This window comes from Algoriphagus sp. NBT04N3 (assembly GCF_019443765.1).
In the GTDB taxonomy this organism is placed as follows: domain Bacteria; phylum Bacteroidota; class Bacteroidia; order Cytophagales; family Cyclobacteriaceae; genus Algoriphagus; species Algoriphagus ornithinivorans.
This window is the reverse complement of record NZ_CP048415.1, coordinates 1184215-1414900: the sequence shown is the minus strand read 5'-3', so window position 1 is coordinate 1414900 and position 230686 is coordinate 1184215. Positions and strand designations below refer to the sequence as shown.

The window sequence follows — 230686 nt, the reverse complement described above, 5'->3', positions numbered from 1 at the left end:
ATGATTACCATCGGAATTACGAAGCGGCTTTAATTCAAAGTTAAAGTTCTGCTCAGCATATCTAGTATCAATTTTCTGGAAAAAACTGGCTGAGCCATTTGCCTGCTTTTCTATGGTATATCCGGATGGAAGTATCACAAAAACAAATTCCCTATCAGATCCGGAAATCAATTCAAACTCTCCATTCGAATTTGATTTTGAAATAACCCTACCATCAGAAACTCCCACATTGGGAATGCCTTTCCCATTGGATGTAATCTTTCCTTTAATCCTAATCGGATTAAATAATCGCAATTCATCAGAATAAGGAGCATCTAAAACTTCCTTTGCCAAGGAGGAGGACTGAAAGCCAAACCAACCCAAAGAACTTAAGCCAAGTCCTTTGATGAAATCTCGTCTATTAAACATGGATCTATATTTTGATTGAAAAGCTTAAAAATGACCAAAATAATCTGGATAAAAATTACCCAAAATAGAAATTATCAATTTCTTAATATGGATAATCGCTCTCCCACCATGGAGAAAAAATGGAATTTGGCATAGTATGAGATTTCCACCCTGGATAGGCATATCGAATTGGAAAACTGCGAGGTGGACGATTACACGGATGAAAGCGGGAAATTCAATGCTTGGAACATCAATATGTGTGATGAGGATATCGAATGGATTGTCCGAACCAGAGGGATGTTTGGGATTTCCTTCGATCAGCGGATTCTGGGAATTACCAAGCATTATCTGAAAAACAATCCCAAACGAAACGGCATTCAGCTTATTTGGGAAAATATCGAGGCCATCATCAAAAGTGCTTATGCCAATCCCAACCTGAGCGATGAGGAAAAACCACTGTTCTGGAAATGCCTGACCATCGGAACCGACTTCGAAGGCTTGATCGACCCGGTAGACTACTACCCTACCGTTTTGGAGTTTGGTCTATTCAGCAACAATTTGATTTTCGAAATCGAGCAGGCCCGAAAGAAGAGCGGACAAAAACACCTCGCCCATCTCAAATCCGGTGAGGATGTAGAGAAAGCCGTGGAGAATTTTTGTTTTAGTAATTCGAAGCGGTTTGTTTTGGAAAACTACAAGAAATGAAGTGTATTTTAATTAATTTGGCGTCTCAATATCATTACCATTGTAAATTCCCTCAAAACTTAAAATCTCAGGTGACCCTGGAAAATTGCCATGTACTAAAACATCCGAATAAAAGTAACTCGGGAGTTTCTTAGCATAGCGAACTTTAATGGAAATGGAATCATTTGGAGAAATTTTATTTTCCAATAATACAGCTGAACTACAGGTGCAGGAAACCTCAACATTTGTAATAATCAAGTCATTACTACCCGTGTTTTTTACAATAAATTCTCCAACAGCATCCTCTCTTTTTCCTACTTCGCCAAGGTTAATATTTCGTTTAGAAATTGAAACTGTTGTAAGTTCAACCCCTTCAAGCGGATCATACGTTTTTTCATTAAAAAAACGATAATAAATCGCATAAGACAATAACAAAATAGAAATAAAAAGTAATGAATAAACAAAAAACTTTTTCATAGCTGATCTTGTAATTTAAATCTCATTAATATCGTTTCCTCTGGATCGCTACCTAATAATACATTATATAATTCTGGATCAGAAACTCTAAGGCCTGGTAATGATTCCTGAATATCATTATAATAAAACCCAATGGATTCAATGTTAGATGCAATTAAATAAGTTCTACTTACTTTTGAAAAATGAGGGATATTGTAAGGTCCTATAAAAAATAATTTCACATAAACATCCATTTCTTCTTTGTCTAAAGATCCATGAATTAGATTTAAATGGCCAAAGGTTTGACCGCTAGATAATCTTACACCTAAGGTATATCCATTTAATTCACCTTCCCGAAATCCATAGTAACATATAAATTCCTGATTTGAACCTATCTGATATTTTGTCAATATATTACTATCGGTTTGATTTCTGGAATTTCTACGATATTGGGTATAATTTACAAAATCCTTTTCAGGAAACTGATTTGGAAATAATACTTCGAATACTAACGAGTCCTTGGAATGATCTTCTGATATCCTATATATTTTTGATGATAAAGGGTATGAAAAATAATTATTATCAAGGAAACCTGAAAAATCCATTGCCTGATAGTCCCCACTTCTATCGACAAACATCCTTTTTCCTAAGAGATTTCCTTCTAAATCATAAATATCTATATTGTATTCATCATCACCTTCAATTAAAAATGAATATAGTGCCAAATTACCAGAAGAAAGAATACTTATTTGTGTCCCCCATTTTTTGGTTGTGAAATCTTTTAAAAAACTTAAATTATCATCAAAAATAAAAACCTTAAAATCTCCTCTTGAATAGATAAAAATTAAATCATCACTCACTGCAACATCTGTAACCTCTAAAAATTCGCCAGGACCTTGACCTTTGTTTCCTACCATTCCTAAATAATTCCCTGTTTGATCAAAAGCAAAAACCACCTTTTTCTTCTTATCATGAATTAAAATTTTATCTTGAAATTCCAAAATTTTTTGAGCGATTGTTATTTGAACAGTATCAGGGGTATTTAACTTTAGATACTCAACATTTTTCAACAATGCTTTAATTGATATCAGTTCATCTGTTTTTTCAACATTGTTAAAATCGATGATTGTAGGATTTTCGATGTAATCTTTATCACTTTTACTAACACATGAGGCTATAGAAAAAACAATTAAAATTTTTAAAATTTTACTAATCATAAGATAAAATAAATTAAGCTCAAGCCATCGCAATAGGCTTGAGCAATTTTTAAAATGTGAATCAGAGCTATTCGCCCATACTTGGGTTCCTACACTGCAAACAGGTATTGTCATTACAGGTATTTTCACCAAAAGTACAATCATTACAATGCCAAGAACCTCCACCCTCAACTTGACAGGTAGTACTAATCCATTGCTTACTTCCTCCCTGAGCGTCACTTGACTTTGGCAAAGAGAATAAGGAAAATGCCACAAACATTAGCACTGCTGCTAAACTTGTTAAGAAATCTAACTTTTTCATAATTGAGTAGTTTAAGTGTTTGAAAATCAATCAACTAATCAATTATACAAACAAACAAACAAACAAACAAACAAACAATTAGGAGTTTTTTTCAAAAAAACTATAATTTCTTTAAAAATAACCTTGACAAAAAGTGCTAAAGTCTTTGATTTAAAAAATTTCACTGTTTGGGTCCAGATAACTATCTGGATGTAATCCCGAACCATTATCGCAGGATTTATAATCCGAAAAAAATTTCTTCTCATTACAATTCAGCTTTTCGGTCCTCTTGCTGGCATCAAATCTTCATTTCCTGTCAAAAAACATGGGCCAGCGCTGGTATGATATTGTATTTTCTAAGCCTTGGGTTGCGTCGTTCCTCCTTACCCAGGCCTGCCTGCCTATGGCCATAGCCGTCAGTTTAAGGTTTTAAGTATATCATTTAAGGCTAGTTTTCCTTTTTTCTTTTCTAGGTATAAAATTTTAGGAGCAAATTCTTTGAGTTGATCAAGTAAGGTTATCAACTCTTTATGGTTTTTCAAAGCATTGATTAGATGATTTGATATGTTTGGATCAGCCTGAAGTATTTCCAAACACTGCATAACACCTTGTTCTTTTGTAATACCTGATTTTGTAACCAATTGAAAATATTTAGATTAAGAATAGTCCAGATCAACTTTCCATAAAGTTGGCATTCAAACCGATGGATTTTTTTGGTATTAAACTCGTCAATGGTGACCAGCGATTTCCAGGTTTTGAAGATCAGCTCGATTTGCCAACGTAAGGAATATACTTTCCTGATGTCTTTTCCTTTCAGTATCTCAGCGGGAACATTAGTAATCATCATATTCAACCTTGCCCTTGCTTTAAACTTGTCCGAAACCTTGTTTCCCGTAGATTTTGCCTGTTTTGAGGTTTTTCGGAGTCTTTTCTCGTAGGTAGTCTCATCGGCAAGCGAAACCACAATCCGAACAGGAACTCTTTCTTTTTTCCCCAGAAAAACAGACATTTCCAGATATTCCAACTTATTTTTTTTGAGCTTCTTGAGGTAGGAGTTGATCTCCACTGGATCTTTTGAGTCCCTTTCTGAATAAATATTAACCTGTGGTGTCAATCGATTGATAAAGTAGGCTTTGGCTGAGTGAATCTTGGAGAGAAATCCCAGGGTACAATAGCCCATGTCTCTGAGAAAAAGATCATTTTCCTGAATATCATGGGTAAAATCGGCTGAGTCAGACTGATCATTCATCACCCCGGAAGTAAGCCTGAGATCAAGACTCTGCCCACTGAGAAAATCATATTCATATTGGACACTGATCATCGAAGAAGAGTGATGAAGCGCCCCTCCGTACCCTTTGTACTTTGCAGAAAAAGAATCTGGGAGGGCAAATTTGGTGGAGTCCTTAATCCGAATCCGGTTGAAATGAGTTTTGAGTGCCTGCTTTTCGCCACTATAGCTGATCTTTTGAGTCAAAAGACAGTCAAGACACTTTTTCAGAAAGTCGACAGCGGGTGAAGTAAACCGGTCATGAAGCGACTGCTTGGTGATGTTGATCCCGAATTCCTGAAATAGAAAGGAAGCCATATCTAGGAGACTGAAATCTTTCCCCCGTTGATAAGAAAACATGAGGCTCAACAGGAAACCGAAACCATCGAGCTTCGATTTCCTGATCGAATAGCCGGTTTCTTTGGCGAATGAATTGATGGATTTGGGGTTGAAATTTAAGAGAAATTTCTCTTTTAGAAACTGGTCTTTTTTCAGTATAAACCATTGATTTTCTATCTTTTAACCCTCAAAAATCCGTATATTAGAAGAAGAAAAAAGGCGGTAGACCGTGATTCCAACCGCCTTTTTAAACTAAAAAAACATTATACAAATATGAGCAAAAGGAAGAAAGATCCCAATGGGGATCTACGCTTTGTTCATAAATAAACTCACCCACAAGGTTTTAGCTTGCTAAACTGACGGCTATGGCCACCGCAGGCAGGGCTATTAATAAATCGTGTCCACCACGGCGGACTGGCACTTCAGCACTCTTTTTCGCTGTTCTGCTTATAAAAAAACAGAAATATCCACAAAAATTTCAATTTTCTGATTTCTTCCAAAACTCACAAAAACTACCCTTAAGATTCCTTTTCCTCTCCAAAAATCTCTTTAACAACCCAGCCTTTCCCCCACTCTTCCATTTCTTGTGCTGTCCACAGCTCCGGGTAAAAAATAACCTTCTGGAAGCGTGGAGGAAGGTATTTTTGCCAGTTGGTACCACCGGTGGCAGCTATATCCACAGGGTCTTTTTGTAAATACCTTACTGCTGATTTATAATGAGCCAAGGGCCAAAATACATTTGCCTTTAGATCAAACTTTTTCATTAAACCCGTCAACTCATCAGAAGGATTATCTATTTCCATGTACTTATGCCATAAATTTTTTCTTCTATAGCCTTCGATTAGTTCTTTTAATTTCTTCCCGTATTTCTGCTCAAAGTTTTTGAGCGTTAAGGTCTTTTTCCCACTGGCCAATTCTATTGCCCCTTGCTGCCAATACAGGTGTTCGAACAAATCATCCGCAGGAGAATGATAATCAAATTGAGATCTTTTGGATAAAGTAATCAATTGAAAGGCATCAGTGGCCATCAATTCAATCTCTCTATACTGGGCACTTTGAAAACCTGAAGAAGGCAAAAGAGACATTCTAAACTTCAAAAACTGCTCCTTTTCCATCCCTTTCCACATCATAGCAAAAGAGCTGATCAAATGATCAAAATACATCAGTATCCTTTCTAATCTGGATTGAAAGAATTCCTCAGTCAATTCTTTTTCATCGGCAATTTGCTCCATTTCAGATATGATCAGTTTGAAGTAGAGCTCTGTAATCTGATGATAAATGATAAAAATTTTCTCATCCTTGAAGCTGGTTTTGGGCTGCTGTAAGGATAAAAGCACATCCAAATTGATGTATTCCCAATAGGTCAAATAATCAGCATAAAGCAGCCCTTCCAGATAGGAAAGCATATCCTGACCGGAGGCTTTAAACTTCTCTTCCAGCTGCTTGATTTTGTCTAATATCTTCGGGTCAAATTCGGATTCGTGCATGGGGATTTTTTGGGAAAAATGATAGTTTTTTAGGTGCTTATCTATTTACTTCGAAAGGCGGGAACACTTATTCTTCCCGACAAAAATCAGAGATTCATTTTAATAAACCAAAATACCATGGAGGCAGTAGAAATCCATAAGTCACAAAAGCAGGATACGTTTGAGGGGGTAGATTTTCTCGATTTGGACGATTTGCTCACGGAAGAGCATAAATTGATTAGAGGTTCCATTCGAGATTTCGTGAAAAAAGAAATTTCTCCATACATAGAGGACTGGGCTCAAAAAGCTCATTTTCCTTATGAAATAGTGAAGAAGTTTGGTGATGTGGGTGCTTTTGGTCCTCAAATTCCAGAGGAATACGGAGGCGGCGGGCTGGACTATATTGCCTATGGTCTCATTATGCAAGAAATTGAGCGAGGCGATTCTGGCATGAGATCTACAGCCTCTGTCCAGGGTTCTTTGGTCATGTATCCGATTTACAAGTTTGGTTCTGAGGAACAGCGTAAGAAGTTCCTTCCTAAACTGGCATCAGGAGAAATGCTAGGCTGCTTCGGTTTGACTGAACCAGACCATGGTTCTAACCCATCCGGCATGACAACCAATTTTAAAGATATGGGAGATCACTACTTGCTCAATGGGGCAAAAATGTGGATTTCCAATTCTCCGAAAGCGGATATCGCTGTAGTCTGGGCTAAAAATGAGGAAGGCCGAATTCATGGATTGATAGTAGAAAGAGGCATGGAAGGATTTTCTACTCCGGAGACACATAACAAGTGGTCTTTAAGAGCCTCCTGTACCGGTGAATTGGTTTTTGATAATGTGAAAGTACCTAAGGAAAATCTTCTTCCTAATAAATCTGGTTTGGGAGCACCTTTGATGTGTTTGGATTCGGCCCGCTTCGGAATTGCTTGGGGCGCAATCGGAGCTGCTATGGACTGTTATGAGTCTGCCAGAAAATACGCTGCCGAGCGTATCCAATTCGATAAGCCTATCGCAAGCTTCCAGTTAGTTCAGAAGAAATTGGCAGAAATGCTAACTGAAATCACCAAAGCTCAATTATTGGCCTGGAAAGTGGGAAAAATGATGAATGAAGGCAAGGCTAAAACCGTGCATATTTCCATGGCAAAAAGAAACAATGTAGATATGGCTCTACATATCGCCCGTGAAGCGAGACAAATCCACGGAGGTATGGGCATTACCGGAGAATACCCAATCATGAGACATATGATGAACCTAGAATCTGTGATTACTTATGAGGGAACTCATGATATTCATTTGCTGATTTTAGGAAATGAGATAACCGGGATTCCGGCTTTTAAATAAGGGTTTTGAAAATATTCTGAAACCCCGTCCTGAAATTTGGGATGGGGACTTGGGACTTTTGATAGAGAGAGTATTTTTTGAAGAAAAACACTTTGCGGGAAAGCTTAAGTTCTTTTTCAAGCTTTGGGCAGTGAATTTTCTTGTCCGAGTTTCGAACTTGAATACAAATTTGTATTAGCTAAACTAATATATTCTTTACACCTTTTTTCTTTGCTCTTTGCTCACTGGATTTTTCAATCTCTTGTTTTAATATCCTCATATGCGAAGCAATCTGCCTTTTAATACTTGGTGAGTCCATTCCTTCTTTTCTTTCACCTGCTGAGTTAGTGTAATATTTTTTTGAAGCATTGTTTGCATAAGATAAAAAGTTCCTTTTCCCAAGGTGTGAGTAGCGACTGAATATTTGCTGTTTGAAAATGGTATCTGATTTTGAGTATTCACTGTAAGCCATTGAAACGGATTTAACTATCCTGGCCTTCATCTTTCTGAAATAGCGAGAAAGACTTCCAGGTCTTATGTATATACTCTTGCCATTGAATTCAAACCCTAAATATTGTAGATTTTTGAAATTAGAGTTGGTATTTGATAGAGGGTCAAATGTTTGAGTTGCCTCAACAAACTCGCGCTTGTACGACCTTGTCTGGCCGCTTCGAGATAGTTTAAAATCAACCACTTCGGTTTTACGGTTCTGGATGGTCAATTTGTATTCCCTATTGATCAGACCCATTAGATAATCTTTTAGCTGATTAACTTGGTAAGGTTTGCAAATGATAAGAAGGTCATCGCAATATCTGCGATAAACAAAATCTTCCTTTAGACCTTTTTCGAATATTTCACGGTCAAATTCAGCCAGATATATATTAGACAATACAGCACTCATTGCTGTGCCCTGTGGGATTCCACTATTTTTAAGAACTCGTTTTTTCGTGTCTTTATCGACTTGACTATTTATTGTAATTAATTTTCTCTTACGTAATAGCTTCATCTTATCTTGGAAAGTTGACCCATTAATATCATCCGGGACTAGGTCTAGTAGAGACTGATATCCTTTAGGAATTCTCTTTCTGCCTTTATATTTCTTACGCTGTTCTTTTTCAATTTTCTTCAGGTTGATATTAAAGTGCTTAAGGAAGCTAGCATAGTTGACGTAGCTGTACTTCGTAAGAGATCGGAAAACTTTATACTGGTCAAGTGGTAAATCGTCTTCATCGATAACCTTGCACCACATCTTTTTTAGGATTGAATGATCGATATGATCAAAATATCCTTTAATGTCGAGAGCGATTGCAGAGCATTCACCATTTTCTCTGTAAGCTGATTTGACTTGGTCAAACGCCTCCTTTGCAAACTGAATATTGCATTTACCATCCAAGTCACTTCTGTATGCTAAAACAACTTCTTGAAATCCTTTTTTATGGATATAATCTTGATAAGCCTTGTTAAGAACAAAAGAATAAAATCCATAAACGTAGGTATCGAAATGAGAAGCAAAAGAGATGGGGCGGATTTTAGTCTCTAAGTCATATTTTCCTCCAGCAGTAAGAGTTTTATCTTCTTGCCATTTATAACGAGGCGTTTTTTGGAGAATTTTGACCAACGGTGTGAAGTCATGATTTTTCATGCGCTTCATTAATGGATCAGAAAGTAAATCGTAAAGACGTTTTTTGTCTTTTGGAAAGTTAAAGTACGGATCGAATTGTGGATAGGTTTTTAGATTAAAGTCATTTTCAATCTTCTCAACATAAGAATTCCACAATTCTTCGGTAAAAATTGTTTTCATAAGCATTTTCAATGGGAGACTAGGCCATGGACATATCGGAAAGCCGATACCGTGTATTTTGACACGTCCCCCAATCCACAGAGGAATTTCACCTCACTGGGGCCCTATCTCCATCCCATGGCGGATCATATTTCTATGCCACACTCCAGATCGCAACTCAGCGTTTCCACCTACAACAACCTGACCCGAATTTACATTCGAGGTATTAAATCCTTACCATTGTAAGGGTTAGAGGGAAAATTGAACAAACGAAAGAGTATGAAGTCAGTCACCTTAATTACCAACTTAATTCTGTTACTCCTATTTATATCGGTAGGAGTATCAGTTGACAACCTGTCAGAATACCTGACAACCTTGGTATCAGTTTTGATGATATACAAGGAATGTGTTAACTTAAACCTTTCACCAACAGGCCTTCTTGAAAAGAAATTCAAGATACCCTGAAGCAAAAAATATAGTTCAATTTACTTGCCATTCATTTTTTTTATGCCACATTGGCAGTATTAGGCTCCAACGCCTCCCTCAACACCTGTTGCAAAAGCATCTCATTCTGCTGCTGACTTTCTTTGATGCTTGCCTCCAACTCATCACAAGAAGCCATCAACTCATCCAACTTGGCGACTATGCGTTGCTGTTCGGAGAGTGGGGGAAAGGGAATTAATAAGGGATTTAATTTTTCTTGGCTAATTGAGGCCTGTCCTGTAACCTTTTTAAAAGATTTAAGAATTTGATCTTTTATTAGAGAAGTTAGAAACAAATAGTTAACATATGGTGCAGTAATTGATTTCTCGAAAAGAATGACTCGAATATTTTTACTTTCAAAAACAAAAGGCTCATCTAGATAAGGCAGAAGCCCTGACTTCCCGAGCAATTCAATACTGTTTACACGATTTAATAATAGATCATTTTGAGTAAGGAGATATCTTTCTATCTCTTCATCAGTCAATATCATTCTTTTAAGTTTAACAAAATTGATTTTGCCATCATTGATGTTATACATTCTAAAACACCCAATTCCATCATCGCTGTAAAACTTATCTTCCTTGTATATTCCATTTGTCATTGATTGAGTGACCTGCCCCAACCTACACCACACCCAATTTTCCGGAATATCAAAAGGAATTTCGTCTTGGGTGATGGGTGGCAAAGGTTTTTGCTTCTTGATTTTCTTCTCCTTAATCAAGCGTTCTTTTTCAGCTTTGATTTTTTCGAGAAGTACTGAAGCAGGTTCGTCATTTGGTCCCGAAAGCTTTCGGGATTGTGGCACCAACTTCCCTTGCATTGCCTCCCGCAAAAAGGCCTGACGGAGTTGCTTGACTAAATCGAGTTGATGGGTGAGTTCGGAGGAGAGTGAACCACCATACACTTGATTTTGATGAGCTGAAATTATTTTTTCTTCTATCTCAGGAGAGAAATAGTTCTTTTCTTCTAATGAATTATTCTTCAAATCATTCAGAAAGGAAATAATACCTTTTTGTGTGCTTCTGTCTGGTATGGGGAATTCAAGCTTTTCAATGTCCTTAGGACTTACATTCGGTATCGCAGCTCCCCATGCTAAATCCTTAATAATCGATTGAACACTGCGAGCAATCCAGTAAACGTATTCAACTTCAAATTCATCAGGGTTTAAAACCTCAAATTTACCAACTGGAGCTGCTACATTTGATTGGACAGTCAGTTAAGCCCCTTAACTTAGAGTCAATGAAAAGAGGAACAAGAAGAAGCTATGACAAGGAATTTAAGAAAATGGTTGTCGAGCTTCACAAGAGTGGTAAATCATCGTATGAAATCGCCAGAGAACTTGACATTCCGGGAGATATGGTTCGTCGATGGAGCAGAGAGTATAAATCCAATGGTGATCAAAGCTTTGCAGGAAACGGCAAACCGATTCTGAGTCCCGAACAACGGGAAATAGCCGAATTGAAGAAAGCATTGAAAGAAGCACAGATTGAACGGGATATTTTAAAAAAGGCCGTATGCATCTTCTCCAAGAGCGACAACAAATATTCAGGTTCATGAGCGAGCACCAAGGGGAATTTGCTGTTGAGAAGATGTGTCAGGTTTTGGGTGTTTGTAGAAGTAGCTACTACGAATGGCTTACTAGGAAACCTTCCAAAAGAGCCTTGGAAAACGGCGTATTGAGACAAACCATCCAGGAAATCGCTGAGCAAGCCAAATGGAGACTGGGGAGTCCAAAGCTCGCCTTAGAACTCAAGGACCGAGGGATTATTGTCTCCAGACCCAGAGTAGCAAGGCTGATGAAATCGATGGGAATCCGAAGCGTTATCAGCAAGAAGTTCAAAGTATGCACCACCGAATCCAATCACGCATTCACTCCTTCAATGAACCTGCTGAACAGGGACTTTACTGCTACACAGCCTGGGCAAAAATGGGTGTCGGATATTACTTATGTAAGAACTCAACAAGGCTGGCTTTATCTGACGGTAATCATGGATCTATTTGACAGGAAAATCATTGGGTGGTCGATGAGCAAGACACTGGAGGCCTATCCAACCGTGATAGCAGCGCTCCGAATGGCAGTGGGTATAAGGCCCTTAAATCCAAACGAGCTTATATTCCATTCCGACCGTGGAGTTCAATATGCCTGTGAAGAGTTCAGAAGATTACTGCGAAAGAACCAGATTATCCAAAGCATGAGTCGAAAAGGAAACTGCTGGGACAACGCAGTAGCGGAAAGCTTTTTCAAAATCATGAAATCAGAACTGATTTATCAGCTTCCTATACAAAACATCGGGCAGGCTCAAGTCGAAATCTTTGAATTTATCGAAATCTGGTACAACAAAAAAAGAAAACATTCTTACCTGAATTACCTCACTCCTGAGCAGTTCGGCACAAAATCAAAAAACTTGGTCGCATAAAGAGAATTGAACTCGAACTAATCAGGGAGATTTTTTTCCAAAATCACCCTGATTAGTTGAGTAGCCCCGCGGCAGGCGGAATTAAATCAAATCCAAAACAGGCTTAAAAATATTGTCCAGTTTTTTGTAGCAAATCCAAACACGCTGATTCAGATATAATTTACCTATGCCTTCTTGTACAATGCCTAATTTGGCAATTGTGCCGCCTGTTAAGGCGATTACTATATCTCCAGTACTTAGTTCATATTTTTTCAGATCGTCAGATTCTTTATAATACTTGACATTGTCCAATATTATTTTCTCGTCATTGAAATCTGAAATCCTTATCACAGGGATTCCCTCAGAGATATAATTTGAACTTTTAAAAGCGAATCCACCTGCAATTCTAATATGGTTTGATAATGGTTCAGCCTCAATCGTTTTGGATAATTCAGTATTTATTATTTGGACATAGCTTCCAACTGAGTTATAAAAAACACTTTTCCAATCGTTTAAATTGCTGACCATTGCTTTTCGTCCTCTACCCATTTACTGACTCTTTTATTTGGTTCAATAAATCATGGCTTTTGCTAAAACTTTGGACTAGCATTTCCATCAATTCTGCACTGCTATGGATGATTTCCTCTTCCTGCTTGGTTGGGTTTTTAATGTCCAAATCATAATTACGATCAATGATGGTTTGGATATCCACTTTCCAGCTCAGTTCGCTTTCCTTACGGTCATTCCACCAAGCTTTGACAGGCTCAAACTCATTGATTTGAAGAGGCCTCGTCTTGCTATAAGCCTTTTGTCCTTCCGGTAGTCGGTGTTCATAGTACCACACTTCTTTCGTAGGTTCTCCTTTGGTAAAAAACAGTAGGTTGGTGGCTACTGTGGCATAGGGTTGAAAAACGGAATTCGGCAAACGGATAATGGTATGAAGATTACAATCGGTCAAAAGCTTTTCACGCACTCGTTGCTTTACCCCATCCCCCGTCAGCGAACCATCCGGCAATACAATACCTGCTCGTCCGCCATTTTTCAGTAAATGCACCATCAGCACCAAAAAGAGGTCCGCACTCTCTTTGGTTCGGAAATTTTGAGGGAAGTTATTCTCATTGTTATTGGCGACAATGCCACCAAAAGGTGGATTCGCCAAAATGACGTTCACCCGATTCTTTTCCGTGTAATTGCTTAGTGGCTGATCCAAACTATCACGGAAGGTAATGTTGGGCACCTCCATGTCATGTAAAATCAGGTTGGTGGTAGCCAACAAATACGGCAGAGGTTTATATTCCCAACCCACAATATTTTTCGCAATACTCTCCCGCTCTTCTACGCTATTGGCTTGTTTTTTCAAATGCTCAATAGCAGCCGTCAGGTACCCCCCCGTTCCACAACTTGGATCCAATATCTTTTCACCCAGCTGTGGGTTCATCATTTCGCAGATGAATTCAGTGATCGCCCTTGGCGTGTAAAACTCCCCGCTTTTTCCTGCGCTTTGCAGCTCCTTCAGAATAGTTTCATAAAGCTCCCCAAAAGCATGGCGATCTTTGGCAATATTGAAGTCGATCTCATTGAGCTTGTTCAACACTTTGCGGATGTTGATACCACTTTTCATGTAGTTGTTATTGCCTTCGAAGACTTCCCGTACGATCAAGGCCCGTTGGTTTGCCAAATCATCACTCATCCCCACTTTCAGGTTTTTGAGTGTAGGGAAAAGTTTCTGGTCCACGAACTGCTGCAGTTCATCGCCTGTAATTCCCTCATCATCCCCTGCCCAAGCATCCCAGTGAAATTCTGCTGGGATAGGGCTTTCGTAATCATCCTTGATGATTTCCAGTTCTTTGTCCTTATCGGAGAAGATTTTTAAAAAGAGCATCCATCCCAATTGTTCGATTCGTTGGGCATCACCGTTCAATCCGGTGTCTTGCCACATGATTTTGCGGATGGAGTCTAGGATTCCTTTGAGGTTATGCATTTATATCGGTAGTTACTTTTAACTTAATTATTTGATCTTTTTTATCAAGAAAAATTGGTTCCACCTTTTGTATGAGTTCGTCTAGGTTACTAATTACTTTATCTCCAATCTCCTCTACATCACCATCCTTTGTAAACGATGAAAATTTTTGCGTATCCAATGATTTACTAAAGAATGTATTCCAATCAGATGTAGGTTTTATATTCACTCCCTTACTCTTTAAAATATCAAAAAGAGGTTTCCTAATCTTTTCATTACTAGGGCTCAAGACAGCATAAGTAATTATTTTATGCTGCCTTGCATAAAAGTACACCTCAAATAAAAAAGCTTCTCCATATTCCCAGCCTCTAGCTACATTTTTTGGTATAATTTTATCTAATTCAGGAGTTAGGAAGCGAAGAATCGGCTTAGTCGAGCTCCCCTTTATCCATCCTTTTTCATGAAATTTTTCCTCTAGGTAGGTTCTTATTTCATAGATTTGGTCCTCTTTATTTTGAATTACGAACTCGAATAGATCTCGATGTTCACGGTAGATTTGATTTGCTAATTGTGCTTTTTCTCCATCTTCCATAATGTTGTTTCTCATATTTGAAATATAGTCTTCTATATAAACTCTCGTTTTAGGAAGTATTGATTGATTAAGTTTAAGAAATTCTTCTAAGTACTTTATAAGAGCGACATATGAGTAATCGATATAATTTTCACCTTTTGATTTTTCTCCGCTTGGGTTTAAATACACAAACACCTTTTTGGTCTGGGAATGAAAGCGTTTTTGAACAATTTCTTTGTAATTTTTCAATTGGCTCCCATGCTCCTTACTGCCAATTTTGTTCTCAATAGCTATTACCAAGTCAGGAAATTGGATAAGAATATCAATATTGAACCATTCCCGGTGAATTTGGACCTTTTCAAAACTCAAATCTCTTATACCGAAAACTGTAAAGTCACCGCTTTTACTATCAATAGCTAAATCAATTAAAAAAGCTTTAAGAACTTGATCTCCTAGGCCATGATTCCCCTTTGGATCAAGAAGCCATGCAAGGAAGTTTGAGTGGCGAATCTCAAATTTCTGAGCCCTTAAAACTTCAAAAATATTGGTATTTTCAGCTAGAATCTCAAACTGTTTCACTTTCGGATTCTTTAAGAAATTGGCATATGCTTCTTCAACCTGATGTTTTTTTTCAAAAATATTTTCCATTCATCTGAAATTAAACTTTTCTTTTTTCAAAACTGTATCTCTTTTAAAATTAAAAAAGGAATTAAGGCTCGGTACCCTTTCTCCATTAGAAAAGAATACTCATTGGTACAAAATTATGCTCCCGTTTTATAAAGTTCCTGTTCTAATTCTTTTAAGGCCTGGAGGTATTGCTTCTTTCCTCCAAACTGACCTATGATCTCCAAAGGGCCACCAAACTGATCAAGAGGTTTGACCCGAAGGATATCCATGCTTTCCAAATTAGTGATGCCTTCATCGGAATACTTGTCTAAGAGTGCTTCCAATACCCTTCTTGCCTGCTCGCCGTATTTGGTGAAGTAATCACGCTTTTTAACATTGTTGGCTCTTTCTTTCCGTGTAGCGGTGGTTGCTCAAATGCTACATGACAAATCAGATCAAACAAATCGACCTCTCTGTTTACAGCATCACGTAAAGCATCGACCATCACTCCTTGGTCTTCCAGTTCTTTGATGATTACTTCTTTCTTGGCGGTACTATTCCATCGAGTTAAAAAATCTTCCAATGATTCATACTTGCCCTTGATGAGTTCTTTGGTATGATCCTTTAGGCTTGTAGTAATGGGCTTTCCCTCGTTATCAAAATACATCTCCCTGCTAATCAATACAGAGACATCTACCCCATTGACATATACCTTCTCCCGTTTTTCAAACACCTTACGGGCAGGAGATTGAGGGGTCGGGTATCTAATTTCGGGCTCTAAACGAATTTCCTCTCCAGTTTCCTCATCAACGATAGGTAAGCCCATTTCTTCTTCTTCATCTACTATTCCCACTAGGTCAGTATTTTCAGAGACAGGCTTCACCCGGATCGGATCTCCATCAAATTCTTTATCGGCAAAGAGATCAGTAACATTTCGAAAGTCGAGAATAGTAAAATACATTTTACCAAACTCCTCATTAATTCGGGTACCTCTGCCAACAATCTGCTTGAACTTGGTCATAGACTTGATTTCAGCATCCAAAACAATGACTTTACAAGTCTGGGCATCTACTCCAGTAGTCATTAATTCGGAAGTAGTAGCTATTACAGGATAGATTTCTTCAGGATTGATGAAATTATCTAACTCCCGTTTTCCTTCGTCATTATCTCCAGTAATCTGCATCACATATTTGTGATTTTTAGCCACTAAATCTGCATTTAGATTGGACAAAGCAGAGCGCATTCTCTCAGCGTGATCGATATCGGTGCAAAAAACAATCGTCTTGGCAAATCTGTCATACCCTTTCAAAAACTCTGTCAGTTTTCTTGCAACTGCTTGGGTTCTTTCTTCAATGACCAAATTCCTGTCAAAGTCTTTTCTATTGTAAATGCGGTCTTCTACTTCATTGCCATCTTTGTCTTTTTTCCCCCTCTCGGGTCTCCATCCTTCCGCATCGACATTTAAATTAACTCTGACCACTCGGTATGGAGCTAAAAAACCATCATCAATCCCCTGTTTTAGCGAATAGGTATAAAGAGGCTCACCAAAATATTCACTGTTAGAAACTTCACTCGTTTCTTTTGGAGTCGCAGTCAGACCGATATGAGTTGCCTTTTTGAAATAGGTCAATATTTCCCGCCATGCACTGTCTTCCTTTGCACTTCCCCTGTGGCACTCGTCTATTACAATTAGGTCGAAGAATTCGGGAGAGAATTGCTTATACGCATTTGATTCCTCATCGGCACCGGAAAGCCCTTGATAAAGCGCCAAATACACTTCATAGGACTTATCAATCATTCGGTGCTTGACTACCGTCATTTTATCCTTGAAATGTTTAAAATCTCCTCTCCTTGTTTGGTCAATCAGTGCATTTCGATCTGCTAAAAACAGAATTCTCTTTTTAGCCCCGCTTTTCCAAAGTCTATGAATGATTTGAAAGGCCGTGTAGGTTTTACCTGTACCCGTAGCCATTACCAAAAGTATCCTGTCTTGACCCTTAGCAATTGCTTCTACTGTTCTATTTACCGCAATCTGTTGATAGTATCTTGGATTCCTTCCACTTCCATCAAAGTAATAATCCTGGGCGACTACTTTTTCAGCCTCAGAAGATTCAATACCCTTGTACTTCTTGTATTTCTGCCAAAGTTCCTCAGGCGATGGAAAGCTATCTATTCCTAACTCTGTTTCAAGATTATCATCTGTTGCTGTTCGATCATGAAATATAAATCCATCACCATTACTGCTAAAAACACAGGGGATGTCTAAAATTTGAGCATAGTCCAATGCCTGTTGCATTCCTGCTCTGACTGAATGCCTGTTGTCTTTCGCTTCAACAATCGCAATTGGAATATTTGGCTTATAATAAAGAATATAATCAGCCCGCTTTCTTGTCCCTCTGGCAGTAAGTTTCCCTCTCACATAGATTTTACCAGCCGTAAAAGACACTTCCTCTAAAAGTTGAGTAGTCTTATCCCACCCTGCTTTTTCCAAAGCTGGTGTGATAAACTTGGTACAGATATCTCTTTCTGAAAGGTCTTTTTTATTCATTTTTTAGCTTTTCTATGGCTGAGGGGGGAAAGAACGGTTTGGATATGGCTTGTAGCGATTTCGAAGCACTTTCCTGTCTGCCGAAACCAAAACTGGCTACGAAGCGAAACCCTTGCTGGCAGCCGTTCACCCGCAATAAGCGTTGGCCACAGTTTTTATTTTTCTTTCAGTCGATTTAAGAAATTCTTTAAGCTGGACAATAAGTCATCATAAAGAATTACTTCAATGTTTTTTAGTGAAGTATTTAATAATCTAAAATTCTCTTCCTTGGTAACATTATCAAGTTGATTGCTATGTCCTGCAATAATGAAAGCTCTTGGCTTGATTACTCGAATATCTATTCCTTTCTTCTTTTTTATCAGGTCTCTAAAGCTGAGAGAATTTTTACTGATTTCATCAATGTAATTTTCTACTTGGGAAATAGCTTTTGATAATTCTGTGTCCCAATAATAATTATCCCTACTTGCATCATGCTTTAATAGATTGGTGGTCGGTTTTTTAATTTCATAAATATCCAAGAAGTTGTAAACGTCAATAAGCATAAAGTCAGGATATTTTCCCGCTAAACTGATACTGGCTTTTTCAATGAATGTGGAGTAGTTGGTATTAAATAACAAAATATACTCTCTAAGAAATTCTTGCCATTTATGCTCAACGAGATTTTGACTTAGTTTCTTTTCAAATTCTGTGATAATCGATTCGAGGTAGATTATTTCAGTTTCAGTCTTGTTTTTTGAAATCTGAATTAATTTCTTTTTACCCTTTAGTTTGCTTCCTGCCACTTCGAGGAAATCGGGGTAAAACTTGACAAGAGCTTCAGCATCTTCTTTTGAAAGGTTTTCTAATAAATCTACTTTTCGGAGAATTCCTGCAATCTGATTTTCTTGATAAAGACTTTCATCAATCTCTTCGGTTTCTTCAAAATGCTTTGAGAAGAATCTATTCATGTAAAAATCTGCGGCAATTTGGTTTTCTTCATTCTTATCCTTTTTGATTTCTCGAATTCGATTTTGAAAAGTTTGCAGGTCATCAATATTGAGAATAACCAAATGGTTCTTACCACGCTTTAGAATTTTCGATTCTGATTTGGATGAAATTTGCAAAGTGAAGTCTTCGCCAAACTTATTGTATAGCTTGTCTCTCAATAAGTATCCACCTGACGTTATACCGAAGCCATTAGAATAAAAGCCCGTGGGAAGTTTATCGAAACCGTCAAAAAATATTTCTGAAAATTCAAAGCTTGTTCTTTTAGGATCCTTTTTAACGAAGTAATGAATAGTCTTTTTTTTCTTGTCAATCTTATAGACAAGCTTTCCATCATCGTCAGTGTGTTCGATTATATCTTTTGAGACTCTTTTAGGCATTACTTTCTTTTTTCAAATTGTGGACAACTAGTAAATATCCTCAATGCGAAGTGACTTTTATCAATTTATCCAAGGGTCTTGACTCCAAAAAACCTCCTTTTCCCCTTGGCTCTTCTCAAAGAAAAACATTTCAAACTAAAATTCTATGAGGCTGTCTCAAAAGTAGATAGTTTAATAGGCTAGCTGATTTCTCGGCTAGCCTTTCTTGTTTAACTCAAAATAGGTATTTTGAGGTGTGCAAAAACAAGACACGAATATAGTCTTTAAAGACTATTCTCCCAACCAGCTGATGCTTCTTCCTCCGAGTTTGGAAGAATTAATTCCAGCCCATCATCCAGCCCGAACCGTTAATTCGGTGATGGATCAGATCGATCTTTCCTCGGTGTATGCCTATTATTGGCAAAACGGTGCCAGCAGCTACCATCCCCGGATGCTGCTGAAGATTTTGGTTTATGGCTATCTTGAAAATTGCTTTTCGTCCCGTAAGCTGGAGAAGGCTACCCGGGAAAACATCGTGTACATGTGGCTTTCGGGGATGCAGCGTCCCGACCACCACACGATCAACCGCTTTCGTTCCGAACGGCTCAAGCCGGTGATCGGCGATATATTCTCCAAAGTGGTACTGCTGCTTCATCAAGAAGGCCTTCTGGATATCAAGGAGGTCTATACCGACGGTACCAAGATAGAGGCCAATGCCAACCGTTACACGTTTGTCTGGGGTAAGGCGATCAAAAAGAACAAGGAGCGGATCAGCAAACAGCTCCAGGAACTCTGGGAATACGCAGGTTCGGTAGCCGCCCGGGAGCTGGGAGCCGAAGAGCCCGACTTTATCAACCCCAGTCCGGAGAAAGTGTCTCAGACCGTGGACAAGATCAACCGGGCCCTGCAGGACAAGCCTGTGGACAAAAAAGTGAAGCAGAAACTAAACTACGCCAAAAAGCACTGGCCGGCCAAACTGGAAGAATATGACCAAAAAGAACAGATCCTGGCAGGACGCAACAGCTACTCCAAAACCGATCCGATGCCACCTTCATGCGGATGAAGGAAGACCACATGAAAAACGGACAGCTCAAGCCCGCCTACAACCTTCAGCTCAGTACCCACGGACAGTTTGTGGTCAACTACCCTGCATCCCAATCCCACCGATACGCTGACCCTCAAACCTCATCTGGAAAAATACTGTCAGCTCTACGGTTTCTATCCATCCAGCTACACAGCCGATGCGGGATACGGCAGTGAGGAAAACTACTGCTTCCTGGAGGAAAACCAGATCGAAGCCTTCGTCAAGTACAACTATTTCCACAAAGAACTTCAACAGGAATCCAAAGCAAAGAAAGTCTACGGACTACTCGACAACCTCCATTACGACCCGCAAAACGACCGCTACATCTGCCCCATGGGACAGCCCATGGAAAAGAGCGGGAAAAGCCCGGTAAAACATCAACCGGATTCGTTCAACACTATCGCCACTATCAGGCTAAAAACTGTTCCGGCTGTCCACTCTCCGCAGCTTGCCATCCCGGGGAGGGAAACAAAGTCATCAAGGTCAACACAAGACTCCAGCAACAGAAAGCCAAAGCAAAGGAACGGCTAACCTCAGAGCGAGGTATTCAGAAAAGAAAGCAACGGGCCATCGATGTCGAACCGGTCTTCGGACACTTCAAATACAACAAGGGCAGAAGCCGTTTCATGCTCCGCGGTAGCGCAAAAGTGGCCGTTGAAACAGGCCTTCTGGCCATTGCCCACAACCTGGCCAAAAAGGCGGGATGAACAGCCTTAAATGTCCATTTTTTCATCCCAAAACAAAGACAAAAGCAAGTGGAGCACAGTATCCATCCATGACCCTAAAAAACAACTCATGTGAACCCCGGTCAAAAAAATAGAGGCCGAAAATCAAAAATCGGCCTCTATTGCGCAAAATCGAATATCTCTAAATGTGAAAACTATTTATGAGACAGCCTCATTTTTTAATTTTTTGGGTCAGGAATTGAGGAAAATTAGACGGAAAAGCAGCTTAACAAAATCTCTCTGCTCACAGACAGCCTTATTTTTTTCAATCCAACTTGATCAATTTACCTATCAAAACTTTTTGATCAATACTGAAAACCATAATCGTATAAGTGCCTGAAGGCAGTAGGCTTACATCTAAGCTAATTTCACTCAAATTAGCGCTTACTAGAATAATTTGCTGACTTACATTTTTTCCTGAAAGATCGAAAATAGAAACAGTCTTGGAGTCTAGCTCCCATTCACCTTCTGCCATCAATTTTACATGGTTCTTAGCTGGATTGGGATAAACTTTCAGGTTTTGCACTAACAACTTCCCTAAAGGCAAGCCTGCTATCGTCATGACAACTTCTTTCAACATCGCTGTGCAACCTGCCTCATTGGTAACCTGAACTTTATAAGTACCCATCGCAGTAACTTTCAGCTCTCTTTGGGTAGCGCCAGCAATTTTTTCCCCATCCTTAAACCATTGATAGGAAGCCATTCCCTCCGGAGTTCTCAGGATATCTCCATCCACTTTAATCTCACCACCAGGATTTTCTTTTAGGCTCACCTCTAAAGGCAAACTTTCCGATAGACAAGCACCGATATATCGAATTACTGCTTGATACTTCCCTCCTTCTTTGATTTCAAGCTTTTTACCTTTCTCGCCGACTATTTCCTGACCGTTTCTAAACCACTTTACCACCTCAAAATCCTGTGTACTTTCAATCTCCAAAACACCAGTTGCTCCTGCACAAAGTGCTTGATTTCCCACCACCTTTGGTCTAGCGGTTTCTACTCCCACTACCTTCACCTGAGTGGTAGCTTCTTTGATATTGCCGGAAGGATCTTTTGCAGTTACTTTCACTGGAATGGTTTTCCCAATATCCTCGCAACCAAACTCCGATCTACTTAAGGTCAAAGAACTGATGGAGCATATATCTCTAGCTTCAATGACTAAATCAGATGCTTGCAATACCCCTTTTCCTGTTTCCAGTTTAATCTCCAATTGGAATGATTCCTTGACTGTTAAAACCGGAGCTAGCGTATCTTTGACAAGAACGATGATCGTATACTCAGCAACTAGATCATTTCCTGATTTGATCTCCAATTTGACTTCATTCGTCCCTATGTTTTCACAGGTGAACCGATTTTTTGAAAAAATGTAAGTGTATTTTTCAAGTTCAGCATTCCAATTATCAAATAGGGATTTAGGGCCTAGCTCTGCAATTCCATTGGGATTTAAAATCAGGATGATTTCTTTTTTAATCCCTGCAAATGGATCATCGCCCTGAGTTAGACTTGTTTTCTTACTGAAAACAGGGCATCCATTAGGCAAGGGTTTTACTTTGGCGAAATACTGACCTGGCTTAGATACTTCTATACTTTTTCCAAATTGATTTGCTATCACCTCCTCATTGTAGTACCACCCCAAGACCTCGTAATCAAATTCATTGCCCAAAGTCACCAACTTTTGCTGGCCAAAAGGAATTTGAGTTCCTGAAGCAGGACTAATAGACAATTCCTTAGACTGGAAAGATTGAAGTTCGAATTCCACCTCAATAAAAGACTGATTCCCTGATGAGTCAATGCCGAAAATTTTCACCACATGCTTCTTTCCAATATCCTCACAGGTAAAGTTCTGCTTGCTTAATTCGTATCTGATCTCACCACAATTATCGAAAGCCGAGGCTAGGAAGTCTTCTGGTTTTAATTCCAGTTTGCCCAAAATCAAATCCAATTTTTGGGTCGGTGTTTTACCAACCAATTTTGGCGGAATTTTATCCAGCATGGTGACAAGCACCACTTTGGTCCAGGTATTTCCTTTATCATCCTTTACTTGGATTTCCACCTCGCTCCCAGCCAAATCGGCACAGGAAAAGTTGATATCTCTAGAAAAGGTAATTGTCCAATTAGCTTGAATGGTGTTGTTGAAATAGTCCTGGGCTTTGGTATTTGCAATTCCGTTCTCATTTAACTCAACAGTAATTTTCTCCTTGAATTGAGGAGCAATCACTTCGCTGGTTTGGGAAAGTTCAACCATCACTCTAAAAGAATCCCCATAGACTCTTCGCTCTACCTTTTCAAGGTCATAATTGCTATTCAGCACAGGAAATGCATAAACAGGATCAAAGTCAATCTGGGCGAATGTCTTTCCTCCGTCTTGGATCTTTTTCAGATTGACTTCCAAATGTCCGTAGTGTTTCCCCCCATCTTTTAAAAGAGGAGTAGATCCGGAAGTGTCCCATTGCTCGGGTTCATTCTGATCAGCTGTCCATTTTTTATAAGGATTATAATTGAGTAGCTCTAGCGGATTTCTGAGCCAGTTTCGCTTTTCTCCCCGCATTCCATCACCCGCAACTCCTACATCATAGTACAAGACACCTTTTCCATCCCCGTCCAAATCTACCAGGCTTCTCTCAAATAGCTCATCATGTCCAGCCAAAACGGCTATTACTCCATTGGCTTCAAAAAGTGGATGCAATACTCTTAGGGGAGTTCCTCCCTGACCGGTAGCCAATTCATGATTCATAGGAACACCATGCTCACCCGAACTAAAAGGAATATGATGAAATTGCACAAAAATCAACTGGCCGGCTTCTTTTGCGCTTTTCAGATTTGCCTCTAACCAAGCATACTGATCCGAACCCGGACCAAAACCACTCAAATCCGTTCCTCCTGCTGCTGCATATTGTGCAGCTGTAAAGTTTTCTTGGGTATCTGTTCCATCCACAGTATATTCCTGGTTTTTCAGTCTGGAATTCTCAGGAAAATCACTGCGGCTTTGATCAGGTGTACCATTGGAGGAATCTAGCGTTAAAATTGTTATGGGACCATAATCAACTCTGTAATAGCTCTGTCTATGCTTTTGTAAGGGATCAGATGAAGGTGTTTCAAAATAGGCATGAAAGCGTTTTCTTCCCACCACTGGAGCAAACTGACCATTTTCATTATTCCCATATCCCCCACTGATTCCACCAAAATTTTCCCAATTACCCAAAGCCGGAATGATGGGATATTTACTCAAACCCTGATCAAAATCCCCTGCATTATGTCTCCAAAATTCATCCCAAGCTGGCTGGTATCCTCCTCCCTGAACCAAGTCACCCGGCATCACAATGAAGTTTGGGTTTCTGGAATTGATGATTTTCAGATTTTGGGCATAGCCTTCTTTTTCAGTTAAGGCATAGTTAAGGATGGGTATTCCCTGTTCTACAGTTACTCCAAACTTATCCTTCCATTTACTGGAATTTGCGGAAGGTCTATAACTCAAGTCTCTTGGAAACCACGCTCTTCTATTGACTCTACCCAGTGGCTCTGTTTCGCTATCGGATAATGCTATAAATCGAATATTTTCCCAATTACTTTTATCTGGCGCTGTGGTAAAATTTGACTCAAATACGGCTCCGTTACGAATAACTTGGTAACGATAGGTATGATTTGTCTTGAGGTTGGTTAGCTGAACTCTAAACCTAAATACCTGAGCCTGATAAAGCCAACTTCCCTTATCCAAGCCATCGATACTTTGGTTTAATTCTTGGCTGGTGTAAAAAATTTCCGGTACCTCTTCCCCGTTGATTGTTTGACTCAAAATCAGGGTTCCCTGATTATCAAAAACCTTGAATTCAGAGGCCGTATTGGAACTGGTAAACCAGGATATCTGAACTTTTCCATCCTGGAAAACCTGCAAGTAGGGTTTTACACGGAATGTAGGTTCTGCAACTCTGACAAAAGAGCCTGAAAAGATTAAGAAAGCCAGGAAAAATAAAAATCTAAGCGGTTTCATAGCGCAGAATTTAATTAAAAACCCACTCAGAATCTCTCCTATTTAACCCTCGATTTAAGTATCAATGATTGAACAGGGTTTAAGGGATCATTGCTGAAAATGTAAATATTCCTTTGATCTATTCCTTTTCGTCCTTTAGGATCAAAGGTAATTTGTAATTCAACGGTCTCCCCGGGATTAATCTGAGTTTTTGGTAAACTTAAAGTTAAGCAATTACAATTACCCTGTACCTTTCTTATTTCCAAAATTTCTTTTCCCTTGTTTGTGAGGCTCACTGTTTTGTTCAAAATTTCATTAGCAGGAATTTCTTTCAGATCAATTTCCACAGGGCTAATGGATAAATTAGCTACACTGCCTAGCTCCTCTCTGGAGAATGGAGGGAAGTATTCGAATATATTGGCAATAATTTCCAAGCTGATTTCCTCTCCATCTCTGAAGGAAAACTGAAATTGATCTTCAAAAAAACCTAAATCATTTTTCTTGTCACCATAATAGGCCAGTTTCAAAATACCCCTTTCATTGGACCTCACAGAATCATATTCCATAGAAAGCTGAATATGCTCCGGGCCTTTATACTGAAACTGTTTGCTATTCAGCGTTTTTTTGGAAAAGTTATAAAACTCAATCTCTTTGATTTTTGGCTCGTTTGTAAAAACATCCCCCATATTGACTTTATCGAGTCTAAAGCCTACTCCTTGTTGTTTTTTGGGATATTCAAGTTCGGGATTCTGAGGATACGGGATAGCTGTTCCCTCAATAAAAAGTGTGTCCGAAGTTCCGGCAAGATTGCCTTTTACTACAATCATTCTGGAGAAAAAGCCTGCTGCAGAACTGGGATCCAAAGAAACAATCACAGAACCCTTTTCCCCTACTTTCAAACTATCCTGAGTAAAGTCGACGGTGGTACATCCACAATCGGTATATACTTTTTCAATTACAAAAATCGAATCCTGGGTATGAGTGAATTTAAACTCTGCAGTCACAGGACCTTGCTCTTCCAGAATAGTACCCAAATCAATTTTATTGATCTCCCAAATTAATTTAGGTGTCTGAGCCTTACCAATTTGTGACCCAAAAATGAAAATCAGGCAGCTGAAAAGGGTTTTTATATTCGTATTCATACCAACAAATAACGTATAAATCCAACCGAATTGTAGGCTGTTTTACTTATTTTGCGCCAAAATTAGACCAATGGCAAGAGTACTGACAGGAATACAAAGTAGTGGAAGACCCCATTTGGGAAATATTCTTGGGGCAATCGTTCCTGCAATCCAACTAGCGAAGGAAAACCAGGAAGAATCATACATTTTTATTGCAGATTTTCATTCTTTAACCAGTTCCAAGGACAGCGAGCTCCGCAAGCAGAATACTTTGGCAGTGGCCGCCGCTTGGTTAGCTTTTGGCCTGGATATTTCAAAGACAGTTTTCTACAGACAATCAAGAAGGCCTGAAGTGGCAGAACTCACTTGGTACTTGAACTGCTTTACTCCTTTCCCTATGCTTGCCAATGCACATAGCTTCAAGGATAAATCGGAGCGATTGGCTGATGTAAATGCCGGTCTCTTTACCTATCCTGTTTTGATGGCAGCGGATATATTATTGTATTCTGCCGATTTGGTGCCCGTTGGGAAAGATCAAATGCAGCATCTTGAGATGACCCGAGATATTGCTTCTACATTCAACAGGATTATTGGAGAAGATCTTTTGACCATTCCTGAGGCAAGAATTTCAGAATCAGTAAAAACTATCCCTGGAACGGATGGACAGAAAATGTCCAAATCTTACAATAACTACATCGACATTTTCCTTCCTGAAAAGCAGTTGAAAAAGGTGGTCAATACGATTGTCACTGACAGTACCCCTTTGGAAGAGCCTAAGGATCCCGATACCTGTAATGTATACAAGTTATATAGCCTTATAGCTTCAGAAACCCAGACTCAAGAAATGAGAGCAAAATATCAGGGGGGAAACTATGGCTACGGACATGCCAAAAAGGAATTTTTTGAATTGATCCTGACCAAGTATGCTGAGGAAAGAAAGGCCTTTGACTTTTACATGTCAAACCCTAAAGAAATTGAAGAAAAGCTGGCAGCTGGCGAAGAAAAGGCCAGGCAGGTAGGGGAAAAGTTACTCAACCAAGTGAGGGAAAAATTAGGGTTTAGATAAAAAATAAGAGGCTGTCTCATTAATAGCTCTAATGTCAGCCTGAGTCCTAAACATTCTTCGGACAAACAAAAAAATGATATGACAGGATCATCCAAAAAAGATTCGTCAATTATTCTTTTGCAACAGAAAACCATTCCTTTTAGAAAAAACTTTATAGTGAGGGCGCGGTGGGCTGACGCAGCAGCGGGCCAGCGTCCGGCCTCGTGCGCCTGCCTGCCAACGGCAGGGTTGGAGCTTCCTAGCGCTCTTTCTGGCTCAAAAACTTTCGTTTTTGCCCTGTCTTGTCCCGTACAGCTGTCGGGATTGGTTCTTTTGCTTCAAGGCAAAAGAACAAAGAGAAAAAAGAAAATGATTAATTGAAGAAGCAGGATTTTTAGTTATCTAAACCTACTTTCCACAATAAAAAAAATCCGAAATAAGTAAAATTTCGGATTTTAATTTGTTTTAAAAAGCAGCTGAATCTAAGGTCATTTCTATCGTTTTGACCTACATTACGACCCTGTACGATTGACTGGACTTTCAATGTGACAAATTGCACTTTTTAGACAGCATTTTAATTTTCTATGAACATCCGCTTTCTTACCAGTAATAAGATTTATTTGGCCTAATATTAGCCCAGAGGATCAGAATCCGGAAGCTTCGGTCATCGGTCATCGGTCTTCCAATCGGTCAAGCAAAGAAAATATGGTAATAGGCAAGATTGCGGATAATCAGATTATTTTAACGGCTTCTCCAAAGATCCTTCAATTGCCTTCCATTGATCAGCATCACGAACCTAGCTGGATTAGGAACTAGCACAATCCTTACATCCTGCCTGTCAAATTGATCCGATTCAATTGGAACACCTTCTTGACCTCCTACTTCATAACTGATTATACCATTGGCATCCGGTAATAAGGGCTTGTATTTATTAGCGATATAAGCCGTAGGAAGAAGAATATCAGTATCCGATTTCAACACGGAGTAAATTTTCTCTAATTCTTTTTCTAAAACTGTCTCATAATCCTCATTGAAATCATCCTCCAAGTCATGGATCTCCTCTTCAAGATCATCGTAATCCTCATGATTATAATCCATCTGCGCGAGTTGATTTCTTTTTTCAACAATTTCGGTTAGCTCTTTATCCAGCTTGTCCCAATTCATTACGTTCTGTCTTTTTGTTTTAGTTTTCAAAGTACAAAGATGGCCATTCCCTTTTTTTATAAAGAATGATTTGCGAGAAATTAACTCACTAAGAGAATTTTTCCGTTTCTACCGGGCATTTCGTAGGAATTCAGAGCCTCTTTGAATGCTGCCAAAGGGAATTTTCCTGCGATATCAATTTTGGAATCATCTTTCATCAAAAAGCCAAAAACTTTCAAAAAGGCCTGACCTCTAGTCTTTGGATCAGTTTCATCCATCCAAGTACTCAACCAAAATGCCTCAATTTGAAGGTTATTGAAAATCATCAAACCGCTGTTAACAGGCATATTTTCCAAACTCAATGCCCCAAAAACCATCATTTTCCCTTTAGGGCGAAGTGAAGCTAGTGCTTTAGCTCCCAAGGTCCCTCCTACCGCATCGAATACCACATGGACACCGCCATCGGTTTTTTCCGGCAATACTTTTTGTATCTTTTCTTTTTCAGAATTGATCACTAAATCTGCACCCATTTTTTCCAAATACTCGATTTGGTCATCATGTCTTACAGTGGCAGCCACCTTGATTCCTCTTTCCTTGGCCATCTGAAGCGCAAACTTCCCGAATGCAGAAGCTCCTGCTGTGATCAGCAACCAGTCACCTTCTTTCAGGCCTGATTTCTCCAGCATTCCATAAGCCGTCATAGGATTAACAAAAGCCTGACAGGCCACCTCATCTGGCATACCCTCTGGAATTGGGATCGCTAGAGAAGCAGGAACACAAACATATTCTTTCCAAGTACCGATTGCGGAAAACATTACTCTGGTACCTTCTTTCAAAATTCCTCCGGCATCTCCTTTTTCTACTACTCCTGCTGCTTCAAATCCAGCACTGCTTGGTAATACCGGAGCGATTCCATACATCCCTCTGATAAACATGATATCCGATGGGTTGATATTCCTGGCAGTGACTTTAATCAACACTTGGCCTTCTTTAGGCTGAGGCATTGGAGATTCTTTCAGTTCAAGGACTTCTGATGGAAGACCGGTTTTTTCAAAAATTACTTCTTTCATGGAGTTTTAGTTGATATGAATAGTCTTAAAATGTTCTGATTATCCGCAATCATGCCAGGTGCCTTATTTTCATTGCTTGGCTGGTTGGATACTTCGACTTCGCTCAGTACAGGCGACCGATGACCTCTGCCTACCGGCAGACAGGGAAGACCCAGCCGCGGCAGGCAGGCGAAGCTTCCGGATTCTGATCCTTTCAGCAGACAATAAGCCGTATTTTTTCAATACTGGTAAGAAAGCGGATATCCATTTAAAATATTTATTTTTTGGTAGTAATGCCTATCATCGAAACCAATCTATAAATTCAGTTTCACAGCTATTTGCTTTTAAATAATAAATAGTTAGCTGACATTGTTTCGATTTTAAAAGAGCTACTTGCCAATTTAAGCAAAATAAAACTAGAAATATATTAGTACATAGACTTACCTACCGCTTGATTTTTTTCTATCTTGAACAAGAGATAAAAAATAAACTTTCAATGGATTTATCAAGCGTTTTTTCATTAGACAACAAAGTAGCTCTGATAACTGGAGCATCCAAAGGGATTGGATTGGCAATTGCCGAAATATTTGCAGCAGCAGGTGCAAAAGTGGTCATTAGCAGTAGAAAGCAAGAAGCATTGGATGAAATGGCCAATCATCTTAAATCACGTGGCTATGAGGCTACTGGAATAGCCTGTAATGTGGGGAATATGGAAGAGCTTCCTCAATTGGTGGAAAAAACAGTGGAGAAATATGGTCAAATTGATATTCTGGTCAATAACGCTGCTTCCAATCCAGTCTTTGGCCCAGTGCATGAAACGAGCCTGGAAGCATTTGATAAAATCATGGATGTGAACGTCAAAGCTCCTTTTGAGCTTACAAGGCTTTGTTTTCCACATCTCCGAAAATCAGCACAAGCATCAGTAATCAACATCAGCTCTATTGGAGGCATTTCGCCAGAACACGGATTAGGTATTTATTCTGTCAGCAAATCTGCCTTAATCTCGCTAACTAAAGTATATGCAAAGGAATGGGGAGATGCCAAAATCAGAGTAAATGCCATTTGCCCAGGATTAATCCAAACGAAGTTTTCAGAGGCGCTTTGGACTAATGATAAAATCATGTCCGTGGTGATGAAACAGCTCGCAATCAAGCGAGCCGGTACCAGTGAAGAAATCGGAGCAATGGCCTTGTTTTTAGCTTCCTCGGCTTCATCCTACACAACAGGAGGAGTTTTTACGGCTGATGGAGGATTTACTATTTAATGTATGATTGATTCGAAAAATAAACCCAAAACCGATCTTGCTGGCATTTTAAATCAATACCGGGACTTTGTAAAGCAAGAGCTATTTCCTATTGATTTGAAAGTTGTCCAAGGACCTTTTAAGTCTTACCTACCTCAATTAAATGCCTTGAGAGAAAAGGCAAAAAAGCTCGGCTTATTTGCGCCTCATCTATCTGAAAAAGAAGGAGGCTTAGGGTTGAGTCTTTTGGAATTTGCCCATGTGTCAGAAATTCTGGGTCAAAGCCCGCTAGGACATTACGTTTTTAATTGCAATGCTCCGGATATAGGGAACATGGAGCTGTTGCATTTATTTGGCTCTGATTTCCAGAAGGAAAAGTTTTTAAAACCTTTACAAAAAGGAGAAATCAGAAGTTGCTTTGCGATGACAGAGCCGGAAAATGCAGGCAGTAATCCTGTCAATCTAAGCACAGTAGCTAAAAGAGAAGGAGATCATTATATCATCAATGGTCACAAATGGTTTACCACGGCTGCGGATGGGGCATCATTTACGATAGTCATGGCTGTAACCAATCCGGAAGCAAATTCACCTTACCAAAAGGCAAGTATGGTGATCGTTCCTTTAGATAATCCTGGTTATCAATTAGTACGAAACATCCCTATTATGGGAGAAACTGGAGAAGATTATTTTTCCCATGCCGAAGTAAAATTCACAGATTGCAAAGTTCATGCAACTCATTTGATTGGGGAGGAAGGCCAAGGTTTTGTGCTTGCGCAGGAAAGATTGGGGCCTGGCAGAATTCATCATTGCATGAGATGGATAGGCATTTGTGAACGCGTATTTTCTATGATGTGTCAGAGAGCAGTTGATAGAGAGCTGTCACCGGGCAAAAGTCTTGCAGAAAAGCAAACCATTCAAAATTGGATAGCGGAAAGTAGAGCTGAAATCAATGCGAGCAGATTGATGGTGCTGGATACTGCCCGAAAAATGAAAGAGCAAGGAGCCAAAGCTGCCAAGGAGGAGATTTCTACTATCAAATTTTTTGTAGCCGATGTATTGATGAAAGTAATAGACCGAGCTATTCAGGTACATGGAGCATTGGGTGTCACCGATGATACGCTACTTTCTTTTTGGTACCGACATGAAAGAGGAGCCAGAATTTACGATGGACCGGATGAGGTGCATAAATCCTCTCTGGCAAGAAGTATTTTGAAAAACTACCAGCGCAAATGAAAGAGCTAGAATTTGATAAACTCAAGGACTTGTTGCATGAAAAGTTCGATTGGGATCCTTCCACCATAGAAATCAAAGCTCTATCTGGAGGTTTTTCGAATCTCACTTTCCTGGTACAAACCCCCACCCATCGCTATGCACTGAGACGACCACCCTTTGGTTATCAAATCAGTAGTGCCCATGACATGGTCAGGGAAAGCAATGTATTGGAAGCATTACAACGAGCAGGATACTCTAAAAGTCCCAAACCAGTTTTACTTTTTGAAGATGAGACGGTTTTAGGATCGCCATTCTTCATGATGGAATTTGTGGAGGGTATTGTCTTGAGAAATAAAATTCCCCAAGGAGTTCAAATCACTGAGTCTGATTTCCAAAATCTATCCAAACACACCTTAGATACCCTTTTAGAGCTTCATCATTTGGAGCTGAATCGATCTGGTCTTATTAATCTCGGAAAGCCGGAAGGATATGTCAATAGGCAAGTTTTGGGTTGGGCGGACCGTTATTCCCGCGCAGCGACAGAGGTGATTCCAGAAATGGAAAAAACCTCAGAATGGTTGAAATTAAATATCCCCGATCAAGAAAATGTCGGCTTCATCCACAATGATTTTAAGTATGATAATCTGGTCTTAGACCAGAATAATATCACTGAAATCAAGGCTCTTTTGGATTGGGAAATGGCAACTGTAGGAGATCCATTGATGGACTTGGGGACAAGTTTGGCTTATTGGGCAGAATCAGATGATCCTGAAATCCTCAAGATGTTTAACCTGACTCATCTTCCCGGAAACTTCACGAGAAAGGAAGTTATCTCCTATTATGATTTACACAGCGGACTTGATCTGAGCAATATCCTTTTTTATTACGTTTTTGGGCTCTTTAAGGTAGGAGTAATTGCACAGCAGATTTATAAAAGATATAAGTTAGGACAGGCTGCTGACCCTCGATTTGCAGTTTTGATTGAAGTAGTAAAAGCCGCAGGAAAGAAAGCTAAAAACAGTATCATCACAGAAACTATTTAATATGGAAATCCAAAACGTTTGTATTCTTGGAGCAGGAACTTTAGGATCCCGAGTAGCATTACAGGCAGCTATTTCAGGGTATCAGGTTTCGATTTTTGACATTACAGATAAAGCACTTGATTTTTCATTTGAAACAATGAAAAAGATATTGGCACAACTCGATAAAGGAGCTTATCTGAAGGAAAATCAGGAAAAAATTCTTTCTAGGGTCTACTTTACTTTAGATCCAGAAAAGGCTGTAAAAGATGCAGATCTAATCAATGAAAGCGTCACAGAAGACATTGAATTGAAAAAGAAGGTATGGAAGCAGTTTGGTGAATTAGCACCTGAAAAAACCATCCTTACTACGAATACATCCTATTTGCTTCCTTCCATGTTTGCCGATATCTCGGGTAAGCCTTCAAAATTTTGTGCTTTACACTTTCATGACGTCTTCTACTCTCGGGTTGTAGACATCATGCCTCATCCCGGAACTGACCCAAGTCTGATTCCTTTGTTGGAGAAATTTGGAAAAAGTTTGAATCAAGTTCCAGTTTTAGTGAAAAAAGAAAATCCTGGGTACATTTTTAATACCATGCTATTAGCCTTGATAGGTGCAGCCGGTAAGCTATTAACGGGAGAAGTAGCCTCTGTAGAGGATATCGACAAATCTTGGATGGTCAATTTCCACATGCCAATGGGGCCTTTTGGGATTTTGGATAGTATTGGATTGGATACAGCTTGGCATGTGACCAAATCCAGAGAAGATTCAGCATCTAAAGCATTCGCAGCACACCATAAAACTTATATCGATCAAGGGAAACTGGGTGAGAAAACAGGGGAAGGATTCTATAAATATCCCAATCCGTCTTATAAAGATCCAAATTTCGTGATTTAAGGATTTGGTTATATTTTTATTTGATCGGTTCTATTTATATATCATCGGAAATTATTTATATAAATGAATAGGTAACTAGAAGTAGTACTTATCATTTAATTAAATTATTAAGGATTACATTTTTGATAATTTCAAGTTCAATAATCTGAATTCGAAAGGAATCTCGTATATCTGTCGTAATCTTGACACCTTAATTTTAGATTCCTATGAAAAATAAAATAGTTAAGATCATCATTCTAGGTCTTATCCTATTTTTGCCGCGATTGACCTACGCACAAGTAAATGTTTCACAAATTAGGGAATACCCATTTTCTGTATTCCGTGACTCTAAGCTTTTCGATGCCAAGGACTCTATATATACCATACAAAGTATACTCTCTAATGAAGAGATTTTACCATTCAATGATATACCAAATAGAAATTCAAATCTTGGTTTTACCACTTCTAATTATTGGGTCAAATTCAGTTTGACAAATGATAGCGAAGAGGATAAAGTATTTTTCTTTGAAACTGGAAGACCCATCACGGATTCAGTAGTATTATATCAAGTTCAAGAAGGGCTGATCAATCAAAAACTGACGAATGGAGATCTAGTCAGATGGGAAGATCGGGCATTTGATCATAGAAAGACCATTTTTCCGCTCAAGCTTGAAGCCGGGAAAAGTGCTGATTTTTTCATCAACTATCAAAGTGATGGAGAAGTCATCAATCTCCCTTTGGAATTAAACTCCCCGAGTTCATTAATCAGCAGCTCCTATTTCGATCAGTTGATCTATGGGATTTTCTATGGCATCTTATTATTAACAGGAATCACCTATCTATTTTTCTATTTTGGTATCAAAGAGAAAAGTTTTTTACTCTATATCACTTATGTATTCTCTGTAGCATTATTACACTTAGGCTTAGATGGTTACCTCTACCAATACATCTTTCAATCGCCTGGTTTTTTAGCAGATAAAAGCATTCTAATCGCTGCAGTTTTTTCAACTTTAGCATTTGGAAGATATACTCAGGTTTATATCCAAATTGAAGAAATCAGTAAAGCTTTAAATAAGATTTTTTCAGGATTAATTATTGGAATAATCGCTTTGTTTGTTTTTGTGATATTCGTGGATGCCTGGTGGCAACTATACTATCCAGCGGCAAATGGCTTAGCTCTAATTTTATTGCTATTAGTAATTTCTTCCATAATTATTGGGTACATCAAAGGAAAAAAGATAGACGCATTTTTCACCATCGGTATATTCTTCCTTACCCTAGGCTTTATTCTTTTTATATTGAATAATTTCAGTGTAATACCCAATACCTTTATCACAGAAAACGCTTCTAAAATCGGAACTGGACTTGAAATCATTTTCTTGTCACTCTCCATGGCAAACCGAATCAGTCTACTGAGATCAGAGAAAGAAAAAGCTCAAGAAGAGGCCTTGCAGCAATCAGAGGAGAGCAACCAAATAAAGTCTTACTTCCTTTCTAATATGAGTCATGAATTGAGAACTCCTCTCAATGCGATTTTAGGACTATCAGAATCCATCATGAGGGATTTGCCAGATGAAAAGGTCAAGGAGAATCTGGAAGTCATCAAATACTCATCGCTCTCCCTTCTCTCCTCCATTGACGATATTCTTGATTATTCTAAGATTGAAAAAAATGAGCTGAATCTAGAAAGCAGACCTTTTAGTGTTCATAAAGTAATCAATGAATTGAAAGCCATCACTTACCAACAAGCTAGGGATAAAGGCCTTCAGTTTGCTTATGAAGAAAAAGCAATATTGCCTGAACGCGCAATTGGAGATGCAACTAGATTCCGTCAGATTCTTGGGAATGTTTTGAATAATGCTGTCAAGTTCACCAATGAAGGTTCGATAAAACTGGAAGTGCTTGATTATGAAGATAAAAAAGACAAACATCTACTGACCTTTTCCATCAAAGACACAGGCGCAGGCATAAAAAAGGCGAAGCTTGACAGGATATATGAATCATTTATTCAGGAGCAAATTGATGATAAAAGAAAATTTGGTGGCTTTGGTTTAGGGCTTTGCATTGTTAAAGCTTTGGTCGAATTACACCATGGCAAGATTCAAATTCAAAGTGAAGTGAATAAAGGCACAGAGGTCATTATCAAATTAGAATTTGATAAAGCAGCAAAGGAGACCAATGAGCTAATTTTAGCGGAGAAAAATAATTTACTTAAGGAAAAAAGAATATTAGTCGTTGAGGATAACCCTGTCAATCAGCTAGTAATCAAATCTATCCTCAAAAAGTGGGAAGGAATCAGTTATGATTTTGCAAATCATGGACTGGAAGCGCTGGATAAAATGCAGGCTAGGCAATTTGACTTGATTTTGATGGATCTTCAAATGCCTGAAATGGACGGATATGAAGCTACTCAGGCCATAAGAGCAGGCCAGGCAGGTTCACATCATCAAAATATCCCGATTATAGCAGTTACTGCCGATACTACAGAAAGAAGCAAAGCAAAAGCAATATCTGTAGGAATGGACGAATATCTCACCAAACCAGTAGATAGAGATTTGCTTTTGGAAAAGGTATTAGGAACGTTTTACCTAGAAAAGGTCAAATTGAAGTTTGATTAATTCCTGAAATGGAATTTCAAATACTTGATCTTTTCACCCTTTTCGGAAAACATCTTTTCATATCGGGTTTGGATTCCAAAGTGATCATCCTTCCATTCACTTTGATAAAAATCATGAGTAAATCCTAGAATTTCTATGTCTTCTCTGGACTGAACCAGCTCCAATGAGTAATCAAAAAGGCCAGTATTATCCGTTTTAAAATGAATAATTCCGTCTCTTTTCACCAAGGACTTATACATATCCAAAAATTTGGGAGAAGTTAATCGCCTTTTTTCATCTCCATCTCTTGGAAATGGATCTGGGAAAGTGATCCATAGTTCTGATATTTCTTCTTCTGAAAAAAACTGATCCAACTGCTGAATCTGAGTCCTCAAAAAGGCCACATTCTCAATTCCTTCTGCTGTAGCAGTAGAACTACCCTTCCAAATCCTACTTCCCTTGATGTCGACCCCAATAAAGTTTTGATTAGGAAAAACTCTGGCTAAACCCACAGTAAACTCTCCACGGCCACAGGCTAATTCAACCACAAGAGGGTTAGGATTTTTAAACTGCTTTTCATTCCAATTACCTTTGATTTCTTCAAAAATTGCTTTGCCAGCCTGGACTACATTCGGATTTAATTCGTTTTCCTTAAAACGAACCAGTTTTTTTCTACTCATTATTACAGCTCTTCGATTTCAGCGACCACAAAAGTACTGCCTCCTACAAATATCAAGTCATTTGGTCCTGCTTTTTTTCTAGCAAATTGAATTGCATCATTTACATCAGCCATTATTTGGCCCTTAATCCCTATACTTTCCGCTTTTTCAGCCAACTCACTGGCCTTCATAGCACGGGGAATATTCGCTTCGCAAAAAATAAAATTTGCAGATTGAGGTAAGAGCCTGAGAATTTTGGTTACATCTTTATCCTGCACCATTCCCAGAATCATCCATAATTGCTCATAAGAATAAGTCTCAATCTGAGTAACAATCTCTATCATACCCGGCTCATTATGCCCTGTATCACAGATTGTCAAAGGCTTTTCATACAAGGTTTGCCACCTTCCTTTCAAACCAGTACTGGCAACAACACTATCCAAACCTTCAATGATTGCCTGAGACTCTATATTCCAACCCTTCAATTTCAGTTGATATACAGTCTCAAAAATTCCAGGCAAATTCCATTTTTGATAATTCCCTAATAGCTCAAATTTAAATGAAAAGGTTGCTTTGTCGGAACTAGCCTGATAAATCGCTTTCCCCGCCTCTTCTCCATTCTTTTCAATCTTCCAGATTTGATCAGCAAAATAAAGAGGTGCTTTCTGCTTAGCTGCGTTTTCTTTAAATGTCGAAGTGGTCTCCTCTTGAGTTTGACTAATTACTACCGGCGTATGAGGCTTAATAATGCCTGCCTTTTCTCCGGCGATTTGAGGCAAGGTGTCTCCCAAAAATTGCATATGATCCCAGCCTATATTGGTGATAAGTGAAATCTCAGGGTTGATCACATTGGTGCTATCCAGTCGTCCGCCCATACCCACTTCAATTACGGCTATATCTACCTGCTGCTTGGCAAAGTACCAAAAAGCCATACCCACAGTCATTTCAAAAAAACTGGGCCTTAAATCCTCTAAAAAAGCTTTATTCTGTTCAACGAAATCAATCACAGAGATTTCCGGAATTTCTTCTCCGTCGATCTTTATTCGTTCGGTAAAGGATTTTAAATGTGGTGAGGTATACAATCCGGTCTTGTAACCAGCCTTTTGCAAAATTGCTGCTATAGAATGAGAAGAACTTCCCTTTCCATTCGTTCCAGCTATATGGATTGATTTGAATTGATGCTGAGGATTGCCTAAGTGCTCACAAAGGGCAATAGTATTACTCAGGTCTTTTTTGAAAGCAGCAGCACCTACCCTTTGAAACATAGGAAGTGCCTGATACAGGTAATCCAGCGTTTCCTGATAGGTCATAATTAATCTACCTTGATAATGAAAGTAATTTTTCCAGTGGAGAAATCGGCAACAGCTCCTCCCTGTTTTTTGAAGGAAATCTGATTGACTACCTGTCTGTAATAAGCCAATACATCATTGGATACATTATACTCCAACGGTACTGCTTGAACCACACGACCTGAGTCATCCACTGTGATTTTAAAAACTATCCTGCCGTTTCTTGTACTTACCCGGTCATTGATATTAGGTCTGGAAGCAAAATCCCATCCAGCAAGATCCAAGCTGTAGCCCGCACCTGAATTGGTACCTTGTCCGGAACCTTGGCCCATTATCGCTCTACCGTCTACAGTACCTTTAGGATCACCTTCGTCACCCTTTTCATTTGAGCTTCCTTGTGCACCTCCAGAGGCAGGAGTTGTTCCCTTACCTTTTGTGCCTCCCGCACCAAAAATCGCTCTCTGGTCAATTTTTGGTTGTTCAGGCGCTTTCTGAACAGTTTCTTCTGCCTTAGATTCTGCAGGGGTCGTCACTGTCTTTGCCGGTTCAGTTTTGGCAGGCTCTGGTTTTTTGGTAGTCTCCACGGCTTTTTTCTCACCCTTGATGGGAGAAGGCTTAGTGGTTACTGCTTCATTTGCAGCTGGCTTAGATGTTGCTTTGGGTTTTGCTGTTTCAGTCTTAGTACTTGGAGCGGGTGTAGCCGGCTGAGTTACTTGTGGCGCAATTTCTCCAGGAGCAGCGGCCTCAGTAACAGGAGTTACCGTTTCGGAAGGGGCATTTGCTGAATTTCTATCGCCAGAACCTGTAGGAGTAAATCCTAGGTTTAACTCCAATCCAAAAGTAGGTAAAGGTGGAATAGGTTGCTTCCAGACTACAATAAAGTAAAAAGCAATCAACAATAGGATGTTGATCAAAAGGGTGATCAAACCTGATCTCCTTTTATTTTGATTTTCTACTTTATCTGCATCCCAAAATTCCATTTTAATAAGGTTTTGTAGCGATAGAAACATTGGCTTCCAAACCAGCAGCTATACCGCCAATTTCCACCAAATACTCCACAGGTACTTCTTTATCAATATGTAATACGACTTGTCCTTTTTTATTTGCCAACAAATTGGTCAATTCTGCCTTAATCTGATCTCGTGCTACTACTCTATCATTTACTGCATAACGCAGGTCTTTGGTTACCGATACTGTGACCTCCTGAAGAGCAATATCAGATGTTTCACTGGAAGGTAAATTTACAGGAAGACCTGATGGCGTAATGAATGAGGATGTCAACATAAAGAATATCAACAACAGAAAGATAATATCTGTCATAGATGACATGCTGAAAGCAGTTTCTACTTTATTTTTTGACTGGAGTCCCATCTTATTTCTCTTGAAGTAATTCGATAAACTCTATGGAAGAATATTCCATGCTGTGTACCAACTTAGAAACCTGAGTAACCAGGTAGTTGTATCCTAAATAAGCCAAAATACCCACAACCAGTCCTGCTGCTGTAGTGATCATGGCCTCATATATCCCTTCGGAAAGCAATTTAGGAGAAACCATTCCTTCCTCTTGGGCAATTGCTATAAATGCCTGAATCATACCTGCCACTGTACCCAAGAAACCTATCATAGGAGCAGCACCTGAAACAGTTGCCAATAGATTGAGATTTTTCTCAAGCTTGTAGATTTCGATTTTACCTACATTCTCAATAGAAACTTCAATGTTTTTCAATGGAGATCCGATTCGCTCAATACCTTTAGCGATCATGTTAGCCACTGGTGTTTTTTCACCAGCACAGAGAATTTTTGCTTTTTCTATTTGACCACTGGAAACCAAAACTTTCACTTGGTCCAATAAATGGGAAGATGTTGCAGTAGCTTTCTTCAAGGTCATTAGCCTTTCAATAAAAATGAAAATTGCTAAGATGAAGAGTAAATAAAGCGGAATCATCATGTAACCACCTTTAATCAGGAGGTCAAGTAGTCCGATGTTTTGTCCAGCTGCATCCATTCCAAGACTGTCAGCTGCAGAAAATGAATCTGTTGAGAGGGTTTGAAGAAGAATCATATTAATATTTCAAAATCCATAATGCTTCGGTGTAGTTTTCTTTGATTTTATCCAACTCAGCACTCGCTTGACTAAAGGAACTATATTTCCCTATGGCCAATCGATAATTAGAGACCTCATCATAAGGGGCTATTAAATAAAGCTCCCTCGTGCGATCTCTGTACTGGTCAGACTCCTGAATTGCTAGTCGCTCGTTTGGCAAACTACCCACTACGATAAAATATCGGGGTCTTGCCTCTCTTGCTTCAATTCGAATCAAAGAACTCTCCTCTTTACGATCAATAGTTGTACCAGTTTCAGTACTTTCTTGAGGTGATGAGGAAAGAGCATTAGAATTTGAAATAGAATCCTGATTTTCAGTTACTTGATTTTCTTCTTTTGATGTATTATTTATTTCTTCGGTAGTATTCGCAGGACTCTCTGTTGGGGTCATGGAACTCTGAGATGCTTGTTCTGTAGGAGAGTCTGCTTTCTCCTCTTTCATCAACTGCCAAACAATGGTCGAGACCAATAGCAAGCCAATGATGGCAGCATATACAACCCAAGAATTAGATTTTTTTGGGGTCGGTTTCGGACTTACTGGCTCTGGCTTTTTGGCTATAATTTTTGGCTCAGCTGGTTTTTCAGCTTCTACCTTATCACTAACCTTCGCTTTTTCATTTACCGGCAAGACTTGTTCAGGCTTTTCTGTAGCTACTTTGGTCTTCTCTTTTTCTTCAGGCTTGGCTACAGGGATCACCTGTTCTACTTTTTTTTCTTTGGATTCAGAATCTAAATTTTTGGTAGCCTCACTCTTTGGATTATGCAAGGGTTTAACTTCCACATAAGGAAGTCCATAATCTTTCGGATCAAACCACATACGTTGTTCAGAGTTCTTTTCTGCCATTTTATAAAAAGGTAGCTACGAAACTAAGTTATTTGCCCGGAAAGGCAAACCAATTTTTAGAATTTCAGCCAAGCTCCACCAATTAATTGCACTCCCCTCACTGGATAGTTTAACCAACGGGTGTTTTGAGCATTTAATAGATTGTTGCCTTCAGCAAATACACCGATTTTTTCTGTGATTTTAAAATCTGCTTTTAACTGGAGGTCTGCAATTGTCTTTAGCTTGACCACAGGATAAGGAAGCATCGCTGCAGCGTCTGAAGGAGACAAATATCCTCTCCCCTTCAAACCACCCATTACATTGACATTAGCCTGAATTAGCAATTGCTTAAATGGAGTAACTTGGTTGTTGATTCCCAATTGCCAAGTTGGTCGGTGCCAGGCTTCTTGCTGTTGATTGAGGTCGTATTGGAATATATCCAGCCTCGAATTGAGGCTGTAAATGGAAGATAATTTGAGACCTAATTCAGCATTGATATTGAATACACTGACCTTATCATCGTAAACTATTTCAAAGCGAGAGGTATCTGCACCAGAATTCACGAAGAAATGATATTGATTAAACCGGCTGATATCAATTCCTGCCTTGTAATGAAAATTCCCCTGGAATTGTCCTTCTATTCCCCCTGCTAATTTGTAATTATTAACCGTATTAAGGAGTTGCTCGGAAGGACCCAAAAATGGATTTTGCATGACAAAACTGTAGTAGGTATTTCGCTGAACATCACCACTAAACTCTCCAAAAAAACCAAACTCTTCAGCAAACTGATAGCTGGCTTTTAAATTTGGAAAAATCCTAAAATCACTTGATTTCCCCGGTATACTATCATTTTCAGAAATAATATTCAGTCCCGCGGAAAAATTGAAAGCTTCATATTGATAAGCTACTTGCGGCCTGATGGCGAAATACGTCCTATTCCCCTGGTATAATTCATCTTCTGTGTTTGTAAAGAAGTATTCGAAACCTAGATTACCTGTCCAGTCATCACTAGGTCGAAACTTACCTTTAGCATTCAAACCAAATTCATTTTCATTGACAAAATAACTGTCCTTGAAGTTTCTGAAATTGATTTTACCTTCATATGAAACCGGTCCGGTCTTTTCAATATCCCGAATTCCGGCTTCAATTTTGACCGTGTTCAGGACATTTCCATCAAAGCCCATGAACTCCAAATTGGGATTATTATAAAAAGCACTATCCACTCCATAAAAGGAATAGGAATCCTGTGCCCAACGAAGTCCTCCAAATAGTTCAACCTGATCCATGAAATAACTAGCCGAACCTCCCAAAGTAGAATGAGACTCTTTGGACTCTTCAGCCAAAACCGGACCCTTTCCAAAGCTTTGATGTCTCAAATCTATGGCGTAATTCCAATCATAAACCTCTGTAGCCATAAATCTGGCTTCCAACAAGGGACTTGCAAAATTACCATAACCCGCCTTCAGAAAGCCCGGATATAAATCTATTCTCTCCTGTCTATAATTTTTTTGAACGGGCTCAGCTTCCAGTTTTACCGGAGGCAGATTTAATTCGTAGAAATTCACCTGGTAATTAAAATCACTCAGACCTTTGGGCTGAGGCAAAACAGGAAGTTTCTCAAAAATTCTAGGCTGAGTGGGCAAAGTCAAAACTCTGTCTTTACGGATGACAAACTCCTGATCCTGAACTTCTCCACGAGATTGAATCTGAGCTTTAACTTCAGCACCTGCACCAAATACCAGCGCTAAACAGAAAGGTATGCAAAGCTTTTTCATGATTATTTAAGGTTTTGAAGTTTAGCTTGAGCCATTGATTTAATCTCAGCATTTGGAGTGTTTTCTACAATAGATTCTAGTGTTGCTTTCGCTTGGAAGCTTTCTCCTGATTGAATATAATTTTCGGCAAGCAGGATAAACATCCTTCCATACCAGTAGTCAAAATCCACAAAAGGTCCTGACAGATCAAAAATGGCATTGTTAGATTGCTCAATTTGACCTTTTGCTCTGTAAGAATCTGCCAAAAGGAATAAGCCTTCTGCACCTTGCACAGTTTTAAATCCATCCACCAGAATTGCCAAACTGATTTCGGCTGCATCTCTTCGACCTAATGCTAATTGGGATTTTGCTTTGAAGAGCAGGGCTTTAGGTTTAGCCTGAGGTAGGATCCCATCCAGTTTTTCCAGCCTCTCAGCAGTGCTTATCACTTGATTATGCTTTTGTGTTTGGAAATAAGCCAACACTAAGCCCTCCAAAGCTTCCGCTTCTTCTATTTTGGTTCTTGCATTCTGAGAGGAAGTCTCCAAATAAGGAATCGCCTGCTCATAATTTCCTTTGGAAAGTTCTATGCTACCAATTTTCTGAATAGCCTTCAATCTTTGTGGAGAAGCAGGCTCTTTTTCCAAAGCTCTGAATGAAACCAATGCTTTTTCTTTATCTCCCAACTGCAAATAGGAATCTCCCAAGAAATATAATGCGTCGGAACGCTGTGCAGACTGGGGGTAGGATCTCAGATAGTTTTCAAAGGATCTGGTAGCCTGTGAATAGCTTTTTTCAAAATACAAGCTTTTAGCAGCTTCAAACTCTAAAGACTGCACTGATCCACCATCCGGATTGGACCTCTTGTAATTTTCTAAATAATCCGAAAACTCGCCGGATCTTCCTTGCAAAGCCAAAGTTTCCTGCAATCCTTTCAGTGCCGTTTCTGATGATTGCGAATTTGGATGCTGATCTAGAATTGCTCTATAATCCCTGATCGTGTTATCATAATTTCTCATAGAGAAATTGGCTACAGCTCTACCCTCCAAGGCATAAGGAACAAAAGGACTGTTTGGTCTTTTGTTGATCAATTCAGTAAATGCATTGGCAGCTTCGGAGTAGCGAGTTTCCTCCATGAAAATCTGACCTCGTTGGAAAAGTGCGTCTTCTAAATAGAGCGAGTTCGGATAGTTTGAAATCAACCTTTCCAGATTGGCCAATGCTGCATTATTGTTTGATTGGAAATTTTGTACAACGGCTAATCTGAAATAGGCATAATCTATCCCTTCATTTCTTTCTGTAATTGCCAACTGAAATGTTTGCTCAGATTCTCTGAATCGCTTTTGAACATAATAGCAATCGCCTAATCTCAATAAAGCATCACCATAATTCTCCTTATCATTCCTATTTCTGAGTCTATCTGTGTAGGTCTTAAACTGTTGTTCGGCCTGAGCATATTTTTGGCTATTGAAATAGGCATAACCTAATCCATAAAGACTTTTATTGATGTAGGAACTTGAAGTGGTACGACCTAAATTGATCGCTGTCTCATAGGATTTAATAGCAGCATTCAAATCACCGGAAGCAGCATAAATCTCACCTTTCCAAAAATGTGATTCCAAAATCAAATCCTTGTCAATGGGATACTCCAAAGATTTGTTGAGATAAGAAATAGCGGCTGGGAATCGCTGATCCCTGTAATATACCATTGCCTGATAAAAGGCTACTTTTTGATAGGCTTCTCTTATTCTTGGTGACTTGTTGTTGATTTTGTCCATCTGCTCTATTGCACGCAGATAGTCATTGGTGTTAATCAAAGCTTCTGATAATAGGGTTTCAGCTTCGCCTTTAAATTTGCCTCGAGGATAAGTTTCCAAGTATTCATCCAAGCCTGAAATTCCAGCCTGAAAGCTCCCTTTTTGCAAATTGACCTTGGCATAATTGAAAATAGCTTCCTCCTGAATATTCTTGTTGAATGTGGAAGTTGAAGCAGCCTTGAAAGAAGTGCTGGCAAATTGGAAATTATCCAATTTGAGATAAGAATGTCCTAAATAGTAGCTTGAAGCTTGGCCCAATTCATCATTAGAAGAAGCAGAGACTTTTAAGTAATCAGCTGCACGCTGATAATTTTTGATTTCAAATTGAGCTATCCCTCCTTTATATACCTGCTCACGAGTCAATTCTCCTTTTCTGGCATTGACGAAAGCATCATAATTCTCAGCTGCCTTGTTAAACTGTTTTTTTGCAAAATAAGCCTCTGCCAAATACAAGTGAATCATTTCTTTCCTTTCCAGATTAGAAACTGATGCTAATTTGGGTTCTGCGTAAGAAATCAATTCATCAAAATTTTTCTGCTCATAATACATGGCCGCCAATAGATAAGGAACTTTATTGGCATAAAACTGAGACTTAGAAGCCGCTTGAAGATCTGCGATAGCTTTCTGTGAATTCCCGTTTTTCAGGGCGATATATCCTGAGTAATAATAGGCATCAAAACTTACCGGTTGGTTTAAAGTCTTTGCTTGATCAAAAAAAGGAGCTGCCTTGGAGTATTCATTCAATTGGAAGTATGCATAACCCTGCTTAAATAATACATCTGCCCTAGCTTCCGCATCTAATTTTTCGCTTTTGACTAAGCTATATCCTTCTAGAGCTTCCCTATAATTTCTTTTATAGAAAAAATGATCCCCCATATATAAGCCCGCAGTAGCTACAGATGGATGATTTCCATTTTCCAGTATATAGGTTTTCATTAAGCCGGGTCCATTGGGAGCCTCCAACTGCAAAGCAGACATGGCTGCATGAAGTTGTCCACTTCTACTTTGTTCGGAACTTAATGGTAAGTTTTGGATTTGCAGATTATCCAAAAGAGCGGCAGAAAAAAGCTGCTTATCAAACAACTCGACTTGCTCATCGATAGATCGCTGGGGACTGGTTTGGTACAAACCGGATTGAGCTTGGACTTTCAAACACAGACCCAGGCTTGCTAGAAGCACCAGGTGGTATTTCATAAATGGAATAAGGGGTTCAGTGTAAAATCTTATACACAAGCTCGCGGAGGTTTTCTGATTCGCTCAAACTCCCGGAGTCAACTCCTTTAAAACGAAGATCAGCCTCTTTGATGTATCTGAACACCTCAATTACCTTGCCCAATTTATAGTTTCTGGCTGCGATCACGTATTCCTTTGCAACAAAGGGAGGAACTCCGATTACACTGGCTACCTGGGAATCTGAATATACCTTGGATTGATGAATCAGCGCTATCCTGGTAAAGTAATTGTAAATCAGGGAGAAAAGTGGAATTACCGGATGTGCTTTTGGATTCTGAGAAAAGTAGTGAATGATTTTATTAGCTTTTCCCACATCCCGAAAACCAATCGCTTTTAGTAATTCAAAATTGTTGTAATCCTTATTGATGCCAATGTACTTGGAGATATGATCTACAGTTACCTGAGTGGCTCCCTGAAAATTGATCAACATTTTACCTACCTCATTGGTCAATACCTCCAGATTATTTCCAATGGAGTCTGCTAATAATTGACAAGCTTTGGGTTCAATGCTATGCCCCATATCTTTGAAATAAGCATCTATCCAAGCCGGAAGTTTATAATCCTGTACTTTATCAGATCTTACATAGACTGCTTTTTTATCTAAGTCTCTGTATAGCGCAGATCTACCATCCAATTTTTTATGCTTATGCGCCAGAACTAAAATGGTGCTGGGCAAAGGATTTTGAAGATAACCCTGCAAAAGCTTTACTGAATCCTCTTTGCCTAGATCTGGTAAACTCTGAAATTCCTTGACAATGACTACTTGCCTTTCAGCCATCATAGGAAACTTTCGGGCATTGTTGAGAATCAATCCCATATTGGAATCTTTTCCATAAAGCACAATTTGATTGAAGCTTTTCTCGTGCTCAGCAATGGCGTTTTTCTCAATAAAACTGGTAATCAAATCCACGTAAAAAGGCTCTTCTCCATCTAAAAAATAAATAGGAGCAAATTTCCCTCCTTGCAGATCTTTAAGAACATTAACTGGATTCTGTGGCATAGACTCAACTGATTCGGCTTTAAAGATAACAGGACAGTCCGAATGGGAACAAAAACCAAAGGAAGTTTATTTGGCAAAACTATTCAGGGATTAATTTTGTATTAAATAAAACGATTGAATATGAATTTCGAAACAGGTATCAGTTTATATAAAGAAGGTAAGTTTCAGGAAGCGCTAGAGGTTTTTAACTTCCTGATAGAAAAGGATGACTCTTCCACAGAATTGCTTTTATATAGAGGGAGAATACTATCCAGGCTAGGTCAAACAGAAAATGCCTTGGCTGATTTTGATAAAATCGTAGCCCTGGAACCCTACAATACCAATTTCATTTCTGATAGAGCTGTTGTTCTTCACCTGCTCAAAAGAAATGAAGAAGCCTTAACTGAATTTGATAAGGCAGCTAACTTAGACCCATCCAATCCCTATAGATATAGCAGCAGGGCTTTTTTCAAAGACAGAATCGGTGATTTGAAGGGAGCTATTGAGGATTATGAAAAAGCAATTGAACTGGATCCTGAGGATGCAGTAGCTTATAACAATAAAGGATTGGTGGAAGAAAAACTCGGCTATCAGTCACATTCAAAAAAGAGTTTTGAAAAAGCGGATGAATTGGTAGGATACAAACCAAACCAAGATCAAGAAGACGCACTTCCGAAGATTGGAACTGAAGAAAAGAAGCCTATTCAGCCCATTGCCAAAGAGGAAGAAAAGCTGACTTTATCCTATTTTTTCAAAACTTTAAAATCAGTAATTGTGGATGAAAAGGCCAGGAAAGAGTTTATTACTTTCCTGAAAAAACCTTTTCAATAAATCAAAAACCTTTGATTACCCAAAGTGGCTTATTGATGAAATAAGCCATTTTTTTTGAAAGACTCCTGGTAAATACCCTATCGAAAAAATCCTTCTTTTCACTGAGAGTTATCAGCATATCCCCTTTGGAGGTTTGCAGGTAATTTTCCAAACCCAAAGCCAGATCGTCGCGGAAGCTTTTCAACACATAGTTGACCTTATCATACTTGATAAAGGGTCTAAGTTCATCTGTCATAATTTGATGAAGAGATTTATCCGTGGCACGTTTACCCTGACTCGCATGAACTATATCCACCTCGGCATCATAGTACCTGGCAAGATCTATGATTTTTTGCACGGCCAATTTATCTTCTTCCAAATAATTGGTGGCAAAAATCAATTTTTTAGGTCTCTTGAAAAATACTTTTCTTGGGACTACCAAAACATCTATTTCGGATTGCTCTACTATTTTACTCGCTCTAGAACCGATAATATTTTTCCTTAACTCATTCATTCCTTCGGTTCCCACAACAATAATATCCGCCTTGACTTCTTTTGCCAAAGACAGGGATTCTTCCACAATTTTTCCATCTACTATTTTCCACTCACAGGATTCCAATCCATTTGGCAAACTCTCCCGTTCTATCGCTTTATGCAAGCTTTTAAGTTTATCTTTTAAAAAATCCATCTGATAAACAGCGTTGATGTCCATAGGAGATAGCTTAAGATAATCTTCCGTATTGGCTACATGAAACAGAATTAGCCTTGAATTATACTTTTCTCCTATCCTAGCAGCATATTCAATTGCATTCAGAGAACACTCAGAAAAATCAGTCGGACAAAGTATAGTATGTGTTTTATTCATTCGTGCAGTTTAATATCCTTTTTCACGGTCTACGGGATTTAATAGTTCATGGTTATTCTTAACTCTACTAAAGTTTTCTAAAATTTGAGGAACGGCAGCTTTTGGGTTAGTAACACTAGCAATATGAGGAGTAATGGTGATTTTTTCTTGATCCCAAAATAGATGATTTTTTGGTAAGGGCTCTTTTCTGTAAACATCAAGCAAGGCACCTGAGATATATCCTTCATTTATAGCATTGATTAAATCCTCTTCTACCAAATGTTTTCCTCTCGCCACATTGATCAAATAAGTCCCTTTTTGACAGGATTTGAAAAATTCCATATCAAGTATATTCTCAGTATCCTTGGTCAATGGCAACAAACAAACGACCACATTTATTTCCTGCAAAAATTCATTCAGTTGCTCTTTGGTATAATATGGGAACTTGAAATTCTCTTTGGCAGTAAAACCAAGACCAGCGACTTCAAAGCCCATAAAATCTAACTTTTCCAAAACATCATAGCCTAAAGCCCCTACTCCCATGACACCAACTTTCACAGGAATCTCAGGATTACTCATATCCCAAACTTTACGCTTTTGATCCTTTTGATATCGGGTGATTTGTCTATGGTAGTTCAACACTCCCATCACCACATAATTGGTCATAGACCAAGTGAGTCTATCATCTACGATTCGAACAATGGGAAGGTGAGCCGGAATACTGGGATCAGTTAAAATATGATCAACGCCAGCTCCCATAGAACTAACTAGCTTCAGATTCGGAAAATCAGATAAAATCCCTTTGGGATGCTGCCAAACAAGAACTGCTTCAACTTTCTCAGGTTCAGTAATTTCTGGATAAACCTGAATATCTAAATCCTCCTTGTAAGATTTTAATGCTTCAATCCATGGTTCTGGATTCTTCCCGGGACAAATGATTGCTAAATTCATAATGCAAATTTCTAAATTCCTTTACTCCTTTCGAATAACTGCAAAGAATCATAGGCCCACTGATCAAAAAAGAAATTATTTTTGAACTTCCTAGAATTTTAAGCCTTAATAGACAGTTATAGCTTAAAACAAAGGCAATAAAAAATTCATTCCAATATACCGCAATGGTATTTAAAGGCACATAAATTGATAAGTTCTTGAAGCTTAACAAAACGTATTTAAACTAAATTTATATCAATGAGAAAGTCAATTATTCCAATTTTATTATTTACCCTATTTTCCTTCAGTTTTGGGTTCGCACAGCAAATTCAAATGCCTCAGGCATCACCTTCAGCCAAAATTTCTCAAAAAGTTGGTTTAACAGATGTCACTGTAGATTATTCCAGACCGAGCACAAAAGGAAGAAAGATTTTCGGGGAATTGGTTCCCTTTGGACAGGTATGGAGAACTGGTGCCAATTCGGCAACTACTGTTGAGTTTTCAACAGAAGTGAATATTCAAGGCAATAGCATTCCAAAAGGTAAATATGCTTTATACAGCATTCCGGGGAAAAATAAATGGACAGTAGTTCTATCCAAAAACACTCAGCTTTGGGGAGCAATTGGATATAGCCCAGAGGATGATATTCTTAGGTTTGATGTTACCCCCAATAAACTAAGCAGAAAGTACGAAACTTTTGAAATCAGCTTCAATAACATGACTGACAATGGAGCTGACCTTTCTATGAAATGGGAAAATACCAGAGTGGATTTTAGAATCACAACAGAGGTGGATCCTATTGTGATGGCGCAAATCAAGGAAAATGTAATCGATACTAAAACCAAAGATCCAAGCCTACTTTATGCTGCATCTAGCTATTACTTCACAAATAATAAAGATCTGGACCAAGCGTATGAGTGGATTTCTGAATCTGTATCCTCAGATCCAAAATATTGGACCATGCATCTTAAAGCTAAAATTGAAGCGAAATTAGGCAAAAAAGAAGCGGCTAAAACCTCAGCAAAAGAGTCAATGAAGATGGCTGAAGAAGCCAAAAACCCAGATTATGTAGGGCTCAACGAGCGATTGATCAAAAGTTTGGATTAATATTCTTCACGATAAGATTTCTTAGAGAGGCTGTCTCAAAAGCGCAAATTGTCACACTGATCGTCCCGACAATTGAACGGGATCGATATGTAGGCCAAAAAGATAGAAATGGCCTTCAACTCCCTGTCTGCGACAGGCAGGCGCTCAGGCTGACACTAAAGCTATTTATGAGACAGCCTCTTTATTTTTTCAGAAACTGGATAATTGTACTGAATAGCATTACAGACAAACACCCTATGGCATTGTACCAGAGAAACCCTATTTCCCATTCAATTCCAAAAAGGCCTACACCATTTCTGAAATGAATCAATAATATCAAGGCTTGAGACATTAATGCTGAAATAAAAACAGCTTGACCTTTCACCCACTTCATCAGAAATCCTACTAAGAATATTCCAAGGATTGTTCCATAAAACAAGGAACCCAACAAATTCACAGCTTGAATTAGATTTTCAAAAAGGGAAGCGTATATGGCGAATAATATAGCCCCTGCCCCCCAAAATGCGGTGAAAAATTTAGAAGAAAAGACGTAATGATTGTCCGTTCCGTCCTTTTTCATGGAACGCTTGTAGAGATCTATGGTAGTTGTAGATCCCAATGAGTTCAACTCTGAAGCACTGGATGACATAGCCGCTGAAAATATTACCGCAAAGAGTAATCCAATGATTCCTTTTGGTAAATGATCCATGACAAAGCGCATGAATACATAATCCGTATCCCTAGTTTCAGCAACAGGATCATTTTTGACAATTAACTCCTTTACATCATCCCTGATTTGATTTTGCTCTACCTTGAGTGTTTGAAGTTGTTGCTGCAACTCTCTTTCTTTGGCCTCATCTTCTTTTTCAATCGCTGCCAGCATTTCCATATAGCTGGATTTACTCGTTTCAAAATTTCGAGTGTAATTGTCTTTCAAAATCTGATATTCCTCAGAGTAAGGACTATCCTCCAACTTTTCTGTTTGAACTTGATTGAATATGACCGGAGGCTGATAGAATTGATAAAAAACGAAGACCATTACTCCGATGAAAAGAATAATGAATTGCATGGGAATCTTTAAAAATCCATTCATTATTAATCCCATTCGGCTTTGGGAGAGGGACTGACCGGATAAATATCTCTGAACCTGACTTTGATCTGCTCCGAAATAAGATAAAAACAAAAATACCGCTGCAGTCATTCCTGACCAGACATTATATCGATCAGATGGATCAAATTCAAAGGTGACAATATTTAGTTTCTCCATTTTCCCAGCCACATGCAGCGCCTCGGTTAATGAAACAGGTATCAGCTGTATCACTATAATTCCTGCCAAAATCATCCCTCCCATCATTACTGCCATTTGTTGCTTTTGCGTAATGGACACTGCCTTAGTTCCTCCTGAAACGGTGTAAATAATGACAACAACCCCAATGAAAATTACAGTCCAGGTTAGGTTCCAGCCTAATAAGGTAGAAAGAATGATCGCCGGCGCATAGATGGTAATTCCTGCCGCTAGCCCCCTTTGCACAATAAATAATAAGGCTGCGAGTGTTCTGGTTTTTAAATCGAAACGATTTTCCAGAAACTCATAAGCAGTGTAGACTTTCAGTTTGTAATAAATAGGAATAAAAAAAACTGAGATAATGATCATAGCCAATGGCAAGCCGAAATAGAACTGGATAAAGCCCATTCCACTTTCATAAGCCTGCCCTGGTGTGCTGAGAAAAGTAATAGCAGAAGCCTGAGTCGCCATAATGGAAAGCCCTATGGTCCACCAGTTCATAGTATTACCCCCTCTCAGGTAAGAATCTAGATTCTTTTTGCCTCTGGTCATGTTAATACCATAAGCGGCAATGGAACCCAAGGTTCCAAAGAGTACAATCCAATCAATTAAACTCATGAGAAGGATTTCATTAGCAAGAAAAATAGCACGATCAATCCGCCTAAACTAAGCATTAAGCCAATATACAGGTTTCTCCATTTGATATCTCGCTCTTCCAAATTATTGTTCGATCAGATTAATGAATAATTTAATTGCACCGGGAACGGCTGCCGGTAATTCTCTAAAGAAGGAAAGCCCGGTATACACATAGGTTCCCTTACCATACTTTGCATAAATCAATGAACCTGTTTTTGGGTCTTCCCCAGGATCATTCATCACCAAAGGTGTGCTGTACTCCTCTGAAAGCCTTCCAGCAAAATACAAGCCTCTTTCCTGAATCCAACCTTCAAAGTCACTTGCAGTGATTGGATTTGGCCCTATTAGTAGTGGGTGTTGATAATCTGCCAATACTTCCGCCCCTTCCACAGAAACTCTATCCCTTGTTATGGTAAAAGGATAAGGCCCCAATTGATTGGTAAGTAAAGGAGATGAAGTATTATACTGCACGATCAAGTTGCCACCAGAACGGACATACCCCATTAAAGCTTGCTGATTGGAGGCCAAATCTAGATTTGTATTGTAAGCTCTGATACCGACAATAATGGTTTTGAATTCAGCTAATTTTTCTACTGTATAATCAGCAGGCCCAATCATTTTTACTTGATAACCTAAAGCTTCAAGCACCTGTGGCACATCGTCTCCCGCACCGGGAATATATCCCAAAACATTACCTGAAACTTTCCAATCTTCCTGAATTAAGGCAACCTCTGCAGTAGTAAAGTAGGTCAAATTCGGAATGTGCTTGTATCGTATATGATGGGTGATTTGATCGAATACTGCTCCATCTGAGGTGATATATTGAGCGGTGATCATCTTTTTCCCCTTTCCATTCGGGAGAAAACCAACCTTGTAAATTCTCTGCTTCAAAACAGGATTATCTGTTACCTCCAATATTTGATATTGATTTGGCTCTAAACCTTTAAAATTCAGCTTTCCATCTGCAATTTGATCTTTGAAATTTACTGTGACCTCCAAAGTTGGGTTAGAAGTTGGCAACTGAAAAACTGCTTCTTTGGAAAGGCTAAGATCTATTTTGGGAATTATGGTGAAAGGTTGCTTCACCTCTCCATCCACCTGATCATTGAATTTATGAAATAGCTGAACGGGGAAAGAAAATTGCTCTCCTCCTAAAGTAAAGTTCACATTTCCACCTATCTGAATATCATTGAAAGGCTTACCAATAAGGGTCTGATCCTTGACGGTATACATCGCGTCTCCTTCCTTGTAGTCTTTTAGCCAATAAGGTTGAGAAAAGGAAGCATTATCTGGAATCTTAAAATTCACATCGATTTCTACAGGCTGATTATTGGAGATTTGGTCTTTTTCGCCTTTTAAGATGGAATTGAAAACCTCAAATTCAAGATTTTCCACAGCACTTTTGGAAGGATTATTAAAAATGAAAAAGCCCTGTACTTCTGAACCTGGAAAACCGGTTTCTTTATTTGTATTGAATTCGAAATCTATACCCAACACTTGCAGAATCAGTCGATCCAGTGCTTCTTTCTTTTCAAGAAACCAGGTGGCTTTACTTTTTTGAGTAGCAAAAGTTCTCCTTAGGGCTAATAGATTTTGAAGATTTGATTCAGGATTTATAAAGTCAAAATCTTTGATAGTCTTCTTCAAAAGATCTTGAACTTCTTTTGAGTTAGACAATTCATTCCACCTTGATTTCACCCCATCAAAAGGTGAGTCAGTAAATCCCTCCCCTTTGGTAAATTGAATATGATCCAAAGCTTCTCCAATTCCAGCTGTGGAGCCGAAGCCCTGAGATTTATGCATGGTCCTGCTATCAGCCGCAATTTGACTATATGTCTGTCCCAAAAGAGGATTGAAATTTCCAGTAGGAAATGCGTGATATATTTGCCCCTCCTCTTCTACAAATTCTCCACGGAAGTTATAAGCATTCCAAAAAATCCGTTTCGGTTGCCAAACTTCCACATGCTTTAACTGCTCTGGAAAGGCCTTTGGGTCCCCTGCTAAATCAAAGGCCTCCTCTGCTAAAATAGCAGATGTGGTATGATGCCCGTGTGTTACCCCAGGAATGGTATTGAATCTTGTGATGATAATATCCGGTCGGAATTTGCGAATGACCCATACAACATCGGCTAGTATTTGCTCCTTTTCCCAGTTAGTCAGGGTTTCGTCTGGATTTTTACTATAGCCAAAGTCTTTGGCCCGGGTGAAAAATTGCCTTCCCCCGTCTGTTTCTCTAGCCTTGAGTAGCTCCTGAGTTCGAATTTGTCCCAACCCAATCCCCAACTCTGGTCCTATCAAATTCTGGCCACCATCTCCACGCGTAAGGCTCAAATAAGCAACTTGAGCCATCTCCTCATTAGCTAAATAGGATATTAGCCGGGTGTTTTCATCGTCAGGGTGTGCTGCTACATAGAGTACTCTCTTGGTCTCTTCAATTTTTAAAAGCTCATGATAAAGCTCTGAAGAGGGAAGAGATTGAGATTGTAATTGGTAAGAAATAAGACTTGCCATAAAGGCAAGCAAGCAGTGTGTTAGTTTTGGGTTTAGCATAGGAAGTTTTCGCGAAAACTTTCACAAACTACCTTTTGCTGGACGGAAATAAAAATTTTTTGTGATTAGTGGAAAAGTTCAATTACCAACTACCTTTTGTATTTTTCCGGGGATTGTGTAACCGATAGTAAATTCAAAGAAATCAGCTTTGGCTTTATGAGCTTTAATCTGTAATCCCCCGAATAAATGCTCATTGATTTTATATCTAACACCTATTCTTTCATAAAACCAACTTTCCTGATTTTCAGAATTGTAGTGGAGATAAGCTCCCAAACCTATTGGCATATACAGCCTATCATTCAGTTTCCATTCCCATGAACCTACGATTGCCAAGGAAGATTGATTAGAAAAGGTACCCTCCCTGCCTGGATATCTCGATTCGAATCCCGGGGCTATAAAATAATCTAAACCAAGTCCAATCCTGTACTTATAGGATGCATCCCACAAGTAATTGACACCAAATCCACCTCTGAAATAAGAAGGGTCTCCAACCTCATAATTTTTTGAGCCTAAATACAGAGCAAAATTCCAATATCCCCGCTTTTCAAGTTCTGGATAATCGATTGATCTAAGTGGTTCGGGGCTGATTTTATCAATATTATATCGTACTCCAAAAGCAATTGGAGCCAGATTAATTCCGGCATTAGGGCGCTTGGTAGCACCATTAGAATAATGCTTCAATCCTATTGTTGAAAACAGTTCAAAGTCCTGATTGAGCCTATAGTTTGCTTTAAAACCAAAATGAATATAGGCATTGAGCTCTGAGCCTATATATTGGTTCAATGGATTATCCAAAGAATCATAAGGATTAAGATTAAAACCCAACCCCAATTGAGCGAAGTAGGCCAAGTAAAGTTTTTTGTCTAGGTTTTTATTTGAAAATGGAAACTCTCCAAAACCATAAACTCCTTGGGGTCTGCCGATTTCAGGATAATAAGGAAGAGCCGTAGAAAAACCAATTCCAAAAGTCGGGTAACGATATAATTTATTATAAAAATTATTGGAGGTTTTTCTCCAGCCTAATCTAATATCAGCTCCACGATAGGATACAAGGTCTCTAATTTCATCAGCCCAATCTTTCCCATTACTGATCATAGGTCCATTTTCATAGGACAATTCCAGAATTTTCTGATACTTCTGTTGTCCCAATGATGGAAGAGAAAAAACCATTATTCCTAAAACCAAAAAAAGCCGCAAAGAAATAATTGAATTCATAAGGGATTTCGAGTGCAATTTTAAGTCCATTTATACGATGAAGACCTGAACTCTTGTTTCAAAAAGTAAATTTTATTCCAAACAAATAAAAAAGGATCACAAAAATGTGATCCTTTTATTTCAATATTTAATCGAGATTATCTTTCCATCCAATTTGGACCTAACAATTCGATCAATTTCTTATTGTATTTTTCAGCTTCAGCTGTGTTTTTCAAACGAGTGTGAATCTGGTATAGAATACCCATGATATCTGTATCATCAGGTCTCAATTGCAAAGACTTCTCAAAGTAAGGAATTGCATCTGAATAATACTGGTTTGCTTCTTTACCCATTGCCTCAGATCTCTTCTCCCACTCAGCATCAGAAAGTGAGTTTAGCTCAGCAAGAATTTCTCTAGATTTCTCCAATAGAAGAGCTCCTGCATAATAGTTTCCTTCATAGAAATCAGGATCAACCTGAACAGACTTTTTATAATCAGCCAAAGCACCGTCAATATCACCAGATTGCTCTTTCAAGTAACCAGATCTCAACAAGATGGAAGTGTTTTCCGGATCATTAGCTAGTGCCTCTTTGATTTGAGCCATTGCTTCATCCATTTTATTCAATTGAAGCAACAACTGAATTTCGTACTCAGCCAAGATTTTATCTGAAGGATAATCTTCTCTAGCAGCCATTACAATATCATAAGCGGCTTCTGGGTTTTTCTCCTCAGTACTTAAAATTTGCACCATGAAGTAATAAGCATTTAGCTTATTGTATTCAGGGATCTCAAGCAAATAGCTAAAGTGTTTTTTAGCATCTTCAAATCTACCTAGATCATTTGCCAAGAAACCAGCATTGTAATGAATAGTAGTATCAGTTTTGTCTACCATTCCTGCCAGATTGAAAAACTCATAGGCCATTTCAAAGTCATCCTCATTGTATTGATTAATGGCTTTATCAAATGAGGTGTTTTTTAACGTGTTAATAGAGTATGGTCTCAAGTTTTCAGGTACACCAGGAATATCATCTTCCAAAACTGCCTCACCTGTTTTTGATGACGCACCAGCTTTTTCAAGGGTTTGCTGGAAAGTCTCATAAGCGGCCTGACCTTTTTCTAAAGTTTCCATTGTATTGGAAGAGTCAGATCCGAACATTTTCAATTGGATCTTTGCTTTCAACAAATGTGTTTCAGGATCAGCACCAGTTTCAGGGTCTTGCAGAGCAGTATTCACTTCAGAAAGAGCGGTGGCTAAATCACCGTTTTTAAAGTTTTTCTCTGCTGAGCGTACCACTTTCTTTTGTCCAAAGGCCAAAGTCGTTGCGCCGACCAAAACCATTGATAGAATTAGCTTCTTCATTTATTTAGCGTTATAAATTGTTTGGTTATTCATCTTTATCTTCTGAATTCTCAGAAGAATTTTCTGCAATTTGGGAAGAATCTATTTCTTCTACATCTTCTTCTTTCGAGATTTTTTCAACAGAAGAAATTTCATCATTTTCCCCAACTTTTATTAATCGTACTCCTTGGGTGGCTCTACCCATGACTCTTAGATTATCCACTGAAATCCTGATAATAATTCCGGACTTATTAATAATCATTAAATCATCTGTGTCGACTACCTCTTTGATCGCTACCAGTGAACCGGTCTTCTCGGTAGTGTTCATGGCTTTGACACCTTTACCCCCACGATTGGTAATTCTATATTCGTCAAGGTTAGAACGTTTTCCATATCCTTTCTCAGAAACTACCAACAGAGTTGCATTTTCTTCGGATGCACATACCATGCCAACCACATAGTCGTTAAGATTATTTAAGGTTATGGCTTTAACACCCGTGGCAGTTCTTCCCATCGGTCTTACAGCTGATTCGTGGAAGTGAATAGCTCGTCCTGACTTCGCTGCAATCACAATGTGTTGATCTCCATTAGTCATATCTACATTGACCAATTGATCATCCTCTCTGATATTAAGAGCTATAATACCATTAGACCTTGGTCTGCTATATTGTTCAAGAGTAGTCTTTTTAATGACACCTTGTTTAGTGACCATTACCAAGAAGTGATTATTCACATAATCTTCATCATTCAAGTCGTCTACTTGAATAATCGCCCTAATCTTATCGTCTTGCTGAATATTTATCAGGTTCTGGATTGGTCTACCTTTAGATGTTTTTCCACCCTCAGGTATGGCATAAGTTTTCAACCAGAATAACTTCCCTTTATCGGTAAATATCAATAAGTAATTGTGGGTAGACGCGGTAAACAAGTATTCAGTGAAATCATCCTCTTTGGTGCTTACACCTCGAGAACCAACTCCACCTCTACCCTGGGTTTTATATTCTGTAAGGGCTGTTCTTTTAACATATCCTTGATGAGAAACAGTAATAATTACTTCCTCATTTGGGATCATGTCTTCATAGCTGAAATCTTCCGCGTTATGCTCAATTTCAGTTCGGCGATCATCTCCATAACGATCCTTCATTTCCTGAAGTTCCGTCTTAATAATCTCCATCCTTTTGTCTTCGTTAGCAAGAATCTCTTTCAATTCCTCTATCAAAGCCATAATTTCCTTGTATTCTTGGATGATTTTGTCGCGCTCCATTCCTGTCAAACGCTGCAATCTCATATCCAAAATCGCTCTGGCTTGAATCTCACTTAATTCAAACCTTTCCATCAAACCGTTTCTAGCAGTTTCCGGATCGGCTGAATTTCTAATTAAAGCAATTACTTCATCTAAGTGATCCAAAGCGATCAAGTAACCCTCCAAAATATGAGCTCTTTTTTCTGCTTCTCTTAGCTCATACTCAGTTCTTCTTACTACTACTTCATGCCTATGGCTTACATAGTGTACGATTAGATCCTTCAAGTTCAGGGTCTGTGGTCTTCCTTTAACAAGGGCCACGTTGTTTACTGAGAATGAAGTCTGAAGCTGGGTTTGCTTGTATAAGTTGTTTAAAACAACATTTGCCATAGCATCCCTTTTCAGTTCATATACGATTCGCATACCTGATCTATCAGATTCATCGCGAATGGCAGAAATTCCATCAATTTTCTTTTCGTTGATTAAGGCAGCGGTTTTTTCTACCATGCTCGCCTTATTCACCATATATGGAATTTCGGTGATGACAATCATTTCTTTGTTGCCACCTTCTTTGGTCTCTACATTCGCTTTTCCGCGAACTACAATTCGACCTCTACCTGTTTCGAAGGCAGCCTTAACTCCATTGTAACCATATATAATACCACCGGTTGGGAAATCAGGAGCTACAATATGCTCCATCAGTTCTGCTACGGTAATATCTCTATTATCAATATAGGCTACGATGCCGTTGATCACCTCTGTCAAATTATGAGGTGCCATATTAGTAGCCATACCTACTGCAATTCCGGAAGCTCCATTAAGTAATAGGGCAGGAACCTTAGCAGGAAGAACAATCGGCTCTTTTAGAGAGTCATCAAAATTGAACTGAAAATCAACAGTTTCCTTATTGATATCTACCAGAAGTTCCTCGGCGATTCTTTTCAACCTTGCCTCGGTATAACGCATCGCTGCAGGATTATCTCCATCGATGGAACCAAAGTTACCTTGTCCATCTACCAACTGATATCGCAAAGACCAAGGCTGGGCCATACGAACCATGGTATCATAAACTGCTGAGTCACCATGTGGGTGATACTTACCTAGTACCTCACCGACAATTCTGGCAGACTTTTTATAAGGTTTGTTGTGTAATACTCCCAATTCCTGCATCCCGTAAAGGATTCTTCTATGAACTGGTTTGAGTCCGTCTCGGACATCTGGAAGCGCTCTTGAAACAATAACCGACATCGAATAATCGATGTAGGCTCCGCGCATTTCCTCTTCAATGTTAATGGGTATAATGTTCTCGTTTTCTCCTTGAGCCATAGTATGCTATTCACAGGGTATATTAAGCCTGCAAGATAGTAAAAAGCCTAAGCTTTTGAAAAGAGAATGTGAACTCTAGGCAAGGAAAAACGAGCTTAATACCATTGGCCTATTTTTCTGTTCTGTAGATTAAAAATCGAACTGCCTCTATATTCTATTCCATTGTGCATGTGTTTCATTACTACACCACAACCCTGAACTTTACATCTTTTTGTTCCAGGGAAACGCACAGAAAACCCTAACTGCATCACATATACCTGTTGGTCAATGTTTTGCAACTCAGAATAGTCAGAGGAGGCGAAGGTAAACTTCCTAAATTCAGCTCCTCCTTTGATAAACAATTTGGTATATTCAGAAAAATCACGCTCTAATCGCAGACCGATTCCATAGTATGGTTCGTTAGCAACGGCCAAGCGGGGGGTATAATTTCCATTGGCATTCAAAGAAGGATCAAAGGCTTTTTTTAGTGTTAACTGTCCAAATTCGCCCTCCAATATGACTCTCCAAGGATACAATTGCCTTACTCTTTGTTTCAATTCGGACTGCATATAAATGTTAGCACCGGCATATTTTCTATACTGCCATTGCAAAAACTTCGCTCTTTTATTGGCGTCCCAAAGAACCAATCCAACTGTTCCGTACAATTTGCTGACTTGATAAGAGGCTCCTTCGAATTCAAATTCGAAATCTCCACCTCGCATTGGAGAAAGATTTCCCCATTCCTGACCATAGCCCCCTCCTATGGTAATAATGTTAAAAACATTAATTCTCAGTCCTGCATTGAATAATGGAGCTGTCCAATCATTTCCTCTCATTACCAAAGGATTCTCTTCAGAAATATCCAGTGGCTCTTCAAAATTTTGAAACTGTGTTAGTGGATATAGACTAGGACTTTCTGAGAAAAAGCTGGTTCCAAATTGATGATAAGCAGCTCCCCCTGAAATCTCCACTGCAAACATTTCTAAGATATTCCTGCTCAAATTTCCGACAGAGGACTCACTTTTAGGATTTTTGGCCTTTCTACTAATACCAAAAATATCTTCGTCTTGGGCTTGAAGGTCACAAAAAGAAAATAACAAGATAGCAGATAGAAGAAAACAGGATTTTTTCATACGAAGAGAACGCTCAAAATTTGTTCAAAGTGTGAAAGTAAAAAAAAAGCCTCCAAAATTTGGAGGCTTTCAGTGTTTTTATTGATCTATTAATTTTCTCCGTCTTCTTTTGCGGCTGCTCTTTCAGCATCTTTTTCCTCTTTGATCGTTAAAATCATTGAGTCCAGTTTTTCCTTCACAGATGGATCACCTTTAATCGCAGCCAAAACTTTATTGTAAACAGATACACTGATTACATCACTGTCAGTGATTAAATTTGTTTTGTAGTCAACTACGCTTTGTTGCAAGGAGTTTTGGAAATCCAAAATTGCTTGGTAAGCTGCCTTCTCTTCATCTGTCACATTTGCTTCCGCCATTTTAGCATCATCTCCCCATGCAGCTTTGATCTCATTATATCGAGCTCCTCCATCAATCACCTCATTATTAAGAATCATATTTCTCAATTCATCGGTTTTATCCTCAACGTACAATGAAGTCATCACTTCCACCGTTGCATACTGGGTTAGATCCTCATCTGTTACTGGTTCATTCGCAGCTTCTTGTGCAAATGTGGACAATGCTAGACACATAAAGAAAGACCCAAATAGCAATACTTTTTTCATAATCATTAGTGAGTTTAGTTTACGATAAGCTTTCAAAGAAATACCTTAAAGTCAAAAAATCAAGTAAAAATCGCCAGAATTAAGGTTTTTTAGGATAAATGGTAATCAACCTAAGTTATATGTCTAAATATTTTTTAATTCTGAAATTATCTCCTTGGGATTCGAAGAATTAAATACAAAACTACCCGCTACTAAAACATCGGCTCCTGCCTCCATCAATTTGGGAGCATTATCAAGGTTTACCCCGCCATCAATTTCTATTAAAGTCTCGCAACCTTTCGTATCAATCATCTCCTTCAAACGAGAAACCTTGGAATAGGTATTTTCTATAAATTTTTGCCCTCCAAAGCCGGGATTAACAGACATGATACAAACCAAATCCAGCATTTCTAAACTGTCGCTCAAAAGCTCTACAGGCGTATGAGGATTAATCGCAACACCAGCCTTAATTCCTAATTGACGGATTGCCTGCAGCGATCTATTCAAATGCTTACAAGCCTCATAGTGCACACTGATGATAGAAGCTCCTGCATTTTTAAATGCCTCCAGATAATTATCCGGATCCATGATCATCAAATGCACATCCAAAGGCTTTCTTGCATGTCGGTGAATAGCTTCGGTAACCGGAATGCCAAAAGATATATTGGGAACAAATAATCCATCCATGATATCCACATGAATATAATCTGCATCGGATTCGTTAAGCATCTCTACATCGCGCTGTAAGTTTGCGAAGTCTGCTGCAAGGATGGAGGGTGCAATTTTTGGTTTCATAATTCTTTTAAGGACTGTTTCGATCAACCTGTCCTTTTTAATATCTATATAACTTAGTTTGCTTAATCAATTTACCCTCTTGGAGTCTAATTAGGTAAAGTCCTGGTTTGATTCCTTCCAGATTAACCCAATAAGGATTTTGATTTGATCCTCGTAGGATAGTGGATTTAAAAACTGATTTTCCGCTAAAATCAATTAGTTCAAATGAAGCTTCATTACCGATTCCAAAATAAATGCTCAACTCATTTTCCTCAATTGGGTTAGGATAAACCTTCCATAAAATAGCTTCCTCATTTTCCTCGACACTCAGGATTTCTCCATAATAAGCCTTGAAGAAGTTAGGAATTCCATAACCTAGAAGATTATCCGGCTTTTCAAATTGACTTGCGCTTCTCAGAAGATTATCTATCAACTCCGCTCTGGTCCATTCTGGTTTAGCCTGCCATAAGCCAGCTGCTAATGCTGCAACTTGTGGAGCTGAAAAAGAGGTTCCGTTCGCAAAACCTACATTCCCATTGGACCTGATTAAAGCTGTACCATTACCGTAAGCTGCCAAATCAGGTTTGATCCTGCCATCGCCTGTGGGGCCTCTCGAACTGAAGCCTGAAACAGAAAGGTCCTGATTTACTGACCCTATAGCTAGGATATTGGGAGAATCGGCAGGAGCTACTAAAGAGGAAACTCTAGAACCATAATTCCCTACACTATTTATTACCAAAATACCTTTAGATGCTGCAATATTGGCTGCTTTGGTGATAGTGGTGGTATTTCCATCCAAGTCGTTGATGGTATAGTTCATAGAAGTATCATCAAAGTCCCAGTATCCAACAGAACTATTGATGATATCCACACCCAAAGAATCTGCAAATTCGGCTGCTCTGAGCCAATTGTATTCCTCTACCCAATATTCAGTCGCTACCTCCTCTGTCATAGCCAAGATATAGCTGGCATCAGGAGCTCCTGCTATTATTTTCCCATCCTCATTGGATGCTATCAAAGACAATACGTTTGTTCCGTGCTGATTATCGCCATAAACATTGTTATTCCAAGGTCTAACAAAGTCACGTGTTGCAACAATCTGATTTTTTTGGAATAAATGACTTAATGAAGAAGCGGTATTTGCACCGGGAAAACCAGCATCAAAGACAGCTATGGTAATGCCCGCTCCTTTGAAACCCAATTTGTGCATTTCATCAATTCCCAAAAGTTTATTCTGGAAATCGGAGGGGGATTCCATGCTTTCCAAAACTCTTTCAGATTTATTGTCCGATTTACAAGCTTTTGCGGTAGATGATGCGAAAAGTCTTCTGCCTACCCTAGCATTGGGATTGGGGAGAAATCCCCTGCCAATGAGCGTGACTTTATCTACAAAAGGGAAGGAAGCTATCTCAGCCACTCCAGCTTCATCAGCCACTATAATCGAAGCATTCAGCCACTTACTTTGATAAAGAATATAATTTGACTTTTCAAATACAGCGTCTACATATTTCTGCGCCACTGGTAGATCAGTGCTATCTGCCTGTACTCCTTCTCTTGCTCTTCTCTGTATGGCTTTCGAAGTCAGAAAATCCTGAGGCTTGTCTAAGCTTAATCCATTTTGAGGTTTATACTTATAAAAAACAGCATATCTATCCTGCGCCCAAATAGACCCAACTGCCAAAAAATAAATAAAGGTTAAAACCAATAGCTTACTCGCTCTCATAATTCAATAATTTCATATGAATCTTACTCCCGGAGTCAATTAATTGTTCACCCAAACAATCATTTCTAGAACAATAAGTTAATACTTCATAGTACAACTCCACCATTCCAATCCCTTTTTCATAGCTTTCATAGCGAATATCTCTGAATGTAATTTGATCATCAGAATCCTCTTGCTCGATTTGAAATATTTCTGAAGAAGTGTCCCCTACTCTTTTGGCCACAAACTCGTCGGAATTTTGACTTCTATATTTATTGCCATCCCATGTGGCTCCATCACGAATTGATTCAATCAAAATAACTATAGGTTGATTGTCTATGGTTCGAACAATATTCCCCTCTCTCACCAAAAGCGTATAATCCTTTTCCTTCACCCAATTTGATCTGTCTTCGGATTTGTTTCTTTGAATTATAAAAACCTGCTCTTTCGCGTCATTGACAAAGACAGTTCGAATTCTGTCTCTGTAAAAAAAGTTTGAGTCTTCGGAGTCATTTTCTCCAAAATAAATGGTTTGAGAAACCTCGTATTCCCATTGACTTCCTATTCTTAAGGAGATGTAATCCAAACCCACAGTTTGTATGGGTTCTTCTAACTCCCTTTCACAGGAAAAGAAACTCAATAGAATCAAAAAGCTAAAGATTGCTTTTGTAGATATTATTTTCATCAACCTAAAAATAGAAGGAATAAGTCAAATATCCTCTTTTAGATGCTGAACTCTATGGTCAAAATGACCTTTGTTTTTACCTTAGCGGAATAATTCAAAAAAATGGCGCTAAGTACTTTTGTAAAAATAGATGGAGTTACCAACCTCAGTGATGCCCGTTACTGTGCTGGGATGTATGTGGATGTATTGGGTTTCAATTTGGAAGAGAGTTCACAGAAATTTCTTAATCCAACTCAGTATGAAGAAATTACGGGTTGGGTTTCTGGTTTGGAGTTTGCTGCTGAATTTGAAACAGAGGAAGCAGATATTATCCAATTGAAACTCGAAAAGTATCCGAACATAACTTGGATTCAACATCAGCGGCTGGATACTTTACTCAAATTGAAAGACACTGGGAAAAATCTCATTTTTCAGGCAGATGTTGCTGAATTAGCTCATATTGAAAGCCAAGTTGCCGAAAAACTTCAGAGTGAAGGGGTTTATTTATTACTAAAAGCGGATCACGAAAAACTGAGTAAAGATGAATTGACTACCATATCAATCCTAGCGAAATCAATTCACGTGATCTTAGGTTCAGGTATTTCAGCATTCAATGTAAAAAAACTGGTAGACGATCTGGGCTTATTTGGTATCTCTCTGGAAGGCGGAGAAGAAATAAAACCAGGCCTGAAAGATTTTGATGAACTCGCTGATATACTCGAAGAATTAGAAGTAGAAGATTAAAAATGTCCCGCAAAGCGTTTGCGGGACTTATTTTTTTAATCCCAAAGGTCAGTCAGCTTGTATGGACTCTGAGGACCTGTAAAGAATGAGCCATCTACAAAACGATGGGAAACCCCTATTTCATTCAATTCCATTACATCTTGCTTCGTCAGCTCTACCTGAGAGGCTTGAAAGTTTTCCTGAATTCTCCCTTGATTGACCGACTTAGGTATCACCACTACATCCCTTTGTATTGACCAGGCAATCAAAACCTGTCCTTCCGATATCTTATGTCTTTGCGCAATTTCTTTTACAGTTGGATTGCTAAGCAAAACAGGATCATTTTGATGTTTTTCACCTCTGGAGTCTGGTGAGCCTAAAGGCGAGTAAGCAGTCATAAGAATTCCATTGGATTTACAGAATTCTACCAATTCAATTTGGGGTAAAAAAGGATGCATTTCTACCTGATTCATTTCAGGTTTTTGTCCATCCATGCTCATCAACTCAGTTAGTTTTTTCTGATTAAAATTTGAAACCCCTATATGCTTGGTCTTACCTAGTTTTTTCTGTTCCTGCATAGCTTCCCAAGTTTGGGTCAATGGAACATCTTGATAGGTGTAAAATTCTTCTCTGTGGGAGGCAAAACTTACTCCATGTTTAAATGCTATGGGCCAATGAATCAAATAAAGATCCAGGTAATCCAAATGCAAATCGCTGAGCGTTTTATCCAAGGCAGGTCCAACATCTTCGAAGCGATGACTATCATTCCACAATTTGGAGGTGATAAACAAATCAGATCTTTTAACCAAACCTGCAGCGAAAGCATCTGCTAAACCTTGTCCAACCTCTTTTTCATTGCCATAGATGGCCGCACAATCTATTTGCCTGTACCCAGCCTCGATTGCCCAAAAAACTGCCTTCCTAACTTCTCCCGGTTTACTTTTCCAAGTTCCCAGTCCAAGAAGAGGAATGGAATCTCCATTTTTAAAATTCACTGATTTCATTTGTGTTGATTTATTTGAGGTCGTTGGAAAATCAAAATATTGATATCTCTACAATCGTTTTTGACAATTTGCGCTAAAATCTGATACTGATTAAGAGAGCGATTTCTGAGCCTTATTTTTCTTACGTAATTTAAGAGGGATAAAGACGTGCTAATCCTCTTTTCTTTCTAAATATTTTTTAAATCGATTCATAACCCATAGGTGAAATCTTGCTTGGGTATTAACATAAATGAACCAAGGCAACCTGGGAACAAACTCATGAATAGCTGTGATAATATACCTCCCTCCTAAAACTCCTCTAAACTCCAGCCATCCATAATCAAAGCGTTTTACAAGCCATCCTCCTGTTATGTAAAATAATTGCCTTTCTTGATCACTTCTATCAGGAATCATGGTCAATTGCAGCATGGGCTTTTTCCCCCAAAGCAAATGAAAGCCCACATCCCCTCTTTCTGTCGTCTTTCCATTAATCAAAAACTTAAAAAAACTGGGCAACCAAATATTATATCGATTTCCTACCCAGGTGGCTGTGTGGCCATTTTTATTCGCCATTCGTTGAATACTTCTTACCGTATTCTTAACACCTTTCTTCTTATAGAATTTGGGTAAAATCGGTTTTTCCTTGGAGTTCAATGCTATGCTGACAGACTCTTCATAGCTGAGATAATCAATTTTTTTCTCTTTAAATGCCAAATTTGGAGAAACTGTAAGCGTATGAATCAAGCTTTCCACTAAAGGCGAAACCAATTGTGGAGGGCTATCACCAAAAAGACCAACCCAAAATTTACTTAGGCCTAAGGAAAAAACAGGAACTGAAAAGACCAAGCGTTTTTTCCCCATGACCTCAGCTGTTCTTTCCAACATACTTCTATAAGTCATCACTTGAGGGCTGCCAATTTCTATAGCTTTCCCATAAACATTTGGATTCCCAATGCAAGTATCCATGATATCTAAAGTATCTCTCAAAGAAATGGGTTGAGTTTCAGACTCAGTCCATTTGGGACACATCATCACAGGAAGTCTGTCTACGAGATTCTTGATCATGTCGAAGCTAGATCCACCAGGTCCTACAATAATAGAAGCCCTCAAAGCAGTTAGTTTTGCCTTTCTGGAACCTAAAGTTTGCTCTACTTCCAATCTACTTCGAAGGTGACGAGACAGTTTTTCTTCAGGCTCATCAGGCAATAAACCTCCCAGATAAATGATTTGCTTAACATGATTAATATTGGCAGCTCTGCTAAAATTATCCGCCAATAATAGGTCCGTATCCTCAAAGCTCCCTTGATTTAGCCGGGTGGAAGCGTTCATAGAATGGACGAGGTAAATCGCCACATCCACGTCTTTTAGAGCATCCACTGTAGAGGTGATGGAATAGAGTTCTACCTGTCTCCATGTTACTTCAGGATTGGGATTATGCTTGACCTTTCTTCTGCTAAGGCCTATAATGTTGTATTTATCTTTGAACTGGTGAATAAACCATCGACCGATATAGCCTCCTGCCCCAGCGATGGCAACAGTTAGTTTTTTCTCTTCAAAAGTTTCCGTTTCAATGTTCATAAAAATTCTATTCAGGTATATAACCCCCAAAAGCAATTAGGTGTTCATAAAATGACTAGACTGTTTACAAAAAACACCCGTTCACCATTAAATAGCTGGCTCTGATCATGAATATTATTTAATTTGACTTCTTACTCTCCAACCCCCATGAAAAAATTTATTTTGACTTTTTCGCTTGCTGCTTTTGCTACACTTAATGCCCTAAGTCAGGATTTGAAAGAAGTAGCACTTACCGAAGAATGGCTTCAGAAAATAGAAAAACTTGCTCCCTCGAAAACTAATTTTCCCTTTTCAGAAAAGAAAAAAATATTGGTTTTTTCTCTTTACACTGGCTTTCAGCATTGGGTAATTCCCCATACCACAGAAATGATCAAAATTATCAGTAAGAAAAGTGGTGCCTTTGAGGTTGTAGAAAGTATAGATATCCACCAATTTGAGAAAGAGAATTTAGCCCAATATGATGCTGTGGTGATGAATAATACCTGTTCAAAACCAGAACACAGAAACTTATTTTGGGACCAATTGAATATTGAGCAGAATAAGGATTCCGTTTCTCTCATGAGCAAGGCTATGGAGTTAGAGCAAAATCTAATCGATTATGTCAAAAATGGAGGCGGCTTATTCCTATTACACGGAGCAGTAACTACTCAAAATAACTCTATGGATTTTAGCAAATTGGTGGGCGCTAGTTTTGACTACCATCCTCCTCAGCAAACTATCCATATTCAATTAGAAGATGCTGAGCATCCTCTTGTAAAGCATTTTCCTGCTAATGGATTTGTTCATGTGGATGAACCTTATTTTTACAAAAATGCCTATTCAGAATTAGCCTTCGAACCTTTGCTATTTTTCAATAATTCTGAAATCAAAGATCAAAGAAAAAACCAGGAACTTACTGCTGGAAAAACCTATGTGGCTTGGATCAAGTCGGAAGGAAAAGGAAGAGTAATGTATTCAGCAGCCTCTCATAATGCCCAGAGTTTTGAGAATCCGGATCTTTTGGAGTTTTTCCTTAATGGATTACAATATGTAGTTGGTGATACTCCTGATTAAGGAAAGGAATTTAACCTATAGCAATACTTTTAAGCCAACCTATTCTTCGTCCTCCTCCGGTTCAATTCCCTGATCCCTTCTGGCATCTATCAATTCTCTTTTGAGTTTTCTCTCCCTTTCTACAGCCCTTCTTTTATGCGCCTCAAATTCTTTTTCAATATTAATAATCCTTTCTTCATTAGTCCTTAGGATGCTTTGATTTGAAAAAAAACGGAGGCTTAAATATCCTGCATAAATGATTAATACTACTATAATCGCATAAAAAATAGGAAGGGGAATTGGTAGGTCCGAATCGCTGGATGATGCAAACACAGGTTTTTGTTCCGTTTGAGTCTCATTAGAAGACTCTGTTTTTCCCAAATCCACCAAATACTGAAGGGAATCATTCTTTTTGGAAATCTGGGCCAATTCATCCTCAATAGATTTCAATTGACTTTCAAGGGAGGATTTAAAATTGGCCAGGTCGCTATCTTTTACGACTGAAAATCCAACTGAATTGGAAGCAGGCCTGACGATGGAGTCCAACTGATCCATTTGGCTTTTCACCAAGCTTTGAGCTAATGTATAATTCGAGAATAAAAAAAGGATACCAATCAGCAATATATGCCGTCGAATGGTATCCTTTTCAAGTTTGAGGTCTTTAGAGTTCATTGGGGGTGGTGATTTAAACTCTCAAAAGTTACGGAAAGAAATATATAATATATATAAAAACCGAAAAAAGTATGATCCAAAGTATACTTAATGAGTTGGCATATAAGAATGTACAACAGCCTCAGAGGCGATTCTTCCCGAAGTCATAGCTGCATTTATTGAACCATTTAATAAGTAGTCACCTGCTAAAAAGACATGATCAGTAATCTTACATTCAGTAAATGGAATTGTATATTTCAAATCATCCAAGACTGGCAAAGCATAATTTATTTGATAAGTTTTTATCAACTTAAAATATTCTGACTTGATCCCAGAAACGACCTCCAACTCACTTTGAACAGCTTTTACTAGCTCTTTTTCTTCTAATTCAGATTCTAAAACAGTCACCGACAATAATGATCTATCAGAACTACAGTATGCATCTGAAACATCATCCATAAACACAATATTATTCACATACTTCCCCTCATTTAATAAACCTATCATAGGTCTTGCCAAGAAAGATTTTTGTAGCGAGAAATACATATTTATCACTTTTCTAGGAGCAGCAAACTGCCCCTGAAGCTGCTTCATCACTTTATCAGGTTGAACAGCTATGATGATTCTATCTGCTAATAAGGTTTCACCGTTTTCTAAATGGATTGCATTTCCCTGTACTTCCTTAACAGCAGTATTAAAATAGATTTGAGTTGTGCTAAGCTGTTTCCGCAAGAGTTTAGGTATTTCACCCATTCCTTTTTCAGGAACGGCAGCATGACCAAGGGAAAACATTTTAAACACGAACTCAAACATTCTGGAGGAGGTATTTAATTGTTTTTCAAGAAAAACTCCTCTGAAAAAAGGAATGAAGAAATTGGTAATTATTTGATCAGAAAACCCATATGCTTTCAAATACTGAAGGGTGGGTAAACTTGGAGTGTTAAAAATTTCCTCATTGGTCTTTTTCTTCAATTCCTGAGTCAAAGCAAACATTTTCACTTTATCCAAAAAGGTCCCAACCTTAGAAAATACCATCCCCATAATTTTCAATGGATTTCTCATTGGGTCTGAAATGATATAGGACTCTTTCGAATTAAGAATTACTGCTCCTGGATCAAAAGTCTTCAAATGAAGGGCTTGAAAATCCAGATATTTCTTGGCCTCGGGATAAGCAGTATTCAATACCTGAAACCCATGGTCCAAAAGGAATCCATCTACCACATCAGTTTTAACTCTACCTCCAACTTGATCGCTTGATTCCAATATTACAGGAGAAAATCCTGCTTTCTCTAATTCCAAAGCGGCAATCAATCCTGATATTCCTGCACCAATGATGTAAATTTTTTCCTCTTTCATTTTTTTGCTGGGTAAAACAATGTGTATTCTAATCTACTTGCTTATAAAGTTCAGAAATTTAACCAAGGAAAAAAGAAAGAGTTTGATATGATCTAATTTTGATACCATATTCCTCAAATACATCAACGGTGAGGCTTTACTTTCTTTTTTTGGTAAAATCGCAATAAATCATCCAATCATGACAAAATTCTACATTACTGCCCTGATCCTTTGTTTATTTTCAGAACTATCCATTGCCCAGGTTTATTTCCCAAATAAGGGCACATGGGAGCAAAAATCTCCTTCCGAATTGGGTATGAATTCGGACAAAATTGCTCAGGCAATTCAATTTGCCAAAACTCATGAAAGCGATGCAAATCCAAATTTAAAAATAGCACATTATGAATCTGGTTTTGGGCGCGAACCATTCGGCTATCCTGTGGGTCCAATGAAAACCAGAGGTCCTGCTACAGGTCTCATTATTTACAAAGGATATGTAGTCGGTCAATGGGGTGAACCTAATAGAGTCGACTTGACATTTTCGGTCGCCAAAAGCTTTTTATCTACCACCGCTGGATTAGCTGTCCAAGAAGGCTTAATCGCAGACGAAAATGATCTGGTCTATCCTTACATGGCCCCGATTTACCCCTATGAACCCGCGAAATTGATGGTTAATAAGTCTGATCATTTTTTTGAAGAGGATGTTTTTGAGCTTTTTGACACAGAACATAACAGAACCATTACTTGGGATCATTTATTGAGACAAACTTCAGATTGGGAAGGAAGCTTATGGGGTAAGCCTGATTGGGCAGATAGACCTAGTGAAGGAGTAGCCAAAAAAAGAGCAAGGCCGCAAAATGCGCCTGGATCTGTGTATGAATACAATGATACAAGAGTAAATGTATTGGCATTAGCACTTTTGAATATATGGAGAAAACCACTTCCAACTGTCTTGAAAGAAAAAATCATGGATCCGATAGGCGCCAGTGATACTTGGCGCTGGACAGGCTATGAAAACTCCTTTGTAATCATTGATGGTCAGATTATTCAATCAGTCAGTGGTGGATCTCATTGGGGAGGAGGAATGATGCTTTCCGCTTGGGATCAGGCAAGGTTTGGCTATTTAACTCTTAGAAATGGTTCTTGGAATGGAAAACAATTGATAGCTCCTGAATGGATCAAAAAATCAAAGACCCCTACTCCGGCCAATCCTTCCTATGGTTTCATGAATTACTTTTTAAATGAAGACTTGAAACAAGTTCCTGCAGCTCCAAAATCTGCCTTTTTACATATTGGAGCAGGAACCAACATGATCTATGTGGACCCTGAAAATGATCTACTCATCGTAGCCAGATGGATACCTAATGAAGACAAGGCGGAGCTGGTTAAAATGGTGTTGGAAAGCTTGGATAAGTAAAAAACAAGCCCCGGTTTTAGGCCGGGGCTCTTGGTGATAAACAAAAATCACTATTCCTTTTTCAGGGAAGGAGCCCTATTTGGTTTGTACTCTTAATCAACTAACCCTATGAGATCTTATCTTTACGATAAATAGAATACAGTAAACGAAATAATATTTTGCCTATGGAAAATAATTACTCGTCTTGCATACAAAATTACGATGGGTTTTTATAATTTGATTAAGCAGAAATAATTATTTGATTCAAATCAAAGGAGGAAACTCTCAAAAATTAATCAGAACAAATAATCAGGATTAACTTCATTTCATTTTCCAAAATTCTACTAGTTCAAATTCATCAGATATGGCCCAATCAGGACAAAAATTAAGCTTAGGTGTTTACATCTTTCCGGATGTAGAAGTTCTTGATTTCGCAGGACCATTTGAGGTTTTTTCAGTAGCGAGTGAAATTATCGGTAAAGAAAAACTCGAGGTATTTACTATAGGAGATTCCTTAAACAGCCTAACAACCATTGGCAATCTGACAGTGAAACCAGCTAAATCATTTGATTCAGTTGAGCAATTAGATTTTTTAGTAATCCCTGGTGGAGACGGAAGCAAAAGGGTGATCGAAAAACAAAATTCCCTAAATCAGCTAAATAGACTTATCCAGTCTTCAAGGTGGACTATGACTGTTTGTTCTGGTGCGAGGATACCTGCCAAACTTGGCTTACTGAATCAACAGCAATTCTGTACACATCATGAGGTTTATGATGATATTTTAAAGTTAAGCCCTACCTCTATTCCTATTCGAAAAAGCAGATTTGTTCAATCAGGGGATCGGCTTTTTACAGCGGCTGGAATTTCTGCAGGGATTGATTTGGCCTTGCATTTGGTAAGTCAAACTTTTGGGAACGAGGTTTTCCAAAAAACTAAAAACTATATGGAATACGAAAAATAAATACAGATGCTAGCTCAGACTCCAACTCCCCCCTATTATGCAGTGATTTTTTCTTCGATTTTAACCAATGAAACAGCTGGCTATGCAGAAATGTCAAAATTGATGGTAAACTTAGCCAGTCAGCAAGCAGGATATCTTGGGCACGAAAGCGCAAGAAATGAAGTAGGGATCACAGTTAGTTATTGGAAGGATTTGGAATCCATCAAAATCTGGAAGCAAAATCTAGATCACCAAGAGGCTCAAACTTTAGGCAAACTCAAATGGTATCAATGCTATAAAACTAGAATTTGTAAGGTTGAGAGAGATTATGGTTTTGAAATTTAGAAAGCATAACCAAAACTGAAACCAGCATAAAAGGGCCAGAAAAACCCTGATCCAAACATTGGCGTGACAGAGGCCCTGAACAAAAATCCTCCATCTTGAGGTTCACTTCTATAGCCTAGAATCAAATTCCCCACAAATCCATCTCCTGTCGTTCTGCTATCTCCTGAGAAAAAGGTATTTGATCTATCGGCTCCCGCCAAGTAAGTCCCACCTAAACCCATTTCAAAGTATTTTCCATTCTTCCCAAGCAGGTAAATTAATCCTAAGGGAAAAGTTGCCACAGAGGTGCCATCTACTCCAATGTAGGAAAGACCCGCTTTGAAGCCCAATCCATCAAATCGCTTTTCAAATCTTTGATCATAATTGATAGAATAGGTAAGGCCGCTACCAAAAAGCTCAAAATAAACTCCTCTGCCTTGCTCTCTCTCTGTTTGTTGGGCGTAGGAAGCAGAATGTCCAATCAGGGAAAGAAATAAAAATACTACTACAAATTTTTTCATAATCTTTTAAAATGAATAACCAATCCCTATTCCTGCAAAGAGTGGCCAAAAACCATTGTTGTTAAATATTGGGTTGATATTGACCTTCCAAGTAAAACCTCCATCCACAGGGACTTTTCTATAACCAAAATTCATCGTACCCATTACACTAGGAGACCCGTCCACTTCTAAAATAAAGCTGTAATAATTAGAAGAGGTTTGTCTACATATATATTCTCCGTTTTGATTGAAAAAACCATCGATGCAATAAGAATTGTCATAGGTATCAAAGGCAAAAAAAGTGGCACCGAATCCTAACTCAAAATAATGAGGACCCTTTCCATAAAGCCTATTGACCATCAATGGTATGGAGAAAAAAGAATCGTTATCAGAAGTTTTATAACCTCCCATCCCAACTCTCATTCCCCAGGAATCTATTCTTTCTTTATCAAATCGAAAATCATAATTGAAGCTATATGGAAGTCCCGGCCCACCGATTTCCACATAAACAGAACGGGAAGGAACAGGTTCCTGTGCGCTGACAAAATTGAATACTAGGAGGAACAGGAAAAATAAAAGGGCTCTTTTCATGATTGTGCTTTTTTGCTTATACGGCAATATTAGTAAATCGATACATCAAAATTTCCAGAAATTTAATTTCTGTTACTTCAGCAAAAGAGTGTTTTTATCCCGACTTCATTCTGAGTATATTTATTTCATGTTTTATAAAACTCATTTTCAGATATTTAAGTATATATAATGAATGCTTCAATCTAGGATTCTGACATTCAAATAAAAATGATTTATTTTCTTTAAAAGCATCTTATCACTTGCTATGAAAACACTATTTACCTCAAAATCTATCAATAGCACTTTGATTCTGTGTTTTGGATACTTAGCTTTTTTGGTGGGGTCTTCCTGTGTTCAAGAGCAATTACCTGATTTATACGAATCATGTCCACCACCGCTGGCAGCTAATGCAATAGATCTCAAAGTGCTGTACCTACCCTATATAAATAATACCTACTCCAAATCAACAGATACCGTTAATTCAAAAGACTTCCAAGTGGTACTGGAATTAGAACCTGAATTATTATCCGAGAACTCTACAGGTAGTTCTCAGCTTGGAAGAGCATTTGCCTTAAGTTGCTTGCCGATCTATGATTTTAGAAATATCTCCAACATCGCCATCACACTGACAGAGTCCTATGGCGAACTTCAGGCTGGTTCTGATATTTCTTATCTATTTGAAAATTTCGAAGGTATTCGATTGTCGGAGATCAGAGATTTTAGAAAATTCGACAGGTTGATTGGGCTTAGTTTTAAGGGTAACATCTCCAATAACTCACAACTGAAAACACGGACTTTTTTATTTCTGAAAAATGGTAGCCAAATCGTCGTAAATTCGAGCTCTCCAATTTTGAAACTGAACTAGAGATATGCTTCGTAAAATATTCCTTGGGCTTTTTGCCTCTGCAATGCTTATTGCCATAGTCTATATGCTGGGCCCAAAAGTGGAAGAGCAGGAATTACTAATCCAATTCCCTGAAGTTCCTACTCGCGTCAATGAGCTTTCTGAATATATTCAACAAAGAGAGGATACTGTAAAAGGATTGAAAGCTGGAAATGAGGCATACATCATTTGGGCTGACAGCGCCAATAAAAGAAAAACACCCTACTCTATCGTGTATATTCACGGGTTTGGAGCCAGTCCTATGGAAGGTGATCCTGTGCATAGATTTTTAGCAGACCATTTTGGGGCCAACCTTTTTGTAACCCGATTACCTGAGCATGGAATCAGACGAGAGAACGGTATGGAGTACTTAAGTGCTCAAAAACTGGCTGATGCTGCAGGTGAAGCTTATCAAATCGGAAAAAGCTTGGGAGATGAAGTAATTGTAATTGGCACTTCCATGGGAGGAGCATTGACGCTACTCCTAGCTAGTCAGCAAGAAGATATTAAAGCCATCATGCTTTACTCCCCAGCTGTGAGGGATAATGGAGGTAGGCTAGAGCCTCTTTTCAAGCCTTGGTCAAAGTTTCTAATGGAAAAAACCATGATGGAAAACAGTGTTATTCATCAGGAAAGAAAAGGTGATAAAGCTGCTTTTTGGTCTGAAGATTACCATATCCACGCTTATGAAAGTTTAGCTGTATTATTATACAGCATGATGAATGAAAACACGTTCAAAAAGATAAATCAGCCTTTATTTTTAGGCTATTATTATAAAAGTGCAGAAGAGCAGGATTTTGTGGTTTCTGTTCCCAAAATGCTCGAGATGTATCAACAGGTATCCACTCCTGAGTCCCTAAAGAGAGAAGTGGCATTCCCTCAGGCAGGAGACCATGTAATAGCCAGCTCCATTACCTCCAAAGATTGGGAAGGAGTCCTATTTGAAAGCATTGATTTTTTGGAAAACGTGGTTAAAATACCTTCACGTCCAGAATATGCGGAATTAGTCAATCAAATGCAGCAAGTTCAAGAAGTGAAAGAAAAATAGGGTTACTCCTCTTTCTTAGCCATTATTTTCTGGAATGGGATCGCAGGAAGTCCTTCTGAGTTGATTAAGTTCACTTCAGGGTTATCAGCCCATGCATAACGTAGTTCCATAGGTTCTATTCCACTTTCCAATGGAATTTTCACTTGATTTTTCCCCTCAATTTGTCCCTTAACCTGATGCCACTTGCCATTTTGGTCTTTGATGATAAAGCCTAATACATCTCCATCTTTCACTAGAGTCAGGCCTTCACCGGTGGACTCATAGGTCAAAGTTAAATGCGCTCCATCTTTGGCAATGGATTTAATCTCAGGCCCCGAAGCCACCACTTGTTCATTGAAAACAATCCTTTTTGCTTGTAGCCAAAGCCTTTCCCCGACATCTTTTTTATTTCGGGGGTGAATATCATCTTCTTCTCCGATATCAATTGTTACAGCCATTCCGGTTTTCGGAAGTTCTAAAGATTTTCGCTGAGCTTCTCTCAATGCTGCCCAGTTGCTTTCTGGTTGCATTTCCTTTCTTTCCATGAAATTCGCTAACTGAACAAAGAGAAATGGAAGCTCCTTAGAATTCCAAGCTGTTCTCCAACTTGAAATCAAAGAAGAAAACAGAACTTGGTATTCTCCTGCTCTACCAGCATTACTTTCACCCTGATACCAAATAATCCCTCTTAAAGTATAATTCACCAAGGGGTGAATCATAGCATTGTACATGGCTCCTGGCTTCCAGTTATACCACTTTACCTCTGGAAGTTTAGGTTCGACCACATCATTGGAATATGCCCAAGTTCCTTCTAGGTTTATTTTTCTACCATCCTGAAGGAGATACATCATACCTTTTTCTCCAATTCTTGGTTGATTGTTCCAGGTATTGATGACTCTAATTGTGATCACGTTTTTTCCTGTGAATAAAAGATCAGCCGGAACTTTAACATCTGGCATTACTGAGCCCCAGTCTTTATGATGAACCAGTTTGCCGTTGATGTAAATGAAAGCCATTTGATCAATTGCAGGTAAAATAAGTTCCAGATCAGAAACCTTAGTCAGATTGAATGATTTTCTCAACCATGCAATATCTGAAAGAGGATTATCTGCTGGAAGATTAATTCTCTTCCAGTTTGAATCGTTGTATGAAACAGATGATGCATCCTTTGCCGACGTAGAATCTGGATGATGAACCATCATATCCCTCATTTCTCTCCGATTTTCATTTGCCTGAAATTCCCTCTCCCATTTCTCCTGATTTTCTTGCATATCCAATGCTTCCTCAGAAAAGGACATATTCTGCATTTCAGCCAAAATCTCTGCTTTAGTCCATCCTTCTGCAGGAGTTCCTCCCCAATTGGACTCTATAATTCCAACCGGAACTCCCATTTCCAGGTGATTTTTTTTCGCAAAAAACCAGGCTATGGCTGAAAAATCCATCAAATTAGAACTATCTGCCTTTCGCCATTCAGCTGGTGGGATTGTTGATCTCGGAATAGCTGCGTAAGATTTTTCAACTTTAAAAAAACGAATCAAAGGAATTCCTCCTGATTCATATTCCTCTTTGGCACCTATCACCCCAGACTTTAAAGGCCACTCCATATTGGACTGTCCCCCGGCAAGCCAAACGTCCCCGAAATACACATCTTTGACTTGTTGCTGATTTACTTGCATGATGTGTGGACCTCCAGCTACATTGGCAGGTATACTCACTTTCCAGGTACTATCAGGCAATACTTTTCCACTGGAAATTGACCCGGCAATACTTACTCGTACTTTTTCTCCTGGGATTCCTTTTCCCCAAATGGTAACAGGTTTGTCTCTTTGCAAAACCATTCCATCGCTTAGAACAGAGGGAAGCGTTACTACAGATTCAAATTTATCTGTACAGGAAAACAGAAAGGTAATAAGAAGTAATGCAAGTATATTTCTCATAGTCTGGTCATAAAAAAAGAGGCGATTGCCTCTTTAATTTAAATAAAACGATTCAATAAATTCTCATAGTATTCCTGCTTACCACTGATTTGGGTCGGCTCTCCTACTTGAGCAGCATAGTTTCGTAAATCTTCTAGGCCTAATTTACCTTGCTCAAAATCTTTCCCTTTGCCTGAATCGAAGCTGGAATATCTCTGAGCTCTTCTTTCTAGGTAATCTGATTTTTCCAGGATGTCCTGTGCAATCATCATACTTCTGGCAAAAGCATCCATGCTTCCAATATGTGCAAGGAATAAATCATCCATATCCGTCGAGTTCCTACGGATTTTAGCATCAAAATTCACTCCTCCGCCTTGAAGACCTCCTGAAGTCAACAATACTAACATGGCCTCAGTCAATTCCTGCAGATTCAAGGCAAATTGATCAGTATCCCAACCGTTTTGATAATCTCCTCGATTGGCGTCTATACTTCCAAGCATACCAGCATCAGCTGCTACTTGCAATTCATGCTGAAAAGTATGTCCAGCCAAGGTAGCATGGTTTACTTCGATGTTTAACTTGAAATCTTTGTCCAAGCCAAAATGCCTCAGGAAGCCGATAACAGTTGCTGAATCGTAATCATATTGATGCTTAGTTGGCTCCATCGGCTTGGGCTCTATAAAGAAAGTCCCTTTGAAACCATTTTTTCTTGCATAATCTCTAGCCATACCAAGAAATTGAGCTAAGTGCTCAGTTTCCCTTTTCATGTCAGTATTCAACAAAGACATATATCCTTCTCGTCCTCCCCAGAAAACATAATTTTCACCACCTAACTTAATGGTAGCATCAATCGCATTTTTCACTTGGGTTCCTGCCCATGCCACTACATCAAAATTTGGATTAGTCGAGGCTCCATTCATGTAGCGAGGATTGCTAAATACATTAGCCGTACCCCATAGTAATTTTACCCCTGTTTCTTTTTGCTTTTGAAGTGCATAGTCAGAAATGATCTCCATGCGTTTTTCATATTCTGCCAAAGAGTTTCCTTCATCAATCAGATCGATATCATGAAAACAATAATAAGGAGCTCCAATTTTGGTGATAAATTCAAAGGCAGCATCCATTTTATCTTTTGCTCTTTGGATTGGATCAGGGTTCGCATCCCAAGGATGGCTTATTGTTCCAGGACCAAATGGATCTCCACCTGTTCCGCAGAAGGAATGCCAATAAGCTATAGCAAATTTGAAATGTTCCTTCATCGTTTTTCCACCAATCATTCGATTAGGGTCATAATAACGGAAGGCCAATGGGTTGTCGCTTTCTTTTCCTTCGTAGGAAATTTTGTCAATCCCTTTAAAATAGGTTTTCGTCATAATAGGTTTATTTAGGTTTGTCTTCAGTAATTATAAGGCCATTTTTTGGATTCCCTCCAGGCACTTATTCCAACGGGAATAAACTTCCTCATATGGTTCTATAAAATTCTCATTAGGCTCGAAAGTCTCAAGTAGTTGCAGTCCTTGAAAAGCTTCGGTTTCAGATCCATAAACACCAGCTCCTATTCCAGCTCCTCTAGCAGCTCCCTGAGCCCCATCGGTATCATACAGCTCCAAGCTGACCTGATTCATGTGAATAAAAGCTTGCCTAAATACAGGGCTTAAGAACATGTTTGCTTTACCAGCTTTGACTGTCTTAAGGTTCAGTCCCATATCTTTCATGATTCTAAATCCAAAAGTCAAAGCTGAAACTATGCCCTCTTGGGCTGCTCTCATTAAGTGCCTTTTATCGTGTTTCAGTAAATCAAGACCAAGCAGATGTGCTCCCAGTTGCTGATTCTGTAGAATTCTTTCAGCTCCATTTCCGAAAGGGATAAAAGTCAATCCACCAGCCCCAATTCCAGCAGAATGGGCAAATTGATTCATCTCTTCATAATCTATTTTGGAAGCTCCCATAGCCTTTTTCACCCAGCTATTTAAAATACCAGTTCCATTGACACATAAAAGAACGCCGTATGAAGGCTTTTTCTCTGTATGATTCACATGGACGAAAGTATTTACCCGTGATTTTGGGTCATATAAGGGTGTATCGCATACCCCGTATACGGTACCGGAAGTCCCTGCTGTAGTAGCCAACTCACCGGGCTTTAGAACCTGCAATGAGAATGCATTATTAGGTTGGTCACCCGCACGGTAAGAAACAGGAACACCTTCTTCAATTCCTGTGAGTTGGGAGGCCTTGGAATTCACCTTCCCTTGCAATGAATAAGAAGGAACCACCTCTGGAATCCATGACTCAGCGATTTGGTAGTTTTTGAGTACCTGTTCACTTATTCCATTTTTCTTGAAATCCCAGAAAATCCCTTCAGAAAGACCTGTTTCAGAAGTTAGAATTTCCCCAGTCAGCTTCATGGCGATAAAATCACCAGGCAACATCATTTTGTGAATTTTTGCTGCCAACTCGGGTTGGTTTTCTATTACCCAGCGTAACTTGGATGCAGTAAAATTACCCGGAGAATTAAGCAAATTAGAAAGGCAATATTCCTCCCCTATTGTTTGAAAAGCTTTTTCTCCAATTGAAACAGCTCGGCTATCACACCAGATAATGGAGGATCGTAGGACGTTCTGGTCTTTATCAACCAAAACCAATCCATGCATTTGATAGGCAATTCCAATTCCTTGAAGCTCACCTTTTTTGACTTGAGCCTCCTTAATTACAAAGTTGCTAGCCTGCACCACATATTTCCACCACATTTCAGGGTCTTGTTCTGCCCAACCTGATTCAGGTGAATCAATGGGCATTTCCTGGCTCGGGAAGGCCTTTGATATTAAAGATTTCCCTGTATCGGCATCCAAAAGAGACGCTTTAACAGAAGAACTGCCTAAATCAAGTCCTAATAATAATTTTCTCATCTCTTACCAGAATACTATGTAAAGAGCGGCAATGATTCCAGAAATGATGAATGCCCCAATCTTGAAACCTGGGCTTGTCTTGAACAATGCCTTATTGATTTCAATGCTGTTTGGATGATCTTTTCCTTTTCCTTCTACCAAACTGATAATAATCATCAAGGCAGCAAGTATCAAGAATACCACACCCATTCTATCAATGAACGGTAAAGCAGGGAACACTACTTTCAAAACTATGGATAGTGGGATACTTAATCCTGCGCCCACTAAAGCTGCATTGGAAGTAGTTTTTTTCCAGAAAACTCCGAAGAAGAAAATAGCGAAAACTCCCGGACTGATAAATCCGGTATATTCCTGAATGAACTGGAATGCCTGATCCAATTGACCCAATGCTGGAGCTACCAATGCAGCAATAAAAAATGCTACTCCTGCCGTAATCCTTCCTACAGAAACCTGCTTGGACTCAGATGCATTTTGACCAAAGTACTTCTTGTAGATATCCATGGTGAAAATAGTAGAGGTACTATTAGCCATAGATGCCAATGATGACACAATTGCAGCAGTCAAAGCAGCAAAGGCCAAGCCCTTTAGACCCACTGGGAGTAATTGTAATAAAGTAGGGTAAGCTCTATCTGATTTGATCAAGCCAGTACCAGGATCTTTCATGGATTCTATGAATGTCGCATCCAGACCATTATTGACAATTACCAAGGCTGCAATTCCAGGGATCACCACGATCAATGGCATCAATAATTTCAAGAAACCTGCGAAAATCATCCCCTTTTGAGCTTCATCCAAACTTTTTGCGGCCAATGCTCTTTGGGTAATGTATTGGTTAAAACCCCAGTAACTTAAATTGGTAATCCACATACCGCCAACCAAGACTGAAATTCCCGGAAGGTCAAGATAAGCATCTCTTGTTCCGCCCTGACCATCAGGAATCATCATTTCACCTTTCGATAAAATCATAGAAAAATGTCCAGGAACCTCTTTTCTTAATAAGCCAATGCCTTCCCAAGCATCTCCTCCGCCTACCATTTGAAGCGCGATATAGGTAGTAGCCAAGCCACCCACAATCAAGAATACCACTTGCACTACATCTGTCCAAGCAACTGCTTTTAATCCTCCGTAAATGGAGTAAATCATCGCAAACAAAGCCAGACCTATAATTCCATAAACCAAAGGAACATTCAGAATGGTATTTAAGCTTAGTGCGCCTAGATATAAAACTGAGGTAAGATTGACAAAAACATACAATAAAAGCCAGAAAATGGCCATGGTAGTACGCACTCTGGTATCATATCTATCCAGCAAGAATCCTGGCATGGTGTAAATACCTTTCTTGATATAAACTGGCAAAAAGAATATCGCTACGACTAAGAGAGTCGCTGCTGCCATCCACTCATAAGTAGAAATGGCAAGACCAAGGGCAAAGCCTGATCCAGACATCCCTATAAATTGTTCCGCGGAAATATTGGAAGCAATCAAAGAAGCTCCAACTGCCCACCAAGGGAGTGCTTTAGAAGCAAGAAAGTAATCAGAGGAGTTTTTTACGTGACCTTTTTTTTCTTGAGAAACAAAAAGCCCCATTCCGATAATCAATAGACAGTATCCTATAAATACCGCCAGGTCTAAGGGTTCTAAGAGCATAATTTAAATAGGTTGGGTTTTATGGTTAATTCCTTTAATACAAAAAGGTGTTTGGTTTGATTAAAGCGATAAATATAAGATTTTAGAAGAAAGGTCTTCATTTTATTCTTTCATTTTAAGCAAGAATCATAAAATGTTTTCCAGAAAATCAGGAAGATTTGGATCAAATTTTTGATTTTCAATTTGATGGATCATACTGATACCCGTGACATTGCTGACCCAAACCAAATCAGCATTCAATAAGTCAGTCTGTCCAAACTCTCCCTCATTTACTTCAAATCCCATTTGAGCTAATTTTTCAATTAAAACTCTCCTTCCCACACCATCAATACAACCCGTCGATAGAGATGGCGTGAAAATCCTTCCATCCTTCATCCAAAAAATATTGGATGTACTACCTTCAGAAATATTTCCAGTATTATCCATTAAAATCAATTCATCCAGGCCCTTTTTCACCTTTTCTTGATTGGCAAGGACATAGGGAAGCGCTGAAATTGTTTTAAGTGAGGAAAAAGCATTTCCGACCAGAAATATACTATCAGAAAAACCGGCAATTTCCTTCAACTTCGGTGCTGCATGAAAAGACTGAAAGTGAAGTACCTGGGACACTAAATTACTCTCAGGGCTATATTTTCCCAATCCCTCTCGATAAACAGTCCACCTTATTCTAAGCGGTTTTCCACTTCCGTAAAAATCCGCTAAATGTGTAATTTCTGTTGCCGGAATTTTAAAATCTTCAAATCCTAGTAAAGTCAAGCCGGATGAAAGCCTTTCGCAATGGTAATCCCAAAACCTGATTTGCTCTCCATCATAGACCATTGTTTCAAAAAGACCATCTCCAAAATACATGGCTCGATTGGGAATCCTTCCCATGGGATCGGATAGCCATGTCTCAGAATCGGAAGATTTATAAAGAACTGTTTCAAAATCGCTCATAGCCTTGTACGTAATCGGACATTATTCTAAACTGTCTATTTAGAATGGAGTTAAATTTTAAGAATTGAGAAATAATATGCCTCTAAAATGGCCATTAATTGGCAATTTTAGGCGATAGTTACAAATAGATTTGACTTTAGCACCAAAATTGGATATTTCGGGCAATGGCTGGAAAAAGTAGCATTTTTGATATGATAGGACCTGTAATGATTGGCCCATCTTCATCGCACACGGCAGGAGTTGTAAGGATAGCAAGAGCTGCTATTAGAGTTCTTGGCTCCAAGCCAGATCAAGCACAAGTTGTATTTTATAATTCATTTGCCAGAACCTATGAAGGCCATGGCAGTGATAGAGCCATCATTGGAGGACTAATGGACTTTAAAACCGATGATGAGAGAATAAAAGATGCCTTAAAAATTGCAGAGGAAATAGATTTTAAATACCAGTTTAAATCGATCGGTAATTCATCTGTGCATCATCCTAATACGATTAAACTCCTTTTAACTAAAGGAGAAAAGAAAGTAGAAGTAGTTGGAGAAAGTTTAGGAGGAGGCGTGATTAATATTGCTGAGGTGGATGGTTTTGTTGCCAATTTCTCTGCTCAGATGCACACATTGATCATCAAAGCGCAAGATGTATCAGGAGCTATTGCTTTCATCTCTTCGGTTATAGCTCAGGAAAAAGCCAATATTGCTACTATGTCGGTGTCGAGAAAAGGCAAAAACGACCTGGCCTGCCATGTAATTGAAATGGATTCCGGAATCAACCCAATCACTATTGAATACCTGAAATCACTCCCCTGGATAAAAGAATTAATTTACATACCAGATATTGACCTTTAACTCACCACATGAAAAAGTTTATACTTAGTATTATTTGGGTTATTGGTTGTTATTTTTCTGCAATGAGCCAAGATGTCTCCGGAGCCTATGATCTGGAAACAGCTGTTCAAATTGCTTTAGAGAACAACCTCTCCCTCAAAAGATCAGAACTGAACCAACTCAGCAATGAAGCTACCCTTCTTCAAAACAAAGGAAGTAGATATCCTTCATTCCAGACAGGCGCTAGCTCAGGATATAGATGGGGTAGATCCATCAACCCGGTTACAAACCTCTTTGAAACCCAAAGGATCGGTAACATCAACTTATTCGCCAACTCCAATGTCAGTATTTTTGCTGGAGGAAGAATCAACAGCTCAATCAATCAGGCACAAGCTGACATCGAGGCGGGTTTGTACAATATTGAAGCAACCAAAAATGATATCACCCTGAATGTGATCAATTTGTTTGTGAATGTTGTCTTCAACCGAGAGCAAGTGAATATTGCTGAAAATCAATTGAAAACAACAAAGGATCAGCTGGCAAGAACCACTCGTTTGGTAGAGGCTGGTTCTCTTCCCCTTTCAGATCAATTGGATTTACAAGCTCAAAATGCTACTAATGAACTGGAAGTAATCAATGCAAAAAATTCGCTTAGGATAGCAAAGTTAAATCTGGCCCAAGCGATGCAAATTCCTTTCACGGATGAATTCGAGGTAATTGAACCTAAATTCGAAATCAACGAATCTCTAATGGCAACTGAAAATCCTTCTCAGATTTATGAAAGTGCCTTAGCAATTATGCCAGAATTAAAAGCAGCTGAGAAAAATATTGAAAGTGCAGAATATGGAGTAAAAGCAGCAAGAGGAGCTTTTTTACCAACCTTAGGCATTGGAGCCAATGTTTTCTCTAACTATGTGGACAGAGGAATCCCTGGGAGAGAACTCGATGCATTCACCACTCAGATAGAAAACAACCTTTCTCAGTCTGTGAATTTGCAATTGAACATTCCCATCTTTTCTCAATTAAGCAATAAAGCATCTCTTCAGCGAGCAAGAGTACAGAGGCAACTTGCTGAAGTAACTGAAATAGAAGTTAAAAATCAATTGAGACAGGATATTGAATCAGCATACACTTCAGCTTTGGCTGCTCAGCAATCCTACTCTGCTTCTGTGACTAGAGTGAAAAGCTTGGAGGAATCATTTAGAATAGCACAGCAAAGATTTGATCTAGGCGCTATTAATTCAGTTGATTTTCAAGTGGCTCAAGCCAATTACTTCAATGCTCAGGCCGATTTATTGAACGCTAAATACACCTATATTTTCAGAGTAAAAGTCCTTGATTTCTATCTAGGAAACCCTATCAACCTTAACTAAGCCATGGCTAATAAAAAATCAAATAAACTCCTTTACTACCTACTTGGAATAGTAGGTGTTATCATCGTTTTTGCAATCATCGGCCGTGCGGCAGGATGGATTGGTGGGGAAAAAGTCACCAATGTAGAAGTAGCTTCAGTTGGAAAAAATTCCATCATTGAGAAGGTAAGTGCCTCCGGAGAAATCCAGCCGGAAATTGAAGTAAACCTTAGCCCGGATGTTGCCGGTGAAATTATAGAACTTAATGTCGCTGAAGGTGATTCTGTAGAAATCGGTAAACTTCTAGTGAAAATCAGACCTGATAATTTTGTTTCAGCACTAGATAGAAGCCGTGCAAACTTGAACCAGCAATTAGCCAATTTGGCACAGGCTAAAGCAAGTCTTCAGAGAGCAGAAGCTCAGTACACCAGAAGTGAACTGGAATACAACAGACAAAAGAAACTTTATGAGCAAAAGGCTATCTCAGACTCCGAATTTGAGCAGGCTCAGGCGAATTACATCACAGCACAAAAAGACTTAGAAGCAGCAAAGCAAAGCGTAGTGGCTGCAGAATTTGTTGTGAAAAGTTCTCAAGCTACTGTAAACGAAGCGGCTGAAAATTTACGATTAACCAACGTTTATTCCCCGGTTAGCGGAATTGTATCCAATCTTTTGGTAGAAAAAGGTGAGCGTGTTGTTGGAACACAGCAAATGGCGGGTACTGAAATGCTAACCATAGCTGACCTTTCCAGAATGGAAGTAAGGGTAGATGTAAATGAGAATGATATTGTTCGATTGAGCAAGGGTGATACGACCATTATTGAAGTAGATGCCTATTCTTTCTCAGGAAAAAAATTCAAAGGAATAGTAACTAGCATTGCAAACACAGCGAATACCAAACCTTCAGCAGATGCAGTTACGGAATTCGAAGTGAAAATCAGAATTCTCAATAGTTCTTATGCTGATTTGGTCGCAGCTGGAAACAAATATCCGTTTAGACCAGGGATGACAGCCGCTGTGGAGATCATCACCAATCAAAAAGAAAACGTGTTATCTCTTCCGCTTTCTGCAGTTACCACAAGAGAAGATCAATTGGATACTTTGGCGGACGGTTCTACCAAAATGCGTGAATTGGTATTTGTGATGCAAGATGGAGAGGCGAAAATGAAGACAATCAAGACTGGTATTTCTGATTTCCAAAACATTGAGGTATTGGAAGGTTTACAGGAAGGAGATCAAGTCATTTCAGGTCCATATTTCGTGGTGAGCAAAGAACTGAAGGACGGTGATAAAGTAAGCAAGCAAGAAGGTCCGAAACCTGCTGTTAAAAAATAACATCAGCACTTATTAATTGAAGCTCCGGTATTAATCGGAGCTTTTTTTATGCCTGATTTTTCCAATGGCGGAAGTTTAGGGTGTTTAAAGTTTCTTTCATCAGTAAAGTACTTCCTATATTGGAAAAAAGAATTTTCTCAAATGCTCACCCTATTCCAAAACGCTGAGAGATTTAGCAGCAACATCGCCATCATTGACGCTAAAGGCTCTTATAATTACCAAGAGTTATTGACAGAGGCCCAAAATTTAGCCGGCATCCTACTTCAAGGACAACCTGATTTGAATCAGACACGCGTGGCATTTATGGTTTCACCTGGGTTTGATTATGTCAAAACCCAATGGGCTATATGGATGGCTGGTGGTATTGCTGTTCCGCTTTGCATCAGCTACCCTCTTCCCTCCTTGCAGTATGTAATGGATGATACAGAAGCAGAAATTTTGCTTTTTGGAAATGAATATCAGGAAATCTTAACTCCGATTGTAGAAAAAGGAAACATTCGAAGTTTAAATATTGAGTCTTTAACCGAAAATAAATCCCATAGCACAAATCTCCCTGAAATCTCCTTGACACGAGGTGCTATGATCCTGTACACTTCCGGCACCACCAGTCTTCCTAAAGGCGTGCTAACTACTCATGCTAATATTGAAGCACAAATTTCAACATTGGTAAAGGCTTGGCATTGGAGTCAAAACGATTATACTCTGGGGATTTTACCACTTCACCATGTACATGGAATCATCAATGTTTTAGGTTGCTGCATGTGGTCAGGTGCCTGTATTCAGTTTATTCATCCATTTTCAGTAGAAGAGGTCTTGAAAGCATTTATTCAGACAAGAATTAATGTTTTCATGGCTGTACCTACAGTGTATTTCAAACTCATTCAAGCAATTGAATCATTCTCAGAATCGGATCAAAAAGAATTGAAGGAGAAAATGAAGGGTTTCCGTCTGATGGTTTCAGGATCAGCCGCTCTACCTGTCTCAGTTATGGAAAAATGGAAAAGCCTATCGGGGCATTATTTGCTGGAACGTTACGGAATGACTGAAATCGGAATGGCCCTAAGTAATCCTTACCTGGGAGAAAGAAGAGCCGGTCATGTTGGCTTCCCGCTACCGGAGGTTCAAATAAGGATTGTGGATGAAAACAATAAAGAGATAGACCTAGGCGACTCGGGAGAAATACAGGTAAAAAGCCCCTGCGTTTTTAAAGAATACTGGAGGAAACCAGAAGCAACAAATAAAGCCTTTACCTCAGATGGTTGGTTCAAGACCGGAGATATAGCTACCATCGAAGATGGATATTATAAATTACTGGGGAGAGATTCCGTGGATATTATCAAATCCGGTGGTTATAAAATATCAGCTCTGGAAATAGAGGAAGTGCTTCGTAAACATCCTCTAATCAAAGATTGTGGAGTAATAGGTATTCCGGATGAGGAGTGGGGGGAGTTGGTAGTAGCTGGAATTGTTTGCTCAGAGGCTATTCAAAAAGAAGAACTAATATCCTGGCTCAAAGAACGACTACCCGCTTATAAAATCCCAAGAAACTATATACAGCTCGAAGATTTACCAAGAAATGCCATGGGTAAAGTGACCAAAAACGAACTTAAAAAACTCTTCTGATATGATTTACGGATTAGCCATACTCGCATTTTCATTTTTGATGGGCCAGTGGGCAGGAGAAATATTGGGTTCTATTTTGGGTATAGATGCAAATGTAGGGGGAGTCGGCTTTGCCATGATTATTTTATTACTCTGCAAAGAATGGTTAACAAAAAGAAATCTTCTGGATTCAGAAATGACCTTTGGTATTAATTTCTGGGGAAAGCTATATATACCTGTGGTAATTGCCATGGCAGCTAGCCTCAACGTGAAATCAGCCTTATCATCAGGAATATTGGCCATTTTAGCTGGAGTAATTCCAGTGATTCTAGCCTTTTTTGCATTCAAGCTTTTGATTGAAAACTTCAAGCCTAGAACCGATGCAGGAACTATTTAAAGTAATCGATCAAAATGGGCTGATTTTAGCATTTTTACTGATTGGGCTCCTTTATTTTATTTCGGATTGGTTAAGTCGAGCAATTTTCAAGCGTAGAATACCTGGCTCTGCAATAGCAATTTTTGCTGGATTGGGCTTAGGATATTTGGGAGGTTTGATTACAAATGGAAACAAGGGTCTTGCTGACCTAGAGCTTTTTAAAGGAGTTGGTTTTCTGGGAGGCTCAATGTTTAGAGACTTTACTATCGTTGCTACAGTCATGGGTGCCAGTTTCTTTCTAATCAAAAAGAGCGGTTGGATTGGCCTTGCATCTCTTATCACCGGTACATTGGTATTTTTTATTGCAGGAGTACTCATTGCCTGGACCTTTGGATACCGAGATGCTGTCAGTTTATGTACAATTGGTGCCGGGGCATGTACCTATATTGTTGGACCAGTCACGGGAGGAGCCTTGGGAGCCAGTTCCGAAGTAATTGCCCTGAGCATTGCAACGGGAGTTGTAAAAACTATCGCTGTCACTGTTTTGACTCCCATTTTTGCCAAAAGAATCGGGCTTGATAACCCTACTGCGGCTATAGCATATGGAGGAGTAATGGGGACTTCAAGTGGAGTGACTGCAGGTCTAGCAGCAACAGATCCTAAACTTGTTCCTTATGGAGCAGTTTCAGCCACCTTCTATACAGGCTTAGGCTGTTTACTTTGCCCTTCCCTTTTCTACCTCATTCTGGAATTATTAACAGCTTCCTGATTGTTAAAGGATCAAGAATTCTAGATAAAATGGAATTAAGAATTAAAAACATGGTTTGCCACAGGTGCATTGAGGCAGTTAAAAGTCTGTTGCAAGAGCATAATATCCCATTCAGTAGCATTCAGTTAGGAACTGTCACTTTAGATTCAGAAATCTCAACATCGTCAAAAAATCAGCTAGCTGGTGATTTGTCAGGATTAGGTTTTGAATTATTGGAGGAACCCAAATCCATCCTAATTTCTAAAATCAAAGCTATAATCATCAAAGAAATTCATCAGGCAGAGGGAGAAAGAAAAGTAAATTTCTCTCAATTAATTTCCAGCGGATTACAACATGATTACAGTTATCTGAGTAGGCTTTTCTCCTCAGTAGAAGGAATTACCATAGAAAAATATATTTCAAAACAGAAAATTGAAAAAGTGAAAGAACTTCTTTCCTATGAAGAACTGAATCTCTCTGAAATTGCCTATCAGTTGGATTATAGTAGTTCCTCATACCTTTCTGCCCAATTTAAAAAGGAGACAGGCATGACACCCAGTGAATTTAAAAATTCCAGGAAAATCTCGAGGGTTTCCTTGGATAGCATTTAACTAGAAAAGGCAACTAGGTCAAAATTTTGATAAAAACTGCCAAAATTTTGTAAGCTGTTTTTTTAACTATTATCTGACATTTGAAGCATGAAAAATACGGTAATTCATCAATCAACCTTCCCAGTTACGGGCATGACCTGTGCGGGATGTGCTTCCAGTGTTGAAACTATCCTTTCACATACTGAAGGTGTACAATCAGCTTTGGTAAATTTTGCCACAAACACGGTCCAAGTAAAGTATTCAGATGAAGTCAGCCCTCAGGGATTGCATGAAGCGCTTTTAGCAGTCGGTTATGGATTAATTTTGGATTCTGAAAATCTCCAGAAATCCGTAGACGAGGAACAGGATAAAAAATACCAGAAGGCCAAAAGACAAACCATAGGATCCGCCATCCTGAGTATTCCTGTCTTCATTTTGGGTATGTTTTTTATGTCCTGGGAACCAGGAAAATGGATTAGCATGGCTCTTTCTGTACCAGTTCTATTTTACTTTGGCCAGACATTTTTTATCAATGCCTATAAGCAGGCAAAGCATCGCAAGGCTAATATGGATACGCTTGTCGCATTAAGTACCGGTATAGCTTTCCTTTTTTCATTTTTCAATACTATTTATCCTCAATTCTGGACTTCAAGAGGCTTGGAAGCCCATGTTTACTATGAGGCAGCAGTGGTGATTATCACCTTTATTTCGTTTGGAAAAATGCTAGAGGAGAAAGCCAAATCCAGTACATCTTCCGCTTTGAAAAAACTTATGGGTCTCCAACCCAAAACAGTTCACCTTGTTAAAGATGGAAACGAGGTAGAACTAGGCATAGAAGAGATGCAGGAGGGAGATATTTTATTGGTTAAACCTGGCGAAAAAGTACCCGTAGATGGGCAATTAACATCTGGTGAGTCCTACATTGATGAAAGTATGATCAGTGGAGAACCCATTCCGATTTCCAAAAAAACGGGCGATAAAATCTTTGCAGGAACCATCAATCAAAAAGGAAGCTTCCAGTTTATTGCTGAAAAAGTAGGCTCTGACACTCTCTTAGCCCAAATCATCAAAAGGGTACAGGAAGCTCAGGGAAGTAAAGCACCTATTCAAAAGCTGGTAGATAAAATTGCAGGAGTGTTTGTCCCAACAGTCATTGCGATCTCCATGCTAACATTTACCATATGGATGCTAGTTGGAGGTGATGAAGCCTTTACCCATGCTTTATTAACTTCTATTGCTGTTCTGGTCATAGCTTGTCCGTGTGCTTTAGGATTGGCCACTCCTACAGCCATCATGGTTGGGATGGGTAAAGGAGCAGAGAACAATATTCTTATCCGAGATGCAGAAAGTCTTGAAATTGGACATCGGGTTAACACCTTGGTATTGGATAAAACTGGGACAATTACAGAAGGAAAACCTAGCGTTACCGATATCAAATGGCTTCGTTCAGAGGATGTCACAGAGGAAAATTTATCATTGCTCTTCGCTATTGAATCTCAATCTGAGCACCCACTTGCGGGGTCTATTGTCAACTATTTAAAAACCCAAGAAATTCAGGGTACTAAAATCGCTCAGTTTGAAAGTATTACTGGGCTCGGAATAAAAGCTATTCATAATGGAGAAACCTATTATGTCGGAAACCAGCGCTTGATAGAAAACAATAATATTGTTTTGGATGGCGATTTGAAATCAGAAGCTAATTCTTGGAAAGATCAAGCTCAAACTGTGGTTTATTTTGCGAATTCCAATCAAGTTTTGGCCATCATTGGAATAAAAGATCAAATCAAAGCCAGTTCAAAATCCGCAATCCATCAACTCCAAAAATCAGGGATAGAAGTTCACATGCTAACGGGCGATAACCTACAAACAGCCGAAGCTGTTGGGAATGAACTTTCTATCACAAATATCCGCGCGGAGGTACTTCCATCTGATAAATCTGAATATGTTAAAAATCTGCAGGCTCAGGGAAAGGTGGTTGCGATGGTTGGTGATGGTATCAACGACTCGGAAGCTCTTGCCCAGGCGGATATCAGCATTGCTATGGGCCATGGTTCAGATATTGCTATGGATGTAGCCAAGATGACGTTGATTACATCAGATTTGGAAAAAATCTCTCAGGCCTTTAAACTTTCGCATCTGACTGTAATGGGAATTAGACAGAATTTATTTTGGGCTTTTATTTATAATCTCATTGGAATACCTATCGCCGCAGGATTACTTTATCCCATCAATGGTTTTTTATTAGACCCAATGATTGCTGGAGCGGCGATGGCCTTCAGTTCCGTATCAGTAGTATTAAATAGTCTTAGACTTAAAAGAATTCAACTAAATTGAAATATGATTAAATCAGGGCTTTCTTAAAATTTGTCAAAACACTTCTTTTAAATGAGCAATTCCTGTAGCATATGAATTTTGGACCGCGTTTTGGAAGTAATTATTGTACTAAGCCATTTTTACTTAAATGAAATCGAGCATATCGGAGCCGAAACACACTGGAATGACCCCATGGTTAGAGGGAAATATGCGAGATTCCATGTGACCTTTAAAAATCAAATTATAAACACATGAAAATATTATGAAAAAGATAGCATTAACCTTACTTGCTGCCATTTTTGGCTTTCAAGTATTCGCCCAACAAATTCAGCAAGTTCCTTTGATTGAGGTTGAAGGATTTGCAGAAAGACTTATTTCCCCTGACGAGGCAGTTTTTAATATTATGCTTGAAGAAAAAGGCATGAAAGTTAGTGATGCCACCAAAATCCTCAATAACAAAACTCAACGCTTAGCGGACCTTCTCAAAAAAGCCAAGATTAAGGACTATAAATTAATTGCAGACAATTACTCTGTAGATATTAATAGAATTTACCGAAGTGGGGTTTCCAGAGACAGTGGTTATGTTGCCAGACAGACACTCAGGATTGTCACCGGAAGTAAAAATGAAGACTTGCAAAAAATAGCAGAGGCTATCCAAGAATCAGGAGATATGAGTTTTAATTTAAGCTTTCAGGTATCAGAAACTGCTCAAAAATCACTCGAGAATTCCTTATTGACCGATGCTTTGAGAAATGCACAATCCAGGGCTCTCCTTATTGCAGAAACTTTAGGGATAAGAAATATTTCTGTTTACCATGTAAGTGTGGACTCTCCTCCTAGCCCAGGTCCTATGTTTAGAATCATGGCAGATCAAGCCAGCGAGCAATCCCAAATAAAACTGGCTCCGGATAGTCAGAAGATTAATCGGAGAGTTTATGTCAAATACACTTATTAAATCTAAGAGGCTGTCTCAAAAGTGCATTTTGTCACATTGAGCGAAGTCGAAATGTAGGCCACAACGATAGGAAATGCCTTCGACTCCGCTCAGACTGACATTAGATTTATTTATGAGACAGCCTCTTTTTCTTTTTGATCAGCGGTTGGACCTTTGATATCATTTTGAGGATATTAGACTTCGAAACATCACCCCTATCAAACCATGCGCTACGGAATATTCTTTCTATTTGCCTTTGGCCTATTTGCTTGTCAAAACAACGTCACTGTAACTACAGAGATCACAAAATGGCCTGATGATAAATCAGGAGCAATTTCAGTCACTTACGATGATGGGATTATCAATCAATTTACCATCGCCAAACCTATCATGGATAGTTTGGGGCTTCCTGCCACATTTTACATCATTACAGGAAAAGTAGATGGATCCGGTAAGGGAAAATTCATAGGAAGAGACCCCAAAGAAATAATTAAAGAAACCGCCAATATCCCCACTGATTCAACTAACTTCTTTGAGCGAGCCTCTCTAATTGCATTTACAGGCACCTCTGAGGCGGAGGATTATCATGCTAGAGTTGGTTCTCTATTCGAGCAAGGAAAAGTAAAAGAAGCATATCTTCTACTGGATGAAGGCTACCAAAAAATACGGGAAGGCAAAATGAAAAACACCAATGACGTAGTATTTCATAACAATGTGGAAGATACTACCACTTGGGATCAGTATAAATCTTATGCCGCACAGGGACATGAGATAGCTTCACACACTGTCACACACCCCAGGTTAGCAGTTCTTGACGAAATAAACATGCTGTATGAGTTGGAGCAGAGTAAAGCTGATCTTCTCCAATTTATAGGAGAAGAATCAATCTTTAGTGCGGAGGGGCCTTATGGAACAGAGAATGAACGGGTCATGGAATACGCTCATAAGATTTATCCTTCTTTGAGAAATAGAATGCCTGAAGATTGGTTGGAGGAAATTAACCGAGGAAGCAAAATGACTCCTGGCGAATCAAATAAAGAATATGTGCAATGGCAAAGAGGCCCCGTAAGCAAAATTGGAATTGGTGAAATGAAATCTTGGATAGATACAGTTATGAAGCACGATAATACATGGTTGGTTTTAGTTTTTCATGGTGTTGAAAACTTAGGTTGGGAACCTAAAACAAGAAATGAACTAGTGGAATATTTTTCCTACATGAAGGCAAATGAAAATCAATTATGGATCGCCACATTTAGGGATGTCACCAAGTTTTTGAGAGCAAGAATGAATAGTGAAATCAGTACTAGTATTGAATCGGACAAAAAGATTCAAATTTCACTAAAATCAGAACTAGACCCCGCTATCTACAGTATTCCACTTACACTTAAGACCTATCTCCCTTCTAACTGGAAAAATGTTGAGTTAGGAAATAGCGGAGAGAAAATAGAGATTAAAGAGGATGAAAAAGGGAAGTACATCAGCTATAACTTGCAGCTAGGTAATTCTATCGAATTCAACAGGGTAGATTAATCAAAATATCTGTAGCAATAAGGCAATAACTCCGATTACTAATCCTAAAATAAATGCCTGATAAGCATGTCTCAACAATTTGTATTTATGATTGAGCACCATGCTTTGGTAGTATAAGGAAGTGGACATTTGATCCTGAATTTCGTCCTTGGATTTCAAAGTTTCATTAAGCTCTCTCAAGTATTCATCTTTGGTAAATTCAGAGACGGAGCCAAAAAAGATGACTGATCGCTTTTCAACAGATTGGTTTGATTTGCCAACTATCTTTGGTTTTGCTGCCTGAACAGCTAAGATAGTAGATGTCAATGATGTAAGGATAAAAACTACCAAAGGGATTAACATCACCAAATTGGACATGTCTATTTGATTGGAAACTGATCCGTATCCGACCAGGGCTACCATAGATGAAATCACCAATGCATTGATACTGATGATAATATTTGCCTTGTTATCAGCTATTTTCAAAAGTTGAGAATTATTATTAAAAGTAACTCTGTAAAAGGTCTGCCTCTCACGAGATGTTTTCTCAGTTTTTACATTTTGGTAAATCTCTTCTTCCATGTTGGCTAAATATTGAGTCAATTTAACAATTTTTCTCGGCAGAAAACCAAATTAAATTCTCCGAAACTCTCAACCTATAATTAGATATCAAAAGATCAAAAGTCCATTTTCCCTTAATATTTGCCAAACTTCAGATTCGGCCAATTCGGAAAAATCTCCCAATTTTTCTTCATAATCCTCCTTGATAGATTTCAGCCTTTGAAGCTGATTTTGATAACCGACATTCTCCAAAAAAGAGTAAACCCATTCCGCAAACTCCTCTGGTAACTCCAAGGCAAAATCCTCTTTCTTACCTGAAAAAATGAGTTCAGCAAAACCTTCTTCTTCTGAAGGCACTAATTCAGGCTGCTCTCCTATCCAAATTATTCTTTGCTGATCTTTCAAAAGAAACTCCTCTTCCTGAAGCTCTTTTTCTATATATCTATTTGGAATACTGCTTGAAGGTACTTGATGATCAAACCACTGATGAAGCGGAACGTCAAATCCTAATCCATGCATGTAATTGAAGAGTGATTTCCTCAATCCCTCTCCAAAAAGATCATGATCTGCTCCCGTCGGATCCTCATGCTGTAACTCATTATTAGCAAAACGACCAAGTCCTGAAACAGCATTTTTCACTTTAAATAAATCTGGCGCCAAGCCAACAGGACTGTGAGCAGTCATGGCGAATCGGTGCCAAAATCCGGACTGCAATACCCCACTTTCAAACAGTTGTCGAACCATTTCCAGAGAATCAATGGTTTCCTGGGCAGTTTGAGTAGGAAATCCATACATCAAATAGGCATGAACCATAATCCCTGAATGGGTGAAATGATTGCAAACTCTTGCCACTTGCCCAACTGTCACGCCTTTTTTTATAAGCTCTAATAGCCTATCCGAAGCAACTTCCAATCCGCCTGATACTGCTATGCATCCTGACGCCCGCAAGAGCTTGCAAAGATCAGCGGTAAAGCTGCTTTCGAAGCGGATATTGGTCCACCAAACTACCGATAGGCCTCTTCGCAAAATTTCAATAGCGAGATCCCTCATCAAAGCTGGAGGTGCAGCTTCATCTACAAAATGGAATCCATTCTGACCAGTCTGAGCAATGATCTCCTCTATCCTATCACAAAGAATGGAGGCATTGATGGGTTCGTAGCGTTGGATATAATCCAAAGAAATATCACAAAATGTGCATTTACCCCAATAGCAACCATGCGCCAAAGTCAACTTATTCCACCTTCCGTCCGACCAAAGCCTATGCATGGGATTAGCCACTTCGATCACTGAGAGATATTCTCTCAGGTGCAAGTCACTGTAATCCGGAGTTCCAGTTTCTTGCTGTGGAATATCTTTTACAGCAAAATTATTAATAAATCTCACTGAACCACTCTGCCGAATAAATGTTCTTTTCAATTCATCAACTGGCCTTTTGCCATCCAAATATTCCAATAACAACTTGACAGGAGCCTCTCCATCATCCAAAGTGATAAAGTCAACATAATCAAATACCCTCGGGTCTTTCAAAGATCTTAGCTCTGTATTGGGGTACCCCCCTCCCATCCATACTTTGATATCAGGATAAGCCTTTTTTATAAATTGGCCGCATTTTAAAGCTCCATATAAATTCCCCGGAAAAGGAACAGAAAAGGCAATTGATTTAGGGTTAATATCTTTGATTTTGGCATCTAAAATTTGACACATCCATTCATCCAATAGTCCACTGGGTTGCCTGAGTGCCTCATCCATCTCGTCAAATTCTCTCGCACTCAAGCCTAATCTTTCTGCATATCTGCTAAATCCAAAATTTGGGTCTATCGCCTCAGTGATCAGGTCTCCTATATCTTCCAAGTATAAGGTGGAAAGATATCTTGCTTTATCCCGAATCCCTAAAGTGCCAAAAGCCCACTCCATATCATCCATTTGCTCAAACCGGGAAGCCTCAGGAAGAAAATCACCCTCAACGACAGTGTATGCCAAAGTCGGATTTTTATCCTGAAGAAATGCAATAACCGAATCTATGGTTTGCAAATACTTCTTCTTAAGCCTCAGGATTCTAGCAGAATTTTCAGACAGTTCAATCTGGCTTTCTTCAATTTGATGAAAAATCTGTCCTAAGCCCTCCACTGAAAAAATTTTCCAGATCAGTTCAATACCTAAATCCATTTGCTTGGATTCATATCCCAAGGTTTTCAAATATCCTTTGAGGTAAGCCGTGGCGGGATAGGGAGTATTCAGCTGGGTAAAAGGAGGAGTTATAAATAGAACTTGAGTCACTCTTTTTTTGATAGTTGCTGTCTCAAAGATCCGTTGATTTTTTGGGAAAAAACCAATTGGAAAGCAAATTCACTTTAAAAGACCTCATCTAATTTTTGTAAGTATCTTAGTGATTTGAAACAAGCAGCGATTTATGAGTAATAATGATATTCTGAGAACCCTTCGATTCACCTTCGATTTCAATGATTTTGAAATGATTGATCTTTTCAAAAAAGGAGGACTGGAAAGTACCAGAGAGGAAGTCAGCAACTGGCTTAAAAAAGAAGATGATCCTGAATATAAACAGATATATGACAAAGAGTTGGCTCATTTTCTAAATGGATTTATTGTTTTGAAAAGAGGACAAAAGGATGGTGAAACTCCTGCAGCCGAGAAATCCCTGAATAATAACATGATATTAAGGAAACTGAAGATAGCCTTAAGCATGAAAGATCAGGATATGCTGGATGTCTTTGAGTTAAGGAAATTTCGGATCAGCAAACATGAATTGAGCGCCTTTTTCAGAAAACCAGACCAACATCAATACCGAGTTTGCAAGGATCAGATTCTGAGAAATTTCCTCATGGGGCTACAATTGAAATTTAGAAGTACTGATTGATTTTGCCACTTATCCCTCGCTTTGATGAGTGATTCAACTTTTTCATGGATTCTATTTCCTTTTTTCGCAACTTAATGCTACACCCAAAATTGGAATCATGGATAAATTAAAGAAAGAGGATATACCTCAGGAAGTTTTTGACCTTTACGACTATTACGCACACAATAAACTGGATAGAAGGACTTTCATGGAAAAGCTTTCTGCTTATGCAGTAGGTGGGATTACGTTGGCTACTTTGATGAGCACCATGATGCCTGATTACATTACCACTGCAACAGTTCAGCCAGATGATGAACGCATGCAGAGTTCTGATTATGTGCTTTACAATTCACCAAAAGGTGGAGGAGAAATCAGAGGATTGCTTTCCAAGCCATCAGGTTCGGGAAAATTTCCGGGAATTGTAGTCGTTCACGAAAATCGAGGCTTAAACCCTTACATTGAGGATGTTGGAAGGAGATGCGCTGTGGCTGGTTTTATTTCCATAGCACCCGATGCTTTATGGCCTCTAGGCGGATATCCAGGCAATGACGATGAAGGCAGAGAAATGCAGCGAAAAAGAGATCGGGATAGTATGCTGGAGGATTTTATCGCAGCCTATCATTACCTGAAAAACCATCCGGATTGTGATGGAAATGTTGGGGTAGTTGGATTCTGTTTTGGCGGTTGGATTTCTAATATGATGGCCGTGAAAATTCCTGATCTCGGTGCGGCAGTTCCTTTTTATGGAGGACAGCCATCGGCCGAAGAAGCAGCTCAGATCAAGGCACCATTACTAGTTCATTATGCCGAACTGGACGAGCGTGTCAATGCTGGATGGGAAGAGTATGAAAAAGCCCTCAAAGCCAATAATGTTGAATATACCATGCATATGTATCCGGGTGTCAACCATGGATTTCATAATAATACCACTCCTAGATATGATGAGGCAGCTGCTCAGTTGGCTTGGGACAGAACCATCGCCTTTTTCAAGGAAAAACTCAAATAAACTCCATAAACCAGATCAGAGAAAGGGCGAGATTCGCCCTTTTTCATTACTAGTTATGGAACTACCTGGGTAAAAACAGTCTTATATAACTTAGAATTACTTGTTTAAATAAAACTCTAACACATTTTTAATGAGAGATACCAAATCAAATCTTGCAGTCCTCGTAGATGGAGATAACGCCTCAGCCAAATTGATCAAAGAAATTTTGGAAGAAGTATCTAAATACGGGAAAGCAACCATTCGGAGAATTTATGGTGATTGGACTACTCCCCAAATGAATTCATGGAAAGAGGTCATCAACCTACATTCCTTTAGTCCTATTCAAAAGTTCGCATACACCACAGGAAAGAACTCTACAGATAGCTCTTTGATCATCGATGCGATGGATATTTTGCATAGCAATTCGGTAGATGGCTTCTGTATTGTATCATCCGATTCAGACTATACTGGACTTGCAAAAAGAATTCGGGAAGAAGGCATGTTTGTCATGGGAATAGGTCGTAGACTTACTCCACAGGCTTTTGTACAGTCATGTGAGATTTTCACTTTTGCAGAAAATCTGGGCGATGAAGTGGAAGATGAAAAGGATACAAGCAACAGAGATTCAAAAACATCAGAACAAACCAAAAAGCCTAATTCGAATCAGGAAGATTCAAGAAAAAAGAAATTCTCATCCAATTTGGATATGCATCTTATTGATCGTGCTTTTGAAATTTCATCAGATGAAGAAGAAGAAATTCACATTGCTAAAATCGGTGCTTCCCTCAGAAAAATAGACCCAAGCTTTGACCCTAGGTCTTATGGATTTAGAAACTTGACCGAACTATTCAAAAGCCTAGATAAATATATAGTGGTTAGAAATGAAGTAAATGGGTTGAATTATCCTTTAGTCAAGTTGAAAAATTAGAATTTCAAAAATCACTAATCCTCTTTCCCAAATATCAGGAAGTGTTGGATTTTCATGAATTTCCCGTTTTCAATGAATTTAAACCCATTAGCCTCCAATTCTTTCTTTGCTTGATCTACCGTCATTTTATGTAAAGGTTTTATTGGAATCCAAGCATCTTCTCCCCTATACTCAATCAGTAATAGTTTCCCATCGGGCTTTAAAGATTTTCGAATTGATTGCAGCATCTCCTTAGGGTACTCTAATTCATGATAAACATCTACCATAATCACTAAATCCACTGAATTAGCCGGAAGATTAGGTGAGGTGGCACTTCCCTTTATTGCCTCCACATTACTATAGCCTAGTTCTTTACTTTTTGACTTGAGATAGTCTATGGCTGGATCTTGAATTTCAACCGCGTATACTTTACCCTTTGGTACTTTTGGAGCGATACGAAAAGTATAATAGCCCGAACCCGCTCCAATATCCGCAACCACACTTTCCTCTGTTACCGGAAGATTTTTGATAGCTAAAGAAACACTTTCTTCCTGCTCTCTACTGTTTCTTTCTAGCCAGGCTTTTCCCTGAAAACCCATAATCAGGGAAATTTCACGACCCATGTAAATTTTACCCGAACCATCCCTACTTGGTGATTGGTATGTATAGGATGAACTTTCCTGGCAAAAAGCAGGAGAAAAAACCATCATTAGAAAACAGAGAGCTGATATAAATCTCATTTTAAGCTTTTGTAATTTTAAAAAGAACAAGGAAAAGCTTAGCATGTTTGAATCTCGATAACTGTTTTACAGTATTTCCAATAACCATTGGCAATTTTTCCACTTGTTCCTACCCATAGTTTTATCTAATTTCCAGCAAAGCTTCTATCTATGAAAAATACAATATTCATCCTGTTTTTATTCTTGAGCTCAAAAATCATTGCCCAAGTTCCATCTCAAAGTGAGCTAGAGCAAATGACATCTGACAATTGGCAATCAGGCGTCAAGCTCTTAAATGAAATAGTGGCTATGCCTAACGATGCGGTTTATCCTGAGCAAATAGAAGTCAATATTCTATGGTGCGAAAGACAGTTTGGTGAAAGAGCTTGGAGCTCAGAAAGATTAGATACAGGAGGAATTCCGCTTTTATTGGCTCAAAAGAATCAACCCGGGGCAACTCAAACTGTGCTTTTTTATTTCCACATAGATGGGCAGGCTGTGGATAGAAGTAAATGGCATCAAAAAGACCCTTACGTTCCTGAACTTAAGGTTCAAAATGACAAAGGGGCATGGGAAATCATCCCTATGGCGAAACTATTAGATGAATACGATCCTGATTGGAGAATATTTGCAAGATCCACTTCAGATGATAAAGGACCTTTTGCCATGTTTTTGACAGGTTGGGATGCTCTATCTAAAAATGGAATCTCACCCAATTACAATGTGAAGGTTATTTTGGATTTTGAGGAAGAACAAGGCTCTCCAAGACTACCAGGTGCTGTTAAGCAGTACAAAGATAAACTGAGTGCAGATTTGATGCTGATTATGGATGGACCAAGACATACCTCGAACCTGCCAACATTAAGCTATGGAGCAAGAGGAATCTCTGAAATGACTCTTACCACTTATGGTCCAAAAGTACCACAGCATTCAGGACATTATGGGAATTATGCACCCAATCCCGGCTTTCTTCTTGCGCAGCTATTGGCAAGTATGAAAGATGAAAATGGAAGAGTCACTATTCCTGGATTTTACGATGGAATTAATCTTAGTTCTGAGGAAAAGGCCATACTTGAAGCTGTCCCTGATGATGAGGCGGCTATCAAGAAACGTTTGGGTCTAGGAAGAACTGACCAGGTAGGCCAAAGCTATCAAGAAAGCATCCAATATCCATCCTTAAATATCAGAGGGATGCAATCTGCTTGGGTAGGCCCTGAAGCCAGAACTATAGTACCTGCCACAGCGATGGCTGAATTAGATATGCGTTTGGTTCCAGAATCCGATCCCGAAAGGCTTTTTGCCTTAATTCAAGATCACATCAAAAAACAAGGATTTCATATCATCAGCGATGAACCTACAGATGAGGAAAGGATGATGTATCCCAAATTGCTGAGAATGAATTATACCATTTCATACCAAGCATTTAGAACCCCTATGAATTCAGAGGCTGGAGCATGGTTAAGAAAAGCGATGGTGAGAGCTTTCGGAGAGGAGCCAATTCAAATCAGAATTTCTGGTGGCAGTATTCCAATTTCACCTTTCGTAGATGCATTGGGAATACCGGCAGTGACCATCCCCACAGTAAATGCAGATAATAATCAGCACAGCCCAAATGAAAATATCAGACTGGGGAATTATAGAGAAGGAATCACAACAATTCTTAGCGTTCTTACCCAGCCTTTACAATAAGGTTGGTTAAGAATTGCTCTTTCCTTTAATGCTGTATAGATATGGAGCTTTATGAGAGCCTCCTGAGAAGAGCTTTTCGTGCCTTTCCAAAATATCTAAGCTTAGCATTTTTCGTTGAAAATTAGCTCTATTCAATTTTTCTCCCAAAATAGCCTCATAAACATTCTGAAGCTCTTTCATGGTAAAGCGTGTAGGAAGTAGGTTTACTGATAACAGCTTTTGATCAAGATGTGCCCTTAGATGTTCTAAGGCTTTTTGAACAATAAAGCTATGGTCAAAAATTAGATCTGGAATTTCGTCTATTCCATACCATCCAATAGAATCTGATAAGGCATCAGGCTTAGGCTCTACTTTTTCGTAGTCTATCAAAGCATAATAAGAGACTGAAATAAAGCGATCCAACAACCAATGATTATCTGGAATATCTCCATTCTGAGCCTCAAGAATCTTTTTCATCACTTCTGGCTGAACCCGCTCTAAAGAACCAAAAGTGTGAAATTGCTCCAAATAAATTTCATCAAGTCCTGTTCTCTCCTTCAGTCCTCGCTTAACCGCTTCATCCAAAGGTTCATCTATTTTCACAAAACCACCAGGCAAAGCAAACCAGCCTGTGTTGTGATATTCCATGATGAGAATTTTAAGTTTCTCCCCTGAAAAACCAAATACCACAGAGTCGTAGGCGATATGGGGCAGATACTGATTTAGGTTCGGACTAGCCATGCTTTACAAAATTTATTCAAATAAATAGGAATTAAGCCAAATAGCAAGTACTATTGTTTCATAATGAAACAATAATCAATGCTATGAAAACTCAATTAGCCTTCTTTTTGATTATGGTATCCATCCAAGTCCATTCATTCAGTGCCAAAGCACAAACCTCCAATTCATTTGATGTTCAAACGAAAATTGAAACAGGAGTTATTGAAGGAATGTATGATACCAAGACAGGAATACAAAAGTACTTAGGTATTCCATTTGCGCAAGCCCCTATCGGAGACCTCAGATGGAAAGCTCCTCAACCTGCCAAAGCTTGGGCTGGAATTAGGGAGACTAAAAAATTTGGTCCTAGAGCTGTTCAAGCTCCCATTTTTGGCGATATGAATTTTCGCTCTGATGGAATCAGCGAAGATTGTTTGTATCTAAATGTTTGGACTCCAGCGAAAAGGGATAGTAAAAATCTTCCTGTTTTGGTGTATTTCTACGGAGGAGGATTTTCTGCCGGAGACGGATCTGAGCCAAGATATGATGGAGAGAGCATGGCTCAAAAAGGAATTGTCGTTGTTACAGTCAACTACAGGTTGGGAATATTTGGGTTCTTTGCTCACCCTGAATTGAGTGCAGAGACATCCTACAAAGGTTCTGGCAATTACGGTTTGATGGATCAAAACATGGCCTTACAATGGGTTCAAAATAATATAGCTTCATTCGGTGGAGATCCCAAAAAAGTGACAATTACAGGAGAATCGGCTGGTTCTATCTCAGTAAGCTATCAGATGGCCTCTCCCCTTTCAAAAAATCTGATCGCAAGTGCAATTGGAGAAAGTGGCGCAGGAATTCATCCTACGCTGGCTCCAATGCCATTAACGCAAGCAGAAGCTAATGGAAAAGAATTTGCCGATAAGGCGGGAGTAAGCTCACTAAAAGAGCTTAGATCCCTTTCCACCCGCGAATTGTATGAGATGTTTTTGGAATCCAAAAGATTTGGATTTCCTGTGACAATCGATGGATACTTCCTTCCTAAAACACTCCCTGAAATTTTCGAAGCTGGTGAACAGGCGCAAGTTCCTTTATTGGCAGGTTGGAATTCTGCTGAAATTCCAGGTATGGCCTTTATGCAGGGCAAGCCTTTTACCAAAGAAGCTTTTATTGAAAAGGTGAAAGAAACCTATCCTCAAGAATGGGAAGAGGTATTGAAACTTCATCCCCATAATACTCCTGCAGAAGTCGAATGGGCAGCAACCAACCTTGCAGCAGATAGGTTTATTTCTTACAGTACATGGAAATGGCTGGATTTACATGCTAAAAATTCAAATCAGCCGGTTTATCGGTATTTATACAGCAAGCTAAGACCTCCTCTAAAAGATCAAAACTTAATGCCAGGATTGGCGGGAGGAACTATGGAAAGAAATGGCCAGGAAGCCCCAAAGGCTCTTGGAGCACCACATGCTTGCGAAATAGAATATGCAATGGGTAATCTCCCCCTGGTCAAAGAATATGCTTGGACTGCCGAGGATTATAAAGTATCCAATCAAATGCAAAGCTATTTCGCCAACTTTATCAAAACTGGAAATCCGAATGGCGAAGGTTTAGCTCAATGGTCTTCAATGGGAGGCAATATTTCTAATCCTCCTTATCTTATTATTGACGTGACTTCTAAAGAAGAGAAATCGAATGTTGAAGCACGCTATCAATTTCATGATCGATATTACAGCAAGAAGGATTAAGATTGAAAATGGGAAGTCAAATGGCTTCCCTTTTTTATACAGTCTTGTTTCCTGCAATGACCATCTTTAAGGTTCCGTAATCATATTTCCCTGAGAAATGCTCCCTTAGCTCTTTCATGCTTTTGAATTTTTCCATGCTGGCAAGAATCTCAATGATAGTTTCACCGGGAAGGCAATCTTCCAATTCAATTCTTCCTAAAACAATCCCATCAGCCAAGTGACCCTTAATAGTAGACTCTGCTAACCCTCTCTCCAATGCGATTGCTGCTATTCCCTTTCCTGATTCAAAAAGCTGAAAAGTAAGCTCCTGAGAATCTCCTTTTTGTCTTTTAGGCTGTGCAGTTCCCTTTTTTACCTTTCCGGTTTTTGACTTGATGTCTTTCAATTTATCAGAGGCCAAGTCCTTTGCTTTCTCATAAAACTGTCTTCTCAAGCCTTTGAACTTATCTTCGATATCATCCATCCTGCCAGGAATATCATTTTCTAAAACAGCCTGAACTATCCTTTTTATCTTATTGATTTCCAGATATTTTCGAATAAACATCTCCTCTATAGCTTCCACTTCTTCTTGATATGCCATTGTTTTAGAAAAATTCGAAACCAACACCAACTGAAGTGCAAGCTTCTCTAGAATATCCAAAAAGAGACCTTTGTAATAAGCTACTCCTTTTTCTAACCTTTCCCTTAATTTGTCTTGGTCTTTTTCAAACAACAAATAGACGAGCTGTCTAGAGAACTTCTCGGTATTTTCCAATTCCAATTGAATCAATTGCCGAATAGAAGGCAGACATTGTTGCATTTGCTCTAATGCGAACTCCATCTTTCCTTCCTGACCGGATAGATGATCATTGATCTCTTTATAAATAGGCCTTAGCTGAAAGGTGTTTTCCAAAAGTTGCTGGAGGTAATTTCGCTGATGAACTTCCAAGGCCTCATCCAGTTTTTGATGGGTTTTGGCTCCTTGGGAGAAATTAACCACCTGCTGATCCGAATAAATCAAGCCGCTTTGAATTCTGCTTCTGAGGATCAATCCATCCAAGCTTCTCAGGCGGCTAAGAGCCACATATACCTGACCTGGAGCAAAGGCGTTTCCTACATCAATGATTGCCTTGTCGAACGTAAGGCCTTGACTTTTATGCACTGTTACTGCCCAAGCCAGTTTGATTGGAAACTGGGAGAATGTTCCTACGACTTCCTCTTCAAGCTCTTTTGTTTGAGGATTCACAAGATATTTCTTGTTCTCCCAAACCTCCTTTCTCAGAGTATATTCCTCGGTTTCATCGGCCATAATCACAGTAATGGAATTATCGCTGAGTTCTGTAACGGTTGCCAACTTTCCATTGAAATAGGAGGAAAAGCCTGAGCTGTCATTTTTGACAAACATAATTTGAGCTCCTTCTCGCAATTCGAGTTTTTCTGGCAAGGGAAACAAGGATTCCGGGAAATCATCTTCTATATCAGCTCGGTAAAAAAAAGAAGGCCCAGAAAGTGAATTGAGCTCATTCTGATTAATCTGATCTGCCTTGTAATTATGGGTAGTGATGGTAATACAATCCTTTTCTTCCTTGATTTCCTCCTGAGTTCGAAAGTGCTTATTCAATAATCTGACATCTTCTGCGTCTAGCTGATTATCTCTGAGATGATTCAGTAAGTTGATAAAAACCTCATCTCTCTGGCGAAAAATCTTATCCAGTTCCAGATAAACCAAGCCAGATTGATTAAGAGCTTTGGCCTCAAAAAAATGCATGCTGGAATAAAATCTTCCCAAAATTGCCATCTCATGATCCTTTACAATGGGAGGCAATTGATATAAATCCCCTATCAACAAGACCTGGACACCTCCAAAGGGCTGATTAAAATTCCCCTTGACACTTTTCATTCTATAATCGATAGCATCCAGAATGTCTGCTCTCAGCATACTGACTTCATCGATTACCAGTAGATCAATAGACCTCAAAACAGATTTTCTGATTTTATTCAATGGGTGTCTTCTCCCCAAGGTATGTTGAGTATAGAATCCATATTGATCCGTGTAATTCCCTTCAGGTTCTTTGACAGGTAAGAAACTTCCTAGAGGAAGTAAAAACTGGGAATGTATGGTCACACCTTTAGCATGTAAGGCCGCAATCCCTGTGGGTGCTACGACTACATAATTTTTATGGGTTTTGACGGCAAGATCTCTGAGGAAAGTTGTCTTTCCAGTTCCTGCCTTTCCTGTTAAAAAAATGGGGGCTGCTGTACTGTTAACAAACTTCGCTGCCAGTTCCAGCTTTTCATTGGACTCTTGATTCATGCCTAAATTTATAAAAGTCCTAGTATTCCTCTCTGACAAAATGTGACAGAAAGCAAAAAGCTTTATTTTTTCTAATTTTTTCCCTGTTTTTCTTTAGAATCTTTTCTTCCTGTCAGCAATTTGGTGAGTCCCCCGGGGGTTATTTCCTGTAGACCTCCTTTGGTGCTTTCCCAAATAAAGTTGAAAGGGCTGCGGTATACATTCCTTTTGGTTTGATAATTAGCGATTCGATAATTCTTTTTTTCGGGAAGGTTCTCAGACCTTATTGCAATGTTTCCTATGACACTGAGCAAAGAGTTTTTTTGTTTGGAAGTACCGTCTTTTAGCACTTCTAGCTTAAGTCCTTCATAATCAAAAACCATCTGATTGTTTGATGCTACCTCCCAAGAATCCATTTGTAAGCTCAACTTGTGGAGCTTTCCTGATTCCACTCTCAATGCCGCCATTGGCTCAATGATGGGATTTAAAATAGTTAAGTCCATGGCTCCTAAGTTGAGATTCATTTTGAAAAGCTCCTGATTGTATGGAACAGTAAAATTTGCCTGTATGGGAGTTTGTCCTAAAAATTCTGTTTTCACCTCCATAGTCATTTCCTTGGACCTTCGAAGTGAATCTATGCTAATTACCCCATATATATCTGCATGGAATTTCTCAAATGAAATCTTTGGTCCTTTTGAATGACCTTCGGGGATTTCAATATAGGTCAATTGACTATTTCGAATTTGAAGGGTATCAATTTGAAGAGGAATAGGAATACCTGAAAGCATCCCTGCAAACATCGGCTTTTTGATCTCTTTCTCTCTAGGTTTATTCTTATTCCTAACATCTGTGAAAATCAAGGAGTCCAAAATCATTTTATCTGCAATGATAGACCAGTTCCCATACAAATCACTCTCTGCATCTAAACCCACAAAATTCAACTCCTTCAGTTCAAATTCTATCAAGTCTTTTTGATATGTTTTTTCAAAAGAAATTTTTTCTATCTCCTGATCATACCGCATTGCAACATTTTGAAAGGATAAGCTTTCATTCAAAAAATCAAAATCAATGGCTCCAATCTTTATTGACTGCTTGGAGTTCATTTGTAAAAATAAATTCTTCAGCCCTGTTTGAATCTGATTCAACTCAAAAGGAACCACATGAGTCACAATTCTTTTATCTGTTTTCAAACCTTTAGCATGAATAAATAAATCTGTAAAAAACCCAAAGGATCTCAGGCTGTCTTCCTGAATCAATAATTCTGCCTTGCCTCCCTCTAAGACGAAATCCCTGACAATCCCTCTGGATATTAAATCCCCAAAAAGATCCTGAAAGGCTTTTGAATTATCCTGCAAATTGGAAAGTGAGTCAATTTTAATCAGTCTAAAAGAGGGATTGATCAGCTTAATTTCACTTATATCCACGGCATTGTTAAAAATCAAATCCCAAATACTGAGTGAGGAGAATATTATTTGTTCTACAGAACCAGTGATTTCAACTGGCAATCCCTCCTCTAAAGGGTCCAACAAAATATGCTTCAACTCTACTCTGCCTCTCAGAATATTGACATCAACATTTTCAAAAAGCAGGTCATATTGCCTTTCCGGATTCTCATTAATCAGTTTATCGATTTTCTTGGCCAACCAAAAATCAAGGCCAAAGAAGGCCAAACCGATACCAACAATGAAAATGACGAAGAAGAGTACAGCTTTTTTCATTTACTAAAAATTAAGAGAAATATAAGGAGTTATTCGATTATGTACTACTTAGCTTATATTAAAGACTTATCTTGATTTCATCCACGATTCAAAGCACTAATATTCAATCAATGAAACTTCCTCATTTTCTTTTATTTATTCTTTTTTGCGGTGTTATGAACCTTCAGGGATATCCACAGGAAATAAAAGTAATGACCTATAATATCTACCATGGAGAAAATCCTTACCAAACTGGGAAACCCAATCTAGATGGCTTGGCCAAGCTGATTCATGAATTAAATCCTGACATAGTTGCTCTTCAGGAAGTAGATAGCATGACGAATAGACTAACCACCATCTATGGGCAAAAAATCGATTTGGTCAAAGAACTGGCCAAGCAAACGGGCATGCAGGGCTATTTTGCAAAGGCGATGGATTATTCAGATGGAGGATATGGTGAAGGTATTTTAGTAAAAAGAGGTGCAGATTTCGAAACCCAATTACTTCCAACTCCCAAGGGTGGCGAACCCAGATCGGTGGCATGGGCAAGATTAAACATTGATCAGAATACCTGGCTAGTCGGGGGAACTCACCTTTGTCATGAATATCCTGAGAATCGATTAGCACAGGTAGCTTCAATTTTGAACTTTGTTCAAGGTCGACAGGATGCAATCTTATGGATGGGAGATTTAAATTTTAAGCCTGATTCAGAAGAATATCGCAGCATCCCAGAAAATTGGCTTGATGCAGGTCAAGTGGCAAAAAACACTCAAGCAACTTATTCATCCGAATCCTATACAGGGAGAATAGATTACATTTGGTATAATCCTGAGAAACTGGAACTGATCTCATATGAGGTTTTAAACAAACCCTTTTCAGATCACTATCCAATAATCGCCACCTTTAGATTTAAATAAAAATGAGACTTCAATACCTAGCATTTGCTTTTTCAATCATTTTGTTCTCTTGCCAGAGCAGTGAAAAAAGTGAAGAAGATATAATCTGGACTTCCCTTTTCAATGGAGAGAATTTAGAGGATTGGCATGTAAAAATCAGGGGGTACGAATTGGATGATAATTTCGGAGAGACCTTTCGGGTAAATGATGGACTGCTTCAAGTTCGATATGACACATATGATGCCTTTCAAAGAAGATATGGGCATATTTTTTTCAAAAAACCTTTCTCATATTACCTACTTAAGGTAGAATATAGATTTGTTGGGGATCAAGCTCCGGAAGGTGAAAATTGGGCTTATAGAAACAGTGGAGCCATGCTACATTCTCAAGATCCGAGTACTATTTTAACAGATCAGGATTTTCCAATATCCATCGAAGCACAATTTTTGGGTGGGAATGGCAGTGATGAAAGAAGCACTTGTAATCTATGTACTCCGGGAACCCATGTGGTTATGGCAGATACTTTATTCACTCCTCATTGTATCAATTCCACTTCAAAAACATATCATGGAGATCAATGGGTTCAGGCCTATTTGATAGTTTTGGGCGATGAAGAAATTCATCATCTGGTCGAAAAAGACACCGTTATTTCCTATTACAAACCTCAGATTGGAGGAGGGAACGTAAGTCCCGTAGATAGTTTGATTAAACTCGATGGAACCCCTCTAAAAGCTGGTTATATAGCTCTTCAAAGTGAGAGCCATCCCATTGATTTTCGAAAAATTGAGCTAATTGACCTAGCTGATTATCAAAATGACCGTACTAAAATCAAAGAGCTGGTAACTAAGGCCTTACGCTAAAATCAATCAAATCGATTCAGAATTGACAGTTATTGTAATTTTTTGAGATTTTCAACTTGGACGAACTACCTATTCTGTCAAGAAAATCAAACTATTTTCATTTAATTTTTCGCTAAGAAGCTAAAAAAAAGTAGATTATAATGATTAATTTACTTTTACCTAGCCTGATTATTTAATGATTTTGAAAAAGACATGGAATGCCATTTTGAATTTTTTTAAGAAAAATTCTGAAATAAAGGCGATTCAAGGTGAACCCTTATTGAAAGCTTCAAGGAAAGAAATCACTGGTGAATTAAAGATAATTGAAGGGAAACTTCCAGCGAATATTTTTGGGGTTTTTCATGTTTCACTTCCTGTAGGAACAGTTAACTCCGAAGGCCTTCCTTTCCCGGAAAAAACAGAAGAAGGAAAGAATAATCCCGAATTTGGTTCACCTATAATGAATGGAGACGGTATGGTTATTCAGGTCAATCTGAACCAATCAAGCCCAGAGGTTAAGACCAAATTGATGAAAACACCTTGTTTTTATGCAGATGAAGCAACAAAACAAGGGACTAAACATCATGGATTGATGGGTTTCCATAATATGGGAATCACTAGAATGAGTATGGTTTTCGGCTCTAGAAACGAACTGAACACAGCTACTCAGCCTGTCAAATTCAATGGGCAGAAACAGGGAAGTTTGATGGCCACCTATGATGTTGGAAGGCCCTATTTACTGGATCCCAAAAGTCTGGAAATTATTACCCCAATGGGCAAAAGCACTGAATGGATGACCGCGGAGCCCCCCATGGTTCCTTGGCCTTTTGGAATTGCCCAAACCTCAGCGCACCCCGTATTTGATCCGCTTACCAAGGAGGTTTACACCGTCAATTACTCCAGAGATAAAGGTTCCTTTACTCACATGGAGCAAACTATTCATCATTTAAGGCATAATAAAGAGTCTTTTAAAGATAAGTTAGAAGCTCTGGCGCATAAACTGGTTGATCATCCCGACCACGATCATGTGAATGAAGAAGTGAAAGGTTTTTTCACCAACCTAAATCATCACGTCGATGGAAAACCTCATGACAATGATGAGCCAAAAGGAGATGTATTCATGTTTTTACTTGCATGGGATGGCAACGGTCCTATGAAGCGCTGGGAACTTGAAGACCAGACTGGGGATAAACTGGCCATTTATGAATGCATGCATCAATTGGGAATCACCGAGGATTTTATCATTCTAACAGATTGCTCTTTTAAGTTTGCGATGGACCTACTTTTTGATAATCCATTCCCGGAAAGCAAGGTGATAGAAAGGTTGATAAGACGTTTAAGCACTGTAAAAATGGAAGCCTTTACCACTGTCTACCTTGTCAAAAGGAAAGATATGGATCCTTCCAAAGAAAAACTGACTGCTTATAGACTGAAAGAGCCGATTCCTTTGGAAACTATCCATTACAGCTGCGATTATGCAAATCCAGATGGAGTTATCACTCTTTACGGAGTTCATAATGCTGCAACTTGTATCGCTGAATGGGTTAGAACTTTCGATAAAAGAGCTTTGGACAACAAGCCTGTCGATCCTAATTACTACTCACTATTCGCAGTAGGCAGTATGGATATTAGTAGACTGGGAAAGTGGAGAATTGATAGCAATTCACTGGAGGTGTTAGAGGAAAAAAGCAAAGTATTAGAAGAACCTGGAAAGTGGAAAGAAGATGTGATAGGCCCAAATACCTGGACTATCGTGCTTTATACCTATAGAGATATTCTTTCTGCAGACAAGGTAGTACCGACCATTAAACAGTTTTGGTATGTCAGTGATGGTACTGACTCAAACTTGCTCACCAAATTTGTTTATAACCTGTACAAGGATTATCCGCATCGGGATCTTTCTCTGGATGACATCAAAGAGGCAACTAAGAGAGAATTGCCATTCAGTATTACTCGAGTAAATCTCGAAACCATGGAGACTGAAGATTATTATCAATGTGCCAAAAAAACTTATATAAGAGGGGTTCATTTTATTCCCCGCAAAACTCCTGACCCAAGTATTCCAGAAGAATTAGATGGCTATTTATTTTGCCCGGTTCAGGTAGGAACTGAAATTCCCGAAGGGGGCTGGACTTATAGCAGTGAATTTTGGGTTTTTGATGCCACTTCAATCTCAAAGGGTCCGATTTGCAAAATGAAAAATGAAGAAGTGAAATTTGGTTTTACCCTTCATACTTCTTGGATGCCTGAGGCAGATACCACAGATCAAAGCTATAAAATCCCGGTTAGGGAGGATTATGGAGAAGTAATCGAAGGCATAAAAATCAAAGCCGATACTAAATTTCTGGAAGACTTTTTCGAAAAAAACATCTATCCACATTTTGAATAAAAAGTGAAAGAAATCCCTCAAATACAGAAGTTAAAACTGCACTATGAAAGCCATAGGAGTAAACTTTTTACAGGTCAAAGTGAATCTGGTGACACCATCTTGCTAAAAGAAGATCTAACCGGCGATTTGGGCAGACTTCATAATGAGGCGATGATTTCCGGTAGATCCAGTCATAATGAAGTCAATTCTCAGGTAATTCTTTACAATGGCCGAGTGGTGATGGTAAGAGAATTCATCCCGGGAAGCACCTTAAAAGAAGCACTCGAAAAAGGATCACTTGACACAAAAAGCTTTCTGGAATTGGCAATCAAACTATGTCATGAAGTTCAGGATTTACATTCCAAAGGAGCACTTCACAATGATCTTAATCCAAAAAATATCATTGTAGCTGAAGACCTTTCTGCGTGTCAGTTAATTGATTATGAATTTGGGTCCTCTATTGAAAATATAGAATTACAATACGAGCCATTATCTACAATTTCCGGTACGATAGAGTACATATCTCCAGAGCAAACAGGGAGAATGAATAGGAAATTGGACCAAAGGAGTGATTACTATGCTTTGGGTGCTACTTTTTATGAAATGCTTACCTCCCAGCCTCCTTTCGTGGGCTCGGACCTTTTGGCTATGATTCATTGTCACCTTGCAATCAATCCTGTACCGCCTAGTCAAATAAATAAGGACATACCAGAGGCTTTGGACAAAATAGTACTCAAGCTTTTGGAAAAAAATGCAGAAGAAAGGTATCAGTCCATCCCTGGTTTATTGGCAGATTTAAATTTCGCATTAGAAAATTGGAAGGCTTCAGGAAAAATACCTGAATTCGAGCCGGGTCTCACTGATATTGCCTCTAAACTTCATATTTCTCAGAAGCTATACGGGAGAGAAAAAGAAATCAAGGAACTTTCCAAGCATTTTAAACTTGCTTGTGAGGGAAAGAAAGTTTTGATGACGATTGGAGGCTTTAGTGGAGTAGGAAAAAGCGTTCTTTCACAGGAATTATACAAAGAGAGTTCCGTAAAAAATGGACTTTTCTTATCAGGGGCATTTGATGTATTGGATAGGCAAACCCCCTATTTAGCCTTTGTGAAAGCCTTTAGGCAATTTGCTGAGTGGCTTTTGGTAGAAACCACAGAGGTGCAAGCTCATTGGGCAAAAAAACTCAATAAAGATTTGAAAGGTTTGGGACAAATCATTTTGGAAATGGCTCCCAATCTGAAGCATATTCTTCCCCCTCAACCTCAATTGGTAAACCTGACTGGTTATGAAAACCAACAAAGGATACAATTCACGATAAATGCTTTTTTGCAAAGTTTAGCTTCAGAAGATACCCCTCTGGTATTATTCTTAGATGATTACCAATGGGCCAATGATGCTTCTATAGAATTGTTGAAAAGTTTATTCAATAATTATAGCCTTTCCCATGTGATGATTTTAGTGGCTTATCGGGACAATGAAACCAATGAGTTCCATCCATTCACCCAAGCCATCAAATCCATCAAGTCCAATAATCTTGATGAGGACTATCTAATTATCAAAGAGCTGCATTTGGCTCCATTGAGCTTGAATCATGTGGGTGCGCTCATATCCGACACGCTAAAATTGGAGTCATTGGAAGTAGCCAGTCTTGCGGAGTTGATCTATTCTAAAACCAAGGGGAATCCCTTTTCATTGAATAAATTTTTAGAATCGCTATATATCAAAAAGCTCTTAGAATTTGACTATGACAGTAATAAATGGACTTGGGATATAAGAACAATCAATGCCCAGAACCTCAGTGAAGATATTGTCGATTTATTGCTTTTAAGAATTCGAGAATTACCAGAGGAAGCGCTTCAAGTTATAAAAGTCGCTTCAGTTTTTGGGATGGAGTTTTCTCTTTTTCAGTTATCCCTGATCACCGGGCAGCATATGACCCAGATTCACCAATATTTATGGCCATTAATTCAGGAAGGCTCATTGATTCCTGTTGGGAATGATTATAAGTATATTCCAGAATACTATGGAGAAACCAATAAAGACATACGTTTTCGCTTTGCACATGCAAGAATTCAGCAAGCTGTCTATGCATTATTAGAGGAAACTGAAGAAAGTAAATTTCATTTTGAAGTTGGTCAGATTTATTTAAATAAACTTTCTCAATCAGAAATTGCCCAGAAACCTATTGAGATAGGGCTTCATTTTGCCATTGGGTACAAGGAGGTATTGAAAGCCAAAAACAAGGAACAAATCGGCTGGCTCTTATTGGATTCGGGAAGAAAATCTGCACAATCAGCCTCATTTGAAGGAGCTTTAAGCTTTACCGAGAAAGGAATTGAGTTATTGGATGATAAGCTGGGTAATGAGGAGAAATTTGAACTCTACCTAGGCGCACTCGAGTACTCATATCTTCTAAGGGACCCAGTGAAGCAGGCAAAATTTGAAAAATTAGCATTTCACATAGCGGATGACCAAGTCAAGCGAGTATTGGTCAATGAAGTGATTGTAAGATGCTTGGGTTTTGCCAATTTACCCAAAAAAGCTGTTGAGGTTGCCCAAGTTGCACTGAAAGAAGTTGGAATTCACATCCCGGATAAAGCATCTAAAATCCAGGTTATATTCCATGCCATCAAAATCCAATTATTACTCCCAAGGAAGAAGCTGAGTAAAATCAAAGACATTCCAGAGGCTACAGATCCATTGGCGCTTGCTACTTTCAAGCTCTTATTGGCATCCCTATCTTCCTACTTTTTTGTCAATATTTCAACTTATCCGCTTTTAATATTCCAAATGATTCAGCTCACTTTGAAAAAAGGAATGGGGCCTGAATCGGTAATTGGAATAGCCTCCTACGGATTGATCTTGACAACTGCCCTTAAAAAGCCATCAGACGGATATGAGGTGGTAAAAAACTCCATGGAACTCCTTACCCGTCCGGAAAGAATGAAGTACGCGGCAACCATCAATATGATGTATGTCTCATTTACTTCCCATATCAAAAAGAACATCGTAGACAGCGTTCCTTTAACCTATGAGGGATATTTGAAGGGGCTGGAATATGGAAATATGGAGTATGCCTGCTGGAATTTATTTTTCGGAACAGCACTGAAGTTTCATGTCGGTGATGATTACGAAGCCCAGCATAAAGAAGCCTTGGAAACAGAAAAGTTTGCCATTCAGTACAACTTTGCTAATCAGGCGGCAATCACTCAAATTATTGAAAAATGTCTGGCAGTTTATTTAGAAGATAGTAAAAATATCAACGAGGCACTGAAAGAATTGCCAAGAAAGTTAGAAGACAACTATAAAATCGCCTTAAAGGAGACCAATCATATTTTTCTGATGTCTTATTATGGTTACATAGGTTCTACCTTGATGTTCTTTGGAAAGTATGGTGAGGCATTCGATTACTTTGACAAATTGCCAAGCCATAGCAAAGACCAGCCCACCTCATTTTTTATCCATTATTACAATATAAACAGTGGCCTAAATGCAGTATTTCTGATGTTTCAGATTGGAAGTTCCAGCTTCCGTGATTCAGATTTAAAGGCAATGATTCAGGAAACCATTGATGACTTAAAATCCCTTTCCAAACTTAATCCGGTCTGCTATACTCCCTACTTGAATATTTTTGAGGCAAGCTTAGAGTATTATGAAACCAAGCAGCTAGATCATGAAAAGCTAGAGATTAGTGCAGAAAATTTAAAGGAATTAAAGCATACTCGATATTACATCCTATTTGCTGAGTTAATCAGTCAATTTTTCAAAAAAGAAAAGAATCCTAAGTCTGAATATTGGAGTAATCAGGCAGCTGCTGAAGCAAAAAGAATTGGATGTATTTCAAAGTCCATTTTCCTTCTTCATGAAGAGGATGACTCCGCATCTTCTAAAGCCAGTCGCTACGAATTTTCAAGCTCTTCCACAGAAATTGGTCAAATTGACACTCAAACCCTGGTGAAGACCATGGAGGCATTGGTGAGTGAAATCAAATTGGAAGCTCTCCTGGAAAAGCTAATTACCTATGCCATGGAAAATACCGGAGCACAGGAAGGACATTTTCTTATCAATCGGGATGGAAAGTGGATTTTGGAGGTGTCAACCATGGCAAACCACCAACTTCACACCCATTTTCCTAAACAGGATCTGGATGAAACTGAAGCAGTCAGTCCGGCAATAATCAATTATGCTAAAGCGAGCAAAGAACCTCTCTTGATTGAAGATGCATTTACAACCAAACCCTTTGATTCCGATGAAATTGTAAAGTCCAAAAGGCTAAAATCAATTCTGTGTATTCCTTTTATCAATCAGTCCAAGATTTCAGGTATTATTTACCTAACTCATTCTCTGACAAAAAATGCTTTCTCGAAAAATCAAATCTCATTGATGAGGTTAATGGCTGCTCAAATCGGGGGAATCATTGAGAATGCTTTGCTCTATGAGAATATGGAAAAGTTGGTTCAGGAGAGAACAAGGGAATTAGAAGAAGAGAAACAAAAAAGTGATGCCCTTTTGCTCAATATTCTTCCAAAGGAAATAGCAACAGAACTGATTAAAACAGGAAAAGCCTCTGCAAGACTTTATGAAAAAGTCTCAGTTATGTTTGTGGATATCAAAGACTTCACAAGAATAGCTCAAAGGTTGAGTCCGGATGAATTGGTTCAAAATCTCCAAGTATTCTTCACTCGTTTTGATGAGATTATGGATGAATACGGATTGGAAAAAATCAAAACCATAGGAGATGCATACATGGCAGCAGGAGGTATTCCTATCCCAAGCGAGGACCATGCACTGCGCATATTAAAAGCTGCAAGGGATATTTTAAAATTCACTGATCAATACAATGAAAAAAGTAGATTGCATAACAAACCTGTATTTCAGATCCGCATAGGTATTCATTTGGGTCCTGTTGTAGCTGGTGTAGTTGGGCATAAAAAGTTTGCCTATGACATTTGGGGCGATACTGTCAATATCGCCTCGAGAATGGAGAGTAACTCTGAAACTGGCAAAATCAATGTCTCCGAGGACTTTTTCAATGAGATCAAAAGTACCTATGCATGTGAATTTAGAGGTGAAATAGATGTAAAAAATAAGGGGATGATGAACATGTATTTTGTCAACCATCTCCGTACTCAAGGTCATGTGGAAACTTAAACCCGCACTTGGGTATTTCCCCCTCCTTCTAAAGTTATTTTAACTGGCTCATTGGTTTTCCAACTTCCACCCGTAAAATCTGGAACATCAATGGAATTGGATCTATTGGCCACAGACCACTCACTTAATGGACTGATACAGCTCCAAAGTGCAGCGTCGTATACATCTTGATCCAATGGCAATCCATTTCTCAAACAATCAATTAATCTCCAATCCATCATAAAGTCCATGCCTCCGTGGCCCCCTACTTTTTTCGCTAACTCACCCACTTTCTGAACAATCTCAGGAGTGTATTTTTTCTCCAATTCTTTCATCTCTTCCTCCTTCATCCATGCATGTCCTTTGGAAACTCTAGGTTGAGGGTACTTTTGTGCATATCCTTCTGTACCACTCACCACATGTAATCTGCTGTAAGGTCTTGGTGAGGTTACATCGTGCTGAATCATGATTGATTTACCATGCTTCGTCTTTACCATGGTTGTGTTCATATTCCCTCGGTAATTTTTAGATGCAAATTCAGCCCAGAAAAGATCCTCTTGAGCTAACTCTTCAGCTTTCTTTTTCATCTGGAAATCATTAGAACTCAATGAAGTTAAATAATCCATTTGATCTCCACGATTGATATTAAGAATCTGGCAAACTGGACCTAGACCATGGGTAGGATAAAGATTTCCATCTCTGTAATTTTCCCGCAGTCTCCACATATTCTGGTAGCCTTTGTCTTTGTCAAAGTTCAACCAAAGCAAATCATGAATATAGGCACCTTCCACATGGACCACCTCTCCGAAAAATCCTTCCCGAGCCATTTTTAAAGTCATCAATTCAAAGAAATCATAACAGCAGTTTTCCAATTGCATGCAATGCTTCTTTGTTCTCTCAGAAGTTTCTACCAACTGCCAACATTCATCCAAAGTTCTCGCAGCGGGAACTTCAACGGCCGCATGTTTTCCAGCTTCCATGGCATAAACTGCCATAGGTGTATGCCACTCCCATGGTGTAGCAATGTAAATCAAATCTAAATCTTCTCGATCGCACATTTCCTTCCAGGAATAGACATTTCCAGAGTAGGAAATAGGCTGATGCGGTGTTCCCTTCAGCATTTCCTTCGCTTTTTCAACGCGATCAGGTAAAAGATCGCAAAGGGCTTTTATCTCAACTCCCTGAATTTTACTAAGCCTATCCACAGCTCCAGGGCCGCGCATGCCTAAGCCCACGATACCCACCCTCACAGTGTCAATTTTGGGAGCTGTGTAACCAGACATATTGAAAGCCTGATTTCTTTGCTTTCCATATTGAGCTTCAAAGGGTAAAATTTTAGACTCCTGTGCCAGAGCTGACCCTGCACCAACCAAGCCTAATCCAAAAAGACCTGTAGATTTCAAAAACTCTCTTCTGGGATTATTCTTCATTTTTTGATTTTATTGATTTTGAAACTACTATTTACTAAAATTTTCAAAAAAGTTCATCTAAAAATTCCCAAAAGAAAAAAGCTAGAAGCATGACTTCTAGCTTTTCGCCAAACTATTACGCATTATCATTTACTTTCTGCTCTTGGGCAGGTGTTGATTCCCACCAATGTATATAGTGGGCAAAAACCAACTAGGGTTGTTAAAGTGAAAATAGCAGCAATCACAATTGCCACAATTCCAATGATTCCGGATATAAAATTTGAGAAGTAGAGAGCGACAAGAATGGCGGCGATCGTCAATCGAATTGCTCTATCTGTGGTACCCATGTTCTTTTTCATGACTCTTGAAGTTTGGTTAGAAATGGACTGCTTATTAAGCTTATTAAAGCTAGCTTATCCATTACATGAAAAAAATGACAAAAGTCACAGTAGGAAATGAATTCAGTCAACAAGAAAATATTGTTGCATCACCTTCTCGGCTTTAAGTCCTTGAGGAGTAAAGTCAGGATCCCGCCTTTTTCCTTCAGGATACCATTTCCAAAAATATACTCCTGCTAACCAGTCTTTTTGATAGGCCGTTTCAAAAAACGACTGATAGCAAATAGCCTGAATTTTTTCTGACAAGGCTATCTCTTTTCGTTCATTCGGCCAAACCCAAGGCTCTTTTGCCGCATCTACTGTATTACAATATCCTATCTCCGTGAATAAAACAGGTTTTCCAGTTTTTCTAACCAGCTTTTCAATTTCTTGAATGTGATTTTCCCAAGATCTTTTCAAATCTTTAAGATTGGGAGTCTTTTTATCAGATAAAGGAAAGTAGGCTTGGATTCCAATAAAATCCAATTCATCCCAAAAATTCACTTTCTGATATTCAGTGAAATTGGCAGCATAAGTCAATTGACCGGAATAGACTTTTTTTACTGCTTGAATAATTTTCCTCCATTCTGCTTCCCTTTGGGAGGTTTTTTCCAATTCAGTTCCTATACAAAGCATTGGAATCCCCTCTTTTTCAGCAAGGCGGGCATAGTCGACTATGAAGTTTTCATAATTTTCAAACCAAATTTTCCAATCAGCTTCATTAGTCATTTCGATCTCACCCGGCCAACTTCCACGAGCCCAAAGATGCGGCTTGAGCATATTGTGGATATTGAACTTCTGCGAAGAGTCCAGAGTAGCTGAGATTCCTCTACCAGATTCTCCCCACCATTGCCTATCATTTTCAACCTGCCACCTGATTTCGGGATTATTGATTTCCGACTGCCAACCAAATGGAGTTTGGGAAATTGCATTGATACCATTGGCGGCTAATTCCTGAAATTCTCCCCCTTGTAGTGGATTTCTACTACCTACCCAACAGACGCCATTGTACTTTTCTTTCCATACAGGAAGGTTAGAATCGAAGGAAAAAAACCAGAAAAAGGAAGATATGAAGACTAAAGCAACCGAACTTAAGAGGTATTTCATGGGGAGATTTTTCACTTGCTGAGTACGGTATGGATGACGATATCTTCTTCTAAAGTTCTGTGGACTGGGCATCGATTCGCTATTTCGAGCAATCTTTGCCGTTCCTCCTGATTCAAATCTCCTTCTAATTCTATCACCCGGGTAAATTGAGATACCTTGGCTGATGGTTCATCAGGATTTTCACTATCCTCTTTGTGGACTTTTTGATGATCTAAGTAAACTCTCACCTCATCCAGGTTCCACTTTTTTCGCTCTGCATACATTTTCAAGGTCATTGCAGTACATGTCCCTAATGACGCCATCAATAAATCATAGGGGGTAGGTCCTAGATTATTGCCACCCACATCTTTTGGCTCATCTGCGATCAAATGATGAAAAGGTGTTTTAACATCCGTAGTATAGCCTTGATTTTTACTTAGGCGAACCATCACAGGATTACCTTTGGTGTCATTCTCTACTGCTTGCTTGGATTCAATATAACGATTACTCCAGGAAGCAATCACCTGACCGATGTAAGCAGCATCTTCAGTTTTGGACACCAAATGGTCTGCCCCGTCCAAAGAGACAAATGATTTAGGATGAAAAGCAGCTTCATAAATCATCTGAGCATTTTTGATCTCAACAATCTCATCTTGCGGTGAGTGAAGGATCAATAATGACTTCTTTAATTTTTTTAGAAAGCTGTCTATAGGTTTCTTCTCAAGGTCTTTGACAAACTCACTGCTAATTTGAAAAGGACGACCTCCTATGAAAACTTTGGCTTTTCCTGACTCTTCTATTTCCTCAATACTATTTTGAAAAAGATGCTTTACGTGTAATGGATCAGCTGGTGCTCCCAAGGTCACAACAGCACTTACCTCTTCCAAATGAGGAGAGGCATATAATACTGCTGCACCCCCTAAGGAATGACCAATTAGCATTTTTGGAGCCTCGTAATTCTCCTTTAAAAAAGCAGCTGCATCCAGTAAATCTGAGATATTAGAACTGAATGTACTATCTTCAAAATCTCCCTCACTCCTTCCTAATCCGGTAAAATCAAAGCTAAAAACCGCTACTCCTTCTTGAGAAAGTGATTTGGATATTCTACTGACGGCAGAGAAGTTTTTGGAACAGGTAAAACAGTGGGCAAAAATTGCATAAAATTTAGGCTCTCTATCTAAAGGCATATATAAATGAGCCGAAAGATTGATGCCGTCGCTATTTGAAAAAGTAAGGGATTTAGGATTCATAAAATTTATTTTTTTAACTCCCGAACCTGAATGTTTTCCAGATTGATTTCAGAAAGTAATTCTAATTTACCTTTTTCATAAAGGACTTGCATGCTGTCGACAGGAGTATTTTTATCCTCTGGTTTAAAATTTAAATAATTCTGAAACCTTATTCCACCTTTCTCAACAGCATTGCTCACTTCTCTCATACGCACTCCACCTCCATCAGTATGATAGCTGTATGCTAAATAATCCATCAAGTAGTCCTCTTCCCCTATCCAATATAAAAACTGATCATCGAAGTCTTCTCCTCCTCCTTCTTTCTGAAAAGTAACTTTGATTACGTGGTAAGATTCTCCATTCAACTCTGTTTTTCCAACATATTTCTTGATTACTGCAGGATCATTTAAGCCATAAGGTAAAAAAGCAAAATATGCCACAGAATTCACAGATCTTGAAAATGCTCCTACCCTTTCCTCTGTTAAAGTATCGATCTTTACAGAATTGACGGTTCGTGTAAAACCCTCATTATTGAGTACATCTTTCACCATTCCGGTGGAATCCTCAAACTCCCTGATATACTCAAACGAGCTCTCTGTTTTATAGATTGTATAATGAATGTTTCTAAAGTCAAACTCAATCAAAGAATTGGGATAGTTATTCCCTCCGTGTGCCTCAATTGCCAAATCCACAATTTTTTCAGCTTCCGTTTTTGAGTTACATGATGTTAATGTAATACTTAAAACAAATATTATTAAATATTTCATTTTCTGTTATTTAACATTTTCAATTTCAAAATCACTATAGCTATACTCGGCCCTTAAAAAGGTGTTATCGCCTGCTTCGTTTACTCTAAAGCTTTTTCTTTCTCCGTAAAATATAAACGGATCAGCATAAGAATAATTCAAGTTTTCGATCCGGCTTCTGTGATCGGAAAGCTGAACTTCATTTCCTACCATCATATAGCTATCAGCATCAAAAAAATACCACCAAATATCTTTCCCGGGACCATAATCAACTTTAACTACTTCTACTGATTTTGAAAAAATTTCTCTTTTACCAACATAGGTAAGTTTAGCCCCTTCATCCTCCAATAATTTCCACGGCTGGGCTATGACATAAAAAGCAGCATCAAAATCCTTCTTCTTGGAAGCTAAAAAATCCGGGTTTAGTACAGGGTTTCCAGCAATAGAGTAATGCATGGACTCTCCGTCAAAATGAGCTAAATGTTCCACAGAATCTTTCTCCCAGCGGATAGTTCCTTCAAAAGAAGGTTGTAATCTAAAGCTTAAAAACTGATCAGTTTCACTCTCAACAGTTCCATCTTCGAGTAATAATCTGGTCCACTTTCTGAATCGGATAGTTTCTACTTTATCCCAAGCATTCCATCCCCCATGTGCTTCAACCGACTTTTCAAGAATATCTTTTGCCTGCTTTTCCTCCGAGAGAGTACAAGAAACTAATGCGGCCGATACAATTAAAAAGAGGACATATCTTTTATTAAGATTCATTTTTTGAAAGTTTATTGAGAGTAGAGAAGATTTGAGGGCGATAATCCCAAACCAAAGCTATCAGCAATAAAGCATATTCTAGCACCAAGTAAAAGCTGCTTTCTTCAAAATTAGGGTTTCCATATGCATGATAGGAAAAAATCACTGCAAAGCTCCATACCAAAAAGGACTTTTTCCCAGTCATCAAACTCAATCCTAATCCTGGAATTAAGTACCAAGGATGTATAACTGGTTGAAGCAATAAGTAACTCAGATAGATCAATACCCATAAATCTGCCAGCTTAAAAAGTGACTTGGGCGCTTTTTTCCAAGAAATAAACCAGACCCAAATCACAAAGGTCAAGCTTAGAACTTTACCTAAAGTCTCGATTGTATTATAGCCTTTGATCCAAAAGCCCACCTCTCGGAGCAGGTAATAAATTGAAGCATTGAATTCAAACTTTCCCTGGTATAATCTGATACTTTGTAAAAAATTAATCCAGGCATCATCCCAAACTAATCCAATAAATGAAATACAAAAGGCCAATAGAGTTCCAATCCAAAAAAACGGGCTGAATTTAATTTTTCTAAAAAACAACCAGGAAGGTAGAAAGACAAAAGGCAGAAGTTTCACTCCTATAGCCAATCCCCAAGAAGTGCCAGCTAGAAATTTCTTGTTTTTTGAATATGCGATCAATGAACCTAAAAGGAATATCAGAACTATCCCTTCAAAATGAAGGTTGCCTATGACTTCTAGAATCACTAAAGGATTGAGCCAATATAAAACCAGGTTTCTCAATGGCACATCAAACCTTCGGAATAGCTTGAGTAAGCCGAAAAAGACCAAAAGCTCACCAAGTAATAAGAAAGATCTGAGTGAAATTATTCCGAAAAGCGTGTTTTCCCCACTGGCTTCTGCAGCCAATCCAAACAACAATTGATTGGAAGGCGGATAAACTGAATAATAATTCGGAGAATTCAAATAAGGATAAAGGCGCTCAAAAAATTCGAGCTCGTTAGCTGAATCTTCTACCAATTTCTGAGGAGTTTTGTCATAGGGATTCCCCTCTAATCTGACTATTTCACCATCCCAAAGAAATCTAGCATAATCATCTGATAATAAAGGTATTGAGTGAGACAATATTAACCTTAGCAAAAATCCGAAAAGAAATATACACAACCATATTTCCTGATATTTTTGAAGCTTATATATTCCATACATCCCCAAAAAAGAAAGGGAAAATGCAGCAAAGAGATATGGGAAATTCTCTCTAGAAATAGAGTACCCTAAGGCATAAACACCAATGACTAGAAAAGCGCCAAAAATTAATAATAACGCCTTATGCTTATTACTTTTCAATTCCTAAATCGTTTCTCAGAGGCTCAAATAATTTTTCATTTTTATTCCAATAATCCAGCATATTGAGACTTCTTCGAGTAGCTTTAGTCACTTCCTGATCACCATTGCTTTTGGTTTGGATTTCCTCCCAGGCTAAGATTTCGTATGGAAAAAACTTCTTGTATTGAATTTTTAGGGTTCTTCTGAGTTGCGGATAATCCACGATCAACTCAGAGCTGTTTTCACCTAGGTCATTTTTGCTGATATCAGCTCTGTAGTCTTTTAATTCTACATGAGAAAACCTTTGAAAAGTCAATCCGGGAATTAATCTGGCATCTCCTTCAGCAATCAAATCAGGATTCAAGCGAATCAAATTAAATAACTCATCCTCTGCCTTGGCATCGATTTTCAGCTCCTGATCTCCTTCCGATTCAAAATATGAAAACAATTGCACCTTGTAGGCACTATTTTTCCAATTCATCTGAGTAAATGCCTGACCACACCATTCTGTGACCGAGGAGACGATTTTATAGGAATTTAGCTCCTCATAGATCGGTGTAAAAACTGACAGCATGGTATTATAAGGGTAAACTCCTGTTACAAACTCTCTCGTCATGTTGAGTTTCATAACCTTTTTGGCATCCCTTCCTGCTCCGGAGGGATCATCTAGCTTCACCTGTTTCCTTTTGGAAAAATCTTCCGTCACAAAAATTAATACGGCAGTACCATTTCTAGATTCCCCGTACCTAACCTGCTCCAAATCAAAAACATTGATTTCGGCTTGACCCTGATACCAATAGCCTGCAAACTGCTCTTCTTCTACTCCATCCCTACCTTTGGGGCCGCAGGCGTAAATCGAAAATGCCAGCAAAAATATCAGTAATATGTTTCGGGAATTTCTCATAAGTATGAAGATTTAAAAACTTCTCTAAGATTGCCAAAATTACCAATACTTAAAAATCGTATAGATAATCTTATAGCCAGCACCAAAAACTCCTTTAACGGTACCGCTGACTTTGGACACCCCTATTCTTTTTCTATACCTTACCGGAACTTCAGTATACCTTAGACCTGCTTTATGGGCTTTGATCTGCATCTCTATAGTCCAACCATAATCTTGGTCGACCATATTGATGTCCATCAGCTTTTGCCATACAATAGCTCTAAAAGGGCCTAAATCAGAAAATTTAGCACCTTGAATGTATTTCATCATGGTTGTGGCAAGCCAATTACCAAAGACCTGAGGGAATGTCATGGACCCGGATTCCCGCTCCCCTTGTGCTCTAGAGCCAATTACCATATCTGCTTTTTGATTGATAATAGGCTGGATTAAACCTGTCATCTCTTCCGGATAATCTGAATAGTCTCCGTCCAAAAAGACCACAATATCAGGCTGAACTTCCTGAGATCGAATCCAATCCATGGCTGTTAAACAAGCTTTTCCGTAGCCCTTTTGTCCTTCAAAGACGACTACTGCTCCCGCCTGCTCCGCTACATACCCAGTCTGATCTGTTGAGTTATTATTGGCAACAACAATATTTCTAACCCATCTGGGAATATCTTGTATAACCTTGGCAATAGATTTTTCCTCATTAAATGCAGGAATGATGACGTCAATTAGGTGATTTGGAAACATGAATTATCGCCCTAGGGCATAAGATTTAAAGGAACTGATGAAAACTAGGGAATAACCCACAGCTAGCATCAGATGGAAAGGTAGGAAGAGGTAGTTTTGTTGAAATACTCCAAGTACAACCATTCCAATGAAAACGAGAGCCAAGGCACCTTCCAACCAAGTCGTAATCGGCATCCGTAAATTGATGTATTGATTACTGCGAAGACTGAATTTTCCTCCTTCCAAATTGAATTTTGGTGTCCTGATAAAGGGTGATTTCTTTCCAGTTAAGCCTTCCATGACCGCTTGGGTATTATGTAATGCCATTCCCATGGAGACAGATAAGAATAAGGGTAATAGAAAAATAGCCTCGAATAAACTTTTGAAAAAATGTTGCTTTCTATAGAAATAGGAAACCAAATAGATCAGGGATATGATGGCAAAGCCCACCAAAGAAAAGCTTGCTAATTGAATCCAACCTGGACCTAAAATTTGCTGATCTACTAACCACCAAACCCCAATACTGCTCAGGCTGACAATCAGTATAGCCAAAAATATGGTACTGTTAAATAAATGAGCCATTGCATGAATTTTCACATGTGCTGGCAAATTTGTCTTTAGAACTGCAGCCCCGTGTTTAGCCGCACATTCTGCCCCACCCTTGGTCCATCGGAACTGCTGGGATTTAATAGCTGACATAATGGGAGGGAGTTCTGCAGGTGATTCCACTTCAGGCCTGTAGATAAATTTCCAACCTTTTCTTTGAGCTCTATAACTCAGGTCTAGGTCCTCAGTAAGGGTATCGTCATGCCAATTCCCCGCATCAAGTATAGTTTCCTTTCTCCAAATACCTCCCGTACCATTAAAATTAATAAATGCACCCTGACGGTTTCTACCCATTTGTTCAATTAAAAAATGAGCATCCAGTGCAAAAGCCTGTAGGCGGGTTAACAATGAATAATGCTGGTTTAAATGAGTCCAACGACTCTGAACCATTCCTACTTTTGAATCTGAAAACCAAGGAATGGTTTGTAGCAGAAAATTAGGATCAGGAATGAAATCCGAATCAAAAATGGCAATAAATTCACCTTTGGCTACTTCCAGCCCCTCCTTTAAAGCCCCAGCTTTAAAGCCTTTTCTATCAGTTCGGTGAATGTATTGAAAGTTAATTGTGGGATACTCCTTCAATTTCTCCTGAATCAGTTCTTTGGTTTGGTCAGTACTGTCATCCAAGATCTGAATTTCTAATTTATCCAAGGGATAATTCAGTTTTGACACAGCTTCGATTAACCTTTCAGCCACGTACATTTCATTGAAAAGAGGAAGCTGAACGGTGATTTGTGGCAACTCGGAAGGATTGGAGGGTGTGGGCTGAGGATTTCTTTTCTCCTTAAAGAAAAAAAGCAATAGATGCCCTTGGGCCAAACTATAAATAAATATGAATACCATTCCCAAGAGATATATCCCCAGAAGAATGAATGCTAAGATCTCAGGCATTGACTTTAATGGAATCGTTACCGATCAAAATCGGATTTTCGTTAATTCGTCCCTCTTCAGGACCATTTTCTAGTTTTAATACTCCTCTTGGACAAACCGCAGAACAAACCCCACAACCTACACAAGAAGAGCGCACAATATTCTGTCCTCTTTGAGCATACCATCTGACGTCAATTCCCATTTCGCAATAGGTTGAACAGTTGCCACATGATATACACTGACCACCATTGGTCGTAATTCTAAATCTAGACTTGAACCTTTGAACCATACCTAAATAGGCAGCCAAAGGGCATCCAAACCTGCACCAGACTCTATTTCCCATAAATGGATAGAAGCCTGTTCCAACCACTCCCGCAAATGCGGAACCAATTGCAAATCCATAAAACGAATGTAGCTGGTTGGTGACATTTCCCAAAAAGCTGAAAGATGAAAAATAGTTAGCTATTGTAACCAAAGTCATCACCACCGCCAAAACCAAAACCCCATGGATCAGGTATCTTTCAATATTCCAAGCTTTTAAGCTTTTGTCGGAAAGCTGTCTGTAAGGGTCTCCAACAGTTTCGGCCAAACCACCGCATCCACAAACCCAAGAGCAATACCATCTTTTTCCATAGAAATAGGTAAAAAGAGGAACGGCGATGATTATTAACAGAATACCCCATATCAACATAAACATACCTACCCCTCCATTGGAAAGGAATGTGCTTATCTGATAATCATAAAAAAAATCATAATCTAATGGCCAAATATTCTTGAAATCATAGTAGGGCTGGTTAAGCAATACCAATATCTCGGGGATTAGAAAAGCAAAAGCAGTCTGAAAAAACATAACCGAAGCTGTTCTAAGCTGTTGGTATTTGTTGCCTCTGTATTTTCTAAACATTCGGATACCCATCACCAAAATGGCAAGTGTGTAAATAAATCCATACAAAAACCATTGGCTAGCAGGATTTCCGGATAGTAAAAAGCTTAGGGGATTAACCATCCAGACAGCATTTACCATATATGCAGGAAACCAGTATAGAATGATATAGAATAAGATGAGATAGGTTCCGGTAATCATACCCAACCAACCTCTATTTTTCATTTTAGAGTGAAAAATTCCATTGTTCTTTATTCCTTCAGGCTCTCCTCGATGTTTGGGAATATTATATAATAAGCCTCCCAAGACCACCAAGCCAATTGACAGAAACAAAAAAAGCAAAGGTTGGGACTTGACTGGACTTTGCACAGATGCTTTTGTCAAAGGAAACGTGTAATCATCCCATATTACCTGATCCCATTGCTGATTATCCTTGCGCTCTTGATTGTAGTCATCAATTTTACCATTAACCTCAGAAATAAATGTGAAATTCGTCTGATAGGTTTTTCCATAGAGGGGATTCAATATTTCATTCATTGACTCCTGATGGATCTCTTTGGTTTGAGATAAAACTATCTCCTCAGAAAGTTGATAACTGCCCAAAAAGGGGATGATAGTAAAAGCTAACAATCCTCCTAGAAACAAAGCCAAGCCTAATTTTTGTATTAATTTCATAATCTTGCTCCTAGTAGTTTTTGAATAAAAGATTTTTTGGAAGGAGTAAATTCTCCACCAAATTGGTCTTTGTAGACCTTTTGGATTTCGTTGATGTAGGGAGCATAAAATTCCGGATCAAAATTAGCTTTTGATAAATGAGCAATCACTTTTTCTCCAGTCCAACCTTGGCTAATTGCTTTATCAAAAAACTCATGCTTAAGCCTAAACCCAAAATTATTAACTCCAAGAATTTTCTTTTCCTGATCCATCAGCATTCTAAATGCCACTTTACCTGAACTGTGCTCCCAATAGAAATTGATCGCATTATCTTTTTCCCAATCAGCTGGAACAGTTCCGTATGTCTGGTATTCTATATCTAAAAATTTTGCTGAATTAAACCAAACTCCAGGATTATACTGTACAGGCTTTTTAATCAAATTATGAGCTAGCGTCTCTCCATGCATTCTTCCCGTATACCAAACCTGTTCAATATTTTTGCGGTCTTTCCCGGGCACTTCCCTAAACTCTGCACAATCACCTATGGCAAATACATCAGGCAAGTTGGTTCTGAAATATTGATCTACCAAAACTCCTCTTTTTAAATCCAAGTCAGAATTTTTAAGAAAATCAATATTCGGTGAAACTCCAGCCGTCAATCCTACAAACTGACAATCTATCAACTCACCATCTTTGGTTTTTACTCCTTTAACTTTTCCGTTTTGATCGCCAATTATTTCATCTAACTCAGCATTGAGTCTCAAATCAAAGTGATGTTCTTTTATATGTCTGCCTACAAGTTCCGATTCTTCTTTAGGTAGGACATTATTCCAAAAGCCAGCTTCTCTAACTAGAAAAGTGACACTGATTTTCTTGTAGGAGAGCATTTCAGCCATTTCAATACCTATCAAGCCCCCTCCTACAATAACTGCATGAGAAACCCCCGACTCAGTGGTTTTTTCCATTAACTCCAAATCTTGCTTGGAATAAAGACCTTGAACATTGGCAAGATCCTGACCAGGCCAACCAAACTTATTTGGCTTAGAACCCGTCGCTATCACCAATTGATCAAAAGATATAGAGTCACCATTGGTAAACAGAAGAACCTTCGAATTAAAGTCGATTTGCTTGACCCACCCTTCTTTCAAATCGATCCTGTTTTTCTCCCAAAACCAATTTTCATAGGGCTGTGTATGTTCAAACTTCATATGCCCCATGTAAACGTACATTAGGGCTGTTCGAGAAAAGAAATACTTACTTTCTCCTGAGATAACAGTGATTTTGACATCACTATCCAGCTTCCTCAAATGTCGGGCACAGGTTATCCCTGATATTCCATTTCCAATGATAACTATGTGCCGGGTTTGAGACATTACTGGGTGAAAGGTTGGTGGTTGGTTGTAAATTCTACTCGTTCAAACTCCAGTTATAATCTAGATGATTGACTTTAGCGTTGGAAGAGATTTTTACTTTACTGTATTTGTTAAGATAATCAATCAAGCTACCTTTCTTGGTAAAATCACCTTTGAACCAAGAGAAAATTGATGAAATCTGAACCTCATCTTTTGAGATTTTATTGTACTTGGGATTATTAATAAATTCCCTCGCAGACTGATCCAGTTGCTGATCAATTTTAGAAGCAACATAAGCCTCATTTTTCAAAGGTGGACAGGAAATAGATGCACAATTGATAGCAAAATGTATTCTTGGTTCATTGAATTCTTTTCTAAGAATTCCATGTTCTATCTCATCCAAACTGGACTCTTGACCTCCAATGCTGAAGAACTTATAGTGCCAAACATCCTTAATCAAAGGAATTTTCAACTTAGGTCCTAAATCACGGATACTCTCAACAGGATAATTGTCTACGATTAATTTTACTGTAAAAGCATTGTATGCATTAATCCAGTAAGCAAGCTGTTCATTTTTACTCCAAGCCTTTCTGTCAGGAGCATTGTTTGAAAGTGAATTTAAATACTTCTCCAATTGAGGTTTGTCCTTGATGAAACCTTTATAATCTACCAAGCCGTTTGGCTTCACGTGTTTTTTTAGCAACTGATCCCAAAGTTCATGACTTGGTGGAGTCGTACCTGCCATTCCTATGCTGGAGTTTTTACAGCTTAAAATAGTCATGGTTAAAAATACCATGATCACTGTTTTGATAATGTTCATAATGTGTCTGTTTGGAATCATTTACGAGGTTAAGCAAAAGTAAGATTGAGCAAATTAACGTATTGTCCTGAGTCTGACATTTCATTCATAGACTTTCACGCCCTTGTTGAGCCAAATGCCCCAGGCACGTGTATAGGTATGAACTTTATCTGTTCTTTTTTCGCCCTTGTACAATGGATACTCTTCATTGGCCCAATGAATAATACCTCCATAGAGGTTGTAAACTTCATAGCCATTTTCTACCAGCTTTTTCCCAACACTTTGAGATCTTGCTCCCACTGTGCAATACACTAGCACCGGTTTTGACTTATCTAAACGATCTAAATTAAAGGTTGGAAATTGATCATACCCAACCCAAATCGCATCTTTTAAATGACTGACTTGGTACTCTTCTTTTTCACGGGTATCAAGAACTTGATAAGAAGATAGATCATCGATTTCTTCTGGGTAGAGCACAGGGAAATCTTTTTCATAGAGCGTACTCAACAAGGTCTTATATGCAAAAGACTGAGGAAGTGCCTCTTTGAAAGGGATAATCGAAAATAGAATCAAACCAATAATTAAGGAGAAAATGCCGGGTTTTGGTGCTTTCATACACACAAAACTTCAAAAAATACAATATGGTTCTGATTAGGCATAGAAATCCGAAAGTCTCGCCAAACCTCTTTTATCCTTTATGATTATTTTTTTACCCTCAAACTCTATCAGGCCATCTTTCTTGAATTCAGAAAGCAGACGGATTACGGATTCCGTAGCTGTACCAACGATTCCAGCAATTTCTTCTCGAGTTAAAATCAAATCAATTTTCTGACTATCTCCCCCTTCAATACCGTATGAACTCGCAAGATGAATCAAGACAAAAGCTAATCTTTCCCTAATACTTTTTTGCGTTGCATCAGTAAGTTTTTCTTCCATCACTCCCAATTCATGACTCAATTCCTTTGTCACTCTTTTAAAAAATTGAGTATTGCCTAATAAAGTATTTAAAAATGCCTCTTTTGGGATAAAGCAAATCTTAGCATCCTCAACGATCATAGCTGAATTGGTGTAGTTTTCTTCACCCAGCAGGGCGGCATAACCTAAAAAGTCGCCCTCTTTTCCTAAGTGGACAATTTGTTCTTTCCCATTTGAGGCTGTTTTATAAACTTTTACTACTCCAGAATTGATACAAAATATTCCTAGTGGTTTGGTGCCTTCATAATACAGAATTTGACCTTTCCGATGAGAAATCAAATTTTTATGATCTGAAATTGAGCAAACCTGCGCATGTGACAAGTCCGACATTAAGGAATATTTGCGACTGGCACAGAGTTCACAAGGCGTATTATGAGGTTGATTAGACATGCTGGGTCTTTATATATGTTTCAATTATTCAAGATAAAAAAAGACTGACTAATATCATAAAATAAGCAACTATTTCGGGGCTTCCGGAAACTTTTTAAGCTGAACAAATTTCTTTTCTTCATATAACCACCGGAGAGATATATGAACCAAACCATTACTCAAAATTAGATATTCAGTCTGAAGTTGGTGATGATAAAGGCAGGCTTGTTCTACAGTCTTTTGGTTGATGGGTACTTGAGGAGCTTTGCACTCAATTAATAGATAGGGCTTTCCTTCTGTATTCCAAACCACTAAGTCAGTTCTCTTTTGGAGCTGATTGTATTTTAGGCCTTTCTCCAAGGTTAGCAAGCCCTTAGGGTAATTCAAATTTGAAATCAAATAGGAAATCCAATGTTGTCTAACCCATTCTTCCGGAGTCAGGACCAATTCCTTTTTTCTTAAACTGTCGAAAATCCAGAATTTTTGTTCTCTTTCAGAAATCTTCGACTGAATGTCGGGTAAATTTAAAATCGGTAATTGAAGTTTTCCTTCTTCGGATTTCATATCCCAAAGATGGCAGGAATTCTTAAAAATTAATCTGAAAATGAGAGATAAGGAGACAATTTATTCACCCAATCTTCCTTGAATATTTTAATTTTTAAGAGATCATCCGCGCTTGAAAATGGCCCATGTTGATTTCGGAAAGCAAAAATCACCTTAGCCTCCCCGTAACCTATATATGGATGTTTCGCTAGCGTATTAATGTCAGCCTGGTTGATTGGGATTTTCCTTAGACTAGGTCGATCAAAGTCAAAATAATTCCAGATTTGGTCAGCTACCTCTTCTTTCATTCCAAATACTTCCTTTAATTGATCCTTATGAACCAATCCACCTAAGTTCTCACGAAATTTAATAACCCTTGATGCCATTGCTGGCCCTATGCCCGGAACTATCTGCAATGTGATAGAATCAGCCTCTGAGAATAATATTTTTTGAACTGAGGCCGGAAAAATAACTTTTCCCGTATCTAAAGGGTTGAAAATAGGTAAAGGAGAAGTAGCTGGCTCAAAACCACTTATCAATAAAGAGTCAATTAAATAATCTATTCTAGACTGTTTTATCTCTGATTTTCTTCCCTGAACCTTTTGTATGAAAAAAGGAAGACAGATTATTAAGAATAAAAACGGAACAAACAGCACCAAACCTTTGGACTCTTTGTTGCTAAGGCCGAGATAGAGTTTGAGGAAATAAAAAAACTTCTTAATCATAAAAAAATATCAATAGATTTCTTCAATAACGTATAAGTTAAGAATATTGGACTAACATTCAAAAATTACCGAACTTTGAAAGGTTAAATTTAATTTAGACGAATTCTAAATTGATTAAGGATTATAAGAAAAAATCCTTTGAAGCTGATTTGTCTCTTAAATTTGCACCCAAGACTGATGCTATGCAGATAAAATTTAGAGCTTTAAGTTTATCACACAAAACCGCCCCTGTTCAAATCAGGGAACTGATAGCATTAGATGATCAAGCTATCCACAGTATCTTAATCAAGCTGAAAGAATTTTTCAGCCTAGGAGATGCTTTGATCCTATCTACATGTAATCGGACAGAGGTCTATTACAGCCATGATTTGGATCTTAGCACGGAGATCATCAAGCTAATTGGTTTGGAAAAAGGAATGACTGATGTCGTTGATTATTTCGATTATTTTGAGATTTTCAATGATGACAAGTCTGCAATCAATCATTTATTCAGAGTCTCCATGGGTCTAGAAGCCCAAGTTGTTGGAGATATTCAAATATCAAATCAGGTAAAAAGAGCTTATCAGGCAGCAGCCGATTTAGACATGGCAGGTCCATTTCTTCATCGATTAATGCACACGGTATTTTTTACCAATAAAAGGATTGTACAGGAAACTTCCTTCCGAGACGGTGCTGCTTCTTTGTCTTATGCTGCTATCGAACTGATTGAGAGTTTAACATCAAATACTTATCAGCCTAGGGTTTTATTGATTGGTGTAGGTGAAATTGGAGAGGATGTGGCTAAAAATATGGTCTACCTCCCTGATGCCAAAGTCAAAATCACCAATAGAACTCAATCTAAAGCAGAAGCAATTGCTGCTGAATTAGGCTTTGAAGTAGTTCCTTTTGATGATTGTTTGGATGCAATGAAAGAAGCTGATGTTATTGTTAGCTCCATTCAGCGCTCAGAACCCTTTATCACCAAGAAATTGATCAGTGATTTTGAAATTCAATCCTACAAATTACTGGTTGACCTTTCGGTTCCTAGATCTATTGAAACTACAGTTGAAGATATCCCTGGAGTTATACTATATAATGTAGACAACATTCGAAGTAAAGCTACAGAGGCATTGGATAAGCGTCTTGCTGCCATTCCAAGAGTTGAAGAAATCATCGAAGAAACAATTGAGGAATTTTCCAGCTGGAAAAAGGAGATGCTTGTATCCCCTACCATCAATAAATTGAAGCAGTCTCTAGAGCAAATCAGGCAAGAAGAACTGGCTAGATTTATGAAAAATGCTTCCGATGAGGAATTTGCAGTAATCGACAAGATTACCAAGAGCATGATGCAAAAAGTCCTCAAGGTTCCAGTGGTTCAATTGAGAGCAGCCTGTAAAAGAGATGAGGCTGAGGAAATGATAGAATTCATTTCAGATCTATTCGATTTGAATCAGGAAAAGACTGAAAATTAAAAATAATTCATACCATTAAACGACCAAAAGGGACTTTCCTCTTTTGGTCTTTTTGTATCCACTCAATTGCAAGTCGTCTTATGACCAAAACTTTACGCTCTACTTTCCTACTTTTATTATGCACTGTATTGATTCATTTCTCTACAAAAGCCCAGACATGGGAAGTTTACGATTATGATCTCCAGCTGAAAAGCAGATTGGTCTATCAGTCCATCGCCATATTGAGCGATGCGGTAAAGATTGGAAAAAATGAAAATGGACTATTCTTACTGTCCAATGATTATAAACCAGCAGTCCAATTAGAAGGAAAAGAGATTTATCAATTTTTGGAACCCTGGATTCTTATGAAAGGAGAAAAGGGCATTGGTGCTTATCATGAGTACGGTCAAAAAGTCCTCAATTTGGAGTTTGATGAAATTCAAACTTATTACAACTTTTTGTTAGCTCGAAAAGGAAACGAGTATTGGGTATATCAAAGAGGAAAAGGGACAACAAATTACTTGGGGGAACTTGATGAAGCAAGAATTTCAAACGTTGGACAAATCATTTCCCGAAAAGGAAACTCCTACTTTCTTCCGCTTTCTTCTAATCCAGATCGGCCATTTGAGAAGTTAGAGGACAACGATGGGGAATATATTTTGGCAAAGACCAAGGACGGCTATGGCTTGGTGAATGTTGAAGGAAATCTAGTCCTAGATCCGGTAATTGATGAATTACAGCATACCAAAGGCAATTTCTATTATGGCTTTGATGAGGGGCAATATGTACTCATTGAAGGCGATTTGGTCCAAGCAAATATCAGGTATAATTCTTACCACAAAATCACTTATCAGGACGGATTGATGCTTGAATATATTCATGGAAAACTCCGAAGAGTGATGGAGGGAGATGGAATTCTTCTGGATGCTGTAGGAATGACAGAGGTAATAAGAATCGATCAAGATCTGTATAATGTCAGATTCAGAGACGGAAAGCTTGGCTTACTTGGAATAAAAGGGTGGTTGGTTAATCCGACAGATAGCTTGGAGAAAATAGAAAATGGATCCGAAGGTTATTTCCCTGCCAGAAAAAAGGGGCAATATGGCTATGTAAATAGAGAAGGAAAATGGCTGATCAAACCGACATACGATCTTTCGCTTAATTATTCCGAGCAAATAGCTGCTATTAAGTCCGGTCTTTATTGGGGTGCCATTGACAATTATGGAAAAGTTATTCTTAACCCAGAATGGGAAGAAATAAAAGCCTTTCAAGGTGGTTTTGGTGTAGGTAAAAAAGAAAATCGATTCTACCTTTTTTCCAAAGAAGGCAATCAATTAACTCCTGGAGGTTTCAGCAAAATTTGCAGAATCGATAATGGCTATTTCTTGGTAGAAAATGATCAAAAGGTTGGCCTGCTGGACCCAAATGGAAAGCAAGTTCTTTCCCCTGATTATGAATATTTAAAAAGGGAAAGAGCCAATTGGGTCATAGCCAGAAAAAATAATAAGAGCGGGCTAATAGATGAAAAAGGAGAAACGCTCTTACCCTTTGATTATGAGGAAATCCTTTTTGATAATGCAAACAGGCAAATTTTGGTTAGGGGAAGTTACCAGCCAATCTTGGTTGTAGAACCTGAAACGCAGGGAAGAAAAAGAAAAAGGGGCAATTAAGCCCCTTTCTTATTTTTTATCTCCTCTGGATTTTCCAGAATCTTTAGAATCATCATCCGATTTTGCAATAGACTCTCTCATAGAAGTATCTGACTTGATATTCTCCATTCTATAATAATCCATCACTCCCAGTTTTCCTGATCTGAATGCCTCAGCCAAAGCTTTAGGAACCTCTGCTTCTGCTTCAATAACTTTAGCCCTCATTTCTACATTTTTAGCTTTCATTTCTTGTTCCAAAGCAACGGCCATAGCTCTTCTTTCTTCAGCTTTAGCTTCAGCCACTTTCAAATCTGCAGAAGCCTGATCTATTTGTAATTTTGCTCCAATGTTCGTCCCCACATCGATATCAGCAATATCAATGGATAGGATTTCAAATGCTGTTCCCGCATCCAACCCCCTTTGTAATACTAGTTTGGAGATTTTATCAGGGTTTTCCAATACGCTTTTATGTGTATCAGCAGAACCGATTGAGGTCACAATCCCTTCTCCTACTCTTGCCAAAATGGTGTCCTCTCCTGCTCCACCAACCAATTGAGCGATGTTTGCCCTTACAGTAACCCTTGCTTTTGCAATCAGTTGAATCCCATCAGCGGCCACAGCGGCTACATTAGGCGTATTGATTACTTTTGGATTTACAGAGATCTGAACAGCTTCAAACACATCTCTACCAGCCAAATCAATGGCCGTTGCCTGCTTAAAGGTCAGGTTAATATTGGCCTTATCAGCAGAGATCAAGGCTCTAATAACATTAGGCACATTACCACCCGCCAAATAGTGGGTTTCCAGATCATTGGTGGTTAAATCCAATCCAGCCTTAGTGGCTGTAATCATTGAGTTCACAATGATGCTTGGTGGCACCTTTCTAATTCTCATTCCGATAAGCTCCCCAATGCCTACTCTAACATTGGCAAATTGAGCAGTAATCCAAAGATTAACCGGCACAAAGTATAAAAAGATGAAAAGTAAAATGATGCCTGCAAATGCGGCAATCAAAATGAAAATTGAACTAGATGGATCCATATTATTTGACTATTATTTTATTGTTTTCAACCTTGATAATGGTAATATCAGACTCAACTGGTATAAAACCTGACTCGGACTTTACTTCATATATAGAGTCCTCAAAGGACGCTTTTCCGATCGGCTTGATATCTGAAATTGCCTTTCCCTTCATGCCGGCTTCCAATCCTAAAGTCCTTCCGTCGAAAGTGCCTCCTTTTATTGCGGACTTGAGGGAAAACTTATCCCAAACCCCTGATCGAAACCCATAAATCATTGCCGCCAAATTCAAAATTGCGGCAATGCCGGTGATCCACCAAGCAGTTTCTGGAGAATAAATACTAAATGCATAAATGACTCCAGCCAAACTGATTATTAATCCCAATATCCCTACTACAGTGGTTCCAGGAATGAATAATACTTCTGCTAGCAGCAATATTAATCCTATTCCCAAAAGACTAGCTAAAATGACAACACTCATTGATTAAGAGATTAGATTCCTAAAATACTAGAAACAATTGAACCCTTAACATTTTGCAAAAAAAAACCCGGAATTAAATCCGGGTGAAGTTTAATAAGCTTTAGCAAATAAGACTCTGCCTTGAGATGGCTTACCAGTGAGAATGCATTTGCCTTCTTCCTCTTTCTGATCCAAAGGAATACAACGAATCGTTGCCTTTGTCAACTCCTTGATCTTATCCTCGGTTTCAGAAGTTCCATCCCAATGAGCAGATACAAATCCTGCTTTATTATTTAACACTTCTTGAAACTCATCCCAAGAGTTGACCTCAGTAGTTTTTTCTTTTCTAAAGCTTAAAGCCTTTTGGTAAATACTATCCTGAATCTCATCCAATAATTTAGGAATCATTATCTCGATAGGTTCAGATGAAAGATCAAAAGTAGACTTTGTTAAAGTATCTCTTCTGGCCAATTCTATTGTTCCATTTTCGAGATCTCTTGGGCCTATCGCTATTCTCAATGGTACTCCCTTCAATTCATACTCTGCAAATTTCCATCCTGGCTTGTGTGTATCCCTATTATCAAATTTGACAGAGACACCAACTTTTCTTAAAGCAGCCATGATTTCATTCGCCTTTTCGGAAATAGCATTCAACTCTTCTTCCGCTCTGTAAATAGGAACAATGACAACCTGAATTGGAGCCAATTTTGGAGGCAAAACCAATCCGTTATCATCTGAATGAGCCATGATTAGGGCACCCATCAGACGTGTACTTACTCCCCAAGAAGTTCCCCAAACAAAGTCAAGCCCTCCTTCTTTGGTTGCAAATTTTACATCAAATGCCTTTGCGAAATTTTGGCCTAGAAAGTGGGAAGTTCCAGCTTGCAGCGCCTTGCCGTCCTGCATCATTGCTTCAATACAGAAGGTCTCATCAGCTCCGGCAAATCTTTCATTCTCAGTTTTTCTGCCTTTTACGACCGGTAAGGCCATGAATTCTTCAGCAAACTGAGCGTAAACATTCATCATCTGAACAGTTTCATCCATCGCCTCTTCTTTGGTAGCATGAGCGGTATGCCCTTCCTGCCATAAAAACTCAGCGGTACGGAGGAAAAGCCTAGTTCTCATCTCCCATCTTACCACATTTGCCCATTGATTAACTAAAAGCGGTAAATCACGATAGGATTGAATCCAATTTTTATAAGTGCTCCAAATAACTGTTTCAGAAGTAGGTCTTACAATCAGTTCTTCCTCCAATTTTGCCTCTGGATCAACAATAACCCCAGAACCATCTTCTGCATTTTTCAATCTGTAATGAGTGACTACCGCGCATTCTTTGGCAAAGCCTTCCACGTGTGAAGCTTCTTTGCTCAAAAATGATTTAGGAATAAATAAAGGGAAGTATGCATTGGTATGGCCAGTTTCTTTGAACATTCGATCTAGCTCGGCCTGCATTTTTTCCCAAATAGAGTATCCATAGGGTTTGATAACCATGCAACCTCTTACTGCTGAATTTTCGGCTAGGTCGGCACGCTTCACTAACTCGTTGTACCATTGGGAATAATCCTCGCTACGCTTTGGTAATCCTTTACTCATACTTGTTGATTTGGATATGAAATGTCTATATTTTTGCTAAATTGAGCGGGGCAAATATAACTTAAAAAGTATAACCCTTCACTCGGTACGCCGTATAACATAGTAACAATCCAACTTCTAGTATGAAGAAATTTTCAAAAATATTAACTCCAGCAGTCATAGGGACATTTATCCTGGCTTCTTGCAGTACATCTCAGATGGCATCTAGAGGCGAGACGGATAACTTGTACTTTATGGCTTCTGACGCAAAACTTGTAAGTCAGTATGCGGTTCAAAACAACAGGCCTGAGACTTTTCAGGAGTTTGATGCTTTGAGCAATGTACCTGATGAAAGTTTTTCTAGCAGAAACGTTAACCCTGATTACCTTTCAAGATACCAATCAGAATCAGTAGAAACTGGCGATGAGGTAGTTTATTTTGATGAATTTGAAGGGCAACAAAATTCAGGAAATATCGACGCATACAATAATTATAGAGTGGGTGGTGCTAATACCAGTCCATTCAGCAATCCTTCCATCAACTTCAATATGGGATTGATGTATGGCTTCAATCCTTGGGGATTCGGATTCTTCGACCCTTTCTGGGGTCCAGGATGGGGATTCAGACCAGGCTTTAATGTAAATTTAGGTTTTGGCTGGGGTAATCCATTTTATGGACCTTTTGGAAGACCTTTCGGAATGGGCTTCTATGATCCTTTCTGGGGACCAGGTTTTGGACCTAGATTTGGAGGATGGGGATTCCCAGGTTATGCATGGGGAGGTTATCCAGGCTGGGGCATTCCAGTATATGCGGGTAATCCAATTTACGTCCTTCCAGGAAGTGAATTTAGCAACAGAGGAGTTGTTAGAGGAGCTAGACCAACACGTGGTGCCGGCTTAGCAGGTGCAGGTTTTGATAGAGCTAGTTCAGCAGCTTTACCAAGTACAGCAAGAGCCGAGGCCAGAAGAAACGTATTGAATCAAAATCGAGGCCTAGTAGGTTCAGATAGAGCAAGATCTACTTCTCGTGATTTCAGCTCAAGTCAAAATGACTATTACAACTCAGGTAGATCAAGAGTTTCAACTTCAAGAGTTGGGGCCCGGTCTGCAAGTTCACCTGCTTTAGACAGATCGTCTTCGATTAGAACAAGAAGTGCAATGCCTTCAGCAAGACCAACAATGAGATCTTACGGAAATACAAATTCCAGAAGTAGCATGGATAATTATAGAAGACCTTCTTCAAGTCCATCCTATGGTAGATCATCTAGTCCTTCTTATAATAGAAGCGCGGTACCAAGTAGAAGTGCTAGTCCTTCATACAACAGAGGTTCAAGCGGTACAAATTCAAGAAGTGTTTATACTCCTAGCAGAGGTTCTTCCGGAGGTAGCGTAAGCGTACCAAGTAGAAGTTCTTCCGGCGGAGGAGGAATGAGTTCTGGTGGATCCCGAGGAGGGGGCGGCGGAAGCAGCTCCTCATCAGGATCTAGAGGAGGAAGGGGGAATTAATTCCCCCCTTTTTTTTGCCAAATTCTAACCAAAAAGTACATTTTTCCCGTTATATCTAAGAAATCAACAATTTATTTAATGAAAGTTCAATCTTCTATTTTCATAGCATTCACTCTCTTTTTGTCTACACTATCTTATGGTCAAAGTGGATATTTTGAGGATGCATTAAGATTTAGCCAAAATGTACCAGCTGGTTCAGCAAGAATGATTGGTATAGGAGGAACTCAATGGTCCTTAGGAGGTGACGTTTCGAATATTGCTGGAAATCCGGCTGGACTCGGCTTCTTTAGAACATCTGAGGCCAGTATCACATTTGGTTACTCGGACTGGAGAGTAGATACCCAATACTTGGGACAGCCTAGACAGTATAATACCAGTAATTTTTCTATCCCCAATCTTTCAGTCGTTTTCGCCAACCCTAAAGGCCCCTTAAATAGAGGTGCATTCAAGGGAGGTTCATTTGGTATCAGTATCCAAAGGATCGCTAATTTTAATACGGAATATGGCTTTTTCTCAGATGAAATTGGTTCTACTTCCATCATAGATTTCTATCTACAAAATGCAATCGGAGTTCCGGAGTCTCAAATCCCAGGAATGGGCTTAACAGGACTGGCATATAATACTTATTTGATCAATCCATTATTGGATTCCAATGGAAATGCAATTCCAGGTGAATATGATCCGGTAATTGGGTTTGAAATCGGAGCTTTTCAAGATGAAAACATCACTCAAGAAGGAAATGCAAGTCAAATAACCTTTTCTTATGGAGCAAACTTTAACCATAAGCTATTTGTGGGAGGATCCTTGGGAATTCGATCATTAAATTTTGCCTCTAGAAAAGTTTATAATGAAGAGTTTGCGGAAGGCCCATTGTTCAATACTTCTCTCAGAGAAAATTTATTTATCAACGGGACAGGAGTGAATTTAAATTTAGGTTTAATCTATAAGCCAATTGACCAATTGAATCTTGGTTTCAACTTCCAAAGTCCAACTTGGTACTCCCTAAATGAAGAATATGATGCCAGAATTATAGCTGAGTTTGATAACTTCTACTACGCTCCAGAAGATATAACCTTACGAAGAGAGGAGGCTGCTACAGATTTCATACTGAGTTCTTACGGGCTAAACTCACCATTAAAAGTTGGAGCCGGAGCGACTTTCTTTTTAGGGAAAAATGGATTTATTTCAGCAGATGTGGATTATGTAGACTTTAGCGCTGCAAGATTAAATTCCAATGATTTTAATGAAGGTCCGGATAACCAAGCTATCAGAGATTTCTATACCAGCACATTAAATTTCCGACTTGGTGGAGAAGCAAGATTGGATATTTTTAGAATAAGAGCAGGCTTTGCACACTTTGGAGATCCATATAGCAACTCTAACTTCGATAGAAGTATGCAACAATATAGTGGAGGATTTGGAGCCAGATTAAATAATTTCACGATCGATTTTGCTGTGGTAAACAGAAGATCGAACGCTTTATATAACTCTTACCAAGTACTTGATCAGCAGGGAAATAATATTGGACCATTCACTGAGTTGAATAATAGTATTTTCTCAGGGGTTCTGACTTTAGGAATTACTTTCTAAGCTGGTGAATTAGCTCAGATATTAAAAGCTCAGTGGAGAAATCAGATCCGCTGAGCTTTATTTTTGCCATATTGTAATACTCTTCTCTTTCTGCCAGAAGGTTTTTTAATTTAAGGATAATCTCACCTCCTTCCATGCCTTGGAACATGGGTCTATTTTGAATTCTAGCTCCCTCCAAGCGATCAGAAATATCATTTAGAGGTACATCTAAGTACACAGAAATTGCTTGTGAATTAATCAAATCCATGTTGTCATTAAAGCAAGGGCAACCTCCTCCCGAGGCTAGGACAAATGACCTATCATAACTTAATGCCTGAGCCAACATTTCAGATTCCATTTCTCTAAACTTCCCCTCTCCCATTCTGGAAAAAATGTCTGGGATTTTCATTTGATTTTTTTGCTCGATCATAGCATCCAAATCATAAAAGGGAAAATTCAAGGACTGAGCTAATTGTCTTCCAAAAGTACTTTTGCCTGAACCTGGAAGCCCTACCAAAACTACTTTTAAATTTTCGTTCATTGAATATACAAATCTAAAACCTCTGAAGCATCAGGAGTATTGTTATGATGAAACTTACCGATAACGGTTCCTTCTTTAAGTAACATGATGCCTGGGTTTGACCTTACTATTGTCTTTACTACAGTAGCATCAGCCTGCAAAGCAAGGATATCCCAACCTTGGTCTACTAACAACTGATCGATCTCTTCTTGAGATGCCGCTGCAACCAAAACCACTTGGATAGGAGAACTCTTTAAGTCCTTCACCAAAGCATCAATTTCATCCAAATTTGAAGAACTCATCTTAGCTCGATTGCTAATTAAAATCAACAATTTATTTCCTGTAAAAATTTCTTCAGAATAATCTCCGTTTTCATTCCAAACCGCGAAATCAGAAATCTTTGGAAGGGCTTCGGGATTTTTTAATACCATTTCCACAAACTCATATCCCTCCTCTGTTGGATATTGGTCTAAAGACACTGTTTGCCCATCTTTCTTCATGACATATGAATATTGCAATGGAGAGGATGGCTGCATACTTTTGGGGATATTGACCCCAATTTTATATGCTCTAAAATCAATAAAAGGCAGATTTCTAATCGCTGTGATTGATAAAATCAAAGATAAAACTGCCACTGCTATGACAGATTTTTTAGCCCATCCCGGCGCATGAGTTGGAAGGTGATTTCTCAATAATAAAATCCCTCCGATCAAAATCATTAGGATCACATCCTTATAGAAAGACTCCCATGGAGTCAACTTTATTGCATCACCAAAACATCCGCAATCAGTTACTTTGTTGAAATAGGCTGAGAAAAAAGTTAAAAATGTAAAAAAGAGAATCATAGCCGCTAATGCCCAGGCAGTCAATTTACTCTTTACACCCAAAATGAGCATCACTCCCAAAACTACCTCGAGCACAACCAAAACAACGCCTATATATAAGGCGAATGGCTTGAAATAGATGAAAAATCCAGCAATGTCATTAGAAAAAACGTCAAAATACTCTTCCAGCTTAATAGCAGTTCCGACAGGATCATTCACTTTGATTAGACCAGAGAAAATAAATAGACCTCCTACCAAAAGTCTCAAAACCCACAATATTCCTTTATTAAGCATGGTAATTCAATTTTATTAAACAAAACACTGAGTAATTAATCATATCCTGGTAATTCGCTTCTATTCCTTCAGACACCAAGGTTTGGCCTTCATTGTCTTCTATTTGCTTTACTCTGTAAAGTTTCATCAAAATAATATCTGTCATTGAGCTCACCCGCATATCTCTCCATGCTTCTCCATAGTCATGGTTCTTGTTTTCCAAAAGTCCTTTGGTTTGACTGACCCATTTATCGTACACAGGCTCTATGTCATCAAATGGGATTTCCATCCTTTCATCTTTTTCAAAACTAATTTGTAATAATGCGATCAGGCAATAATTGATGATACCCACAAATTCGTCTACAATAGGATCCTCAACTTTCTGATTTCCTTTTTCCTGAATAGAACGGATTCGCTGGGCTTTGATAAAAATTTGATCTGTAATTGAAGAAAGTCTTAATATCCTCCAAGCGGTCCCATAATCGATGGTTTTCTTGCGGAATAGTTCTTTACAACGGGCAATTACTTGCGTATATTCGTTACTCGTTTTGTTTTCCAATTTATTCTAATTTAATGTTACCTGCCAACAGCGTGACTTCTTCGATCGAAGATAAATTATTTCCTCAAAAATATACACTTCAAATTAAGGGAAGGCTTATTCATTGGGAAAAGCCACAAATTATGGGTATTTTAAACAGTACTCCTGATTCTTTTTTTGATAAAAGTCGAGTAAAGGCGGAAAAGGACATTATTTTGAAGAAGGCCGAAGAAATGATTCGGCAAGGGGCAAGCATTTTAGATATCGGTGGATATAGTAGCCGCCCGGGTGCTTCGGAAGTTAGTGTAGAAGAAGAATTGAATAGAGTGATCCAACCTATAATTTGGATTAATAAAGAGTTTCCGGAAGTGCTTATCTCCATAGATTCTTTTCGATCAAGAGTTGTCAAAGAGGCAATAGAATCGGGTGCTCATATTGTGAATGATATCAGTGGAGGGGAGTTGGATAAAGAAATGTTTGAAACAGTCGCAAAGCTAAAAATTCCCTATATCATGATGCATATGAGGGGAAATCCGGCGACAATGCAGACAAAAACGAACTATTCTGACATTCTTGTTGAAATATTGAACTATTTCGCGGAAAAACTGGATGTTATAAGAAAGTTTGGCATCAAAGATGTAATTATTGATCCGGGCTTTGGCTTTGCAAAAAACCTAGATCAAAATTATTTTCTTTTAAGAAACTTAGATTATTTGAAGGCCTTGGGACTTCCTATTTTAGCAGGACTTTCTAGGAAATCCATGATTTATAAAACCTTGGATTGTGATTCTTCGGAAGCCCTCAATGGAACAACTGCCTTAAATATGGTAGCGCTTTTGAAAGGTGCTAACATCCTGAGAGTTCATGACGTTAAAGAAGCAAATGAAACCCTAAAATTATATAAACAATTATACCCTTGACCTTACTTTTTAAAATAGGATTCTTAGAAATATCCATCGTCAATATGGTCGATATTGCGTTGGTATCTTTTCTATTGTATCAAGTCTACAAATTGCTGAAAGGGAGTGTTGCGATCAAGATTTTCTTGGGCTTCCTCTCAATTTACCTTGTTTACCTATTAGTGCGTGCCCTTAGAATGGAATTACTTTCCTCTATTCTTGGCCAATTTATGGGAGTAGGTGTTATCGCGGCAATTATCATTTTTGCGCCTGAAATCAGAAAGTTCCTCCTTTTGATTGGAAGATCTTCCTTATTATCAGACGATAATGTCTGGAAAGACATTTTATTCTTTTGGAGAAAAAAGGACAATTCCTCCTTCAATATCAGTCCTATAATTGATGCGTCCAAAACTTTGGCGGGTTCCAACACCGGCGCATTAATGGTTATTTCAAAAAGCACAGAACTGAAATTTTACGCTGAAAGTGGAGATATTCTGGATGCAGAGCTTTCTAAAAGGTTATTGGTTTCGATTTTCAATAAATACAGCCCACTCCATGATGGAGCTGTGATTATTCATAACGGGAAAATAAAAGCAGCTCGTTGTATTTTGCCTGTAACAGAACGCGAAGTACCTGCCCAGTTTGGTTTAAGACACCGGGCAGGTATAGGGATGTCGGAGGCAACTGATGCAGTGATTCTCATTGTCTCAGAAGAAACTGGCCAGATTTCAATGGCAAAAAATGGTAAAGTTTTGCATAATATGTCTTTCCAAGAGGTAAGGGAAACCCTGAACGATTACCTCAACAGCTTAGATGTAGACTCTAGGTTTGAAAACCTGGAAGACTACGAAATGAAAAAGAAAAGAAAACTGGCTATGACCAGTAAATCATAAAAAAAGCCGAACTGAATGTTCGGCTTTTTTTATGTCAATATCTGCTTTCTTATCAGTAAGAAGAAGAATATGGCTTAGAATTAGGCCAAATAATCAGAATCCCGATTCTTCGGTCATCGGTCTTCCAACACGTTAAGCAAAGAAAATACGGTTAGTGACAAGATTGCCGATAATCAGATTATTTTTAAATAACTTTTAAATCTTTTCCTACTTCAATGAAAGCATTGATTGCTTGATCTAAATGTTCGCGATCATGTCCGGCTGAGATTTGAACACGAATTCTAGCTTGCCCTTTAGGGACTACAGGATAATAAAATCCAATCACATAAATCCCTCTTTCTAATAGCTTTTCTGCCATTTTTTGGGATAACACCGCATCATACAGCATCACAGGTACAATAGGATGAGTACCCGGCTTGATATCGAATCCAGCCTCGGTCATCTTTGCTCTGAAATACTGGGTATTTTCTTCTAGTTTATCCCGTAATTCAGTTGTCTCTGATAGCAAGTCCAAGACAGCAATTGAGGCACCTGTAATAGAAGGAGCTAAAGTGTTAGAAAACAAATACGGTCTTGAGCGCTGTCTCAACAATTCAATGATTTCTTTTCTTCCAGATGTAAAACCACCTGAAGCACCACCAAGAGCTTTACCCAATGTGCCGGTAATGATATCCATCTTACCCATTACATTGCAAAGCTCGTGAACTCCCCTACCAGTTTTACCCATGAAGCCTGTTGAATGACATTCATCTGACATCACCAAAGCCTCATATTTTTCTGCCAATGCTACAATTTTATCAAGTTGAGCAATGGTTCCATCCATGGAGAACACTCCATCAGTCACAATGATTTTTTGTTTGGCTCCTTTAGCAACAGCATCTTTCAGCTGTGCTTCCAAATCCTCCATATTGTTATGCTCATATCTATAGCGCATAGCTTTACACAGACGAACGCCATCAATGATTGAAGCATGATTCAAGGCATCGGATATGATAGCGTCCTCAGGGCCTAATAATGGCTCAAACACCCCGCCGTTTGCGTCAAAGGCAGCAGCGTAAAGGATTGTATCTTCAGTGCCCAGAAATTCAGAGATTTTTCTCTCAAGTTCTTTATGAATATCCTGAGTACCGCAAATAAAACGAACAGAAGACATACCAAAACCGTGTGTATCAATTGCTTTTTTAGCAGCCTCAATCACTTTAGGATGAGAGGATAGTCCCAGGTAATTATTCGCACAAAAGTTTAATACCTTTTTTCCTCCGAATATTGTAATCTCAGCAGCTTGAGGAGAAGTAATTACCCTTTCTCTCTTAAACAATCCTGCTTCTTCTATGGATTTTAATTCCTCTTGTAATTTGGGTTTAAATTGAACGTACATTTTAAAATTTTATTTACTGATAATTTTCGATTCCCATTGGTCAAAAATTCTGTTTGACCCTCTGATTTTTCTTACTTTTGCGCAAGCAAACCCAAATATAAACAAAAAGCCTCGGAAGGATGAGGGCTTTTTTAAACACCTGAAAATGGAAAAAATCTTAATCATTGGTGCTGCTGGACAACTGGGTTCAGAACTTACCAAAGCATTAGCGGATAGAGTTGGAGGAGAGCATGTAATCGCAACAGATTTGAGGGATTCTGCAAGAGATTCTTTTGATTACTGCAGATTTGAAGTGCTGGATGTTTTGAACAAAGAAGCTCTTTCTGATTTGGTAAAAGAAGAAAATGTAAGTCAGATTTACCATTTAGCAGCTGTACTTTCTGCGACTGGAGAGAAGAATCCTCATTTCGCTTGGCATCTAAATATGGAAAGCTTACTTTCTGTTTTAGAACTAGGAAAAGAAACCAAATTGGATAAAATCTATTGGCCTTCCTCCATTGCTGTATTTGGTCCAAATACCCCGAAACTCAATACGCCACAATATTGTGTCAAAGAGCCCAACACGGTTTATGGAATCAGTAAGCAAGCCGGAGAGAGATGGTGTGAATACTACTTCCAAAAATATGGAGTAGATGTCAGAAGCTTAAGATATCCAGGATTGATCGGTTACAAATCTCTTCCAGGGGGTGGAACTACTGATTATGCAGTAGATATTTATCATAAGGCTTTGGCAGGGGAAAAATTCAATTGTTTTCTTAGAGAGGATTCCAACCTTCCAATGATGTATATGCCTGATGCTATTAAGGCGACCTTGGATTTGATGGATGCTCCAAAAGAGGCTATAGAAGTTAGATCCAGTTACAATTTGGCTGGAATGAGTTTCACTCCAAAGGAAATCTTCGAAAGTATCAAAAAACACCTCCCTGAATTTGAAATAGAGTACCAACCTGACTTTAGGCAGCAGATTGCAGATTCATGGCCCGACAGTATAGATGACAGCAAAGCAAGGGAGGATTGGGGCTGGCAACCAGATTTCACCTTAGATGCTATGACTAAAGACATACTTGAAAATTTACCGGATTATTTTCCAGTGGAAAAATAATCTGGATATAAGAAAAAAGCCTGGTAGTCCATTCTACCAGGCATTTTTTTTATAGTTTCTCTGAAATCAACTTCTCATCAAAACCCAAAGTTAGACTTGTATCAGGATACAGAATTATCGGTCTTTTAATCATACTGGAATTTTCAGCCAAAATAGGAACGGCAGTTTCTTTTTGTTCTAAGTCTTTCCTTTGCTGCTCGTCCATTTTACGGTAAGTCATTCCTTTCTTATTGACCAATTGGTCCAATTCAGTCTTTTCTAAAAATTTGTTTAAGAGATCAGAAGAGGGTTTTTGCTTTTTGTAATCGATAAACTCATATTCAACTCCCTTTGAATCCAGGTAGTCAAAGGTTTTTTTCATCGTATTACAATTCTTGATTCCGTAAACTTTCACTGACATAATTAATGTATTGAGTTTTGTTTTTTAATTAATATTAAAGCCAAGAGTCATTCAAAACCCCAAATCAAAAGCTAAAACAAGCCTCTAATTTGCTAAAATTCGTCGATCCCTGACTTCCTTTTAAAATCTAATAAAAGGACAAATTGTTCCTTACTGCCCCAAATGATTCCAATTGATTAAGGTATTCCAAACCAAAGGAGCATCATGGTGATTCAGAAAACGATGCAAGGGGTCAAAAGTAAATGCCACTACTCTGCCTTTACCAACCGGCAAATTGAATATTCCTCCATGACCAATGATAGTTTGCTCATTTCGTACCATGCCAGATCTTACATACGGAGCCTGTTTTCCTTCATCTGCTTTCTTTTCAAGGTTTTTGTTGGGATTTTCCATCCCCATTATTGACCCAGTGTAAGGTTCTTCATCTTTTAGAGGTTTGGTTCCATATTGTAGAACCATCAAATCCCTTTTTGCTAAGTCAACTTGGTAAAGTGGGCCATTTCCCTTGAAAATCGAAAACGTTTCTGGATACCCATATAAAATAGGGCTAGATGTATTCTTTGCTTTCACAGTGACCACCGAACCTGGATGAAATAAACCTGAGGCAGTATAAGACTCTAAATCCCTTGTGATTCCAGTTTCAGCTATCATTCTGGTAGAATTATCAATACTGATTACAACTCCACCATTTTCAATGAATTTTTTCAATTGATCAATTCCTACAAATCCAGGTCCTCCAGTCATATCATTGGTTTGATCTGGATATCCATGAGAAGGAAAATCTGCAGTCTTGGTATAAGGCATAGGGCCAAACCTGCTGTCTATTCCATGGATAAAATCCGCAGCTTCTCCCCTAGCTCTTGGGATTAGGATTACATCGAACCGTGAATTTAGGTTTCCTGCTTTGAGATCATCTTTATCAATAGAAGTGTAAGGAATTTCTCTTTGCTCAAAGGTAAACCGGGACCAGCCTTCGTCTTGCGTATTAAACCAAGTATGATAAATAGCAACTCTTGGCAAGCTTACTTTTTGCAGATCAGACTGCTTCGGGGCTGAATTGCTTCTTATTAAATCCAAAGCAAATTTTTTGGTTAACTCTTCAGAATCGGAAGAACTTATTCCCTTGATCATAATAGACCCAGATTTTAAAGTGTCTGATTCGAGGGCAAACTCAGATTTCAATACTTGAATATCCGCGCCACTCTTTTTCTGCTTGATCCAGTAAAGTGCCGGTAAGACATTATTTTGGGCCTTATAGGAAATGTAATACGTGGAGCCGGAACTTTTAACTTCTCCTTTGTAAACAGCATTATTTTCCAGCATTTTTAAAGAAGACACATCAAAATCAATCGAATCTTTTGCATCAACTTTTACCCCGTACAAGTAACTCAAAGTCCAAGCAATGTCATCATAGGGAGGAAACTTTGCATCTTTTGGATAATTTTGTTCTGAAAGAAGCGTAACTGCTAAATTTCTATAAGGCTGATCCAAAAGAATGACATAGTCTTCATTTTCTGCCTGATGAACTTCTATTGCCTGAGCTCTCAATTGATTGACCAAATAAGCTGCCATGGCTGGATCTCGTTGTTCCTTTGGGATCACATAAGCTCTTGGACCTTTGGTCTTCCCTCTTCGGATAGAATTCACCCCTTTTTGATAAAAATTCCGCAATAACTGCTCTCCGTTTTGGGCAGCGTAGGTTAGAGAAGCTAATACTCCTGCCTGCATGTAATTGATATTGTTTCTCGCAGACCAATACACTTTTTCTGTTGGAGGATCAGGTCTATACCATTCTCTAGTGGTGGCAGGGTCCCCTGCATATCGGGATTTGGATAAATCTCTTAGGTAGGTATTAGCCCCGGCATTTCCGAAAGTCTCATAAAAGCGTCCATTGGAATTATGGTTATTAGCTACCCAAATCCCATATCCTGGCCACCAACCATCATAAAACGCCCATGTAAAAGCTCCAGGCATGCCTTGAGCAGCCAAAGTGGTAATATCATGGTTAGCCATAACTTGCCACTCTCCTATAGTCACAGGATCAACTTGTTCATTATAAGGACCTGTACCTGTTGAAATATAAAGTAAAGGCACAGACTCATGAAGATCCAGCATGACCGTAGGATGCCACTCGTAAAAGATGGAAAATATCCCTTTTGTGATAGCCTGGGAAACCTGTAGCCCATCTCTATTATTATCGTGGAACACATATTTCCCCCAATAAGGAGCTGATCTTGGAAACCCGTCATCCCACTCAGTTCTGGCTTTGGTAAATCTATAATACCAATCCACCAACTTATCTCTACCGTCCGGCTCAGAGACAGGGTTAATTAAAACAATCACATTATCCCGAATTTGCTTGACAGTTCTGTCTTCACTTGTAATCAAACGATAAGCAAGCTCCATGAGCATTTCCGGTGAACCCATTTCTGTAGAGTGCATTCCACCATTCAAATAATAGACAGGCTTCGCTTTTTGAAAAATATCTTCAGCTTGGTCAGCTGAGATTTTTCTAGGATCCGCTAATTGATCAAGGTATTCTTTATAAGTATCCAGACCATTCATACTTTCGTTATTCCCGATCACCACCAGATAAATCGGTCTTCCTTCTTCAGTAGTTTCTACCTGCTGTATGGATAAATGATCTGATTTTTCCGCCAATAATTGGTAATACTGATAAATGTCAGATGTTCTATGCATGACACCTGGAGCTCCTATTATTTCTCCAAAATGCTTTGAGGGAGATGGAATACTTGGATGATCTATAACGTCTAAAACAGAGGTGGGCAAAAATCTTGTGTCAGTAGTATACTCCCTGATTTTAGCATTGTAGGCTTCATCTACCTTTTGTCCATAGCCAGACAAAAAAGGTGAAATGAATATGCATGCCAGAAGAAATGATTTTAGCTTCATGGATTTTTGGGTTGGTGGTAAATAAAATTTCTTGGGGAAGAAGTTAAGGGATTTACCCGAAAGCTTTCCTGAAATTTTCACAAACAGGTCAGCCAATTTATGAGTGGGCATAAAAAAAGGCCGAATTAACGGCCTTTCACTTATGAATGGATTTCCAACATACTTTCTCTATGAGCATCCAGAATTTTTTGAATCAAATCATCTGTCAATGCAGTGGATAGAAATAAGCTCTCAAACTGAGAAGGAGCTAAGTAAACTCCTCTTTTCAGCATAGCTTGGAAGTACTTACCAAAAAGCGCTGTATTTGACTTCTTTGCAGATTCAAAATCAATCACAGGCTCATCAGAAAAGAATAAGGAATACATACTGCCTAAATGATTAACCGTGTAAGAGTAGCCTAATTCAATATTAATCTTCTTTATTCCCTCAGAAATTTTTCTTCCGATTTCATTTAGAGTTCCGTAAATCCCATGATGTGCATTTAAATGCCTCAGCATTGCCAAGCCTGCGGCCATGGCTATGGGGTTTCCTGATAATGTACCTGCTTGATAAACCGGTCCTGCTGGAGAAACATGCTCCATGATTTCTTTCTTGCCACCATAGGCACCTACCGGCATGCCACCGCCGATAATTTTTCCCAGAGTAGTCATGTCAGGAGTTACTCCATATAGTTCTTGCGCACCACCGGGAGCTAATCTAAACCCTGTCATGACCTCGTCAAAAATCAAAACGATTCCCTCACGGGTACAAATCTCTCTCAAACCTTCCAAATAGCCTGGCATAGGAGTAGCCAAACCCATATTACCTGGAACAGGTTCTAAAATCAATGCCGCAATTTCTCCTTTATTTGCAGCCACCAATTTCTCAATTGCATCCAAAGAATTATAAGGGGCAAGCAAGGTGTCTTTTGCTGTTCCTTTGGTAACCCCTGGTGAATCGGGATTTCCCATGGTAATAGCACCTGAACCAGCAGAAATCAAAAATGAATCTCCGTGTCCATGATAATGCCCTTCCATTTTGACAATCTTATCCCGACCAGTATATCCTCTAGCTAGACGAATCGCAGACATGGTTGCTTCAGTTCCCGAATTAACCATCCTCACTTTCTCTACCGAAGGAACCATGCTGATAATCAATTCGGCAATTTCTATTTCTCTAGCGGTAGGAGCCCCGAATGAGGTTCCATTTTCCATAGCCTTAATCACGGCCTCTCTAATCAGAGCATGATTGTGGCCAATAATCATTGGCCCCCAGCTATTAATCAACTCTATATATTTGTTGTCATCTTCATCAAAGATAAATGCCCCATCGGCTCTTTTGATGAAAATAGGGTCACCCCCCACTGCACGAAATGCACGGACTGGTGAGTTTACTCCACCTGGAATAAAATTTTGGGCATGGGCAAAAAGCCGCTTGCTTTCAGAAATATTCATTGATTTGTTAAAGGTTTCAATTCACCGTATTCAAAACCGAATACAGGTACATAATTATTTGAATTGCTGTTCAGAAAATTAAATCCCCAAGTTATGTTTCCTTGTTGAAACTGCTGTTGATTCAAGCTCCTTCTAAGATCAAACCCAAAGCTTGGGCTTAAGTTGGAGGAAAGCCAAAATATTAGCTCCTTCCCCAAAACAGCATTCATGGAAGGGAAGACTAAATTTTTGTTATAAAAATCCGTTTTAAACGCTATCATTGCCTCTTTATCCAAAGCTGGAGAATTGTTGGAAATAAAGTAGAAATTCTGATCCTCCAACATCTCAAAATTCGCAAAATTGAAACCAAGCCAGGAATCCATTACCAAAATCGGTAAAGATGTTGTTACTGATTCTATCAAGGAAAGTGTAGACTGGGCTATGGCAGGATCATCGCTCAGCATTATCACCTGATCTACCTTCAAATTGGCACTATCTCTTCCAGGCCTTACTCCTAAATCAGCAAGAAAACTAGCTGCATTTCTGGGATTCAAAGGTTGGGAATCCACTATTCTAAACCCTTCTTTTGTCAATTTTTCCTTCAGAAAGGCATTCATTTTTTCATCCCTTGAGCTAATGCTGTACCCAATGGCCACTCTTTTACCCCACCTTTGAGATTTCAGATTTTGAACAATTCCATCTACTATATTCTCAGCAGATGGTCTGAATAAATAGCTATATTGCTTATCCTGAAATCTTTCTCCCAAATTGGAAAGAGGGTGGATAAAAGGAATCTTGGCATTTTCCGCAAATGCGCTCACTAAATCAGATTCCTCCAAGTAAATAGGTCCAACTATTACATCGGCACGTTTTACAGCAGGTTCTTTCAGTATATTCTGCAAGTGGTTTAAATCTCGCTTAGAATCAAAGGAAATCAAATTCACCCTTTTCCCTTCTCTTTTAAGTTGATTTACACCAAACCGAATCCCTTCAAATAATTCATAGGTAAATGATGATGGAGAAATTTCTCCAGACCTGCCATCAGTAAAAGGAAGAATTACTACAATATCCAAAACCTCATCTTTGATTTTAGAGGAACCACTTAATTCTCCTATTCCCTGAAGCTCATAATACAGTGCTCTTTCTTCTGAAGAAAGTACCGATTTGCTATTCAAAACAGAACTTAAAGCTGCTGTGTAGCCGGATAATTCCTGAAACTCTCTCAAATTTCTAATCAAGAAATCAGGGCTTTGCTTAATTAGAAATTCATAAATTAAATTCTGCGATTTTCTTTTGATCTCTTCATCTTGAAGCTGGCTAACTTCCTTCAGTCCCTGCAGTGCCTGACTATTTTGAAAGTATGCTGTTGCTAAAAGGTATTTAGCCTCCTCGCCTTTATCCCAATTTCGAGAGGTAAGAGGCTCAAGAAAATCTATGGCTTGATTAGGCTGATTGGCACCCAAAGCAGCCTGAGCTCCGTGAAATGCTGCGTAATTGGCTAGATTCCCATATTTTTCAACAGAAACATATTCCTTAAAAGAATTCATGGCCTCCCAATAGGACCCGGAATTTAATTGAACTTGGGCTCGTCTATAATTCTCAGGCAAATTTTGAGACCAAGCCAAAATACTAATGAAAAAAACTGCTAGGAAAAGGAAGGATTTTCTCATGAATCAAGGGTATGAATCAAACTGAATAGACAAATTTAAGCCATTATTTCCAAACCCAAAGTTTGGACCATAATAGATTATAAAAGCAAAACCCGAAGACAAAGCCTCGGGTTTTAACATTTATTGATTTTTTGAAATTATTCCCACTCGATTGTTGCTGGTGGCTTGGAAGAAATATCATAGACTACTCTATTTACACCTTTTACACGGTTGATGATTTCGTTGGACATTTTTCCCAAAAACTCATACGGTAAATGAATCCAATCTGCAGTCATTCCATCTACGGAACCTACTGCTCTCAAGGCAACCACTCTTTCGTAGGTACGCTCATCTCCCATCACCCCTACAGATTGAATAGGAAGAAGTATTGCACCAGCTTGCCAAACTTGATCATATAAGCCATGATTTTTCAAGCCTTGAATAAAAATATGATCAACCTCTTGCAGGGTTTTTACCTTTTCGGCAGTGATATCTCCCAAAATCCGAATAGCTAGACCCGGACCAGGGAAAGGATGTCTTCCAATAATGGTTTCGGGAATCTCCAAAGCTCTTCCCACTTCTCTTACCTCATCTTTGAATAAGGTATTCAAAGGCTCGACAACGGATAGCTTCATGAAGTCTGGAAGCCCTCCTACATTGTGGTGAGATTTAATGGTGGCAGAAGGACCTTTGACGGATACTGACTCAATCACGTCTGGGTAGATCGTACCTTGACCCAGCCATTTAACTCCGTCAATTTTGTGAGCCTCATCGTCAAATACTTCAATGAAGACTCTTCCGATTGCTTTTCTTTTGGCTTCAGGATCTGTTAATCCAGCTAAGGCATCATAAAACCTTTGCTTGGAATCTACACCTATCACATTCAAACCCATGTCTTTGTAGGATTCTAGTACTTCTTCGAATTCATTCTTTCGAAGCAATCCATTGTCCACAAATACGCAGGTAAGTTGATCCCCAATTGCTCTGTGAATTAAAGTTGCAGCAACTGATGAATCCACCCCACCGGATAAGCCCATCACTACTTTATCTGATCCGATTTTAGATTTCAAATCTTCAATAGTCGCATCAATAAACACATCAGAGGTCCAATCCTGAGCACATCCGCAAATAGAAACCACGAAGTTTCTTAGAAGATTTTTTCCTTCCGTAGAGTGTGTTACTTCAGGGTGGAACTGTATCCCGTAGGTTTTTTCTCCTTCAATCTTAAATGCAGCGACTTCCACAGAAGAAGTACTGGCAATAACTTTAAATCCTTCCGGTAATTTTTTGATGGTATCTCCATGAGACATCCAAACAGTAGAACCATGAGTCATTTCTTTCAGAAGATCATGGTGCAGGTCAATATGATCAAGATTAGCTCTTCCGTACTCACGAATCGTGGAAGGAAGCACCTCGCCCCCATATTTATGCGCTAAAAGCTGGGATCCATAACAAACTCCCAAGATCGGAAGCTTGCCTCTCAAGCTATCCAAATCCAAATCAGGAGCTCCTTCATCTCTTACGCTGCAAGGAGACCCGGATAAAATGATCCCTTTGATATCATCATTGATCTCAGGAACATTATTAAAAGGGTGAATTTCACAATAAACATTCAGTTCTCGAACTCTTCGGGCGATGAGTTGGGTGTACTGAGAACCGAAATCGAGGATCAAAATTTGTTCTGCCATGCGCAAAGGTAAGCAGGATGGTCGGTTTGCTGAAATACGGCAAAGAAAATTTGGTGATAGTTTTAAACAATATTCCAGTAAAATTCATAAACAAACTAATTATCAGCTATTTATAGAATAATAATTACTGCGTATCCTCTTCCTCACCAAATAAGGTTTTTAACTCAACTGCATCTATCCCCTTTTCTTCCTGAAGGTATTTGCCAAAAACGGCAGTGGAACCATGAGTCAGATAGACTTTCTCAGCTTCAGTAGCAGTAATTGCCTGTATCAATCCCTCCCAATCAGCATGATCTGATAAAACAAATCCCCTGTCGGCTGCTCTCCTCCTTCTGGTGCCTCTAATTGCCATCCAGCCTGAACAAATCCCTGTCCTATAGGGGGAAAATTTTCGCATCCAGGGAGTTCCCATGGCCGATGGTGGCGCTATAATCAAAGCCCCTTTGTATTTACTTTTTGGAATTTCTTGAGTGACTTTTGGGACATCCCAAAGGGAAATGCCATTTGCCAATAAAGCTTGGTTGGTGTTCCAGACTGCTCCATGAACGAAAACATCACCAATATCAGGATTCAAGTTTTGCAATATTCTTTGTGCCTTTCCTAAGGAATAAGCAAATAGCACTGAATTTCGGCCTTCGGCTGCATTTTCTTTCCACCAAGAATTGATTTGATTGAAAATCTCTTTTTGACTTTCCCACTTATAAATCGGGAGCCCGAACGTGCACTCTGATACAAATTCATGGCACTTAACAGGCTCAAAAGCAGCTGATAGACCATCATCTTCCACTTTGTAATCACCACTGACTACAGCTACACGGCCTTTGTGTTCCAATCTAATTTGAGCCGATCCGGGAATATGTCCGGCAGGATGAAAAGAAACTTTGACTCCGTTAATTAAAAGTTCATCACCGTATTCGAGGGTTTGAAGGTTAATATCCTCACCTAACCTCAATTTCATCACTTCCGCAGAGTGATGATGAGCTAGGTAAGCCTTCATTCCCCAACGGGAGTGGTCTGAATGCGCATGGGTAATGAGCGCTTTACCAACAGGCCTCCAAGGATCAATAAATACTTGGGCGGGAGGGCAATACAAACCGAATTCTGTAAGTTCTAGCAAATTCAATGGAACAGGGGTCATCGATTAATTTAAGCCATAGAACCCCAATATTGTTTATTTCAACTCATAAAAGTAAAAAGTCTGAAAATCTCTTTCTTCAGCATTCGGGTCTTCACCGGGTTTGGCATTAACTGAATAGAGTAACTCTTTTTTTGCCTGAAGTTTAATTGGCCACTCCCCCTCCCAAAGCTTTTTATCATCTTTAAAAATCTGGTATACAGGCGTTTTATATTTTTCTTCTACGCTCATATACTTTTCATCCCCAACTACTCTCCTATCTAAAGCATCCACTTCTTCATCCGGTGCTCCTTTCAAATACCATGTTATTAAATAATCATTAGAAAAGGTAAAATTCTGATACCTAGAACCTCGAAGATCCTCGAAAAATACATCGAAGTTTTGATTGGGGATTGTCGGCTTTGTAATTTTAAAATTTTCACCAGGATTTAAATTTATAGAATCCAAAAGATTCAATTCAGGAAAAGAATACTTATATAATTTTGGCGTTAATGTGAACTGCAAGAAAATTTGATCATTTTTCAAATAAGCATTTGGTTCATAACTAAGATATTCACCTTTATCTTGAATATAGTTTAATGATTTCGGGACTTTAGAAGAATGAAGCTGATTTCCATCTGCAGTACTAACCTTAAGAAAATCATAAGTATCCATTTCCACTAGACCATTTTTTAAAAATTGATCTTGCTCACTTTCCCTAAACCCAAACATAAATACCATTCCATCTCTTGAAATAAGACTGGGAGTATCTCCCATCAACCTTGATAAAATGTGAATTTGTGTTGGATGCTGCTCAATTAATTCAAATTCAAGATTGTAAATAAAATTTCCTGAGAAAGTTTTTACTAAAATTTTATCATTAGAAATAAATCTTGAGGCTTCAAAATATCCGGATTTGTAACTATCAGGCCCATCTTGAGCTCGATTAGCAACCTTGAGAATATTACCAGAATTGTCTGTTAGGATAAATTCATTGCTTTTAAAATCGAAAAACAAAAATTTCTGAGCATCATCAGAATAATCCAGCAAAGTTGGAACGACCAAGCGATCTATGCGCATACTGTCTACCAATACTAATTCTGGGACATAAGAACCTGAGATTTCCTCGGATTTTTTTTGACTGCAGGAGTATAAAACTAAAACTGCGATAAGAGTAGTAAAGAAATATTTCATAAAAAGTCTTTTTCCAAAACTATCAAATACTCATAAAAAAGAAAATCCTCTTTCGAGGATTTAAATTTCTTGTGGAAGTTTATCAGGTTTGGCGTAACTGAGTCTACTCAGCTTTTCACCGACATGATACTCATCCAAACCTGAAACTGTGACAGATTCCAAAATATTTAGATCAAGAGATCCATCTTGCCTTAGCCCTTTTTCTTCCACGTATATGTGATCTATAGAAGCTATCAGCAAAACAGTTTCATTAATTTTTAATGTTTGTGTCTCAACTAATGAACAGCCCAATTTGAGAGGACTCTTTTTAACAAAAGGGGCATAGAATTGCTCCAAATATTCCTCTTCAAGGCCAGTTTTTTCAAATTCAGAACCCTCCCATCTAGCTGAGGTCCAGTGAGCTTCTTTGTAAAATTCTGGGGTAACATGATTGAGAGTAAAAACCTCTGTTTCCAGAATATTTTCCAGCGTATCTCTCTGAACAGTATGAGGCCTAAAGAGAATGCCCACCAATGGAGGAGATGCACCTATATGAAAAACCTGAGAAAAAGGAGCCAAATTATTGATTCCTGTATTACTCTTTGTACCAATTAGGTTTAGGCTTTTGTATCCTGATAGGCAATTAATCAGATTTCTTCTGAAAAATGAGTCAGATTCCAGAATATCCTCTTTGCTGAAATGCTTGATCATTTTTTAATTGCCTCTTCAATGGTATCACAATATTTGATATCCAATTGATCAATAATATTATCCGGATAGGTTTCCAAAATCTGATTCTTTGCTATTTGAACCATTTTTTCAAACCACTTTTCATCTGGAAGGATTTTACGATGGGTTTTCACACCATATGCTAACATATCTTTCTTCCAATGAATGAAATACCATTCCATTGTAGGTTGATGGAAGGCTCTCAGAGATCTCTTGTCGAAAATGAATTTTTCGTACTTACCTGCTTTGACTATCCCACCTATTTGATTGAATGTTTCCTTGAAATCTTCAATGGGGATATAGTCTGCAAGTAATTCACAAATCACAATTCCTTTGTCAGGATTAATTAAAACGCGTGCATACTTTTCTTCAAAAGCCAGTTCAAAATCTCGCGTTTCTGATGGATATAAGGTGTCGTTCATGGCAAGATGGTGAGGGATTAATAGACTGTATTTTTACGCTTGGTTTCAGATTGATTGACTTCGTCTTTGAATTGCTCCAAGCGAACTTCTAGGTTTGAGGCATATTCGAGAGTAGTCCGCATCATGTCCTGCTGAGACTTAATTTGCTCTTTCAGCCTCGCAAGCTCTTGATTAACTTCTGCAAGCTTATTCTCATAGTCTTTCTTTAGCCTTTCTTTTTCGAGTTGGGCTTTCCTCAATTCTTCCTTAAACAATAGGAATGATTCAGGTGGAGTCTTCATATTCACAGCTCGTTCTTCTCGGGACCGTACCCTAAGTAATGACAAAATTCTATTGAAATTGTTTAAAGTTTATTTAAGATTGGACATTCCTCCGTCCAAATGCACTATCTGACCAGTCATCCAGGAACTTTCCTCAGACAGCAAAAATACTGCAGCATTAGCAATGTCTTCCGGAGTACCGTATCTTCCGATAGGATGTCTTTTATTACTTGCTTCTTTTTTATCATCAGATGACAACAATGCATTTGCCAATGGGGTGTCTGTCAAAGAGGGAGCTATGGCGTTTACTCGAATCTTTGAAGGTGCCCATTCAGCCGCCAATGATCTTGTCAGCCCTTCTACAGCACCTTTTGCTGCTGCAATACTGGCATGAAAACCCATACCAGTCTGAACTGCAACCGTACTAAACATTACAACTGAAGGCGAATCAGACTTTTTCAAAGCCTTCATAGAAGCTTGCAAAACTTTAACTGCTCCCAAAAAATTAATGTCTAATTCTTTTTGGAAATCACTTATGCAAATTCTATGAAAAGGCTTCAGATTTATAGTGCCTGGACAATAAACCAAACCATCAATAACATCAGGTGAATCTGGTAACTGGTCAAAATCTTCGGTGATGTCCAATTCAGTAGTTCCATCACCACTTTTGGAGTACAAATAGAGATTTGCACCTTTTGATTTTAATGATTCCGAAATAGCTTTTCCAATTCCTGAGTTTCCTCCGATGATAACAATATTTTTTCCTTGCATAACTTGTTTGGTTTCATGTATAAAAGCATTTGATGAAGGAATTTGTTTTGTGAAAAACAAAAAAAACCGAGCTTTTGCCCGGTTTTTAAAGTTGGTTTAGTAGGGTATATTTTACTTTTCTAAACTGATATACTTCAGAAATTCATTTCTAGCCTGTTCGTCTCGTTCAAACTTGCCTGAATAAAAGGAAGTAACGGTTGAGCTGTTGGTATCATTAACACCTCTCGAGCTGACACACATATGATATGCATCCATGATAATAGCTACGTCTTCAGTGCCTAAAACTTCTTTCAACTCATTACCAATTTGCATGGTCAATCTTTCTTGAACCTGAGGCCTTTTAGCAAAATACTGTACTATTCTATTGATTTTGGAAAGACCGATCACGTTTCCATTAGAAATGTAAGCCACATGAGCCTTACCATAGATCGGAACGAAATGATGTTCGCAATGAGAATGAAACGTGATATCTTTTTCAACCAACATTTCATTGTATTTATACTTGTTCTCAAAAAGTTTTGCAGCTGGCTTATTCTTTGGATTCAAACCTGCGAAAACCTCCTTCACATACATCTTGGCCACCCGATGAGGAGTACCTTTCAAACTATCATCTGTGAGGTCTAATCCCAAAATGTTCATGATTTCACGGAAGTGCTTTTCAATCAATTCCACTTTTAAATCATCATCCATTTCGAAAGCATCCTCTCTCAAAGGAGTTTCTAAAGAAGTTCCAACATGCTCTTCACCGATTTCCTCAAATGAAGCCCGGGACAGATTAATTCCCATCGTATTCAACAAAGTTTCTTTCTGTTTCATAAAGTCGAATCGTTAATTCGAATTTCCGATCAATTTTTTCCCTCAAAATATTCCAAATAACCACTGCAATATTTTCAGCGGAAGGGTTGAGATTTTTGAATTCATCGGTATCCAAGTTTAGGTTTTTGTGGTCAAATTTATTTAATACGTGCTTTTTGATAAGATCGCTAAGCACTTTCATGTCATAAACGTATCCTGTATCAGGATCAACTTCTCCCCTGAGTTTTACTATCAAATCATAATTGTGTCCGTGGTAATTGGGATTATTGCATTTACCAAAAACAGCTTGGTTTTTTTCAGGTGACCAGGCAGGATTGTTAAGCCTGTGCGCGGCGTTGAAGTGCTCTTTGCGGAATACGGTTACTTTCATTACTTCTCTGAACAGCAGTTCAATTATTTTTGTTTAATTTTTATTTAAATTCTTTAAACAGAAATTTCAAGCTCCTGCTGTTCAACCATTTATTTTTTGCAGTCGGCAAAATTAACCATTTATCAAATTCAGAGGTAATAAATAGAAATTTTCACCGTAAAAGGAACAAAAGTCCACTTTATTTTAGTTCCTTAAAGTGGACGTTCGCTTATCACCCAGATTAGCCAAGTCCTTGATAATCAAATAATATCCTAGTTAAATATTTGGCTTGGCTTTTGTAAAGAAGGAAAAATTATGACCCTACCTACCATAATTCACACGCTAATAAGCTTTGCTTTAACAGCAAATATCATCCACACTACTCCTACTCCCAACCTCTCTAAAATATCTGAAAGTGAAAAACTTTATCAACTGATTGTTGATGATGCACCTTTGGTTCCTTCTAAAGAAATTTTTGAGCTTGCTATGAATGGGTGGGAAAAGTTGGAGCATAATTTGGAAAATCCTGTATTGACAATTATCGATTTCAGCCTCCCATCTACCGAGAAAAGACTTTGGGTAATCGATATGGAAAAATCAGAAATCTTAATCAACACAGTTGTATCACATGGAAGAAATTCCGGTCAATTGATGGCTGAATCTTTTTCCAATAAACCCGAATCTTATAAGAGCAGCTTGGGATTTTTTAAAACAGCGGAGACTTATTTTGGGAAGCATGGTTATTCTTTGAGAATCGATGGACTGGAAAAGGGAATCAATGATCAAGCACGAAAGAGAGCTATAGTTATCCATGGCGCAGATTATGCAAAAGAGGAATTTGCGAAGGCTACAGGACGATTAGGAAGAAGCTTAGGCTGTCCAGCACTCCCCCCTGATATCAGCAAAGAAGCAATAGACATTATAAAAGAAGGATCATTAATGTTCGTGTTCGGCAAAGCTCCTGACTACTTAGAAAATTCCGAACTAGCTCAACCTTAAAAAGATCTTAGGGCCGCTAAAATCTCAGCGTCACGCTGATAGATATCTGATCTGAAATGACCCTTTCCATTTGAGTCCGCCCAGAAAGTAAGGTAAACCAAGATAACGGGTATCTTTTTGTCCAGGTTTACAATTTGTTCTCTAGGCTGATTCATAGCTTTTTCAATTTTTTGTGAATCCCAATCTTGATTATTTTTTAATAGTAATTGTGCTAGTTGGGTGGGATTTTTCAACCTGATACAACCATGCGAGAGCGCTCGCTCTTCCTTTTCAAATAAGTTTCTCGTGGGAGTATCATGAATATAAACGCTGTACTTGTTCGGAAACATAAACTTAACCAGTCCCAGCGAATTATTTTGTCCTGGCTTTTGCCTAATCAAGTATGGAAAGGACTTGCTGCTAAAATCTACAGTAGAAGGATCTACATATTTCCCTGATCGGGTAATCACCTCCATATTATTTCTAGTTAAATAAGAAGGGTTTTTTCGAATGGCAGGAAGGGTTTCATTCCGCATAATGGAATAAGGAATATTCCAATATGGACTGAAAACAATATAACTCATCTGAGCCAAAAAGACTGGAGACTGATGATAAGGCTGGCCAACAATAACTTTTTCAGAAAAAAGCGTGTCCCTATTATCAATAAAGTCCAATTCAAAATTGGCAATATTGACCAAAATGTAGGTGGAATTTTGAATGGTGTCCGGAAGCCACCTCAGCCTTTCCAGGTTTACTGAAGCTTTATCGATCAAACTTTTTGGAGATTGATTGAGGGACTCTAAAGTCAATCTACCCAAGATACCGTCTGCTTCAAGCCCATTATCTGCCTGATATCTTTTTACAACTTCAAAAAGAAGAGAGTCATAGAGTTTTGACGATTTATCAGCAACAGCAGTTCCGGAAAAATATCCCCAAAAAATCAATCTATCTCGTATAGCGGGAATAGCAGAATTTGTCTCACCTACTTTAATTGATTTGTTTTCTTTGACTGGTTTCCAATCCAAAGAATCATTTTTCGCGATGGATTCGAGATTTCTGACTACTTCTCTGCCCTTTCGATAGATTTCAAATTTAGGATAAACAGACTGGATCACTGGCCGAATTTCCTTTCTCATAAGAGCAGTATGCAGTAATTCTATATAGTCTAATTGCTTTTGAATAGGCTCAATTCCCCAGTTACTTTTCAAGGATGATGGGTCAACTTTTCCAACTTCCAAATGAGTAACCAGCTTGAAAAACGCATCAGTCAAAAGCAAATCAAAATCAGCCAAATCACTGAAATCATTCGCATTTTTCTTCTTTTTATTACTTTCAAAAGCTTCAAAATAGGTCTGAATTAATTTCAAATTATACTCTTCAGGGTTTAGCCCATCATATTTTGACTGGATGATCTCATAGCGCATCTCATAAGCAAATTCGGTCAATTCCCCATTGAAAGACCAAACTGGGTTAAACTCTCTCGCTCCGTAAAAAGTATGAATTTCACTGGATGTCAATAATGGCAAGCCTCTCACTTCCAATTTTCTTTGGGGTTGATCGGTCTCCAGGATAAACCTAATCTTATCAGCAACCTCCTTTTGACTGGCAAAAGCCGAGCAAACTCCTGAGAATAAAAAAACCGCAATCAAAAAGAAGCGGTTTATATAGTGGCTATTAGCTTTCATAAATTTTGAATTATTCTTCGACATTAAAATCCTGGTATTTTCTTCCCAAAGCCCAAGACTCTTTCAACATAGCCAAAAAATCTCCCATTTTGGCTAAAGGAATCAAATTTGGTCCGTCACTCAATGCCTTTGCTGGTTCTGGGTGGGTTTCAATAAAGAAGCCGTCTATTCCAGTTGCGGCCGCTGCTCTCGCTAAAACCGGAGCAAACTCTCTTTGACCTCCGCTGCTTCCGCCTTGGCCTCCAGGCTGTTGAACTGAATGGGTGATATCAAATACCACAGGAGCAAATTGTCGCATGATCGGAAGACCTCTCATATCTACAACCAGATTATGATATCCCAATGAGAACCCACGCTCGGTCAAACAGACATTTTCATTTCCGACAGATCTTACTTTCTTGACTGCATACTGCATGTCTTCAGGAGCCATAAACTGACCTCTTTTAATTTTTACAGCCTTTCCGGTCTCTGCTGCAGCCAAAAGTAAATCTGTTTGCCTACATAAGAAAGCCGGAATCTGAAGCACGTCCACTACTTCTGCCACTTCAGCTGCCTGATAACTTTCATGAATATCTGTTACCAAGGGCACATCCAAAGCTTGACCTACCCGCTGCAAAACCTCCAAAGATTTATCCATTCCTATGCTTCGGAAAGAATTGGAAGAGGTTCTATTTGCTTTGTCAAATGAGGCTTTGAAAACATAGTGAAAACCATTTTCCTCAGCCCAAGCCTTCACCTTCGTGCCAATTTCCAGACAAATATCATAGCTCTCCACGGCACAAGGGCCAGAGAAAAGAACAGGTTTATCGGAACCTAAAACAATTCCCTCTCTGATTTTCATGGTGCTTGTGGTTCTATTCATCTTCTTTTGCTTTTACAATATGATTTTCTATCAAAGGAATCAATTTGCCTTTGGAATGTAATATTAGGTCTGCTACTTCTCTGAAAACACCTTTGCCTCCAGCAGCAAGGGTGACATAATTCACTTGAGGTTTGACATATGCCATTGCATCTGCTGGAGCCACTGAAAATCCAACTTTACTTAAAATAGGCAGATCAATCAGGTCATCTCCAATATAGGCGACCTCATGCAGTGCTATTTCAAGCGTTTCCAGGATTTCGCTTAGTTTTTTCCATTTATCCTTTACCCCGTGATAATGAAAATCAAAACGCAATTCCTCGCATCTATTCTCCACTACCTTGGATGAGCGACCTGTAATTGCACCCACCATAATGCGGTTTTTTCTCAAATGCTGAACAATCAAGCCATCTTTGACATTGTATTTCTTATACTCCGTGCCTAAGTCATCATAGATGATCCCACCGTCGGTCAGCACACCATCTACATCAGTAATCAGTAATTTGATAGCGGATGCTTTTTGCAAAACCTCCTCTGAAATCCCGGAAAAGAGTTGATTGATTATTTCTTCTGTTTCCATTGTATAGAGTATAGGTCTAGTCTTCTTTGTTCTAAGTTTCTCACGCTTCCAGCTTTTCTTTGCTTAGTCAAAAGGTCTAAGTCCACATCCGCGACAATTGTAGTTTCTGCATTTTCTGATGCTTGGGCTACGATAGAATCATGTGGAAAAGAGAAATCTGAAGGGGAATATATAGCAGCCTGTGAGTATTGGATATCCATGTTTTCCACTTTTGGAAGGTTACCCACAGACCCTGTGATTGCTACATAGCATTCATTTTCAATTGCTCTCGATCTTGCGCAGGTATTTACCCGTAGGAAAGCATTTTTTGTATCCGTCCAGAAAGGAACAAATAAAATATCCATGTTTTGTTCTGCAAGGATTCTCCCTAATTCAGGAAATTCCACGTCATAACAAATTAGAATTCCAACCCTTCCTGCATCCGTATCAAAAACATTGATTCCATTTCCGCCCTGAAGCCCCCAATATGCTGCCTCATCTGGTGTGATGTGAAGTTTGTATTGCTTGGCATGCGTTCCATCTCTCCTACACAGGTAACTTACATTTCGAAGTTTCTTGCCATCATATTCCGGCATGGATCCAGCAATGATGTTCACGTTGTAAGAAACCGCCAAATCACTCATTCTACTTACAATCTCTTCTGTGTAGTCTGCCAGATTTCGGATTGCTTCTGAGGCATCCATATCATTAAACTCAGCCAATAGCGGAGCATTGAAGAATTCAGGAAGTAAGCAAAAATCCGATTTATATCCAGAAACAGTATCGACGAAAAATTCAACCTGCTGCATCAGATCATCCACATTGGAAAATCTTCTCATTTTCCACTGAACCAAACCTAGACGAACAATGGATTTTTTATTACCAATTAGCTTTTCATCTTTTTCATAATAAATATTGATCCATTCCAACAAAGTAGCATAAGCTCTGGAATCAATATCTTCCGGAAGATATTTTGTAATCACCTTCCTCACGTGGAACTCATTGGCGAGTTGGAATGAAAGAACGGAATCGAAAATCTCTTTATTCTTGACCAAATCGATGTACTTTCGAGGAGTCATTTCATCGGCATAGTTGGCATACCCTGGAATTCTTCCCCCTGCAATGATAGAGCGGAGATTCAGGTTTTCGCAAAGCTCTTTACGGGCATCATAGAGTCGACGACCCAATCGCATTCCACGATATTCTTGATGCACGAATACATCCGTTCCATAGAGCGTATCACCCTCATCATCATGTGTATCGAATTTGCCGAATCCGGTGATTTGATCGTAAGTATGGTTATCTCCAAATTGAGAATAATCAACAATTATACTGAGAGCAGCAGCGACTACCTTTCCATTATCTTCAATACAAATCTGACCTTCAGGAAAAACCTTCAACTGGTTCTTCAATTCCTGACGGGTCCAGGCCATGCCTTTATCTTTGTATATCGATACCATGATATCACGGATATCATCGAAATCGGAAAGCTTAATATTTCGGAGTTTTAATCGGTGCTCGAGTTCTTCTCTGTGTTTACTCATGTCACAAAATTAACTAAAATCAATCGATAATTTCAGAAGGGGAAAATTTCCAACCTATAAACAAAATAAAATATGGATTTTTTAATCCAGCTAAAATTACTTTAGATTGGGTATTCAATTCTGATGATTAATCGACGAATTTCGAAAAATACAGCGATTTTCTATGCAAAGTGAAGCAAATAATACAAAAGCAGCTCCTGTCTCTAATTTTATAGATTGGCTTGAGGAAATTTTAAATGTCAGTTTAGTCAATTTAGGGGAGTCCAAGCTAACGATAGGCCTACTTCTTACGCTGATTTTTTCATTTATAGCTCTTTTTGTGATATCGGAATGGATTCGAAGGCTTTTAGTCAATAAAATTTTAAAGCGTTACGAAATCACTACCGGAACCAGGCAATCCATTGGAACCATGGTCAAATACCTCCTGATTTTGGCAGGTATTTTTTCAATTTTACAAACAAACGGAATTGACCTCAGTGCATTCGGGGTCTTGGCCGGAGCAATTGGTGTTGGTATTGGTTTTGGTTTGCAAAATGTGACCAACAACTTTATAAGTGGTTTGATTATTCTATTCGAGCAACCCATCAAAGTCGGGGATAGAATTGAAGTTGGAGATGTGACTGGTGACGTAATTAAAATTTCTGCTCGCTCCACAATGATTGTCACCAACGATAATATCACCATCATTGTACCAAACAGTCAGTTTATTGATAGTCAAGTAATTAACTGGTCCCACTCAGATAGAATGGTTAGGTTTAATTTTCCTGTTGGGGTTTCTTACAAAGAAAATCCACAACGGGTCAAAGAAATTTTATTGGATGTAGCTAAGAAAAATCCGGGAGTACTTAACACACCTGAAACAGATGTACTCTTCTCTGATTATGGGGATAACTCCATCAATTTTACTTTAAGAGTGTGGACCTCAGAATATATCAACAGACCCAATGTGCTCAAAAGCCAACTTTATTATGAAGTATTTAAGAGGTTTGGTGAAGAAGGAATTGAAATTCCATTCCCTCAAAGAGACTTGCATCTAAAATCAGGATTTGAAAATTTAAAAAATTAGGCTATTTTTCGATAAATTACCTGAGGAGTAGGCTTACAAATGGCCTAAAGATGAGAAAGTTACTTCTAATATTATTTTTATTTATCAGCTTTGAGTCTATCTCCCAAAGCTTCTATCGCTATCGTTTTGAGGAGCCATGGTCTTTTTCTGCCAGTATTGGTCCTACCCAGTATTTTGGAGAATTATATTCCTTTTGGAAATATAATGAAGGGGTTCAGCCGGATTGGAATGCTAATATTTCTTTTCATTATACATTCGGTACACATTTACGAGCAAGAGGGGATTTTTCTTATTATAAAATGTCGGGGCAAGACCCTCCTTCAGATCCCAGAGCATTTCGTACTCCAAGAAACCTGCATTTCAGAGCACAAAACTGGGAAGTAACTGGTATTGTAGAATACTATTGGCACCCAGTAAAAGTTCCCAACATCCATAGACCTCTATGGAATCCCTATATATTCTTCGGGATAGGGATGTCTACTAATAATCCTGAAGCTCAATTAGACGGGCAGTGGGTAGATTTAAGACCGCTCCAACTTGAAAACAACCCCTACGAGCGATACATCATGGTTTTTCCTATGGGATTGGGATTCAAGTACAAACTTAATGTCTACATGGATTTGACTTTCGAGGGTAATTACAGATTCACTTTGACTGATTACATGGATGATATTTCAGCCTACAATGTCAGTGAATTTTACCTAGACTTAGTTGATGATTATGTAACGGGAAGAAATCCCGATCGATTGAGGCTGGCTATTAGAAATCCGGGGTTTTTGGATGATAATGGTATGCCGGATGTAGATAAAATCCTTCGCAATGGAGGTAGAATACGGCGGGGATCAGGCTTAACTCATCGATATGACGGCTATATGACTGTCAATGTTGGGCTGGAAATCCACTTCTCCAGAGATATTTTTGACAACTGGATTTTCAGAAACAGAGTTAACGAAAAGAGATTCAGATTCTGGTAAACCTGCTTTTTATCATTTTTCATTCCTCATATTTCCATTAATTTCCGTAAATGATTTCCTCCAAACGAGGTGATCTCTTTCTATGGAAAATCTTAACTATTGGGAATTTATAGCAGGATTGGGAATCTTCCTTTTGGGAATGCACCAAATGGAAAATGGTCTCAAAGAGCTTGCTGGTAAATCCTTTAGGGCCCTACTCCAAAAATTTACCAACAAAAGCTGGAAAGGCATCCTTACTGGAACCTTTATTACTTCAATTTTACAGAGTAGCTCTTTAGTTACTTTGATGGTGTTAGCATTTTTAGGAGCAGGTCTCATCAGCCTTCAAAACTCCATTGGAGTAATACTAGGAGCTAACCTAGGGACTACAGTTACCGCATGGATAGTTGCCACTTTAGGATTTAAAATCAGCATTTCCTCTTTCTCACTCCCTTTTATAGGAATTGGAGCTTTATTCTTTCAATTCTTTAATAAAAGAGTTTACATCAAGAATTTTGGCCTCCTTCTATTAGGTTTCGGGTTTTTATTTTTTGGGATTGATTTAATGAAAACATCCATTGAATTGCTGGCTCAAAAAATGGAATTGAGTCAATTTGCAGAGGTAAGACTGATATTCTTTTTGGGGCTAGGCATTGTTCTTACTGCTTTGATTCAATCCAGCTCAGCTACACTGGTAATTTTACTCAGTGCATTAAATTCAGATGTAATCACTTTAGATCAAGCGGCAGCTGCAACAGTGGGAGCCAATATTGGAACAACCATCACTGTTATTCTGGGAGCAATTGGTGGAACTCCCGATAAAAAAAGGCTGGCTTCAGTCCATTTCATATTTAATTTCTGTACTGGGATACTGATTTTTCCATTTATCCCCTATTTCATCACCGTCTTAGAAAACAGTAGAATTGGAGGAGATCATTTGATCTTATTGGTTGTATTCAACACGTTGATGAACCTAGCGGGGATTATCATTTTCTTTCCTTTTTTGGGTTTTTTGAGATCTTGGATTAATCAACGTTTTAAAACCAAGAAAATAAGCTTAACCTCATTTATTCACAATGTAGACACTTCTGTTCCGGAAGCAGCCATAAAAGCTGTAGAGAAAGAGCTAGACTCGGTTTTCGACCGCACCAAATTTTTTATCAAGGAGACCCTGGGAATCGAGGCAAAAGCAGGAGAACATGAAAGTATTTGGCAAAAAGTATTGGGCCGCTCATTTGAATTAATCCATGTCTACAACGAAATCAAAGAAATCGAAGACGAAATTACAGAGTATCATATAAAGATTCAAAGCGAACCAATCTCTGAAGTTGAGGCAAGACATCTAAGTTCGCTCATGGAATCACTTAGGTCCATGGTATATTCAGCTAAAGCTATGAAGGGCATCACCCAAAACATTAAAGAGTTAGAATCAGCTGAAAGAAACCTCCCGAAAAAATTCCTGCTTAAAATCCAGGATCATGCAAAAGTGTTATTTGAACAAATAGAACAACTGAGGCTGGAAGAAAAAGAAAACAGAGAAGTACCTCAATGGCTACAGCAACTTCAATATCAAGATCAAATTTTTATGGAAGACTTATACAAAGAAGCAAAAAGCCATCAGACAGATATTCCTTTTTCTACCTTAAGCAATGTTGGAAATGAATATTGTAGAAGTCTTTACAGTTTGGGTGTTGCCGTCTTGCATTGGCAACACCCAAAAACTGAATCATCTAATCTAGATCAACCAAAACAGGCTACTGCTTGATACTCAAAACGCCCAAATTGCCTTTAAATAAGACCGTTTCTGTAGTTCCTACTTGATAAGAAAGACTTTTCTCATGGTGGCCTGTTTCAATTGCTATCCATTTGATACCATTTTCAGAAGTGAAGTTGATAATTCCATTTTCCACTTCTTTTGCATTGTGAATATGCTGATGGAAAACAATTTCCTCATTTCCTTTTTGAAACATATCCATTCCTTTTTTGACTTCCTCGGAAGAAGTAAAGTGATCGGGAGTATTCACATAAAGCAAATGAACACTACACTTGAATGCTTTAAGGAGGGATTTAATGATTGAAAAGCTTTCTCTTGATTTAAGATGGAAATTGGAACAAAAAGCAATTTTCCTTAGATCATTTCCATCCAAGGCTTCCTTCACAGCCAAAACAGGACAAGGAGAATTTCTCAATACTTTTTGCAAGGTAGAGCCTATAAATTTCCCCTCAGAATAACCTTTTCCATAAGCTCCCATCACCAGAAGCTCAACATTTTCCTCTTTAATAGTCCTTAATATCATTTCCCAAGGAACACCTACTTTTACTTGATAATCAATCTGGGATTTTGCCGGAGCTATTTCACGAACGTATTCAGGTAAAACTAATTCAGCTTCTTGTTTTTGCTCAGTTAGCTCAGAGTATTTCTTCTTGGCTTCTTCAGAAAGTTTTTCAAAGTCGACTTCAGAAGGAATGACCGTAATCACTAAAATATTGGCATTGGTTTTTGCGCTTATTTTCTGTGCAGTCTTGAGGGCTGCAAGAGAATAAGAGGAAAAATCAAATGGAACAGCTATAGTTTTCATGGCTTCTAGATTTTTGATTTACCCACAAGTTCATGAAAATCAGGACAAATTCCTTTGAAAAAGGTCAGTGAAAAAACTGATAAAAATCAGCAAATCAGCTCATTAAAGCTGCACTTCCATCATCAAGTCACATCTGCAATATTTCCCATCCCGAACTGGCACTTCTTGAAACCCTAAGTTCTGGTAAATTTTTAATGCTGCCTGAAGCTTGGTATGGGTGTATAAAACCACTTTGCTAGCACCCATTTCTTTGGCTTTTTCCAGAATGGCAATTCCAAGCTTCTTCCCAATTCCCATTCCCTGGGCATTCTTGGAAACTCCCATTTTTATCAACTCATAAGTTTGATCATCAATTTTGGAAAGTCCAACAGTACCTACGATTTCCTCTCCTTTTTTGGCGAAAATTATGGCGCCTCCTTTTTCCAAAATCGTTTTTTCCGGCTGTTCCAATTGTTCTTTATCAAATGGCTCTATAGCAAACAACTCTTCAACCCAAGCCTTATTAATGATTTCAAAATGAGTACGAAGTGAATTTTCGAAAGGAATAATTTGAATAGCTTCCACAATTACAGATAGGTTAAATAGGTAGTTATGAATTATTCTGCTAGATTAGGTTGGTTCAATCAAAAATCCAATGAAAAAATTACTTACCCTCGTTTTTATCCTCTTTTGCTTTTCGAATTTTAGCAATGCACAAAGCCCAGAAGAAAAATTAAAAGAATTGGGAATTGAGCTTCCTGAGATTAGTGCTCCAATGGCCAATTATGTAAAATGGAAGCAAGTAGGTAATTTGATCTTTTTGGCGGGAAATGGACCTGATATTTATGGAAAAGTAGGAGCAGATTTGAGTCCTGAGGAAGGCTATCGGGCTGCTAGGGAGACCGGGATTGAGATCATCGCCGTACTCAAGGCAGCAACAGGAGGAGACTTAAGCAAAATCAAGCAGTTTGTAAAGGTGCTGGGTATGGTGAATTCGGCACCAGACTTTACCGGACATCCAGCCGTTATCAATGGTTTTTCTGATCTGATGGTTGAAGTCTTTGGAGAAAAAGGAAAACATGCCCGTTCGGCAGTAGGTGTAGCAGCCCTTCCGAATGACATTGCTGTTGAAATCGAGGTGATCGTGGAAGTTGAAGATTGATGATCAAGGCTATTTTTTCAATTTTAATGCCTTTGGCCCTTCTTTTCGCACCAAAGGAAAAGACCTTCTTGCCAGAATATATTTATGTCGATGGATTGGCATTTCGGCAACAGGGACTGAAGGGGATTTTTGAAAAGTACGGACCAACAAAGAGCACGGAAACTAACTACGAATGTGGTTTCCATTCCAATCAGGAGCAGGGAAAAAGCTATCATCAGCTAACCTATGATCACGTCACTTGGATAGGGAATACTGAGGAAGGTTATATTTCAGAATTGGTTCTTTTCGATGCGGCAGGTGAAATGAAGTGGACGTATTTTGAGGAAATTGAATTCAGTGGAAAAAGCACCCTTCAGGAAGTTGAGTTTTTTATGGAAAAAAAAGCTGGACCCATCGAAATTTCCGGAAAAGATGATGAGCTATTATTTAGTATTAAGGGCCGATTTACTGATGCCGATGATGGGTTTTTCTTTCTTTTTCGGGAAGGAAAGTTGATTGAATTTCACTATTGGAGTCCTTGCTGAACTATCGAGCTTAATAAAGATAAACTATACAAAAGGGGTATTTATCCCTTAGGACTAGAGGGTTAAATCAATAATAGGTGCAAGCAAAAACAACCCGATAACATGAATTGTAAAGAAGTAGATAATATTTGGAGAACTTTTGCTTCCAAGAATAATTTGGAAATAGAAGTGTCTAATGATAACTATTTCTATGGAATCAAGACAAAGTATTTTATAGTGTTGAATACCGAATCTCCAAAAATTGTTTTAGAAGGATTATTAAACAAAAATAATCAAGGTTATAACCTTCATAAAACTAAAATTAGACTAGAAGACGTTAACATTAGTAAATTCGACTTTAAAGAAGTAGTTAATATAAAGCGATTAGGATTATTCAAAAATCAATATAAAGACAATAACAAAGCAAACCTTCTAAAAATTCTAAGAAAGTTTGGAGCGAATAGGATCAAAATTGCTGATGAAAATGGTATTGCGATAGAATTCAATTACTTGTTTGAGAAAGAAGAGGAGTTTCTTAAGCTAAATCATATTATTAAAGAAATTACAAAAGCCTGCCACTAACAAGTCATCAAATAGTAGCTCCTTTTGAGTGTAGCCAAATCATCGTTGGGGAATAGTTTCAAACTACGTCTTGTCCGAATCAATCTTCTTCTACACCCAGAAGGAACATCAATTTATACCCTCTGCTTAAATACTTAAATCTTTGTACTCGATACTTCAATCACCTCCCACAAATCTCCTTATACGGACAATACTCACATTTTTTCAAAACCTCTGTTTGATCAAAGGGGATTTCTGGATTGTATAATTCCTCGAGCAGTTCTTTTAATTTGGTTTGAAAATCCGGATCGTAGTCTTTGTAATCCAGGACTTCTATTCCGGTTTTTCGACCTTCTTTTTGGTACAAATAGGGATCAAAATTATCATTGAACACCTCTTTTAAATTGAAAATTGCAGGCTTCAATGGAGCAGTATTTTCAGGATGGGTTCCTTGATAGATTAATCCATAAAACAGTGTTTGCATGGCCGCTTTGTTCCTTTTCTCTAAGCTACGGTCAAAAAGCGCATCAAGATCAGGAAAGGTTTTCTGATCTCCACCAGATTTGTAGTCTATCAAGCGGATCACCCCATTAAGTTCATCTACCCGGTCAATGATTCCTCTCAAAGCCACACGACGAGCACCATTCAAAGTTTTGATCTGCAGCGTAGTTTGGTACTTTTTTTCTTTTTCTAATGAGATTAAACGAAAAGGTGCTGTGCTTGCATCATATGCTAAGACCTGATCCACATAGCCCTGAATCACATCCCGAGCAATGGCCAATTGACCATTGAGTTTGGTTTCTGCCTCGTCTTCGAGATGATAAAAATCGCGAATGGCTTTTTCAACTGCTGGAAAAATCCAGTTTTTTCGTAATTCAACGAAATCCCCTTCTTCGATTTGAGTTCGTTTTTTTCGTTGGATAAAACCTGAATATAAGTTCTCCAAACTGTAATGAGCCAAATTTCCAAACACACCGGCATCAATCTCCTCGCTCACTTCCTCTTTTTCTTTGATTCCAGCAATGTATTGCAAGTAAAATTTAAGTCTGCAATCCAAATAGACATTTAAAGCAGAAGGAGAAAAGGCAGTTTCCGAGTGTCCATCCGATCCTACTAAATACCGTTCCAAGGTCTGAAGAATGGAAGGCGTCTTTTCAATCCGGATTGCGTCGGTCGATTTTTGGTCTATGGGAACATAAATAACTTCCTCAGAAAGGTCTTGATTAAGTTCAACCTCCATCTGCTGCAGGTATCGGCTCTTTTCTCCTGCCTTACCCTGATCTGCAGCAGTCGTGTAAATCATATGAACCTCTTCTGCAGCATGCAGTAGTCTATAGAAAGTATAGGCATAAATCGCGTCATTTTGTTCCTGAACAGGCAATCCAAAAGCCCTTCGGATAGAAAATGGAATCATGGAATTCAGACCGGCCGATGGTGGGAAACTGTCTTCATTCATGTTACAAATGATAACCCGACGGAAGTCCAGGTTACGGGATTCCAATACCCCCATGATCTGCAGTCCACGAAGTGGCTCTCCCTCAAAAGGCAATTTGACTTCCTGAAATACCTGTCGGAACAAGCGGATAAAAAACTCCCGATCAACCGAAAACTGTTCCTCTTTTTCGAAGGTTTCCCGCAATCGGGTCAATTGCTTGAAACATTGGAAAAGGTAGTTGCGCTGAAGCATGTCGTCTTTAAGCAATTCGGCCAATTCCTGCATCAGTGTGCTCAGGTAAGGGAATAATTGGTCAGCCTCCAGCTTTTGGAAAATTAATTCAAAAAGCTTACCTCCCTTTCCAAGTTCTGTCCTGGAAATATACACCTTGTTCATGGCCTGAATCTCTCCCAACACTCCTTTGCAAAAGCCCTCATTTACACTTTTCAAATAAGTGGACGAAAGCAAGTTCTTTATAGGTTGATGATAGAAGAAAGGCTCTCCATTTTCTATTTTTATGAATCGCTGCATTTCTAAAACAGCCTCTAAAAAAGCATAGACAGGAGCATTTTTAACCGGATACCCCATGGTCACGTTGACCTGATTGATGCGCTCAGGTAGAGAATGTAGAACCGGAAAGAGTAATTGCTCATCCGGTAAAATCACGACTGTCTCTTCCAGCGCTTCCTGATCCGGAATTTGTTCCAATAATGAACCTACCAAATTTGCCTGATTCACTTTTAGAGGGGTGGCATAGGTTTTAATTTTCGAATCCTTACTTTGAATCAAATCCGGAAGCTCCTTGGGAAAGGTGGGACCCAAAATGGGATCTTTCCTGTACTCACGGAAAAATAGTCCAGCTTCTTGATTGCCATCAAGCGTGTAATAAGCATCAACATCCCAATGGATTTCTGCGCCAAACTCCTTGATAAAATGTTTAATCAGGAGTTCTTCCGTTTTGGTAAAAGCATTAAAGCCCAAAAAGATATACTTTTTATCAGGCTTTTGGATTTCACTTAGGCCCATGGCCACCTGTCTGTACAGCTTACCCGAATAAGCCAATCCAGATACCTCGAGGGAAGCTTGAAAGGCACGGTAAAGCGGTTTAAGTACTTGCCAAAATTTCAGAAATTTTTCCTGGTGCTTCTTGTCTTGGCTGATAAAGGAATTCCAAAATTGTCGGATCAACTCGATTTGATTTTCGGTCAAAAAACTTAAATCCGACTCCAACTCTTTGATTTCGGCCAAATGGTGATAGAGTTTATCCGGATCGGCCATAAACTGATCCACATCATTGAAATCTTTCAGGATCATTTCGCCCCAAAAGAAAAAGCGATCAAATGACTCGGGCTCAGGGTGCAAATCTCCGTAAACCCGGTACAATTCAAAAATCAGTGTTAAATCATCTGCCGGACGTTTTCCCGCAAATCCATAAAACACGTCCTCAATCGTCTTTACTTCAGGCATCCAGGTGGGCTGATCAATCAAGGTTCCCATATGCTGCGTAAAAAACAATCCCGCTCTTCTGTTAGGTAAAACCACAACTACCTCTCTTAAAGATTCTGATTCCTTCAGGATTTTTTCAGCAGTATTTCTTAAAAAATTATGCATGTACTTCTTCGATTTTTCCAGTTTCTAAATAGTATAAATAACCCTTGCATGGCTTTGCGGTAAGTGATTTCACGAGTTCCATATATTCCTTGACCTGCTTGCCATAGCTGTCCCGTTCTTCTCCCGTTTTAAAATCTACTACCACTGCTTCCCTTTGGTGGAGGAGAATACGATCAGGTCTTTTCTGTTTACCTCCAGGCAATAGAATGCCCTGCTCATTCAATGAAATCTGAGCGGGATCAAACCAAGAAGCAAAGAGTGGATTTTCGAACAAGGCCTGAAGCTGAGAAAGAACTTCTTCTTTTTCTTCAGAACTCAACCTCCCTTCAAAATATAGACTTTCCAGCTCTAATTTAGCCTGAGCTAGGGTATTGGATTTCTCTAAAATTTCATGAACAAGCAATCCAAAATTTCGCTTTTTCCGCTGCTCCATACCTTCAGCGGAAAAATCTACAGCATATTGTTTGACCTCCAATAATTCTTGCCATTTCTTATAAGTCCAGCGCAAGGGTGGCATTTGAAATACCGTTTGATCAGGAATATTGGATTCTGGCCAATCACCCCATTGAAAGATCTTTGACTCTTTCTCTAAGGTTCCCAGATTTTGAATTCCGCCTTCTAAAATCTGTTGTAAATGGAGCTCTAGGTAATTTTGAGAATTAAAAGAACCTTTATAAGGAGATAGGGACCAGAAGATCTCCTCTGCACGAGTGAGAGCCACGTAGATCATATTCAAGCTATCCAAATAGGCCAATATTGCCTCTTCACCATAGGTTTCAGCGAATAAAGACTGGGCTAGGCTACTCTGCAGCTTCAGTGGAATAACAGCCTGAATTCCCGTTTCGGCATCTTTAAAGGGAGACCAAACGATATTGTCTTTGGTGGTATCAAAAATGGTCCATTTCAAAAATGGCATTAAAACTACTTTGAATTGGAGCCCTTTAGACTTATGAATAGTCAAAATTCGCATGGCATCATGTCCTTCAGGGATCTTTACCGTGCGCTTTTGCTTATTGTCTTGCCACCAATCCAAAAACGCTCCCAGATCTGAGCGATTTTTAGATATAAAATCAAAGACCGCTTCCCGAAATCCAGAAATATAGGCCTTCTCCAATCCCGTCTCTTGAATTCGAAGTATGCGAATCAACTCCTCGGTCATTTCCAACAAAGGAAGCTGCAACAATGCCTGTTCCTGCGCTTTAAATAATTTAATCTCTTTAGCAAAATCTTCATCAATCTGATCCAAGGAAAAAAGGTTATGATCAACTTTCTGATCTAAAAGTACAGCTCTATAGTACCACATGGTCTTAAACTGCACCTCATCATCGGGTTGATACAAGTATGAAAGTGCAGCGATCAGGGCTTTGACTGAGGCTGCCTTATGCAAATACATGGATTCATCCGAAAGCACATCGTATCGGTATTGATCGCTGGCAGGTTCTAGCATGAGGCAATCCGCTATCAGCTCACCTTCTGACTTGGTTCTAACCAAAAAAGCGATATCCTTCAACTGATAGCCCAAATCCTGGAGTTTCCTGACCTGCTCCGGAATTTTTTCAAGGACCTGTTTATCAAATTTACCATCCTCTTCCAGCTCCTTATCCTCTTCCAAAAATTCCATCCGCACCATCCCTTGGAAATTAGATTGCTTTTTTTTCGAGGATACTTTTTGCTTTACATCGGCATAGGCTTTGGACAATATACTTGGATCATCCACCCCATAAGTGTTAGAAAGCACCCGCTCAAAAGAAGTTGGGAGCGTTTCAAACAATGCATTGTTAAATTCAATGATACGAGGCAAGCTCCTATAATTGGTATCCAAATTCTCTGTTTTAATCAAATGAGCACCTATCTCCTCTTCCACTCTTTCAAGGAGGAGTTTCATTTCTCCTCCACGCCAACGATAAATAGACTGCTTAACGTCCCCTACCAAAAGATTTCGATAACCAAAAGAAATAGAGTTTTCGAGTAGAGGCTTGAAACTAGCCCACTGAAAACCCGAAGTGTCTTGAAACTCATCTATCAGAAAATGTTGGTATTGATTCCCTACTTTTTCATAGATAAATGGGGCGTCATTTTCATAGGTGATTTCTTTGAGAAACTCATTGGCATCCGAAATCAAAAGCATGTTTTCTTCGGATTTGATCAGGGATAAATCATCCAACAGATTCCTAAAAACTCCATAAACGTAAATATTTCTAGAAATAGCGCTGATGGTATTCCATTGGAAAAGCAAGGGTTCAAATTGCCGCAGAATATCATTTAGACCTGACTGAAAAGCACTTTCAATTTCATTGATTTTTTTACTTGATTTAGCATACCATCTTTCAGGATTATCAATGGCCTCCACCATTGTCTTTGTGATATCTGGAACGACCTTGTTTCTATCACCGAGTTGATCAAACTTCTTTGCAAAAGAATTGGAACTACCACTAAAATCTGTCCACTCCAAGCCATTAGCGATTCTTATTTCATTGGCTTGCTGTTTTAAATCTTTACCAATTTTGATAAGACCATCTCTTCGACTCTTAACCAGTTTTTGGAGTTGATCGACATTTTCTTTCTCACTCAAAAAGGACTTGATTTCGCCTGCATGTTGTTTGAAATTCTCCTGAAAAATCTGTTTCCCCAAGCCCTGAATATTTCTCCGAATATCCCAGGTTTTCCCATTCTGTATCTGCTCAGTGGCGTAATCAACCAACCATTTATGTAGGAATTCATCATCCATCACCTGCATGACAACTCTATCTACTACCCTCTCGAGAACTCCATCCTGATCTAATTCTACCTCAAACTTCGCATTGAGATCAATCTCACGGGCAAATGCACGAACTACTTTTTGAAAAAAACTATCAATCGTGCTGACTGAAAAATGACTGTAATCGTGCAAAATAGCTGTCAGTGTAGCCTTCGCCTTATGCTTCAAACCTTCAGCATCCACTTGCAGAAATTTCATTAATTCCTGATCCATAAACTCCGCCTCATCCACCTGCTGAGACAATCTTGACAGCACATCCAAAATCCTCTCCTTCATCTCCTGCGTGGCCTTATTGGTAAAAGTCACTGCCAAAATCTGTTTAAAGGCCGTTTGAGGCTGCCTTAGTGCCAACTTGAGATACTCTAGTGTAAGCGTATAGGTCTTCCCAGATCCTGCTGAAGATTTGTAGATGATAAAAGGTTTGTCTGACATAGCTCGGAAAAAAGTGAGTTTGAAGATAGGAAAGCTTGATGAAATTGAAGAAGTGAAATATTGATTTTGACAAAAAATGTCGTGCATTCTAAAGAATCCTTACATCCATCAAAAAGCTATAGGAAAAAGTTTGATTTTTCGAGAACTTCAATCGTCAACCAATAAACCTATGAAAAACCTATTATACGCTTTTCTTTTTTTCTTCTGCATCCAATCCGTTCAGGCCAAGGACGGCTATGATTTGTGGTTGGACTACAGTTCCATCAAGACTCCCACTATTCGATCCGAAGCCGAATCATTATTCAGTGGAATCTACTTTTTTGGAAAAAACCCAACATACAACGCGATCCAATTTGAGTTGGAAAAGGCTGTTCCGAAAATGATCGGGCAATCGCCAATCTATGCAACTGACCGGATCAATGCGGCTAAAATGTGGCTGGGTACCAGAGAAGAACTTGCTCAGGTCATAGGCTTAGACCAACAAATGGAAATCAAAAATTTAGGAGATGAAGGTTACTGGATGGGTCCAATCGAATTTCAAGGTAAGACCTACTTTAGCATTATTGGAAACAAACCAATAGGTGTCTTGTACGGCGTTTTTAGACTACTCCAGGAAATCCAAAGAGAACAGATAGATTTTAAGGCAGAATTATCAGATAGTCCCAAGGTGAAAATCAGAATGCTGAATCATTGGGATAATTTGGATCGAACAGTAGAACGTGGATATGCTGGTTTTTCCATTTGGGATTGGCATAAGCTTCCAGGCTACGTGGATCCTCGGTACATAGATTACGCCCGGGCAAATGCCAGTATCGGAATAAATGCAGTTTCGCTCACCAATGTGAATGCAAATGCTTGGATTTTAAGACCAGACTTCATAGAAAAAGTGAAGGTCTTGGCAGATATTTTTCGCCCTTATGGGATTAAGGTCTATCTAACTGCCCGATTTTCTGCCCCTATCGAGCTTGGTGGATTAGAAACAGCAGACCCTTTAAATCCGGAAGTTGCATCATTTTGGAAGGAAAAAGTAGGGATGATTTATAAAGCTATACCAGATTTTGGTGGCTTTGTAGTTAAGGCTAATTCAGAAGGACAGCCCGGTCCTCATGAATACGGAAGAAATCATGCAGAAGGAGCCAATATGTTGGCAGATGCTCTCGCTCCATATAAAGGATTGGTCATTTGGAGAGCATTTGTATACTCACACGAAATTGATGAGGATCGGCACAAGCAGGCAAATTTGGAATTTGAACCTCTGGATGGAAAATTTAAGGAAAATGTGATCATTCAGGTAAAAAATGGGGCAATTGACTTCCAACCTCGGGAGCCATTCCATCCTTTATTCGGAGCTGTAAAAAATACCAATCTCGGGATGGAATTTCAGATCACCCAAGAGTATTTGGGACAGGCCACTCAATTGGTCTATTTGGGTACTTTTTGGGAGGAGGTATTGAAATCTAAAACCTACAGACCAAAGTCATCATCGACTGTCGCAAAAATCATAGACGGATCGGATACAGACCAAAAATTAACCCTGATGGCTGGAGTATCGAATATTGGAACTGATAGAAACTGGACAGGGCATCTTTTCGGGCAGTCCAACTGGTATGCCTTCGGAAGATTAGCCTGGGATCCCTATTTGAGTTCTGAAAAAATAGCAAAAGAATGGTCAGAATTAACCTTTGGGCCTAAGCTGAGTGGAATTGAAAAGATTCAAGGAATTATGATTAATTCTCATGAGGCCGCTGTCAATTACATGACTCCTTTGGGCCTGCATCATATCATGGGAAGAAGTCATCACTATGGTCCTGGCCCTTGGGTCGAGGGTGGAAGAGCTGACTGGACTTCCCTTTATTATCATCGTGCGGGATCAGATGGGATAGGTTTTGATAGAACTTCCTCAGGGAGTAATGCCTTAAATCAGTACGCTCCTGAAATCGCAAAAGTCTGGTCTGATCCAAAGAAAATTCCTGAGAAATACCTGCTGTGGTTTCACCATCTCCCTTGGGATTTTGAGTTGAAATCCGGAAATACACTCTGGACCGAAATAGCTCTACATTATGATCAGGGAGTCAAAAGCTCCAGAAGTTTTCTAGAGACTTGGCAATCATTGGAGAATGTCATTGATGAGGAACGATTTGATCATGTTAATCAGCTATTGAAGGTTCAAGTCGAAGAGGCTGAATGGTGGAGAAATGCCTGTCTTCTTTATTTTCAGACATTTGCAAATAGACCTTTTCCTTCTGAAATTGAACAACCTGAAGGAGACTTGGAATATTACAAAAGCCTGAGTTTTCCTTTTGCACCCGGAATTAAGCCTAATTGGTAAAATGGATAACTATAAAATCCCATCTGCAACTAGCATTGGCCATGTTCACTTGAAAGTGAGTGATCTTGAGCGTTCGATTGACTTTTATTGTGGGCTATTAGGCTTTGAATTAATGATGAGATATGGAAAGGATGCAGCTTTTATCTCAGCGGGAGGATATCATCATCACATAGGTTTGAATACCTGGCAAAGTAAGAACTCTCCCCCTGCCCCAAGAAATTCACCTGGCTTGTTTCATACGGCAATCCTTTTGCCCACCCGAAAAGACCTAGCCCTTCTTTTCAAAAGGCTGGCAGATCATTCCTACCCCTTGACAGGAGCTGCAGATCACGGGGTTTCTGAAGCATTGTATCTGGATGATCCTGATGAAAATGGCGTAGAGCTTTATTGGGATAGACCACGGGAACTTTGGCCCAAAGATGAATCCGGAGAGCTGACTATGTACACCAGAAGACTTGATATTAATTCTTTGCTCAGTGAATTAAATCCATGAAGAAATACATTTTCCAAAGTGAAAGATTAGGTTTTCGAACTTGGTTTGAATCCGACTTGGACGCGATTTTTCAAATCGATTCTGATCCCGAAATCATGCATTTTTTCGAAAAACCATTCACTTTGGAAGAAAGCCAAAAGCGCATTCAAAAGATGAATCAAACATTTCAAAAAGAGGGGTTTTGTTATTTCGCGGTAGACTTTTTGGCAAGTGGTGAATTGGCCGGAACCATAGGTTTGGGAAGGAAGGATTTTGAAGCAAGTTTCACTCCCTGTATTGATATAGGTTGGCGACTTGCGAAAAAATACTGGAACCAAGGACTTGCTTCCGAAGGAGCACTTGCCTGCATTGTCTATGCTCAGCAATTAGGCTTAATAGAAATATATTCTTATGCCACTACTGCCAATCAAGCCTCCCTTCAAGTGATGCGTAAAATAGGAATGGAATTCATTAAGGAGTTTGAGCATCCTGAACTTTTAAATCAACCCAGATTACAGCCTTTCAGCCTTTTTAAAATTTCTTTGGATAGTTCAATCGGTGGAGATTTAGTCTAACCTTAAATTAGAATAATCCATTTAATATCCTTATATTCAATTACTTAATTTTATTTATCAACCTTGAAACCTCCCATTGAGGGATGCTCTCGGTCTCCGTCAAGGAGTTTTTTATCTATTCTTTACTTCCCAACAAAACCTAACACTTATGAAATCTTTAAAAGGAAATAATTCCTTAATGATCCCCCTATGCTTATTGCTGATTTTTCTAATAAGCTCCTGCATTCCAAATGACATAGAAACTGTGGATCCGATGAATGATCCCCAGCTTGAATATTTGGAAGAAAGTCCTTTTCCCAACCCTTTGGAAAATCTTCGAATGGACCCGATGACACTTCGTATGTTAGCAAACTTAAGAGCGGCCACAGCTAAATATCAGTTGGTAGAAAGAGCTTTCGATGACGGATATGAAGCTGATGACCATTGTGTTTCCATACCTTTAGGAGGAATGGGATACCATTTTGTTAATGAAGATCTGGTAGATGGAATTTACGACCCTACTCAACCTGAAGCTTTGTTGTACGAAAAACAATCCAATGGAAGAATGCGGCTTGTCGGAGTAGAGTTTGTAGTTGTAGCTGATTTATGGGACTTGGAAAATGATGATATCCCATATTTTGGAAATCAAGAATTTGAAGAAGCATTTCCACCTGCTCCTCTTCCATTCAGAAATTACCAGCTTCATGTTTGGGTTTGGAAAAATAATCCGGAGGGAATATTCGTGAAGTGGAATCCTACTGTTAAATGTTTGGACTAATTTGATAAAAAAGCAGGCTTTAATTGATTGCCTGCTTTTTTTAAAACAAAAATGCCGCCCCTTTCGGAGCGACATTTTACCCAACTCAACTATTCAAAAAATTATGTTTTTACTAGGAGCTAATATTCCCTTTAATTTCATTTTGATTAGAATCCGAGTTTTGTGATTTTTCGAATTCTTGAATATAGATACGAAGAGTGATAGACAATTGGATTGAAGGATGAAAAAATAACTTGCATCTTCTAACTGAAACTTGTTTAAAAAGAATTCATATTCATTTAGATTTTTAATTTGCAAAGCTTGATTTAAATTCAATGATTCATTGAGCCCTTATTTGAACCAAGTCATGATACCCTATTTTAGATTCGTATCAGTTTTATTTTTTTCAGTAAACTCCTTTTTATGCTTTGCGCAGGATAATAAGGGAATAGACTCATTGCTTGCTCAAGGCGATAGATACCTATATGTGGACTGGGACAGTGCAAAGATGTTTCTTCAGCAAGCCGAAACTTTAGCTTTAGAGTCTCAGAATGAGAAAGACATGGGTCGAGTCGCCAATATGCTGGGATCATTACATTATGTCAGGGGAAATTATGCAGAGTCCATGCGAAATTTTTCTAAAGCAAATGATATTTTCAACAGATACCCCGACAAAAAAGAATTGGCCTATGCTTTAAATGGACGCGGACTTATCTACCTGAGTCAGCACGATTATGCCAGAGCCATTGAAATCTGGGAACGATGTATTCCACTAAACCGGGAATTGGCGGATGATTATGGTCTAGGTAAGAGCAATTTCAATAAAAGCATAGCGGAGATGGAGCTAAAGCAATACCAAAAAGCTGATGAATCCTTGACAACTGCATTAAACTTGTTGGAAAAATTCAAAGAAAAACCATTGTATGCAATGGCTTTAAACCGCTTTGCCAAGTTAAATTTTGAATTAAATAATCTGACAAAAGCAGAAGAGTTCTATACAAGGGTATTGAATATCAAACCTGAGGTTACTACTTGGGAGAAAACATTTGCGAATACCGGAATGGCAGAAATCTACCTGGTTCGAGAAAACCCCAGTAAAGCCTTGCAATATGGACTTATTGCAGAGCAACTTGCTGAAAAAGCCAAGGCATTTTGGGACAAAGAAAGGGCTACCAAGGTAATAGCAAAAGCCTATGAAAATCTAGGCGACTACGGAAATGCTTTGAGATACACTAAACTCAATAAAGCCTATTCGGATAGTCTATACAGTGAAAATAAAAACTCCGAAATCAGTTACTTACAATTACAGCTTACAGCTGCCGACAATTTGAGTTTACTGAGAGAAAAAGAGATTGCCGAACAAGAGGCGGCATTCAACAGGAAATTGACCATAACTTTGATCATTTCTCTAATTGTAACAATTATTGGATTTCTATTATATGCAAGACTCCTGCAACAGAAAGAAGAGATCAATTCCCAGTTAGAAGCCAAGCAATCTGAAATAGAAAATCAAAATCAAAAATTGGAAGCCGTCAATGAGGAGAAAAACAAACTCTTTTCAATCCTCTCCCATGATTTAAAATCTCCTATCAATTCTGTAAAGCAGCTTTTGGAAATTGAAGAGAAAGGTTTCTTAAGCGAATCAGAATCACAAAAAGTAAGAAAAATGCTGATTCGACAAGTAACTGAAACAGACGAAATGCTTAGCAAACTTCTTCGCTGGTCACATGCTCAATTGGATGGTATTTTGACTAGTCGAGTAGGTAAAGGGGAATTCCACCCCTAAACCTCTCACAGAACCGTACGTGAACCTCTCGATTCATACGGCTCTTATTATGCAGTCGGTTTATAGTCTATCAAGTTAGACTAACTTGTATCCCAGTTCCCAATGGTAGAACAGGTTTGGATAAGAGACCGTAACTTGTCTAAGCCATTTCACTGCTTTGACCTTGCTTCCTTTAAAGCTCTTGTACTTGTTCAGAATCCACCTGATCAATCGATGGTGCAGATAATAGAACACCGGTTTTAGACTTCTTCGGCTTATCTTCCCATAGTATTGAACCCACCCTCGTATCTTTGGATTTAGCAATATGGCCAGATCCTGAATACCCCTTTGGGTTTTGTTATGGAAATTGAGCTTTCGGAGTTCTCCGTTGATGCGCACTTTGGACTTTCGGCTCATCTTACAATCAAATTGCAGAAAGCTTCCCCCATTTCTTAATCTGTTTCTCATGGGCTGAAAACTAAAGCCCAGAAAGTCAAACTGTACAGGGTAATCATTCAGATTTCTGCCTTCCTTCTTACAGTAAACAATTTTCGTCTTTTCGGGATGGGCTCTCAAGCCGCATTTTTCTAAACGATCCTTCAAATCTGTAAGTGTTCTGACAGCTTCCTGATAGCTACTGCAATGGATAATAAGGTCATCAGCATACCGAACCATGATTACGGATGGATGGAATTTCTCCAGCCATTTATCAACACAATAATGCATGTAAAGATTGGCAAGAAGCGGGCTGATTACCCCTCCCTGAGGAGTACCTTTTCCCGTGGATACTTTGACCGCACCATCCTCAAGTATGACTGGTGCTTCCAGCCACCTTTTGATGTACAGCAATACCCATTTCTCTGAAACGTGTCTTTCCAAAGCTTTCAACAAAAGCTCATGGTTCACATTTTCGAAGAACTCCTGTATATCCAAATCTATAACCCAGCTGTATCGACGTACATTCTGTTGTACGCTTTGGATTGCTGTGTGCGCATTTTTGTTCGGGCGGTATCCGTAGGAATTGTCCACAAATACTGATTCCAGCCTTGGTTCTAGGTACGTCTTTACTACCTGTTGGGCAATCCTGTCGCTTACAGTGGGAATTCCCAAAGGACGGGTCTTACCCCCTGCCTTGGGTATTGTTACCCGCTTTATCGCTGGTGCAAAGTAACTTCCAGAAGCCAGTCTGTTCCAGAGTTTGTACAGTTCTTTGGAACGTACCCTGTCAAATTCCGACAGGCTCTGCTGGTCAATCCCTGCACTACCTCCATTACTTTTTACCTTCTTGTAGGATTCCCAAACCATCTCTTTGGTAATTGGTACCGACTTTGTCTGTTCTTTAAAAATCATCCTTAACTAGTTAAGTTGTTCTTAAATTAAAACTGCATAATTGAAGCCCTTCGCTCCGCTCCCATTACAGGAGTTTCATCACTACTACGACTTCATCCGTCACCTATATACTCATCAGTAATCAACTCACAGGTATTGCCTGCTTGTGTTTTCCTTTTGGCATAGCATATAGGCTTCCTGCGATTCCACAATAAAGCCTGAATAGAAGTCATGCCCCCTTTATGACGGTTGCCGTATAGACAGTAAATTAGGCACCTTCTATACTTATCTCCGGCCTCTCGATATAAACCGGATTTTGACAACGACTGGTCTTTTCGTCACTTCATCGGAAGGTTCGCTTTCGCTCATCTCTTCTATCCTTACCTGACCATTTAAACAGCCTTTTCTTCTATCGCTTCACACATCATTGTTACCGCAGATGCATCATAGAAGTGGTTTGGTGAGTGTTCCTAAACAACCCTCACCGAGGGGCCTGCCCTCATCTTTATCATAGCTTACACAGCACACATCGAGTAGAGACTCAGTTGGCTCCTATGCTTCAAGATCAAATAGGACATATGGAATACCAAACCAGTAGTAAGAATATTCAAATTGATTCTTCAGGCTTGAAAAGTCCGGAAACGGTTTTGGTGGACCCTCAGCAGATCAGTATAATTTTTCAAAACTGTCTTCATAATGCAATCAAGTTTTCGGAACCTAATAGTCAAATCAAAGTTTGGCTGTCAGATGAAGAGGAAACTTATCAAAAACTCCACATAAAGGACTTCGGTATAGGAATCGATGCCGAAAAATTAGCTGAAATTCAATCCCAGCAAGTACGAGTAAAATCAACAGACGGAACTCTTAAGGAGAAGGGTACAGGTTTGGGACTTCAGTTGGTGAAACAGTTTATGGATAAAAATCAAGGAATTTTCGAGATTAAAAGTGAGGTAGGAAAAGGAACTGAAATCATTTTGAGTTTTGAAAAAATCAAAAGAGAAACCCCTTCAAACCAATTAACCTCCTGAAATAGCAATTACTAATGAAAAAACTAATCATAACTCTGCTCGCCATTTCCAGCTGCACCTTATTTGCTTATGCACAAAGTCCTAGCTCCAGAGAAATGGATAGGATTAATTGGATGGAATTTGCAGAGTTTGTTCCTGAAAAAATCAACACAGTCCTCCTACCTACTGGCACTTTAGAACCTCATGGCGTTATCAATAACGGAGCTGATAATACCGCTCCCTTTGCCATGGCCAAAGACTTGGCAGACAAACTAAATGCGCTCATCGCTCCTACGCTAAATTATGGAATCACAGGTTCCATGGCCAATTATCCCGGTGCATTCCAGATCTCGGAAGAAGCCTATGCCCCTTTTATCCGGGATATTTTGAAAGGACTGGCCAGAAATGGTTTTAAAAACATCATTATTCTCAATGGTCATGGTGGAGGTCAGACTGCTGTTCTTCAAGAGGTAGCCGAAAAAGTTTCCAATGAATTGGGGGTTCGAACTTTGGTAATCAATTGGTGGACCTATGCTTCGGACGTGACAATGGAAGTTTTTAAGGAAGATGGCGGTCATGCAGGTTTGAATGAGACAGCCTATATTCAGGCGATTGATCCAAGTCTAGTTCACAAAGAACGATACAATCCCAACCAGGCTACCGCTTATCCTCAAAATAAAGCCTGGTCTGCGGTTCCATTCCCCTCTTCGATTGGACTATATCAGGAAGGTCAAGGATATCCTAATTTTGATCAAAAGCAAGCTGACGAATACTTCCGGAAAGTCAATGATAAAGTGCTGAGATTGATTCAAGACACCATTGCAAAATGGGATTTGGCAGGCCTTTAATCCGGAATTAATCATGGCTTACTTTTCCGATCAAAAGTTTAAAAACCTAAATCAATCTGAGTTTGAAATTGGTGAATATGATTCTTGCAGCTTCGAGAACTGCAATTTCTCCAATTTCAACTTTCATGGAAGTACTTTTGAGAATTGTGTTTTCAAATCCTGTGATTGGAGCAATACCAAGGTATTCAAAGTAGCCTTTCAGCAGGTCAAATTTGAAAACTGTAAAGTGCTGGGCGTGCATTTCAATACAGCCAACCCATTTTTATTGGAATTCGATTTCCAAAACTGTCAGCTGGATTACAGCAACTTTTTCAATCTTCAGCTCAAGAAATCAGTTTTTCAAAATTGTAAACTGACTGAGGTTGACTTCAGCCAATGCAATCTGACTGAGGCAAATTTTCAAGGCTCTGACTTATCCGGGACAGTATTTGATCAGACTGTCTTGGAGAAAGTTGATTTCCGAAACACCCAGAATCTCCGTCTTGATCCTGAAATCAATAAAATCAAAGGAGCACGATTCGACCTGGATGGCCTTCCCGGATTATTGGAGAAGTACGGGATCAAAATAGGCTAAATCCAAAATTTACTTTTCTGACATTTTCTTTCAAAACCTATCAAAATACTTGACAGGAAGAATACTTTTTGTTTACATTATAAACATATAAATGTTAATAATATTAACATTTAGCTCACTGGAATCAGCTTATAAAAAGTGTCCGTTATGCTGCTTCTCCAGTAGCAATATTGCTACAAATCCACCGTCTGGAGACGCTGGACTGCGAGCACATTTCGCTAAGCATTCTCATGAAGTTTATCCAAAGCTTTAGGGGTTTTAAAAACTTCAAAGGTTGCTAGAGCCCCATTCACAAACCTTCGAGGTATTAAAACTTCAAAGGTTTCCAGAGTCCCATTCACAAACCTTCGAGGTCTTAAAGACCTCAAAGGTTATCACACTAATTCTCGAATCAAAAATGTTCCTTAACTGCCATTCTCACTTCAGCTTCAAATACGGGACGATGTCTGTGGAAGCGCTGATCGCTGAGGCGAAGGGCAAAAAGCTTGATGCCCTGGCACTGACAGACATCAATTGTACCGCTGGTATATTCCCTTTTATCCGGGCAGCCCAACAGTCAGGAATTCATCCTGTCGTAGGAATCGACTTCCGCAACGGAGTTCAGCAACAATACATTGGCCTAGCGCGAAATCAGGAAGGCTTTTTTGAACTGAACGAGCATCTTTCCGAGCACTTGATACACAAGCGGGAATTCAAGTCCAGAGCTCCCGAATTTGAGCATAGCTTTATCATCTATCCGTTTTCTGAGAAGGCTTTTCCCCTGAGGGAAAATGAATTCATCGGCGTGCACCCCGGGCAGCTCAACAAACTCCTCACCTCTCCCTGGTACCGCAAAAAAGAAAAACTGGTACTGCTCCAGCCGGCGACCTTCAGCTCCAAACTGGAGTTTAACGCACACCGCCTTTTGCGCAGCATGGATCTGAATACCCTGCTTAGCAAACTCTCCCAAGAGGAGCAAGCGGATCCCAGTGATCAGTTTTATTCTTATGCCGATCTCATCTCACGTTGTGAAAATCACAGCTATCTGCTAGTCAACGCTCAGAAACTGCTCGAACAATGCCAGTTCTCCTTTTACTTTCAGGCTGTCAAAAACAAACGGGATATTCTAGGCTCGGACTGGGAGGACTTTGATTTTCTGCGACAAGAAACTTTCAAAGGTGCTATCCGACGCTACCCTGAACTCGGACCACAGATCAGTCAGCGGATAGAAAAGGAACTGGAACTCATACAGCAAAAGGGCTTTGTATCCTATTTCCTGATCAATTACGATATTATCACTTTTGCGCAGCAGCGCAACTTCTATCATGTGGGTCGTGGATCAGGAGCCAACAGCATCGTGGCTTATTGCTTAGGCATCACGGATGTGGACCCTATTGAATTGGACCTGTACTTTGAGCGCTTTATCAATCTCTACCGGGAAAATCCTCCCGACTTTGACATTGATTTCAGTTGGACAGACCGGGATGAAGTCACCGATTACATCTTTCGCAAATACAATCAGGGCAAGCACGAGCATGTGGCGCTTCTGGGCTCCTACAGTACCTTTCAGTACAATTCCATGTTGAGGGAATTGGGAAAAGTCTTTGGACTTCCAAAAACTGACATCGAATCACTAATCCACCATGCAGACAAACCCGGCTATGAGGCGGATCAGTTTGGCAGGTTGATCATCAAGTATTCCAAAGTTCTGCATGACATGCCCTCCCATCTGACTATTCATGCCTGCGGGATTCTGATTTCTCACAAACCCATCCATTACTACACCGCCACAGACATGCCTCCTAAGGGCTTTCCACTCGCACATATCGATATGCACATTGCCGAGGATATTGGACTGCACAAGTTTGATATTCTGAGCCAAAGGGGCTTGGGTCATATCAAGTCTGCCTTGGAGATTATTTACCAAAATCAGGGAATTAAAGTGGATATCAGGCAGGTGGAGAAGTTTAAAAAGGATCCGAAAATCAAGGAACACCTGAAAACCGGGCATACCATAGGAGCTTTCTATGTGGAGTCGCCCGCCATGCGCATGCTTTTAGCCAAGATGAAAGCGGATACTTACCTGGAACTAGTAGCTGCCAGCTCTATTATCCGCCCAGGAGTAGCCCGCTCGGGAATGATGCGGGAATATATTCTCCGACACATCAGCGAAGAGCGGAGAAAGCAGGCGCACCCTGTCATGTGGGACATCATGCCGGAAACCTATGGCATTATGGTCTATCAGGAAGATGTGATCAAAGTAGCCCACTACTTTGCTGGACTGAGTTTGGCAGAAGCGGACGTACTGAGGCGGGGCATGAGTGGAAAATCCCGCTCAAAAGATGAATTTCAGCGGGTAAAGGATCAGTTTTTTGCCAATTGTAAAAAACTGGGAAGAGAAGATTCGGTAGCAAAGGAAGTTTGGCATCAGATCGAAAGCTTCGCAGGTTATTCCTTTGCAAAGGGGCACTCGGCCTCTTTTGCAGTGGAAAGCTATCAAAGCCTGTATCTGAAAGCCTATTTCCCGCTGGAGTTTATGGTAGGCGTAATCAATAATTTTGGGGGCTTTTACCATACCGAATTCTATGTACACGAACTGCGGATGAATGGAGCGGAGATTCAAGCTCCCCATCTCAACGAAAGCGAATACCTAACCCGTATCAATGGCAAGACGGTATTTCTGGGATTTATTCATATGAAATATCTGGAAAAGGCCACCGTAGAAAAACTACTGACTGAACGCAGAAGGAATGGTGCTTTCCTGGGCTTGGCAGACTTTGTTGCAAGAGTAGAAATCGGCTTGGAACAACTTCTGATTTTGATCCGGATGACCTGTTTTCGTTTTACGGGAAAAACCAAGCAAGAACTCCTATGGGAAGCTCATTTCCTGCAAAACAAACGAAAATCGGTCGTGAGCACCAATGAGCTCTTTCGCTCACCTTCAGCAGAAATCAGTTTCGGAAAAAAGCCTCCTCAAGTACCCGATCTGGACGAAACAGATATCCGGCAGGAAATATTGGATCAGATCGATATTCTGGAGTTTCCGCTGGACTCCCCTTTTCATCTGGTCAAAGACCAAAGTATCCAAGGCATCAAAGCCCGGGAAATGACACAGTATCTGGGCAAGCAGGTGACAATCTTGGGCTATTTGGTCACGGTAAAATATACCCGAACGATCAAGGGAGAGGTAATGAATTTTGGGACTTTTCTGGATCGGGACGGAGACTGGATTGATACCGTGCACTTTCCTCCTGTGGTCAAAAAATATCCTTTCAAAGGTCGGGCAATCTATAAGATTCAGGGCAAGGTGGTAGAAGAGTTTGGGTTTTACTCCATCGAAGTCAATACACTGGAGCGAATGGCTTATTGGAATGCTGGAGATAATTGAGCGTGAATGAAAACTATTCTAAAGCCATTTATCATCAGGCAAGCTTGCTTGCAAGGAGTAGAATTTATGTCTCTGCAAAAGACAAAAGATGCCAAGAAATTCAAATGATAATACTACAGCACCTAAGAAAAATTTTATAAACTAATCCAAACAAGAGATTGTAAGTCCATATAAGTCTCATATACAAGACTGTACTAAAAACTCGCTACCCTCTCGAAGGAGAAAATCATTGTAAAAGGCCTCCTACAAATGATGTTTTTTACTACTACCTTATACAGATTTAAAACAAATTAAATTTTTCTAAGAAAAACTGTATTTATAGCTATCAGAATTCTCTTCAAGTTTTAAGAAAGTTTTGCTTATTTAGGATACAAAATTGACTAGTTTGTAGAAGGAAATGTGCAGAATAATCAGGAAAGCTCCTCAAAAATATTTTTATGAGTCAGGATCATAATAGAAAACAATCTGTTGTATTTTTTTCAGATATAGTTGGCTATACCCGACTCATGGGAAAAGACGAGGATCATGCTTTTGATCTGATGAAAAAAAACCTCGAGATCCATACTGATATCTTGGGTCATTATAGAGGAAATATCATCAAAGAATTGGGTGATGGCATACTAGCTACTTTCGAGACTGTAGACGAAGCTCTGGAGGCGAGTTTAGAGATTCACAAAAGGCTTCAAAGTATTCCGGACATGCAAATTCGAATTGGATTGCATTGCGGAGAAATCATTTTTGATCACGGGGATGTTTTTGGAGACGCAGTCAACCTAACTGCAAGAATTCAGGGAATAGGTGTTCCGTCCTGTATTTTGATTTCAGAAAAGGCAAGGGAGCAACTTCCTGCCAATACAAATTTCAATACCCAAAAACTGGGAATGTTCCGTCTCAAAAATGTGGAGCATCCGGTTCAGCTCCATGCAGTAACAAATCCACCTTGTTCGGTTCCCAAGCGATCTCAAATACTGGACAACATCCATTTTCAAGAAAAAAACCCTTGGAAGTTTTGGGCGGTTTTGAGTGTATCCTTCATTTTATTGACCTATTTGATCTATTCAATTTTATGGAATACATCTGTTTGGGAAAAAGAAAAGTCAGTAGCAATACTTCCATTCACCAATTTAAGCAACAACTCCGAACAGGAGTTTTTCTCTGAGGGACTCACAGCCGATGTGATTACTCAGGTCTCCAAAATCGGAAGCATCAAAGTAATCACTAAAGATGCAGTGGAGCCATTCAGGGGACCCGATCTTCCATTGGATTCCATTGCCAATACCTTGGGGGTAAGCACCGTTTTAAAAGGTAATATCAGATGGATTGGGGATAAAATCCGAATCAACGTGCAACTCATCGACCCATCTGAAAATAAAAATCTCTGGGCAGAAACATACAACCGAGAAGTCAGTGACATTTTTGAAATCCAAGCTGAAATCGCCTCAGAAATCGCACGTGTACTCAATAGTAATCTCAGTGCGGCCGAAAAAGATCAATTAAACAAGGCTCAGACAAGTAGCTTCGATGCCTATGAACTCTATTTAAAGGGAAGAGAGCTTTATTCACTTTACAGGAAGCAGACAACCCTTGAAGCGGCGGAATTATTCAAAGAAGCTATAAGAATTGATCCAGAATATGCACTAGCCTATACCGGATTGGCTAATGCTTATGCCCAGTATCTTTATTTTGGAGAGGGAGACCAGTGGCTAGACTCCAGTATGGAAGCCAGTGCCAAGGCTTTGGCTATAGATCCATATCTCGCAGAGGCCTTTACTGCGCAAGGTTCAGCTTACTACTATAAGGGACAAAATGAATATGCCAAAATCTCCTTTGAAAAGGCTTTGGTACTCAATCCCAACCTAAGCACTGCGATGGGTAATCTGGCAACAGTTTATTTCATTAGTGGAGATTTAGCCAAATCATTAAAGCTTCAGTCCAAATCAGCCTCTCTCAACCCCACAAATCATCTTCCCTATCAGATTACAGGTTGGATATACAGGGTATTAGATCAATTTAACGAAGCCCATGATTGGATAGATCAGTCAATAGAGATTCAAAAGGATCCACTTAGCTACGAGCAAAAAGCCTTTACTTACTTTGAACAGAATAAGATCAAAGAGGGGGTCGAAATGGCAAATCAGGTAATCCTTGTCAATAAGGACACCACCTCTCTGGGTTTTGTGGCTGCTGGAACAATTCATTTTTTTGCAGGAGACTTCGAAAAAGCGGCATTTTATTTAGAGGAATCTTTAAGAAAAAAACCTGATTATGAATCTGATGAATACTTTATCTCTCCGGTTTACCTGAGTTATATCTACAAAACCATGGGTAAAACCAAGGAGGCCAATGCCCTTTTGGATAATGCTATTTCTATCAGAAAAGAAACCCTGGAGTCTTTCAAAGAAGATTTCAACTTATGGCTTGACTTGGCACAACTAGAGGCCGTGAGAGGAAACATTAATCAATCGAGCACTTACTTAAAGGAGGCCTACAACAGGGGATTTAGAGATGACTTTCAATTAGTCAACAATCCGATTTTTAAAAATTACTTGAGTCATCAGCCCATTCGCTCCTTACTGAGCGAACTACAGAAGAAGCGAATGGAGATGAATCAAGAACTACAGACTAGCGACCTGCTACGGAATAAGTAATTCCTCCACATTGGATCGTAGACATTCTGGATGGTGCTCCGCCTTTGGAGTGAACCAATCCTGCCACCAAAGCTGCCGCCATAGATGTACCAGACATTACTTGATATTGGTTTCCAGGAAAAGTGGAAATCAGATTAGCTCCAGGTGCAAACCAATCTATTGGTGGATTTCCTAAATTGGATAATCCACTACATCCACCCGTACCTTCACAAGTAAAGTCTAAAGCTCCTATTGTAAAAACATTGGAGCCATTGATACAACCAGGCAAGTTTTCATTTGCAGAGGAACTGTCATTTCCAGCAGACATGACCACGGTGATACCTTTGGATCCTAAATCGGAAATGATGCCATTTAAGAATGGCTCGAAGTTAGCGCAATTGAGCCCTACGGCAGCTCCAAGGCTCATGAGTACCACATCACCGGAAACTCCAAATTTCTCCACGTGATCTAAAGCCAATACCAGACTTGACCAGCTACCCATTCCATTTTTATCCAAAACCTTAAGAGAAATAATCTCTGCTCCAGGCGACATTCCGGTTATACCCGGGTTGCCTCTTCCTGTACCTGCAGCTAACCCAGCACAATGCGTTCCATGTCCCGCAAAATCAGCAAATGGATCCGACTCAGTGGATACAAAGGAAACCGAGAAGTTTCGATTTGGATTAACATTTAAATCATTATGTCTAGAATCTACCCCAGTATCAATAATCCAGATAGAAGCACTGGAATTAGAGCTTTGAGAGCCTCCCATCAAAGGAATAGCACAACTAGATTTGGTTGATTCGTTGTAGAACAAATCTCCCAAACTCTCACCTTGCATTCTAGGACGAGAGCTTTGCATTCTTGGTCTTCCCTGCATAGTAAAATCCTCCACTACTCTATCCACCGAAGGATCAGATTTTAGAAGATTAACCTGAGAAGAATTTAGATTAGCTACAAAGCCAACAGCTCCATCAACAAACTTTTTTGCTTGCCCAGGCGGAATATTTTTTTCTCGTAAAAATTTATCCACCTTTCCAACCTTTTTACTTCGTTGGTTGGCATTCTGATTTGCTTGGGTTTGCCTATTAGGATTTTTTATTTGATTTTTCCTAATAGGCTCCTCAAAACTATCTTTGAAAACCACCACAAAATTCTTGCTTTGGCTATATCCTAAAGATGAAAAAATCATCAGAGCTAGGATAAAAATCACTTTTCTCATAATAAAATACGTTAAGTTGAAACTCAACTTACTAAGTTTTATTGAAAAAATTCAACCATTACTTGGAAAAAGCAAATATAAAATAGACCGACTTTCAGCCTTAATTTACTTTATTTCAGATAAATAGGCTTCCCAACTTCCTATTGAAGCTTTCCGACGATATAAACAGGATCTCCTTCGCCTGAAGCTGCCCCTCTTTGAACAGTTTTCCAAGTCACCGGATTAGGGTTCCCATAAAGGATTCCAGAAAGAATAGCTGCTGAAAATGATGTCCCTGACACCACGGTATACTGAGGGGTTGATTTAGATACAATATGCCCCGTCGTAAAAATATATTCGCCTGGTTCTAGGTAATCGATTATACTATCAGTATCGTTAATTTCGTAATTCGAGAAGAAAGAAAACAAAGCATTATTCGAGTCATCAATCTCTACTGACCCAACAGTAAAAGTTCTCGCTGTATTCCCCCCTGTTCCTTCATAATTAATACAACCTGGGAAATTGGTACTAGATGCCATACCTTCATTACCAGCTGACATGACCACATGGATGCCATTATTGACAAGAGCCTCGATTTTATCTTTGATTTTACCAGAACTGCAAAGATCCGGACCAGGATTTTTTTGCTTAAAACCTAAACTTAAATTGACAATATCACCCTTAGCACCATTTAGCAATACATACTCAAGCGCGTTTTTTACCCGGTTTTCGGTTGACTTACCTTTATTATCAAAAACCTTCAAAGAAACCATTTTGGCTTTTGGATAGACTCCATTCATATGATATTCAATAGAACCGGGTGATGCTGATGAGGCTCCTATGATTCCTGCGATAGCTGTTCCGTGACCATCTGAGTCAACAAAGGGATCATTGGCATTCATAGCAAAAGACTTACTTAAATCAATTTCAGCCTGATCAAACACAATATCAGGATGCTTAGTGTCTACTCCAGTATCAACAATCCATACTCTCTTTGAAACGCTTGGAAAACTCGTAGCTCCACCCCTAATCAACTGTATAAATTTACTGGTCTGATTTACATCGTCGTAGCGAAGTTGCTCCTGCATCATGGGTCTTCTTCCTTGAGGAAAGACATCCGCCTGCATCATAGGTCTTCTTCCTTGAAGCTCGATATCGGCTTTGGTTTGATATTTAGAAGGATTAGAATCGACATAAGATTGAATGAGTTGTGCCTCTTGATTGGTCAACCCATCCATCAATACACTAATTTCCTTATCTAAAACACTAATGTTTTGATCTTGGATTTTTCTAGGAAATTTAAATACATTTTTAAGATGATTATTTACCCTATTTTTTAAATTATTAATATTCGCCTCACAAGCTTTAGGGTTGGGACAATCATCCGAACCTAATTTGAAAGGTTTAAATTGACTTTTATCCAATAAAACCAATTCAAAAGGATCAGAAAGTTCTGAGGTAAGATTAGAATCTTTTGAGTCTTTTTCACAGGAACAAGCTCCTAATAAAAACAACATCAGAAAAAAAGCGGAATATCTCATAGCATTAAAGAAGTATATTTATTTAAAAATCAAGCATTTAAATTAAATCAAAAGTCTTGAATTCAAAAATTAATTTGAAGAAACCATTACCCCGATTCTTTAGAAAGCATCACTCGGTACTCCCCTAATTTAGCTTTTACCTCCTCTTCTAATTCAGGTTCTTTGATTCCCTCCAGTTCATTCATTTTTTCTTGGATCACTTTTGCAACCAGCAATCTTGCCGCCTCCTTATTATCAGCAGGAATGACATACCAAGGGGCATGAGGTAAGGAAGTTTTATTTATAGCCTCCTCATAACATTCTTGGTATTTTTCCCACAAAGCTCTTTCCTTCAAGTCACCGGGGGAAAACTTCCAGTTATGCTTTTCATTTTCCAGTCTTCTCAAAAGTCTTTGCCTTTGTTCCTCTTTGCTCAGATGAAGAAAGAACTTCAAAACGACGACTCCATTTTCAGCGATATGCTGTTCGAAATTTCTTATTTGTTCAAATCTTTTTTCCCAAAACTCAGGTGTTATGTCTTCCACTGATTCGACTCCAGGAATATTTTCTCCCATGATATAATAAGGATGCACCCTAGTCACTAAGACATTTTCATAATGCGTTCTATTAAACACCGCGTACTTCCCCCTTTCCGGCAAGGCCAAGTAATGTCTCCATAAATAATCATGCTTCAGTTCCTTGCTGGTGGGAACCTTGAAGCTATGGACTACTACTCCCCGGGGATTAAATTCCTGAAACACTTCCCGAATCAAACTATCCTTTCCTGCAGTATCCATTCCTTGCAAACAAATCAATACTCCATATTTACCATGGGCATACATAGTGTCTTGATGCTTACTCAAATCTTCCCGTACATCATTTAATTCATCCTTGAGTTTCTTCTCAGAAAGACCCAAATCCATATAAGTTGACCTTTCGGATAATTTTACTGGCTCATTTACCTCCAATTTTTTAATATCGAATTGCTTCATATAAGTGCTAATCATTTTGTTAAAAGTGACCCAAACAAGATAATATTTTATATTCACCCTTTCAGTAAAAATTCAAAAAAAGACCCTCACCCAAAATGACTCAAATACCTATTCAATCCGGTTTAAGTAATCGGTACCTAGCCTTGGATGTTTTGAGAGGCATGACCATTGCATTTATGATCATTGTCAACACACCTGGCAGCTGGTCTAATCTTTATGGTCCATTAGCCCACGCGGATTGGCATGGCTTCACGCCCACTGATTTGGTTTTCCCAACGTTTCTATTCGTAGTAGGCAACGCGATGAGTTTTGCCATGAAAAAGCTAAATGACATGCCTTCTTCCCAGTTTTTCAAAAAAGTGGGAAAAAGAACCTTATTGATCTTTATAATCGGTTGGCTATTGAATGCATTTCCATTCTTTGATTACAACGAATCAGGAGCAATAGAATTTATTTCACTTTCCGAAGTCCGCTTTTTCGGGGTTTTACAGAGAATAGCTCTGGCCTATTTCTTTGCAGCCCTGATCCTCTACTGGGGAGGACCCAAGATTGCCTGGATTTTTTCAGGAATAGCTTTACTCTCCTACTGGCTAATTCTATACTTCTTTGGAGATGCAGCTGCACCCTATAGCCTAGAAGGCAATGCAGCTTTAAAATTAGATCTAGTATTAATAGGTTCTGATCGAATGTATATGGGAGAGGGAATCCCTTTTGACCCTGAAGGAATCTTAAGCACTCTTACTTCTATTGTCAATGTCTTAGCAGGATATATCGCTGGAAAGTTTATCCAAAGCAAAGGGAATCTTCCTTCAACTGTCAGAACTCTTTTGATTTCAGGGGTGATATTAATTGCTGGAGCTTACATTTGGAATTTGGGATTCCCTATCAATAAAAAAATATGGACCAGTTCCTATGTACTATTAACTGTAGGTTGGGACTTGATAATTCTTGGAGCTCTTATTTATTTGATAGAAGTAAAGAACCAGCAATCCTGGACTTATTTCTTTCAGGTTTTCGGCAGAAACCCCTTAATACTATATGTTTTATCTGGAATTGTCATCTCTATTTTCTATATGATTCCGGTGGGAGAAAGTACTTTCAAAGGATTTCTCTATGATAATTTCTACACCTCCTGGCTCGGACCAAAAAACGCTTCTTTCCTTTTTGCCATCAGCTACATGCTCCTCATCTGGCTGATAGGATTATGGATGGATAAAAAGAAGGTTTATATTAAAGTATAAACCAAAGCCCGGACATATGGATGATGCAGCCAAAACTATGATTGAAAACCTCCAGAAAAACACAGGAAAAAGTCTGGAGGAATGGATTGAAATTGTCAAAAAACAAAAATTAGAAAAGCACGGAGAAATACTCAAGTTTTTGAAAGGAGAACATGGCTTCACCCATGGATTTGCGAATCTAATTGCCCATAAAACACTCAAATCCGATGCAGGCTCTGCTGATGATCTTGATACTCTTGTACAGGAACAATATAAAGGAAAAGAGCATTTCCTTGCCCTGTATGAGAGTATTAAAAAGGAAATTGAGAGTTTCGGAAACGATATCGAGTTTGCTCCAAAAAAGGCCTATGTGAGTGTAAGGCGGAAAAAGCAGTTTGCGATGATCATTCCTGCAACAAAAAGTCGAATGGAAATCGGATTGAATTTAAAAGGTCAGGAACCCGAGGGAATACTGGAAATCGACAGCAAAACAAATGGGATGTGCAGTCATAAAATCAATTTGACTAGACCAGACGATTGGAATGATGAGGTGAAAGGCTGGCTATTGAAAGCTTATCAGGGGGCTGGATAAAAAAATCAGCCTTCTATTTCCTGAATTAATTCCTCGTACCAGTCCTCTCCATACTTTCTTACCAAGGCATCTTTAAGAAAACGGTAAAGTGGAACTTGAAGGCTTTTTCCAAGCTGGCAGGCAGGGTCACAAATATGCCATCTATCATAATTAAGCGCATCAAACTGATCGTATTTTGTAACCCTGATAGGATACATATGACAGGAAATAGGCTTTTTGAAATCAACTTTGCCATCTAAATAAGCCTGCTCTATCCCGCATTTTAAGACACCCTTTTCGTCATAAAGGGCATAAGCACATTCTCTATTGTCGCCAATAGTTGGAGTGCCTTTATCTCCGTCTTTGTCAATCACCCATACGCCCTGTTTTTCAATGGCTGCTCGTCCTTCTTCAGTGATATAATCTTTGACTATGGGGTAGATTTTTTCTAAGATCTCGGTTTCCTCATCCTCTAAAGGTGCTCCTGCATCTCCTTCCACACAACATGCTCCTTTGCAGGCTTCTAAATCGCATACAAAAAAATTCTCCTTGATGTCGTCAGACAAAACCGCATTTCCAACCAGTATCATAGACTTTTATTTTGAACAAAGGTACATATCCTATTCAATTGCCAACTCAGTTTCGGAAATCAAAGTTCTTCTTTCTTACATAAACACCTTTTACCAAACTGGCCACCAGCTCACCACTTTTGGATCTAACTTCGCAAGGAAACTCAAAGACTCCTTTTCCTTTTTGATCTACTTCTTCTTTAATCCTTTGAATCTCTGATTGACTCAGCTGAAACTCAGCGAAAACAAGTCCTTTACCTGGGCTTTTAAAATCAATAAAAGCCGTTTTATCCCAAACTATGTACTCTCTTCCCAAATTGATCATCAAAATAAACATGAAAAATGGATCGCACATGGCATATAAGGACCCGCCAAAAGCTGTTCCGACCAAATTCCTATTCCACCAAGTCAATTTCAACTGAGTTTTGAAATAGGTGAACTCCTCATTATAATCCACCACTTTTATCCCTGAAAATAAATAGGGAGGATACCAATTGATCTTTCTGATCAGTTTTTCAAATTTTGATTTCTTGTCTGAGTTCATTGCGAAAAGATAAATAAAAGGGGCAAAAAAAGAACCGCTCCTATCGGAGCGGCTCAACCCAGCACTATGAAGAAAAGCTATTTTTAGCCTTTGGAAATAAGAACATTACCTAGAGCAAAAGGTTTTCAGAAGTTTTAAAATTTTTAATTTTTTTTTCAAAATTTAAAATTGACCCCTGCTGTCACAAATCTTGGAAGTCCAACTCGTATCCCCTGTGGTCTTCTAGTGGAAATGTATCGCTCGTCTGTTAAGTTTTTAACAGATAGATTAAATCCCAAATTCCTTGCCTTCAATTCATACCCTAAAACTGCATCCAAAGTAAAAAATGATGGGATCAAGCCTGTCCTTCCATTTGCAGATGGTTCTATGGAATTGATTTCGTCTCCAAATTGGTCTCCTACAAAATTATAAGTCAATCTTGCAGAAAATCCACCTTCAGATTCCAAAGATAGAGATGAGTTGAAAATCCACTCTGGTGCATAAGGTGTGCTATTCCCTTTAATATTCACATCACCTATAAATCTATCCTCAGAGAAATATGCATCAATGTAAGTAGCCTGTAAATCATAATCTATAGCCCACTTTTTCAATCCCATTGCTTTTGCAATATCAAAAACAAATGAGGTCTCAATACCTTGGTGACGAGTAGCACCTGCATTGACTACTCCAAATCCTAGACCACCAGCTGATTCAGCTACAGGTATAATCTGATTCGAGAAATCCATGAGGAACGCAGTAGCTTCGAAATAAATCCAATTATTTATTTCTGATCGGAGACCCGCCTCATAGTTCCAGCTTCTTTCCGCCTCCAAGTCCAGAGCATCTCCGGTAGAAGTGATAGCATCTTTGGTTCTTGGAGGTGCAAAACCTTTGTGAATTCCACCAAATAACGTTACCGCACTTGTAGGTTTCACGGTAAACCCTATTCCCGGAATTACTTCACTCACTGAATTATCGGCAATAATCAAAGTGTCCCTTACCCCTACTCCTGAAAAATTTCTTCTGAAAATATTTCTCTCATAATTGAAGTTTTCAAATCTGAGACCTCCATGTAAGGTAATTCTTTCACTTACTTCAGTTTCATTTTGAAAATATGCACTAAAAGCCTTTCCATTTCTTAATTCATCCTCAATGAGATTGCCACTTTTCACTCCTGCTTTAGTACCATTCACGCGCTGTTCTTTCGCACTCTCCACTAAATATCTAACTCCTGCTTTTAGCTCATTTTTTTGTCCAAAGAGCTCATGATTCAACTCAATTCTAGGTTCGATCCCGGCAACTTCAAACTGTCTGTTTCTCTGTCCAGTCCCATCTCTCATAAATATTGCGCCTCCGGGAATAGACCTATCACCCCAAACTACCCCAGTCCAATCTGAAGGAGGAGTATTGGAAGAATTGATAGAGAAATCTTGTCTATTCCAGTTTCTGGTAGTGGTATATCCGTAAGCAATGGTTCTTAATTTGAAGTTTGGGTTAAATCTATAAACATGGCTAAAGCTCAAACTTAATCTCGAAACATCCAGTCTATCATCCGGAGCAAGCCTTGTAAAATCCTGCCCACCTTGATCAAACATCACCTGATTCAATCCTATATAAGTTGAGTTTGATCTTTCATCATAAATACCAAATTTGGCTCCTAACTCGCTCTTTTCATTTAATTTAAAAAGAAACTTGGTATTAAAATCTGTAATTCCAAATTGGGTAGGACCTACATTATCTGCTGATTTTCTAAGAAGATTTACTTGCAGACCTGTATTACCAAAGGTATTTCCATAATTAACCAAGCCTGAGAAAAAGCTCCCTTGACCTCCTTGTATTTGTACCGACCCTTGTTCTGTCTCAGGAGCATTAGGTGTGATATAATTCACTACGCCTCCAATGGTCTGAGGGCCGTACAAAATCTGTCCTGAACCCTTCAAAATCTCCACTCCTGCCATTCTATCAATCGCTGGACTATAATACATTTCCGGTTCCCCATAAGGTGCCAAAGCGACAGGAACACCATCCTCGAGCATCAATACATTTCGGCTTCTATCCGGATTGAGTCCCCTAATCCCAATATTGACACGCATACCCAACCCTTCTTCGTCCACCACATTCAATCCTGATACCCTTCGGAATACTTCATTTCCTGAAACAGGCATCAAAGATTTGATATCCTCTTTATTCAGATAGTTTACTGCACCCGGAACTTGGCTAAAAATCCTATCCTTGTTGGCAATTATTGAGAATTCAGGCATTTCCACACCTATTTCCAATACTACCAAGCCCAAATCCAAGACTCCATTGGCATCTACCTCTACTACTTGAGATTTGGTCTTATATCCTACTGCTGATATTTGTACCTCATAAACCCCCTTCTCTAAATCAAAAAGCTGGAATTTACCTTTCGCGTCCGTAAGGGCACCTTTTACCGTTCCCTTTACATAGACATTTGCATAAGAAACAGGGTTTTGCTCTGTATCATATACAACTCCTTTTACAGAAAGCTCATTTTCTTTGGACTCAGAAGCTATAACGATATTTTCTAATGAAAAAGATAAGAAGCCCAAAAGAACAACACAGTAAATCTGATATAATCTCATTATTATTTATTTGGATTAATTTTAAATTAAAACAAAAGTAGAGCCTGTTTATAATTAATCCAAATAATATTTTAATCTTTTTTTCGGCTTATTTAGACAGTCTTTAAAAATCTTATAGAATCCTTTTGAAGATTTTTAGCGTTCTTTATTCCGTGCAAGTCGGCTTGTCGCCGTTCCGATTCTATCGGAAAGGAGGAAAGTCCGGGCAACACAGAGCGCCATACTTCCTAACGGGAAGGGTATTCATCAGAAAAGGTGGATATACAGAAAGTGCCACAGAAAATATACCGCCCCGATAGCTATAGGGGTAAGGGTGAAAAGGTAGAGTAAGAGCCTACCGGTTGGATGGTGACATTCAGCGCATGGCAAACCTTATGGGTTGAAAGATCAAATAGGCCTCGGGCAAAGAGCTGCTCGTTCGATTCCTTTCGGGGATTCCGGGGTGGGTAGATCGATAGATCCTGACTGCGAAGTCAGGACTAGATAAATGACAGGCTTCTTCTGATTTTTCAGAAGAAACAGAACCCGGCTTACAGACTTGCACTTTTTCTCTTAAATTAGCCTTATGTCAAAAATACTGATCATTGATGACGAAAAAGTCATCAGAGCCACCCTCAGGGAAATCCTGGAATACGAAAAATTTGAGGTGAGTGAGGCCAAAGATGGTGAAGAAGGCCTGGCCAAATTGAAGGAAGAGGACTTCGATCTGGTTCTCTGTGATGTAAAAATGCCCAAAATGGACGGAATAGAAGTTCTGGACCAAGCTAAGGCTTTGGAAAAATCACCTCAGTTTATCATGATTTCTGCACATGGGAGTATTGAAACTGCCGTAGAAGCCACCAAAAAAGGCGCCTTTGATTTTATCCCAAAACCACCCGATCTCAATCGCCTGCTTCTTACAGTAAGGAATGCATTGGATAAAAAAAATCTGGTGACTGAAACCAAAGTCCTAAAAAAGAAACTTTCCAAGAAGTTTGATATGGTAGGTGAATCCAAGCCTATCTTATTGGTCAAAGAAACTATTGAAAAAGTAGCTCCTACAGATGCCAGGGTATTAATCACAGGCCCTAATGGAACAGGTAAAGAATTGGTTGCTCACTGGATTCATCAAAAAAGTAACAGAGTATCCAATCCTTTTGTGGCAGTCAATTGCGCAGCTATTCCTTCTGAATTAATAGAATCAGAACTATTTGGACATGAGAAAGGTGCTTTTACCTCTGCCCATAAGCAAAGAGCCGGGAAATTTGAGCAAGCCCAAGGAGGCACGCTATTTCTGGATGAAATTGGAGACATGTCTCTTTCAGCACAATCTAAAGTACTTCGAGCTCTTCAGGAGAATCTGATCAATCGCGTTGGTAGTGATAAGGATATCAAAGTAGATGTGAGGGTACTAGCAGCTACAAATAAGGACCTTAAAAAGGAAATTGAAGAAGGAAGATTCAGAGAAGATTTATATCACCGACTTAGTGTAATTCTGATTCAGGTTCCTGCCTTGAAAGACAGAAAAGATGATATACCCTTGTTGATAGACAAGTTTTTAGACGATATAGCTCAGGAAAGCGGAGATGCTAAAAAAGGGATTACCAAAGATGCTTTGGCAAAACTTCAGGAATTTCCTTGGACAGGCAATATCAGGGAACTACGAAATGTCGTGGAACGTCTGGTAATTTTGGGGGAACCCACTATTAGCCTGGAGGATATTAAAAAATATGCTGACTACTAAGAGTCAGCATTTTTTTTAAACGTTAGCTTTCTGCCCAACTTCTGCTTTTGCATAGGCAGGACAAGGCTTACTGGAAGCACATGCACCTAGTGCTAAAATTCCGATCAATAATGCGATAGTGGCTAATTTTTTCATGTGTATTTAATTATTTCTTTTCTTGGTCGACTTCAACTTCCTGACGAATTAAAATCGTCTCTAACTCCAATGTGCTTGAGACTCTTTTGATATTGATCAAGAATATAAGCTATTCAAATATGTTTAATAAATTTTAAGTAAGCAATTACTGAACCAACAAGTTACATCCGCGAATCTCAGAATTGTCAAATCTCCCCAAGACTTCTAAATACCCTTTCTCATCTATCCTGCCCAGATCCTGAGTTTCTATAAAAGAACAGGAATGGAAATTAGCCAAATCAATCACATTGATTCCGCCTTGAGAACGATTAGTCCATTCCAAAGGATCATTGACATCTCTTAACATAACGCGCAAACTGAGAGGTAAGGTATATTTTCCATCCCCTTTTGAATAAGCCTGAGACATCAACTCGGTCATTCCATACTCAGAATGGATTTTATCAACATGAAAAGATTCTTTTAAAATCTGGTGAACTTCCTCCCGAATCATTTCTTTTCTCCTCCCCTTCATCCCTCCTGTCTCCATGACAATTAAATTTTCAGCATTAGGAAATAATTCTTTTTTTTCTGCCAAATCCAAAAGCGCGAATGTCACACCCAATAACAGCACCTTTTTTGAATCCTTAGAGAGGAGCTTCAATTTTTGCAAAAGCTCATCATGGTTGTATAAGTAAAAACCAGAATGCTCCGAGCCCGACTTTTCGATAAAATGAGAAGCCATAGACACCAAACTACTCCCTTTTCTCTCTAAATATGCGGGTAATAAAGCCAATACGTGAAAATCTGACAGACTACCATATACCTCTTCAAAAGTTTTTTGCGCTTGTTGTAAATACCAGTCCTCAGACCAGAAATAATGTTTGCTGGTAATCATTCCTGTGGTACCGGAACTTGAGAAGAAACCTTTGAATTTATCCAAAGGCCCCGATACAATTGGAAAGTCTTTAAAAAAGCGAATTGGTAAAAAAGGTATTTGCCCTAAAGCATTGATTTTTTTAGGATCAATTTTCCTTGCCTTCAGATAAGCACTATAAATGGAATTGTGTTTTGCCTGAAACTCAAAAATCTCCAAAGCTAGATTTTCAAAGTTTTCAGACTTTAAATTCTCTACCTTCTCAGAAAAACTTTTAAAATCCTGCATCGTTTTATAATTTGCATCAACCCAATCGGATCCTAATTGGTTCTGTTTGTAAATTTAATCCGCCTTATGCGTTTAAAAAGTTATTTCAGCTTATTCTTTCTTGTCCTTTTTGTGGGAGCATGCGTGAATCCACCGGATAATTTTCCAACAGTCCCTTCCATTACCTTCGAGTCACTGGAGTACGTACCTACTGCCGGACCGGATTCTTTGATTGTTGGGATAGATTTTCAAGATGCAGAAGGAGATTTAGGTTTATCTGCAACAGATATCAATCCTCCATTCAATGCCTTTGATTTTCAGAGGGATGCTGCAGGAAACTTAATTACATACAGCAATAGACCTCCTTCAGCACCGACATACAATCCAATTGATTATGTAATCAACCCCATTGTCAATAATCAAACTGTCAATGATACTATTTGGGTGAGACAGAACCCCAATCAGTACAACATTTTTGTGAAGTTCTTCATCAAAAGAAATGGGAGATTTACCGAATTTAGATGGCAAGACCCTCCATTCTTCACCACTTTCAATGGAAGATTTCCAAGAATATTAACTTCAGAAGAAGGGCAGGCAGTAGAAGGAAATATCAAGTATGCCATGCTTTCCTCAGGTTGGGAAGCTATCTTCCGAAATGACACTATCAGAATTGACGTTCAAATTCAGGATAGGCAATTGAATCGAAGTAATGAAGTATCCAGCCCGGAATTAACACTCAGGCAGATAACTAGAAATACACCCTAAAGCAAAAAGGGCGGTGAATGATCACCGCCCTTTCTATTTTTATGCTAATCAAATTACAGCGCAGGGAAGGTTTTAGGATTTACCTCATGCATCATGCTGTAAACCTTCTCCACCACGTCTTCAATACTTGGTTTGGAGAAATAATCTCCATCTGATGAATAAGCAGGTCTATGCGCTTTAGCCGGTAATGTCTGAGGGTCAGAGTCCAAATATCTAAACACTTTTTGACCTTCTATCACTTGCTGCAGCATAAATGCTGAAGCTCCTCCAGGAACATCTTCATCAGCAAAGATTACTCTATTCGTTTTCTTCACAGACTCCCCTATAATGCCATGCACATCAAATGGCAATAAAGTCTGTACATCTATGACTTCTACTTCAATTCCTATTTCAGACAATTCCTGAGCAGCATCCATTACGATTCTGCACATGGAACCGTAAGTCACGATTGTTAAGTCTGTACCTTCTCTTAATATTTCTGGTTTACCCAAAGGAACTGTGAATTCTCCAATATTTTCAGGGAGCCTCTCTTTCAGTCTATAGCCATTAAGACATTCTACTACAATAGCCGGTTCATCAGACTTGAGCAAAGTATTGTACATACCAGCAGCCTGAGTCATATCTCTCGGTACGCAGACCACCATTCCTCGCAAGGTAGAAAGAATCATACCCATAGGAGATCCGGCATGCCATACTCCTTCCAGTCTGTGACCACGGGTTCTCACGATTAAAGGAGCCTTCTGACCACCTTTGGTTCTGTATTGGAGAGACGCCAAATCATCAGATAACATTTGAAGTCCATAAAGCAGGTAATCCAAATATTGAATTTCAGCAATAGGCCTCAAGCCTCTCAAAGCAGCCCCAATTCCCTGACCTATAATGGTACATTCACGAATACTGGTATCACTGACTCTCCACTCTCCGTGTTTTGCCTGAAGACCGGCAAAAGCCTGGTTAACATCACCGATTTTCCCTACATCCTCTCCAAATGCGAAGAATCGAGGGTCATTTTCTAGTTTATTGTCAAAAAATGCCTGCAAAACTTCACGTCCATCCACAACAGCAGACTTTTCATTGAATTCAGCAGGAACTTCATCAATTTTCAATACAGACCATTCAGACTGAGAATAAAGATGGCTGCTATAGCGATCGTGGTTTAATTCGTTTTGCTTTTCGTACCAAGCCTTCAATTCATTCTTTCCAGAATTAGAATCGAATCTTAAAAGCAGTAAAGCTTTTCTAACTGTTGAAACCACATCTTTCCGAATGGGATTGATTGTTTTTTTCAGTTCATCGGCCAACTGATCCAACACCACTTTCCGGGTGCTGTCTTTAGCTGCTGATTTAATCAGGGCAACTGCCTCGTTTAGTTCTTTTTTGATTTCACCGCTGAAATCAGACCAAGCCGCTTCTTTCTCTTTTTTAACATGAGCTTTTGCCTCTGCTTCTATTTTATCCAAAGCATCAGCAGTAGCCAATTCATTTTCAAGGATATACTCTCTAAACTTTTTAATGCAGTCCCAGTCTTTTTCCCAGTCCAGTCTTTCTTTGGACTTATATCGCTCATGTGAACCAGAAGTACTGTGCCCCTGAGGCTGAGTCATTTCTTCCACATGAATTAAAACGGGAACATGCTCTGTCCTTGCTAATTCTCCAGCTTCTTGAAATGCCTGAAGCAATGCCTCATAATTCCAGCCCTTTACTTTGATGATTTCGAAACCAGGTTTTTCCTCAGTTCTTTGGAAACCAGCTAAAGCCTCTGAAATACTTCCTTTGGTGGTATGAAATTCTTTTGGAACCGAGATTCCATATTCATCATCCCAAATAGAGATCACCATCGGCACTTGTAAGACTCCAGCTGCATTGATAGATTCAAAAAACATTCCTTCTGAAGTAGAAGCATTACCGATAGTACCCCAAGCAACCTCGTTACCATTGACCGAGAATTGCTTTAGTTTCTTCATGCCTTTATTGACTCTGAAAAGCTTTGAAGCATAAGCCAAGCCCAAAAGTTTGGGCATCTGAGCAGCTGTTGGAGAGATATCAGCTGCCGAATTATTCATTTTAGTCAAATCCTTCCAAGAACCGTCCTCATTTAAAGAGCGGGTTGCAAAGTGACCATTCATTAATCTACCTGCACTTGCCGGCTCCTCCTGTACGTTAGTGTAAGCATAAAGCTGAGCAAAATATTGCTTAACATTTAACTCACCCAAAGCCATCATAAAAGTCTGATCACGGTAATAACCTGATCTAAAATCTCCTAATTGAAAAGCCCTTGCCATTGCAATTTGAGCAAGCTCTTTTCCATCACCAAAAATACCAAACTTCGCTTTTCCCATGAACACCTCTTTTCTTCCCATCAGGGAAGCGTGTCTGCTAATCATCGCTATTCTAAAATCTTCCAAAATAGCTGAAGGCTCCGGGACAAAGGAAGGCTTACTTTTTTTTATCTTTTGTAATTCTGACATAGACTTGTTTAATCTAAAGTTATTTGGGTTTGGGTGCGCACAGTTCTAGTGCAGATCAAAAATAGCCAAATCATTTTTTTTTACAAATTTAAGCTGAACTTATTTTCAGTTTAAAATTTGGTATTTTGGTTAAATATTAGCCCAGAAACAAATTTTATTCTGTCAATACCATCAACACTGATCAAATATTCGATTTCTAAGAGTTTAGATTATTTTGCAAATCAGGTTTTTATCCATACTATATTCTCAAAATATTCAACTTTTAAAATTTAAATTTTGAAATAATCAGTATTTTCCAGCCAATTTTTAGAAGAATCTTTTGATTTTCAAGATTTTTCAAAATGAGACCAAATACTATTCTTAAAAATGCGATTAGAATAAACTGGCTTACTATCTTTGCCGCCATATTTAAATCCAAATAGACTTGCCATGATAATAGGTGTTCCAAAGGAAATTAAAAACAACGAAAACCGAGTAGCTCTAACTCCTGCAGGAGCGAAAGAATTGGTAAAAAGAGGCCATACTGTATACGTACAGCACACAGCTGGAGAAGGTAGTGGTTTCCCAGATGAAGAATATGAAAATGCAGGCGCAAAAATTCTTCAAACTATAGAAGCTACCTACGAGATCGCAGAAATGATCATGAAGGTAAAAGAGCCTATTGAATCTGAATACAAACTCATCAGAGAAAACCAATTGTTGTTCACCTATTTCCACTTTGCTTCTTACGAACCACTAACCAAGGCTATGGTGGAAAACAAATCGGTATGTTTGGCATATGAAACTGTAGAGAAAGCTGACAGAAGCCTTCCACTCTTGATTCCAATGTCTGAAGTTGCCGGTAGAATGGCTGTTCAAAAAGGTGCTAACTACCTCGAAAAACCATTGAAAGGAAGAGGAATTCTTTTAGGTGGAGTGCCAGGTGTATTGCCTGCTAAAGTTTTGATCTTAGGTGGTGGAATCGTAGGAACCCAAGCTGCCTGGATGGCTGCCGGCTTAGGAGCTGACGTGACAATCATGGACGTATCTCTTCCAAGAATGAGATACCTGGATGATGTCATGCCTGCCAATGTGAACACTATGATGTCTAATGAATACAACATCAGAGAAATGATCAAATCTGCTGATTTGATAGTTGGCGCAGTGTTGATCCCGGGAGCCAAAGCACCTCACTTGATCACCAGAGATATGTTGAAAGATATGAAGCCAGGAACCGTTTTAGTTGACGTGGCCGTGGATCAAGGCGGCTGTATTGAGACCTGCAAGCCGACTACACATGAGAACCCAACCTTCATCATTGATGATGTGGTTCATTACTGTGTGGCTAACATGCCAGGAGCTGTACCTTACACTTCTACTTTGGCATTGACTAACGCAACCCTTCCTTACGCAATCCAACTTGCAGAAAAAGGCTGGAAACAAGCTTGTAATGACAATGCGGAATTGAAATTAGGATTGAATGTAATTCAAGGTGAAATCGTGTATAAGGCAGTAGCTGATGCTTTCGATATGCCATATGCAATGGTTGAAAAATACCTAGCAGACTAATTCAATTCCTGCTTTTAAATTTTAAATCCTCCAGAATCAATCTGGGGGATTTTTTATTGGTTTAAAGCCCAATAAATCATCCTAGTACCAAATCCTATCATGATAAGTCCCACTAAAAAGCCCAAAATTTTCATCAATCTAGGTGTTACTAATGGCCTTAATTTTTTTGCTACATAAGCCTTAAGTAAATCAATAGAAAAAACGGTTCCTAAAATACCTAAATAATAAATACCTGCTTCAGCTTTTCCATAGTCAGGTTTTAAATGCACTAAGCTGGCTATCGAAACCCAAAATAACAGCACAAAGGGATTAATCCCATTGATGCTAAAACCCTTCAGAAAAGCCGTCTTTTTTTGGATTGGCAGAGTGATCCCTCCAGAATTAGGGCGGGAAGTTTTGGCTTTGATCAAATTACTAATCCCAAAACCAAATAAAATCAGGCCTCCGAAAACTCCTAAAACGAATTCAAAATAATCAATTCCAGAAAGATAGCTGACACCAAAATAGGTAATCAAAACATAAATACAGTCAGACAGTAATATCCCTAAAGCGGCCAAAGCAGCATATCTAAATCCATACTCCAAGCTACTTTGAATCAGCGTAAAGAAAACGGGGCCGATAAGGGCAGAAAGTAAAAGCCCCATACTCAAGCCTTCCAGTAGAGCGGCAATCAAAGATTATCTCCTTTCTTATTTAAAAACTCTTTCCAAGATTCGGCTTTTTCTCCTTTTAGAACTCGAGGAAATTTATTTTGACCTCCCTCCTTTCCCTGACTTCTCATCCAATCATAAAAATCAGAACTGGGTCTAACCTCACAAAACACCTTTTTTAAAGCGTGCCTTCTCTCAACAGCATAATCGTCGTTCAGCTCTTTCAGCAGGGCATCAATTCTTTCTCCCAATTGCTGGGCATCCACTGAATCATTGGTCCCGATGTACCAATGGTGGGCAAATAAATTTTTATAAGGCTCACCCAAAACAGTGAATTCTTTGATTGTAATATCAAACTCGTTGGAAGCAAGTTCTATTGCCTTATTCATATTATCCACCGAAAGGTGCTCTCCGCATAGGCTCAAAAAATGCTTGGTCCTGCCAGTGATAATGATCTCAGACTCCTCCTTTGAAACAAAGCGAATAGTATCCCCAATCAAATATCTCCATGCTCCGGCGCAGGTTGATATCAGTATCGCATAATCTTTTCCTTCCTCAACCTGATCAATTTTCAATGTCACAGCATCTTGGCGAATGGAGCCGTTTTCATCGAAATTTTGGTCATTGAAAGGCACAAACTCATGAAAAATCCCATTGTTCAAGACCAGTCTCATTGACTTTCTTCCAGGTAAAGCCTGAAAGGCCAAAAATCCTTCAGAAGCCAAATAGGTTTCTATATAAGTAAGCGGCTTTCCCAATAGCTTTTCAAAGCCTTTTTTATAGGGTTCGAACGAAACCCCTCCATGAACAAAAATCTGAAGGTTGGGCCAAATCTCATGAATATGGGCCACTTGATATCTTTCTATGATTTTCTCCAATAAGATCTGCAACCATGCCGGAACACCCACAATAATCCCAATATCCCATTTAGGTGCTTTTTCGACTATTTGATCCAGCTTGTCTCCCCAATTCTTATTTCTGGATATTTTTTTCCCAGGTTTGTAAAAACGCTGAAACCAAATAGGCAACTTTCCAGCAGTGATTCCACTTAGATCACCAGAAAAATAGGTGCCATTAAATTCCAAATCGGTACTTCCTCCCAACATCAAGATACCTTTGGTAAAGAGTGATTTAGGCAAGTCATATTTCGAAAGACTTAAAATCTGTCTCACTCCTGTTCTTCGGATAGCCTTTACCATATCCTTGGTGATTGGAATATATTTCGAGGTGGCTCCCGATGTTCCTGAACTCAAGGCGAAATGCTTTACTTTTCCCGGCCAGGTGATATCTCTTTCCCCATTGAGTAATCTATGCCACCATTCTTCATAGATTTTGTCGTAATCATAAATCGGAACTGAGTTTTTGAATTTTTCATAAAACTGATCATTTCCTCCTTTGAAAGATTTTAAAATTCCCGGAAAATCATATTTTTCTCCAATGGCAGTTCTATTTGAGGCTATGAGCAGTTTTTTCAAAGCCTGTTTTTGCAATTCTATAGGTTGAGAGTACTCTTGCTCTAAACTTTCTCTCAAGCGAATGCCTTTCTTTAGTAAAGTACTGATGATCGCCATATCTTTGTCTTGGCCTTTTTCAAAAATTTAAGAGCTTAAAAATAGAAAATGGATATCAAAGCAAATCTTGAAAGCGTAAAAAAAACCTTTAAAAATCCCGATTGCGTACTCGTGGCAGTAAGCAAAACCAAGCCTATATCTGACCTCAAAGAGGCTTATGAGGCCGGTATTAGGGATTTTGGGGAAAACAAAGTTCAAGAGCTTCAGGAGAAGCAACCTCAACTCCCTGAAGATATCCGATGGCATATGATCGGGCATTTGCAGAGAAATAAGGTCAAATACATTGCACCTTACGTGTATTTGATTCATGGGGTCGACTCCTTCAAGCTTTTAAAAGAAATCAATAAGCAAGGGAAAAAGATTGATAGAAAGATTCCTGTTTTATTGCAGATGCATATCGCTGAAGAAGACAGTAAGTTCGGCTTCGATAGAAAAGAAATGGACGAAATGCTGGCAGACCCGGACTTTACTGAACTTACTCACGTAGCAATCAAGGGACTGATGGGAATGGCTACCTTCACCGAAAATGAAGAACAAATCAGAAGAGAATTTCAGGGTTTGAAAAATCACTTCGAAGAACTTAAAACCAATCCCCTTCCCGACTTCATGAAAATGGAAATTTTATCTATGGGCATGAGTGGTGACTATTTGATCGCGCAGGAAGAAGGCAGCACCATGGTCAGGATAGGGTCTGCAATTTTTGGAGCAAGAAATTATTAATCAAGAGCTAATGAACGGAAAACAATTGATCATGCTAGCTGGGCTATCAGGGGCCATTGCGGTAGGCTTAGGAGCATTTGGGGCACATGGATTGGCAGATACACTGGCTGCAACAGGAAGAGCCGACACCTTTGAAACTGCGGTGAAATATCACTTTTACCATACATTGGCTATTGCCTTAATCGGTATCATCAAATTGATCAAACCCAATTGGAAAAGTTTGGTTTTTGCTTCTTGGAGTATGATTTTCGGAATAGTCGTCTTTTCAGGATCTCTTTATATTCTTTCCCTGTCTGGGGATACCTGGTGGGGAGCCATTACTCCATTAGGTGGAGTAGGTTTTATCATGGGTTGGCTTGGATTATTTTACTCAGCACTTCGCAATGACCAAATTCTTGCAGATTAGAGTTATTACTATTTTTCTATTTTTGATCGTCTTTCAACAGGCTCAGGCTCAGTTGACAAGAGATCAGTATATACAAATGGAAAATGCCTTAGGAGAAGGGAGCTTTTTTTCAGGTCATTTGACAGGTTTCATGCTTTATGATCTGGATTCCCAGCGGGTTTTATATGAGAAAAACTCTCAGATGAGATTTACTCCTGCCTCAGTCACAAAGCTATTTACCTTGTTTTCTAGCATCTTAATTTTGAATGATAGCACCCAAACCCTAAGATATATCCAATCAGGGGATACCTTAAAAATTTGGGGAGCTGGAGATCCTTCCTGGAAATATAAAAAATTGCCCCAACCAAAATTTCAAGATTTTTTCAGGCCTTATTCAGTTATTCAATTTTCCGATACCAACCTTAAATCCACCCCTTTCGGAGCCGGATGGCAATGGGATGATTACTTATATTATTATGCAGCTGAAAGATCTTCGCTTCCTATCTATGGGAATGTAATGCAAGTATTTGCAGGAAGAGTCAACCCTAAAGTCTTTCCAGCAAAATTTCAGTCATCGATCCGTACCAATGAAAAGGAAACAAAGGACATGGAAAGAGACTTCCATTCCAATACTTTTTACTATAACCCCGATTCTTACAGAGGAAGAGAGGACTTTCTACCATTCATTACTTCCCCACAGCTCTTGACAGAGTTTGCAAAAAATGAAACTGGGAAGAATTGGATTTACAAGGCAGAAAAGCTGCCTGAAAACCATAAGCTCTGGAGAGGAGCACCTTTATTCCCGATTTTAAAAGAAATGATGCTGGAATCGGACAATTTTTTAGCAGAGCAATTATTATTGATGATTTCAGATCGGCTTTTTGGTGAATTAAATTCTGAAAGGGCGATAGAATACATTATTAAAACCTATTTATCGGATTTACCCGATCAACCGATCTGGGTGGACGGAAGTGGTTTGAGCAGGTACAATTTATTTACCCCCAGAACAATGGTTGGGCTCTTTGAAAAACTCTATAGAGTAGTCCCTGATCAAATGCTATTTGAGCTTCTTCCGACCGGCGGTAAATCCGGAACGATCAAAAATAACTATCAGGCTGCCCAACCTTATATTTTTGCAAAGACTGGCACTATGAGTAATAATCACAGCCTGGTTGGATTAATCAGAACTAAGTCGGGAAAGCAATATTGTTTTGCTTTTATGAATTCCAACTATCCCTGGAAAGCTTCTGAGATAAGAAGAGAAATGGAAAAGGTGCTGATAATGACCAGGGATATATTGTAATTGAATTAAATTCACAAAAATCTTCATTGGATGAATAAACGCACTTTTCTCAAATCACTCGGTGTCTTGGCCGGAGCCAGTCCTTTCTTCGGATTCAATTCCATTTCTTCTGAAAGTAATCCAAGTACTTTACTCCCATTACCCATCAAAAAAGGAGATGTGGTCGGGCTAATAAGTCCCTCAGCTGCTACTGCCGATAGGATGCAATTTACCTTCGCAAAAGAAGCTTTGGAGGCGCTTGGTTTCCAAGTTAAGCTCGGAGAAAATTTAAAAAACAGAAGAGGTCATTTGGCTGGCACCGATCAGGAAAGAGCATCTGATTTAAACCAAATGTTTGCTGACCCGACTGTCAAAGCAATCATTTGTATTCGAGGAGGTTCGGGTGCCGCACGGATTTTACCATTGATCAATTATGAATTGATCAAAAATAATCCCAAACCATTGATGGGCTATTCGGATATTACCGCTCTTCACTGTGCTATTCATTCCCAAACAGGCCTGATATCTTTTCATGGCCCCAATGGAACCGGCAGTTGGAACAGTTTCAATGTTCAAGCTTTCAATCAGCTATTTTTTGAGAAAAAACTGGTTCAATATAAAAATGAACAAGTCAAAGGGGACGATTTGGTCATCAAAAACAACAGAATTCAAACTCTCAAAGCAGGAACTGCAGAGGGGAAAATTTTGGGTGGAAACCTAACAGTTTTGACCGCGCTGAGTGGCACTCCTTATTATCCAGATTTCAAAGATGCCATTCTATACACAGAAGATATTGGAGAAGATCCTTATAAGGTGGATAGAATGTTGAGTACTTTGAAACTCAACGGAACATTAGACCAGATTAAAGGGTTTATTTTTGGTCAGTGCAGTGACTGTGAGCCGGGAGGTGGATATGGTTCTTTATCAATAGACCAGGTATTGGACGATTATATTTTGCCTCTCAACATTCCAGCTTATTCCGGTGCAATGATTGGCCATATTTCTAAACAATTCATCATCCCTAATGGAGCTGAAGTCCGAATGGATTCTACAAAAGGCTCCATAGAATTGCTGAAACCAGTATTTCAATCCTAATGAAATCGAGCACGACCCAAAGTGACACACAGAGAAACGCCCCGATGTATCGGGGAATCAATGCGAAGATTCCATCCCGATTTTCGGGACAGGTACTGACCTTTGAAAAAAAATATAAACAGATGAAAATGTATAGTTTATTTATTTTTATATCAGTTCTTTTGGCTTGCAACACAGCGAGCATAGAGCTTCCTCAAAATTTAACCACCGTGAAAGATCAACCTTTAACCTACCTTGCTTTAGGAGACAGTTATACGATTGGAGAGGGAGTATCTGAAAAGGATCGCTACCCCAACATTCTGGTTGAAAAATTAAATACTCAGACCGAACTCAAGTGGGGCAAACCTGAGATCATTGCCAAAACCGGATGGACTGTTGACGAATTGGATAAAGGAATCAATGAAGCTGCTCCAACAGGCACTCCCTATGATTTAGTCACCTTATTAATCGGAGTAAATAATCAATACCGAGGACGATCCGTAGACGATTATCGGGTTGACTTTGAATTAATGCTTTTAAGAGCTATTGGATTTGCAGGAAATAGACCAAACCGAGTTGTGGTCGTGTCTATCCCCGATTGGGGAGTCACTCCTTTTGCTGATAAAAGATCCACTGACAAGCAGGAAGTTGCTGCTGAAATCGATGCCTACAATCAGGCCAAAAAAAGCGTTTGCGGGAAATTGGGTGTTAAATTTATAGATATCACCACTGAATATAGGCAAATTGGTACCCTCCCGGAAATGGTGGTAGCAGATCAATTGCACCCAAGTGGACTAGTCTATGAATCATGGGCAGAAAAGATTTTCAATCATGTGAAAACGATTGATATCAAACCCTAATTCTTTTACCTATTCATTCAATTAGAAGTGTGAAAGATCAATTATTCCATTGATCACAAAGATTTGAAAACCTTATTTAAAAGGATTTCAAAAGCTTAATTTTATGCACTCAGACTATTAAGCATTTAGCCTTTATGAAAATTATCTGCATTGGCCGTAATTATGCGGCTCATATTGAAGAATTAAAAAATGAAACACCCGGAAATCCGGTAGTTTTTTTGAAACCAGATACAGCTTTATTGAAAAATGGGGCAGCTTTTTACTATCCTGATTTTTCAAAAAACATTCATCATGAAGCTGAATTGGTATTAAAAATCAATAAAGAGGGGAAGTATATTCAAAAGAAATTTGCTCATAGGTATTATGAGGAAATAGGGTTGGGAATTGATTTTACGGCCCGTGATCTTCAAGATCAATGCAAGGCCAAAGGTTTGCCATGGGAAATAGCAAAAGCCTTCAACGGCTCAGCTCCTATTGGTGATTTTATCCCTGTTTCAGAGATTGAAAACTTACAATCCATTGACTTTCATCTCTCTATCAACGGGGAGATAAAACAACAAGGTAATACCAGCTTGATGCTATTTAATTTTGACACCATCATTGAATACGTTTCCCAATTTTTCACGTTGAAGAAAGGCGATTTGATTTATACAGGAACTCCGGCAGGAGTAGGTCCTGTCAAAATTGGAGATCGACTGGAAGGATTCATTGGAACCCAAAAAATGCTTGATTTTGAAGTTAAGTAAACTACTACCCGTATTCATTTTATTTCTTTTTCTTGGTCAAAATTCATTCTCTCAGGGAGTCATTCGGGATTACTTTCGATCACCTGTCAAACCTGGAGGAAGGAATTATTTGTCCGGAAATTTCTCTGAATTAAGACCCAACCATTTCCATACTGGGCTAGATTATAAGTTTGGAGGCGTGGAAGGAGAACCCATTTATGCAGCTGCAGATGGCTGGGTTCACCGAATCAAAATCTCCACCTACGGCTATGGAAATGTCATCTATCTAAAGCATCCAACGGGGCACATAACCCTTTATGGGCATTTGAGAAATTTTAATCCCAAGCTTCATCAGTACATGATAGAACGCATGTACGAAGCCCAAGTCAATGAGTTGGAGTTATACCCTACCCCAGGAGAACTGAGTTTCAAAAAAGGAGAACGCATAGCTGATGGAGGAAACACTGGGAGTTCAGGTGGTCCTCATTTACATTTTGAAATTAGAGACAGTCTGGACAGGGCTATGGATCCGCTTCTTTTTGGTTTTCCGGAAATCCTTGACAACATAGCTCCTACTCCACAGAAATTAGCACTTGTCCCCCTTCAAATTGACTCCAGAATTAATGGAAAATTCGAGCGAATGGAGTTCACTCCTACTGCTAGTGGTGGCGTATACAAAATACCTCAAACCATTCAAATCACCGGAAAAGTAGGCATTGAAGTGCAGGGCTTCGACCAACTGGACGGTGCAAGCAACAGGAATGGCTTTCCTTATTTTGAAATTCGGGAAAACGACTCCCTACTATACCAATTAACAATCGATAAAGTCGACTTCAATTATACCCGACAGTTTTTGCTGCATACGCACCAAAACAGATTTTCGAAGCTCTACTATCAACCCAACCTGAAATTTGAATATCTCAGACCTCATCAGGCTGGGATAGGACATTTGGAATTGGAGCCGGGAAAAAGAAAAATTTATGAATTGCGCCTGATCGATGCTTTGGGAAATACTCAAAAAATTCAATTCTCATTGCAGGGAAAGGATCAGGAATTTGTAGTCGCAGATGGAGCCACTCCTAGTAAAGCTCAAGTGGATTATATCGGAAATATTCTTAAAATTAAGGCTCCAGTATCCAAACTCGGAGGCTTGGCTAAATTTTACGTGGGTACCCGGACTTTTGAAATGCTGCCTGCCTATCAAGATGCAAATAGCCGGACTTATTTATGGGATATGCAATTTGGAATTCCAGAAGAAATTGATCTTTGCTCAGAAGTAATCAGCACCCCACTCAAAGCAGCCATTCCTGCTGGAGAAGAAAAGCTTTTTGCGCAAAGAGATGTTCAAATCAAATTTGATAAAAATACCCTATTAGATGACCTATATCTAAGAATTCAGGAAAGTGGAACCGGTAGCGCTGCAAGATTACAAATCAATGATCCTTCGGAATATTTATGGAATTCCATGGAAGTGCTCTGGAACACCAGTCCAGGAAATTTGAATAAATCCAGAACTCATGTATACCAAGTCAATAGCAGAGGCAGTAAATCTTTTGTAGGAGGAACTTGGGAAGACGGAGCAATCCGCTTTAAAACCAGAAATTTTGGTACTTTTATGCTTGCTGAAGACATCAAGGCTCCCAGCATAACTCCTGTGAGAGTAAATTCCACAGAAATCCGCTTTTCCATTCGGGATGATTTATCCGGAATTCAGAGTTTCGAAGCAAAAGTAGATGGGAAATGGGTGTTGATGCGGTATGAGCATAAGCAGGCATTGATCTGGTCAGAAAAACTGGATAAACATCCCTTCCGCGGACCTGTTATTCTTAGGGTAACTGACATGGCTGGTAATGTAGCCGAATGGAAAGGAACCATCGCTTAATTCATGTTTTATTAAAAAAATTAAACGTATGTCATTAGAAGTAGGCCAAAAGGCACCAGATTTTGAAGCAAAAATTGAAACGGGAGAAACCATCAAACTCTCTGATTTTAAAGGGAAAAAAGTAATCCTATATTTTTATCCTAAAGACAATACTCCCGGCTGTACTGCTCAGGCTTGTAACCTCAGAGATAATTATGAAGCCCTGCAAAAAGCCGGGTATGTAGTTTTGGGTATCAGTTCCGATTCTGAAAAATCCCACCAAAAGTTTATAGACAAGCAGGAGCTTCCATTCTCTTTGATTGCAGATGAGGATAAAAAAGTTCACGAGCTCTATGGCACTTGGGTGGAAAAATCCATGTATGGAAGAAAGTATATGGGGACTGCAAGAACCACTTTTGTAATTGATGAAGAGGGGAAAATAGAGGAGATTATAGAAAAAGTAAAAACCAAAGAACACACTGCTCAAATCCTAAAATAAACCTCCGTAATGGAAAAACAATCTATCGAACAACTCCAAAAAATCTGTACTCAACTCAGAAGAGATGTACTGAGAATGGTGCATGCTGTGCAATCCGGACATCCCGGAGCTCCACTTGGCTGCGCAGAATTCTTTGTGGCCTTGTATTTTGATCAGTTGAGACACAATCCTGACTTTAAAATGGATGGAAAAGGTGAGGATATTTTCTTCCTTTCCAATGGTCACCTCTCCGCAGGCTGGTATTCAGTCTTAGCGAGAAGCGGTTATTTTCCTGTTGAAGAACTCAAAACCTTCAGAAAAATCAATTCCAGACTGCAGGGACACCCAGCAACCCACGAACACCTTCCCGGTATTCGGGTAGCATCAGGTTCCCTGGGGCAAGGCCTATCCGTAGCACTTGGCGTTGCTCAGGCCAAAAAACTGGACAAAGATGATCACCTGGTTTATATCCTAATGGGTGATGGAGAATTGCAAGAAGGTCAGGTATGGGAAGCTGCCATGTATGCTGCTCATTTTGGAGTGGATAATTTGATTGCCACGGTAGATTATAATGGTCAACAGATCGACGGTCCAACTACAGAAGTGATGGATCTAAAAAATCTCAAGGCCAAATGGGAAGCTTTTGGTTGGGAAGTAATCGAAACCAAAAAAGGAAATGATCTAAGCTCCGTACTTGAGGGATTGGAAAAAGCCAAGTCCTTGACAGGAAAAGGTAAGCCTGTAATGAACCTCTTGTATACAGAAATGGGCTATGGGGTTGACTTTATGGTCGGAACTCACAAGTGGCATGGCTCCCCTCCTAGTGACGAGCAATTAGCCGATGCCTTAGGACAATTAGAGGAAACCTTAGGCGATTATTAATCTACCCAACACAAAGAAAATCATGAGCTTAGACTTAAAATTTACATATACTGAGAAAAAAGACACGCGTTCAGGATTTGGTGACGGATTTCTGGAGGCAGGAAGAAAAAATCCAAATGTAGTTGGCCTTTGTGCGGATCTGATTGGTTCTCTGAAAATGGGAGCTTTTCAAAAGGAATTTCCTGAGCGCTTTTTCCAAACAGGAATTGCTGAGGCAAACATGATAGGCATTTCTGCCGGTTTGGCCACAGGAGGCAAAATACCTTTTGCGGGAACCTTTGCAAATTTTGCAACGGGCAGGGTTTATGATCAAATCAGACAATCCGTTGCTTATTCGAATAAAAACGTCAAAATATGCGCTTCTCATGCCGGTTTGACTTTAGGTGAAGATGGTGCAACTCACCAGATTCTGGAGGATTTGGGAATGATGAAAATGCTTCCCCATATGACTGTGATCAATCCTTGTGATTACAACCAAACCAAGGCTGCCACTTTGGCGATTGCGGAGTATGAGGGTCCTGTTTACCTAAGATTTGGACGCCCAAGTTGGCCTATTTTCACACCTGCTGATCAAAAATTCGAAATCGGAAAGGCTTGGAAAATGATCGACGGAAAAGATGTAACCATCTTTGCAACAGGCCACATGGTTTGGGAAGCGAATGTTGCTGAGGCTATGCTAAGAGAAGAAGGTATTTCTGCTGAAGTAATCAATATCCACACGATCAAACCTTTGGATGAAGAGGCTATTTTGGAATCTGTCAAGAAGACCGGATGTGCTGTTACGGCAGAAGAGCATCAGATCAATGGGGGATTGGGTGATGCAGTGGCTCAGACCTTAGCTAGAAACAATCCAGCTCCCTTGGAATATGTGGGTGTCAATGACAGTTTCGGAGAGTCAGGAACTCCCACTGCCCTTCTCGAGAAATATGGTCTCAATGCTGCGAATATTGTGAAAGCTGCTAAGAAGGCCTTGAAGCGGAAATAAGAGCCTAAAAATATCTAAAAGGCTGTTTCATTAGTAATGCATTTGTCACATTGAGCGAAGTCGAAATGTAGGCCAGAAAGATTGAAATGGTCTTCGACTACGCTTAGGCTGATATGCGATTGCTTTTGAAATGGCCTTTTTTTTAATTTTAACCCCATGATAAAATTAACGGATAGCCTCAAGTTAATTCCCATACGAGAGCAAGACTTTGAATTGCTTCATCAACTCATGCATAAAATTTATAAGGAGGCTTATTCGGATTTCTGGCAGGATACCGGCGATTGGTATTTAGAGTTGATTTATAATAGAGAAAATTTATCCAAGGAGATTTCACGCAGTCGAACTCATTATTTTTTTGTGGAGTGGAACGAGCAGAAGGTAGGAATATTTAAATATGATTTTCCTTTTTCTCCCAGAGAAGTGGAAATTCCAAATGCTATGAAGCTCCATAGACTTTATCTGGACCGAATTACTCATGGTCAGGGAATCGCCGCTCAATTGATGAAATACTTAGAAAATATAGCCAAAGAGCAGAAACTAGATGCTATTTGGTTGGAGGCAATGGTTTCCAAACATCAGGCGAAAAGATTTTATGAAAAATCAGGATATCAAAAAATCTACGAATATAGCCTCGACTTTGAAAAATTGAAGGATGAGTTCAGACAAATTCAGATCATGAAAAAGGAATTAAATAAATTTGAATAACCTCAATGATTTCTGCAGTCAAAAACCTTTGATTTGGGGCAAAAAGATGGAAGACGGGAGACCGAAGTGAAGGTGCCGAAGGCACGTCCTGTGACAGCAAAAAAGAGTTCGACCCGCTTCGAGGTCGGAAATACATTGATTTGAATAAATGATCACGGTGCCAATCAGTAAAAAAACAGGTCGCCCCTTCAGGGCTCTGAATCACTCTATTATATTATCTAAGCCCCAAATCGAATTTGGTGCTAATACAAAACGCCCCTCCAGGGCTGGGCTATGCATCCATAACCTTCTTCCTTAATAAATTATGAGGTATTCATAAATTCTGAAATAGTATACCAAAAGTGCCAAAGGCACGTCCTGTAGCAGCAAGGCATTCATGGTCTAGAAGTTCTTTATACAGCCTTCACACTTTCCATGGGCTTAACCCATATTTATTCAAAGGTTAAACTACTTAACAGGGGTCTAAAATTGTAAAATATCAATTTGGAAAAAAACCACGAAGTGGTTGAACATTTTAATAGCCCCCGGTGAAACCGGGGGTTTGATAGAATTTCATACAATATTGATTACCAACCCCGAACGGGGTTGAACTTCTGTGAAGGAAAAAAATGATCAAAATAAAGTTCGACCCACTTCGGGGTCGGGAAAACCATTGGCACTGGATCATTTTATCCACGGGTTTCACCTTTGGTTCACCCGCGGTTATTGAGAGGTTTGACCCCTTATCAGGGGTCATTATTTGGAACACATTATGGGAAAGTAAAAGATCCTGAAAGGATCGAACATCTCAATAGCCCTAGGTGCAACCTAGGGAAATGGTAACATAACAAACCATGGTGGGAAACAACCCCGAACGGGGTTGAACTTCTGTGAAGGAAAAAAAGATCAAAATAAAGTTCGACCCACTTCGGGGTCGGGAAAACCATTGGCACTGGATCATTTTATCCACGGGTTGCACCTTTGGTTCACCCGCGGTTAATCGGGATGGGTAGGCGGTCGAGCCGCCGTCCCCCCCACACCACCTGGCATACGCTTTAACGTACCGCGGCGGTTTCTTCTAAAGTTTCAACCTTTCTGTACAACGACCAGTGATCTTAAGCCCAATCCTGCAAACCAAGCAAGGCCCATTCCATTGCGGACATAGTTAAGATTTGCCATAGACCACCAACCGTGGAATTTCACTGCATTCCATGACCGTTTCGTCTCCACTCCCAAAGACCTCAGAAAACAGTATGTCGGATATCTGCGCCCGTGGGATTTCAGGGCATAGCACCTGATTCGGTTGCGTATCCACCCATCCATCTCCTTAAGTCCGCTCAGCCATGTGTTGCATTTGCGAAAATAGGTTGCCCAGCCCTGAATGATCAGATTGGTTTCCGATATCAGCCTTCCCAATGGAATGGCCCGATTTCGTTTGGTCACCTCTCTGATCTTTTTCTTGAATCTCTCGATGCTTTTGTCGGCTATACGGATTTTGCCATCACCCATAACCGTATGGCCTAGGAACTTGACCTCATCGCATCGCCTGACACCACTCTTTTCAAGATTTACCTTCAGTTTGAGCTTACCCTCGATAAATGCAACCATCGATTCGAAAACCCGGTGAGCCGATCGCTCGCTGCTGACCAAGATATTGCAGTCGTCTGCATATCGGACAAAGCTCAGACCTCTTGCTTCAAGCTCTTTATCCAGTTCATCTAATACTATGTTTGACAAAGGGGTGATAAGGGGCCTCCTGTGGAGTACCCGACATTCGTTGGGTTTCAAGCCGCCCTTCATCAGGCCCGCAGGAACTTGTGTATCAGCTTCAGCAGTCTCTTGTCAGATATACTGTTCCTAAGCCTATTCATGAGCCTGTCATGGTTGATCTGGTCAAAGAAACTTTTTAGATCAATGTCCACCACCCATATCTTACCCTCTTTAACATAGTCACTGGCCCGCTCTATCGCCTGATGTGCTGAACGGCCCGGACGGAATCCAAAGCTGTTTTCGCTGAAGTAGGGATCGAATATTCGCTGTAGCTCATTCTGAATGCTCTGCTGCACTATTCTGTCCTCTACCGTGGGGATTCCCAACAGCCGTGTTCCCCCGTTGGCTTCTCAATCTCAACTCCCCTGACCGCACTCGGTTCATAGGTACCTGAGTCTAGCCGCTGCTGGAGGGAATTGATCCTCAATGCAAGGTTCTGCGCATAATCGTTCGGCGTAACTCCGTCGATACCCGCTGAGCCTCCATTCTCCCTGACTCTTTTGAAAGCATGAAGTAGATGGAGGGTGTCGCTCACGCTGTCCATTGTACTCTTGGTAAAGGTACGCTGCTCTTCCAGTCGAGAAAATAACTCCATCCTCTGATCCCTTCGGGAAGTTCCGCCTCCCTTTGGAAGACCAGAGT

Annotated in this window: 190 protein-coding genes, 1 other RNA gene and 2 pseudogenes (1 of these 193 cut by a window edge); 80 read left to right on the top strand and 113 right to left on the bottom strand. The window is 39.1% G+C overall.

From position 1 onward, the window contains the following. Positions 1-408: the beginning of a calcineurin-like phosphoesterase family protein gene (locus tag GYM62_RS06040; RefSeq protein WP_219958740.1), read on the bottom strand. It extends 1086 nt beyond the left edge of the window; the window shows 408 of its 1494 coding nt (coding positions 1-408); its start codon is at positions 406-408; the stop codon falls past the left edge of the window. A 183-nt stretch (positions 409-591) separates the two neighbouring features. Here GYM62_RS06040 and GYM62_RS06035 point away from each other — a divergent pair, with 183 nt between their 5' ends. Then, positions 592-1092, top strand: a complete 501-nt coding sequence (locus GYM62_RS06035; protein ID WP_219958739.1) for a hypothetical protein — start codon at positions 592-594, stop codon at positions 1090-1092. A 12-nt stretch (positions 1093-1104) separates the two neighbouring features. Here the strand turns inward: GYM62_RS06035 and GYM62_RS06030 are convergent, their stop codons facing one another. From GYM62_RS06030 to GYM62_RS06010, 5 genes are all read right to left on the bottom strand, one after another. Next, entirely contained in the window at positions 1105-1548 is a 444-nt protein-coding gene (locus GYM62_RS06030; RefSeq protein ID WP_219958738.1) for a DUF1573 domain-containing protein, read from the bottom strand. Further along, positions 1545-2744 carry a 6-bladed beta-propeller gene (locus GYM62_RS06025; RefSeq protein ID WP_219958737.1) on the bottom strand — a complete coding sequence of 400 codons (1200 nt, stop codon included), beginning with the start codon at positions 2742-2744 and terminating at the stop codon, positions 1545-1547. Before GYM62_RS06025 ends, GYM62_RS06030 begins: the two co-directional genes overlap by 4 nt. A gap of 67 nt (positions 2745-2811) precedes the next feature. Further along, positions 2812-3045 (bottom strand): hypothetical protein, encoded by a 234-nt coding sequence (locus tag GYM62_RS06020; protein WP_219958736.1) that lies wholly within the window; start codon positions 3043-3045, stop codon positions 2812-2814. Between the two features lie 529 nt (positions 3046-3574). After that, on the bottom strand, positions 3575-4786 hold the full coding sequence (locus GYM62_RS06015; protein WP_255590682.1) for an IS4 family transposase: 1212 nt from the start codon (positions 4784-4786) through the stop codon (positions 3575-3577). A gap of 362 nt (positions 4787-5148) precedes the next feature. Further along, the gene (locus GYM62_RS06010; protein ID WP_219958735.1) at positions 5149-6117 is read right to left on the bottom strand and encodes a tryptophan 2,3-dioxygenase family protein; all 969 of its coding nucleotides are present in this window, start codon (positions 6115-6117) and stop codon (positions 5149-5151) included. Positions 6118-6234: 117 nt separating this feature from the next. On the opposite strand from GYM62_RS06010, the gene GYM62_RS06005 reads away from it, so the two are divergent. Continuing rightward, the gene (locus GYM62_RS06005) at positions 6235-7440 is read left to right on the top strand and encodes an acyl-CoA dehydrogenase family protein (RefSeq protein WP_219958734.1); all 1206 of its coding nucleotides are present in this window, start codon (positions 6235-6237) and stop codon (positions 7438-7440) included. A gap of 178 nt (positions 7441-7618) precedes the next feature. Here the strand turns inward: GYM62_RS06005 and GYM62_RS06000 are convergent, their stop codons facing one another. Then, a complete protein-coding gene (locus GYM62_RS06000; RefSeq protein ID WP_219958733.1) occupies positions 7619-9220 on the bottom strand; it encodes a reverse transcriptase domain-containing protein in 1602 nt (533 codons plus the stop codon). 484 nt (positions 9221-9704) lie between these two features. Then, entirely contained in the window at positions 9705-10898 is a 1194-nt protein-coding gene (locus GYM62_RS05995; RefSeq protein WP_255590681.1) for a restriction endonuclease subunit S, read from the bottom strand. A 23-nt stretch (positions 10899-10921) separates the two neighbouring features. Between GYM62_RS05995 and GYM62_RS05985 the strand changes: the two genes are divergently transcribed. Then, positions 10922-12099 (top strand): IS3 family transposase gene (locus GYM62_RS05985; protein WP_219958731.1). Its coding sequence is split into 2 segments (ribosomal slippage): positions 10922-11195 and positions 11195-12099, totalling 1179 coding nucleotides; the frame shifts between segments, so codons are not numbered across the junction. Positions 12100-12180: 81 nt separating this feature from the next. Here the strand turns inward: GYM62_RS05985 and GYM62_RS05980 are convergent. The 5 genes and pseudogenes from GYM62_RS05980 to GYM62_RS05960 all read right to left on the bottom strand — a co-directional run bounded on the left by GYM62_RS05980 (position 12181) and on the right by GYM62_RS05960 (position 19127). Beyond that, positions 12181-12627 carry a hypothetical protein gene (locus tag GYM62_RS05980; protein WP_219958730.1) on the bottom strand — a complete coding sequence of 149 codons (447 nt, stop codon included), beginning with the start codon at positions 12625-12627 and terminating at the stop codon, positions 12181-12183. Next, entirely contained in the window at positions 12620-14059 is a 1440-nt protein-coding gene (locus tag GYM62_RS05975) for an N-6 DNA methylase (protein ID WP_219958729.1), read from the bottom strand. The genes GYM62_RS05980 and GYM62_RS05975 overlap by 8 nt, the downstream gene beginning before the upstream one ends. After that, positions 14052-15257 (bottom strand): PD-(D/E)XK nuclease family protein, encoded by a 1206-nt coding sequence (locus GYM62_RS05970; protein ID WP_219958728.1) that lies wholly within the window; start codon positions 15255-15257, stop codon positions 14052-14054. Before GYM62_RS05970 ends, GYM62_RS05975 begins: the two co-directional genes overlap by 8 nt. A 113-nt stretch (positions 15258-15370) precedes the next feature. Further along, positions 15371-17763 (bottom strand): annotated as a pseudogene (hsdR, locus tag GYM62_RS05965) (EcoAI/FtnUII family type I restriction enzme subunit R). Between the two features lie 155 nt (positions 17764-17918). Then, positions 17919-19127, bottom strand: coding sequence for a Shedu immune nuclease family protein (locus tag GYM62_RS05960; RefSeq protein ID WP_219958727.1), 1209 nt, complete (start codon positions 19125-19127; stop codon positions 17919-17921). A gap of 289 nt (positions 19128-19416) precedes the next feature. Here GYM62_RS05960 and GYM62_RS05955 point away from each other — a divergent pair. Then, positions 19417-20897 (top strand): annotated as a pseudogene (locus tag GYM62_RS05955) (IS1182 family transposase). 283 nt (positions 20898-21180) lie between these two features. On the opposite strand, the gene GYM62_RS05950 reads toward GYM62_RS05955, so the two are convergent. Then, positions 21181-24903 carry a T9SS type A sorting domain-containing protein gene (locus GYM62_RS05950; RefSeq protein WP_219958726.1) on the bottom strand — a complete coding sequence of 1241 codons (3723 nt, stop codon included), beginning with the start codon at positions 24901-24903 and terminating at the stop codon, positions 21181-21183. Between the two features lie 38 nt (positions 24904-24941). Continuing rightward, positions 24942-26024 (bottom strand): DUF1573 domain-containing protein, encoded by a 1083-nt coding sequence (locus tag GYM62_RS05945; protein ID WP_219958725.1) that lies wholly within the window; start codon positions 26022-26024, stop codon positions 24942-24944. Between the two features lie 70 nt (positions 26025-26094). Here GYM62_RS05945 and trpS point away from each other — a divergent pair, with 70 nt between their 5' ends. Together trpS and GYM62_RS05935 are read left to right on the top strand one after the other, a co-directional pair. Continuing rightward, positions 26095-27069, top strand: coding sequence for a tryptophan--tRNA ligase (gene trpS, locus GYM62_RS05940; protein ID WP_091654022.1), 975 nt, complete (start codon positions 26095-26097; stop codon positions 27067-27069). Between the two features lie 78 nt (positions 27070-27147). Next, positions 27148-27429, top strand: coding sequence for a hypothetical protein (locus GYM62_RS05935; RefSeq protein WP_219958724.1), 282 nt, complete (start codon positions 27148-27150; stop codon positions 27427-27429). Positions 27430-27789: 360 nt separating this feature from the next. On the opposite strand, the gene GYM62_RS05930 is transcribed toward GYM62_RS05935, so the two are convergent. Continuing rightward, positions 27790-28212 carry a hypothetical protein gene (locus tag GYM62_RS05930; protein ID WP_219958723.1) on the bottom strand — a complete coding sequence of 141 codons (423 nt, stop codon included), beginning with the start codon at positions 28210-28212 and terminating at the stop codon, positions 27790-27792. Between the two features lie 80 nt (positions 28213-28292). Further along, entirely contained in the window at positions 28293-29261 is a 969-nt protein-coding gene (locus GYM62_RS05925) for a zinc-dependent alcohol dehydrogenase family protein (protein WP_219958722.1), read from the bottom strand. Positions 29262-29736: 475 nt separating this feature from the next. Between GYM62_RS05925 and GYM62_RS05920 the strand changes: the two genes are divergently transcribed. The 5 genes from GYM62_RS05920 (at position 29737) to GYM62_RS05900 (ending at position 36212) form a co-directional block, all read left to right on the top strand. Continuing rightward, positions 29737-30504, top strand: coding sequence for an SDR family NAD(P)-dependent oxidoreductase (locus GYM62_RS05920; protein ID WP_219958721.1), 768 nt, complete (start codon positions 29737-29739; stop codon positions 30502-30504). Between the two features lie 3 nt (positions 30505-30507). After that, on the top strand, positions 30508-31716 hold the full coding sequence (locus GYM62_RS05915; protein WP_219958720.1) for an acyl-CoA dehydrogenase family protein: 1209 nt from the start codon (positions 30508-30510) through the stop codon (positions 31714-31716). Then, on the top strand, positions 31713-32738 hold the full coding sequence (locus tag GYM62_RS05910; RefSeq protein ID WP_219958719.1) for a phosphotransferase family protein: 1026 nt from the start codon (positions 31713-31715) through the stop codon (positions 32736-32738). Before GYM62_RS05915 ends, GYM62_RS05910 begins: the two co-directional genes overlap by 4 nt. Position 32739: 1 nt before the next feature. After that, entirely contained in the window at positions 32740-33615 is an 876-nt protein-coding gene (locus GYM62_RS05905; RefSeq protein ID WP_219958718.1) for a 3-hydroxyacyl-CoA dehydrogenase, read from the top strand. A gap of 206 nt (positions 33616-33821) precedes the next feature. Next, positions 33822-36212 (top strand): hybrid sensor histidine kinase/response regulator, encoded by a 2391-nt coding sequence (locus GYM62_RS05900; protein WP_219958717.1) that lies wholly within the window; start codon positions 33822-33824, stop codon positions 36210-36212. Here the strand turns inward: GYM62_RS05900 and trmB are convergent. From trmB to holA, 9 genes are read right to left on the bottom strand one after another with little or no spacing between them, the layout of a single operon-like run. Beyond that, positions 36209-36871: a tRNA (guanosine(46)-N7)-methyltransferase TrmB gene (gene trmB / locus GYM62_RS05895; RefSeq protein ID WP_091654037.1), complete on the bottom strand. Its 663-nt coding sequence runs from the start codon at positions 36869-36871 to the stop codon at positions 36209-36211. The genes GYM62_RS05900 and trmB overlap by 4 nt on opposite strands. 2 nt (positions 36872-36873) lie before the next feature. Beyond that, positions 36874-38160, bottom strand: coding sequence for a folylpolyglutamate synthase/dihydrofolate synthase family protein (locus GYM62_RS05890; RefSeq protein ID WP_219958716.1), 1287 nt, complete (start codon positions 38158-38160; stop codon positions 36874-36876). A 2-nt stretch (positions 38161-38162) separates the two neighbouring features. Beyond that, a complete protein-coding gene (locus GYM62_RS05885) occupies positions 38163-39119 on the bottom strand; it encodes an energy transducer TonB (RefSeq protein WP_219958715.1) in 957 nt (318 codons plus the stop codon). 1 nt (position 39120) lies between these two features. Next, positions 39121-39510 carry a biopolymer transporter ExbD gene (locus GYM62_RS05880; RefSeq protein ID WP_091654043.1) on the bottom strand — a complete coding sequence of 130 codons (390 nt, stop codon included), beginning with the start codon at positions 39508-39510 and terminating at the stop codon, positions 39121-39123. A gap of 1 nt (position 39511) precedes the next feature. After that, positions 39512-40201 (bottom strand): MotA/TolQ/ExbB proton channel family protein, encoded by a 690-nt coding sequence (locus tag GYM62_RS05875; RefSeq protein WP_091654044.1) that lies wholly within the window; start codon positions 40199-40201, stop codon positions 39512-39514. A gap of 1 nt (position 40202) precedes the next feature. Then, positions 40203-41087 carry an SPOR domain-containing protein gene (locus GYM62_RS05870; RefSeq protein WP_219958714.1) on the bottom strand — a complete coding sequence of 295 codons (885 nt, stop codon included), beginning with the start codon at positions 41085-41087 and terminating at the stop codon, positions 40203-40205. 56 nt (positions 41088-41143) lie between these two features. After that, on the bottom strand, positions 41144-42841 hold the full coding sequence (locus tag GYM62_RS05865) for a TonB-dependent receptor (protein WP_219958713.1): 1698 nt from the start codon (positions 42839-42841) through the stop codon (positions 41144-41146). A gap of 2 nt (positions 42842-42843) precedes the next feature. Beyond that, entirely contained in the window at positions 42844-45831 is a 2988-nt protein-coding gene (locus GYM62_RS05860) for a tetratricopeptide repeat protein (protein ID WP_219958712.1), read from the bottom strand. A gap of 16 nt (positions 45832-45847) precedes the next feature. Beyond that, positions 45848-46870, bottom strand: coding sequence for a DNA polymerase III subunit delta (gene holA / locus GYM62_RS05855; protein WP_144605000.1), 1023 nt, complete (start codon positions 46868-46870; stop codon positions 45848-45850). 120 nt (positions 46871-46990) lie between these two features. Here holA and GYM62_RS05850 point away from each other — a divergent pair, with 120 nt between their 5' ends. Then, a complete protein-coding gene (locus GYM62_RS05850; RefSeq protein ID WP_144604998.1) occupies positions 46991-47680 on the top strand; it encodes a tetratricopeptide repeat protein in 690 nt (229 codons plus the stop codon). 1 nt (position 47681) lies between these two features. Here GYM62_RS05850 and GYM62_RS05845 read toward each other — a convergent pair whose 3' ends face one another. Beyond that, complete coding sequence (locus GYM62_RS05845; RefSeq protein WP_144604996.1) at positions 47682-48524, bottom strand: universal stress protein; 843 nt, start codon at positions 48522-48524, stop codon at positions 47682-47684. A 9-nt stretch (positions 48525-48533) separates the two neighbouring features. Next, complete coding sequence (locus tag GYM62_RS05840; RefSeq protein ID WP_219958711.1) at positions 48534-49454, bottom strand: glyoxylate/hydroxypyruvate reductase A; 921 nt, start codon at positions 49452-49454, stop codon at positions 48534-48536. 237 nt (positions 49455-49691) lie between these two features. Here GYM62_RS05840 and GYM62_RS05835 point away from each other — a divergent pair, with 237 nt between their 5' ends. Then, positions 49692-50540 carry a DUF2911 domain-containing protein gene (locus GYM62_RS05835; RefSeq protein ID WP_219958710.1) on the top strand — a complete coding sequence of 283 codons (849 nt, stop codon included), beginning with the start codon at positions 49692-49694 and terminating at the stop codon, positions 50538-50540. A gap of 181 nt (positions 50541-50721) precedes the next feature. Here GYM62_RS05835 and GYM62_RS05830 read toward each other — a convergent pair whose 3' ends face one another. The 10 genes from GYM62_RS05830 to GYM62_RS05785 form a co-directional block, all read right to left on the bottom strand. Then, positions 50722-52422 carry a sodium:solute symporter gene (locus tag GYM62_RS05830; protein ID WP_219958709.1) on the bottom strand — a complete coding sequence of 567 codons (1701 nt, stop codon included), beginning with the start codon at positions 52420-52422 and terminating at the stop codon, positions 50722-50724. A 102-nt stretch (positions 52423-52524) separates the two neighbouring features. Continuing rightward, positions 52525-54990, bottom strand: a complete 2466-nt coding sequence (locus GYM62_RS05825) for a PIG-L family deacetylase (protein WP_219958708.1) — start codon at positions 54988-54990, stop codon at positions 52525-52527. A 78-nt stretch (positions 54991-55068) separates the two neighbouring features. Next, positions 55069-56205, bottom strand: coding sequence for an acyloxyacyl hydrolase (locus tag GYM62_RS05820; RefSeq protein ID WP_219958707.1), 1137 nt, complete (start codon positions 56203-56205; stop codon positions 55069-55071). A 137-nt stretch (positions 56206-56342) separates the two neighbouring features. Then, entirely contained in the window at positions 56343-57545 is a 1203-nt protein-coding gene (locus tag GYM62_RS05815) for a lipopolysaccharide assembly protein LapB (protein ID WP_219958706.1), read from the bottom strand. A 25-nt stretch (positions 57546-57570) separates the two neighbouring features. Continuing rightward, complete coding sequence (gyrA, locus tag GYM62_RS05810) at positions 57571-60093, bottom strand: DNA gyrase subunit A (RefSeq protein ID WP_219958705.1); 2523 nt, start codon at positions 60091-60093, stop codon at positions 57571-57573. Positions 60094-60188: 95 nt separating this feature from the next. After that, positions 60189-61205, bottom strand: coding sequence for a hypothetical protein (locus GYM62_RS05805; protein ID WP_219958704.1), 1017 nt, complete (start codon positions 61203-61205; stop codon positions 60189-60191). Positions 61206-61294: 89 nt separating this feature from the next. Further along, entirely contained in the window at positions 61295-61807 is a 513-nt protein-coding gene (locus tag GYM62_RS05800; RefSeq protein ID WP_250161328.1) for a hypothetical protein, read from the bottom strand. Between the two features lie 123 nt (positions 61808-61930). Continuing rightward, positions 61931-62581, bottom strand: coding sequence for a ribulose-phosphate 3-epimerase (rpe, locus tag GYM62_RS05795; RefSeq protein WP_219958703.1), 651 nt, complete (start codon positions 62579-62581; stop codon positions 61931-61933). 37 nt (positions 62582-62618) lie between these two features. Next, the gene (locus tag GYM62_RS05790; RefSeq protein WP_219958702.1) at positions 62619-64283 is read right to left on the bottom strand and encodes a S8 family serine peptidase; all 1665 of its coding nucleotides are present in this window, start codon (positions 64281-64283) and stop codon (positions 62619-62621) included. Further along, positions 64270-64947: a hypothetical protein gene (locus GYM62_RS05785; protein WP_219958701.1), complete on the bottom strand. Its 678-nt coding sequence runs from the start codon at positions 64945-64947 to the stop codon at positions 64270-64272. Before GYM62_RS05785 ends, GYM62_RS05790 begins: the two co-directional genes overlap by 14 nt. A 102-nt stretch (positions 64948-65049) precedes the next feature. Between GYM62_RS05785 and GYM62_RS05780 the strand changes: the two genes are divergently transcribed. After that, positions 65050-65670: a phosphoribosylanthranilate isomerase gene (locus GYM62_RS05780; RefSeq protein WP_219958700.1), complete on the top strand. Its 621-nt coding sequence runs from the start codon at positions 65050-65052 to the stop codon at positions 65668-65670. A 35-nt stretch (positions 65671-65705) separates the two neighbouring features. Here GYM62_RS05780 and GYM62_RS05775 read toward each other — a convergent pair whose 3' ends face one another. After that, positions 65706-66653 (bottom strand): aldo/keto reductase, encoded by a 948-nt coding sequence (locus GYM62_RS05775; RefSeq protein ID WP_219958699.1) that lies wholly within the window; start codon positions 66651-66653, stop codon positions 65706-65708. Positions 66654-66803: 150 nt separating this feature from the next. Continuing rightward, positions 66804-68210, bottom strand: coding sequence for an NAD-dependent epimerase/dehydratase family protein (locus GYM62_RS05770; RefSeq protein ID WP_219958698.1), 1407 nt, complete (start codon positions 68208-68210; stop codon positions 66804-66806). 147 nt (positions 68211-68357) lie between these two features. Here GYM62_RS05770 and GYM62_RS05765 point away from each other — a divergent pair, with 147 nt between their 5' ends. After that, positions 68358-69263, top strand: coding sequence for a ThuA domain-containing protein (locus tag GYM62_RS05765; protein ID WP_219958697.1), 906 nt, complete (start codon positions 68358-68360; stop codon positions 69261-69263). 39 nt (positions 69264-69302) lie between these two features. On the opposite strand, the gene GYM62_RS05760 is transcribed toward GYM62_RS05765, so the two are convergent. After that, positions 69303-69914: a hypothetical protein gene (locus GYM62_RS05760; RefSeq protein ID WP_219958696.1), complete on the bottom strand. Its 612-nt coding sequence runs from the start codon at positions 69912-69914 to the stop codon at positions 69303-69305. Between the two features lie 87 nt (positions 69915-70001). Next, positions 70002-71249, bottom strand: a complete 1248-nt coding sequence (locus tag GYM62_RS05755; protein WP_219958695.1) for an NAD(P)/FAD-dependent oxidoreductase — start codon at positions 71247-71249, stop codon at positions 70002-70004. 178 nt (positions 71250-71427) lie between these two features. Between GYM62_RS05755 and GYM62_RS05750 the strand changes: the two genes are divergently transcribed. The 3 genes from GYM62_RS05750 (at position 71428) to GYM62_RS05740 (ending at position 73909) form a co-directional block, all read left to right on the top strand. Beyond that, on the top strand, positions 71428-72645 hold the full coding sequence (locus GYM62_RS05750) for a serine hydrolase (protein ID WP_219958694.1): 1218 nt from the start codon (positions 71428-71430) through the stop codon (positions 72643-72645). 343 nt (positions 72646-72988) lie between these two features. Then, entirely contained in the window at positions 72989-73585 is a 597-nt protein-coding gene (locus GYM62_RS05745; protein WP_219958693.1) for a DJ-1/PfpI family protein, read from the top strand. A gap of 6 nt (positions 73586-73591) precedes the next feature. Then, positions 73592-73909, top strand: a complete 318-nt coding sequence (locus tag GYM62_RS05740; RefSeq protein WP_219958692.1) for an antibiotic biosynthesis monooxygenase — start codon at positions 73592-73594, stop codon at positions 73907-73909. On the opposite strand, the gene GYM62_RS05735 is transcribed toward GYM62_RS05740, so the two are convergent. Both GYM62_RS05735 and GYM62_RS05730 read right to left on the bottom strand, forming a co-directional pair. Next, on the bottom strand, positions 73906-74409 hold the full coding sequence (locus GYM62_RS05735) for a hypothetical protein (RefSeq protein ID WP_219958691.1): 504 nt from the start codon (positions 74407-74409) through the stop codon (positions 73906-73908). The two genes, GYM62_RS05740 and GYM62_RS05735, sit on opposite strands and share 4 nt — an antisense overlap. Positions 74410-74415: 6 nt before the next feature. Further along, the gene (locus GYM62_RS05730; protein ID WP_219958690.1) at positions 74416-74979 is read right to left on the bottom strand and encodes a hypothetical protein; all 564 of its coding nucleotides are present in this window, start codon (positions 74977-74979) and stop codon (positions 74416-74418) included. Positions 74980-75223: 244 nt separating this feature from the next. Between GYM62_RS05730 and GYM62_RS05725 the strand changes: the two genes are divergently transcribed. Both GYM62_RS05725 and GYM62_RS05720 read left to right on the top strand, forming a co-directional pair. Further along, positions 75224-75823, top strand: coding sequence for a hypothetical protein (locus GYM62_RS05725; protein ID WP_219958689.1), 600 nt, complete (start codon positions 75224-75226; stop codon positions 75821-75823). Between the two features lie 4 nt (positions 75824-75827). Then, positions 75828-76889, top strand: coding sequence for a carboxylesterase (locus GYM62_RS05720; protein WP_219958688.1), 1062 nt, complete (start codon positions 75828-75830; stop codon positions 76887-76889). Positions 76890-76891: 2 nt separating this feature from the next. Here the strand turns inward: GYM62_RS05720 and GYM62_RS05715 are convergent, their stop codons facing one another. The 5 genes from GYM62_RS05715 to GYM62_RS05695 form a co-directional block, all read right to left on the bottom strand. After that, positions 76892-78805, bottom strand: a complete 1914-nt coding sequence (locus GYM62_RS05715) for a sialate O-acetylesterase (RefSeq protein ID WP_219958687.1) — start codon at positions 78803-78805, stop codon at positions 76892-76894. 38 nt (positions 78806-78843) lie between these two features. Then, positions 78844-80157: a xylose isomerase gene (gene xylA / locus GYM62_RS05710; protein ID WP_091654100.1), complete on the bottom strand. Its 1314-nt coding sequence runs from the start codon at positions 80155-80157 to the stop codon at positions 78844-78846. Positions 80158-80187: 30 nt separating this feature from the next. After that, positions 80188-81690: a xylulokinase gene (locus GYM62_RS05705; protein ID WP_091654101.1), complete on the bottom strand. Its 1503-nt coding sequence runs from the start codon at positions 81688-81690 to the stop codon at positions 80188-80190. Between the two features lie 3 nt (positions 81691-81693). Beyond that, on the bottom strand, positions 81694-83337 hold the full coding sequence (locus GYM62_RS05700; RefSeq protein ID WP_091654103.1) for a sodium/sugar symporter: 1644 nt from the start codon (positions 83335-83337) through the stop codon (positions 81694-81696). A gap of 126 nt (positions 83338-83463) precedes the next feature. After that, positions 83464-84273: an aminotransferase class IV gene (locus GYM62_RS05695; RefSeq protein WP_219958686.1), complete on the bottom strand. Its 810-nt coding sequence runs from the start codon at positions 84271-84273 to the stop codon at positions 83464-83466. Positions 84274-84437: 164 nt separating this feature from the next. On the opposite strand from GYM62_RS05695, the gene sdaAB reads away from it, so the two are divergent. The 10 genes from sdaAB (at position 84438) to GYM62_RS05645 (ending at position 95874) form a co-directional block, all read left to right on the top strand. After that, positions 84438-85115: an L-serine ammonia-lyase, iron-sulfur-dependent subunit beta gene (sdaAB, locus tag GYM62_RS05690; RefSeq protein ID WP_219958685.1), complete on the top strand. Its 678-nt coding sequence runs from the start codon at positions 84438-84440 to the stop codon at positions 85113-85115. A gap of 8 nt (positions 85116-85123) precedes the next feature. Beyond that, positions 85124-86467 carry a TolC family protein gene (locus tag GYM62_RS05685; protein WP_219958684.1) on the top strand — a complete coding sequence of 448 codons (1344 nt, stop codon included), beginning with the start codon at positions 85124-85126 and terminating at the stop codon, positions 86465-86467. Positions 86468-86470: 3 nt separating this feature from the next. Continuing rightward, positions 86471-87781 carry an efflux RND transporter periplasmic adaptor subunit gene (locus tag GYM62_RS05680; RefSeq protein WP_144604936.1) on the top strand — a complete coding sequence of 437 codons (1311 nt, stop codon included), beginning with the start codon at positions 86471-86473 and terminating at the stop codon, positions 87779-87781. A gap of 141 nt (positions 87782-87922) precedes the next feature. Then, positions 87923-89404, top strand: coding sequence for an acyl-CoA synthetase (locus GYM62_RS05675; RefSeq protein WP_219958683.1), 1482 nt, complete (start codon positions 87923-87925; stop codon positions 89402-89404). A gap of 1 nt (position 89405) precedes the next feature. After that, positions 89406-89780 carry a malonate transporter subunit MadL gene (gene madL, locus GYM62_RS05670; RefSeq protein WP_219958682.1) on the top strand — a complete coding sequence of 125 codons (375 nt, stop codon included), beginning with the start codon at positions 89406-89408 and terminating at the stop codon, positions 89778-89780. Continuing rightward, entirely contained in the window at positions 89764-90528 is a 765-nt protein-coding gene (gene madM / locus GYM62_RS05665) for a malonate transporter subunit MadM (protein ID WP_219958681.1), read from the top strand. The genes madL and madM overlap by 17 nt, the downstream gene beginning before the upstream one ends. A gap of 29 nt (positions 90529-90557) precedes the next feature. Next, a complete protein-coding gene (locus GYM62_RS05660; RefSeq protein WP_219958680.1) occupies positions 90558-91118 on the top strand; it encodes an AraC family transcriptional regulator in 561 nt (186 codons plus the stop codon). An 87-nt stretch (positions 91119-91205) separates the two neighbouring features. Next, entirely contained in the window at positions 91206-93431 is a 2226-nt protein-coding gene (locus GYM62_RS05655; RefSeq protein WP_219958679.1) for a cation-translocating P-type ATPase, read from the top strand. Positions 93432-93672: 241 nt separating this feature from the next. After that, complete coding sequence (locus GYM62_RS05650; RefSeq protein ID WP_219958678.1) at positions 93673-94365, top strand: SIMPL domain-containing protein; 693 nt, start codon at positions 93673-93675, stop codon at positions 94363-94365. Between the two features lie 204 nt (positions 94366-94569). Next, the gene (locus GYM62_RS05645; protein ID WP_219958677.1) at positions 94570-95874 is read left to right on the top strand and encodes a polysaccharide deacetylase family protein; all 1305 of its coding nucleotides are present in this window, start codon (positions 94570-94572) and stop codon (positions 95872-95874) included. On the opposite strand, the gene GYM62_RS05640 is transcribed toward GYM62_RS05645, so the two are convergent. After that, positions 95875-96456 carry a Pycsar system effector family protein gene (locus GYM62_RS05640; RefSeq protein ID WP_245756402.1) on the bottom strand — a complete coding sequence of 194 codons (582 nt, stop codon included), beginning with the start codon at positions 96454-96456 and terminating at the stop codon, positions 95875-95877. A 66-nt stretch (positions 96457-96522) separates the two neighbouring features. After that, positions 96523-98691: a radical SAM protein gene (locus tag GYM62_RS05635; RefSeq protein WP_219958676.1), complete on the bottom strand. Its 2169-nt coding sequence runs from the start codon at positions 98689-98691 to the stop codon at positions 96523-96525. Positions 98692-98824: 133 nt separating this feature from the next. Between GYM62_RS05635 and GYM62_RS05630 the strand changes: the two genes are divergently transcribed. The 3 genes from GYM62_RS05630 (at position 98825) to GYM62_RS05620 (ending at position 101181) form a co-directional block, all read left to right on the top strand. Next, entirely contained in the window at positions 98825-99289 is a 465-nt protein-coding gene (locus GYM62_RS05630; RefSeq protein ID WP_144604921.1) for a DUF1456 family protein, read from the top strand. Positions 99290-99386: 97 nt separating this feature from the next. Beyond that, a complete protein-coding gene (locus GYM62_RS05625) occupies positions 99387-100274 on the top strand; it encodes a dienelactone hydrolase family protein (RefSeq protein ID WP_219958675.1) in 888 nt (295 codons plus the stop codon). Between the two features lie 130 nt (positions 100275-100404). Then, positions 100405-101181, top strand: coding sequence for an NYN domain-containing protein (locus GYM62_RS05620; protein ID WP_144604917.1), 777 nt, complete (start codon positions 100405-100407; stop codon positions 101179-101181). A 14-nt stretch (positions 101182-101195) separates the two neighbouring features. Here the strand turns inward: GYM62_RS05620 and GYM62_RS05615 are convergent, their stop codons facing one another. Beyond that, the gene (locus tag GYM62_RS05615; RefSeq protein WP_144604915.1) at positions 101196-101900 is read right to left on the bottom strand and encodes a class I SAM-dependent methyltransferase; all 705 of its coding nucleotides are present in this window, start codon (positions 101898-101900) and stop codon (positions 101196-101198) included. A 150-nt stretch (positions 101901-102050) separates the two neighbouring features. Between GYM62_RS05615 and GYM62_RS05610 the strand changes: the two genes are divergently transcribed. Then, positions 102051-103568, top strand: coding sequence for a M20/M25/M40 family metallo-hydrolase (locus GYM62_RS05610; protein ID WP_144604914.1), 1518 nt, complete (start codon positions 102051-102053; stop codon positions 103566-103568). 6 nt (positions 103569-103574) lie between these two features. Here the strand turns inward: GYM62_RS05610 and GYM62_RS05605 are convergent, their stop codons facing one another. Continuing rightward, positions 103575-104288, bottom strand: a complete 714-nt coding sequence (locus GYM62_RS05605; protein ID WP_219958674.1) for an NUDIX domain-containing protein — start codon at positions 104286-104288, stop codon at positions 103575-103577. Between the two features lie 83 nt (positions 104289-104371). Between GYM62_RS05605 and GYM62_RS05600 the strand changes: the two genes are divergently transcribed. Next, on the top strand, positions 104372-106012 hold the full coding sequence (locus GYM62_RS05600) for a carboxylesterase/lipase family protein (RefSeq protein WP_219958673.1): 1641 nt from the start codon (positions 104372-104374) through the stop codon (positions 106010-106012). Positions 106013-106046: 34 nt separating this feature from the next. Here GYM62_RS05600 and GYM62_RS05595 read toward each other — a convergent pair whose 3' ends face one another. Next, complete coding sequence (locus tag GYM62_RS05595; RefSeq protein WP_219958672.1) at positions 106047-108305, bottom strand: helix-turn-helix domain-containing protein; 2259 nt, start codon at positions 108303-108305, stop codon at positions 106047-106049. Positions 108306-108376: 71 nt separating this feature from the next. Beyond that, on the bottom strand, positions 108377-110002 hold the full coding sequence (locus GYM62_RS05590; RefSeq protein WP_219958671.1) for a DUF748 domain-containing protein: 1626 nt from the start codon (positions 110000-110002) through the stop codon (positions 108377-108379). A gap of 110 nt (positions 110003-110112) precedes the next feature. On the opposite strand from GYM62_RS05590, the gene GYM62_RS05585 reads away from it, so the two are divergent. The 4 genes from GYM62_RS05585 to GYM62_RS05570 all read left to right on the top strand — a co-directional run bounded on the left by GYM62_RS05585 (position 110113) and on the right by GYM62_RS05570 (position 119235). Then, positions 110113-110898: an endonuclease/exonuclease/phosphatase family protein gene (locus GYM62_RS05585; protein WP_219958670.1), complete on the top strand. Its 786-nt coding sequence runs from the start codon at positions 110113-110115 to the stop codon at positions 110896-110898. Between the two features lie 2 nt (positions 110899-110900). Continuing rightward, entirely contained in the window at positions 110901-111737 is an 837-nt protein-coding gene (locus GYM62_RS05580) for a DUF1080 domain-containing protein (RefSeq protein WP_219958669.1), read from the top strand. 175 nt (positions 111738-111912) lie between these two features. Next, positions 111913-114105, top strand: coding sequence for a carotenoid oxygenase family protein (locus tag GYM62_RS05575; protein WP_219958668.1), 2193 nt, complete (start codon positions 111913-111915; stop codon positions 114103-114105). Between the two features lie 3 nt (positions 114106-114108). Next, positions 114109-119235: an adenylate/guanylate cyclase domain-containing protein gene (locus GYM62_RS05570; protein ID WP_219958667.1), complete on the top strand. Its 5127-nt coding sequence runs from the start codon at positions 114109-114111 to the stop codon at positions 119233-119235. Here the strand turns inward: GYM62_RS05570 and GYM62_RS05565 are convergent. The 17 genes from GYM62_RS05565 to GYM62_RS05485 all read right to left on the bottom strand — a co-directional run bounded on the left by GYM62_RS05565 (position 119232) and on the right by GYM62_RS05485 (position 135535). After that, complete coding sequence (locus GYM62_RS05565) at positions 119232-120644, bottom strand: Gfo/Idh/MocA family protein (RefSeq protein ID WP_219958666.1); 1413 nt, start codon at positions 120642-120644, stop codon at positions 119232-119234. The two genes, GYM62_RS05570 and GYM62_RS05565, sit on opposite strands and share 4 nt — an antisense overlap. A 125-nt stretch (positions 120645-120769) precedes the next feature. Continuing rightward, positions 120770-120982: a DUF2892 domain-containing protein gene (locus GYM62_RS05560; RefSeq protein ID WP_144604897.1), complete on the bottom strand. Its 213-nt coding sequence runs from the start codon at positions 120980-120982 to the stop codon at positions 120770-120772. A 102-nt stretch (positions 120983-121084) separates the two neighbouring features. Then, positions 121085-122107 carry a hypothetical protein gene (locus tag GYM62_RS05555; RefSeq protein WP_255590578.1) on the bottom strand — a complete coding sequence of 341 codons (1023 nt, stop codon included), beginning with the start codon at positions 122105-122107 and terminating at the stop codon, positions 121085-121087. A gap of 11 nt (positions 122108-122118) precedes the next feature. Next, a complete protein-coding gene (locus GYM62_RS05550) occupies positions 122119-123336 on the bottom strand; it encodes an alpha/beta fold hydrolase (RefSeq protein WP_219958665.1) in 1218 nt (405 codons plus the stop codon). A gap of 5 nt (positions 123337-123341) precedes the next feature. Beyond that, positions 123342-124082 carry a DUF6503 family protein gene (locus tag GYM62_RS05545; RefSeq protein WP_219958664.1) on the bottom strand — a complete coding sequence of 247 codons (741 nt, stop codon included), beginning with the start codon at positions 124080-124082 and terminating at the stop codon, positions 123342-123344. Positions 124083-124088: 6 nt separating this feature from the next. Then, a complete protein-coding gene (locus tag GYM62_RS05540; RefSeq protein ID WP_219958663.1) occupies positions 124089-124826 on the bottom strand; it encodes a DUF6503 family protein in 738 nt (245 codons plus the stop codon). Beyond that, positions 124816-125946 carry a glycosyltransferase family 87 protein gene (locus GYM62_RS05535; protein WP_219958662.1) on the bottom strand — a complete coding sequence of 377 codons (1131 nt, stop codon included), beginning with the start codon at positions 125944-125946 and terminating at the stop codon, positions 124816-124818. Before GYM62_RS05535 ends, GYM62_RS05540 begins: the two co-directional genes overlap by 11 nt. Positions 125947-126154: 208 nt before the next feature. Beyond that, on the bottom strand, positions 126155-127048 hold the full coding sequence (locus tag GYM62_RS05530; protein ID WP_219958661.1) for a hypothetical protein: 894 nt from the start codon (positions 127046-127048) through the stop codon (positions 126155-126157). Positions 127049-127087: 39 nt separating this feature from the next. After that, positions 127088-127780 carry a glycosyltransferase family 2 protein gene (locus GYM62_RS05525; protein WP_219958660.1) on the bottom strand — a complete coding sequence of 231 codons (693 nt, stop codon included), beginning with the start codon at positions 127778-127780 and terminating at the stop codon, positions 127088-127090. A 3-nt stretch (positions 127781-127783) separates the two neighbouring features. Next, a complete protein-coding gene (locus tag GYM62_RS05520; protein WP_219958659.1) occupies positions 127784-129256 on the bottom strand; it encodes a cellulose synthase family protein in 1473 nt (490 codons plus the stop codon). Beyond that, positions 129249-130793 (bottom strand): 4Fe-4S binding protein, encoded by a 1545-nt coding sequence (locus GYM62_RS05515; protein WP_219958658.1) that lies wholly within the window; start codon positions 130791-130793, stop codon positions 129249-129251. The genes GYM62_RS05520 and GYM62_RS05515 overlap by 8 nt, the downstream gene beginning before the upstream one ends. After that, positions 130790-132145 (bottom strand): NAD(P)/FAD-dependent oxidoreductase, encoded by a 1356-nt coding sequence (locus GYM62_RS05510; RefSeq protein ID WP_219958657.1) that lies wholly within the window; start codon positions 132143-132145, stop codon positions 130790-130792. Before GYM62_RS05510 ends, GYM62_RS05515 begins: the two co-directional genes overlap by 4 nt. A 34-nt stretch (positions 132146-132179) precedes the next feature. Continuing rightward, a complete protein-coding gene (locus GYM62_RS05505; protein WP_255590575.1) occupies positions 132180-132944 on the bottom strand; it encodes a DUF547 domain-containing protein in 765 nt (254 codons plus the stop codon). 81 nt (positions 132945-133025) lie between these two features. Continuing rightward, positions 133026-133538 carry a rhodanese-like domain-containing protein gene (locus GYM62_RS05500; RefSeq protein ID WP_219958656.1) on the bottom strand — a complete coding sequence of 171 codons (513 nt, stop codon included), beginning with the start codon at positions 133536-133538 and terminating at the stop codon, positions 133026-133028. A gap of 36 nt (positions 133539-133574) precedes the next feature. After that, positions 133575-134288, bottom strand: a complete 714-nt coding sequence (locus tag GYM62_RS05495) for a Crp/Fnr family transcriptional regulator (RefSeq protein WP_091654161.1) — start codon at positions 134286-134288, stop codon at positions 133575-133577. A 69-nt stretch (positions 134289-134357) separates the two neighbouring features. Beyond that, a complete protein-coding gene (locus tag GYM62_RS05490; RefSeq protein ID WP_219958655.1) occupies positions 134358-134831 on the bottom strand; it encodes a type I restriction enzyme HsdR N-terminal domain-containing protein in 474 nt (157 codons plus the stop codon). Between the two features lie 29 nt (positions 134832-134860). After that, positions 134861-135535, bottom strand: coding sequence for a helix-hairpin-helix domain-containing protein (locus GYM62_RS05485; RefSeq protein WP_219958654.1), 675 nt, complete (start codon positions 135533-135535; stop codon positions 134861-134863). A 182-nt stretch (positions 135536-135717) separates the two neighbouring features. Between GYM62_RS05485 and hemA the strand changes: the two genes are divergently transcribed. Both hemA and GYM62_RS05475 read left to right on the top strand, forming a co-directional pair. Then, a complete protein-coding gene (gene hemA, locus GYM62_RS05480; protein ID WP_219958653.1) occupies positions 135718-136986 on the top strand; it encodes a glutamyl-tRNA reductase in 1269 nt (422 codons plus the stop codon). Positions 136987-137066: 80 nt separating this feature from the next. Beyond that, positions 137067-138635 (top strand): WG repeat-containing protein, encoded by a 1569-nt coding sequence (locus GYM62_RS05475; protein WP_219958652.1) that lies wholly within the window; start codon positions 137067-137069, stop codon positions 138633-138635. Between the two features lie 9 nt (positions 138636-138644). Here the strand turns inward: GYM62_RS05475 and floA are convergent, their stop codons facing one another. The 3 genes from floA to proS form a co-directional block, all read right to left on the bottom strand. Beyond that, positions 138645-139655 carry a flotillin-like protein FloA gene (gene floA, locus GYM62_RS05470; protein WP_219958651.1) on the bottom strand — a complete coding sequence of 337 codons (1011 nt, stop codon included), beginning with the start codon at positions 139653-139655 and terminating at the stop codon, positions 138645-138647. A gap of 1 nt (position 139656) precedes the next feature. Continuing rightward, positions 139657-140115, bottom strand: coding sequence for an NfeD family protein (locus tag GYM62_RS05465; RefSeq protein ID WP_219958650.1), 459 nt, complete (start codon positions 140113-140115; stop codon positions 139657-139659). A 90-nt stretch (positions 140116-140205) separates the two neighbouring features. Further along, a complete protein-coding gene (gene proS, locus GYM62_RS05460) occupies positions 140206-141687 on the bottom strand; it encodes a proline--tRNA ligase (RefSeq protein WP_219958649.1) in 1482 nt (493 codons plus the stop codon). 122 nt (positions 141688-141809) lie between these two features. On the opposite strand from proS, the gene GYM62_RS05455 reads away from it, so the two are divergent. Next, positions 141810-143171 carry a hypothetical protein gene (locus tag GYM62_RS05455; RefSeq protein WP_255590573.1) on the top strand — a complete coding sequence of 454 codons (1362 nt, stop codon included), beginning with the start codon at positions 141810-141812 and terminating at the stop codon, positions 143169-143171. A 78-nt stretch (positions 143172-143249) separates the two neighbouring features. Next, complete coding sequence (locus tag GYM62_RS05450; RefSeq protein WP_219958648.1) at positions 143250-144761, top strand: OmpP1/FadL family transporter; 1512 nt, start codon at positions 143250-143252, stop codon at positions 144759-144761. On the opposite strand, the gene GYM62_RS05445 is transcribed toward GYM62_RS05450, so the two are convergent. The 3 genes from GYM62_RS05445 to GYM62_RS05435 are packed head-to-tail and all read right to left on the bottom strand — an operon-like array spanning position 144751 to position 146916. Further along, complete coding sequence (locus GYM62_RS05445; RefSeq protein WP_219958647.1) at positions 144751-145281, bottom strand: shikimate kinase; 531 nt, start codon at positions 145279-145281, stop codon at positions 144751-144753. The two genes, GYM62_RS05450 and GYM62_RS05445, sit on opposite strands and share 11 nt — an antisense overlap. Beyond that, the gene (locus GYM62_RS05440) at positions 145278-146378 is read right to left on the bottom strand and encodes a BT_3928 family protein (protein ID WP_219958646.1); all 1101 of its coding nucleotides are present in this window, start codon (positions 146376-146378) and stop codon (positions 145278-145280) included. Before GYM62_RS05440 ends, GYM62_RS05445 begins: the two co-directional genes overlap by 4 nt. After that, positions 146371-146916, bottom strand: a complete 546-nt coding sequence (locus tag GYM62_RS05435; protein ID WP_091654178.1) for a DUF1599 domain-containing protein — start codon at positions 146914-146916, stop codon at positions 146371-146373. Before GYM62_RS05435 ends, GYM62_RS05440 begins: the two co-directional genes overlap by 8 nt. 14 nt (positions 146917-146930) lie before the next feature. On the opposite strand from GYM62_RS05435, the gene folP reads away from it, so the two are divergent. Both folP and cdaA read left to right on the top strand, forming a co-directional pair. Beyond that, positions 146931-147815 (top strand): dihydropteroate synthase, encoded by an 885-nt coding sequence (folP, locus tag GYM62_RS05430; RefSeq protein ID WP_219958645.1) that lies wholly within the window; start codon positions 146931-146933, stop codon positions 147813-147815. Next, positions 147812-148687 carry a diadenylate cyclase CdaA gene (gene cdaA, locus GYM62_RS05425; RefSeq protein ID WP_219958644.1) on the top strand — a complete coding sequence of 292 codons (876 nt, stop codon included), beginning with the start codon at positions 147812-147814 and terminating at the stop codon, positions 148685-148687. The genes folP and cdaA overlap by 4 nt, the downstream gene beginning before the upstream one ends. 184 nt (positions 148688-148871) lie before the next feature. On the opposite strand, the gene kbl is transcribed toward cdaA, so the two are convergent. Beyond that, on the bottom strand, positions 148872-150065 hold the full coding sequence (kbl, locus tag GYM62_RS05420; protein ID WP_219958643.1) for a glycine C-acetyltransferase: 1194 nt from the start codon (positions 150063-150065) through the stop codon (positions 148872-148874). A gap of 145 nt (positions 150066-150210) precedes the next feature. Between kbl and GYM62_RS05415 the strand changes: the two genes are divergently transcribed. Continuing rightward, positions 150211-151167, top strand: coding sequence for an NAD-dependent epimerase/dehydratase family protein (locus GYM62_RS05415; RefSeq protein WP_219958642.1), 957 nt, complete (start codon positions 150211-150213; stop codon positions 151165-151167). Positions 151168-151216: 49 nt separating this feature from the next. Here GYM62_RS05415 and GYM62_RS05410 read toward each other — a convergent pair whose 3' ends face one another. The 13 genes from GYM62_RS05410 to GYM62_RS05350 all read right to left on the bottom strand — a co-directional run bounded on the left by GYM62_RS05410 (position 151217) and on the right by GYM62_RS05350 (position 164884). Beyond that, positions 151217-151567 (bottom strand): Spx/MgsR family RNA polymerase-binding regulatory protein, encoded by a 351-nt coding sequence (locus GYM62_RS05410; protein WP_219958641.1) that lies wholly within the window; start codon positions 151565-151567, stop codon positions 151217-151219. 150 nt (positions 151568-151717) lie between these two features. Continuing rightward, positions 151718-154480: a M14 metallopeptidase family protein gene (locus GYM62_RS05405; RefSeq protein WP_219958640.1), complete on the bottom strand. Its 2763-nt coding sequence runs from the start codon at positions 154478-154480 to the stop codon at positions 151718-151720. Positions 154481-154620: 140 nt separating this feature from the next. Beyond that, complete coding sequence (gene hemL, locus GYM62_RS05400) at positions 154621-155913, bottom strand: glutamate-1-semialdehyde 2,1-aminomutase (protein ID WP_219958639.1); 1293 nt, start codon at positions 155911-155913, stop codon at positions 154621-154623. Continuing rightward, positions 155910-157562: an ABC transporter substrate-binding protein gene (locus GYM62_RS05395; RefSeq protein WP_219958638.1), complete on the bottom strand. Its 1653-nt coding sequence runs from the start codon at positions 157560-157562 to the stop codon at positions 155910-155912. The genes hemL and GYM62_RS05395 overlap by 4 nt, the downstream gene beginning before the upstream one ends. A 137-nt stretch (positions 157563-157699) precedes the next feature. Further along, positions 157700-159229: a glutamine-hydrolyzing GMP synthase gene (guaA, locus tag GYM62_RS05390; RefSeq protein WP_219958637.1), complete on the bottom strand. Its 1530-nt coding sequence runs from the start codon at positions 159227-159229 to the stop codon at positions 157700-157702. Between the two features lie 124 nt (positions 159230-159353). Next, positions 159354-160367, bottom strand: coding sequence for a ligase-associated DNA damage response exonuclease (locus GYM62_RS05385; protein ID WP_255590571.1), 1014 nt, complete (start codon positions 160365-160367; stop codon positions 159354-159356). A gap of 33 nt (positions 160368-160400) precedes the next feature. After that, positions 160401-161360 carry a hypothetical protein gene (locus tag GYM62_RS05380; RefSeq protein ID WP_219958636.1) on the bottom strand — a complete coding sequence of 320 codons (960 nt, stop codon included), beginning with the start codon at positions 161358-161360 and terminating at the stop codon, positions 160401-160403. 237 nt (positions 161361-161597) lie between these two features. Continuing rightward, positions 161598-162227 (bottom strand): flavin reductase family protein, encoded by a 630-nt coding sequence (locus GYM62_RS05375; RefSeq protein ID WP_219958635.1) that lies wholly within the window; start codon positions 162225-162227, stop codon positions 161598-161600. Then, on the bottom strand, positions 162224-162667 hold the full coding sequence (locus GYM62_RS05370; protein ID WP_219958634.1) for a hypothetical protein: 444 nt from the start codon (positions 162665-162667) through the stop codon (positions 162224-162226). Before GYM62_RS05370 ends, GYM62_RS05375 begins: the two co-directional genes overlap by 4 nt. 17 nt (positions 162668-162684) lie before the next feature. Next, on the bottom strand, positions 162685-162948 hold the full coding sequence (locus GYM62_RS05365; RefSeq protein ID WP_091654202.1) for a hypothetical protein: 264 nt from the start codon (positions 162946-162948) through the stop codon (positions 162685-162687). Between the two features lie 69 nt (positions 162949-163017). Next, positions 163018-163698, bottom strand: coding sequence for an SDR family NAD(P)-dependent oxidoreductase (locus GYM62_RS05360; RefSeq protein WP_219958633.1), 681 nt, complete (start codon positions 163696-163698; stop codon positions 163018-163020). A 111-nt stretch (positions 163699-163809) separates the two neighbouring features. After that, a complete protein-coding gene (gene folE / locus GYM62_RS05355; RefSeq protein WP_091654207.1) occupies positions 163810-164514 on the bottom strand; it encodes a GTP cyclohydrolase I FolE in 705 nt (234 codons plus the stop codon). After that, the gene (locus tag GYM62_RS05350; RefSeq protein WP_091654340.1) at positions 164474-164884 is read right to left on the bottom strand and encodes a 6-carboxytetrahydropterin synthase; all 411 of its coding nucleotides are present in this window, start codon (positions 164882-164884) and stop codon (positions 164474-164476) included. Before GYM62_RS05350 ends, folE begins: the two co-directional genes overlap by 41 nt. 294 nt (positions 164885-165178) lie before the next feature. Here GYM62_RS05350 and GYM62_RS05345 point away from each other — a divergent pair, with 294 nt between their 5' ends. Beyond that, positions 165179-165862 carry a murein L,D-transpeptidase catalytic domain family protein gene (locus GYM62_RS05345; protein WP_219958632.1) on the top strand — a complete coding sequence of 228 codons (684 nt, stop codon included), beginning with the start codon at positions 165179-165181 and terminating at the stop codon, positions 165860-165862. Here the strand turns inward: GYM62_RS05345 and GYM62_RS05340 are convergent. The 4 genes from GYM62_RS05340 to GYM62_RS05325 are packed head-to-tail and all read right to left on the bottom strand — an operon-like array spanning position 165859 to position 170488. After that, positions 165859-167526 carry a murein L,D-transpeptidase gene (locus tag GYM62_RS05340; protein ID WP_219958631.1) on the bottom strand — a complete coding sequence of 556 codons (1668 nt, stop codon included), beginning with the start codon at positions 167524-167526 and terminating at the stop codon, positions 165859-165861. The genes GYM62_RS05345 and GYM62_RS05340 overlap by 4 nt on opposite strands. 10 nt (positions 167527-167536) lie before the next feature. Further along, positions 167537-168388 (bottom strand): 3-deoxy-8-phosphooctulonate synthase, encoded by an 852-nt coding sequence (gene kdsA / locus GYM62_RS05335; protein ID WP_219958630.1) that lies wholly within the window; start codon positions 168386-168388, stop codon positions 167537-167539. After that, on the bottom strand, positions 168381-168965 hold the full coding sequence (locus tag GYM62_RS05330) for an HAD family hydrolase (protein ID WP_219958629.1): 585 nt from the start codon (positions 168963-168965) through the stop codon (positions 168381-168383). The genes kdsA and GYM62_RS05330 overlap by 8 nt, the downstream gene beginning before the upstream one ends. After that, positions 168947-170488, bottom strand: coding sequence for a bifunctional GNAT family N-acetyltransferase/carbon-nitrogen hydrolase family protein (locus GYM62_RS05325; protein ID WP_219958628.1), 1542 nt, complete (start codon positions 170486-170488; stop codon positions 168947-168949). The genes GYM62_RS05330 and GYM62_RS05325 overlap by 19 nt, the downstream gene beginning before the upstream one ends. Before the next feature lie 163 nt (positions 170489-170651). On the opposite strand from GYM62_RS05325, the gene GYM62_RS05320 reads away from it, so the two are divergent. The 3 genes from GYM62_RS05320 (at position 170652) to GYM62_RS05310 (ending at position 174272) form a co-directional block, all read left to right on the top strand. Further along, the gene (locus GYM62_RS05320; protein WP_219958627.1) at positions 170652-171554 is read left to right on the top strand and encodes a mechanosensitive ion channel family protein; all 903 of its coding nucleotides are present in this window, start codon (positions 170652-170654) and stop codon (positions 171552-171554) included. Between the two features lie 50 nt (positions 171555-171604). Beyond that, positions 171605-172528: a hypothetical protein gene (locus tag GYM62_RS05315; RefSeq protein WP_219958626.1), complete on the top strand. Its 924-nt coding sequence runs from the start codon at positions 171605-171607 to the stop codon at positions 172526-172528. Positions 172529-172610: 82 nt separating this feature from the next. Beyond that, on the top strand, positions 172611-174272 hold the full coding sequence (locus tag GYM62_RS05310; protein WP_219958625.1) for a Na/Pi cotransporter family protein: 1662 nt from the start codon (positions 172611-172613) through the stop codon (positions 174270-174272). Here GYM62_RS05310 and GYM62_RS05305 read toward each other — a convergent pair. Next, on the bottom strand, positions 174262-175086 hold the full coding sequence (locus GYM62_RS05305; RefSeq protein WP_219958624.1) for a universal stress protein: 825 nt from the start codon (positions 175084-175086) through the stop codon (positions 174262-174264). The two genes, GYM62_RS05310 and GYM62_RS05305, sit on opposite strands and share 11 nt — an antisense overlap. A 102-nt stretch (positions 175087-175188) precedes the next feature. After that, positions 175189-175650 (bottom strand): GNAT family N-acetyltransferase, encoded by a 462-nt coding sequence (locus tag GYM62_RS05300; RefSeq protein ID WP_219958623.1) that lies wholly within the window; start codon positions 175648-175650, stop codon positions 175189-175191. Positions 175651-175720: 70 nt separating this feature from the next. Between GYM62_RS05300 and GYM62_RS05295 the strand changes: the two genes are divergently transcribed. The 3 genes from GYM62_RS05295 (at position 175721) to GYM62_RS05285 (ending at position 177312) form a co-directional block, all read left to right on the top strand. After that, the gene (locus GYM62_RS05295) at positions 175721-176227 is read left to right on the top strand and encodes a RidA family protein (RefSeq protein WP_219958622.1); all 507 of its coding nucleotides are present in this window, start codon (positions 175721-175723) and stop codon (positions 176225-176227) included. Next, complete coding sequence (locus GYM62_RS05290) at positions 176227-176751, top strand: hypothetical protein (RefSeq protein ID WP_219958621.1); 525 nt, start codon at positions 176227-176229, stop codon at positions 176749-176751. Before GYM62_RS05295 ends, GYM62_RS05290 begins: the two co-directional genes overlap by 1 nt. 102 nt (positions 176752-176853) lie before the next feature. Then, a complete protein-coding gene (locus GYM62_RS05285; RefSeq protein ID WP_219958620.1) occupies positions 176854-177312 on the top strand; it encodes a hypothetical protein in 459 nt (152 codons plus the stop codon). 160 nt (positions 177313-177472) lie between these two features. Here GYM62_RS05285 and GYM62_RS05280 read toward each other — a convergent pair whose 3' ends face one another. After that, positions 177473-180337, bottom strand: a complete 2865-nt coding sequence (locus tag GYM62_RS05280) for a PD-(D/E)XK nuclease family protein (RefSeq protein WP_219958619.1) — start codon at positions 180335-180337, stop codon at positions 177473-177475. Continuing rightward, on the bottom strand, positions 180330-183527 hold the full coding sequence (locus GYM62_RS05275; protein ID WP_219958618.1) for an exodeoxyribonuclease V subunit beta: 3198 nt from the start codon (positions 183525-183527) through the stop codon (positions 180330-180332). The genes GYM62_RS05280 and GYM62_RS05275 overlap by 8 nt, the downstream gene beginning before the upstream one ends. A 169-nt stretch (positions 183528-183696) precedes the next feature. Here GYM62_RS05275 and GYM62_RS05270 point away from each other — a divergent pair, with 169 nt between their 5' ends. The 5 genes from GYM62_RS05270 to GYM62_RS05250 all read left to right on the top strand — a co-directional run bounded on the left by GYM62_RS05270 (position 183697) and on the right by GYM62_RS05250 (position 189425). Further along, positions 183697-185856, top strand: a complete 2160-nt coding sequence (locus GYM62_RS05270; protein ID WP_219958617.1) for an alpha-glucuronidase family glycosyl hydrolase — start codon at positions 183697-183699, stop codon at positions 185854-185856. A 1-nt stretch (position 185857) separates the two neighbouring features. Next, entirely contained in the window at positions 185858-186349 is a 492-nt protein-coding gene (locus GYM62_RS05265) for a VOC family protein (protein ID WP_219958616.1), read from the top strand. After that, on the top strand, positions 186346-186903 hold the full coding sequence (locus tag GYM62_RS05260) for a GNAT family N-acetyltransferase (protein ID WP_219958615.1): 558 nt from the start codon (positions 186346-186348) through the stop codon (positions 186901-186903). Before GYM62_RS05265 ends, GYM62_RS05260 begins: the two co-directional genes overlap by 4 nt. A gap of 148 nt (positions 186904-187051) precedes the next feature. Then, a complete protein-coding gene (locus GYM62_RS05255) occupies positions 187052-187660 on the top strand; it encodes a hypothetical protein (RefSeq protein WP_219958614.1) in 609 nt (202 codons plus the stop codon). Positions 187661-188006: 346 nt separating this feature from the next. Continuing rightward, on the top strand, positions 188007-189425 hold the full coding sequence (locus GYM62_RS05250; RefSeq protein ID WP_219958613.1) for a tetratricopeptide repeat protein: 1419 nt from the start codon (positions 188007-188009) through the stop codon (positions 189423-189425). Positions 189426-189500: 75 nt separating this feature from the next. On the opposite strand, the gene ltrA is transcribed toward GYM62_RS05250, so the two are convergent. Further along, positions 189501-190754, bottom strand: a complete 1254-nt coding sequence (ltrA, locus tag GYM62_RS05245) for a group II intron reverse transcriptase/maturase (protein WP_219956427.1) — start codon at positions 190752-190754, stop codon at positions 189501-189503. 533 nt (positions 190755-191287) lie between these two features. Here ltrA and GYM62_RS05240 point away from each other — a divergent pair. The 5 genes from GYM62_RS05240 to GYM62_RS05220 all read left to right on the top strand — a co-directional run bounded on the left by GYM62_RS05240 (position 191288) and on the right by GYM62_RS05220 (position 199177). Then, positions 191288-191761, top strand: coding sequence for a HAMP domain-containing sensor histidine kinase (locus tag GYM62_RS05240; protein ID WP_219958612.1), 474 nt, complete (start codon positions 191288-191290; stop codon positions 191759-191761). A 14-nt stretch (positions 191762-191775) separates the two neighbouring features. Beyond that, positions 191776-192588, top strand: a complete 813-nt coding sequence (locus tag GYM62_RS05235) for a creatininase family protein (RefSeq protein WP_219958611.1) — start codon at positions 191776-191778, stop codon at positions 192586-192588. A 13-nt stretch (positions 192589-192601) separates the two neighbouring features. After that, positions 192602-193162 (top strand): pentapeptide repeat-containing protein, encoded by a 561-nt coding sequence (locus GYM62_RS05230; protein WP_219958610.1) that lies wholly within the window; start codon positions 192602-192604, stop codon positions 193160-193162. Positions 193163-193559: 397 nt separating this feature from the next. Next, positions 193560-196529, top strand: coding sequence for a DNA polymerase III subunit alpha (locus tag GYM62_RS05225; protein ID WP_219958609.1), 2970 nt, complete (start codon positions 193560-193562; stop codon positions 196527-196529). 437 nt (positions 196530-196966) lie between these two features. Further along, a complete protein-coding gene (locus GYM62_RS05220) occupies positions 196967-199177 on the top strand; it encodes an adenylate/guanylate cyclase domain-containing protein (RefSeq protein WP_219958608.1) in 2211 nt (736 codons plus the stop codon). On the opposite strand, the gene GYM62_RS05215 is transcribed toward GYM62_RS05220, so the two are convergent. The 3 genes from GYM62_RS05215 to GYM62_RS05205 form a co-directional block, all read right to left on the bottom strand. Further along, on the bottom strand, positions 199152-200378 hold the full coding sequence (locus GYM62_RS05215; RefSeq protein WP_219958607.1) for a S8/S53 family peptidase: 1227 nt from the start codon (positions 200376-200378) through the stop codon (positions 199152-199154). The genes GYM62_RS05220 and GYM62_RS05215 overlap by 26 nt on opposite strands. 140 nt (positions 200379-200518) lie before the next feature. Further along, a complete protein-coding gene (locus tag GYM62_RS05210; RefSeq protein WP_219958606.1) occupies positions 200519-201898 on the bottom strand; it encodes a S8/S53 family peptidase in 1380 nt (459 codons plus the stop codon). Between the two features lie 86 nt (positions 201899-201984). Further along, positions 201985-202869, bottom strand: a complete 885-nt coding sequence (locus GYM62_RS05205) for a PPK2 family polyphosphate kinase (RefSeq protein WP_219958605.1) — start codon at positions 202867-202869, stop codon at positions 201985-201987. Positions 202870-202964: 95 nt separating this feature from the next. Between GYM62_RS05205 and GYM62_RS05200 the strand changes: the two genes are divergently transcribed. Next, positions 202965-204110, top strand: a complete 1146-nt coding sequence (locus GYM62_RS05200) for an acyltransferase family protein (RefSeq protein ID WP_219958604.1) — start codon at positions 202965-202967, stop codon at positions 204108-204110. A 37-nt stretch (positions 204111-204147) separates the two neighbouring features. Next, complete coding sequence (locus GYM62_RS05195) at positions 204148-204681, top strand: DUF5655 domain-containing protein (protein WP_370627659.1); 534 nt, start codon at positions 204148-204150, stop codon at positions 204679-204681. Positions 204682-204686: 5 nt separating this feature from the next. Here the strand turns inward: GYM62_RS05195 and GYM62_RS05190 are convergent, their stop codons facing one another. The 3 genes from GYM62_RS05190 to GYM62_RS05180 form a co-directional block, all read right to left on the bottom strand. Then, positions 204687-205250, bottom strand: a complete 564-nt coding sequence (locus GYM62_RS05190) for a DUF3109 family protein (protein WP_219958602.1) — start codon at positions 205248-205250, stop codon at positions 204687-204689. A gap of 46 nt (positions 205251-205296) precedes the next feature. Further along, positions 205297-205773 carry a DUF4442 domain-containing protein gene (locus GYM62_RS05185; RefSeq protein WP_219958601.1) on the bottom strand — a complete coding sequence of 159 codons (477 nt, stop codon included), beginning with the start codon at positions 205771-205773 and terminating at the stop codon, positions 205297-205299. A 155-nt stretch (positions 205774-205928) separates the two neighbouring features. Next, positions 205929-208358, bottom strand: coding sequence for a TonB-dependent receptor (locus GYM62_RS05180; RefSeq protein WP_219958600.1), 2430 nt, complete (start codon positions 208356-208358; stop codon positions 205929-205931). 151 nt (positions 208359-208509) lie between these two features. Here GYM62_RS05180 and rnpB point away from each other — a divergent pair. Both rnpB and GYM62_RS05170 read left to right on the top strand, forming a co-directional pair. Then, positions 208510-208907, top strand: an RNA gene (gene rnpB, locus GYM62_RS05175) — RNase P RNA component class A. Between the two features lie 16 nt (positions 208908-208923). Then, positions 208924-210081, top strand: coding sequence for a sigma-54 dependent transcriptional regulator (locus tag GYM62_RS05170; protein WP_144604772.1), 1158 nt, complete (start codon positions 208924-208926; stop codon positions 210079-210081). 280 nt (positions 210082-210361) lie between these two features. On the opposite strand, the gene GYM62_RS05165 is transcribed toward GYM62_RS05170, so the two are convergent. Beyond that, entirely contained in the window at positions 210362-211357 is a 996-nt protein-coding gene (locus GYM62_RS05165; protein ID WP_219958599.1) for an acyl transferase, read from the bottom strand. Between the two features lie 66 nt (positions 211358-211423). Here GYM62_RS05165 and GYM62_RS05160 point away from each other — a divergent pair, with 66 nt between their 5' ends. After that, complete coding sequence (locus GYM62_RS05160) at positions 211424-212101, top strand: hypothetical protein (protein WP_144604768.1); 678 nt, start codon at positions 211424-211426, stop codon at positions 212099-212101. A 53-nt stretch (positions 212102-212154) separates the two neighbouring features. On the opposite strand, the gene GYM62_RS05155 is transcribed toward GYM62_RS05160, so the two are convergent. Beyond that, entirely contained in the window at positions 212155-214569 is a 2415-nt protein-coding gene (locus GYM62_RS05155; protein ID WP_219958598.1) for a thiamine pyrophosphate-dependent enzyme, read from the bottom strand. A 429-nt stretch (positions 214570-214998) separates the two neighbouring features. Here GYM62_RS05155 and ald point away from each other — a divergent pair, with 429 nt between their 5' ends. Beyond that, entirely contained in the window at positions 214999-216117 is a 1119-nt protein-coding gene (ald, locus tag GYM62_RS05150) for an alanine dehydrogenase (protein WP_219958597.1), read from the top strand. A gap of 53 nt (positions 216118-216170) precedes the next feature. On the opposite strand, the gene GYM62_RS05145 is transcribed toward ald, so the two are convergent. Both GYM62_RS05145 and GYM62_RS05140 read right to left on the bottom strand, forming a co-directional pair. After that, positions 216171-216791, bottom strand: a complete 621-nt coding sequence (locus GYM62_RS05145) for a LysE family translocator (RefSeq protein WP_219958596.1) — start codon at positions 216789-216791, stop codon at positions 216171-216173. Beyond that, on the bottom strand, positions 216788-218338 hold the full coding sequence (locus tag GYM62_RS05140; protein WP_219958595.1) for a GH3 auxin-responsive promoter family protein: 1551 nt from the start codon (positions 218336-218338) through the stop codon (positions 216788-216790). Before GYM62_RS05140 ends, GYM62_RS05145 begins: the two co-directional genes overlap by 4 nt. Before the next feature lie 48 nt (positions 218339-218386). On the opposite strand from GYM62_RS05140, the gene GYM62_RS05135 reads away from it, so the two are divergent. The 11 genes from GYM62_RS05135 (at position 218387) to GYM62_RS05085 (ending at position 228295) form a co-directional block, all read left to right on the top strand. Beyond that, entirely contained in the window at positions 218387-219058 is a 672-nt protein-coding gene (locus GYM62_RS05135) for a YggS family pyridoxal phosphate-dependent enzyme (RefSeq protein WP_219958594.1), read from the top strand. A gap of 10 nt (positions 219059-219068) precedes the next feature. Then, a complete protein-coding gene (locus tag GYM62_RS05130; RefSeq protein ID WP_219958593.1) occupies positions 219069-219464 on the top strand; it encodes a DUF423 domain-containing protein in 396 nt (131 codons plus the stop codon). Beyond that, positions 219442-220746, top strand: a complete 1305-nt coding sequence (locus GYM62_RS05125) for a D-alanyl-D-alanine carboxypeptidase/D-alanyl-D-alanine-endopeptidase (RefSeq protein WP_219958592.1) — start codon at positions 219442-219444, stop codon at positions 220744-220746. Before GYM62_RS05130 ends, GYM62_RS05125 begins: the two co-directional genes overlap by 23 nt. A 30-nt stretch (positions 220747-220776) precedes the next feature. Further along, positions 220777-221820 (top strand): LD-carboxypeptidase, encoded by a 1044-nt coding sequence (locus tag GYM62_RS05120; protein ID WP_219958591.1) that lies wholly within the window; start codon positions 220777-220779, stop codon positions 221818-221820. Then, positions 221820-222659 (top strand): SGNH/GDSL hydrolase family protein, encoded by an 840-nt coding sequence (locus GYM62_RS05115; protein ID WP_255590565.1) that lies wholly within the window; start codon positions 221820-221822, stop codon positions 222657-222659. The genes GYM62_RS05120 and GYM62_RS05115 overlap by 1 nt, the downstream gene beginning before the upstream one ends. Positions 222660-222793: 134 nt before the next feature. Next, complete coding sequence (locus tag GYM62_RS05110) at positions 222794-223405, top strand: fumarylacetoacetate hydrolase family protein (protein WP_219958590.1); 612 nt, start codon at positions 222794-222796, stop codon at positions 223403-223405. Further along, on the top strand, positions 223392-225266 hold the full coding sequence (locus GYM62_RS05105) for a M23 family metallopeptidase (RefSeq protein ID WP_219958589.1): 1875 nt from the start codon (positions 223392-223394) through the stop codon (positions 225264-225266). The genes GYM62_RS05110 and GYM62_RS05105 overlap by 14 nt, the downstream gene beginning before the upstream one ends. A gap of 28 nt (positions 225267-225294) precedes the next feature. Then, positions 225295-225744, top strand: coding sequence for a thioredoxin-dependent thiol peroxidase (bcp, locus tag GYM62_RS05100; RefSeq protein ID WP_219958588.1), 450 nt, complete (start codon positions 225295-225297; stop codon positions 225742-225744). Positions 225745-225753: 9 nt separating this feature from the next. Continuing rightward, positions 225754-226605 carry a transketolase gene (locus GYM62_RS05095; RefSeq protein WP_144604742.1) on the top strand — a complete coding sequence of 284 codons (852 nt, stop codon included), beginning with the start codon at positions 225754-225756 and terminating at the stop codon, positions 226603-226605. Between the two features lie 22 nt (positions 226606-226627). After that, positions 226628-227590: a transketolase family protein gene (locus GYM62_RS05090; protein WP_219958587.1), complete on the top strand. Its 963-nt coding sequence runs from the start codon at positions 226628-226630 to the stop codon at positions 227588-227590. 156 nt (positions 227591-227746) lie between these two features. Then, entirely contained in the window at positions 227747-228295 is a 549-nt protein-coding gene (locus GYM62_RS05085) for a GNAT family N-acetyltransferase (RefSeq protein WP_219958586.1), read from the top strand. 1065 nt (positions 228296-229360) lie between these two features. Here the strand turns inward: GYM62_RS05085 and GYM62_RS05080 are convergent. Further along, positions 229361-230011 (bottom strand): group II intron maturase-specific domain-containing protein, encoded by a 651-nt coding sequence (locus GYM62_RS05080; RefSeq protein WP_219958585.1) that lies wholly within the window; start codon positions 230009-230011, stop codon positions 229361-229363. A gap of 62 nt (positions 230012-230073) precedes the next feature. Next, positions 230074-230373: a reverse transcriptase domain-containing protein gene (locus GYM62_RS21130; RefSeq protein WP_370627670.1), complete on the bottom strand. Its 300-nt coding sequence runs from the start codon at positions 230371-230373 to the stop codon at positions 230074-230076. Positions 230374-230686: the final 313 nt, after the last annotated feature.

What these genes read in the sequence shown, in the direction of transcription:
- GYM62_RS05980 (WP_219958730.1), bottom strand. Translation starts at nt 12,627, where the DNA reads ATGGGTAGAGGACGAAAAGCAATGGTCAGCAATTTAAACGATTGGAAA.
- GYM62_RS05500 (WP_219958656.1), bottom strand. Translation starts at nt 133,538, where the DNA reads ATGAAAGCACCAAAACCCGGCATTTTCTCCTTAATTATTGGTTTGATT.
- GYM62_RS05415 (WP_219958642.1), top strand. Translation starts at nt 150,211, where the DNA reads ATGGAAAAAATCTTAATCATTGGTGCTGCTGGACAACTGGGTTCAGAA.
- GYM62_RS05590 (WP_219958671.1), bottom strand. Translation starts at nt 110,002, where the DNA reads ATGAAAAAAGCTGTACTCTTCTTCGTCATTTTCATTGTTGGTATCGGT.
- GYM62_RS05880 (WP_091654043.1), bottom strand. Translation starts at nt 39,510, where the DNA reads ATGGGACTCCAGTCAAAAAATAAAGTAGAAACTGCTTTCAGCATGTCA.
- GYM62_RS05905 (WP_219958718.1), top strand. Translation starts at nt 32,740, where the DNA reads ATGGAAATCCAAAACGTTTGTATTCTTGGAGCAGGAACTTTAGGATCC.
- GYM62_RS05130 (WP_219958593.1), top strand. Translation starts at nt 219,069, where the DNA reads ATGAACGGAAAACAATTGATCATGCTAGCTGGGCTATCAGGGGCCATT.
- hemA (WP_219958653.1), top strand. Translation starts at nt 135,718, where the DNA reads ATGCAGATAAAATTTAGAGCTTTAAGTTTATCACACAAAACCGCCCCT.
- GYM62_RS05650 (WP_219958678.1), top strand. Translation starts at nt 93,673, where the DNA reads ATGAAAAAGATAGCATTAACCTTACTTGCTGCCATTTTTGGCTTTCAA.
- GYM62_RS05140 (WP_219958595.1), bottom strand. Translation starts at nt 218,338, where the DNA reads ATGGCGATCATCAGTACTTTACTAAAGAAAGGCATTCGCTTGAGAGAA.
- GYM62_RS05560 (WP_144604897.1), bottom strand. Translation starts at nt 120,982, where the DNA reads ATGAAAAAGAACATGGGTACCACAGATAGAGCAATTCGATTGACGATC.
- folP (WP_219958645.1), top strand. Translation starts at nt 146,931, where the DNA reads ATGTTACCTGCCAACAGCGTGACTTCTTCGATCGAAGATAAATTATTT.
- GYM62_RS05830 (WP_219958709.1), bottom strand. Translation starts at nt 52,422, where the DNA reads ATGAGTTTAATTGATTGGATTGTACTCTTTGGAACCTTGGGTTCCATT.
- GYM62_RS05715 (WP_219958687.1), bottom strand. Translation starts at nt 78,805, where the DNA reads ATGAGAAATATACTTGCATTACTTCTTATTACCTTTCTGTTTTCCTGT.
- GYM62_RS05510 (WP_219958657.1), bottom strand. Translation starts at nt 132,145, where the DNA reads ATGTCTCAAACCCGGCACATAGTTATCATTGGAAATGGAATATCAGGG.
- GYM62_RS05585 (WP_219958670.1), top strand. Translation starts at nt 110,113, where the DNA reads ATGAAACTTCCTCATTTTCTTTTATTTATTCTTTTTTGCGGTGTTATG.
- GYM62_RS05370 (WP_219958634.1), bottom strand. Translation starts at nt 162,667, where the DNA reads ATGAACGACACCTTATATCCATCAGAAACGCGAGATTTTGAACTGGCT.
- madM (WP_219958681.1), top strand. Translation starts at nt 89,764, where the DNA reads ATGCAGGAACTATTTAAAGTAATCGATCAAAATGGGCTGATTTTAGCA.
- GYM62_RS05850 (WP_144604998.1), top strand. Translation starts at nt 46,991, where the DNA reads ATGAATTTCGAAACAGGTATCAGTTTATATAAAGAAGGTAAGTTTCAG.
- GYM62_RS05960 (WP_219958727.1), bottom strand. Translation starts at nt 19,127, where the DNA reads ATGCCTAAAAGAGTCTCAAAAGATATAATCGAACACACTGACGATGAT.
- GYM62_RS05210 (WP_219958606.1), bottom strand. Translation starts at nt 201,898, where the DNA reads ATGAGATATTCCGCTTTTTTTCTGATGTTGTTTTTATTAGGAGCTTGT.
- GYM62_RS05155 (WP_219958598.1), bottom strand. Translation starts at nt 214,569, where the DNA reads ATGTCAGAATTACAAAAGATAAAAAAAAGTAAGCCTTCCTTTGTCCCG.
- kdsA (WP_219958630.1), bottom strand. Translation starts at nt 168,388, where the DNA reads ATGAATAGAACCACAAGCACCATGAAAATCAGAGAGGGAATTGTTTTA.
- GYM62_RS05630 (WP_144604921.1), top strand. Translation starts at nt 98,825, where the DNA reads ATGAGTAATAATGATATTCTGAGAACCCTTCGATTCACCTTCGATTTC.
- bcp (WP_219958588.1), top strand. Translation starts at nt 225,295, where the DNA reads ATGTCATTAGAAGTAGGCCAAAAGGCACCAGATTTTGAAGCAAAAATT.
- GYM62_RS05310 (WP_219958625.1), top strand. Translation starts at nt 172,611, where the DNA reads ATGGAAAATCTTAACTATTGGGAATTTATAGCAGGATTGGGAATCTTC.
- GYM62_RS05915 (WP_219958720.1), top strand. Translation starts at nt 30,508, where the DNA reads ATGATTGATTCGAAAAATAAACCCAAAACCGATCTTGCTGGCATTTTA.
- GYM62_RS05485 (WP_219958654.1), bottom strand. Translation starts at nt 135,535, where the DNA reads ATGATTAAGAAGTTTTTTTATTTCCTCAAACTCTATCTCGGCCTTAGC.
- GYM62_RS05440 (WP_219958646.1), bottom strand. Translation starts at nt 146,378, where the DNA reads ATGCTTAATAAAGGAATATTGTGGGTTTTGAGACTTTTGGTAGGAGGT.
- GYM62_RS05555 (WP_255590578.1), bottom strand. Translation starts at nt 122,107, where the DNA reads ATGAAATACCTCTTAAGTTCGGTTGCTTTAGTCTTCATATCTTCCTTT.
- madL (WP_219958682.1), top strand. Translation starts at nt 89,406, where the DNA reads ATGATTTACGGATTAGCCATACTCGCATTTTCATTTTTGATGGGCCAG.
- GYM62_RS06000 (WP_219958733.1), bottom strand. Translation starts at nt 9,220, where the DNA reads ATGAAAACAATTTTTACCGAAGAATTGTGGAATTCTTATGTTGAGAAG.
- GYM62_RS05200 (WP_219958604.1), top strand. Translation starts at nt 202,965, where the DNA reads ATGACTCAAATACCTATTCAATCCGGTTTAAGTAATCGGTACCTAGCC.
- GYM62_RS05595 (WP_219958672.1), bottom strand. Translation starts at nt 108,305, where the DNA reads ATGAATCAAGAGTCCAATGAAAAGCTGGAACTGGCAGCGAAGTTTGTT.
- GYM62_RS05900 (WP_219958717.1), top strand. Translation starts at nt 33,822, where the DNA reads ATGAAAAATAAAATAGTTAAGATCATCATTCTAGGTCTTATCCTATTT.
- GYM62_RS05285 (WP_219958620.1), top strand. Translation starts at nt 176,854, where the DNA reads ATGAATTGTAAAGAAGTAGATAATATTTGGAGAACTTTTGCTTCCAAG.
- GYM62_RS05745 (WP_219958693.1), top strand. Translation starts at nt 72,989, where the DNA reads ATGGCCCAATCAGGACAAAAATTAAGCTTAGGTGTTTACATCTTTCCG.
- GYM62_RS05760 (WP_219958696.1), bottom strand. Translation starts at nt 69,914, where the DNA reads ATGAACTCTAAAGACCTCAAACTTGAAAAGGATACCATTCGACGGCAT.
- GYM62_RS05720 (WP_219958688.1), top strand. Translation starts at nt 75,828, where the DNA reads ATGCTTCGTAAAATATTCCTTGGGCTTTTTGCCTCTGCAATGCTTATT.
- GYM62_RS05845 (WP_144604996.1), bottom strand. Translation starts at nt 48,524, where the DNA reads ATGAATAAAACACATACTATACTTTGTCCGACTGATTTTTCTGAGTGT.
- GYM62_RS05475 (WP_219958652.1), top strand. Translation starts at nt 137,067, where the DNA reads ATGACCAAAACTTTACGCTCTACTTTCCTACTTTTATTATGCACTGTA.
- GYM62_RS05215 (WP_219958607.1), bottom strand. Translation starts at nt 200,378, where the DNA reads ATGAGAAAAGTGATTTTTATCCTAGCTCTGATGATTTTTTCATCTTTA.
- GYM62_RS05765 (WP_219958697.1), top strand. Translation starts at nt 68,358, where the DNA reads ATGAAAAAATTTATTTTGACTTTTTCGCTTGCTGCTTTTGCTACACTT.
- GYM62_RS05600 (WP_219958673.1), top strand. Translation starts at nt 104,372, where the DNA reads ATGAAAACTCAATTAGCCTTCTTTTTGATTATGGTATCCATCCAAGTC.
- GYM62_RS05800 (WP_250161328.1), bottom strand. Translation starts at nt 61,807, where the DNA reads ATGAAAAAAGTATTGCTATTTGGGTCTTTCTTTATGTGTCTAGCATTG.
- GYM62_RS05490 (WP_219958655.1), bottom strand. Translation starts at nt 134,831, where the DNA reads ATGAAATCCGAAGAAGGAAAACTTCAATTACCGATTTTAAATTTACCC.
- GYM62_RS05445 (WP_219958647.1), bottom strand. Translation starts at nt 145,281, where the DNA reads ATGAACGAAAATTTAAAAGTAGTTTTGGTAGGGCTTCCAGGTTCAGGC.
- GYM62_RS05775 (WP_219958699.1), bottom strand. Translation starts at nt 66,653, where the DNA reads ATGAAATCAGTGAATTTTAAAAATGGAGATTCCATTCCTCTTCTTGGA.
- GYM62_RS05645 (WP_219958677.1), top strand. Translation starts at nt 94,570, where the DNA reads ATGCGCTACGGAATATTCTTTCTATTTGCCTTTGGCCTATTTGCTTGT.
- floA (WP_219958651.1), bottom strand. Translation starts at nt 139,655, where the DNA reads ATGGATCCATCTAGTTCAATTTTCATTTTGATTGCCGCATTTGCAGGC.
- GYM62_RS05730 (WP_219958690.1), bottom strand. Translation starts at nt 74,979, where the DNA reads ATGAAAAGAGCCCTTTTATTTTTCCTGTTCCTCCTAGTATTCAATTTT.
- GYM62_RS05365 (WP_091654202.1), bottom strand. Translation starts at nt 162,948, where the DNA reads ATGAAGACTCCACCTGAATCATTCCTATTGTTTAAGGAAGAATTGAGG.
- GYM62_RS05530 (WP_219958661.1), bottom strand. Translation starts at nt 127,048, where the DNA reads ATGAGAAATTCCCGAAACATATTACTGATATTTTTGCTGGCATTTTCG.
- GYM62_RS05095 (WP_144604742.1), top strand. Translation starts at nt 225,754, where the DNA reads ATGGAAAAACAATCTATCGAACAACTCCAAAAAATCTGTACTCAACTC.
- GYM62_RS05205 (WP_219958605.1), bottom strand. Translation starts at nt 202,869, where the DNA reads ATGAAGCAATTCGATATTAAAAAATTGGAGGTAAATGAGCCAGTAAAA.
- GYM62_RS05875 (WP_091654044.1), bottom strand. Translation starts at nt 40,201, where the DNA reads ATGATTCTTCTTCAAACCCTCTCAACAGATTCATTTTCTGCAGCTGAC.
- GYM62_RS05605 (WP_219958674.1), bottom strand. Translation starts at nt 104,288, where the DNA reads ATGGCTAGTCCGAACCTAAATCAGTATCTGCCCCATATCGCCTACGAC.
- GYM62_RS05275 (WP_219958618.1), bottom strand. Translation starts at nt 183,527, where the DNA reads ATGTCAGACAAACCTTTTATCATCTACAAATCTTCAGCAGGATCTGGG.
- proS (WP_219958649.1), bottom strand. Translation starts at nt 141,687, where the DNA reads ATGAGTAAAGGATTACCAAAGCGTAGCGAGGATTATTCCCAATGGTAC.
- GYM62_RS05505 (WP_255590575.1), bottom strand. Translation starts at nt 132,944, where the DNA reads ATGAACATTATCAAAACAGTGATCATGGTATTTTTAACCATGACTATT.
- GYM62_RS05625 (WP_219958675.1), top strand. Translation starts at nt 99,387, where the DNA reads ATGGATAAATTAAAGAAAGAGGATATACCTCAGGAAGTTTTTGACCTT.
- GYM62_RS05545 (WP_219958664.1), bottom strand. Translation starts at nt 124,082, where the DNA reads ATGAAATATTTAATAATATTTGTTTTAAGTATTACATTAACATCATGT.
- GYM62_RS05825 (WP_219958708.1), bottom strand. Translation starts at nt 54,990, where the DNA reads ATGCTAAACCCAAAACTAACACACTGCTTGCTTGCCTTTATGGCAAGT.
- GYM62_RS05580 (WP_219958669.1), top strand. Translation starts at nt 110,901, where the DNA reads ATGAGACTTCAATACCTAGCATTTGCTTTTTCAATCATTTTGTTCTCT.
- GYM62_RS05115 (WP_255590565.1), top strand. Translation starts at nt 221,820, where the DNA reads ATGAAATCGAGCACGACCCAAAGTGACACACAGAGAAACGCCCCGATG.
- GYM62_RS05680 (WP_144604936.1), top strand. Translation starts at nt 86,471, where the DNA reads ATGGCTAATAAAAAATCAAATAAACTCCTTTACTACCTACTTGGAATA.
- GYM62_RS05195 (WP_370627659.1), top strand. Translation starts at nt 204,148, where the DNA reads ATGATTGAAAACCTCCAGAAAAACACAGGAAAAAGTCTGGAGGAATGG.
- GYM62_RS05350 (WP_091654340.1), bottom strand. Translation starts at nt 164,884, where the DNA reads ATGAAAGTAACCGTATTCCGCAAAGAGCACTTCAACGCCGCGCACAGG.
- GYM62_RS05220 (WP_219958608.1), top strand. Translation starts at nt 196,967, where the DNA reads ATGAGTCAGGATCATAATAGAAAACAATCTGTTGTATTTTTTTCAGAT.
- GYM62_RS05125 (WP_219958592.1), top strand. Translation starts at nt 219,442, where the DNA reads ATGACCAAATTCTTGCAGATTAGAGTTATTACTATTTTTCTATTTTTG.
- holA (WP_144605000.1), bottom strand. Translation starts at nt 46,870, where the DNA reads ATGCCACAGAATCCAGTTAATGTTCTTAAAGATCTGCAAGGAGGGAAA.
- GYM62_RS05160 (WP_144604768.1), top strand. Translation starts at nt 211,424, where the DNA reads ATGCGTTTAAAAAGTTATTTCAGCTTATTCTTTCTTGTCCTTTTTGTG.
- GYM62_RS05930 (WP_219958723.1), bottom strand. Translation starts at nt 28,212, where the DNA reads ATGAATTGGGACAAGCTGGATAAAGAGCTAACCGAAATTGTTGAAAAA.
- GYM62_RS05090 (WP_219958587.1), top strand. Translation starts at nt 226,628, where the DNA reads ATGAGCTTAGACTTAAAATTTACATATACTGAGAAAAAAGACACGCGT.
- GYM62_RS05950 (WP_219958726.1), bottom strand. Translation starts at nt 24,903, where the DNA reads ATGAAACCGCTTAGATTTTTATTTTTCCTGGCTTTCTTAATCTTTTCA.
- GYM62_RS05655 (WP_219958679.1), top strand. Translation starts at nt 91,206, where the DNA reads ATGAAAAATACGGTAATTCATCAATCAACCTTCCCAGTTACGGGCATG.
- GYM62_RS05170 (WP_144604772.1), top strand. Translation starts at nt 208,924, where the DNA reads ATGTCAAAAATACTGATCATTGATGACGAAAAAGTCATCAGAGCCACC.
- GYM62_RS05395 (WP_219958638.1), bottom strand. Translation starts at nt 157,562, where the DNA reads ATGAGAAAATCCTTCCTTTTCCTAGCAGTTTTTTTCATTAGTATTTTG.
- GYM62_RS05110 (WP_219958590.1), top strand. Translation starts at nt 222,794, where the DNA reads ATGAAAATTATCTGCATTGGCCGTAATTATGCGGCTCATATTGAAGAA.
- GYM62_RS05295 (WP_219958622.1), top strand. Translation starts at nt 175,721, where the DNA reads ATGAAAAAATTACTTACCCTCGTTTTTATCCTCTTTTGCTTTTCGAAT.
- folE (WP_091654207.1), bottom strand. Translation starts at nt 164,514, where the DNA reads ATGAAACAGAAAGAAACTTTGTTGAATACGATGGGAATTAATCTGTCC.
- GYM62_RS06010 (WP_219958735.1), bottom strand. Translation starts at nt 6,117, where the DNA reads ATGCACGAATCCGAATTTGACCCGAAGATATTAGACAAAATCAAGCAG.
- GYM62_RS05320 (WP_219958627.1), top strand. Translation starts at nt 170,652, where the DNA reads ATGCAAAGTGAAGCAAATAATACAAAAGCAGCTCCTGTCTCTAATTTT.
- GYM62_RS05945 (WP_219958725.1), bottom strand. Translation starts at nt 26,024, where the DNA reads ATGAATACGAATATAAAAACCCTTTTCAGCTGCCTGATTTTCATTTTT.
- GYM62_RS06005 (WP_219958734.1), top strand. Translation starts at nt 6,235, where the DNA reads ATGGAGGCAGTAGAAATCCATAAGTCACAAAAGCAGGATACGTTTGAG.
- GYM62_RS05185 (WP_219958601.1), bottom strand. Translation starts at nt 205,773, where the DNA reads ATGAACTCAGACAAGAAATCAAAATTTGAAAAACTGATCAGAAAGATC.
- GYM62_RS05455 (WP_255590573.1), top strand. Translation starts at nt 141,810, where the DNA reads ATGAAGAAATTTTCAAAAATATTAACTCCAGCAGTCATAGGGACATTT.
- GYM62_RS05815 (WP_219958706.1), bottom strand. Translation starts at nt 57,545, where the DNA reads ATGAAGAAGCTAATTCTATCAATGGTTTTGGTCGGCGCAACGACTTTG.
- GYM62_RS05705 (WP_091654101.1), bottom strand. Translation starts at nt 81,690, where the DNA reads ATGAGAAAATTATTATTAGGACTTGATTTAGGCAGTTCTTCTGTTAAA.
- GYM62_RS05610 (WP_144604914.1), top strand. Translation starts at nt 102,051, where the DNA reads ATGAAAAATACAATATTCATCCTGTTTTTATTCTTGAGCTCAAAAATC.
- GYM62_RS05305 (WP_219958624.1), bottom strand. Translation starts at nt 175,086, where the DNA reads ATGAAAACTATAGCTGTTCCATTTGATTTTTCCTCTTATTCTCTTGCA.
- GYM62_RS05975 (WP_219958729.1), bottom strand. Translation starts at nt 14,059, where the DNA reads ATGCATAACCTCAAAGGAATCCTAGACTCCATCCGCAAAATCATGTGG.
- GYM62_RS05725 (WP_219958689.1), top strand. Translation starts at nt 75,224, where the DNA reads ATGAAAACACTATTTACCTCAAAATCTATCAATAGCACTTTGATTCTG.
- GYM62_RS05515 (WP_219958658.1), bottom strand. Translation starts at nt 130,793, where the DNA reads ATGAAATTAATACAAAAATTAGGCTTGGCTTTGTTTCTAGGAGGATTG.
- GYM62_RS05540 (WP_219958663.1), bottom strand. Translation starts at nt 124,826, where the DNA reads ATGAATCTTAATAAAAGATATGTCCTCTTTTTAATTGTATCGGCCGCA.
- GYM62_RS05575 (WP_219958668.1), top strand. Translation starts at nt 111,913, where the DNA reads ATGATTTTGAAAAAGACATGGAATGCCATTTTGAATTTTTTTAAGAAA.
- GYM62_RS05180 (WP_219958600.1), bottom strand. Translation starts at nt 208,358, where the DNA reads ATGAGATTATATCAGATTTACTGTGTTGTTCTTTTGGGCTTCTTATCT.
- GYM62_RS05085 (WP_219958586.1), top strand. Translation starts at nt 227,747, where the DNA reads ATGATAAAATTAACGGATAGCCTCAAGTTAATTCCCATACGAGAGCAA.
- ltrA (WP_219956427.1), bottom strand. Translation starts at nt 190,754, where the DNA reads ATGATTTTTAAAGAACAGACAAAGTCGGTACCAATTACCAAAGAGATG.
- kbl (WP_219958643.1), bottom strand. Translation starts at nt 150,065, where the DNA reads ATGTACGTTCAATTTAAACCCAAATTACAAGAGGAATTAAAATCCATA.
- GYM62_RS05235 (WP_219958611.1), top strand. Translation starts at nt 191,776, where the DNA reads ATGAAAAAACTAATCATAACTCTGCTCGCCATTTCCAGCTGCACCTTA.
- gyrA (WP_219958705.1), bottom strand. Translation starts at nt 60,093, where the DNA reads ATGGCTCAAGGAGAAAACGAGAACATTATACCCATTAACATTGAAGAG.
- GYM62_RS05860 (WP_219958712.1), bottom strand. Translation starts at nt 45,831, where the DNA reads ATGAAATACCACCTGGTGCTTCTAGCAAGCCTGGGTCTGTGTTTGAAA.
- GYM62_RS05755 (WP_219958695.1), bottom strand. Translation starts at nt 71,249, where the DNA reads ATGAAAGAGGAAAAAATTTACATCATTGGTGCAGGAATATCAGGATTG.
- GYM62_RS05280 (WP_219958619.1), bottom strand. Translation starts at nt 180,337, where the DNA reads ATGCATAATTTTTTAAGAAATACTGCTGAAAAAATCCTGAAGGAATCA.
- GYM62_RS05820 (WP_219958707.1), bottom strand. Translation starts at nt 56,205, where the DNA reads ATGAATTCAATTATTTCTTTGCGGCTTTTTTTGGTTTTAGGAATAATG.
- GYM62_RS05780 (WP_219958700.1), top strand. Translation starts at nt 65,050, where the DNA reads ATGGCGCTAAGTACTTTTGTAAAAATAGATGGAGTTACCAACCTCAGT.
- GYM62_RS05325 (WP_219958628.1), bottom strand. Translation starts at nt 170,488, where the DNA reads ATGAGTAAACACAGAGAAGAACTCGAGCACCGATTAAAACTCCGAAAT.
- GYM62_RS05230 (WP_219958610.1), top strand. Translation starts at nt 192,602, where the DNA reads ATGGCTTACTTTTCCGATCAAAAGTTTAAAAACCTAAATCAATCTGAG.
- GYM62_RS05330 (WP_219958629.1), bottom strand. Translation starts at nt 168,965, where the DNA reads ATGGAAACAGAAGAAATAATCAATCAACTCTTTTCCGGGATTTCAGAG.
- GYM62_RS05885 (WP_219958715.1), bottom strand. Translation starts at nt 39,119, where the DNA reads ATGGAATTTTGGGATGCAGATAAAGTAGAAAATCAAAATAAAAGGAGA.
- hemL (WP_219958639.1), bottom strand. Translation starts at nt 155,913, where the DNA reads ATGAATATTTCTGAAAGCAAGCGGCTTTTTGCCCATGCCCAAAATTTT.
- GYM62_RS05735 (WP_219958691.1), bottom strand. Translation starts at nt 74,409, where the DNA reads ATGAAAAAATTTGTAGTAGTATTTTTATTTCTTTCCCTGATTGGACAT.
- GYM62_RS05935 (WP_219958724.1), top strand. Translation starts at nt 27,148, where the DNA reads ATGACAGGATCATCCAAAAAAGATTCGTCAATTATTCTTTTGCAACAG.
- xylA (WP_091654100.1), bottom strand. Translation starts at nt 80,157, where the DNA reads ATGACGAAAACCTATTTTAAAGGGATTGACAAAATTTCCTACGAAGGA.
- GYM62_RS05770 (WP_219958698.1), bottom strand. Translation starts at nt 68,210, where the DNA reads ATGAACATTGAAACGGAAACTTTTGAAGAGAAAAAACTAACTGTTGCC.
- GYM62_RS05695 (WP_219958686.1), bottom strand. Translation starts at nt 84,273, where the DNA reads ATGAGCGATTTTGAAACAGTTCTTTATAAATCTTCCGATTCTGAGACA.
- GYM62_RS06030 (WP_219958738.1), bottom strand. Translation starts at nt 1,548, where the DNA reads ATGAAAAAGTTTTTTGTTTATTCATTACTTTTTATTTCTATTTTGTTA.
- GYM62_RS05675 (WP_219958683.1), top strand. Translation starts at nt 87,923, where the DNA reads ATGCTCACCCTATTCCAAAACGCTGAGAGATTTAGCAGCAACATCGCC.
- GYM62_RS05700 (WP_091654103.1), bottom strand. Translation starts at nt 83,337, where the DNA reads ATGCTCTTAGAACCCTTAGACCTGGCGGTATTTATAGGATACTGTCTA.
- guaA (WP_219958637.1), bottom strand. Translation starts at nt 159,229, where the DNA reads ATGGCAGAACAAATTTTGATCCTCGATTTCGGTTCTCAGTACACCCAA.
- GYM62_RS05525 (WP_219958660.1), bottom strand. Translation starts at nt 127,780, where the DNA reads ATGTTTCCAAATCACCTAATTGACGTCATCATTCCTGCATTTAATGAG.
- trpS (WP_091654022.1), top strand. Translation starts at nt 26,095, where the DNA reads ATGGCAAGAGTACTGACAGGAATACAAAGTAGTGGAAGACCCCATTTG.
- GYM62_RS05410 (WP_219958641.1), bottom strand. Translation starts at nt 151,567, where the DNA reads ATGTCAGTGAAAGTTTACGGAATCAAGAATTGTAATACGATGAAAAAA.
- trmB (WP_091654037.1), bottom strand. Translation starts at nt 36,871, where the DNA reads ATGAGTAGAAAAAAACTGGTTCGTTTTAAGGAAAACGAATTAAATCCG.
- sdaAB (WP_219958685.1), top strand. Translation starts at nt 84,438, where the DNA reads ATGGCTGGAAAAAGTAGCATTTTTGATATGATAGGACCTGTAATGATT.
- GYM62_RS06020 (WP_219958736.1), bottom strand. Translation starts at nt 3,045, where the DNA reads ATGAAAAAGTTAGATTTCTTAACAAGTTTAGCAGCAGTGCTAATGTTT.
- GYM62_RS05785 (WP_219958701.1), bottom strand. Translation starts at nt 64,947, where the DNA reads ATGAAAATAATATCTACAAAAGCAATCTTTAGCTTTTTGATTCTATTG.
- GYM62_RS05340 (WP_219958631.1), bottom strand. Translation starts at nt 167,526, where the DNA reads ATGAAAGCTAATAGCCACTATATAAACCGCTTCTTTTTGATTGCGGTT.
- GYM62_RS05270 (WP_219958617.1), top strand. Translation starts at nt 183,697, where the DNA reads ATGAAAAACCTATTATACGCTTTTCTTTTTTTCTTCTGCATCCAATCC.
- GYM62_RS05375 (WP_219958635.1), bottom strand. Translation starts at nt 162,227, where the DNA reads ATGATCAAGCATTTCAGCAAAGAGGATATTCTGGAATCTGACTCATTT.
- GYM62_RS05495 (WP_091654161.1), bottom strand. Translation starts at nt 134,288, where the DNA reads ATGTCTAATCAACCTCATAATACGCCTTGTGAACTCTGTGCCAGTCGC.
- GYM62_RS05405 (WP_219958640.1), bottom strand. Translation starts at nt 154,480, where the DNA reads ATGAAGCTAAAATCATTTCTTCTGGCATGCATATTCATTTCACCTTTT.
- GYM62_RS05260 (WP_219958615.1), top strand. Translation starts at nt 186,346, where the DNA reads ATGAAGAAATACATTTTCCAAAGTGAAAGATTAGGTTTTCGAACTTGG.
- rpe (WP_219958703.1), bottom strand. Translation starts at nt 62,581, where the DNA reads ATGAAACCAAAAATTGCACCCTCCATCCTTGCAGCAGACTTCGCAAAC.
- GYM62_RS05660 (WP_219958680.1), top strand. Translation starts at nt 90,558, where the DNA reads ATGGAATTAAGAATTAAAAACATGGTTTGCCACAGGTGCATTGAGGCA.
- GYM62_RS05870 (WP_219958714.1), bottom strand. Translation starts at nt 41,087, where the DNA reads ATGGCAGAAAAGAACTCTGAACAACGTATGTGGTTTGATCCGAAAGAT.
- GYM62_RS05315 (WP_219958626.1), top strand. Translation starts at nt 171,605, where the DNA reads ATGAGAAAGTTACTTCTAATATTATTTTTATTTATCAGCTTTGAGTCT.
- GYM62_RS05890 (WP_219958716.1), bottom strand. Translation starts at nt 38,160, where the DNA reads ATGACCTATCAGGAAACGCTGGATTACCTGTATCAGGCACTTCCTATG.
- GYM62_RS05225 (WP_219958609.1), top strand. Translation starts at nt 193,560, where the DNA reads ATGTTCCTTAACTGCCATTCTCACTTCAGCTTCAAATACGGGACGATG.
- GYM62_RS05250 (WP_219958613.1), top strand. Translation starts at nt 188,007, where the DNA reads ATGATACCCTATTTTAGATTCGTATCAGTTTTATTTTTTTCAGTAAAC.
- GYM62_RS05360 (WP_219958633.1), bottom strand. Translation starts at nt 163,698, where the DNA reads ATGCAAGGAAAAAATATTGTTATCATCGGAGGAAACTCAGGAATTGGA.
- GYM62_RS06025 (WP_219958737.1), bottom strand. Translation starts at nt 2,744, where the DNA reads ATGATTAGTAAAATTTTAAAAATTTTAATTGTTTTTTCTATAGCCTCA.
- GYM62_RS05550 (WP_219958665.1), bottom strand. Translation starts at nt 123,336, where the DNA reads ATGAATCCTAAATCCCTTACTTTTTCAAATAGCGACGGCATCAATCTT.
- GYM62_RS05920 (WP_219958721.1), top strand. Translation starts at nt 29,737, where the DNA reads ATGGATTTATCAAGCGTTTTTTCATTAGACAACAAAGTAGCTCTGATA.
- GYM62_RS05835 (WP_219958710.1), top strand. Translation starts at nt 49,692, where the DNA reads ATGAGAAAGTCAATTATTCCAATTTTATTATTTACCCTATTTTCCTTC.
- GYM62_RS05265 (WP_219958616.1), top strand. Translation starts at nt 185,858, where the DNA reads ATGGATAACTATAAAATCCCATCTGCAACTAGCATTGGCCATGTTCAC.
- GYM62_RS05565 (WP_219958666.1), bottom strand. Translation starts at nt 120,644, where the DNA reads ATGAAGAATAATCCCAGAAGAGAGTTTTTGAAATCTACAGGTCTTTTT.
- GYM62_RS05450 (WP_219958648.1), top strand. Translation starts at nt 143,250, where the DNA reads ATGAAAGTTCAATCTTCTATTTTCATAGCATTCACTCTCTTTTTGTCT.
- GYM62_RS05925 (WP_219958722.1), bottom strand. Translation starts at nt 29,261, where the DNA reads ATGAAAGAAGTAATTTTTGAAAAAACCGGTCTTCCATCAGAAGTCCTT.
- GYM62_RS05615 (WP_144604915.1), bottom strand. Translation starts at nt 101,900, where the DNA reads ATGAGATTTATATCAGCTCTCTGTTTTCTAATGATGGTTTTTTCTCCT.
- GYM62_RS05970 (WP_219958728.1), bottom strand. Translation starts at nt 15,257, where the DNA reads ATGGAAAATATTTTTGAAAAAAAACATCAGGTTGAAGAAGCATATGCC.
- GYM62_RS05255 (WP_219958614.1), top strand. Translation starts at nt 187,052, where the DNA reads ATGAAATCTTTAAAAGGAAATAATTCCTTAATGATCCCCCTATGCTTA.
- GYM62_RS05790 (WP_219958702.1), bottom strand. Translation starts at nt 64,283, where the DNA reads ATGAGAGCGAGTAAGCTATTGGTTTTAACCTTTATTTATTTTTTGGCA.
- GYM62_RS05165 (WP_219958599.1), bottom strand. Translation starts at nt 211,357, where the DNA reads ATGCAGGATTTTAAAAGTTTTTCTGAGAAGGTAGAGAATTTAAAGTCT.
- GYM62_RS05520 (WP_219958659.1), bottom strand. Translation starts at nt 129,256, where the DNA reads ATGCCTGAGATCTTAGCATTCATTCTTCTGGGGATATATCTCTTGGGA.
- GYM62_RS05120 (WP_219958591.1), top strand. Translation starts at nt 220,777, where the DNA reads ATGAATAAACGCACTTTTCTCAAATCACTCGGTGTCTTGGCCGGAGCC.
- GYM62_RS05685 (WP_219958684.1), top strand. Translation starts at nt 85,124, where the DNA reads ATGAAAAAGTTTATACTTAGTATTATTTGGGTTATTGGTTGTTATTTT.
- ald (WP_219958597.1), top strand. Translation starts at nt 214,999, where the DNA reads ATGATAATAGGTGTTCCAAAGGAAATTAAAAACAACGAAAACCGAGTA.
- GYM62_RS05465 (WP_219958650.1), bottom strand. Translation starts at nt 140,115, where the DNA reads ATGAGTGTTGTCATTTTAGCTAGTCTTTTGGGAATAGGATTAATATTG.
- GYM62_RS05345 (WP_219958632.1), top strand. Translation starts at nt 165,179, where the DNA reads ATGACCCTACCTACCATAATTCACACGCTAATAAGCTTTGCTTTAACA.
- GYM62_RS05805 (WP_219958704.1), bottom strand. Translation starts at nt 61,205, where the DNA reads ATGAAAAAATCCTGTTTTCTTCTATCTGCTATCTTGTTATTTTCTTTT.
- GYM62_RS05620 (WP_144604917.1), top strand. Translation starts at nt 100,405, where the DNA reads ATGAGAGATACCAAATCAAATCTTGCAGTCCTCGTAGATGGAGATAAC.
- GYM62_RS05750 (WP_219958694.1), top strand. Translation starts at nt 71,428, where the DNA reads ATGACAAAATTCTACATTACTGCCCTGATCCTTTGTTTATTTTCAGAA.
- GYM62_RS05135 (WP_219958594.1), top strand. Translation starts at nt 218,387, where the DNA reads ATGGATATCAAAGCAAATCTTGAAAGCGTAAAAAAAACCTTTAAAAAT.
- GYM62_RS05290 (WP_219958621.1), top strand. Translation starts at nt 176,227, where the DNA reads ATGATCAAGGCTATTTTTTCAATTTTAATGCCTTTGGCCCTTCTTTTC.
- GYM62_RS05385 (WP_255590571.1), bottom strand. Translation starts at nt 160,367, where the DNA reads ATGACCCCTGTTCCATTGAATTTGCTAGAACTTACAGAATTCGGTTTG.
- GYM62_RS05190 (WP_219958602.1), bottom strand. Translation starts at nt 205,250, where the DNA reads ATGATACTGGTTGGAAATGCGGTTTTGTCTGACGACATCAAGGAGAAT.
- GYM62_RS05865 (WP_219958713.1), bottom strand. Translation starts at nt 42,841, where the DNA reads ATGAAAAAGCTTTGCATACCTTTCTGTTTAGCGCTGGTATTTGGTGCA.
- GYM62_RS05240 (WP_219958612.1), top strand. Translation starts at nt 191,288, where the DNA reads ATGCTTCAAGATCAAATAGGACATATGGAATACCAAACCAGTAGTAAG.
- GYM62_RS05910 (WP_219958719.1), top strand. Translation starts at nt 31,713, where the DNA reads ATGAAAGAGCTAGAATTTGATAAACTCAAGGACTTGTTGCATGAAAAG.
- GYM62_RS05840 (WP_219958711.1), bottom strand. Translation starts at nt 49,454, where the DNA reads ATGAATTTAGCAATCATTTGTCCCGGGAAGAATCCAGAACCATGGATT.
- GYM62_RS05740 (WP_219958692.1), top strand. Translation starts at nt 73,592, where the DNA reads ATGCTAGCTCAGACTCCAACTCCCCCCTATTATGCAGTGATTTTTTCT.